General features: G+C 56.5%; 197 protein-coding genes and 22 pseudogenes (1 of these 219 only partly in view). 98 read left to right on the top strand and 121 right to left on the bottom strand.

Annotation, left to right across the window (positions count from 1 at the left end):
* Positions 1-272, bottom strand: a pseudogene (locus IEI95_RS08495) (IS6 family transposase); the annotation flags it as partial.
* Positions 273-322: 50 nt separating this feature from the next.
* Between IEI95_RS08495 and IEI95_RS08500 the strand changes: the two are divergent.
* Positions 323-838 (top strand): annotated as a pseudogene (locus IEI95_RS08500) (type IV secretory system conjugative DNA transfer family protein); the annotation flags it as partial.
* 62 nt (positions 839-900) lie between these two features.
* On the opposite strand, the gene IEI95_RS08505 reads toward IEI95_RS08500, so the two are convergent.
* Positions 901-1,140 carry a hypothetical protein gene (locus IEI95_RS08505; RefSeq protein WP_071207362.1) on the bottom strand — a complete coding sequence of 80 codons (240 nt, stop codon included), beginning with the start codon at positions 1,138-1,140 and terminating at the stop codon, positions 901-903.
* Positions 1,121-1,330, bottom strand: coding sequence for a hypothetical protein (locus IEI95_RS08510; RefSeq protein WP_070165788.1), 210 nt, complete (start codon positions 1,328-1,330; stop codon positions 1,121-1,123). Before IEI95_RS08510 ends, IEI95_RS08505 begins: the two co-directional genes overlap by 20 nt.
* A gap of 226 nt (positions 1,331-1,556) precedes the next feature.
* On the opposite strand from IEI95_RS08510, the gene IEI95_RS08515 reads away from it, so the two are divergent.
* From IEI95_RS08515 to IEI95_RS08545, 7 genes and pseudogenes are all read left to right on the top strand, one after another.
* Positions 1,557-1,946 (top strand): WGR domain-containing protein, encoded by a 390-nt coding sequence (locus IEI95_RS08515; RefSeq protein WP_420481787.1) that lies wholly within the window; start codon positions 1,557-1,559, stop codon positions 1,944-1,946.
* Between the two features lie 381 nt (positions 1,947-2,327).
* A pseudogene (tssI, locus tag IEI95_RS08520) lies at positions 2,328-4,558 on the top strand (type VI secretion system tip protein TssI/VgrG).
* 10 nt (positions 4,559-4,568) lie between these two features.
* A complete protein-coding gene (locus IEI95_RS08525; RefSeq protein ID WP_194416289.1) occupies positions 4,569-5,639 on the top strand; it encodes a DUF2169 family type VI secretion system accessory protein in 1,071 nt (356 codons plus the stop codon).
* Complete coding sequence (locus tag IEI95_RS08530; protein WP_194416290.1) at positions 5,636-7,183, top strand: DUF4150 domain-containing protein; 1,548 nt, start codon at positions 5,636-5,638, stop codon at positions 7,181-7,183. Before IEI95_RS08525 ends, IEI95_RS08530 begins: the two co-directional genes overlap by 4 nt.
* 77 nt (positions 7,184-7,260) lie before the next feature.
* The gene (locus IEI95_RS08535; protein WP_234934188.1) at positions 7,261-8,250 is read left to right on the top strand and encodes a hypothetical protein; all 990 of its coding nucleotides are present in this window, start codon (positions 7,261-7,263) and stop codon (positions 8,248-8,250) included.
* Positions 8,251-8,254: 4 nt separating this feature from the next.
* Entirely contained in the window at positions 8,255-8,728 is a 474-nt protein-coding gene (locus IEI95_RS08540; protein WP_070165767.1) for a hypothetical protein, read from the top strand.
* A 42-nt stretch (positions 8,729-8,770) separates the two neighbouring features.
* The gene (locus tag IEI95_RS08545; protein WP_234934189.1) at positions 8,771-9,358 is read left to right on the top strand and encodes an AP2 domain-containing protein; all 588 of its coding nucleotides are present in this window, start codon (positions 8,771-8,773) and stop codon (positions 9,356-9,358) included.
* A gap of 377 nt (positions 9,359-9,735) precedes the next feature.
* On the opposite strand, the pseudogene IEI95_RS08550 reads toward IEI95_RS08545, so the two are convergent.
* Positions 9,736-9,870 (bottom strand): annotated as a pseudogene (locus IEI95_RS08550) (IS5/IS1182 family transposase); the annotation flags it as partial.
* A gap of 56 nt (positions 9,871-9,926) precedes the next feature.
* Between IEI95_RS08550 and IEI95_RS08555 the strand changes: the two are divergent.
* From IEI95_RS08555 to IEI95_RS08570, 4 genes and pseudogenes are all read left to right on the top strand, one after another.
* Positions 9,927-10,199: a WGR domain-containing protein gene (locus tag IEI95_RS08555; protein WP_156536620.1), complete on the top strand. Its 273-nt coding sequence runs from the start codon at positions 9,927-9,929 to the stop codon at positions 10,197-10,199.
* A gap of 83 nt (positions 10,200-10,282) precedes the next feature.
* Positions 10,283-10,450 (top strand): annotated as a pseudogene (locus IEI95_RS08560) (HU family DNA-binding protein); the annotation flags it as partial.
* 610 nt (positions 10,451-11,060) lie between these two features.
* Positions 11,061-12,602, top strand: coding sequence for a group II intron reverse transcriptase/maturase (ltrA, locus tag IEI95_RS08565; protein ID WP_194415678.1), 1,542 nt, complete (start codon positions 11,061-11,063; stop codon positions 12,600-12,602).
* Positions 12,603-12,674: 72 nt separating this feature from the next.
* Positions 12,675-12,794, top strand: a pseudogene (locus tag IEI95_RS08570) (HU family DNA-binding protein); the annotation flags it as partial.
* A 43-nt stretch (positions 12,795-12,837) separates the two neighbouring features.
* Here the strand turns inward: IEI95_RS08570 and IEI95_RS08575 are convergent.
* Complete coding sequence (locus tag IEI95_RS08575; RefSeq protein WP_041699667.1) at positions 12,838-13,149, bottom strand: DUF736 domain-containing protein; 312 nt, start codon at positions 13,147-13,149, stop codon at positions 12,838-12,840.
* Positions 13,150-13,278: 129 nt separating this feature from the next.
* On the opposite strand from IEI95_RS08575, the gene IEI95_RS08580 reads away from it, so the two are divergent.
* A complete protein-coding gene (locus tag IEI95_RS08580) occupies positions 13,279-13,425 on the top strand; it encodes a hypothetical protein (protein WP_194416293.1) in 147 nt (48 codons plus the stop codon).
* 557 nt (positions 13,426-13,982) lie between these two features.
* Here the strand turns inward: IEI95_RS08580 and IEI95_RS08585 are convergent.
* The gene (locus IEI95_RS08585; RefSeq protein WP_194416294.1) at positions 13,983-14,882 is read right to left on the bottom strand and encodes an AraC family transcriptional regulator; all 900 of its coding nucleotides are present in this window, start codon (positions 14,880-14,882) and stop codon (positions 13,983-13,985) included.
* 230 nt (positions 14,883-15,112) lie between these two features.
* Between IEI95_RS08585 and IEI95_RS08590 the strand changes: the two genes are divergently transcribed.
* Complete coding sequence (locus IEI95_RS08590; RefSeq protein WP_156547149.1) at positions 15,113-15,847, top strand: SDR family oxidoreductase; 735 nt, start codon at positions 15,113-15,115, stop codon at positions 15,845-15,847.
* Between the two features lie 116 nt (positions 15,848-15,963).
* Here the strand turns inward: IEI95_RS08590 and IEI95_RS08595 are convergent, their stop codons facing one another.
* Positions 15,964-16,566: a TetR/AcrR family transcriptional regulator gene (locus IEI95_RS08595; protein ID WP_194416295.1), complete on the bottom strand. Its 603-nt coding sequence runs from the start codon at positions 16,564-16,566 to the stop codon at positions 15,964-15,966.
* Between the two features lie 74 nt (positions 16,567-16,640).
* On the opposite strand from IEI95_RS08595, the gene bdcA reads away from it, so the two are divergent.
* Positions 16,641-17,354, top strand: a complete 714-nt coding sequence (gene bdcA, locus IEI95_RS08600; RefSeq protein ID WP_194416296.1) for an SDR family oxidoreductase — start codon at positions 16,641-16,643, stop codon at positions 17,352-17,354.
* A 192-nt stretch (positions 17,355-17,546) separates the two neighbouring features.
* On the opposite strand, the gene IEI95_RS08605 is transcribed toward bdcA, so the two are convergent.
* Entirely contained in the window at positions 17,547-18,131 is a 585-nt protein-coding gene (locus tag IEI95_RS08605; protein ID WP_194416297.1) for a hypothetical protein, read from the bottom strand.
* A gap of 139 nt (positions 18,132-18,270) precedes the next feature.
* On the opposite strand from IEI95_RS08605, the gene IEI95_RS08610 reads away from it, so the two are divergent.
* The gene (locus tag IEI95_RS08610; protein WP_194416298.1) at positions 18,271-18,453 is read left to right on the top strand and encodes a hypothetical protein; all 183 of its coding nucleotides are present in this window, start codon (positions 18,271-18,273) and stop codon (positions 18,451-18,453) included.
* Between the two features lie 367 nt (positions 18,454-18,820).
* Here the strand turns inward: IEI95_RS08610 and IEI95_RS08615 are convergent, their stop codons facing one another.
* A complete protein-coding gene (locus IEI95_RS08615) occupies positions 18,821-19,471 on the bottom strand; it encodes a DUF7007 domain-containing protein (RefSeq protein WP_194416299.1) in 651 nt (216 codons plus the stop codon).
* An 81-nt stretch (positions 19,472-19,552) separates the two neighbouring features.
* Positions 19,553-21,268, bottom strand: coding sequence for a ParB/RepB/Spo0J family partition protein (locus IEI95_RS08620; protein WP_194416300.1), 1,716 nt, complete (start codon positions 21,266-21,268; stop codon positions 19,553-19,555).
* A 388-nt stretch (positions 21,269-21,656) separates the two neighbouring features.
* Between IEI95_RS08620 and IEI95_RS08625 the strand changes: the two genes are divergently transcribed.
* On the top strand, positions 21,657-22,028 hold the full coding sequence (locus tag IEI95_RS08625; RefSeq protein ID WP_070150050.1) for a type II toxin-antitoxin system RelE/ParE family toxin: 372 nt from the start codon (positions 21,657-21,659) through the stop codon (positions 22,026-22,028).
* Complete coding sequence (gene relB / locus IEI95_RS08630) at positions 22,021-22,410, top strand: type II toxin-antitoxin system RelB family anti-toxin (protein ID WP_156536634.1); 390 nt, start codon at positions 22,021-22,023, stop codon at positions 22,408-22,410. The genes IEI95_RS08625 and relB overlap by 8 nt, the downstream gene beginning before the upstream one ends.
* Positions 22,411-22,611: 201 nt before the next feature.
* On the opposite strand, the pseudogene IEI95_RS08635 reads toward relB, so the two are convergent.
* From IEI95_RS08635 to IEI95_RS08650, 4 genes and pseudogenes are all read right to left on the bottom strand, one after another.
* A pseudogene (locus IEI95_RS08635) lies at positions 22,612-27,404 on the bottom strand (helicase-like domain-containing protein).
* A 97-nt stretch (positions 27,405-27,501) separates the two neighbouring features.
* Entirely contained in the window at positions 27,502-28,107 is a 606-nt protein-coding gene (locus tag IEI95_RS08640) for a DUF1419 domain-containing protein (RefSeq protein ID WP_194416301.1), read from the bottom strand.
* Between the two features lie 133 nt (positions 28,108-28,240).
* The gene (locus IEI95_RS08645; protein ID WP_194416302.1) at positions 28,241-29,176 is read right to left on the bottom strand and encodes a DUF3991 and toprim domain-containing protein; all 936 of its coding nucleotides are present in this window, start codon (positions 29,174-29,176) and stop codon (positions 28,241-28,243) included.
* A 179-nt stretch (positions 29,177-29,355) separates the two neighbouring features.
* A complete protein-coding gene (locus IEI95_RS08650; RefSeq protein WP_020046815.1) occupies positions 29,356-29,535 on the bottom strand; it encodes a hypothetical protein in 180 nt (59 codons plus the stop codon).
* A gap of 538 nt (positions 29,536-30,073) precedes the next feature.
* On the opposite strand from IEI95_RS08650, the gene IEI95_RS08655 reads away from it, so the two are divergent.
* Together IEI95_RS08655 and IEI95_RS08660 are read left to right on the top strand one after the other, a co-directional pair.
* On the top strand, positions 30,074-30,919 hold the full coding sequence (locus IEI95_RS08655; protein ID WP_194416419.1) for a type IV toxin-antitoxin system AbiEi family antitoxin domain-containing protein: 846 nt from the start codon (positions 30,074-30,076) through the stop codon (positions 30,917-30,919).
* Complete coding sequence (locus tag IEI95_RS08660; RefSeq protein WP_194416303.1) at positions 30,909-31,826, top strand: nucleotidyl transferase AbiEii/AbiGii toxin family protein; 918 nt, start codon at positions 30,909-30,911, stop codon at positions 31,824-31,826. Before IEI95_RS08655 ends, IEI95_RS08660 begins: the two co-directional genes overlap by 11 nt.
* A 360-nt stretch (positions 31,827-32,186) precedes the next feature.
* Here the strand turns inward: IEI95_RS08660 and IEI95_RS08665 are convergent, their stop codons facing one another.
* Positions 32,187-32,948: a metallophosphoesterase gene (locus IEI95_RS08665; protein ID WP_194416304.1), complete on the bottom strand. Its 762-nt coding sequence runs from the start codon at positions 32,946-32,948 to the stop codon at positions 32,187-32,189.
* 491 nt (positions 32,949-33,439) lie between these two features.
* Positions 33,440-34,639: pseudogene (locus IEI95_RS08670) on the bottom strand (helix-hairpin-helix domain-containing protein); the annotation flags it as partial.
* A gap of 26 nt (positions 34,640-34,665) precedes the next feature.
* On the opposite strand from IEI95_RS08670, the pseudogene IEI95_RS29365 reads away from it, so the two are divergent.
* Positions 34,666-34,818, top strand: a pseudogene (locus IEI95_RS29365) (SDR family oxidoreductase); the annotation flags it as partial.
* Positions 34,819-34,879: 61 nt separating this feature from the next.
* A complete protein-coding gene (locus IEI95_RS08680; protein WP_156538353.1) occupies positions 34,880-35,971 on the top strand; it encodes a hypothetical protein in 1,092 nt (363 codons plus the stop codon).
* 180 nt (positions 35,972-36,151) lie between these two features.
* Here the strand turns inward: IEI95_RS08680 and IEI95_RS08685 are convergent, their stop codons facing one another.
* From IEI95_RS08685 to IEI95_RS08700, 4 genes are all read right to left on the bottom strand, one after another.
* Positions 36,152-37,414, bottom strand: coding sequence for a type II toxin-antitoxin system HipA family toxin (locus tag IEI95_RS08685; protein WP_156538354.1), 1,263 nt, complete (start codon positions 37,412-37,414; stop codon positions 36,152-36,154).
* Entirely contained in the window at positions 37,411-37,638 is a 228-nt protein-coding gene (locus IEI95_RS08690; RefSeq protein ID WP_122069212.1) for a helix-turn-helix domain-containing protein, read from the bottom strand. Before IEI95_RS08690 ends, IEI95_RS08685 begins: the two co-directional genes overlap by 4 nt.
* A gap of 168 nt (positions 37,639-37,806) precedes the next feature.
* A complete protein-coding gene (locus IEI95_RS29770; RefSeq protein WP_194416305.1) occupies positions 37,807-38,253 on the bottom strand; it encodes a hypothetical protein in 447 nt (148 codons plus the stop codon).
* 126 nt (positions 38,254-38,379) lie between these two features.
* Positions 38,380-38,538 carry a DUF982 domain-containing protein gene (locus IEI95_RS08700; RefSeq protein ID WP_156538355.1) on the bottom strand — a complete coding sequence of 53 codons (159 nt, stop codon included), beginning with the start codon at positions 38,536-38,538 and terminating at the stop codon, positions 38,380-38,382.
* A gap of 21 nt (positions 38,539-38,559) precedes the next feature.
* Here IEI95_RS08700 and IEI95_RS08705 point away from each other — a divergent pair, with 21 nt between their 5' ends.
* Positions 38,560-39,450 (top strand): hypothetical protein, encoded by an 891-nt coding sequence (locus IEI95_RS08705; RefSeq protein WP_194416306.1) that lies wholly within the window; start codon positions 38,560-38,562, stop codon positions 39,448-39,450.
* Positions 39,451-39,479: 29 nt separating this feature from the next.
* Here IEI95_RS08705 and IEI95_RS29375 read toward each other — a convergent pair.
* The 6 genes and pseudogenes from IEI95_RS29375 to IEI95_RS08730 all read right to left on the bottom strand — a co-directional run.
* A pseudogene (locus IEI95_RS29375) lies at positions 39,480-39,868 on the bottom strand (ImuA family protein); the annotation flags it as partial.
* A 406-nt stretch (positions 39,869-40,274) separates the two neighbouring features.
* Positions 40,275-40,421, bottom strand: a complete 147-nt coding sequence (locus IEI95_RS08710; RefSeq protein ID WP_003551724.1) for a DUF1127 domain-containing protein — start codon at positions 40,419-40,421, stop codon at positions 40,275-40,277.
* A 171-nt stretch (positions 40,422-40,592) separates the two neighbouring features.
* Positions 40,593-41,525 (bottom strand): 3'-5' exonuclease, encoded by a 933-nt coding sequence (locus IEI95_RS08715; protein ID WP_156538447.1) that lies wholly within the window; start codon positions 41,523-41,525, stop codon positions 40,593-40,595.
* Positions 41,526-41,708: 183 nt separating this feature from the next.
* Positions 41,709-42,665 carry a hypothetical protein gene (locus tag IEI95_RS08720; protein WP_156538357.1) on the bottom strand — a complete coding sequence of 319 codons (957 nt, stop codon included), beginning with the start codon at positions 42,663-42,665 and terminating at the stop codon, positions 41,709-41,711.
* The gene (locus IEI95_RS08725) at positions 42,662-43,204 is read right to left on the bottom strand and encodes a Fe(II)-2OG oxygenase family protein (RefSeq protein WP_194416308.1); all 543 of its coding nucleotides are present in this window, start codon (positions 43,202-43,204) and stop codon (positions 42,662-42,664) included. Before IEI95_RS08725 ends, IEI95_RS08720 begins: the two co-directional genes overlap by 4 nt.
* Before the next feature lie 253 nt (positions 43,205-43,457).
* Positions 43,458-43,703, bottom strand: coding sequence for a hypothetical protein (locus IEI95_RS08730; protein WP_156538359.1), 246 nt, complete (start codon positions 43,701-43,703; stop codon positions 43,458-43,460).
* A gap of 747 nt (positions 43,704-44,450) precedes the next feature.
* Between IEI95_RS08730 and IEI95_RS08735 the strand changes: the two genes are divergently transcribed.
* The 12 genes and pseudogenes from IEI95_RS08735 to tnpC (IEI95_RS08790) all read left to right on the top strand — a co-directional run bounded on the left by IEI95_RS08735 (position 44,451) and on the right by tnpC (IEI95_RS08790) (position 55,020).
* Positions 44,451-45,095 carry a hypothetical protein gene (locus tag IEI95_RS08735; protein ID WP_156538360.1) on the top strand — a complete coding sequence of 215 codons (645 nt, stop codon included), beginning with the start codon at positions 44,451-44,453 and terminating at the stop codon, positions 45,093-45,095.
* Between the two features lie 146 nt (positions 45,096-45,241).
* Complete coding sequence (locus tag IEI95_RS08740) at positions 45,242-46,108, top strand: phytanoyl-CoA dioxygenase family protein (RefSeq protein ID WP_156538361.1); 867 nt, start codon at positions 45,242-45,244, stop codon at positions 46,106-46,108.
* Between the two features lie 42 nt (positions 46,109-46,150).
* Positions 46,151-47,131: a phytanoyl-CoA dioxygenase family protein gene (locus tag IEI95_RS08745; protein WP_156538362.1), complete on the top strand. Its 981-nt coding sequence runs from the start codon at positions 46,151-46,153 to the stop codon at positions 47,129-47,131.
* A 10-nt stretch (positions 47,132-47,141) separates the two neighbouring features.
* The gene (locus IEI95_RS08750; protein WP_156538363.1) at positions 47,142-48,734 is read left to right on the top strand and encodes a radical SAM protein; all 1,593 of its coding nucleotides are present in this window, start codon (positions 47,142-47,144) and stop codon (positions 48,732-48,734) included.
* A complete protein-coding gene (locus IEI95_RS08755) occupies positions 48,731-49,948 on the top strand; it encodes a hypothetical protein (protein WP_156538364.1) in 1,218 nt (405 codons plus the stop codon). Before IEI95_RS08750 ends, IEI95_RS08755 begins: the two co-directional genes overlap by 4 nt.
* A gap of 64 nt (positions 49,949-50,012) precedes the next feature.
* Positions 50,013-50,747, top strand: a complete 735-nt coding sequence (locus IEI95_RS08760; RefSeq protein ID WP_194416309.1) for a TylF/MycF/NovP-related O-methyltransferase — start codon at positions 50,013-50,015, stop codon at positions 50,745-50,747.
* A gap of 98 nt (positions 50,748-50,845) precedes the next feature.
* Positions 50,846-52,060 (top strand): tyrosine--tRNA ligase, encoded by a 1,215-nt coding sequence (tyrS, locus tag IEI95_RS08765; protein WP_156538366.1) that lies wholly within the window; start codon positions 50,846-50,848, stop codon positions 52,058-52,060.
* Between the two features lie 154 nt (positions 52,061-52,214).
* Positions 52,215-52,606 (top strand): annotated as a pseudogene (locus IEI95_RS08770) (transposase); the annotation flags it as partial.
* A gap of 35 nt (positions 52,607-52,641) precedes the next feature.
* The gene (locus IEI95_RS08775; protein ID WP_156538367.1) at positions 52,642-52,812 is read left to right on the top strand and encodes a transposase; all 171 of its coding nucleotides are present in this window, start codon (positions 52,642-52,644) and stop codon (positions 52,810-52,812) included.
* Between the two features lie 6 nt (positions 52,813-52,818).
* Positions 52,819-53,028, top strand: a complete 210-nt coding sequence (locus IEI95_RS08780; protein WP_156538368.1) for a hypothetical protein — start codon at positions 52,819-52,821, stop codon at positions 53,026-53,028.
* Positions 53,025-53,378 (top strand): IS66 family insertion sequence element accessory protein TnpB, encoded by a 354-nt coding sequence (gene tnpB, locus IEI95_RS08785; RefSeq protein WP_156538369.1) that lies wholly within the window; start codon positions 53,025-53,027, stop codon positions 53,376-53,378. Before IEI95_RS08780 ends, tnpB (IEI95_RS08785) begins: the two co-directional genes overlap by 4 nt.
* Positions 53,379-53,446: 68 nt before the next feature.
* Positions 53,447-55,020 (top strand): annotated as a pseudogene (tnpC, locus tag IEI95_RS08790) (IS66 family transposase).
* A gap of 211 nt (positions 55,021-55,231) precedes the next feature.
* Here tnpC (IEI95_RS08790) and IEI95_RS29380 read toward each other — a convergent pair.
* A complete protein-coding gene (locus tag IEI95_RS29380; protein WP_197435779.1) occupies positions 55,232-55,426 on the bottom strand; it encodes a GNAT family N-acetyltransferase in 195 nt (64 codons plus the stop codon).
* A 760-nt stretch (positions 55,427-56,186) separates the two neighbouring features.
* Between IEI95_RS29380 and IEI95_RS08800 the strand changes: the two genes are divergently transcribed.
* The 3 genes and pseudogenes from IEI95_RS08800 to IEI95_RS08810 all read left to right on the top strand — a co-directional run bounded on the left by IEI95_RS08800 (position 56,187) and on the right by IEI95_RS08810 (position 61,444).
* Positions 56,187-57,395: an MFS transporter gene (locus tag IEI95_RS08800; RefSeq protein WP_156538370.1), complete on the top strand. Its 1,209-nt coding sequence runs from the start codon at positions 56,187-56,189 to the stop codon at positions 57,393-57,395.
* Positions 57,396-57,914: 519 nt separating this feature from the next.
* Positions 57,915-60,895 (top strand): annotated as a pseudogene (locus tag IEI95_RS08805) (Tn3 family transposase).
* Positions 60,896-61,270: 375 nt separating this feature from the next.
* Positions 61,271-61,444 carry a winged helix-turn-helix transcriptional regulator gene (locus IEI95_RS08810; RefSeq protein ID WP_273545165.1) on the top strand — a complete coding sequence of 58 codons (174 nt, stop codon included), beginning with the start codon at positions 61,271-61,273 and terminating at the stop codon, positions 61,442-61,444.
* A 17-nt stretch (positions 61,445-61,461) separates the two neighbouring features.
* Here IEI95_RS08810 and IEI95_RS08815 read toward each other — a convergent pair whose 3' ends face one another.
* Positions 61,462-62,295, bottom strand: coding sequence for an MmyB family transcriptional regulator (locus tag IEI95_RS08815; RefSeq protein ID WP_156538371.1), 834 nt, complete (start codon positions 62,293-62,295; stop codon positions 61,462-61,464).
* A gap of 99 nt (positions 62,296-62,394) precedes the next feature.
* Here IEI95_RS08815 and IEI95_RS08820 point away from each other — a divergent pair, with 99 nt between their 5' ends.
* From IEI95_RS08820 to IEI95_RS08830, 3 genes are all read left to right on the top strand, one after another.
* Positions 62,395-63,279 (top strand): NAD(P)-dependent oxidoreductase, encoded by an 885-nt coding sequence (locus IEI95_RS08820; RefSeq protein WP_194416310.1) that lies wholly within the window; start codon positions 62,395-62,397, stop codon positions 63,277-63,279.
* Between the two features lie 199 nt (positions 63,280-63,478).
* A complete protein-coding gene (locus tag IEI95_RS08825; protein WP_156538373.1) occupies positions 63,479-63,775 on the top strand; it encodes a type II toxin-antitoxin system RelE/ParE family toxin in 297 nt (98 codons plus the stop codon).
* Between the two features lie 4 nt (positions 63,776-63,779).
* Entirely contained in the window at positions 63,780-64,094 is a 315-nt protein-coding gene (locus IEI95_RS08830) for an addiction module antidote protein (RefSeq protein WP_156538374.1), read from the top strand.
* A gap of 427 nt (positions 64,095-64,521) precedes the next feature.
* Here the strand turns inward: IEI95_RS08830 and IEI95_RS08835 are convergent, their stop codons facing one another.
* Positions 64,522-65,538: a GlxA family transcriptional regulator gene (locus IEI95_RS08835; protein ID WP_234894835.1), complete on the bottom strand. Its 1,017-nt coding sequence runs from the start codon at positions 65,536-65,538 to the stop codon at positions 64,522-64,524.
* 358 nt (positions 65,539-65,896) lie between these two features.
* Here IEI95_RS08835 and IEI95_RS08840 point away from each other — a divergent pair, with 358 nt between their 5' ends.
* Both IEI95_RS08840 and IEI95_RS08845 read left to right on the top strand, forming a co-directional pair.
* Positions 65,897-66,136 carry a hypothetical protein gene (locus IEI95_RS08840; RefSeq protein WP_194416311.1) on the top strand — a complete coding sequence of 80 codons (240 nt, stop codon included), beginning with the start codon at positions 65,897-65,899 and terminating at the stop codon, positions 66,134-66,136.
* 467 nt (positions 66,137-66,603) lie between these two features.
* Entirely contained in the window at positions 66,604-67,233 is a 630-nt protein-coding gene (locus IEI95_RS08845) for a type 1 periplasmic-binding domain-containing protein (RefSeq protein WP_156538376.1), read from the top strand.
* A 44-nt stretch (positions 67,234-67,277) separates the two neighbouring features.
* Here the strand turns inward: IEI95_RS08845 and IEI95_RS08850 are convergent.
* A pseudogene (locus tag IEI95_RS08850) lies at positions 67,278-68,064 on the bottom strand (RHE_PE00001 family protein); the annotation flags it as partial.
* 623 nt (positions 68,065-68,687) lie between these two features.
* On the opposite strand from IEI95_RS08850, the gene IEI95_RS08855 reads away from it, so the two are divergent.
* From IEI95_RS08855 to IEI95_RS08865, 3 genes are all read left to right on the top strand, one after another.
* Positions 68,688-69,713 (top strand): hypothetical protein, encoded by a 1,026-nt coding sequence (locus tag IEI95_RS08855; protein WP_156538377.1) that lies wholly within the window; start codon positions 68,688-68,690, stop codon positions 69,711-69,713.
* 423 nt (positions 69,714-70,136) lie between these two features.
* The gene (locus IEI95_RS08860) at positions 70,137-71,129 is read left to right on the top strand and encodes an IS30 family transposase (RefSeq protein ID WP_194416312.1); all 993 of its coding nucleotides are present in this window, start codon (positions 70,137-70,139) and stop codon (positions 71,127-71,129) included.
* 335 nt (positions 71,130-71,464) lie between these two features.
* Positions 71,465-72,217, top strand: coding sequence for an IS6 family transposase (locus IEI95_RS08865; RefSeq protein ID WP_156538449.1), 753 nt, complete (start codon positions 71,465-71,467; stop codon positions 72,215-72,217).
* Between the two features lie 80 nt (positions 72,218-72,297).
* Here IEI95_RS08865 and IEI95_RS08870 read toward each other — a convergent pair whose 3' ends face one another.
* From IEI95_RS08870 to IEI95_RS08890, 5 genes are read right to left on the bottom strand one after another with little or no spacing between them, the layout of a single operon-like run.
* On the bottom strand, positions 72,298-73,146 hold the full coding sequence (locus IEI95_RS08870; protein WP_156538378.1) for a fumarylacetoacetate hydrolase family protein: 849 nt from the start codon (positions 73,144-73,146) through the stop codon (positions 72,298-72,300).
* A gap of 34 nt (positions 73,147-73,180) precedes the next feature.
* Complete coding sequence (locus IEI95_RS08875) at positions 73,181-74,494, bottom strand: MFS transporter (protein WP_156538379.1); 1,314 nt, start codon at positions 74,492-74,494, stop codon at positions 73,181-73,183.
* Positions 74,495-74,546: 52 nt separating this feature from the next.
* Positions 74,547-76,121: a bifunctional 3-(3-hydroxy-phenyl)propionate/3-hydroxycinnamic acid hydroxylase MhpA gene (locus IEI95_RS08880; RefSeq protein ID WP_194416313.1), complete on the bottom strand. Its 1,575-nt coding sequence runs from the start codon at positions 76,119-76,121 to the stop codon at positions 74,547-74,549.
* Between the two features lie 28 nt (positions 76,122-76,149).
* Positions 76,150-77,043: a VOC family protein gene (locus IEI95_RS08885; protein WP_156538381.1), complete on the bottom strand. Its 894-nt coding sequence runs from the start codon at positions 77,041-77,043 to the stop codon at positions 76,150-76,152.
* Entirely contained in the window at positions 77,036-78,091 is a 1,056-nt protein-coding gene (locus tag IEI95_RS08890) for an amidohydrolase family protein (protein ID WP_197435780.1), read from the bottom strand. The genes IEI95_RS08885 and IEI95_RS08890 overlap by 8 nt, the downstream gene beginning before the upstream one ends.
* Before the next feature lie 130 nt (positions 78,092-78,221).
* Here IEI95_RS08890 and IEI95_RS29615 point away from each other — a divergent pair, with 130 nt between their 5' ends.
* Both IEI95_RS29615 and IEI95_RS29385 read left to right on the top strand, forming a co-directional pair.
* The gene (locus IEI95_RS29615; protein ID WP_272951332.1) at positions 78,222-78,353 is read left to right on the top strand and encodes a hypothetical protein; all 132 of its coding nucleotides are present in this window, start codon (positions 78,222-78,224) and stop codon (positions 78,351-78,353) included.
* Between the two features lie 9 nt (positions 78,354-78,362).
* Complete coding sequence (locus IEI95_RS29385; protein WP_234890799.1) at positions 78,363-78,521, top strand: GntR family transcriptional regulator; 159 nt, start codon at positions 78,363-78,365, stop codon at positions 78,519-78,521.
* Here the strand turns inward: IEI95_RS29385 and IEI95_RS08900 are convergent.
* A pseudogene (locus IEI95_RS08900) lies at positions 78,479-78,682 on the bottom strand (VOC family protein); the annotation flags it as partial. The gene IEI95_RS29385 and the pseudogene IEI95_RS08900 overlap by 43 nt on opposite strands.
* A 188-nt stretch (positions 78,683-78,870) precedes the next feature.
* On the opposite strand from IEI95_RS08900, the gene IEI95_RS08905 reads away from it, so the two are divergent.
* Positions 78,871-79,590, top strand: coding sequence for a GntR family transcriptional regulator (locus tag IEI95_RS08905; protein ID WP_156538382.1), 720 nt, complete (start codon positions 78,871-78,873; stop codon positions 79,588-79,590).
* A gap of 103 nt (positions 79,591-79,693) precedes the next feature.
* Here the strand turns inward: IEI95_RS08905 and IEI95_RS08910 are convergent, their stop codons facing one another.
* Entirely contained in the window at positions 79,694-80,032 is a 339-nt protein-coding gene (locus IEI95_RS08910) for an aminotransferase-like domain-containing protein (RefSeq protein ID WP_194416314.1), read from the bottom strand.
* Between the two features lie 15 nt (positions 80,033-80,047).
* Positions 80,048-80,191, bottom strand: coding sequence for a hypothetical protein (locus IEI95_RS08915; protein WP_156538384.1), 144 nt, complete (start codon positions 80,189-80,191; stop codon positions 80,048-80,050).
* 200 nt (positions 80,192-80,391) lie between these two features.
* Here IEI95_RS08915 and IEI95_RS08920 point away from each other — a divergent pair.
* A pseudogene (locus tag IEI95_RS08920) lies at positions 80,392-81,044 on the top strand (IS6 family transposase).
* Between the two features lie 361 nt (positions 81,045-81,405).
* Here IEI95_RS08920 and IEI95_RS08925 read toward each other — a convergent pair.
* From IEI95_RS08925 to IEI95_RS08970, 10 genes are all read right to left on the bottom strand, one after another.
* A complete protein-coding gene (locus IEI95_RS08925; protein WP_156538386.1) occupies positions 81,406-82,338 on the bottom strand; it encodes an alpha/beta hydrolase in 933 nt (310 codons plus the stop codon).
* A complete protein-coding gene (locus IEI95_RS08930) occupies positions 82,331-83,092 on the bottom strand; it encodes a 2,3-dihydro-2,3-dihydroxybenzoate dehydrogenase (RefSeq protein WP_156538387.1) in 762 nt (253 codons plus the stop codon). Before IEI95_RS08930 ends, IEI95_RS08925 begins: the two co-directional genes overlap by 8 nt.
* The gene (locus tag IEI95_RS08935; protein WP_194416315.1) at positions 83,089-87,036 is read right to left on the bottom strand and encodes a non-ribosomal peptide synthetase; all 3,948 of its coding nucleotides are present in this window, start codon (positions 87,034-87,036) and stop codon (positions 83,089-83,091) included. Before IEI95_RS08935 ends, IEI95_RS08930 begins: the two co-directional genes overlap by 4 nt.
* The gene (locus tag IEI95_RS08940) at positions 87,033-87,290 is read right to left on the bottom strand and encodes a phosphopantetheine-binding protein (RefSeq protein ID WP_156538389.1); all 258 of its coding nucleotides are present in this window, start codon (positions 87,288-87,290) and stop codon (positions 87,033-87,035) included. The genes IEI95_RS08935 and IEI95_RS08940 overlap by 4 nt, the downstream gene beginning before the upstream one ends.
* Complete coding sequence (locus IEI95_RS08945; protein WP_156538390.1) at positions 87,287-87,937, bottom strand: isochorismatase family protein; 651 nt, start codon at positions 87,935-87,937, stop codon at positions 87,287-87,289. The genes IEI95_RS08940 and IEI95_RS08945 overlap by 4 nt, the downstream gene beginning before the upstream one ends.
* Position 87,938: 1 nt before the next feature.
* Positions 87,939-89,567, bottom strand: coding sequence for a (2,3-dihydroxybenzoyl)adenylate synthase (locus tag IEI95_RS08950; protein ID WP_156538391.1), 1,629 nt, complete (start codon positions 89,565-89,567; stop codon positions 87,939-87,941).
* 8 nt (positions 89,568-89,575) lie between these two features.
* A complete protein-coding gene (locus tag IEI95_RS08955; RefSeq protein WP_156538392.1) occupies positions 89,576-90,796 on the bottom strand; it encodes an isochorismate synthase in 1,221 nt (406 codons plus the stop codon).
* A 60-nt stretch (positions 90,797-90,856) separates the two neighbouring features.
* Positions 90,857-91,984 carry an ABC transporter substrate-binding protein gene (locus IEI95_RS08960; protein WP_194416316.1) on the bottom strand — a complete coding sequence of 376 codons (1,128 nt, stop codon included), beginning with the start codon at positions 91,982-91,984 and terminating at the stop codon, positions 90,857-90,859.
* A 63-nt stretch (positions 91,985-92,047) separates the two neighbouring features.
* Positions 92,048-92,704 carry an O-methyltransferase gene (locus IEI95_RS08965; RefSeq protein ID WP_156538394.1) on the bottom strand — a complete coding sequence of 219 codons (657 nt, stop codon included), beginning with the start codon at positions 92,702-92,704 and terminating at the stop codon, positions 92,048-92,050.
* Positions 92,705-92,733: 29 nt separating this feature from the next.
* Positions 92,734-94,968 (bottom strand): TonB-dependent siderophore receptor, encoded by a 2,235-nt coding sequence (locus tag IEI95_RS08970; protein ID WP_156538395.1) that lies wholly within the window; start codon positions 94,966-94,968, stop codon positions 92,734-92,736.
* A gap of 208 nt (positions 94,969-95,176) precedes the next feature.
* Here IEI95_RS08970 and IEI95_RS08975 point away from each other — a divergent pair, with 208 nt between their 5' ends.
* Positions 95,177-96,166 (top strand): helix-turn-helix transcriptional regulator, encoded by a 990-nt coding sequence (locus IEI95_RS08975; RefSeq protein WP_156538396.1) that lies wholly within the window; start codon positions 95,177-95,179, stop codon positions 96,164-96,166.
* Between the two features lie 233 nt (positions 96,167-96,399).
* Here IEI95_RS08975 and IEI95_RS29390 read toward each other — a convergent pair.
* The 3 genes and pseudogenes from IEI95_RS29390 to IEI95_RS08985 all read right to left on the bottom strand — a co-directional run.
* A pseudogene (locus IEI95_RS29390) lies at positions 96,400-96,522 on the bottom strand (IS6 family transposase); the annotation flags it as partial.
* A gap of 53 nt (positions 96,523-96,575) precedes the next feature.
* Entirely contained in the window at positions 96,576-97,574 is a 999-nt protein-coding gene (locus tag IEI95_RS08980) for an IS5 family transposase (RefSeq protein ID WP_156538397.1), read from the bottom strand.
* On the bottom strand, positions 97,526-97,732 hold the full coding sequence (locus IEI95_RS08985) for a hypothetical protein (RefSeq protein WP_194416434.1): 207 nt from the start codon (positions 97,730-97,732) through the stop codon (positions 97,526-97,528). The genes IEI95_RS08980 and IEI95_RS08985 overlap by 49 nt, the downstream gene beginning before the upstream one ends.
* A 363-nt stretch (positions 97,733-98,095) precedes the next feature.
* On the opposite strand from IEI95_RS08985, the gene IEI95_RS08990 reads away from it, so the two are divergent.
* Positions 98,096-100,054, top strand: coding sequence for a methyl-accepting chemotaxis protein (locus IEI95_RS08990; RefSeq protein WP_194416317.1), 1,959 nt, complete (start codon positions 98,096-98,098; stop codon positions 100,052-100,054).
* 56 nt (positions 100,055-100,110) lie between these two features.
* Here the strand turns inward: IEI95_RS08990 and IEI95_RS29395 are convergent, their stop codons facing one another.
* The 6 genes from IEI95_RS29395 to IEI95_RS09015 form a co-directional block, all read right to left on the bottom strand.
* The gene (locus tag IEI95_RS29395) at positions 100,111-100,383 is read right to left on the bottom strand and encodes an alpha/beta fold hydrolase (RefSeq protein ID WP_337926569.1); all 273 of its coding nucleotides are present in this window, start codon (positions 100,381-100,383) and stop codon (positions 100,111-100,113) included.
* Complete coding sequence (locus tag IEI95_RS29400; protein WP_234934191.1) at positions 100,370-100,792, bottom strand: alpha/beta fold hydrolase; 423 nt, start codon at positions 100,790-100,792, stop codon at positions 100,370-100,372. The genes IEI95_RS29395 and IEI95_RS29400 overlap by 14 nt, the downstream gene beginning before the upstream one ends.
* 211 nt (positions 100,793-101,003) lie before the next feature.
* Positions 101,004-102,566 carry an IS66 family transposase gene (gene tnpC, locus IEI95_RS09000; RefSeq protein ID WP_194416318.1) on the bottom strand — a complete coding sequence of 521 codons (1,563 nt, stop codon included), beginning with the start codon at positions 102,564-102,566 and terminating at the stop codon, positions 101,004-101,006.
* Positions 102,567-102,620: 54 nt separating this feature from the next.
* The gene (tnpB, locus tag IEI95_RS09005; protein WP_194416319.1) at positions 102,621-102,974 is read right to left on the bottom strand and encodes an IS66 family insertion sequence element accessory protein TnpB; all 354 of its coding nucleotides are present in this window, start codon (positions 102,972-102,974) and stop codon (positions 102,621-102,623) included.
* Entirely contained in the window at positions 102,955-103,413 is a 459-nt protein-coding gene (tnpA, locus tag IEI95_RS09010) for an IS66-like element accessory protein TnpA (RefSeq protein WP_156538400.1), read from the bottom strand. The genes tnpB (IEI95_RS09005) and tnpA overlap by 20 nt, the downstream gene beginning before the upstream one ends.
* Positions 103,414-103,763: 350 nt before the next feature.
* Entirely contained in the window at positions 103,764-104,042 is a 279-nt protein-coding gene (locus tag IEI95_RS09015) for a diguanylate cyclase domain-containing protein (protein ID WP_156538401.1), read from the bottom strand.
* A 42-nt stretch (positions 104,043-104,084) separates the two neighbouring features.
* Between IEI95_RS09015 and IEI95_RS09020 the strand changes: the two are divergent.
* The 4 genes and pseudogenes from IEI95_RS09020 to IEI95_RS09035 form a co-directional block, all read left to right on the top strand.
* Positions 104,085-105,330 (top strand): annotated as a pseudogene (locus IEI95_RS09020) (IS3 family transposase); the annotation flags it as partial.
* 286 nt (positions 105,331-105,616) lie between these two features.
* Positions 105,617-106,693, top strand: coding sequence for an IS110 family RNA-guided transposase (locus tag IEI95_RS09025; protein ID WP_070167322.1), 1,077 nt, complete (start codon positions 105,617-105,619; stop codon positions 106,691-106,693).
* Between the two features lie 16 nt (positions 106,694-106,709).
* Positions 106,710-107,000 (top strand): annotated as a pseudogene (locus IEI95_RS09030) (IS3 family transposase); the annotation flags it as partial.
* A 231-nt stretch (positions 107,001-107,231) separates the two neighbouring features.
* The gene (locus IEI95_RS09035; protein ID WP_156537408.1) at positions 107,232-108,377 is read left to right on the top strand and encodes a site-specific integrase; all 1,146 of its coding nucleotides are present in this window, start codon (positions 107,232-107,234) and stop codon (positions 108,375-108,377) included.
* A gap of 441 nt (positions 108,378-108,818) precedes the next feature.
* Here IEI95_RS09035 and IEI95_RS09040 read toward each other — a convergent pair whose 3' ends face one another.
* Entirely contained in the window at positions 108,819-110,525 is a 1,707-nt protein-coding gene (locus tag IEI95_RS09040; protein ID WP_194416320.1) for a GGDEF domain-containing protein, read from the bottom strand.
* A gap of 560 nt (positions 110,526-111,085) precedes the next feature.
* On the opposite strand from IEI95_RS09040, the gene IEI95_RS09045 reads away from it, so the two are divergent.
* Positions 111,086-112,339, top strand: a complete 1,254-nt coding sequence (locus tag IEI95_RS09045; RefSeq protein ID WP_156537410.1) for a flavin-containing monooxygenase — start codon at positions 111,086-111,088, stop codon at positions 112,337-112,339.
* Positions 112,340-112,658: 319 nt separating this feature from the next.
* Here the strand turns inward: IEI95_RS09045 and repC are convergent, their stop codons facing one another.
* The 3 genes from repC to repA form a co-directional block, all read right to left on the bottom strand.
* The gene (gene repC / locus IEI95_RS09050; RefSeq protein WP_194416421.1) at positions 112,659-113,873 is read right to left on the bottom strand and encodes a plasmid replication protein RepC; all 1,215 of its coding nucleotides are present in this window, start codon (positions 113,871-113,873) and stop codon (positions 112,659-112,661) included.
* Positions 113,874-114,036: 163 nt separating this feature from the next.
* Entirely contained in the window at positions 114,037-115,050 is a 1,014-nt protein-coding gene (repB, locus tag IEI95_RS09055; protein ID WP_015918195.1) for a plasmid partitioning protein RepB, read from the bottom strand.
* Entirely contained in the window at positions 115,047-116,261 is a 1,215-nt protein-coding gene (repA, locus tag IEI95_RS09060) for a plasmid partitioning protein RepA (RefSeq protein ID WP_041699912.1), read from the bottom strand. Before repA ends, repB begins: the two co-directional genes overlap by 4 nt.
* A 358-nt stretch (positions 116,262-116,619) precedes the next feature.
* Here repA and IEI95_RS09065 point away from each other — a divergent pair.
* From IEI95_RS09065 to IEI95_RS09075, 3 genes and pseudogenes are all read left to right on the top strand, one after another.
* Positions 116,620-116,739, top strand: a pseudogene (locus tag IEI95_RS09065) (IS6 family transposase); the annotation flags it as partial.
* A gap of 82 nt (positions 116,740-116,821) precedes the next feature.
* A protein-coding gene (locus IEI95_RS09070; RefSeq protein ID WP_420360065.1) for an IS3 family transposase occupies positions 116,822-117,921 on the top strand; the annotation gives its coding sequence in 2 pieces (ribosomal slippage) (positions 116,822-117,074 and positions 117,074-117,921; 1,101 coding nt in all).
* Between the two features lie 127 nt (positions 117,922-118,048).
* Positions 118,049-118,369 (top strand): hypothetical protein, encoded by a 321-nt coding sequence (locus tag IEI95_RS09075; protein ID WP_156534462.1) that lies wholly within the window; start codon positions 118,049-118,051, stop codon positions 118,367-118,369.
* Positions 118,370-118,400: 31 nt separating this feature from the next.
* Here IEI95_RS09075 and IEI95_RS09080 read toward each other — a convergent pair whose 3' ends face one another.
* Entirely contained in the window at positions 118,401-119,681 is a 1,281-nt protein-coding gene (locus IEI95_RS09080) for a 4-aminobutyrate--2-oxoglutarate transaminase (RefSeq protein WP_156534460.1), read from the bottom strand.
* 141 nt (positions 119,682-119,822) lie between these two features.
* Here IEI95_RS09080 and IEI95_RS09085 point away from each other — a divergent pair, with 141 nt between their 5' ends.
* A complete protein-coding gene (locus IEI95_RS09085; protein WP_156534458.1) occupies positions 119,823-120,638 on the top strand; it encodes a MerR family transcriptional regulator in 816 nt (271 codons plus the stop codon).
* Positions 120,639-121,152: 514 nt separating this feature from the next.
* Here IEI95_RS09085 and IEI95_RS09090 read toward each other — a convergent pair.
* Genes IEI95_RS09090 through IEI95_RS09105 form a run of 4 tightly spaced genes read right to left on the bottom strand, consistent with a single transcriptional unit; the run spans position 121,153 to position 126,493 of the window.
* Positions 121,153-122,076, bottom strand: a complete 924-nt coding sequence (locus IEI95_RS09090) for a hydroxymethylglutaryl-CoA lyase (RefSeq protein WP_194416321.1) — start codon at positions 122,074-122,076, stop codon at positions 121,153-121,155.
* Positions 122,077-122,086: 10 nt separating this feature from the next.
* Positions 122,087-124,075 carry an acetyl/propionyl/methylcrotonyl-CoA carboxylase subunit alpha gene (locus tag IEI95_RS09095; RefSeq protein ID WP_194416322.1) on the bottom strand — a complete coding sequence of 663 codons (1,989 nt, stop codon included), beginning with the start codon at positions 124,073-124,075 and terminating at the stop codon, positions 122,087-122,089.
* An 11-nt stretch (positions 124,076-124,086) separates the two neighbouring features.
* Positions 124,087-124,887: an enoyl-CoA hydratase/isomerase family protein gene (locus tag IEI95_RS09100; protein WP_194416323.1), complete on the bottom strand. Its 801-nt coding sequence runs from the start codon at positions 124,885-124,887 to the stop codon at positions 124,087-124,089.
* Between the two features lie 7 nt (positions 124,888-124,894).
* A complete protein-coding gene (locus tag IEI95_RS09105) occupies positions 124,895-126,493 on the bottom strand; it encodes a carboxyl transferase domain-containing protein (RefSeq protein WP_194416324.1) in 1,599 nt (532 codons plus the stop codon).
* Between the two features lie 127 nt (positions 126,494-126,620).
* Between IEI95_RS09105 and IEI95_RS09110 the strand changes: the two genes are divergently transcribed.
* The 8 genes and pseudogenes from IEI95_RS09110 to IEI95_RS09145 all read left to right on the top strand — a co-directional run bounded on the left by IEI95_RS09110 (position 126,621) and on the right by IEI95_RS09145 (position 135,214).
* A complete protein-coding gene (locus tag IEI95_RS09110; RefSeq protein ID WP_194416325.1) occupies positions 126,621-127,637 on the top strand; it encodes an AraC family transcriptional regulator in 1,017 nt (338 codons plus the stop codon).
* 368 nt (positions 127,638-128,005) lie between these two features.
* Positions 128,006-129,508, top strand: coding sequence for an AMP-binding protein (locus tag IEI95_RS09115; RefSeq protein ID WP_194416326.1), 1,503 nt, complete (start codon positions 128,006-128,008; stop codon positions 129,506-129,508).
* Between the two features lie 61 nt (positions 129,509-129,569).
* The gene (locus IEI95_RS09120) at positions 129,570-130,997 is read left to right on the top strand and encodes an aldehyde dehydrogenase family protein (RefSeq protein WP_194416327.1); all 1,428 of its coding nucleotides are present in this window, start codon (positions 129,570-129,572) and stop codon (positions 130,995-130,997) included.
* Between the two features lie 192 nt (positions 130,998-131,189).
* Positions 131,190-131,517: pseudogene (locus IEI95_RS09125) on the top strand (transposase); the annotation flags it as partial.
* Between the two features lie 382 nt (positions 131,518-131,899).
* Complete coding sequence (locus IEI95_RS09130; RefSeq protein ID WP_156537562.1) at positions 131,900-133,117, top strand: cytochrome P450; 1,218 nt, start codon at positions 131,900-131,902, stop codon at positions 133,115-133,117.
* Positions 133,118-133,125: 8 nt separating this feature from the next.
* Complete coding sequence (locus tag IEI95_RS09135) at positions 133,126-133,449, top strand: 2Fe-2S iron-sulfur cluster-binding protein (protein WP_156534444.1); 324 nt, start codon at positions 133,126-133,128, stop codon at positions 133,447-133,449.
* Positions 133,446-134,684, top strand: a pseudogene (locus tag IEI95_RS09140) (NAD(P)/FAD-dependent oxidoreductase). Before IEI95_RS09135 ends, IEI95_RS09140 begins: the two are co-directional and overlap by 4 nt.
* Entirely contained in the window at positions 134,681-135,214 is a 534-nt protein-coding gene (locus IEI95_RS09145; RefSeq protein WP_156534441.1) for a MarR family winged helix-turn-helix transcriptional regulator, read from the top strand. The pseudogene IEI95_RS09140 and the gene IEI95_RS09145 overlap by 4 nt, the downstream one beginning before the upstream one ends.
* Positions 135,215-135,445: 231 nt before the next feature.
* On the opposite strand, the gene IEI95_RS09150 is transcribed toward IEI95_RS09145, so the two are convergent.
* From IEI95_RS09150 to IEI95_RS09160, 3 genes are all read right to left on the bottom strand, one after another.
* Positions 135,446-136,840: a carbohydrate porin gene (locus tag IEI95_RS09150; protein ID WP_194416328.1), complete on the bottom strand. Its 1,395-nt coding sequence runs from the start codon at positions 136,838-136,840 to the stop codon at positions 135,446-135,448.
* A gap of 184 nt (positions 136,841-137,024) precedes the next feature.
* Positions 137,025-138,218, bottom strand: a complete 1,194-nt coding sequence (locus IEI95_RS09155; protein ID WP_156534437.1) for an MFS transporter — start codon at positions 138,216-138,218, stop codon at positions 137,025-137,027.
* Positions 138,219-138,495: 277 nt separating this feature from the next.
* Complete coding sequence (locus IEI95_RS09160; protein ID WP_156534435.1) at positions 138,496-138,984, bottom strand: MarR family winged helix-turn-helix transcriptional regulator; 489 nt, start codon at positions 138,982-138,984, stop codon at positions 138,496-138,498.
* Between the two features lie 526 nt (positions 138,985-139,510).
* Between IEI95_RS09160 and IEI95_RS09165 the strand changes: the two genes are divergently transcribed.
* Genes IEI95_RS09165 through IEI95_RS09175 form a run of 3 tightly spaced genes read left to right on the top strand, consistent with a single transcriptional unit; the run spans position 139,511 to position 144,005 of the window.
* Complete coding sequence (locus IEI95_RS09165) at positions 139,511-140,986, top strand: FAD-binding oxidoreductase (RefSeq protein ID WP_156534433.1); 1,476 nt, start codon at positions 139,511-139,513, stop codon at positions 140,984-140,986.
* Entirely contained in the window at positions 140,986-142,302 is a 1,317-nt protein-coding gene (locus IEI95_RS09170; RefSeq protein ID WP_156534431.1) for a (Fe-S)-binding protein, read from the top strand. The genes IEI95_RS09165 and IEI95_RS09170 overlap by 1 nt, the downstream gene beginning before the upstream one ends.
* Positions 142,303-142,304: 2 nt before the next feature.
* Positions 142,305-144,005: an FAD-binding oxidoreductase gene (locus IEI95_RS09175; RefSeq protein ID WP_194416329.1), complete on the top strand. Its 1,701-nt coding sequence runs from the start codon at positions 142,305-142,307 to the stop codon at positions 144,003-144,005.
* 229 nt (positions 144,006-144,234) lie between these two features.
* On the opposite strand, the gene IEI95_RS09180 is transcribed toward IEI95_RS09175, so the two are convergent.
* The 6 genes from IEI95_RS09180 to IEI95_RS09205 all read right to left on the bottom strand — a co-directional run bounded on the left by IEI95_RS09180 (position 144,235) and on the right by IEI95_RS09205 (position 148,530).
* Complete coding sequence (locus tag IEI95_RS09180; protein WP_194416330.1) at positions 144,235-144,477, bottom strand: hypothetical protein; 243 nt, start codon at positions 144,475-144,477, stop codon at positions 144,235-144,237.
* Between the two features lie 170 nt (positions 144,478-144,647).
* The gene (locus IEI95_RS09185; protein WP_156534429.1) at positions 144,648-145,487 is read right to left on the bottom strand and encodes an ABC transporter substrate-binding protein; all 840 of its coding nucleotides are present in this window, start codon (positions 145,485-145,487) and stop codon (positions 144,648-144,650) included.
* A gap of 64 nt (positions 145,488-145,551) precedes the next feature.
* Entirely contained in the window at positions 145,552-146,319 is a 768-nt protein-coding gene (locus IEI95_RS09190; RefSeq protein WP_070148211.1) for an amino acid ABC transporter ATP-binding protein, read from the bottom strand.
* Positions 146,320-146,324: 5 nt separating this feature from the next.
* Positions 146,325-147,077, bottom strand: a complete 753-nt coding sequence (locus IEI95_RS09195) for an amino acid ABC transporter permease (protein WP_156534427.1) — start codon at positions 147,075-147,077, stop codon at positions 146,325-146,327.
* Positions 147,074-147,781: an amino acid ABC transporter permease gene (locus tag IEI95_RS09200; protein ID WP_156537419.1), complete on the bottom strand. Its 708-nt coding sequence runs from the start codon at positions 147,779-147,781 to the stop codon at positions 147,074-147,076. The genes IEI95_RS09195 and IEI95_RS09200 overlap by 4 nt, the downstream gene beginning before the upstream one ends.
* A complete protein-coding gene (locus tag IEI95_RS09205; RefSeq protein ID WP_194416331.1) occupies positions 147,778-148,530 on the bottom strand; it encodes an SDR family oxidoreductase in 753 nt (250 codons plus the stop codon). The genes IEI95_RS09200 and IEI95_RS09205 overlap by 4 nt, the downstream gene beginning before the upstream one ends.
* 238 nt (positions 148,531-148,768) lie before the next feature.
* Between IEI95_RS09205 and nac the strand changes: the two genes are divergently transcribed.
* Entirely contained in the window at positions 148,769-149,674 is a 906-nt protein-coding gene (gene nac, locus IEI95_RS09210; RefSeq protein ID WP_194416332.1) for a nitrogen assimilation transcriptional regulator NAC, read from the top strand.
* Positions 149,675-149,738: 64 nt separating this feature from the next.
* On the opposite strand, the gene IEI95_RS09215 is transcribed toward nac, so the two are convergent.
* From IEI95_RS09215 to IEI95_RS09245, 7 genes are all read right to left on the bottom strand, one after another.
* Positions 149,739-150,941, bottom strand: coding sequence for a pyridoxal phosphate-dependent aminotransferase (locus IEI95_RS09215; protein WP_156534421.1), 1,203 nt, complete (start codon positions 150,939-150,941; stop codon positions 149,739-149,741).
* Positions 150,942-150,990: 49 nt separating this feature from the next.
* A complete protein-coding gene (locus IEI95_RS09220) occupies positions 150,991-151,758 on the bottom strand; it encodes a 5-oxoprolinase subunit PxpA (RefSeq protein ID WP_156534419.1) in 768 nt (255 codons plus the stop codon).
* 15 nt (positions 151,759-151,773) lie between these two features.
* Complete coding sequence (locus tag IEI95_RS09225; protein WP_156534417.1) at positions 151,774-152,772, bottom strand: 5-oxoprolinase subunit C family protein; 999 nt, start codon at positions 152,770-152,772, stop codon at positions 151,774-151,776.
* A complete protein-coding gene (pxpB, locus tag IEI95_RS09230; RefSeq protein ID WP_234891071.1) occupies positions 152,769-153,470 on the bottom strand; it encodes a 5-oxoprolinase subunit PxpB in 702 nt (233 codons plus the stop codon). Before pxpB ends, IEI95_RS09225 begins: the two co-directional genes overlap by 4 nt.
* An 8-nt stretch (positions 153,471-153,478) precedes the next feature.
* Positions 153,479-153,922: a biotin/lipoyl-containing protein gene (locus tag IEI95_RS09235; RefSeq protein ID WP_156534413.1), complete on the bottom strand. Its 444-nt coding sequence runs from the start codon at positions 153,920-153,922 to the stop codon at positions 153,479-153,481.
* 100 nt (positions 153,923-154,022) lie between these two features.
* Positions 154,023-154,460 carry an acetyl-CoA carboxylase biotin carboxyl carrier protein gene (locus tag IEI95_RS09240; RefSeq protein ID WP_156534411.1) on the bottom strand — a complete coding sequence of 146 codons (438 nt, stop codon included), beginning with the start codon at positions 154,458-154,460 and terminating at the stop codon, positions 154,023-154,025.
* 175 nt (positions 154,461-154,635) lie between these two features.
* Entirely contained in the window at positions 154,636-155,556 is a 921-nt protein-coding gene (locus tag IEI95_RS09245) for a LysR family transcriptional regulator (RefSeq protein WP_272950872.1), read from the bottom strand.
* Positions 155,557-155,710: 154 nt separating this feature from the next.
* On the opposite strand from IEI95_RS09245, the gene IEI95_RS09250 reads away from it, so the two are divergent.
* Positions 155,711-156,385: a 4-carboxy-4-hydroxy-2-oxoadipate aldolase/oxaloacetate decarboxylase gene (locus tag IEI95_RS09250; protein WP_156534409.1), complete on the top strand. Its 675-nt coding sequence runs from the start codon at positions 155,711-155,713 to the stop codon at positions 156,383-156,385.
* Positions 156,386-156,686: 301 nt separating this feature from the next.
* On the opposite strand, the gene IEI95_RS09255 is transcribed toward IEI95_RS09250, so the two are convergent.
* The 5 genes from IEI95_RS09255 to IEI95_RS09275 form a co-directional block, all read right to left on the bottom strand.
* Positions 156,687-158,489: an NAD(P)/FAD-dependent oxidoreductase gene (locus tag IEI95_RS09255; RefSeq protein WP_156537423.1), complete on the bottom strand. Its 1,803-nt coding sequence runs from the start codon at positions 158,487-158,489 to the stop codon at positions 156,687-156,689.
* 121 nt (positions 158,490-158,610) lie between these two features.
* Positions 158,611-159,684 (bottom strand): 2,3-butanediol dehydrogenase, encoded by a 1,074-nt coding sequence (locus tag IEI95_RS09260; protein WP_156534405.1) that lies wholly within the window; start codon positions 159,682-159,684, stop codon positions 158,611-158,613.
* A gap of 164 nt (positions 159,685-159,848) precedes the next feature.
* On the bottom strand, positions 159,849-161,735 hold the full coding sequence (locus tag IEI95_RS09265) for a sigma-54-dependent Fis family transcriptional regulator (protein ID WP_156534519.1): 1,887 nt from the start codon (positions 161,733-161,735) through the stop codon (positions 159,849-159,851).
* Between the two features lie 635 nt (positions 161,736-162,370).
* Positions 162,371-163,960, bottom strand: coding sequence for an AfsR/SARP family transcriptional regulator (locus IEI95_RS09270; RefSeq protein WP_156534403.1), 1,590 nt, complete (start codon positions 163,958-163,960; stop codon positions 162,371-162,373).
* Between the two features lie 50 nt (positions 163,961-164,010).
* Positions 164,011-165,444 carry a hypothetical protein gene (locus IEI95_RS09275; RefSeq protein WP_234934192.1) on the bottom strand — a complete coding sequence of 478 codons (1,434 nt, stop codon included), beginning with the start codon at positions 165,442-165,444 and terminating at the stop codon, positions 164,011-164,013.
* A 414-nt stretch (positions 165,445-165,858) separates the two neighbouring features.
* Between IEI95_RS09275 and IEI95_RS09280 the strand changes: the two genes are divergently transcribed.
* Complete coding sequence (locus tag IEI95_RS09280; RefSeq protein WP_156537426.1) at positions 165,859-167,586, top strand: methyl-accepting chemotaxis protein; 1,728 nt, start codon at positions 165,859-165,861, stop codon at positions 167,584-167,586.
* Between the two features lie 75 nt (positions 167,587-167,661).
* On the opposite strand, the gene IEI95_RS09285 is transcribed toward IEI95_RS09280, so the two are convergent.
* On the bottom strand, positions 167,662-169,629 hold the full coding sequence (locus tag IEI95_RS09285; RefSeq protein WP_156534399.1) for a putative bifunctional diguanylate cyclase/phosphodiesterase: 1,968 nt from the start codon (positions 169,627-169,629) through the stop codon (positions 167,662-167,664).
* 73 nt (positions 169,630-169,702) lie between these two features.
* The gene (locus tag IEI95_RS09290; protein WP_194416333.1) at positions 169,703-169,876 is read right to left on the bottom strand and encodes a hypothetical protein; all 174 of its coding nucleotides are present in this window, start codon (positions 169,874-169,876) and stop codon (positions 169,703-169,705) included.
* Positions 169,877-170,210: 334 nt separating this feature from the next.
* On the opposite strand from IEI95_RS09290, the gene IEI95_RS09295 reads away from it, so the two are divergent.
* The gene (locus IEI95_RS09295) at positions 170,211-171,461 is read left to right on the top strand and encodes an acyl-CoA dehydrogenase family protein (RefSeq protein WP_194416334.1); all 1,251 of its coding nucleotides are present in this window, start codon (positions 170,211-170,213) and stop codon (positions 171,459-171,461) included.
* A gap of 60 nt (positions 171,462-171,521) precedes the next feature.
* On the opposite strand, the gene IEI95_RS09300 is transcribed toward IEI95_RS09295, so the two are convergent.
* Positions 171,522-172,451, bottom strand: a complete 930-nt coding sequence (locus IEI95_RS09300; RefSeq protein ID WP_234934193.1) for a helix-turn-helix domain-containing protein — start codon at positions 172,449-172,451, stop codon at positions 171,522-171,524.
* Positions 172,452-173,009: 558 nt separating this feature from the next.
* Positions 173,010-173,924, bottom strand: a complete 915-nt coding sequence (locus tag IEI95_RS09305) for an AraC family transcriptional regulator (protein ID WP_156534394.1) — start codon at positions 173,922-173,924, stop codon at positions 173,010-173,012.
* Between the two features lie 186 nt (positions 173,925-174,110).
* On the opposite strand from IEI95_RS09305, the gene IEI95_RS09310 reads away from it, so the two are divergent.
* The 4 genes from IEI95_RS09310 to moaA all read left to right on the top strand — a co-directional run bounded on the left by IEI95_RS09310 (position 174,111) and on the right by moaA (position 178,986).
* The gene (locus IEI95_RS09310) at positions 174,111-176,237 is read left to right on the top strand and encodes a molybdopterin-dependent oxidoreductase (RefSeq protein WP_156534391.1); all 2,127 of its coding nucleotides are present in this window, start codon (positions 174,111-174,113) and stop codon (positions 176,235-176,237) included.
* A gap of 72 nt (positions 176,238-176,309) precedes the next feature.
* On the top strand, positions 176,310-176,615 hold the full coding sequence (locus IEI95_RS09315) for a 4Fe-4S binding protein (RefSeq protein WP_156534389.1): 306 nt from the start codon (positions 176,310-176,312) through the stop codon (positions 176,613-176,615).
* Positions 176,612-177,967 (top strand): FAD-dependent oxidoreductase, encoded by a 1,356-nt coding sequence (locus tag IEI95_RS09320; protein ID WP_156534387.1) that lies wholly within the window; start codon positions 176,612-176,614, stop codon positions 177,965-177,967. The genes IEI95_RS09315 and IEI95_RS09320 overlap by 4 nt, the downstream gene beginning before the upstream one ends.
* Positions 177,961-178,986 (top strand): GTP 3',8-cyclase MoaA, encoded by a 1,026-nt coding sequence (gene moaA, locus IEI95_RS09325; RefSeq protein ID WP_156534385.1) that lies wholly within the window; start codon positions 177,961-177,963, stop codon positions 178,984-178,986. Before IEI95_RS09320 ends, moaA begins: the two co-directional genes overlap by 7 nt.
* 334 nt (positions 178,987-179,320) lie before the next feature.
* Here moaA and IEI95_RS09330 read toward each other — a convergent pair whose 3' ends face one another.
* The 13 genes from IEI95_RS09330 to nikA form a co-directional block, all read right to left on the bottom strand.
* Positions 179,321-180,106 (bottom strand): DJ-1/PfpI family protein, encoded by a 786-nt coding sequence (locus IEI95_RS09330; RefSeq protein ID WP_156534383.1) that lies wholly within the window; start codon positions 180,104-180,106, stop codon positions 179,321-179,323.
* Positions 180,103-180,762, bottom strand: a complete 660-nt coding sequence (locus tag IEI95_RS09335) for an SCO family protein (protein WP_156534381.1) — start codon at positions 180,760-180,762, stop codon at positions 180,103-180,105. Before IEI95_RS09335 ends, IEI95_RS09330 begins: the two co-directional genes overlap by 4 nt.
* Positions 180,759-181,682, bottom strand: a complete 924-nt coding sequence (locus IEI95_RS09340; protein WP_156534379.1) for a copper uptake system-associated protein — start codon at positions 181,680-181,682, stop codon at positions 180,759-180,761. The genes IEI95_RS09335 and IEI95_RS09340 overlap by 4 nt, the downstream gene beginning before the upstream one ends.
* Positions 181,679-182,464: an ABC transporter ATP-binding protein gene (locus IEI95_RS09345; protein ID WP_194416335.1), complete on the bottom strand. Its 786-nt coding sequence runs from the start codon at positions 182,462-182,464 to the stop codon at positions 181,679-181,681. Before IEI95_RS09345 ends, IEI95_RS09340 begins: the two co-directional genes overlap by 4 nt.
* Positions 182,461-183,525 carry a FecCD family ABC transporter permease gene (locus IEI95_RS09350; protein WP_156619988.1) on the bottom strand — a complete coding sequence of 355 codons (1,065 nt, stop codon included), beginning with the start codon at positions 183,523-183,525 and terminating at the stop codon, positions 182,461-182,463. The genes IEI95_RS09345 and IEI95_RS09350 overlap by 4 nt, the downstream gene beginning before the upstream one ends.
* On the bottom strand, positions 183,522-184,625 hold the full coding sequence (locus IEI95_RS09355; RefSeq protein WP_194416336.1) for an ABC transporter substrate-binding protein: 1,104 nt from the start codon (positions 184,623-184,625) through the stop codon (positions 183,522-183,524). Before IEI95_RS09355 ends, IEI95_RS09350 begins: the two co-directional genes overlap by 4 nt.
* Positions 184,626-184,823: 198 nt before the next feature.
* Positions 184,824-185,540 carry a Crp/Fnr family transcriptional regulator gene (locus IEI95_RS09360; protein WP_234934194.1) on the bottom strand — a complete coding sequence of 239 codons (717 nt, stop codon included), beginning with the start codon at positions 185,538-185,540 and terminating at the stop codon, positions 184,824-184,826.
* A gap of 96 nt (positions 185,541-185,636) precedes the next feature.
* Positions 185,637-186,032, bottom strand: a complete 396-nt coding sequence (locus IEI95_RS09365) for a hypothetical protein (protein WP_156534371.1) — start codon at positions 186,030-186,032, stop codon at positions 185,637-185,639.
* A 171-nt stretch (positions 186,033-186,203) separates the two neighbouring features.
* Positions 186,204-186,998, bottom strand: a complete 795-nt coding sequence (gene nikE, locus IEI95_RS09370) for a nickel import ATP-binding protein NikE (RefSeq protein ID WP_194416337.1) — start codon at positions 186,996-186,998, stop codon at positions 186,204-186,206.
* Entirely contained in the window at positions 186,995-187,783 is a 789-nt protein-coding gene (gene nikD / locus IEI95_RS09375) for a nickel import ATP-binding protein NikD (protein WP_194416338.1), read from the bottom strand. The genes nikE and nikD overlap by 4 nt, the downstream gene beginning before the upstream one ends.
* Complete coding sequence (gene nikC, locus IEI95_RS09380) at positions 187,780-188,697, bottom strand: nickel ABC transporter permease subunit NikC (RefSeq protein WP_420481788.1); 918 nt, start codon at positions 188,695-188,697, stop codon at positions 187,780-187,782. Before nikC ends, nikD begins: the two co-directional genes overlap by 4 nt.
* Positions 188,652-189,596 (bottom strand): nickel ABC transporter permease subunit NikB, encoded by a 945-nt coding sequence (gene nikB, locus IEI95_RS09385; protein WP_015918652.1) that lies wholly within the window; start codon positions 189,594-189,596, stop codon positions 188,652-188,654. The genes nikC and nikB overlap by 46 nt, the downstream gene beginning before the upstream one ends.
* Positions 189,597-189,599: 3 nt before the next feature.
* A complete protein-coding gene (gene nikA / locus IEI95_RS09390) occupies positions 189,600-191,180 on the bottom strand; it encodes a nickel ABC transporter substrate-binding protein (RefSeq protein ID WP_194416340.1) in 1,581 nt (526 codons plus the stop codon).
* A 148-nt stretch (positions 191,181-191,328) separates the two neighbouring features.
* Between nikA and nikR the strand changes: the two genes are divergently transcribed.
* Positions 191,329-191,727, top strand: a complete 399-nt coding sequence (gene nikR / locus IEI95_RS09395) for a nickel-responsive transcriptional regulator NikR (protein ID WP_071203514.1) — start codon at positions 191,329-191,331, stop codon at positions 191,725-191,727.
* 582 nt (positions 191,728-192,309) lie between these two features.
* Here the strand turns inward: nikR and IEI95_RS09400 are convergent.
* From IEI95_RS09400 to IEI95_RS09415, 4 genes are all read right to left on the bottom strand, one after another.
* On the bottom strand, positions 192,310-193,062 hold the full coding sequence (locus IEI95_RS09400; protein ID WP_194416341.1) for a GntR family transcriptional regulator: 753 nt from the start codon (positions 193,060-193,062) through the stop codon (positions 192,310-192,312).
* 286 nt (positions 193,063-193,348) lie between these two features.
* The gene (locus IEI95_RS09405; RefSeq protein ID WP_194416342.1) at positions 193,349-194,479 is read right to left on the bottom strand and encodes a sugar phosphate isomerase/epimerase family protein; all 1,131 of its coding nucleotides are present in this window, start codon (positions 194,477-194,479) and stop codon (positions 193,349-193,351) included.
* Between the two features lie 78 nt (positions 194,480-194,557).
* The gene (locus IEI95_RS09410; protein ID WP_156534353.1) at positions 194,558-195,430 is read right to left on the bottom strand and encodes an amino acid ABC transporter permease; all 873 of its coding nucleotides are present in this window, start codon (positions 195,428-195,430) and stop codon (positions 194,558-194,560) included.
* A gap of 3 nt (positions 195,431-195,433) precedes the next feature.
* The gene (locus IEI95_RS09415; protein WP_194416343.1) at positions 195,434-196,366 is read right to left on the bottom strand and encodes an ABC transporter substrate-binding protein; all 933 of its coding nucleotides are present in this window, start codon (positions 196,364-196,366) and stop codon (positions 195,434-195,436) included.
* Between the two features lie 628 nt (positions 196,367-196,994).
* On the opposite strand from IEI95_RS09415, the gene IEI95_RS09420 reads away from it, so the two are divergent.
* The 6 genes from IEI95_RS09420 to IEI95_RS09445 are packed head-to-tail and all read left to right on the top strand — an operon-like array spanning position 196,995 to position 202,939.
* On the top strand, positions 196,995-198,110 hold the full coding sequence (locus IEI95_RS09420; protein ID WP_156534515.1) for an ABC transporter ATP-binding protein: 1,116 nt from the start codon (positions 196,995-196,997) through the stop codon (positions 198,108-198,110).
* Positions 198,111-198,130: 20 nt separating this feature from the next.
* The gene (locus IEI95_RS09425; RefSeq protein ID WP_156534513.1) at positions 198,131-199,171 is read left to right on the top strand and encodes an extracellular solute-binding protein; all 1,041 of its coding nucleotides are present in this window, start codon (positions 198,131-198,133) and stop codon (positions 199,169-199,171) included.
* A 9-nt stretch (positions 199,172-199,180) separates the two neighbouring features.
* On the top strand, positions 199,181-200,008 hold the full coding sequence (locus tag IEI95_RS09430; protein ID WP_156534349.1) for an ABC transporter permease: 828 nt from the start codon (positions 199,181-199,183) through the stop codon (positions 200,006-200,008).
* Positions 200,001-200,822, top strand: coding sequence for an ABC transporter permease (locus tag IEI95_RS09435; RefSeq protein WP_156534347.1), 822 nt, complete (start codon positions 200,001-200,003; stop codon positions 200,820-200,822). The genes IEI95_RS09430 and IEI95_RS09435 overlap by 8 nt, the downstream gene beginning before the upstream one ends.
* 28 nt (positions 200,823-200,850) lie before the next feature.
* Positions 200,851-202,275 (top strand): M24 family metallopeptidase, encoded by a 1,425-nt coding sequence (locus IEI95_RS09440; RefSeq protein ID WP_156534345.1) that lies wholly within the window; start codon positions 200,851-200,853, stop codon positions 202,273-202,275.
* 1 nt (position 202,276) lies between these two features.
* Positions 202,277-202,939, top strand: a complete 663-nt coding sequence (locus tag IEI95_RS09445; protein ID WP_194416344.1) for a flavin reductase family protein — start codon at positions 202,277-202,279, stop codon at positions 202,937-202,939.
* A 72-nt stretch (positions 202,940-203,011) separates the two neighbouring features.
* On the opposite strand, the gene IEI95_RS09450 is transcribed toward IEI95_RS09445, so the two are convergent.
* Together IEI95_RS09450 and IEI95_RS09455 are read right to left on the bottom strand one after the other, a co-directional pair.
* Positions 203,012-203,830: an alpha/beta fold hydrolase gene (locus IEI95_RS09450; protein WP_156534341.1), complete on the bottom strand. Its 819-nt coding sequence runs from the start codon at positions 203,828-203,830 to the stop codon at positions 203,012-203,014.
* A 239-nt stretch (positions 203,831-204,069) separates the two neighbouring features.
* Entirely contained in the window at positions 204,070-204,681 is a 612-nt protein-coding gene (locus tag IEI95_RS09455; protein ID WP_156534339.1) for a TetR/AcrR family transcriptional regulator, read from the bottom strand.
* 388 nt (positions 204,682-205,069) lie between these two features.
* Here IEI95_RS09455 and IEI95_RS09460 point away from each other — a divergent pair, with 388 nt between their 5' ends.
* The 7 genes from IEI95_RS09460 to IEI95_RS09490 all read left to right on the top strand — a co-directional run bounded on the left by IEI95_RS09460 (position 205,070) and on the right by IEI95_RS09490 (position 211,674).
* Positions 205,070-206,263: an ABC transporter ATP-binding protein gene (locus IEI95_RS09460; RefSeq protein ID WP_156534511.1), complete on the top strand. Its 1,194-nt coding sequence runs from the start codon at positions 205,070-205,072 to the stop codon at positions 206,261-206,263.
* Entirely contained in the window at positions 206,247-207,167 is a 921-nt protein-coding gene (locus IEI95_RS09465; RefSeq protein WP_194416346.1) for a carbohydrate ABC transporter permease, read from the top strand. The genes IEI95_RS09460 and IEI95_RS09465 overlap by 17 nt, the downstream gene beginning before the upstream one ends.
* Positions 207,167-207,994 carry a carbohydrate ABC transporter permease gene (locus IEI95_RS09470; protein ID WP_156534335.1) on the top strand — a complete coding sequence of 276 codons (828 nt, stop codon included), beginning with the start codon at positions 207,167-207,169 and terminating at the stop codon, positions 207,992-207,994. Before IEI95_RS09465 ends, IEI95_RS09470 begins: the two co-directional genes overlap by 1 nt.
* Before the next feature lie 68 nt (positions 207,995-208,062).
* Positions 208,063-209,334 carry an ABC transporter substrate-binding protein gene (locus IEI95_RS09475; RefSeq protein ID WP_234891067.1) on the top strand — a complete coding sequence of 424 codons (1,272 nt, stop codon included), beginning with the start codon at positions 208,063-208,065 and terminating at the stop codon, positions 209,332-209,334.
* Between the two features lie 95 nt (positions 209,335-209,429).
* Positions 209,430-210,266: a metallophosphoesterase family protein gene (locus tag IEI95_RS09480; protein ID WP_156537428.1), complete on the top strand. Its 837-nt coding sequence runs from the start codon at positions 209,430-209,432 to the stop codon at positions 210,264-210,266.
* Positions 210,267-210,275: 9 nt separating this feature from the next.
* Positions 210,276-211,151: a histidinol-phosphatase gene (locus IEI95_RS09485; RefSeq protein ID WP_156537429.1), complete on the top strand. Its 876-nt coding sequence runs from the start codon at positions 210,276-210,278 to the stop codon at positions 211,149-211,151.
* Between the two features lie 10 nt (positions 211,152-211,161).
* Positions 211,162-211,674, top strand: a complete 513-nt coding sequence (locus IEI95_RS09490; RefSeq protein ID WP_194416347.1) for a GNAT family N-acetyltransferase — start codon at positions 211,162-211,164, stop codon at positions 211,672-211,674.
* Between the two features lie 44 nt (positions 211,675-211,718).
* Here IEI95_RS09490 and IEI95_RS09495 read toward each other — a convergent pair whose 3' ends face one another.
* The 11 genes from IEI95_RS09495 to IEI95_RS09545 form a co-directional block, all read right to left on the bottom strand.
* On the bottom strand, positions 211,719-213,995 hold the full coding sequence (locus IEI95_RS09495; protein WP_194416348.1) for an FdhF/YdeP family oxidoreductase: 2,277 nt from the start codon (positions 213,993-213,995) through the stop codon (positions 211,719-211,721).
* Positions 213,996-214,085: 90 nt separating this feature from the next.
* Complete coding sequence (locus IEI95_RS09500; protein WP_194416349.1) at positions 214,086-215,162, bottom strand: catalase family protein; 1,077 nt, start codon at positions 215,160-215,162, stop codon at positions 214,086-214,088.
* 314 nt (positions 215,163-215,476) lie between these two features.
* The gene (locus tag IEI95_RS09505) at positions 215,477-216,343 is read right to left on the bottom strand and encodes a Pnap_2097 family protein (protein ID WP_234894740.1); all 867 of its coding nucleotides are present in this window, start codon (positions 216,341-216,343) and stop codon (positions 215,477-215,479) included.
* Positions 216,344-216,346: 3 nt separating this feature from the next.
* Positions 216,347-217,618 (bottom strand): MSMEG_0569 family flavin-dependent oxidoreductase, encoded by a 1,272-nt coding sequence (locus IEI95_RS09510; protein WP_194416350.1) that lies wholly within the window; start codon positions 217,616-217,618, stop codon positions 216,347-216,349.
* Between the two features lie 11 nt (positions 217,619-217,629).
* A complete protein-coding gene (locus tag IEI95_RS09515; RefSeq protein WP_041699865.1) occupies positions 217,630-217,917 on the bottom strand; it encodes an MSMEG_0570 family nitrogen starvation response protein in 288 nt (95 codons plus the stop codon).
* Positions 217,910-219,067, bottom strand: coding sequence for an MSMEG_0565 family glycosyltransferase (locus tag IEI95_RS09520; RefSeq protein ID WP_194416351.1), 1,158 nt, complete (start codon positions 219,065-219,067; stop codon positions 217,910-217,912). The genes IEI95_RS09515 and IEI95_RS09520 overlap by 8 nt, the downstream gene beginning before the upstream one ends.
* The gene (locus IEI95_RS09525; RefSeq protein WP_194416352.1) at positions 219,064-220,050 is read right to left on the bottom strand and encodes a sll0787 family AIR synthase-like protein; all 987 of its coding nucleotides are present in this window, start codon (positions 220,048-220,050) and stop codon (positions 219,064-219,066) included. Before IEI95_RS09525 ends, IEI95_RS09520 begins: the two co-directional genes overlap by 4 nt.
* A 2-nt stretch (positions 220,051-220,052) precedes the next feature.
* Positions 220,053-220,595, bottom strand: coding sequence for an MSMEG_0567/Sll0786 family nitrogen starvation N-acetyltransferase (locus tag IEI95_RS09530; RefSeq protein WP_156534317.1), 543 nt, complete (start codon positions 220,593-220,595; stop codon positions 220,053-220,055).
* A complete protein-coding gene (locus IEI95_RS09535; protein WP_194416353.1) occupies positions 220,592-221,710 on the bottom strand; it encodes an MSMEG_0568 family radical SAM protein in 1,119 nt (372 codons plus the stop codon). Before IEI95_RS09535 ends, IEI95_RS09530 begins: the two co-directional genes overlap by 4 nt.
* Complete coding sequence (locus IEI95_RS09540) at positions 221,637-222,680, bottom strand: Nit6803 family nitrilase (RefSeq protein ID WP_194416354.1); 1,044 nt, start codon at positions 222,678-222,680, stop codon at positions 221,637-221,639. Before IEI95_RS09540 ends, IEI95_RS09535 begins: the two co-directional genes overlap by 74 nt.
* A gap of 79 nt (positions 222,681-222,759) precedes the next feature.
* A complete protein-coding gene (locus IEI95_RS09545; RefSeq protein ID WP_015918620.1) occupies positions 222,760-223,242 on the bottom strand; it encodes an MSMEG_0572/Sll0783 family nitrogen starvation response protein in 483 nt (160 codons plus the stop codon).
* 340 nt (positions 223,243-223,582) lie between these two features.
* Here IEI95_RS09545 and IEI95_RS09550 point away from each other — a divergent pair, with 340 nt between their 5' ends.
* The 4 genes from IEI95_RS09550 to zwf form a co-directional block, all read left to right on the top strand.
* Positions 223,583-224,986 carry an aminotransferase-like domain-containing protein gene (locus IEI95_RS09550; protein ID WP_194416355.1) on the top strand — a complete coding sequence of 468 codons (1,404 nt, stop codon included), beginning with the start codon at positions 223,583-223,585 and terminating at the stop codon, positions 224,984-224,986.
* 184 nt (positions 224,987-225,170) lie between these two features.
* Positions 225,171-227,582, top strand: a complete 2,412-nt coding sequence (locus tag IEI95_RS09555; protein WP_194416356.1) for a glucan 1,4-alpha-glucosidase — start codon at positions 225,171-225,173, stop codon at positions 227,580-227,582.
* Positions 227,583-227,600: 18 nt separating this feature from the next.
* A complete protein-coding gene (gene gnd, locus IEI95_RS09560) occupies positions 227,601-228,614 on the top strand; it encodes a phosphogluconate dehydrogenase (NAD(+)-dependent, decarboxylating) (protein ID WP_194416357.1) in 1,014 nt (337 codons plus the stop codon).
* Positions 228,611-228,699, top strand: partial view of a glucose-6-phosphate dehydrogenase gene (gene zwf / locus IEI95_RS09565; protein ID WP_156534305.1) — the 5' portion only. Its footprint extends 1,288 nt past the window's final position; only the first 89 of its 1,377 coding nucleotides appear in the window; the start codon lies at positions 228,611-228,613; its stop codon lies off the right edge, out of view. Before gnd ends, zwf begins: the two co-directional genes overlap by 4 nt.

Here is a 228,699-nt window from a genome sequence, read left to right on the forward strand (position 1 = left end):
CGGCGATCGTGATGACAACCTCGTCGAAGTGCCATTGTGTCACCGAGCCTGCCGGCTGAGCGCCGCCGAATGTCATTGGCGAAATGCCGGCCGAACTTCTCCGCCCAGAGCCTCACGGTTTGGTGAGAGACGATGACGCCACGGGCAGCCAGCATATCCTCGACCATCCGCAGGCTCAGCGGAAACCGGAAATAGAGCCAAACGGCATGGGCAATCACCTCGGCTGGAAATCGATGGCGACGATAAAGTGGATCACGGGCAAATCTGGTCATGCCACAAGATCCCAAATGTTGATCGATGCCAGGTTAACTTTACAGTGCCGGTCGCCCGGCTCGGATATCTGCGTATCCTTGAAACCGCCCGCGATGCAGGTCGCAAATACGGCATCACGCTGACGCTGATCTTCCAGTCGCTGGGCCAGATGCGCGAGGCTTATGGGGGTCGGGACGCGACGTCCAAATGGTTCGAATCCGCGTCGTGGATATCATTTGCGGCGATCAACGATCCTGATACCGCAGACTACATCTCGAAGCGATGTGGCGACACCACGGTTGAGGTCGACCAAACCAATCGCACTTCCGGAATGAAGGGATCGTCACGGTCGCGATCAAAGCAGCTCAGCCGCCGGCCGTTGATCCTGCCGCATGAGGTTCTGCGCATGCGCAGCGACGAGCAAATCGTCTTTACTGCTGGCAATGCACCGCTACGCTGCGGGCGCGCCATCTGGTTTCGACGCGAAGACATGAAAGCCTGCGTTGGAGAGAATAGGTTCCACCACCCCCATACGGCAACAACGTCCATTGCCGTACCCAAAGTTACGAAGTCGGATGAAGACTGACGTGGTACGCTCCTGTCAACAGGGCGATCTATACCTATCCGTTTTGTTCACATTGGGCGCGGCTACGTTTCTTTGCAACCAGTCGAGGCCGCTTCGACGTCGAGGTGTTTCGGCTCGGCTGTTGGCATCCAGCCTCTTGTATATCCGCAGCCCATTGCAACCGCCGCCAGCCGCAACTGTTCATGAAGATGGCGACAATCTTTGAGCAAAGTCCGGATGGCAGCCGTCGCGTCTCCATCGTGCCAAGCGATGAGATGAGCCGCCTCATCATGAACCTGGGGTTCAATTGGCTTTGTTTGCATGGCCCGCCCCGATGTTGAGAGTGAGTTGCTGGCCGCCGTATTTCCTTACCATATATGTCGGAGGACGACGTATCATGGCCTCTGCCTTGCGTTGCATTTCCAAGCGTTGAGCCATGTGGACCTCACGGGCGGCTCGTATCTTGGATATTTCCTGCCTGGCGTTTTGAATTGCAATGTCGGCTGTGTTCATGGTCGCCTCCGATCAATGTTCACTTTATGTTCTCATCATCGATAGAGAACGTCAAGCCTCAACACGACATATCGAAGATCCTCATGGCATCTTCGACCGTGCATCTTATCAAGAGATTCCGGGACACCGCGCGTTTGGTGCCATCTTCGACGGATGATCTTGCGCCCGCAAAAGAGCACATTGGCCGTCATTGCGAATTTGTCAGCGGGATCGCGCTGCAACCCGAATGGGACAAAACCACCTGGCCCATTTCGGTATTGTCCAACAGCGGCGGTTCATCAAGGCTTTGAATCAATCAAGCCGTATCGATTCAGAAAAGTCGTTGGACGCAGCTCCAAGAGGAAACAACAATGCGGTCATGGAAAAAGACGCGAAAGACCTGGTTCATCTTCACCGCATTGACACGACGCAGAACATGCGACGCTTCTACTTGCTTGCAATCCAGCCAACACTGTTTGGTGGCGCATCAGTTATTCGCAACTGGGGCCGGATCGGCTCAGGCGGCCAGACGATGATTGAAACCTTCGATCGCCAGGAAGACGCGGATTTGGCCGTTTCCCACCTGGAGCGCACAAAGAAACGACGGGGTTATTCCGAGGTCAATCGCACTGAATAGCTGCCCCTTATTGTCGTGGCGCGCAATAAATGAGAATGAAATCATATTCGTTGCGATGAACGCACATGATTGATTTCGAGTATCATGCTCATTGATCCTCGAACTTACTCCGGCAGGGGTGTGCAGCTTTTGATGGCACTGATGGGTCAGGATGCTTGGATTTTGGCCTGTTGCTCAACAAAAAGCGACCGTTTAAAGCGAATTGCTGCGAACGCACAACCAGACAAAAATCTACAACCGAGACCTTGACCTTTTGGTAGGGTGATCTAGGTTTCAGATTCGATGTCGTGATTGCGACACTTCATGAGTGAATATTAGAATAGCCATTGCGTGGCCAGCAATACGATCTGTTGATTTTGAAAACGACATTTGGGGGCTTCCATGGACGACGTTCTGTCGCCGACCGATTTCATTCAGGCCAGCCGTGTGCTGAAACTGTCCTCGCCCTTGGGTGAAGACCAGCTTTTGCCTGAGCGGATGATGGTGGACGAAGGCGTCAATCGTCTGTTCGAGATCACCCTTTCGGTTCGCGCCAAGCGTGAGGCAGTCAAGCCAGAAGAGCTGATCGGCAAGCTCGTCGATGTGTCCCTGGAAATCCGCCAGGGCGAGCTTGATGGCGAGGGCGTGCGGCGGCCCTTTCAATGGACTTGGTGACGAACCTTTCCGAGGGCCCGCCAGTCACCCGTGGGTCTGCGCTCCTACACCCTGACCATCCGTCCGCAACTGTGGCTGCTGTCGCGCCGCTCAGATTGCCGGATTTGGCAGAACATGACGGCCATCCAGGTGATGGAGACGCTTGTTCTCTGAGCATGGCATTCCGGCCCCCGCATATGCCCCTCTGCATAGAACGCCGCCGTCGCGGGAATATTCAACGCAATGGAACGAGACCGATCTCGATTATCTGCTGCGTCGCTTCGAGCAAGAAGGGTTGTTCTACTGGTTTGAACACGAGACAGGCGTTCACCGCCTGAAGGTCAGCGACAGCAAGGTAGCCTGGAGCACGCCATCGCCTCAGCAGAAGGCGAACAGAATGTGCGTCTTGCCCAAGGCTCCTCGGATCGCAACCATATCAACGAATGGATGCGGCAATTCTCCTATGTCCCTGGCCAGCGCGCCGGTGCGGACTGGAATTTCGAGACGCCGAGCACTGTTCCGCTGAATGTCACGCCGTCACTGATCCAGATGCCGGGCGCCAAGCAGCGCGAGCTTTACGAATATCCGGCCCGTATCTCCGATGTCAAAGAGGCCGAAGTGGCCGAGACCTTTCGGATGCAGGCTGTGGAGGCTGATCATGAGCGGGTGACGGGCCAGTCCAATGTGCGCTTTCCTGGAACCTGGACGCCGGTTCACCCCTTACGAGGAGCCGCATCCGGAGCATAAATACGAAGAGCATGTCATCACCCCATATGACCATTGGGTCGTTGATCGCTCCTATGAGACGGCCAGCAATGAGATGGAATATGCCAATGCGTTCGAGGCCATTCCCTCGCGCGTTCCGCTGAACGCCGCACCGCGAGACCAAACGCCCGCGCATTGAGGGTGCGCAGGTGGCGATTGTCGCCGGACCATCGGGCGAGGAGATCCACACGGATCAATACGGACGATTAAAATTATGGTTCCCCTGGGATAGAAAAGCACAGAAGGACGGCAGTGATACCTGCTGGGTGCGCGTCGCCCAGGCCTGGGGCGGTGGCAGCTGGGGTGCGCAGGTCATTCCCCGCATCGGCATGGAAGTAATGGTGTCATTCGTTGATGGCGATCCGGATCGGCCTCTGGTCATTGGCGTGGTGCCGAACCCGAAAAACCCGGTGCCCTACGACCTGCCCGCCAACAAGACCCGCATGGTGCTGCGCTCCAACACCCATAAAGGTAGCGGCTTCAACGAGATGACCTTCGAGGACGAGAACGGCAAGGAGAACATGTTCTTCCATGCCCAGAAGGATCAGACGATCAAAGTGTTGAATAATCGCGTCAAACGGGTCGACGCTCATCAGGTCGAGAGTATCGGGCAGAATAAATCAATTGACGTCGGCCAGAATCATCAGGAAAAAATCGGCGGGTCTAAAAATGTCACCGTTGGCGGAGGTGCAAGCTCTTCTCTGTTCGCCTCTCTTGCCAGTATCGCGGCGGCTGGTGGCATAGACAGTAAGAATGGTTCGTCCGCTATCGGTCACGGTCTGTTGCAGGAATTCGCCGGGGCCATGGCTTCGACGGGAGTAACGGCGGAGGTTGCATCTCTATCGGCGAATGCGGATGTCACCAACGCCGGCAACTTCAGAACGGCAGCCGGCACGGAGCAGGCATCGACGGGATCGACCCTTGGCGGACTGTTGGGCAAAATTCTGCCGATCAGCGGCATCGTCAACACGGTGATCGAAAAATTTCGCTCCGACACCATTGGCATTGCCCGAACCGAACAGATCGGTCTCTACAAGAACACCACCGTAGGTCACACCATGACCATCAACGCTGGCGAGGAATTCATCATCAAATGTGGCGAATCCAAGCTGATGATGGACAAGGCTGGCAATGTCACGATCGTCGGCACCAAGTTTAACTTCGCCGCATCGGGACATGTCCAGATCAACGGCGAAGTCATCGATCTGAACTGAGGGCGCGTGCATGCTGGGGAAAAATCTCACGCGCTTTGCTGCCATCGGTTTCGAGCAAGCCCATCGCGATGGCGAGGATATGGGCGTGATCGCGGTGCGAGGACGTTATCAGGTCAACGCGGACGGCTCTCTTCAGCTCAGTGACCGGCAGGATATCGTGCTGGTGGATGAGTATGACGGCAATCCCCATACCTCGCCTCTGATCAAAGCTGCTGATCTCATTCCATTCAAACCGGCAAGCGACATCACGTTTCTCGGTGCAGCCTATGCGCCGGACGGGCGCGCCAAACAGGACTGGCTCGTTGCCGTTAAGGTTGGACAGCTTTCTCATGCCATTCGGGTGACAGGAACACGGTCCTGGGTCTGCACCGCAGGCAAATGGCGCTTGTCAGATCCACAGGAGGCGACCGAGGTTCCGATTGATTACCGATTGGCAGCCGGCGATGGCCACATCGAAGGACTGGGTTCACCCAGCGTTCCCGGCAATCCGATAGGCGTATCGAGGCCGACGCCCGAACAGGCGTTGTCATCCGCATCAGTGCCAGCACCACGCATCGATGACGCCGAAGAAGACTATTCAGATCCATTTTTTGCACGCAAGCCGCTAGGCCTCGGACCGGTGGCGCCATTCTGGTATTTTCGCCAGAGATATGCGGGCACTTATGACGACGCTTGGCAGGCGCATCGACATCCGCAGCTTCCCGCCGATTTCGACTATCGATTTTATCAGTCGGCTCATCCGTCGATGATCTATCCAGGTTTTCTGGCGGGCGACGAGACTGTCGAGATGGCGCGGCTGACGCCCGGAGGTGGAACATTCAAATTCGCCCTGCCTGCCGTGCGCCCCGTCGCCACCTATCGCTGGCGGGATGGACGTGAGGTTATGGTGCAGCTCAATCTCGACGGCGTCCACATCGATTTTCGTAATGATTCTCGACTAATCGATCTGACCTGGCGCGCCTGGCTGCCGATCTGCCCGAATTTTCTGTGCATCAACCTGTCAGACATGCCGTTTGCGGATCAGGAAGCGGCCAATCTGCCCCGGGCCAGCCTGCATGGACTGACGGAGGCTGCGGCATGAGCTATCCGCCACGCGAGGGGAGCCGGGATACACGGCAAGGCCTCGTCATCTCGAAATATCCGGATGTGTGCCGATCCCCCACGGCTTGTGTTCCTTACACCATCGTCGCTTACCAGTCTGACGATGCGGGTACAGCCGCTTCGGTGCGGATGACAGGGCAGCGCGCCCATAAACACAACTCGATCATCACGACATGCTATGGCGACGAGCCGGGCGTCGGCCTTGGCATCAAGTCGAACACCGTTGGCTCCGTCTGCCACCGCAAAACCCATTCGAAAACCGTACGGATCGAGGGCCAATGGGCCACGCGCGATACCGACGAATGGTATATGAACAACAGAAATACCATTGGCAAACTGACATGGTCTTCAAATTCACCAAGTCATACGCCGACGCCGCCGCTACAGGAAACGCCGGACAGATCCGCCGGTAACCAGCAGGGCCAGGTGATGAGCGACGCCGCTCCCTTCACCTATGAACCCGGTAAGGAATATGCGTTTCTGGATACTGGTGCCACAGGAAATGCGGGCCAGTCCCGGTTTGCTCCATCGACTCCCGCGGACCAAAAGCCTCCGACGCAAACGCCTCAACCAACACAAACACAACCCAAGACCACACCACCGACCAATACGCCTCCACCAAAATTCCGCTGGTGGCGCATCCTTAAAGGCGCCAACATTTTTTTAAGAGCGCAAATGGAGTTGACGAATGAGGCCTTTGACCGGTTGATGGGAATGCCAAAGCGGCTTGAAGAGGCGCATCAAAAAGACCTCGAAGCGCAGGGGCTGACACCTGAAGCGCTTGGAAACTCTATGGAGACCAAGTTCAAGAATACCGACTTCGGGCGCTGGTATCCTGGAACCTTCACAGACTACGCCAAAGAGGTCTCCTCCGATCCTACTGCGGAGGAACGTCTACAAAGACAATGGCAGGAAGAAACCCAGGAAAAGAAAGGCAAACCAGCAGAGACAGATACATACCCGCCGGAGCCGATTGGCAGGACGAAGGACAATGTGTCCGTGAAAGGTGAGAAGAAAAAGCGTGAATGCCGCTGCATTACCGGTGCGTATGACGACATCAAGAATGTGTGCGGTGTCGCCTGCGGTGCAGGCTATCAAGCTCACCACATCGTTCCCGACTATACGCTACGGTATGGCAATCGTGCTGAGGCTGAGAAAGGCCAGAAGCGTATCAAAGGCCTACCAACCTTCGGACAGGGACCGTCGATTTGTTTAAAGGGGTATGCCGCAGATGCGGGGAGTGAGCACGGGTTGGCACATCAGGCGGATAACAAGGTCGCCGCGTTAGGTTCAGGATGGAGTACCCCGCAGGGAACGGCAGATATTGCAAGTATTAGAGACATCTCGAGAGATGCGGCAGTTAAAGCAACGGCGGGTGAATGTAGGAAAGAAATTGACGCGGCACTCAATGCCCAACCGTCCTTGCGTTCAAATATTCTCGGACGAACGACCATCATGCCGCCTGCGGAAGGAACAGAACCTTATAATCTTCTGTCAACCGGTGCTCGCGCAACAGTTCACTAAGAGGCGATATGGCAAAAAAACAGGTTAGCTTCACGCGCCTTTGCGCGGTCAACAGGGATATCGTCTATCTCGGCACCATGCCCGACGATCAGGAACTGGCTACGCCGTTCACGGCCATCTGCCAGTACAATGCGGGGGAATGGTCTTATGAGACATTCGATTTCGCGCTGGCGAGTTTGACGCTATATCGCGAGCCAGGTAGTCCGCACCGTGTCCTCTACGTGTTGGGTGAGACCGGGACAGTCGTCAATTTCCACACGAAGGATCGTGAGACAATCTTGGATCTTGCCAAGGCTCCTCGCACAAAACATAGGCTCGGTTATCTGATCAAAATCAGGCAGATCGGCGATCACCTTTATGTTTGTGGTGACGGTGGGCAAACCTACCGGAGATCATCGGATGGACAATGGCAGGCCTTGGACTTGGATTTCTTTGACGGTCCCGATGCAATTATGGATCGAAAATCAGAGCTGAGTTTGATGAGTAGCCTAATGGCTTTGCCGGAAAATCAAACAGATGAAAACTATGAGAAGGAACAGAAGCTTCAAGAGGCGAATTGGTCAAAAATGTTATGGGACCTTTCCGGCCTCTCCGAAGACAGCATCTACTTTGCCGGGGAAAAGAAAACCGTCTATTGGTATGACGGAGAGAAAATCACGGAAATCCCAACGGAGGCGGATCGTGGCCTCCTCTCCACCCTGGTGGAAAATGAGGACCGCGTCTGGGTCGCTGGCCGTGATGGGAACTTCCTCGTCGGCAATCACAAGACAGGGTTCCGTGATCTCGACGCGCTGCGGGGAATCGATGGCTGGCCTGATTTCAATGGCATGACCATGTTCAACGGACGTCTCTATCTCTCCAGCTATGCCGATCCTCGCGGGCTGTTCGTGTTCGACGGCCACCATGTCGAACAAGTGCGCTGTGGCCTCACGCCCGACATCGAAGATGTCTCCGCCGTCGAGGCAGTTGACGGCGTGCTATGGGTCATGGGCCGCAAGGACTTGCTGCGCTATGACGGCACGCACTGGGAGCGCATCGATTTCCCTGGCAATGATCTGTTGAGGTGAGACGATGGCGGGTTTGGCGGACGCATTTTTCGAACGCATTAATTGCTATCACATGGCCGATTGGCTTCAAGAGACGATGCTGAAGCTTGGGCGGCCTATGCCGAACCCTGCTTTGCAACCCGGAGCATTTTCCAGGGCTGATCGATCCTGGGGTCTCATCCTGACATTCGGCCGAGTTGGGACATCGCTGGATAACTGGCAAGACGAAATCATCTTGGTCAGCGCCGAAGGCGATAGCACCTCGCCAATGCCCTTTGGCCTGGATCCGATAAACGAGACGCCGGCCAGCGCCACCATGAAACTGTCCGGTAATATAGCCGGACCAGGCGATGTGAGCGGCGATGCCGATGAGCGCCGGATTTCATTCTTCATGGAAGGGGGACGCCTTATCGAGCTGCGGTTTAATGAGGGCATGATTGGTTTTGATCGGATCATTATGGCCCGCCTTGGGGTGCCGCAAGAATGGCAGCCAGCCTGAGACTTTTATTGGTCAAATGCTCGAAATCGGACGGCAATAACAATGATCAGATCGCGACCTAAACATGCTCCAGAGGAGCGCTTTCACGACGAATCCATGTACGCGATTCATCGACTGGACATCGACAAGCACAGACAAGATGCCTGGATGGTCAATCTTTCCCGTGGCGGAAAATCGATCCACATGACCTTCAGTGACAGCACCTATGGTGGCAAGGATCAGGCGCTGGAAATAGCGCAAGCCTATCGCGATGCCGTTCTCAGGGTCGTCCCCCCATTGACAAACAATGACATGCGCATGTTGGTGCGCAAAAATCGCTCAGAAGGCAGCAGCGTGCCGGGCGTCTATTTTATCGGACCTACCGGGGCGCATAAAAGCGGTATCTGGATGGCTCGTATTGAGATCGCCCTCGATGATAACACGCCGGTCCCTGCAGGAAAGCGCCGCCGCCGACAGTTCACGCGCACCTTCAACGTCAGCAAATTCGGCTATGAGACCGCCCGCCGCATGGCGGAAGAAGAACGCATTCGCATGGTCCTGGCTGTCGAAAATGGAGAAGATCCGGCTTTACGCAGCCCGCAAGCTTTGAAACTTCATGAGAAGCTTACCCGAGACGACAACGACGATTAGAAGGCATTGTTATCAGCGCCACCAGAAAAACGGCCCGTTTTTGGTGGTAATGAATAGACCGATATCGGCGTTAGAAAATCACAAGAAGACCCGTTGCGGAAATCAGCGCAAGGGTACATCCACCCTTTGGTCTTTTCTGGCGAGTTTAAAGACACCGACAATTTGCGCCGAAGTATCACGATTTTGCGTCTGTCTCCGAGATTGTGAACTTTGTCTCAACGAATGTGCGTCGCTTGATCGCTTCTGTCTCAAATAATTTGCACCGAAATCACCATTTATTGCACGTGGCGCTGGTGCAGGGATCGGCAAACGTGCGGAACTTGGTCTTTCATGGCCCTGCTTATTCGGTTTCTCCCGTCAAGGCTTGGCGACGAACGGATTGCTTCCGGCGTTATCCAAAGGGTTAAACTGCCACGGCGGCGAAGACCCGCTTCATACTCCGCCCAGTTCGTCACTTTGAACTTCATCTTACCGATGTCATGGCGGCGGGCGGCGTTATGTTTGTGCGGCACCCGGGATCAATCAACCTGTTTTTGATCCGGGCCGTATAGACGCAGAACATTGAAATTTGATCCCCGCACCAGCGCCCTACCACATCTATGTCGAGCGTATCGCGCCGGAACAGAACATGGCGCGGTTCTATGCGCTTGCTGTTCAGCCGACATTGTTCGGAGAGGTGTCGCTTACGCGCGCCTGGGGCCGGATCGGAACGCGCGGACAGCAGATGGTGCGTCTGTTCGACAATGAGCGCCAGGCCACCAACCTGTTCCTCGACGTGCGTCGCGAGAAGCCCAAACGAGGTTATCGGCCAAAACGACCTGTGGACATCCAGCGGATCTGACCCTCGTCCCAATCCTCGCCGATGACAATCCGCTCATAAGCTGACACGGATTTTATTTTTGTGAGAAGATGCAAGGAATTTCCATGACCACCACCAATGAAATCGCCGACAAGATCGCCGCCGACAACGGCCTGACAAAGGTTCAGGCCAAGGGCATCGTCGAATCCGTGTTCCAGGCCATCGCCAATGCAGCAGGCTCCGACGCGGAAACGTCAATCCCCGGCTTCGGCAAATTTAAGGTGAGTGCGACGTGAAAGTTGCCTAAGTAATTGTTTGTACGGGATTTATATTCCGGGACAAACCTGATGTTCCGTCATCAGTAGCCTACCGGCACATGCGGGACTGGTAACGGTCCGGTTTGAAGCTGTCGGGACAATGTAGCCGGGCCTTCGGGCCATGCCGATGTCGTGAGGCTGAGGCATCTTCTGCGAGCATCAGTGCGGATGAGGCGCTAGGCTGGGTGGTATGATCAATGCAAATGAACTGCTGATAAACGTCGTGAAATTTGACAAGCCAAAGATGCTGACAGGCTTGAACCAAAAGGTGTGCGGTCGGCTGCTTCCCTTTACTTTGGAGGCACACGGACGAAGGACCGCCGGCGGATAGGCAGGATCTAACCCACCCGCGTTATTTAGGTGAAACACGGTAAACCCGTATCGTCGCCCGGCAACGGGCAGGCCGACCGCAAGGAAAGTTGTTGGCGGTGCGGGCAGAGGATGTCGGAGAAAGCGAACGCCGGACTGTAATGGTTTGGACAGGGGTTGCGGCTCGCCAACATCACCCCGCCCGAAAGGGGGCAGACTTCCGACGGGTCTCCCGTCGCGAGAGAATGTGCAGAACCCTCGGCAGGAGGACAGGCAAATGACGGTCACAACAGTGACTGGTGCGGCCTCCCGCGAAGCGGTGAGCTGGGACCAGATTGACTGGCGCAAGGCTTACCAACACGTGCGACGGCTGCAGATGCGTATTGCGAAGGCGGTTAGGGAAGGTCGCTGGGGCAAGGTGAAAGCCTTGCAACGGCTGCTGACCCACTCGTTCAGCGGCAAAGCGCTTGCCGTGAAACGGGTTACTGGAAATCAGGGAAAGAGAACACCCGGAGTGGACCGGATCATCTGGGACACACCGGGTAAGTGCGTCAGAGGATTATTGTCGCTCAAACGGCGTGGGTATCATCCTTTGCCGTTGAGGCGGGTATATATCCCGAAAGCAAATAGCAAGAAACTGCGTCCGCTCGGTATTCCGACGATGAAGGACAGGGCCATGCAGGCACTTCACCTGCTCGCTCTGCTACCTGTCGCGGAAACGACGGCAGACCCGAATTCGTACGGTTTCCGACCGTTTCGAGCGACCCGTGATGCGGCCCGCCAGTGCTATATTGCTCTGCGCGGACGAGGCACGGCGGAATGGGTCTTAGATGCGGACATTGCTGGTTGCTTCGACGAAATCAGCAAAGACTGGCTCATCGCCAACATCCCCATGGACAAGGTGGTGCTCCGGAAATGGCTGGACTCCGGTTACATACAGGATGGTGATTGGCACGCGACGAAAGCGGGTACTCCGCAAGGGGGAATAATCTCGCCCACGCTCGCTAACATGGCCTTGGACGGAATGGAAAAGATGTTACGGGACTTCTACGGCCCAAGACGTCGCAACAGCCTGACCAAGGTCCACTTGATACGTTACGCCGATGACTTCGTCGTCACAGGTGCTTCGAAAGAGGTGCTTGAGGAGGCGAAATCTCTAGTCGAGGACTTTCTGTCGGAACGAGGTCTGTCTCTGTCTGAAGAAAAGACTCGCATCGTGCGGGTCGAGGAAGGTTTCGACTTCCTCGGCTGGAACGTGCGCAGATATGATGGGCATACCCACATCAAACCCGCCAAAAAGAACGTGGTGGCGTTTATGCGCAAGATTCGGACGATCATCAAGGGTGCCGCCGATGTGAAGCAGGAGTATCTGATAATGCGGCTGAACCCGGTCATAAGGGGATGGACCAATTATCATCACAACCAGGTGGCGAAGGAGACCTTCCGCAAGGTCGATCATCTCATCTGGAAGTGTCTCTGGCAGTGGGCCTGTCGTAGACACCCGGACAAGCCGCTTCGCTGGGTGAAGTATCGTTACTTCGCTCGGGAAGGTACACGAGACTGGGTATTCCGCGCAGGGATGAAGGATAAGGCAGGAAACCTCAAGTTCATCCGCCTCATCCACGCGTCCGACGTACCGATACGTCGCCACTGCAAAATCCGGGCCGAAGCGAATCCTTTCGATCCCATGTGGGACAGCTACTTCGCCGGAAGGCGCGGTCTGCCGTCGGAAGTTACGGATCGGCCCGGTGATTCCACATCTCATACCGATGCACAGGAACTGGCGGCTCTGGTCAAACAGGGCTTGGCGGAGGCTTGAGCTGTATGCTGGGAAACTCGCACGTACAGTTCTTAGGGAGGAGCGGCCCGGCAACGGGTCGTTCCTACCCGACAAGCATCACCTGAGCGCGAGGGTCGCAATCCCGCGACCGGAGAAAAGATGACTGTTGCCGCTTCGAAGAAGCTGACTTTCGCGCCTGCCAAGGCCCTCAAGGATGCACTGAACAAGTGATCCCTGACGTGGAGAGCCCCGCCGCAAGGCGGGGCATCCAGTCTCAGTCCCGGTTCGACCGGGACCAGATGAGGGAGAGGCCTTCCTCGCCTTCGACCTCGATCAGCGTTGCGTAGATCGGAGCCGGGAAGCTCGGGTCGTCGAGCTTGACCGAGAGGTAATCGCGACCTTCGTTCGAGGTCTTCTTCCAGGCAGCGCCGAATTCGACCGTAGCCCCGGCGAGGATGCGGTAGTCCGGGCCCTTTTCGGAAGTGCGCTCGACGGCGCGGATGGTTGCCTTGACGTTGAGGTTGAGGGTCTTGATGGTGCCGGAGAAGCCGTTGCCGGAAGCGGTGAAAGAGCCGATGGTTGCCATTGTCGTAATCCTTTTCGGTTGTTCGGGCCGCGTCCATCGCGGCCTCGATGACAGTCGATAGGACCGGGGACGATCGGCCTGCACCTGAAAGGCCGAAACGCAGTGGAGGACGGCCAGGGAGAGGCTTTCTTGCCTCGCGAGGAATGGGCGCTTCAGCGCACAGGGGAAGAAAACGATCCGGCCGTTGCGGATGCCGATCGAGCCGAGCATCGCGAGGTGGTCTTTGGTCAGACATGCCCCATCGAGACCGCATTGGACGTGCCGGATGACAGATAAAGGGGTACGGCAATGGCATCAGCTGGTGGTGACCCATGAAGATATGTGCCTAGCGCCCACAAGCCCGGATCGAATGCTCAGAGCAAACTGTGGAATGTGAGACATCGCCAAGAAAGGAAGCATACACACCCCTCGGCCAGCTCATGGCATCGCAGGGCCCCAATGACCTTTAATGAACTCCGCTCCATCCTTCCATGGGCAGCTCTAGCTGGATTTCCAGCGTCGTCTGGACCTGTGCTTGGATAGTGGGCCTGATTGACGCCGGCACGGGGAGCCGGCCGATAAGGGCTGCATGTGCCTCGTCTTCGCTCGGTGATTCCCCTCGATCGCACGAAAACATGTCCCGTAGTCAAAATGAGCTTGTGAATGATATCCGACCGCGGCGCTTGATCCCTTAATCCTATTTTGTGTTCTAGACAAAATGATGCCGATCAGGGGTCGTTGCAGCTCCGGGAAGGACTGATCGTTGGTGTAGCTGTACCACTCAGTTCCATGCCCGGAGCGCTTGACGATCAAACAAGCGAGTCGAGTGCCGCGCCTACTATATTGGCGGCGGATCAATACGAGGGCGGAGCTGCGGGCGAATTCGCCCTTAGATTTCTGATGTCGCGAGCGGGAGGAGACCCAAACATACGTGCGTATTCGCGGGTGAATTGCGAAAGACTTTCATAGCCAACGGCGAGTGCAACTGCTGAAACATTACCCGGCTTGGCAAACAGCATTCCTCGCGCTTCGTACAATCTGATTTGCTTTTGATATTGGATTGGGGAAAGGCCAGTGCTAGTTTTGAAGCGCCGCTGGAAGGAGGAGGGACTCATGTTTGCAGCAGACGCAAGGTCCTCTACCTGGAAGGGGGTTGCATATTCCTTCCTCATCCAGATCAAAGCGTTTCTGATTTGCGCAAACCGGTCATCAATGCCAGCGACTTGTCTCAGAACAGCACCTTGCGGGCCACGCAGAAGTCGGAACAGGATTTCACGCTCGAGCAACGGACCCATCACGGCAATCTCGTCGGGTTGCTCCATCAGGCGTAACATTCTGAGCCAGGCATCAATGAGTCTGTCACTCGCGCGATTGACGGAAAAACTTCGCGTGTCGGCCAGTTTCGTCGGGTTGCGGTCGTCGCGTAGCAGGTCGGCGACCAAAGAGCGATCGAACGTTAGGCTGACAGCGAGGTACGGACCCCTGGCGCTTGCGTCGACGATCTCGCCGACCACGGGAAGCTCCACAGACCCGATAAACGTCTGCCCTGCGGTATATTTCAGAACCTGGTTTCCAACGAGCAGGCGCTTCTCACCTTGTAGGATAAGGCTAACCAGAGGCTGATAGATTTCTGGGAAAAGCTCTGTTGGCTCGGTAACCTTGAGGATGTCGACGCGAGGGATTCCAGTTCTGGTAAGAACGCCTTTGGCATGTTTTCCCACAAAATCTCTCAAAGTATGGATGGCATCGCTCATTGCAGCAGATGTCGCACGAGCTGAATTTTAGATCAACGTCGTTGGCAGGAATGTGCAAATTTTAGACTGGATCAGACACGCGAGATCGTCAGCCGGAGCCTATTGGTGTTCAAGAGCACCATGGCCCGCTCCTACGCGGGTCACAGAAGCCGATCACGGCGTGAAATAGGGGCTGCAAGAGTGCCGTGAGCTTGAAGCGCGCTAGGCCATCCAACGAAAGGTACATTCCAATGGAAATTAAGGACGCAGTTATACTCGTGACCGGCGCTTCGTCGGGTATTGGTGAAGCCACCGCACGGGCTGTTGCTCAATCGGGCGCGCGGGTGGTCCTGCTGGCCCGTCGGAAAGATCGCATCGATGCGCTGGCGCGGGAATTAGGCGATGAAGCACTGGCAGTGGTCTGCGATGTCACCTGCACCGAAGATGTGCAACAGGCCGTGCAGGCCGCTATCGGAAAATTTGGTCGTATCGATGCCCTGGTGAACAACGCTGGACAGGGTCTTTATGGCGGTATTGAAGACATCGGCATTGATGATTTTCGAAAATTGCTCAACCTCAATAGCGTGGCCCCGCTGATAACGATGCAGGCGGTCATCCCGTTTATGCGCAAGCAACACGCTGGAAGCATTGTCAACGTCAGCTCGGGTGCAACGCTTGCCATATATCCAGGCTCAGCCGCCTACACCAGCTCCAAATCGGCACTGAACATGCTGTCAAGTGTGGCGCGCCTTGAGCTTGCAGATGCTGGAATTGTGGTTTCGATAATGCACCCATTTATCACAGCAACTGAATTCTATGGCTCCGTGAAATCGGGCCTGGATTCAGCAAAAGCACAGGAAGCTGGCACGGCATCGTTCGCACAGCGACCTGAGCTGGTTGCGAAAACAATCCTTGACCTGATCAGGAATGGGGATGCGCAAACTGATCTCGTGCCGAAGGAATACGGAGGTAGCTTCGAAGGCTGAGGATTTCACCTATCTAGGGCGACCGTTCAATCCACCTTCGCCATAGAACGACTAATGCCAGCGTCCAGTATACCGATCGGTACCGGCTTGGGCAAACCTCGAGGTGTTTTCAAGAGTTAATCTTCCGATGTGCTCGGCATAGAAGAGGTCAGAGCCGAACCGGCCAGATGTGCGGTGGCGAGCAGGCGATCAAGGCTCTGCCCCATTCGCGCCCTGGCTGAGAGACCTGCCATCGCGGTGACGACGAAGTCGCTCCAACGCTCCGCCTGATCGGGGTGTCTGGCGGCGATATAGGCGCGGATCATCTGCTCTGCACCGGTGTAGAAGATGCACGCCGCTTCGCGCGCCGTCATATCATTGCTACGGGTTCCCTCCAGCACCATGCAGCCGGGCGCAGCGGAATTGGATGCGTAACGCCGTGCAGCCTCCTCCAACAATGATGCAAGGCATTCCGCTACCGGCCTGTCGGACCGTAGGAGATCTTGAAGGGGAATGGCATTGGTTTCGGCGTAACGGTCGAGGACCTTGGCATACAGGCCAACCTTGCTGCCGAAAGCGGCGTAGAAACTCGGCGGGTTAATACCAAGTGCCTCTGTGACATCCGAAACGCTGAGGCCATCATAGCCGCGCGCGTGGAACAAAGCTTGGGCGGTAGCAACCGCTTGATCGGCGTCGAAACGCCGGGGTCGTCCACGAGAACGAGATATTTCTGTAGTCATAATTACATAAACCTTGACGGCGCCTTGCAAGTTGTTATGTAGTGCATCCTACATATTAACTCAAGGAGGTTTTGATGGCCGCGTTTCAGGGAAAGTCCGTTTTAGTGCTGGGCGGTAGTCGCGGGATAGGTGCAGCAATCGTAAAGCGCTTTGTATCGGACGGCGCGGCAGTAACCTTTAGCTACGCCGGATCGCGTGAAGCTGCCGAGCAGCTTGCAAGCGACACAGGTAGCGTGGCCGTCTTGACGGATAGCGCCGACCGTGAAGCGGTGATCGCTCAGGTCCGCCAAAACGGTCCGCTAGACGTGCTGGTGGTCAACGCCGGGATTGCTGTCTTCGGCGACGCATTGGATCAGGACCCTGACGTCATCGACCGGCTGTTTCGGATCAACATCCACGCGCCTTATCACGCGGCCGTCGAGGCCGCCCGGCAGATGCCGGACGGAGGGCGGATTATCATCATCGGCTCCGTGAACGGTGACCGAATGCCCATTCCAGGCATGGCGTCTTATGCGCTAAGCAAGTCGGCGCTGCAGGGATTGGCGCGAGGTTTGGCGCGGGATTTCGGGCCACGCGGGATCACCATCAACGTCGTGCAACCGGGACCAATCGATACGGATGCAAATCCGGCGGATGGGCCGATGAAAGAGTTGATGCACAGTTTCATGGCGATCAAGCGTCATGGAACGTCAGAAGAGGTGGCAGGGATGGTTGCTTGGCTCGCAGGGCCGCAAGCGGGCTTTGTCACCGGTGCGATGCATACCATCGATGGTGCATTTGGGGCCTGATTGATGATTAGCGGGAAAGGCCTGGGCGCCTGGCCATGATAGCAGCAACGGTGCGCTGTATCACCTTCCCACAGAGCGTCCATCCCGAGCGTGGCCGCTTGTGTGGGGAAGACGTTCACCGGAAAAGCCAGCGCCGTTAGCGCTGACTGCTTCACCGTCGGTGGAAAGGCGGGGTCGAAGCCCCGCCAATTGCTATTCGAGGGCCGCCATCTGGACGGTTGCCGCCTTTTGATCAACCGAGTTGGCGGGTTGCTCAACGGTGCGTTCGTAAGGCTTCCAGGCCTCTCCTGTGATGTCCTCGTAAGCCGAGACGGCGCCTTCGGCCGCCATGCGAAGCACGTGGGCCTGCAGGCCCATATCGGCTGCGAACTCCCGCTTGCGCTGGGCGCGGCTATCGAAGCCCACCGGGCCGTCGAGATCCTCGTCTCTGGTGTCGTTGGAAAGCTTCGTGGTGAGGTCGCGGGCCTCTGTGACCGCGCGGCTGTAGAATTGCCCGGCGCCGTAGGCGGAGCCGACAAACGAACCGACGATGCGCTGCATGTGGATCTGCATTGCCTTTTCGGCTAGGCCGTCCCTCAGGGCATCGGCGCTTTCGATCAACTGTCCGCGGTGAAGGTCGCGGATCCCATCGCTGTCGATGAGGGCAAGGCCGAAGCTTTCGGAGATGCGGAGCGCCTGGGCTGTGTCGGGGCAGGCGAGCCTGACCATTTCGAGTGTGGTGGCGCGTGGGGATTTGGCTGGACGGTTTTTCTGGGTGGAGCGGTTGAGCGGTGCCATGATCGGATCCTTTTGAGCGATGTTTCAGCGAAGCCCGGGGGTGCCGGTTGTCGTCCGGCTCAGCCCCTCGGGTGCGGGCAAAAGGACATGGGCACCAGCGGCCCGGCCCAAGGTCAGGGCATCGCCAGGAGGAGCGAGGATGGTTTGCGGATGGCGCTGCCCGCACTTGCGGGCTGCAACAGACGCGGGCCTGCCTTGCAACGAGGCGATGATCCTGCCGCAACGCGGCGCGCCAGCGGCCTTTGACCGGGACGCGCCCATGTCAGACCGCAACAAAACCGAGGTGCTGTGCCGACTGACGATCTGGTTCACGACAGCATGATGCAATCGCCAGCCGGATCCAACCTTGGCAACGCCGCGTCATTCACAAAGGGCATTGACAATTCTCGGGGCCAAGCACACGCCAGTGCAAGCCGGTTGCCCCGTGCCATGTCTTCCGCCCTTCGATCAACGCTTTATCGCAGCCTCGACTTGGACGGGCTTTCGGCTCTCACCCGGCTCGGTTGATATGCGTGCAGTAGTCGATGGCGGGCCATGGCGTGCCTTGCATTTCCACCGCGCCTTCGTTTGTCGTGTCACCTCAACCCGCCGGGAGCGATAATCCCGCTGCCGTGCCCATATCCTGCGATAGAGCTCGGTGAAAACGATCACCTGACTTCGAAGTGGGTCGCTGTCTGTGAGCGCAGCAGTCATTGCCTTGCCGCCCAGGTCACGAAGCTGGACTGACCGTCATATGGCTGGTGCTTGGCTGGATCGATGACGAAGCCATGTCGGCCGATCACGTAGTCGGAGCGTGGAACCAGAAACCGCCGTTCGGCGGTCTCGCCCCGGATCCCCCCCAAAGTCGCGATGCACTCGACGAGACCTGGCTGGTGATCGGAATTCAGGGCCGCAATAACGACCCAGTCGTTGCGATGTCGCTTCTCGAAATCCTGCCTGTCCCGCATGTGAGACTGACTGCCGTTCAGTATAACACCCATGACGCGCTCGTAGGCATCAGGGTAATAGTCGCGAAATGTGCGATCAGCCAGACGCCGCTCATAGGCGGTGAACAGTTGGGGGAAAGCATGGGCGACCTTCGCCCATTCACAATCCTCTTCATAAAATTCGCCGTCATTCCGGAAGAGGGCATGGACGGCCGCGTTGGCTTTCTCGGCGAGATGGAAACCGCCGTGACTGGCGGTAGAATGCAGAATGATCCCCTCGGCGAATTGCCGCGAAACCTGCGCCCTGCCCCATGGTGTCGAGGCTCCCGCTGGTATCGTCGGTCGCTTCAATGACCGTAGTTCAGCCTCATGGGCCGCTTTTTCTGCGGCGACATCTTCATGGATCTCTGCCATGACAAACTCCTTCTGATCGCTGGAAACAAAAACGCCGCCAGCGTGAGCCAGCGGCGTCGGTTCAGATCCTGGTGCCTGATGCTATTCGGCGGCCTCGCGAAAACCCTGGTCGGCCTCTTCCACGGCGGCCGAATGGTCCACAATTCCACAACCGGAAGGCCGATCTTCGAGCGTATCGGGAACGTCGTCGGCATCCTCCAATCCGCTGTCGACGGTGGTGTAACGTCCAGCCCACGACCGCACGTCCTCAGTGGAAGGCGCGAGCAGCGCTGCTGGATGCACCAGCTTTCCCACGGCAAAATGCTCGACCAGAGCCGCACGGGTATCCTTCACTTTGATCCGACCGGGCACGCCCGCCGTTTCCGCGGTCGCCTCCAGCGCAGTGCGTGACAGGCATGAGAGGAAGTCTTCCGTCGCCATATTGACCAGGAACTCATCAGCGCCGACAGCGTCGCCGGCAATACGGGCGATCAGGCCGCTATCGGAGCGATTGCGCCGAAGCGAAAGGACTTCGATCAGGACCGAGCGCGCAGCCTGCACCAGTGTCTGTCGATCGAAGGACAGCTTGCCGTCCTCGCCAATCAGCCGGGCAGCATGCGGGCCGCATTTGGCATGACCGTAGGGATTGTCCGATGCGCCGCTGGCAATGCTGACATTTGTGCCGGTGAAGGCTAGAATGAGCAGAGCCATCAGAGTGTCGTCCTCGATCGGCGCCCGGGCGAGCGCCTCGTGCAGAGCATCGGTGCGCAGATCGCCGATCATGTCGAGACCCTTCTGGGTCACGTCGGGCCGCGCCTTGGTTACCTCGACCTCGTCAACGACGGTTTCGACACCATCGGAATCCTTGACCAGCTTGGGCTTCTTCGCCTCCGGCATGCGATAGGCAACGGACTGGACCGACCCGTCGCGCGCGTTGATGTACCAGCCGGTCAGGTCGCCCTTGCCCGGCTTGCCATAGACCTGTTGCGCCTTTGCCGGCAGTTTGGCCTGGCCGTATTCATTGGCCTCGATAACCGAGCCGCGCTTGGGCAGGTTGTTGGCCAGCCATTCCTGCTGCGCCCCGAGAAAAGCCTCGACATCCGTGGTGTAGCGGCTGTCCTCGTCGGCGGGTGCAAACAGGTCCTCGACCCAGGTGATGCCGTAGGCCTGCGCCAGCTCGTCACCGAAGCTTGCATGCTTTGCGAGCATCCTGGTCGTGGTCAGTGCGCGGGCCACCTCCCACCACGACACGTGCGGGTCCTGCTTCTTCGGCTTGTACTTCTTCCAGACCTCGGCCTGCTCGCCCTCACCGGCGGCGGCGATCGTGCGCAGCTGCTGCTCGTTCGGCATATCGCCACGCGCCATCTGGTCGAGCATCGCGGGCAGGATATTGGCCAGAAGCCGCAACTTTCTGATCTGCCGGCTGGGGAGTGCCAGCGCCATGGCGATCGACTCTTCGGTCCATCCGAGAGCCACCAGCCGCTCGATGGCGCGCCATTGGTCGACAGGGTTCAGCGGTTCGCGGGCGATGTTCTCCGCAAAGGACTGCATGGCGCCGAGATCGTCGGAGGGATCCGCCAGCAGCAGCGGGATTTCCAAGAGACCGGCGGCTATCGCCTGGGCGGCGCGGCGGTGACCGAAGACGATGACGTAGCTGTTTCCGCCCTCCGGATCGAGTCTGACGATCGGCGGCTGGACGACACCGATGGCCCTGATCGATGCGCATAGCAGCGCGTCAGACTGTGGTGAGGATTTCGACTGACGGGACCGGTCGGGATTGTCCTTCAGGCTGCGCGGATCGGCTGTAATCAACTGCATGGGAATCACCTCTTGAGCTTCGGGCGGACGGGCTGTCCTTGCCTCCTCATCTTCTTTTCGAAGACATCTCCCGAACCGCAGGACGGGCCGACGGCTGCAATTGCGCCGGAGCAGACCTGGCTTGTGGAGGAGCGAGGCACACCTGCCTTGCGAGGCAAGCTGGCCCGGTCTCGGCGACCGGCGCGATTGAGGGAACCGGCAGCCGTTGGACCGGACTTGCGAACCGGTTTCCTATCCCCTTCTTTCCCCTCTACGTTTTACCCTCGTGTTAAATCTGCCCGATCCCGATTGGCCATTCGCACCAGGCGTTGTAGGATGTTGAGCTTGGATGCCGAACAGAATCACTCCAAAATATACCCTTGACGGCATATAACTCTGAGATCATATTATGACGAAGGAATGGGCAGTTCTGCTCCACGACGAGTTCGACCCGGAGTTTTCAGCCCTGCCGGAAGAGGTACAGGACGAAATCTTCGCGGCCTTGCCGCTCCTGAAAGCTTACGGTCCACAACTTGGTCGTCCCTACGCCGATACGCTCAAGGGATCGGCACACGCGAATATGAAGGAATTGCGGTTCAAGGCTGCAGACGGCGTCTGGCGACTGGCTTATGCGTTCGATCCCGAGCGCCGGGCAATCCTCCTGGTGGCAGGCGACAAATCGGGCGGCAGTCAGACGCGGTTCTACAAAGTGCTGATCGCAAAAGCCGATCAGCGATTGACACAGCATCTCGACGCAATGAAGGAGAAAAAGAATGGCTAGATCATTGGATGACGTCCTTCAGGGCCTTCCTGCGGAACGTCGCGAACGGCTCGAACAGCTGGGCAACGAGCGGCTCGAGGAATACCGGACACTGCAGGATCTGCGCAAGGCGCGCGACCTCACCCAGGTCCGGATGGCCGAAACGCTCGGTGTAAAACAGGAAAATATTTCGCGCCTGGAGAAGCGGAGCGATCTACTTCTGTCCACGTTGCGCAGTTATGTCGGGGCCATGGGCGGCACCCTGGAGCTTGTCGCCCGTTTTCCGGACCGGCATCCGGTCGTCCTGTCTTCCTTGTTCGATAATGATGCCGGTGCCGTCTCAAAAGAAAACCCGGCAAGATCTCGTGCCAAAAAAGCACCGCTCCGCAGCCTGACAGGCTGATAAAAATTTGGGTCCGATGGCAAAAGTGCTCGCGCACCTGAAAACGAAAGGGCGCTCGACACTTTCGGGGAGCGCCCTTCCAACCCGGACAGCTACGCACACGCGGCAATCGCCACTGTGAGGCAAACCATCAAAACGGGTGATGGCCTATAGATGTGTATAGGCCGAGCCCGTTTCAAGTGACGGTGAATATGCCGCTGTTTACGCGGCTTGGTGGCGATCCTCCTCTGCCTCATCGGCGGTTGCTGCCAGATCCCTTTCGATCTCGTCCAGTTGGCTCAATTTGAGTTCGAGCTCGGCTTCGAATGAGAAGGTTTCCCCCAGCCTCGGTGTGTAGGAGGCGAGGCGACGTTTCGCATCGGCGAGCCGATTGAGATAGTTCTCGCGCTCATGTTCAAACCCACCAAGCGCATGTTCGAGCCGGGAGATCGCGCCGATCGGGGTCGTGGTCACGGCCAAGTCGATCTCGTAGTCGCCACCAGTTCGTTGAAGCAGCGTGTCGTAGCGATAGCTATCCTTGCCGAACCGTTCGCCCCGATAGGCGAGATCGAAGCCGCCTATCGTGGCAATGATCACCTCGTTCTCCTGCTGAAGCTGAACCAGCGTCAGGATTTCCTTCATCAGCGCGCGGCCAGCGAGTTTGCGCTCGTCGAATGTATCTTCGCCAACTTGCATGACAAAGGCGTCGCCAGATGTCGGGACCAGCCGCTCGATATCCTTTTCCACATCCTCGATCCGGCGAGTGGAAAACTCGATATCCCGTTCGGCGTCGCGGATCTGCCGCCGGATCGCGTGCTGATCATCGATATGGGCGGCACGCAACCGATCGAGACGGGCGATCTCGGCCTCCAGCCCGGCCTTCTGCATCAGACGCTCGTCGCCTGACGCGATGGCCTTGGCCATGGCGAACTGATTTGCCTGCCCCTCGCCCATGTCCTCCAACCGGCGCACGCTTGTGTCGCCTGACAGGGCCGCCGCAATGAACCGGGCCTTGCGCTCGTTGTTCTGCCACATGGTGGCGTCAAGTGAACCAAGCGTCGCATAGGCAAAGACATCGACCTCGTCATGCTGGTTGCCCTGGCGAATGATCCGGCCCTCCCGCTGTTCGATCTGCGATGGCAACCACGGCACATCGAGGTGGTGGAGCGCTTTCAGCCGCGCCTGGACATTGACACCGGTGCCCATGGTTTCGGACGAGCCGATCAGCACGCGGACCTTGCCGGCATTGAAGTCGTTGAACAGCCGCTGCTTTGCATCCGACTTCTTGTAGTCTTGCATGAACGCGATTTGGGAAGCCGGCACGCCAAGGCGGACGAGCTCATCGCGGATCCATCTATATGCGGAAAAACCGCGGGATGCCTCGACATTGATCGTGCCGAGATCGGAGAAGATCAACTGGCCGGCGCCCGGCCGGTCGAACGGCTTGCCGTCCTTGCGACGATACTCCGCCTCTCCCGTTTCCTGCCAGATCCGGTGGGTGTTAGTGACAAGTGCGTTCAGCTTGTTGGCCGCCTCGTTGCCCATCGCCTGATCGACGAGGCGAAGATCGATGGCGGCGTGACGTCCGTCGGTGATGACCGAGAGCAGGATGTCATCGCCGGGCTTGGCCGGGCCATCGCGCATCTCGATCGCCTTGATGCGGGCATCGAGCAGCTTCTGATAGGCTTTGAACGCAGGCGTCGGCTCGGCGGTAACGATCTGTCGCTTGCCGCCGGAGACCTCGGGGACCTTCACATAGGTCCTGAGATCCGCTGGCAGCACGACATCGGCAAACGAGCGGAACATGGCGATCAGTTCTGGCACGTTGACGAACTGGCTGAAGCGCGTGACCGGCTTGTATTTACCCGACGGCTGTAGTTCGAGTTCGGTCGAGGTGTCGCCGAAGGTCGAGGCCCATGCGTCGAACTCGTGCAGACCACGTTCCGACAATGCTGCCGGATCCATCATCCGCTGCACGGAGAACATCTCGCCGAGCGTATTGGTGATCGGCGTTCCCGAAGCCAGCACCAGCGCCCTGCCCGGGTTCTTCGTCTCGATGAAGCGGGATTTAACGAACAGGTCCCAGGCGCGCTGCGAGCCGTTCGGATCGACACCGCGCAGCGTCGACATATTGGTGGCGAACGATAGCTTGCGGAATTCCTGCGCCTCGTCGACGATGATCTGGTCGATGCCAAGCTCGGAGATGGTCAGCAGATCGTCCTTGCGGGTGGCGAGTGCTTCCAGCCGTTCCTTGTGACCTTCCTTCAAGCGTTCGATGCGCTTGCGAGAAAGCCGGTCCTGGCTGTCGACCTTGACCAGCAGCTCCTCGTAAAGCTCCAGTTCATCCTGGATCATTTGCGCCTCAAAGGCCGATGGCACGGATATGAACCGAAACGCCGAATGGGTGATGATGATGGCGTCCCAGTTGGCGGTTGCTGCGCGCGACAGGAAGCGATGGCGCTTTTCCCTGACGAAGTTGGTCTCGTCGGCGACCAGGATCCGGGCATTGGGATAGAGCGCCAGAAACTCGCGGGCCGCTTGCGCCAGGCAATGGCCGGGCACGACCAGCATCGCTTTGTTGATCAGGCCCAGACGCCGCTGCTCCATAATCGCGGCTGCCATGGTCAACGTCTTTCCAGCGCCGACGGCATGGGCCAGATAGGTGGCGCCGGCGGAGATGATCCGCCAGATGCCGCGCTTCTGGTGCCCATAAAGAGAAAAGGCGCCAGAGGCGCCTGGCAGTTGGAGATGATCGCCGTTAAAAGCACGCGGCGCGATGTTGTTGAACGTGTCGTTATAGACCCGCGCCAGCCGGTCGGTTCGATCCGGATCGGACCAGATCCACGACTGGAACGCCGCCTTGATCTTGGCGAGCTTTTCCTTGGCGGCTTCCGTCTCCACCGTGTTCAGCACCCGGCGTTCGGTTTCGCCGTCGCGAACCGTATCGAAGATCTGCGGCACGGACGAGTTCAGGGCGTCGGATAGAAGCTGTCCGGCATGGCGGCGATGCGTGCCCCATTCCGTGGTGCCAGCGGCCGACCATTCCAGCTGCCGCGCATTGACCGTCCAGGTCGCCAGTTCCGGCAGATGGTGAATGGAAATGTCGGCGTCCATCGTCTGCTTGACGAAGGCGACGACGTCATCGGCCGGGATCCACGGTGCGCCGGGGCGTGCGGTAATATCCGAGGGCCTAAGATCGGCCGGTTGGACCCGCTCCAGCGCTGTCACGTTCCGCGCGAAGACTGGATCAAGCTCGGCAGCCGCGCGGGCAACAGTGAGCTTCGAGCGGACTGCGCCGGACAGGTAGGCGTCCGCCATCTGCCAGGAGCCGTTGGACGGATCGTGGAAGATCGCCTCCCCCAGTTCGCCGATAACATCCTCAACGTCACGGTGCAGCAACTCGGCGATATGATCGGGATCGACATGACCGCGTTCGTTCAGAACAACCGCGAGCGCATCTGATGCCGAGGTGATCACGGGCGCTGGCGGTGGCGCGATCACCCGCTCGGTAAAGATCGGACCAGGCTTGGCTGTGTTGGTTTCCAGGTCGTAGTCTTCGATTGAGGCGACAAGCCAGCAATCGGGATCATCCAGAAAGGGCGCGATATTCGGCCGGCGATGGGACTCCCTGACTTCACCGGTTTCCGGATCCTCCGATGTCGAAACGGAGGTGAAGTTAATCGGACCGAATTCGCGCACGAAGCTCGACCAGGCGATGCGCAGCGCGACCTGCGCCTGGGTCCATGGCTGATCGCGTTCTTGGCAAGCTAGCACCAGACGCACGGCGTCCCGGATCGGAATCAGCTTTCGGATGATCAGCGCATGCTTGGCAAAGATCCCGTCGGTACTCTTGCCCTTCCTGACCTCGACCGGGACAGCGACGCCGTCCACCACCTGCATCAGCTCCGTGCCTTTGCCGATGAAATAGCTGCCCTCGCGCACCTTCGGATCGTCGGGCCGCTCTGCCGTCGCCTCGGCCACCTCGTCCTCGAGTGCGAAATCGATCGGCGCAACATCTCCGGCGTAGATGTCGGCTGGTAGCTGACTGATCGCGGCGTTAAGGCTCGTCTCGAGATCATCACCGATCGGGAGGCAGGTATAGGCCTCGCCGAATGGACCTGAGGTGATCGCATGGCGGCCCAACACCATGTCGGGACGGTCGACGAACCACCTGTTGATACGGACGCTCCCGCCCTCGCCTGCCACCGACGCATCCGCAAGATCGAGCCAGCTATCGTCTCCAGCCGGCTCGTCGGCGCGGCGCTTCTGGAAAATGAGGATATCGACGACAACATCCGTGCCGGCGTCAGCGCGAAAGCTACCTTCGGGCAGGCGGATTGCGCCAACGAGATCGGCCATGCCGGCAATGTGTTCACGGGCGCGGGCATCGGCCTTGTCCATTGTGCCGGACGAGGTCACAAAGGCGGCAAGCCCGCCGGGCTTCAGCCGGTCGATCGCCCATCGAACCCCATGCGGATCAAGCCTGACCAGATGGCACGAACGATAAACTCCGGCGTGAAGTGGGCATATTGGGTGCAGCGCGCCAGAGATGCGTAGTCCCCTGCCGCGACGGCGCTTTCCAGATTGCCGCCGAGCTCCTCCCAGCCTTTGCGAAATGCCTCGTCGCCGGGACGCCGGAATATGCCGTTGGCCAGGTCCGACGCGCCGAAGCCGGTGAACTTGATCAATCTGGCCTGCTGGTCAGGACGAGCCGGCAGGCCCTGGCGCTCGATCTCGTTCGCCAGCAGGATGGCGGCGATATTGTCACGCGCACGGTCGCGCCACGATTTTGCAAGACCGCGAGAACCCTGCAGCCTGAAATCCACCTTCGCCCGAATCTGCGTTGTTCGCTTTGGTTCTTTGCGAACTGGGACTGCAGGTGCCGGCGTCGATGGCGGGTGGTCGGTATCTATATCGGTGAATTCTGCTGCGAAACCCGATACGCCGAGATCGAAACCAGATGCGAGAGCTGTATTGTCGAACAGGTCGATGGTGTAAGGATCGTCATGCGCCATTGGAAAACTCCTGTGAGTGGGCGCGCCGAGGCACACTCCCGGAAGAAGCGGTGTTGCCAGGCTGCGGATGGTGGAAGTTTGGAAATGAAGGCCGCCGTCAGGCAGCGATCGTTTCCGGCAGAAGACGGAATTGTACGGGCAGCTTAGCGGCGATCTCCTCGTCGGTCAGATCGTCGAGCAGCTTCCAGATCTTGCCTTGAGCTGAGGGATAAACGAGCACGATCTGGCGATTGCGGAGATCGGCTGGAAAGCGCCCGTCGGAATAGCCCCGGAAATCCGGACCGGTTGCGCTCCAGATATGATCGAGCTTTTCCTGTCGGTTCATGGCGCGGACCGGGCGGGATTCGCGGGCGATGATCTCGGCGCGCATGCGGTCGGGCGACTGGCGATCGCCCAGATCGCAATAGCCGTGGAACCATCGGGACCGATCATCGATCGTCAGGGCGAAGAACATGCTGGTGACGCTGGCGGCCAGAAACTCGCGCATGGCGAACATGTCGCCACGATAGAAGAGCGGCGGCAGGATCTCGAACATATGATCGTGGTCCGCTTCTGTGATTTCGAACCATTCGCCGACATAGCGCCTGCCGGAAATGCGGTCATCGTCGAATGGCGACTGGCTGTGGCGGTTGAAAAGGGCGTACATCTCGTGGCGGCTGGCCACGCCTTCGAACACCTTACGGATAGCGGGGGAAACGAACATCTGCGGCTCCTTTGGGGTTGCGGCTGAGCTGAAAAGCCTGTTCGACCTCTCCTGCTTCAGTCCTTTGATTACCCCTCCTCAGCCGGCGCCTCGCGGGCAGCGGGTCAAGGGCCGCCGTCTGGCGGGCGAAGCTTTACCCTTGATGCGCTGGCCGCGTATGCGGCAGCTCTCCTCTTTCCCTCCTCTCCTTCAATTCCTCATTCCAGTCTTCACATCGCGGCCTCAGCCGCGAGAAGTCACACCCCGCGCTGTTGGCCATCTGGCGCAGGCGATCGGCAAAAACCTCACCCTGAACGTTGTTGTCGGTCGCGGCCACAAGCCACGCGCCTTCCCCGGAAGCCAGGGTCTCCAACGCCTGAGCGGTCAACGGCGACCAGCCGCCACCGGTGCTGACATAAAGCGTGTCGGATCGTGTCTGCTCGATCGCCGCCAGGCTGAGTGCATCGATTGCCGCCTCCGTCACACAGATCCGGCGGGCATCCACCTTTCCAAACCGGAAGAGCGCCTTGGCGCCGCCGGTGGAAAACCCGCGCCAGTCCGGACCGCGTTCCTCCCAACCGATGGTGGCGCCAGCCGCATCGACATGTTTTGCCCACACAGAGCCATATGGACCTTCCCGGAGAACGTCTGCATCGATCGCGGCTGAAATGACTTGCCATGGCAGCGCCCGGTTTTGTCTGAGATAGCTCCACGTCGCCGATGCGCGCCATGGCCGTTTTCTATAGTTCCAGCGGTCAGGGATAGAAGCATCTGTTTGCGTTTGACGAAAAGGCTTCTCCCAGGTCGCTGCGGTTGGCTGAAACGCGACGAGATCGCCGACCACCGCCAAGGCCTCGGCAAAGCCGATCCCATGGAGATAGCTTGCGAGCGCGAAAACGTCGCCCTTGGCTTCAGATCGGGCGTCGAACCATCCCCTGTCATCGTGGATCACAATGACGATGTCGTCGTCGCGCCGGAATTTGACCGCCCGGCGTGTGCTCTCTTTCCGGTCTATTGCGAAGCCCTCATGCTCGAGCACTGCTGCGCAGCCCACCCGGGCTCGCAGTTCCTCAATGTCATTTTTATCCATTTCACTTCCTTTAGCTTTTCTGACTGACTGTTCGGACTGGCAGCGCCCAGGCCGCGAAGATGGAAGCGCGCAAGGGCGCGGTTCGCAATGTGCAGATCTGCCGGGAAGGATCGCGGCGAAGCCTCCCTTGCGCGCGCATCAGCGCAAGCGGCATGCGCTCCCCCGAAGGGGTGATCGGCTCAATGAGCCGATCCATAGGCAAAGGGGTCATATTCGTTGATGATGGCGTCCTCGTCGCCGTCATACTCGGCGGAAGGCATGACGCCGATTTCACCATCGATTTCGAAGAGGGTGACCGGGACCATCAGGGTCCGGGCAAGATCGAGTGCGTGGTTTTGTGCGAGGCTGAGATCCGACATGTGATGCTCCATCCAGTGGCGGGGCCGATCCCCGCTCGATGGCGCCCGTTCGATCCGGGCCTGACCGCGGTCACCTCGGCGGCGCAGCCAGAGAGGTCGCAGGAACTGCGAACCCCCTGCGGGTTGACCGTCCAAGGACGGGACTGGATTAGGGACGCCAGACAAGAGAGCTGGGTTTGGCAACGCCATTGGCTGGAGCGGATTGGTATTCGATCTCGCCGCACTGACCTTCGTCTGGATCATCCGGACTGCCATCAACCGGAATGACGTGAAAATAGGGAACGGCTTTGTCTTCCAATGTGAGACTTAGGCGCATAGCGTTCGATTTGTCGGACAGGTGTTCATCGATCGCATCATGTGCGACGGCACACAGGGTGAGACTTTGGCATTGCGTTTAAGACGCAGCGAACGAAGCGTTGCCAACTGGCCCGGTACGCAGCTTCGAGATTTCCTATTCGTGTTAATTCTGAATTGACAAACGATAAAGGTTTTAAAGTAAACTTGATATTCACTTTGAAATCGTGCCATAATGTCCATTATGAATGAACATCCAACGCCCAAGCTAAAGCACCTCATCCAATCGGTTCCGCCGGGCTTCCTCATCGATTCGGCTTGGACGGCACGCCATGCGATCTCACGACAATCCGTATCGGCGTATATCAAGCAGGGTTGGCTTGAGCGGATCGCGACAGGCGTCTACCGACGACCATTTTCGGCAAGAGAAACGGCGCAAGCCGTCACGGGCTGGAAAATTCCCCTGTTATCCGCGCAATGGATCATGGGGCATGCATTCCACGTTGGAGGTGTGACCGCACTTGGATTGCGCGGCCATTCCCACTACCTGCAGCTCGGCGGCGATACACGCGTCTATCTCTATGGCTCGGATATCCCTGACTGGCTACTGACAGTGACAACCGATGCCAGGTTCGTCCGGCGAGGTCATGGACTGTTCCCCGACGAGAACAACGGCGTCGAGGACAGCGAATTCAGCCTCTCCGATACTCCAGATGAGGAGCTGGCCATGAGCCCGTGGCGCTGGCCTATCAAAATGTCGTCGGCAGAGCGGGCGATACTGGAGATTCTCGATGAACTTCCGAAGAACGAGAGCTTTCACAACATCGACATGGTGTTTGAGGGAATGGTCAATCTGCGCCCGAAAATGTTGACGACGCTGTTGACCCAGTGCCGCAGTGTAAAGGTGAAACGCCTTTTCTTCGTCTATGCCGACAAGCACGCGCATGCGTGGCTCAAGCATATCGACAAATCGCAGATCGATATGGGACGCGGCGATCGGGCACTTACCCCAGGCGGCCGGCTTCACCCCATTTATCGCGTAACGGTCCCTGCACACCTGTTGCCAAAGGAGATTATCGATGGCGCGTGATCGCTATATGCGGCAGGTCGAGCTGCTCGTTAGGACGTTGCCCTACATCGCTCGGCAGGATGTCTTCGCCCTCAAGGGGGGAACGGCCATCAACCTGTTCTACAGGGATATGCCCCGCCTCTCGGTCGATATCGACCTCACCTACCTTCCCATTGAGGATCGGGAAACGACGCTCACCGGTATCGACGCCGCACTTGACCGCATTCGTGACGACCTGCTGAAAAATCTTCGCGGCGTCGACGTCCAGCGTATCGCCGGGGGCGGCAACAATGACACGCGGGTGCTCGTCCGGCAGGGCACCACTGAAATCAAGATCGAGACCTCGCCGGTCGCGCGTGGAACTGTGCATCCTCCGGCACTGCGGACGGTCACGGATGGCGTGGCCGAGGCGTTCGGCTTTGCCGAAATGCAGGTCGTGTCCTTCGAGGATCTGTTCGGAGGCAAGCTTCATGCCGCCGTGGACCGCCAGCATCCGCGCGACCTCTTCGACGTGAAGCTGCTCTATGATAATGAAGGCCTCACCGATGCGTTGTTTCGGACCTTCCTGATCTACGTCGCAAGCTCCGGCCGCCCCCCGCATGAGCTGATCAGGCCGTCATTGTCCGCAATCGAAGAAGCCTTCGTGAAAGAATTCGAAGGCATGACCATCGAGCCTGTCAGCCTGATCGAACTGAAAGACGCACGAGCCCGGCTGACAGATGACCTTCGAGCCCGCCTCGATGATAAAGCGATGCGGTTCCTGCTTACTCTCCATGATACGGAGCCGGATTTCGACGCCATCGGGTTGCCACAGGCAGCGGCACTACCGGCAGTACGGTGGAAATTGCTCAATTTAGCAAAGCTGAAGCAGCAGAACCCCGAAAAACACGCCATGCAGCGTGGGGAGATTGAGAATATGTTTGCTTGAGCCCACTGCATTCTCAAGCCCGGCGGGCCGCAGGTTTTGCTCAGTTGTCGAACCAACGCAGCGGACACTACCGGCATGCGACATCGCGCCACCTGCAGGCGGGCATAGCCCGGAGCAAAACATAGAAGAGCATCGGAGCTTTCAGCATCGCGCCGGCCGAACAGGGCGGGAAAGCGGGAATTCTCGACATGGATCGCCCGGAAAAGGGGAGCCGCAGGAGCCTTAGCATAGCGCCGCAAAGCGGAAGGCGGGACCGACTGCCCCCGGAAGAAACGTTCCATTTCAGTCTGTCGCGAAGGCGGAGCCAACGTCCGAGTTTCACGACACAGTCCGTGACAGCGATCTACTCTTCCCTATCGATTAGTCGGGCCGCCACTCGCCGACCTCGATGGAACCGCTCTCGGTCAGTTCGGTACATACGAAGTGTAAAAGCTCATCGTGCCTGATAACGGCGGCGCTCAGCCGGCCAGTCCGATACGCTCCGGTATCCAGTGCTATGCGATTTGAGTAAACTTCGGGCCGCAGCGACTTTGTGATCGTGTGACCATGTAAAACGACGTGGTCAAGGACGTCCATGTGGTCGAGAAAACCGGCCCTGATCCAGCGCAAGTCGTATTCGTCCTGTTTTGCGAGCAGAATGCCGGGACGTATTCCAGCGTGAACAAAACAGAAGCGGCCCATTTCCATGAACGTGTGCGCGTTTTCGAGCAAGTTCACATGATGTGGGAAGACGCGGCGGATATCGGCGGCGATATTCTCAAAATCTGGCACCGGACGACTGGAATATGCACTCACTGTCGCGACGCCTCCCCAGTCCATCCAATTGACAGCGTCCTCATAGGTGAGAGCACCGCGAAGGAGCTCACGCAGGTAAAAATCATGATTGCCGAGAATGAGCCGGGAGCCCGGATAGAGATCGAGTGTCAAGCAGACCTGATCGAGTACCTTCGGACTGTGAGGGCCGCGATCGATCAGATCGCCCAGAAAGATCACGACTGGCTTAGATTGATGATTATTCGCATGGGCGGCAATGTATCCAAGCATGGCTTCGAGAAGATCGGCGCGTCCATGGACGTCGGCAATGGCATAGACGGTGGATGGTAAGCTCTCGGTCGGTATCACTACTTTTTCCTGCAGGCGAAGCCAACGCGTGGCGATCGCCCTTATGCTTGCAACATGTCGGAGCTTGGAGCGGCGGGGACGGGACCAGGGCCAAACCTCGGCGGTGGCATTCCTATAGGCCATGCGGGCGGTGGCACGCTACCAAAAGTGAGTGTGGCGCGAGATTTTCCGCCCTGCCTATCGCGCGTTCCTGCCATGAACGGAATAGTGCGACCCCATGGGGCATCACAACGTCTCCTCAAAAGAGATCAAAGAAAATGTGGCCGGCACCAGCCACGTCTACCGTTATTGCAAACCAGTTTCGACCATCGTTTCCACCATGTCGGCATCACGACGCGGATGACTGAGCATGGCATCCGAGTGGGACGAAGGACGCGCACGAAAAATGCGCCTGATCAAGTTGGCATCTCCGTGGGCATTGACCGCGTCAGCGCTGAGTGTCCCTGTCGCCTTGCTTTTGAGCGCGTCCCCTCTGTAGCCGCCCACCGCACTCACTGAAAATTCCGGCTCTTCACCTTCAGCGTGTCGATATGCAAGTCAGGCACGTAAATTTCCCGCGCCTTGACGCCCATCGGCGGCCGCTCGCGGCTGTCGGGGTTACCCGGCGAACCATGCGCGAACTCGTCGCCACGTCCTGTTGGCACCCGGAAGGTGTCCCGCTCGCCCAGGCTCGCCAGATCGGCGGTCAGATCGAACATACGTTGCGCCACCAGATGCACGACGCCGCCCTCGCGCTGGATCTTGCCGTTGATCGCCATCATTGAGGATCCCAGCACGACGCGGCGCTGTTTTTCGAACAGGCTTGGCCAGACGACAACGTTGGCGACGCCCGTCTCATCCTCGATGGTCATGAACATCACACCCTTGGCGCTGCCCGGCTTCTGACGGAAGAGAACCAGACCCGCCGTCATCAACCATCGCCCGTCGCGCGCCGATGTCGCCTCGGCACAGGTGACAATAGTTCGGCGGGTAAGATCCTCGCGCAGGAAGCTGACCGGATGGGCACGCAGTGTCACGCCGGTATGGCCATAGTCCTCGACGACATTGGCGCCTTCCGTCATTTGCCGAAGCGCCACATCCGGTTCCTGCTGTTCGGCAATCACCGCCCGCTCGCGATCAGCGGCCGCGGCAAACAAAGGTAGGGGTTCGTCACGCAAGGCTTTGATCGCCCAGAGCGCATCGCGTCTTTCAAGTTTCAGGGACGGCCGGAACGCATCGGCTTCGGCCAGCTTGACCAGGGAGGCCGACGACACGCCGGCGCGCCGCCACATATCGTCGATCGAAACGAAGGGATCGCCGCCGCGCGCCACCGCGATTTTTGCCGCATCCTGTTCGGGCAGCCCCTTTACCAGACGCATCCCGAGGCGCACGGCATGGCTGTCGGTCCCCTCGATCTCTTCGAGCGTGCAATCCCATCGCGAACGGTTGATGCAAACCGGCCGGATTACAATACCATGGGCCCGGGCATCTGTGACGATCTGGGCGGGCGCGTAGAACCCCATCGGTTGCGCGTTGATGAGGGCGGCACAGAACACATCCGGATAGTGGCATTTGATATAGGACGAGGCGTAGGCGATCAGAGCAAAGGAAGCGGCATGGCTTTCGGGAAAGCCATAGGAGCCGAAACCCTCGAGCTGCGTGAAGGTCTTTTCGGCGAATTCCTCGGTGTAGCCATTCTTCACCATCCCCTGAGCGTGGGGTGGACGCAAGCGTCATCGCCGCCGCAAGCCAGAAAGAAATCCCGATAAGACGTTATGGGACACCACAAGAATTCGGAGAGGTGGTCGCCTTTCTCGCCAGCGATGAAGCAAGCTATGTTACAGGCATCGCCATGCCCGTCGATGGCGGGCTCAGCCGTGCGATGCTGTGATCCACTTGTCCTGATCCGACCTGTCGTTACTGTTAATGTTTGAAATGGAAAGACCACGAAATTGACGCCGACGCTTCATCTCCCCAACCGCCCGTTCTCGCTGGCATCCGATGTTATCTCGATCCCTCGCGCTTACTTCTGGTCTCCTCCCATTATCCTCGCGCTCGCGGCCTTTCTCCTTTTCTGGGAGGGACCAGGCGTCTATCGCGATTTCCTCATCAACCAGAACCCAGTGGTGGTGGAGGACGGTGATATCCAGGATGGTCAATGCACGACGCGAAAAGCGATCCTCACCGACTGCAAGGCTCGGCTTGTCTATAACGTCAACGGCCAGAGCTACGACACGAAGGTCGACGTCATGTTCGTCGATTTTCATGTGGGCGACTATGAAACTGCACTGGTCATTTCGGCAGATCATCCAGAACTGGCAACGATAAGCCTTGGCCTAGACAAGCTCTGGAACCGCATCATAACGCTCGCAATCTTCACCCTTGCACTGGGCGGCTTGGGCATCGGCATGATTTTCCTGGCCCTGCGCATTTTAAGGGTTAAGAGCCAGTTACGCCGACCCGCCTTGCTCCAACCCGTGCCGGTGGAAATTACCGCCTTCGACCGCAAAAGCAACATTTTTTCCGTTACCTACAACGACAAGATCGCCACCGATAAAACTGGCAGATCCGCTTACACACGCATGACCCAGGGCGCCGAACCCCTGATCGTCGGCGAAGCCAACGGCAAACTTTTGGGCTTGGCCGTCCGACACGGCACCACGTCCCTGCCCGTCCTTCTGGATGACCGCCTCCAGCGCGTTGCATTGACCGAAGACGAGCGAACCTCGGCACTGGCACCCTTCGCAGATCACGCCAGTATTGACGACACGCCAGCTAGCCATCCGCCGAAAAAGACGATGTCGGCCTGGAAAGGCCTGCAAATTTTCTTCGGGACGTTGCTTTTGCTGATCGTCGGCCTGTGCGGTTTTTGGCTTTGGTATGTGACGACCTCACCCACACAATTTCAATCTCCTGGCATGGACATCAACAATATGATGCCTGCACCAATGAACCGCTGGGGCTGCGATCAGCTGAAGAAGCGCTTCGGTGAAAACAGAGCACCGTTCGGATGCGCCGCAGCAGATCACATGAGCTGGAAATGATGCCGGAGATTCAATTGATTAAAAGGTTGGAACTTGTAACTGTTAAGTCTTGACTGCAGTTGCTTCATTCTTCAATTCGCGGTGCGTCAGCCAATAAACATATGGGCTCTTGAAGGGATACGAACCGCCGGCCCGTTGGTCGAGGGACAAAGCGCTGGATATCCGAGACCATTCAACTGCTTAAGACACCTGCTCCGCGGCTCTCTGTAGCAAACCAGCCCGACTTGAGATGACCTTGCGAATTGCGCTCAGGATGGGATGATTGATCCCCTCGTATGCCAACTCTGCAAGAAGGATATCAGCCTCGCTCACAATCCGTTCCGCCATTTGGGCAAGGTCGCGAACAAGGATGCGCTGAGAAGATTTGGTTTCCGGCACAAGTGTCGCCCAATGCTTCAGCTGGATCGTGTCGGGCACATCGCGGCCGCCAATCTTCATGGCGAGCCTCTTTGACAAGCGAGGATAAACGGCCGTGCAAACGACATCGTAGATCGGTGCGAGATCCGGTTCATCGGAGCCATAAAGCAGGGCGTAGTTCTTGCCGTGGGCATCGGCGTTGCCGACGAGATAATGGAAGATCAGCATGCGGATGAACTGCAACCGATCCGCGACAGGTCTAGCGCAGGCCTTGTCGATTAGCCCGAGAGCCCGTTCTGTTCCCGGTCCGCCCTCAGTCTCATACTTCAACTCCGGCGGTACGCTAAGGGCCTGGCAGAAGTCCTCCTGATGCAGGCGCTCGATGATGCCATCTGCAGCCTTCGTCCGATCATAGCGTTCCACCAGGAGAAAAGCAGTGGCTCCACTAAGGCGTATCTCGACATGGGGTACCGGTAGCTTGAGGCGGGCAGCAAGGCGCATACAAAAATACTCATTCTCCACCGTGCCTTCCAACGCCTGGATGACTGGTTTCAAGATATGGGTCGTTGGTCGACCATCTCTCGCCAAGGCAATGGAATCTCCATCGACAATGACCGCCAGTTTGTCCTGCGCGCCGGCGAGCGATAGGCGAATGCCTTCGTCTCCACCAAGCAAAGGCCGTGTCCGCAGCCTGCTGAGAATTTCATCCAGACGTTCCGGAGTGAGAGTTTCCGCTTGGGACTGGCCGGAAGGTTCGGGCGCAGTACCAGTGGGGTAGAGTGACAAGGCCCCTGCACATTCGCCACCGATAACTTCCAACAGTCCAAAAGCGTTGCCTGCCGAAAGGCCTAGCGCCCCAGCAAGCCGTTGCCGTGCGCCCTCGTCCGGCAACAGCCCGGAGAAAAAAGGGCGCACCACCTGGTCACCAAATGGTTCCTCTTGCAGGGGCATTGAGAAGGATATCGCCCGCGATCTTTGGTTCAGGAGGTACGCGCCATCATAGGCGAAAGTCAGCAGGCCGTCGTCAAGCCGGGCGAGCACGCCGGCCTTGGTGTCGCGAAAATAGACGTCTAATACGCGGGTCATGATCGCAAACTCTGGCGACGCCCGACCGAAACAATAAGGCCAAGACCGGCCAAGACTTGCATCGCACGGCCAATCTGGCAGCTCTCTTTGCCGGCCTCGAGTTCACGCAGAAAACGTACGCCCACGCCAATCACCCCGGCGAGTTGCTCCTGGGTTAACCCTTGCTGTTTGCGCTCCTGACGGATCAAAATGCCGAGGCTTTTTGTATCTTTGATGTTTTCCATAATCACCCCTATCGGGACGATTATATCAGCGAAAGCTACAAATGGAAGCGAAAAGAACCGATCGGGATGATTTGCAGGTTTTCTTGCTCGCAGTGTCGAAATAGACCCGTTCGGGAGCAATGAACCAAAGGCAAAGGCCGCATTCACGTTCACTGCTTGAAGCAATTCTCACGATGCCACCTCAGGAACTGGGGATGTGGCCGTTCGAAACCCCTGCCGGGCACGATCGCCCTTCCGGTCTTGTTGAGGAGGCCTTGAATGCTGCCAGGATCGTTCACCTGAGACTATGATGAGCTTCGAGACCCCCGTCACGGACGTAGTCCAGGCATTGTCCTGTCCGCTCTCCCGAACTTTGTCGAAGGTCTCGGTCATCGACTGAGGCGGCCACAAATCGGAGGCCATCAAAGATTGGATCTTACGATCGAGGAAACTCCCCGGCTCCCCGGTGGCAAGATCTTCCATAATCTCGTGATAGGTGACCTTGCGAGGTTGGCTGTTCTCCGGCTTCCGATGCTCCGCTGCCAGCAGGCCGCGCTCCTCGCCCTCGGCATCTGCCTCATTGGCTCTGCGATGCAGCCCGAGCGACCGCAGAATTTTTCCCTTGAATGTCGCCATGCGCCCCTGCCCGCAAAAGCCCGGTAACATCGAGCTTTCCATCGCTGTCGTGAACCTTGCCCGCCTTCAGTACCAATCACACCTACGGGCGATTTGGCAACCTGAGTATCAATAAGCTTCTTTATCTTAGAAATCTGGCCCGTCGCTCTCGTCGAGAATCGATAATCCGGCCTCATATGCCGCCTCAATGAAGGCTTCCCGCGCATGTTCCGGCGTATCGTCCTCACCACCACTCAGGACAGCATCGCAGATCATCAGCGCGGTCACATATTGGATCAAATTCATCTCGGTGCGGTCGAAGGTGGCATGCCGTCCTATCTTGTTAGCAAGCTGCCTCTCTCGTCTGGTGAGGACGATTTTGACGGCGCGAGAAAAATGCTCTCCCGCTCATTCGCTGCTTACAGGGCGCGCCGGGACGGGGACCAAGACTGGATAGAGAGCCGTATCGAGGCCGCGATCGAAGCGAAGGCACTGATGGGCAACGCGTCGGAACGAGGGTGGATCGACCTGGTCTCCGGATCGACCGGCGTTCCGGTGCAGGATCTGCGGGGGATTCAATCCCTGATCGACGATGGCTTTCTCGAAGGGACCGCGCTCGAGATCATAAAGGAACTCCTCGAGTGGATTGCCGACATTCCCGAGCGACTGCTGGATTTCGTGAGGCCCGAAAACCTTGAAGGGCTTTTCGGCGAAGCGTACAAGAAACTGCCCTCGGACGACGAGCGAGGAAAACTGGGTTTGGCTGCGCTTCTGAAAATTCTGCCAGTCTGGATGTCCGCGCGACCGCTGTGCGAAATCGAGCGTCACTACACCGGGCTCCAGGACGTCGGCAATTGCAAGTTCGCACGGCAGTTCGCGCTTAGGGTTGTCCAGGACTTAGCATTTATAGCGGGCCTTCCAGCGAGAATCCTTGTTGCTCGAAATGCCGACGATGAACTCGCGGGCAAACCGACCACTCCTATTCCAACGGTGTTGTCCACGCTGGCCGCTATTGTCCGCGAGGGGTACGACAGTCCCGATGCTCTTGCAAGCCGAGTGGACCACGGCCGCGACGTCTCGCGGGTGAGGTCCATGGCACTATATCATGGCTACAAACCGTACATTGAAGATGGCGGCACGTTTGAAGACTTCAACGACATGCGGGAACGTGTCAAGCGCGGGAAGGAATTGTATACTTTCCTAGAGGAAAGCGGCTGAGCCGCGCTTTGCCTATTCGTTTGGAACACCGCCAGCCACCGCGCCCGCTCGATGCCCGGCACGGGAAGCGGCTCAGAGGGAAGAACGCTGATGCGCCAGCGCGTGGTGGCGGCCGTCGGCTCCCCGAATTCAGCTGCCCCCGGCGGGTGGAGTCATCGACGAACCGCAATTCCGATCGTTCCCGCCGCAAGCTGTAGCCGTCGCGAGGCGGCCATAGGCAGTCGCACCAGCTCGGCGACAACGGCGCAGAGCCCGCCAAAACGCAGACCCTCCTCGAAATTTGTGAGCACATCCTCCCTGGTCGGCTTCGACATAGATCACCCGTTCATGATGAAGCCCTGCCTCACGCCAAGGCAGGCGCGAACGGATCCGGCCGTGCCAGGCACCAGAGGATATTGCCCTTGGTGCGCGCGACGATGTCGGAGTGCGGGCAAGAATCGGCAACTCGATTTGGGGCCCTGATCGCGCCGGCCCCGAAAACGAAAAAGCCTGCCGCGGGAGGAGGTGCGGCAGGCTTTCCGAAAAGAACCGAACAACGGCTGGGAGGAGGAGTGCCGCTGTTCCGACAGACGACCTTTGGGAGGAGGAGTGGACCGTCTGAATTCGAAGCTCTGCGGGAGGAGGTGCATCGCTTCGGTGAATACTAAGGTACCAGTTTCCGCCGCACACGAAACAGACTTTGCTGCAGTGCAGCTATGCGGAAAATGCACGACCTAATCCTGATGAGAGCGACCTCCAGCACAACGCCTCTCGGCGGCCAGACACAAAAACGCCCGCGTCATCAGCGGGCGTAGTGTCAATCAGGATGGGCAGGAAAAAGCCGCTTAGCGGGCGACCGACTGGCGGGCAACGCTGTGGATGTCGGCACGATTGATACCGAGGTCCTGCAGTTCGCGCGAGCTCATGCGGCCGAGTTCGGTAACGGTCTGACGGTACTTGCGCCAGTTGTTGAAGGAGCGTGCCACGTTCATGATGATCCCCTTTCGTGAGGTCTCTAGACGCCAGCAACCATGCCTTGGTTCCAACGTCGTTTCGATGATTGGAATATAGGCTCTTGGCCGTCGGTCTATAAGGCACAAGGTCTCAGGTCGGCCATGCGTCCAAAGCATGGGTCTTCTCCGAGGCTGATCAAAGCAATAGCATCAAGCCCGGAAACGGTCGAAGGCGGTGAGGCGTTTGATGGGTGGATCTGCATCGGGATAACGGTAGATTTCGACCCTGAGATAGCGGAGCTCGTCATCGAGCGCCTCTTCCCCAACCTCGATCCACCAGGATTTGGGACGGCCGTCGCTTCCGTCGGACCAGCGATAGCCTCGCGCCTTCAGGTGGTCCTTCATGTCGAACGGGCTGTTCTCCGCAAAGATCCGGACCCGCGACCTTTGGCTTGCTTCATAGAGTTCCGCAAAAGCGGTGGAAGCCGATCCATCCATCGCGCGAGCCAGGACCTCCAGAAGTGCAAAGCAATCGTCGATCGCACGATGACCATCATGGAAGTAGCCAGCCTGCCCGATCAGGTAACCTAGCTTGGTGCCTTCATAGCCCCGCGACGACCAGTCGATCTCGGAGTTGGAGCAAGCCCAGGCCTTGCCGGAAAACAGGTGAGAAAATGCCTCGCAGAATGGCCTGTCGAAGCCTGCATTGTGGGCGATCAGCAGATCAGCGGGTTCAATCAGCGCCTGTAAAGCGGCCATATCGATCGATTGCCCGACGACCATATCGTCGGTGATCCCGGTGAGCTTGGTGATTTCAGGGGGAATGGAAATACTTGGCTGCTGAAGCCCACCGTAGATACCAGTCACGTCACCGATACTTCCTGCCGCATCGAAGGTAAAAGCGATCGCGCCAATCTCGATGATCTCATCCTTGCGAGCATCGAGGCCCGTGGTCTCAGTGTCGAGAATGATGCCCTTGAGGGGGTACGCTGGCCGGGCGAATGGTGCGATTGCACGCGGCATAAGTTTCTGCAGGATCCGATATCGACCTGTCTCCGACAAATGTCGGACCATGTCCTCTTCGCTCATGGGGGTGGCATGCTTTGTCGTGTTTGGCGATTTGGAGGCACCACGCGTGACCATCTGGTCGCACGGAGCCTGCTCCGAAAACATGTCAAACTGTTCTGCCATTCCTGTTGTCAAAGCCTCGCCGCCAATATGCCACCTTCAAAACACGGCACGATCGGCAGATCAACCTTGTTGCTGGGGGCACGGTTTCAGCTAACCTGCGAGCAACGTGTTAGGTCTCATCGCGACGGGAGGATACTATTCGTCTTGGTATCCGCCATTCATCTCTTCCCCGTATTCGCGAATGATCTCGTCCGTGTCAACGTAATCCATCGGGTCGACATTGAAAAATTCAACCGGGTCCCTCTCGTCCAAAGTCGTTATTTCGTGGGGAAATCCTGCGGCCATCAATTCAGCGAGGCCATTCAGTTTGAGATCGCAGACATTGCAAATAAATGCAGTGGGAAGCACGCGGGTTTCGTACATGAGCGATCCATCCCTTAGGAATTCGCGGCTAACGCCTACTGGCTTCCCACCGAGGACAGCCTGCGAGCCGCAGGCCGGACATTTATGCGCCTTAAGGTGGGCGCCGTTGGTTTGGACCGCGTAGCCAAACCCAACCTCCTTTTTGCGAAGCTCCGCCTGCTCTTGGGGGCTGCGCTCGTAGAATCTGTCCTTGGCGTTCCGGACGTCACTCCTCACCCGCTGTGACCGATCTTTCAAGAATGCATTTGCGGCCATCGATGCGGTATTGGCATCCTCTTCCCCCATAAGGTCCACCAGGTCCAACTGCGTTGACTGAGTGCCTTTTACCGCAAGGAGATAGACGGCCGGTAGTATTTGATTGGCATCCTGGGCACTTATCTCGTCGTTCTCGCCATGGAGCTCACGATTTCTCGCGTCAACAAGCACCTGGATGGGGTCAAAGTTGAGGGCCTTCAGATCCGGATAGGCAGCTTTTAGCCGGGTGATCGCTACTCTTAGACCCACCGTTTTCGCGTTATCGGAAGAATCGGCGCCGGCGGCGTACAACAGGCTGTCCTCGGAAAGGTCAGCGTTCAATATCGGGCTTTTGAGGACCAGCGCGCCGCGAATAAAAAATTCGCAGAAGAACGACACGTACAGAAGGAATTGGTCATCATCGCGGGGCAGACCCGATGCTTTCGACCAGTAGCGCTTTGCCTTGGCAAAATACTTCGATGCATCCCATGTCATGCGTGCTTTTCCAATGCCAGGCGCCACAGCCAGCCGGTGGTCTCCGACATGGCCTGCCGCCCGTGCAACATGCCCCAGTTGTCGAAAATCACCCACGAAATTTTCTCCCAGTCCACAAAGTGATCGGGCTGTGCATCGCTGATCACCTCGGAGAGCCGCCTGGCTTTCGGGTCAAGGGGCTTCATCAGGTCAGAGTTATAGCGGTAGAATTTACCGTGGCGGCTAATATTGGCGAAACTGGCGAAGTAAGACTTTGCGCTTGTCGTAATCCGAAAGGTGCCGGAATCCGTTGCGGCGGCCCGCAAGCGGTCGCCGGAAAACAGCGTCGTGGCGCCTGGCCGCGAAACGGGGCAGAACAGAGCGATGTATCGGGGAGGCAAGGGCAGGAAGGCAAAATCTGTATGAGGCGGGAACCGGCCTTTCCCGTGATTGGCGGATAGGCTGTTGGGTCGCGCAGCCATCGCTTCGCGGGGGTGAAGCTTATCTATTCGCATCGTCGAAAGCCCCAAGGCCGATACGAACGCGCGCAGCGCGGGCATCGCCGGCGTGCCAGACCGTGGGTATTCAAAAAATCCGCGCGCTTCGACTGCGGAGAATATCGCGTTAATCATTCGGACCTTCCGGTGTCCGCTGACGAGTTCACTGTTGCTTTTCTCCTAGAACTGACGGCGTGACCCGCAAAGGCTGCACAACGATAAGCGTGTTTTCGTCTTTAGGGACGGCCAGGCGCAGCATACAGGAAAACAAAACGGGGGGAAATCTTGACGAGAATCAACCCTACTAAGGGTACCTTCAACCGCCGGCACGCTCGCATTGGAGCCTTTGGTCTAACCGCGAGCGCTCGCTGTCCTTCTGGCTCACGGCAAGCGCAGCCTCCAGATCGTCAATTGCATTGCGATCGCTGAGCACTTTGCGGATCTCAAACCGCAATTCAAGAAACTCACTCCGAAAGCGTTCTGCAGTAAGCTTGAGCAAAGCCCCTTCGATCCACTCGAGTGCGCCGGAAGCATCTCCCTGCGCAAGTCGGGATCTTGCCATCAAGCGCTCCTGCCATTCGTTATTCAGTGTGGTGAGGTCTCGAAGCAAGGTTTCCCCATCTGCTGGCTGTCCCATATCGATTAAGAGCTCCGCGTGTCGCTGATGATGGAATGGAACAGGCCTGATGATCGACCGGTAATGGAGGCGAGCTTTTTGCTGGAGCTCAATGGCCTCGTCGGGGGACAGTCGAGATGCCTCAAAATAGATCTCAGCTCGCGCTGCCCTCTCCCGGTCCGACTGCAGACTGTCCAGTTCAGCCTCGGGCAGGCCCTTAAATATAGTCCGAAACATGTCCGGACGTTCAACTGATACGTACCGACCAAGAGCGGCGAAGGCATCGAAAGCATGCTGCGCTCCAGCGTTGGCCGCTGAGATAATTGTGCGCTTATACCACCTCACTAGGACACGATCGACGCGCCCTCGCTGCCTCATTAGGTTGTCATTTCACATTTTTCTGCAATCGGCACCTGCATGGTCTAACCTATTGAAATTAATATTACTGGCTTACCTTCTCCCAGATTAGATCTTTAAAAAGTACAACCAACGCTATTGACAACGATCAATCATGTTGGAATATTCGTTAATGTCGCACCTTTAAGAAGAGATAAGTTCACTCTTCTAAGAAGAGATAAGTTCACTCTTCCGGCGACGTTAACTCAGTGCATTCATGTTTGCCCGCTATTGCCCTGCATTTGTTGCAGAAGCGGTGAGTTGTGTTTTCTCTAATTTGAAAATAAGGAGCGACCAATGTCTCGAATTCATGGAATGGAAAATGTTGTAGGTGCAGAGAGCATCATTGCGGCTTCAATTGTCGATGCCGACGCGCTTCGAAAAATTCCGGAAAACGCTGATGGCATTAAGGCCAAGGCAATGGAACTGACCGACTCGTGGGCGGGTGTGATGTTTGCCCTGACGCCGGAGGAACTGACGACGATCGCCGTGGCTGTCGGGTTTAGCCAGAATGTGGCCGAGAAGATCCACGGCAAAATTAGCGCGCTGAACTATGCTACTACCCAAGGCGCTCAAGGGCGCTGGTCGATCGCGACCTATCATTCGCTCGACGTTACCCTGATGGCGTTGCGCGGCGTAGAAAGCTTCGACGACGCACTTGCCAGTTTCAACGACAGCAACGTGCGTAAAGTGCTCGACGCTAACCAGGAAACGTTCCAGCGTATCAAACAGTCACTGCCCGCTCATGCGGCGCGCATGAATTTCAAACCTGAAACAGCGGCCGCAGTGCTGGCCGCTTTCGGCGCTGAGGTCTCTCCCGATCTGCTTTACGAGCTTGCGACGAAGTACGACACAACGTCGGTTATCGATCTCGAAGGGCGCCGTGGCGTTACCGTTGAATTTATCCGTAGCGTGACGCTGACTCTGGCGTCGACTCTCTAACCCTTACGTCGCGGCCCTTAAAGCGGCGGCGCAAACCGCCGCCGCTGATTAGACATTATTGGGAATGGTTTGAAACGAATTATCGCTCAATAATGATCTAGGCAGTTTTTCCTCTGATGAAAACTCTCGGAAAAAGGCGTTAGAATATGCTGAGTTCAGAAGAGATTGAGACATACAAGGCAAACGGCTTCCTTCTGCTTCCATCTATATTGGATGCCGCCGATATTAGACGCTTAATGGCGGCGATCGACGAATTGCTAGAGTACGCGGATCGGGTTGCTGATAAACAGCGGATAGCCGATTATGAACCGGCTGAAGTCGGACAAAAGGTGCCACGGCGCATCTTCAATCCTTTCGAGCAACACGCTGCCTTCCGCGAAATCGCCACAGACCAGCGGATTATCGACAGAGTTGCATCGCTTATTGGCAAAAATATTGGCTTGCAGCACAGTAAGCTAAATATGAAGGCGGCCAAGATCGGCAAGGCAGTTGAATGGCATCAAGACTTGACATATTTTCCGCACACAAATGACGATCTTGTCGGAGTACTAATTTATCTTGATGAGGCAAACTTAGAAAACGGTTGTCTTCGAGTTGTGCCTGGACAACACGGTCGTTATTTTGACCACACACTTCCCGACGGCTCGTTCGCCGGCATGATCACAGAAGATATGAGCCCGGCAAGCGTCGGTGAACCGATTCCAATGGAGGGGGGAGCTGGAACAGTTGTCATGCTTCACCCTCTTGCGCCGCACTACTCCGCTGCAAATATTTCGGCCAAGCCGCGCCGCCTACTGATTTTCGAATACCGGGCTGCCGATGCATTTCCGATCTTCAACGGCGAACAAGTGCTTCACGTTGAATCCGTTACCCACCATCTATGTGGTGAGCCAGCGAAGTTTGCACGCTTCGGCGGACCAGCGCCAGCCATATGGCGTCCACAAGGGTTGCCGCGGTCTCTTTTCGAACTCCAAGCTTCTTCGCGTAAGCAATTAAGTCAATCCGCAAATTGATATCCGCCAAACGGCGCGATCAGTTTAAACGAGGATAAGATCATGGAAGCTGCATTCACCGGAGAACTCTTGCACCATTTCGAAGAACAAGGATACGCGATTGTCCGCGGCGTATTGGATCCAGAAAAGGATATCAAACCGGTTGTTGACGAATATGGTGCGCTAGCGGATCAGCTGGCTAAGACCTACATAGAGACTGGGAAAATAATTTCTTACGAACGTCCAGCAGCTCCGATAGACAGACTACTCGAATTGATGAAGAAAACAAAAGGCAGATGCTTCCAGGCGTTAGATATTACACTTCCAGCCGAGGACAAGATACGTCACGATACACCAATTCATCTTGGGCCAGAAGTGTTCGGTCTTTTGCGTAACGAACGTCTGCTTGATGCTATCGAGTACTTTATTGGTGGAGAGATTTATTGTGTGCCCGTTCAGCACATGAGGATCAAGCCACCGGAAAAGGAAATGTCTAATGACGTACAGGTCCATACTAAAACGTTGACGGCGAGGACTTATTGGCATCAGGATCTTGTCGTCGTGACAGAAGACGCTGATCAGACGAAAATGCTCGGCGTATGGTTCTCGCTTAATGAAGCAACCGAGGAGAACGGCTGTTTGGTAGTCGTTCCAGGAAGCCATAAAGAGGGCCTTGTTCAGCATTGCAACCAACCAGGCAAACAAGGGATTCCAGACGCATTAGTGGGAGAAAACCAGATCGCGTTACCGGTCAAGCCTGGTGACGTGATATTTCTGCATCCGCTTATCAAACATTCGTCCCTTGCTAATCTAAGTAAAAGTGGGCGATGGAGCTTCGATCTACGATATTGTCCCACTGGCCAGCCAACGGGACGTAAATGGTTCCCGGGTTTCGTTGCACGAAGCCGCAAGAATCGTGACGACGAGATGCGGGATCCCGAAGTGTGGGCGAATATTTGGCGAGACGCACGCGCGGCATTAGCCGACGTACCGCGCCCAGATTTCCACCACTCTTCTGCACCTAACCATCCTCTTTGTGCTTGAACGGCGTGCTATGATTGATCTGGAAACCATACGCGCGACGAATGCATTCTCCCTAAGTGAGGGTCCACCGCGAATAGCGCTCGTTCATCATGGCTTTCGATCGACGCAATTAGCGGCTCACGACAAGCGGTCCAGTCGCTTCTCTGCACGCTATCCGTCCCTTGGGTTGCTTAATATTGCGAGGTCGGCGCAGGTCGACTTCGAGGAAGGTCGCTTGGCCTTCGAGCCAGAGTTTCGCTACTTTGATGAGGACTGTTACGAAGACGACGAAGCACTTCTGTCGAAGATGCTTGCTTGGCTCGACACTGCTCCTGCACGATTCCTAATGGTCGGGCTTTATTCCCTTGCTTTCGACCGAACTGCGTCGATGTTAAGAAAGGTCAATGGAGACCGGTATTGCATCGTCGTCGGCGGAGCTCATCCAACAGTCGCACCAAACGTTGATTTTGCCCACCTTGTCGTCCGGGGGGAAGGTGCCGCCGCGGTTCGGCACATTCTCAGTACATTCATGACGGACGGTTTCGGAGAAGGACCGGACGCAGCAGGTATATGCTATCTTCAAAATGGGATCGAGCATATTGGGCGAACCGTCTTTGATCGTTCACTTGAAAAGCTTCCCGCGCCAGCCTTTCGATACGATCTCAGTCGTGAAGAAACGGGCACCGCCAAGGAAAGATGGTGGAAATCACTCGGACATAATCAGCAGATCTATATTTGCACCCAGAGTTGCCGAGCACGTTGTACATTTTGCTCAACTTACTTAATCCACGGGAAGCTCGTCTCTCGACCAGTTGACAAGATAGCGGGCGACATGGATTACATAATAAACGACCTTGGACACGATGCCTTACAGTTCCATGATGATGATATACTGCAGCATGAAGAGTTTGACGAATTACTTCATTTACTACAGTCTAAGTCGATACAGTGGAGTTGCAATGCACGATCAGAATTTATTACGCCCGAGCTAGCAAGTCGGCTCTACGCAGCAGGGTGTCGCCGCGTCTTTCTCGGAGCGGAATCTTTTGACCAGCGCAGCCTCGACTATTATCGTAAAGAAACCACGGTAGACATGAACCGACAAGCGGTGCGCGCTTTGGATGTCGCTGGTATAGGCGTTGTTTGCGGTTACATCATTGGCGCACCCCACGATACGGTTGATTCGCTCCTGCGGGATTTCGACGAGGTTCTGTCGCTACCGATCTATTTCCTCGCAGCAGCCATTCTTACACCAGATATTGGGACAGTCGAGTTTGGTCGTGCAGCCCAACGGTTCCCAGAATTAAAGGCACTTGGTGACGAGCCACGGTTAAATGTCCGACCTCGGCCGGACCTATATGGCAGCAAAGCACCATATGGGCTTCCCACCGTAGCAGAAGCGATTTCAAAAGACGATTTGAACGACCTTTATGGTATGATAAATTGTGCGTTCTTCCTACGTTGGGATGCATGGGCCCGTATCGAACGCTATACACCACCCCATCTTGTTAATGAAGCACTAGCTTGGCGCACATTTCACGAGAGCCGTGCGCTTGAACTTGTCCAACAGGCTCGCCTGTCTGTTGTTCGCGACCGAATGCAAGCGCTGCTAGAGGTATTATGAATATAGATTTGCCGTCTGATCCGGGGGATGCATTCCTCGTCTTATCTCTCGCCATTGACGCGCATTTTGCTGGTCACATCGATTCTTGCTACCTCAAGCAGGAGGATCGTGCCCGTTGGGCGATCGAGAGAATACCGCTAACCGATATCGTTTCCGCTTGTTATGCCCTAGAGACGGATTTGACAAATCGAGTTGGACCGGATGCAGAAAGATATGCCTATCTTGTAGATCAACTCGGAGCCATGCGACGGAAAGTGGAATTCAGCACCGAAGGCAAGAGTACCGTTGCAAATGAGGCTAGGGCTTTCCTAGGGATAGAGCCGGAGTGGATTGATGATGCGATTTTCGACCGAGAACAGGATAGGCTCAGAGGGCTCTTGCCGCAAAATGGAGGGAGCTTGCACGAGCGCGAGAATGCGTTTCGCCGAAACGGCCAAGTGAAGCTGACGCCGACCTCACCGACCGTATACGCTATTATGGACTGGCTCCAGAGTCGAGTTCGGAAGCTTCTGACCCTTCCTGTCGGCGAGCGGGCTGATATATTCTTAAATGACGCGCTTTTATCCATGGCATATCACCGCTACCAGGGAAATATGATCTCAACTATGGAGATCAACCCTATGCGCGTCATGGATATTGCAGGGCTTATTTCGCTTATCGCGCATGAGGTTTATCCTGGGCACCATACGGAGCTCGTGATTAAAGAATGCACGTTAAATCGCCGTCGAGGATGGCGTGAGCATCAGGTGACAATCATCGACGCGCCGTCCTGTGTGATCGCAGAAGGAATAGCTACGCGGGGCCTTTACGTCATTATAACTCAAGACGAATTGATAGAGCGCTGTGGTGAGTTATTAACTCTGTCCGGGCTCGACAGAGGCGATGCTGAGACGCGCGTTCAGGTAGAAAAATCTCGACAAATACTACGCAATATTGTGAACAACGCAGCACTTCTTCTTGATGACCCGACGGTTAGCGAAAGAGATATACTTTATTATATCGCGGAGAAAGGGCTTACTGACGATCGCGAGGCTCAGCGAATGCTCCGGTTTGTGCGCACGGTGCGCTCTTACGCCTTCACGTACAGCCAAGGCAGTAAGCTGGTGGACCAATTTCTAGATCGTGTTGATGATAAGCCTTCCGCACTTGCAAAATTGCTAAGGGAACCAGTTACACCAACAATCTTAAAGGCATGGTATGCTAATGCCGCTTAACATGAAGCTATCGCTCCGCTTAAACTCTTTCAGAATCTCCGACATATTTTCTGCAGCGCGGAAGATGATTGGCGATCCCCAACGGGGGGTAGCGTTATCCTTCTTATTCGATCGGGAGCTGTCTGTACAATTCTTCCACCGCCTCCATATCGTGAAGCAGCATTATCTCATCTCCTCACGGCTCATAAGTCCACATACGACCGAGGAAATGTTGACGTTTATTCGTGCAATTTTGACAATTCCACACGACCGAGAAGGATGCATAGTCGAAGCGGGTAGCTATAAAGGATCGAGCAGTGCGAAATTTAGCATTGCGGCAAAGTTGGTCGGGCGCACGCTCGTTATTTGCGACTCATTCCAAGGCCTTCCTGCCTCGGAGGAAGAACATGGAATGAGTATCGAGAACCGGGCAGTGATCTTTAATGAAGGAGACTTTGCCGGTTCTCTTGATGAAGTGCGCGCCAACATAGCCCGCTATGGGGCGCTTGATGCTTGCGATTTCGTTGAGGGTTGGTACGATGAATCTCTCGTGGGCTGGAACCGGGAGATTGCCGCGATGTATATTGATATTGACCTTGCCGCCTCAACCCGGACTTGCCTCACATATCTTTATCCTTGGCTACAACCTGGTGCTCCACTTTTTTCACAGGACGGGCATTTGCCGCTTGTCTTAAATGTGTTCGAGGACATGTCTTTCTGGCAAGAGACCTTCGGCGAACCAGCGCCTCATGTGGAGGGAATATGGAGAAAGAAATTGATTTGTATCGTGAGACCAACAACCGCTGAAAGGGCGGGTTAGTAAGTTGCGACTCGGCTCATATATGCAATAAAGTAATCTTTAGGTGCAATGGTGAAATGCACGCCAAACGCGAATATATAGTGAAGTAAGGTAGTTCAATGTTAGACTTTTTGCTCTCCGATATTGCTATAATGGAGCCTAAGAATGGGTTGCAAGATAAGCTGGAGCTTGCGGAGAAACAGAACCGCAAGCTGCGAATCAAATTAGGATTCGATCCGACTGCGCCCGACTTGCACCTCGGCCACGCTGTCGTTCTGAGAAAGCTCCGCGAATTTCAACAGTGTGGCCATAAAATTGTTGTGATCATCGGCGATTTTACTGCGATGATCGGTGACCCAACCGGCCGCAACAAGACGCGGCCCCCTCTTTCTGATAAAGAGGTGTCGGAGAACGCTGAAACATATATTCGCCAACTTGGCAAAATCATCGACGTGAATGATATTGAAGTCCGCCGAAACTCGGAATGGCATAGCGCACTTGATCTGGCTAGGATGATCAAACTGCTCTCGAAAGTGACCGTTGCACAGATACTCCAGAGAGAAGATTTCCGAAAACGATTAGATGCTGATTTGCCGATTTATCAACATGAACTGCTTTATCCGATTTTGCAAGGCTATGACTCCATTATGGTGAACGCCGACATTGAGCTCGGTGGAACAGATCAACTCTTCAACAATCTTATGGGTCGTACTCTCCAAGAGTCACACGGCCAACTCGGACAAGCTGTTATCACAATGCCTCTTTTGGTCGGGACCGACGGGACCGATAAGATGAGCAAATCTAAGGCCAATTATATCGGCCTGACAGAAGATCCGGAGAATATCTACGGCAAGATCATGTCGATCCCTGACAGCCTTGCAGGGGAATACGTCAGGCTCACCACTACATTTGATGCGATCAAGAAGCAGGAAATGCTTGACAAACTCGCAAATGGCGAGAACCCAATGGTGGTAAAGAAAGCCATTGCTGAGAATGTGGTAGCTAGTTATTACTCGGCTGACATCGCGGCAGCTGCAGCTGCTCACTTCCAACGCACAGTGCAGAATCGTAATCCCAGCACTCAGGATTATCAAATCCTTAATCTCCCCGAGATCCGAAAAACGCTACCGGAACAGCCAACATTTCTGGATCTCTGTCACTTCGCGATGCCTCAAAATACCCGATCGCAAATAAGGCGCTTGATCACAGAAGGCGGCGTCAGAGTCAACGGAGAGAAAATTGAGAATTTTCAAACCCTACCTTCTTTAGATGACGGGCTGAAACTGCAGATTGGACGGCGTAACCTTTTTATACTGGCGGAGAAAGACCATTAATTGCAGGTGCGCTTAGGCCGGTTAATAATCGAATCGGTCGGCGCTGGCCGCCATTATGACAGGCAGAATAGGAAACGTGCTCTAGGTGACCCACAAGTCGGCCAGACCTTATACGCTGCGCTTAGCTAACTGCAAACTGGATGCGCTTTGCTGCTTGGCCGAAATTCCCGGTGTAGGACCGATTGGGGCCTCTCTTCTCATGATGAAAACACCAGATCCGAGGATGTTTAAATCGGGTCGTGACTTCGCAGCCTGGATCGGTCTGACCCCGAAAGATCATTCAACTGCCGGGAAGGTCCGGCTTGGCACAATCACGCGTGCCGGTGACGAAATGTTGCGAAGCGTGCTGGTTGTTGGTGCTACTGCTCTTCTCCAACACATCAGGCGGGCAGAAGCAAGCACGCATCAGCATGGCTCATTGGGATGCTGCAGCGCAAACGACCAAAGCTGGTTGCCGTAGCGCTTGCCAACAAGATTGCGCGGATTGCGTGGAAGATCGTAGTCGCTGTTCCACTCCCACGTTGCTCGTTGCCGCCTGATCTGTGATCGACATTCCATGGATCATAAACGGGAGTTTCTCCATGGAGACCTCATTGGAGTTTCTCACAACCAGGAAGCCTGGACGTGAGGTTCACCGACATTGGCCTGATGAGGTCAAGGCGAAGATTGTTTCGGAAAGCTTGAGGCCTGGCACGACAGTCAATGAAGTTGCGCAGCGCTATGGATTGCGAGCGAACAGCCTTTCAACCTGACGGACAATGACGCGGCAGGGCAAGCTGATCTTGCCCGCACCGGAGGATGCGGTAGAGTTCGCGGCGGTGATCGTCGATCCGCCAGTTTCGGAACCGCCGCCTAAAACGGTTAGTCGCCCTGAGATTGTTCTTGGCCCAGTGACGATCCGTCTTGAGGAAGGGGCATCAGCCGCCCGGATCGCCGCCATCGCGCGTGCCCTGGCGGCGGCGACATGATCTTTCCATCGAACCGCGTGCGGATCATGGTGGCGACCAAGCCCGTGGATTTCCGTAAAGGTCATGACGGATTGGCGGCGCTGGTAAAGAACGAACTGCACAAGGACCCGTTCACCGGAACGGTCTTCGTGTTCCGGTCCCGCAAGGCGGATCGGTTGAAGCTGATCTACTGGGATGGCTCCGGGATCGTCATGGCCTACAAACGGCTGGAAGAGCACATGTTCATTTGGCCAGGCATCAAGGATGGATTGATGAAGCTCACCCACGCCCAGTTCGACGCCCTGTTTGCGGGACTTGATTGGCGGCGGGTTCATGCCATCCAGACGAGGACGCCGGAGGCCATTGAATAGCTGCGGCACGATGACTCAGCACGGCAAATTCCGAGGGCAAATCGGCTCGGGATTTGGTAGCTTCGGCCATGCTTGATACCGCCGATCTTCCTGATGATGTTGCTGCCCTGAAGGCGATGCTGATCGCTGCCCAGGTGCGCGAGTTGGCCAAGGACATGGCGATAGTCAACATGGACGAGCACATCGCTCGTAAGGACGAACGGATAGAGCGGCTAGAGAAGCTGGTCGCAGCATTCAAGCAGGCAGCCTTCGGACGCAAGTCCGAGAAGACTGATCCCGACCAGTTCGATCTGGCACTGGAAGACCTGGAGACGGCGATAGCCGCGATCCATGCCGAGGATGAGGCGGACGCTCCTGTTGGGAACAGGATTGCCAAACCACGCGGGATTAATCGCGGCTCCCTTCCAAAGCATCTTCCTCGTGTGGAGGAGGTCATCGAGCCGGAAAGCCTGATCTGCGCCTGCGGTGGTTGCCTGCATTGTATTGGTGAGGACGTATCAGAGCGGTTGGACGTGGTCCCGGTACAGTTCCGCGTCATCGTCACGCATCGTCCCAAATATGCCTGCCGTGCCTGCACCGACGGTGTCGTTCAGGCTCCGGCACCAGCACGGCTGATCCAGGCAGGGCTGCCGACGGAAGCCACCGTCGCCCACGTTCTGGTTTCCAAATATGCCGATCATCTTCCGATTTACCGCCAGGCCCAGATAATGAGCCGTCAGGGCATTGATCTCGACCGCTCCACGCTCGCCGACTGGGTCGGTCGGGCAGCCTACGAACTGCGGCCCGTCTTCGATGCGCTAGTCGCAGACCTGAAGCGCTCGACCAAGCTCTTCATGGACGAGACTCGTGCTCCGGTCCTCGATCCCGGCTCCCGTAAGACCAAAACCGGATACTTCTGGGCGCTGGCGAGAGATGATCGTCCTTGGGGCGGGGGTGCTCCGCCCGGTGTCGCCTTCACCTACGCGCCTAGTCGCGGTGGCGTTCATGCCGAACGGATATTGCAAGGTATCTCAGGCATCCTGCAGGTGGATGGATATGCTGGATACAACGGGCTGATCGCACCTGAGCGTGTCTGTCTGACATCCAGCTTGCCTATTGCTGGGCGCATGCCCGGCGCAAACTGGTGGAGATTACCCGCAACGGCGCAGCACCGATTGCCGAGGACGGCGTCAAGCGCATCGGCGAACTGTATCGCATCGAAGCCGAACTTCGGGGCCTTAATCCGAAGGCTCGCTTGGCTGGGCGACAGGAGCGGTCAGCGCCAATGGTCGCCGACATGCAGGCCTGGCTTGTCCATCACCGTGCCCGTGTCGCAACGAAGTCCCCACTCGGCGAGGCTTTGGCCTACATTGCCAAATACTGGGATGGCCTGAAGCTCTTCCTGACCGATGGCCGCGTCGAGATCGACAACAGCGTTGAGCGCACAATCAGACCGATAGCCCTCAATCGGAAGAACGCATTATTTGCAGGTCATGATGCCGGAGCCGAGAACTGGGCTACCATCGCTTCGCTTGTCGAAACGTGCAAACTCAATGCCGTCGATCCTCAGGTGTATCTGACCAGCACGCTCACCGCCATAGTCAACGGCCACAAGGAGAGCCGGATCGATGAGCTACTGTCGTGGAACTTTCAAAGGAGGTAAATACAGCCGCAACGCTCGCAATTGTCCATTGCGTTCATCGGCTTTGGCTATGCCGTTCCCGAAGAGCGAAGGTTTCCTTGGTGCTGACAAAGATCAGATTTTTCTCCATAGTATCGGATGCGCGGAGAACGGCTCCAATCCTTCTCGCAACGGCAATGGAGGCGGCATTGTCAGGGTGAATGACGTGAATCGCTTCGGTCCAACCAAGCGCTTAAAAAGTCCAGTTCAGGCAGCGGGTTGCCGCCTCGGTGGCGTATCCCTTGCCCCAAACATCGCGGCTAAATGCCCAGCCGATCTCTTGACCAGGCCAGCCGGGAGGGGACCACGCGCCAGCGCGGCCTACCCAGCGACCAGTTGCCTTCTCGATTACTGAAAAATTGCTGTATCCTTGGACGCTCCACGCCACAGGGGCATCCTAAGGGCCGCCGATAAATCGTGTCACTTCCGGGTCAGAGAGGAACGCTGTCCAGTCGGACAGGACCGCAGCACCCGGTTGTCGCAGCAGAAGACGCTCGGTTTCTATCACAATGTGCCTCACTCACAGCCGTATCGAGAGCGAGCACATACTGTGGGCATACGACAGTTCAATGAACGGGATTGGCGTAAAACCGCCTTACTATCCTCATGCTGAAGCCCCAGGTATCAATCAAAGCAATTCAGTCAAGGTGACAAGGGAACACCGCTTACGGAAGATCATGGTAAGTGGTGAGTCATACCGACATCCAGCGGGAAACGCACATGAAATATAAAGAATTGGCCGTCACGGTAAGGACAAGTTCCGCCGCATTGAGCTAATGCTATGAACTTGCAAGGAAAGAGCAGATGATGTGATCGATCGATCCACGACGTGTGAAACTCCGTTATGTCCAGTGGCCAAATAAGGTCGAGGCTTTGTTAGGAACTCACGTTGCGGAAATCATCTTGGCCAGTGGTCATACGGCCACATAAAAAGGCCGCACATATGGAAGCAAGCGATCTGATCAAAATATCTGAAAAAACACTTGCAAGTCGGAGCCGTCCACATATGGACATACAACAATGATCGACCCAATATGGCCATCGGCGGCATCACGCCGAGGCAAAAACTGATAATCGCAGCCTAAATTCTACTGATTGGACCCGTTAAATACGGGGGATTACCGACGCATTTCGCTTTGGAAACAAAAATGGTTCGTAGCTATCTCAATTTCGCAAGGGCCAACTGGCAACAACTTCTCTTTGGTGCCCTACTAATGGCGCTCTCTAGCGTCGGCCAGACCGTTTTCGTGTCCGTGTCAGGATCGCACTTCCGTAACACGTTCAATCTCAGTGATGGGGGGCTCGGGGCAACCTATGCAGCAGGAACCTTCGCAAGCGCCTTGACACTTACATGGGCGGGACGGCTGATAGACTACACGACTGTTCGCCGTTTCACTTGGGCGGTTGCGTCGCTGCTTGCGACCGCCTGTCTACTTGTGGCGATTAGCGCAAATTTTTTCATGCTGGCTATAGCCTTCTATTTGCTTCGCCTCGGCGGTCAGGGTCTCATGACGCACACGGCTCTGACCGCGACTGCGCGTGCATTTCCGCAGGATGCCGGCAAGGCGCTTGGCATCATCGCGCTGGGCCTTTCTGTTGCTCAAGGGCTGCTTCCACTTGGTGGTGTGACCATGATGGAGCACCTTGGATGGCGCACCGCCTGGGGATTGAATGCGCTCTTCGTCATCGTGGGCGCGGGAGTCGCCCTGATGTTTTTGCCGCGTCAGGGCGACAAGGCGGTCCGAAGCCGGAGAGATCGCTCCGATGACAATGCTGCAGCAGTTCCAGCCCTTTGGCGCGACGCACGGCTACTCCTGACACTTCCGGCTGTGTTGGCTGGACCGTTCATTGTCACCGGCTTTTTCTTTCATCAGGCACGACTGGCCGACCAGAAGGAATGGGACGTTGCAACAGTTGCTGCCAATTTCGCTGTGTTTGCGATTGCGCAAGCGATTGCTTCTGTCGTCGTCGGGCCGATCATCGACAAGGTCGGCCCCAGGAGACTTCTACCGTTTTTCCTCTTGCCGCAGGCACTGGCCATGCTGTTGCTCGGGTGCATAAGGACTCCGTGGATCGCGCCTGTCTACATGCTGCTTATGGCAACCTCAATGGCACTTGCTTCGACCCTCGCCACCGCCTTGTGGGTCAACTTGTTTGGTCCATTGGAATTGGCTAGGGTGCGCTCCTTAGTTGAGGCGGGTACAGTCGTTGCTAGTGGTGCCTCGCCGATTATCATGGGCTTCCTGATCGATTCTGGTGTTTCGCTTGAGAGGCAAGCACTTGGATGTTTCGTCTATACCATTCTGGCGTCCATGATGGCGTCAGCTGTCAAGCGGACGGCAAGAACTGAGATTTGAGGTCGACTTACGGAGCCAGCAATTTTCGCCGGAAATTCACGTCTCTCGCCAACATTTGTGGAGGGCGTTCACTTTAGCCACAATTTTTGAGCCGGACCCAAAAGCTGCCTTCCGCTCTTGGCTCCCTATCAATCATCGAGCACTGCTACAGCAGTACCATTTCGTTCGCAGTCGGACCCTTCCCTCTGGTATGTCGACAGCGCGGTAATATATCGCCAATCGAGGCATGCGATCCGCCCAGGGCACGAATTGAGAACAATAATCATCTGGACTTGTCCCGTTTTATTTCCGCCTCGTTATCTCGTTTCGGCGGTTTGTTGTTCGAATTGAGCGGGTGATATTCCTCCCAACGAGGGATGCCTTCTGGGACTGGCACAAGAACTGTTCAAAATCATACGGTAGCCATGAACGTATTAAGAACCTGCATTTGACAGCAATGGTGCCCTTGGAATCCATTTGCCAATTCTTCTCGATCCATTTTCATGTTCCCTGAACACGTTTGATTTCAGGAGACCAGTGATGGGTCGCAGAAAGCTCCTTAAAAGTGATGAGAGACGAGCGGTTTTCGGAGTGCCGACCAGCGACGATGGTTTAATCCGGCACTACACGCTATCCCTTTCCGATCGGCTTGAGATTCAGACCCCCGCCGCCGGCCGCCCAACCAACTCGGCTTCGCCGTCCAACTCTGTCTCATGCGCTATCCCGGGCGAACATTGATGTCGGGGGAGAGCCTACCCCTGGCAACACTCGGGTTCATTGCTCGACAACTCGATATTGAACCACACGAGTTCAATCTTTATGCGCGCCGCCAACCGACACGGATGGAGCATGTCGCCTTTCTGTTGAGCTATCTGGGAATGCGAACGCCGACTTCTGAAGATCGACGGATGGCACTATCGGCCGCCATTGAGGTGGCTGCGGCAACAGATAAGGGCGTTACCATCGTTAACGCGATTGTAGCAGCGTTTCGCGAGCGCAATGTTTTGCTGCCTGCGGAGGACGTGATCGAAAGGCTTGGGCTTGCTGCACGCGCTGTTGCTCGCCGCCGAGCAGAAGCGGCATTGTTGGCGGGTTTCTCCGAAGCGCGTTTGGTCAATCTCGACAATCTTCTTAAGGTAGATCCGAAGATTGAGCACACTCGCTTTCATTGGATTAGGTCTGCCCCCGATGGGCCAAGCGGTGATAACCTCGACGGATTGATGGAGAGACTGGCGTTCATCCGATCCTTGGAGATCGATCCTCAGCTTCAGAGCCGAATTCATCCGGAACGCTGGAACCAAATGGTTCGCGAAGGAGACGTTACACCGGCGTGGCTTATCGCCGACTTCAATACCGCACGCCGTCGGGCAACTATCGTCTCCCAGCTTATCAAACTCATACAGAAGCTGACCGATGATGCGGTAACAATGTTCTGCAAACTGATAGGGCGTTTGTTTTCTCAGGCAAACAACAGAAAAAAGCAGCGCCGCACCGACGCGCATCATGAAACGGCAAAGGCGCTCAGGCTGTTTAGAGACACGCTGCGCGCGCTCGTTATCGCCGACCAGACCGGGGCGGATGCATTGGACACGATCGACCGGCAGGTGGGATGGCACAAATTGCTGCAGGCAAAGCCTCTTGTTGAAGCGATGGTCGAGGACGCTGATCCAGACCCGCTCTTGCTGGCGGTCGAGCGCTATGGCGGCGTGCGCAAATATGCCCCCATGTTCCTGCAAGCCTTCACTTTTCGCTCATCACGCCGGCATGATCCCCTGCTTGCTGCGCTCGACATGCTGAAGTTGCTTTCTAACGACGGGCGGCGGGGGCTGCCCACTCGGTTTCCAGTCGGCCATCTGCGGGAGCAGACGCGCAAGCTGATCTCTCGGCAGGACAAACCTGACCGCCGTCTCTACGAGATCGCAACCTTAGCCGTATTGCGAGACAGATTACGTTCCGCGGACGTCTGGGTAGAAGGTAGTAAATCATATCGGCCCATGGATGAACTCCTAATGCCAATGCCAGCATTTAGAACACTTAAGGAAGACGGTGACCTTGGACTTGGCGTCCAGAGCGATGGCGCTGCCTACCTTTCTGAGGCGGCCCAAGCTCTCGACTTCAATCTCCAGCAGCTCGCCTATCGTGCCCGAAACGGAAAACTTGACGGTGTCCGCCTAGAACACGGCAAGTTGCTCGTCACACCTCTCTCGAGCGAAATACCCGCAGAGGCAGAAGAATTGAATTGGGAATTGAGCGGTATGTATCCACTCGTCGAAGTTCCGGATTTACTCAAAGAGGTTCATGAATGGACCAGGTTTGCCGATCAATTTACGCATGTGCGCACCGGCGATCCTCCGCGTAATAGTTCAGCGATGTTGGCCGGCGTTCTCGCCGATGGCACCAATCTCGGGCCCAAACGGATGGCGATAGCGTCGAAGGGAATCAGCGCTCATCAGATCAGCTGGATGCGGATGTTTCATGCGCGTGCTGAAACGTATCGAACAGCCCAGGCCTGTATTTCCGATGCCCATTCCCGCCATCCCCACGCTCAGCTATGGGGTAATGGTGCGACGGCATCGTCTGATGGCCAATTCTTCCGAGCGAGTGACCGTGCCGCCAAGCGCGCCGATATTAACCTGCACTATGGTAGCGAGCCCGGCATCAAGTTCTACAGCCATCTCTCCGACCAGTATGGTTATTTCAGCATCCTGCCGATCAGTCCAACTGAAAGCGAGGCAGCCTATGTACTCGACGGCCTGTTCGATCATGAGACGGCACTCGAGATTAAAGAGCATTTTACCGATACCGGTGGTGCCAGCGACAACGTCTTTGCGTTGTTCGCCCTGCTCGATAAACGGTTCTCGCCTCGACTGCGCAATCTTAACGATCGGAAATTCCATACGTTTGAGAAACCGGACATCTATTCAGGACTGGAGGGCCATATTGGTGCGCCAATTAACGGCGATCTGACTCTGGCCCATTGGGACGATCTACTGCATTTGGCCGCTTCGATTAAAATGAAGATGGTTGCTCCCTCGGCAATTCTGAAAAAACTAGCGGCCTCGCCCAACCCGAGCCAGCTCGCGAAGGCACTGCGAGAGCTGGGGCGGCTTGAGCGGTCGCTATTCATGATTGAATGGTATTCCGGCCCGGCGTTACGGCGGCGTTGTCAAGCGGGATTGAACAAGGGTGAGGCTGCCCACAAACTCAAGCGGGCCGTCTTTTTCCACGAGCGTGGTGAAATTCGTGACCGTTCGTTTGAAAGTCAGGCGTTTCGGGCGTCCGGCCTCAATCTCGTCGTCAGCGCAATCGTCCACTGGAACACCATTTATCTCAGCCGAGCTGTGCAGCACCTCCGTCAGAAACGCCGCATCATTCCGAATGATATGCTCAAGCATGTTTCACCGTTGAGTTGGGAACATATCAATTTGACAGGTATCTATACATGGGACGAGCCGCCAAGCTTCGCGGATAGTGGTTTCAGGCCGCTGAGAACTTCAACCGCTATAGCGCGGGCAGCCTGAAGTTCGTTGTTTGTTCACGGTTAGCGTATGATTTTGAGCAGTTCTTGCTCTGACCCCTTACTGAAAGGGCGACGATGGCAGCGGCCGCCTTCCCAAAAGAGAACATAGAACGGAAGTTAGTCCAGCGGATCCGGCGCCACGCGAACGGCAAGTGCCGTTTTCCCAAAATCTGTTCCCAAATGAGTTTTCTGCAAACGCCCCCCGACAGGAAAATGGGAATTCTCGCGTGGTGCAAAAGACACGTTTTTCGACACCACGTAACTTGTTTCAGCGAAGCCTCCTAATGGCGGCCTACACACAGGCGACAACGCGCGACACCTAACGTCTCGCAAAAGATGCTTACAGCATCTTCGGGAGCTCGAAGAGGACGGGGTCGTGCTTCGGACTGTACATCACCAAATCCCTCCGAAAGTAGAATATAGACTGACAGATGAGGGACTAGGCTTGGAACCGGTGTTCTCAGCGCTCATGGCTTGGGGGCAGTTTCAAGATGATGCCCAAGACGAGCGTGCGCAGAGCTGGCTACATCCAGAAGATGTTTCAGCGTAAAGACGATCTCTTTCGCCTTAAACGCTCAGCCGTATTTGGTCTGCATTCTTATCGACAGAGACCGGCGTGATCTGTCCGTAGACAACCACCCGAATGTCGGGCCGATCCTCGTAAACGAGCACATTGAGCTGGTAATGTTGCCAACCCTTTAGAGGGTCGTACAATTCCTTCTCGCTGTCGCCAGTTCGCACGACCTCCGGGTCGGTCCACCAATCCCTAGTAATGGGAAAATTGTTCGTGATGTTATCCAGAAGAGCGCGAAGAATGGGGTCCTTGCCACCCGTTAGATAATCGTGGCGGGCCTTCAAAAACATCAGCCTCGCCATAGATTGCCAGTCTCGCACGCGCTCCCGGTACTCATCGGAAAAAAATACGACGCGAAGCATGTTCGGATTTTCTTCTGTGAAACCGGAAAAAAGTGCGGCGGCGGCGCTATTGGATGCCAGTACATCCCATCGCCTGTTGAGAATGTAAGCCGGGTCCGGCAAGCCGTTGATCATGTTCACGAGGCCCAAAGGCAAAGCCGACTGCTCTGCCGAACTTGTTTTAAGATTTCGGCCCGCGAGGGCGTAAAGATGTTCCTGTTGTGCGCGGTCAAGCCTCAAGCCGCGTACGAGGCGAGCGAGAAAATCGTCAGAGACCTGAATGTCTCGTCCCTGCTCGAACCAAGTGTACCATGTTAGGCCAACACCCGCCAACGTCGCGACCTCCTCGCGGCGAAGGCCCTTCGTGCGTCTTCGCGGGCCTATGGCGATCCCAAGGTCTTCCGGAGAGGCATGTTGTCGGCAGTGTCGAGCAAATTCGGACAACGCGTGGCGCTCCGCAACGCGTGCCAATCGATCAGACGCCATCGTACACTCCTGTTAGTCTATTACGACAGTAACAGCATAAAAGTCATATAGTAACAGCTTGATGGCATGTCTATGGATTTCCTGCAAAGGAGAAAGCAGATGTCAGTTTCAGTTATTGGCCTTGGAAAAATAGGATCGGAGATCGTTCCGCATCTTCTATCGCTCGGGGAAGTAAAGGTCTGGAACCGTTCGCAGGCTGCAGTCGACAGAGCGGTCGAACTGGGCGCAACGGCAGCAAAAGACCTGAGCGATGCTTTCGCTTCCGATCTGGTCATCTCAGCTCTTTTCGATGACCAAGCCGTTCTAGCGACCATGACATCCGAACTCATTTCTCAGGCGGCGCCACAGACCCTGCACGTTTGCCTGTCGACGCTCAGCCCCGATCTTGCAGATGACCTCGCAAGGTTGCACGCGGTTGCGGGTGTTGGATATCTGTCGGCACCGCTGTTTGGCAGACCGGAGGCCGTACAACTACAGGCGGCCAATATCTGCGTGGCAGGGAATGCTGAACTCATTGAAAGGGCCCGTCCCTATCTCGAAACCTTCGGCCGTCTCTGGCCGATTGGTCAGGAACCCCGTCAGGCCAATGTTGCAAAGCTCTGTGGCAACTATCTCATTGGCGCAGCAGTCGCAGCCATGGCGGAGGCAACGGCTATTCTTAACATGCAAGGAGCTGATGCTGACGCCTTCATGTCCTTGATGACCAAAACGCTGTTTTCCTGCCCGATCTACAAAAATTACGCTCCCTCTGTCACCGGCACTCGGCCGCTCCCTCCGACCGGACTAGCTTTGCCAATGAAGGATATGGAACTGCTCGCCGCGGTCGCCGGGAACGATACAGCAAAGACGGGCATCCTTGCGGCATTGCGTGAACAACTGTCTCGCGCGGCGACAATGGGCCTCGGAGCCGATGACTGGTCCGTCGCCTTAGCCGGACTGGCACGTCATGGCCATGCCCACGCCCCAAACGATCCTTCAAACTAATGCAGTGAGTGCATAGACAACCGATAAGAGGCGACTCGGGGAGAACAGCTTGGGAGCTAAGGGGATGTGCCGCCTTGAACGGATGTGAACCGACGACAATCTTATAGCTGGCCACATGCACAATAAAGATTCTCGAATATTTATGCGCGGCAGAGCACCACAGACTTGATGTTTTGTCCCTTATGGGTTACATAATGTGATGTTCACGATTAGACGCACCCGTGATTATGCGGACTGGATCAAAAAGCTAAAAGACTTCCGCACCCGAGCTCGAATTGCAGACCGTATTGATCGCCTAGCCGCAGGAAATCCTGGCGATGTAAAGCCGGTGGGCGGCGGCGTGAGCGAACTCCGCATTGACTACGGGCCCGGCTATCGGGTCTATTTTGTCCGGGACGGATCGGTCGTTTATGTTCTTCTCTGTGGCGGCGACAAGAGTACCCAAGACAAAGACATTCGATTGGCCAAAAAGCTAGCGCAGCAATTGAAGGAGTGACCGCATGCCACTTGAGACATTTGAGTACGACTCCGCCGAGTTCCTTGGAAGTGAGGAAGCTATTACGGAATATCTTTTAGCTGCCAGCGAAGATGGCGACGCAAACCATATCGCTCGCGCTCTCGGTGTTGTTGCGCGCGCGCGCGGCATGTCGGATCTTTCTCGGAACACCGGGCTTACCCGACCTGCTCTCTACCGGGCATTGAGTGGGGATGGCAACCCAGAGTTTGGGACGATCGCAAAAGTAGCTGACGCACTTGGTTACAGGCTAAATCTTGTACTGAAATCCGACGGCGGGCCTGTCGCCACTGCTAAGTGACCGGCAAACTCAAGCCTCCGCTGGCCCGGTCCTTTTGTCCGTAGCAGATCGAGGCAGCGCATCTCATACCGTTTTAACGCTTTGAACGGATGTGAACCGCGCCACCTTCGACATTTAAGATGGTGCTGAAGCCCAGCCAGCCCAAGAAGTTGCGTGTCCGGAATGGGGCCGGCAGGAGACCGGCGGCAGGAAGCGAAAACGCTAAAAGCAGGCGCCCAGAGCGTCGCGATGGCATCCTTAAAAAGCGCTTCACGTCGATCTGGCTCGTCACCGTTCCAATAAACCCACCGATTGTACGACGACTTCTCTATAGCTCACTCGTCGTCGAGTTCGCATTCATTCGAGGCATCATACTTGCAAATGTCTGCTTTCAGATTGATCCGATGGATGCCGGTTGCCCACTTCGAGGGTGCCAAGCTGAGTGTCCTCACTCGTGAAACCGCTCCTGCCAGTCCTTGGGCCCAACGCCCAATCTGCGCTGAAACACCCGCCGCATGGTCTCCGTGGAGCCGAAACCGCATTTGCGAGCGGTAGCTTCGACGGAAGATCCGGTCTCCAGCAGCCCTTGCGCCCGTTCCAACCGGATGATCTCAACTGCGTCGGCGGGTGTGCGGCCTGTCCGTTGTCGGTAATGGCGGGCGAAAGATCGAAGGCTCATTCCCGCCCGATCCGCCAGCGTATGTAGCGTCAGCGAACGGGTCAGATTGGCCGAGATCCAGGCGTGAAGATCGGCGAACCTGTCGTCGGCGGTCTGGAGTCTCAGCGGCGCGCTGAATTGCGACTGGCCGCCGGGTCGCTTGAGAAAAACCACCAGTTCGCGGGCGACGGCGAGCGCAAGTGTGCGGCCGTGATCCTCTTCAACCATCGCCAAAGCGAGGTCTATCCCGGCCGTCACGCCCGCCGAGGACCAGATCTTACCATCGCGCAGAAAGATCGGGTCTCGTTCGAGGCGAACCTGCGGAAACCGCCCGGCGAATTCGTCATAGCGATGCCAATGCGTCACGGCGCGGCGGCCATCCAGCAAGCCGGCCTCCGCCAGCAAAAACGCACCGCTGCAGACCGACGCCATGCGCCGGGCATGCAGCGCACGGTCACGAACCCAGTCGATCAAGACCGGACGGCTGCATGCGGCATTGACCCCGCTGCCACCGACAGCGATTGCGGTGTCAGGCGCCGGCCGGTCTTCCGAGAGGAGCCCACACCGCAGCGCGATCCCCGAATTGCAGGTCACCTCCGCCATTTCCGCAACCAAGGCGATATCGTAGAGGGGGCCCTTTTCGTGGTGGGCGCTTCTGCGCGCCATCTCATTGGCCGATGCGAAGACCTGTGCAGGACCTGTCGCATCGAGAACCTGGGCATCTGGAAAGACAAGGATTTCAATCCGGCGCGAAATGGCGGTTGGCATCAGCATGGCGTTTGGCATGAAACGAGGGATAATTGGCATTCATGCCAAATCATTTCCTGTCATGGTCTCGGGGTCAAGACAGGAGAAAAAATAGTGTCCATCCGCTTCGGTATTCTTTGTGTGATTGCGCTCAGAACTTTGACCCCTTTCGGCGCCGAAGAATGACACCAGTCGGCGTACGCTAACCTGCTGCCTGACTTGACCTTTCGGTAGAATGGCTGGGGTCACCGTTCGACGCCTGTAGTGGGGTCAACGACCCCGCTGAAACACAGCCTTTCGACTGGCACCAGCGGAAGGCAACGTTGTACTCGCCGTTACGGTCGTGCTTGCTGGAACCGTTGCAGCGATCCTAGCATCTGCGGCAAATGCGCTGGGGGCAGGACAGCGAGCTTCGTCAATGTTCGCCGCCAAATGGTCTATGCGAGCATTGGAGCTGCGCATCGATCAAACGGTTCACATGATCGCCATCGAAGCTACGAGCGGGAAACTAACGCCGGCTCTTGTGGCGAAACTCGATAGTTCGATAGAGGCGTGGCTCGGCGCGGTCACACAGACGCTCAGTTCCTTTGGCTCTGAATACGGTAAAGCTCTTGGAACAGTAACTGTACCGGAACCCAAATTACCTGATTTTAATTAGCGCTGGGGCGATAGTTCCTCAGTTCTCGTTGTAGAAATGCGACGCATCCCGATGCCCTCTCAAAGCGAGCGGACGAAAAGTCTTGAACTCTTCGCAATGCGGAACCTTGTCTTGCGAGAGCCTGTGGACTACACTCTCGTGAAGCGGCGCATCGGAAGAGCCCAGCCAACGAGATCATCGCTGAAGGAGCGATCGAGACCCGCAGTCGCAAGACCAACCGGATGCCTTGGTATCAGTTACATCTCCCGCTCGCCGCATAAACGCGCGCAGGTAATGCTGCCACATGGTAGATATGAAAATTATTTCCGTTCGTAGCGAAGCCCCGGCAGCACTGACTCGACTCCAGATTACAATCATGCAAGTTTTCGAGTAGGGCAAGCATGTGCTCCAGAGATCGATGATATTATCTGCATCCGAGCTGCAAAGCCTGTACTACGAAACTACTACATAATTTCCAGGACACCGAAATGAATATCTGTGAAACCACTCAATGCACATTGCAGGACTGGCTTTCTGCTACCTCTGGGTGGGCAGGACTGGTAGTAGCAATAGTCGCAGCATACTACGTTTACCATCAGCTTGAAGAGCAACGGAAGCAGACTGCATTTATCATCGGCGACGGCATTCCGACCTTGGAGATGTACTTGGCGGCGATGTCAGGTGCCCGAGCCGTGTTCAGAATAGTGAACTGGAATAGACGCTTGTTCTCAATCAGGCGCATTAAGATCGAAGCGTCCCACATCACGCCCCCCACGCCAGTTTCCTTACTTTTCCATGAGCCAGATTCTGACAACGTTATCTCACTGCTTCCAGCAAGAGTCCGTCCTAATGGATATTTTGTGGAGGTTCACGCAGCGAACGGCTGGATCAACCGTCAGGGGCCCCCGCATGTCCTGGATTTCGAAGTCCATTTCGACGCTAGGGAGGATTATACCGAGGTTCTCAAGCACGCGACAAACGATGACAAGGCGCGGATCATAGTTACATGCCGGTTCGAAGACGGGCAAGAAAAGGATCTACAGCTTGCTGTCAAAATTGAATTGCGTGACCTCCTCCCCAATAATATCAAACGATCTGACTATGACATGGCTCCTTAACCTTTGCTGCCAGAAGTTTCGAGCAGTTGGAGACTGGGATTTCTTTCGCGATCGCAATGCCGGCGCCGATCGACCGGAATGGTTTTGAGGCCAAGGTTGATGGCCGCGAGATGGGCACCTGACGTGATGCCCGCCCGGCGCAGGATCGAAGCGGCCAGCAACCGGCCGAGCCAGGGCGCGTTCTGAAGGACGGAGAGTTCGTTCCAGGCATCGAGGGCAACGATCGCCTGCATCACCACCGGCAGATTTTCGACTTGGCGCAGCACGCCGCGCCATTCCTCCAGCCGGGCATCCTCGTCCCAGTCGAGATCATAGACCAGTGCGTCTCTGTCTGCCGCACTGGCGCGGCCGGGCCTCGATGCGTTTTCGATCGCGGCCTCCGATCGGGCAAGTACCGCATCGATGGCGGCGTAGTCCACGCCGAGGAGATTTTCGACGTCATCGACATCTTCCCCCTCCCCTGCCGCGGCGATCGCGAGCGCCGGCCGAATAACTCCGGCCGTCGTCGGCAGAGAGCGCCCAGCCAGATGGCTGAGAGACAATGCGCCGGCGGGTGCGCAGGATGTCGCGGGCGATTGTCAGCTCATGGGTCGGTGTGCGAATATCTCGGGTATGATCGTGGAGGGCGAGATCCTCGATATGGACGAGTTCGCCGTCGATCCACAGCGAGGCACAGGCGTCGGTAAAATGGGTGCGCTGGATCCATCCCTGACCCACCGGCGAACGGACGATCCGCTCGTCCAGACGCGCCAAGGCGATACCGGCGCGGAATGCCGGCTCCAGCAATGCTGTCATGCTGATTTTTGCAATATCGTAAGCCATTGAAATCATGGTAAATTATTTTCTATACGAACTCTATAAGGATATTACCGTTCCTCACATGGCATGACTGCAGATTGGTGCTCTAACCGTCGATAAGTATATTATCGGAGCCAAGACCGCCATGAACTGTGACAATGACAAGTTCCGATCCCGCTTGCCCCCCTCGGGAATTTCGGATCCCGTATCCAGCTGAACCCCATGCTCGGCCAATGTGCCGGCAAGACGTGTTTTGACGGCTACAAGTGTTTCCCAAGCTTATCCCCCTGTGAAATCCACGTAACCTTACCACCATCGGTCTGAGCGGAATTTTCACGCGCTGCCTTTAGCCACGACAAAGACGTAGATGATCCTGATGTTTTATCACAAGGTAGAGAGCATCTACGCCAGTCTAAAAAATTGAAATAGCTAGACATCTTTTAATTTAAAAATACTTGTGCTAAAATTATTCCCGAAGTCTTTAAATTGTACAACTTTTCAAGGAAAGATTTGGTTAGACAGCCCTGATGCCAGCGATACGATATTATAAATAAAAGAAACGACAATTTTCGTAGACGTTGTGCTATAGCAACAGGTATTTGTTTATTGCTGTCTATCCTAGTTAACATGACGTTAACGGGCGGGGGTCAAGTGATATGAAGTATATCTTTGCAGCGGGGATTCCACTCTTCGGTTTAGCGGGGTGTGTAACTATTCCATCTCCACAGTCGGAGCGGGCATTTTCTTATAACAACATCGTGAACCAAGTCGAATGCGAGACATTCCTAGCCATATCCGACCTGGAAGACAGTCCTAAGTTCGAATGGGCTAAACTTGACCAGTGGGCGATTAACATATCGATTTCCCCATCTTCGACTTTAGACAGCCAGATTGGTTTCGGCGGAAGCCACAAGAGCCGCAAGGGCGATGACTATTTCCAGTGGCTCGCGGGCGGCACGGGCGCATCACCGGGCGGCATTAATTACGAACAGTATGGAAACCATCTCGCTAAAAACGAGTACCAACTGCGTGTAAGCGCGCTTTTTGAGCCTGTGCGTGATGCTCAAGGGAACCCCATCGTAAATGCAAGCGGCAATCAAACCTTCGTTGTGAAGGACGGCAAGAAACAAGCCAACCGCGATCTCGTTTGCATTGAAAAGGGTAAGCCTTTGAAAGAAGGCGTTCCACATTCTGCATTCGCAGGAGGATTTTTTGGCATTGAACAATTTCTGGCCAGTGCGTTGCCGAATACCGGAAGCCTCAAGGTTTTGCCAAAAACCATTGGATATAGCAAGGAATACAAGGCAAAACTGCAAGCAGGCGTTACTGCTGGCTGGTACGTTCCGCTTGGGAACAGCAGCCCAGCTATTGGCGGCTACGGGGTGATTGATAACATCATTGGCGTGACCTTCACACCGGTTGCAAAAGACCCACTGCCGAAGCCCGTGCCCGTTTACATGGTCGACAAACCGTCATCCACTACACCCGTTGTCCGGGTTCCTGGTAGTAAATCGACCAGAGGGAAGACAGGTTCTCCGACCCCGACTCCCAATGGGGCCTCAGAGCGTAAGACACTAAGTCTTCCATTGCCACCCGACGCCAGTGACCGCCTCACCAACGGCTCAAACTTCTTGCTTCAGCAGCAATATCTGCGCCAATTAACACCCGAGTTATCGCAATAGGCGAACCTCTTGAACGACGCCACATCTTATCACACTATTATGCCCTGAGACCGTGCCTAAAAATAAAGATCAATTTCGGTGTAATGGTCATGGCAGCGTAACGGCGGCATCCACATCTTCGCAGACAGAAATAACTTATTGCAGGGATTAAGTAAGGCATAACGATCATTAAAAATAAAACTGTCTAACTTGCAAAACTTTGCGAAAGATGTCTAAATAAACTGCGAATGATTTTGGTTATATTCGGCCTTTCAAAAAGCAGAAGAGTTATGGAATTTAAATAAAACTCAAAGGTATCCGGTTCAGAATTTTCGCAGATTTTTCAACCAACCGCTTTGAGGTAAATTGTGCATGTGGTGGGTTCAAGGATGAAGTGCGACTTGCAATAGATAACAAAGGTTTATCGTTTGCAAGGAAAGCGCAATGAAACGCACTTACTCCCATATCGACTTGGACGAACGCCGTAAGATCGCTCGCTGGCGTATGGCGGGCCAAAGTATTGAGATGATCGCCGAGACACTCGGTCGCCATCGCTCGACGATCTTTCGTGAAATCAAGCGGAATACGTTCATCGATGAGGTGGTCCCGGACCTCAATGGCTATTACTGCGTCACGGCGCATGACATGGCTTGCGAACGGCGGGCCAAGCTGCGGAAGCTGGCGCGGTTTTCGAATGTGAGGCAGTCCGTGATCGACCGGATCATGCATGGTTGGTCGCCCCAGCAGATCGCCGGTCGCATGCGGCTGGAACAGCATCCGATCTTTGTCAGTCACGAGACAATCTACAAGTTCGCATACTCGGCCGACGGTCATGCCATCAAGCTGTGGCGTCACCTGCCGGAGCATCGAGCTAAGCGACGACCACGACATGCAAGACGTAAGCATGGTCAAAGGTTTGGCCCGGAACTCAACATTCTGCATCGTCCGAATGTCGTTGCTGATCGCAAGCAGTTCGGGCATTGGGAATGCGATCTGATCCAGTTCCGCAAGAAGTTCGGCAAGGCCAATGTGACATCGCTTGTTGAGCGGGTGAGCCGCTTTACGATCTTGTTGCGCAACAATGATCGCCAGTCCCGCCCGGTCATGGATGGCATCATCCAGGCGTTGAGGAGCCTCCCTCACCTCGCCCGCCGATCAATGACATTCGACCGAGGGACAGAATTCACTGACTGGCCGTACCTTCAGGCAGGCATAGGCACGCAACCATGGTTTTGTGACCCTCAGTCGCCCTGGCAGAAAGGAACGGTCGAAAATACAAATAGGCGAGCGCGGAAATGGCTTTCGAGAGACGTCGATCCGTTGTCCGTAGCCGACACCGATCTGATTGAGATCTGCAATCAACTCAATCAGACACCGCGTAAATGCCTCGGCTACCGAACGCCGGCTGAGGTCTTCCGCAAGAAACTACTCGCGTAGACGCGACATGCCAGCTAGCTTGAAAGCCACGCAGGTCGCGCTTCAGCGTGAACTCACATGTATGCTAATCGGTAAAAAAACGGACTGTACAAAACATGTTACAAATATCCAATCGATTCAGAATTTTCCTCTCTGGGCTGGCGAGAACACTAACTTTATGGCCAACTGACGTTCGCATTTCGGATCGACACCTGAGCTACAATACTTCCACACAAGGGAGTTGGTGCAAGGATCCAAATTTCAACGTTTTGCAGGGCTAGTCGCAAATTTTCGGGCTTAACCGCATGTTGACCATAGGTATGGAATTTGCCGCTCCGAAAGTTGCGGAGCGAGCCATGATTCTGAATACCATTGCCGAGAAGCTGAAGCGCCAGTCGAAAGATGATTTCAAAGGCAGGCATTTCGAGGCTTGGCTGATTGTACAGGCAGTTGCCTGGTACTTGCGTTACCCGCTTAGCTACCGCGACCTGGAGGAAATGTTCGCTGAGCGCGGCTTCGAGGTCGATCATAGTACGATCAACCGCTGGGTATTGGCTTATGCGCCGATAATCGAAAAACGGCTGCGGCAGTTTCGGCGACCACATTGCGGCTCGGTCCGGATCGATGAGACCTACGTCAAGATCCGCGGCAAATGGCGCGATCTGTATCGAGCCATCGATAAACACGGCAATCCGCTGGATTTCCTGCTGACCGCTAAGCGCGATCTGGACGCTGCCAAGCGGTTCTTCCGCAAGATGCTCAAAGACGAGCCCTTGTTGTCGCCGAACAGGATCGGGACGGACGGGGCCAACACCTTCCCCTCAACGATCAAAACGTCGGTTGGTGATGGGCTTCTCCATCCGGACCCCGTGCATTATGTCACCAAGCATCTCCAGCAAGGTATTGAAAGCGACCATTTCCGGGTAAAGAAAAACATGCCAAAGATCGGCGGCTTCCAATCCTTCAACACGGCGCGGCGAACCATAGCGGGCTTCGAGGCGATGCTGTGGTTGAGGAAAGGCTTCGGCTTTTCCGGAGGCTGGACCATCAACGATCAGAACGATTTGCTTGCGCGGCTCTTCGGACTGCAAAAGGTTAACAAAGCGTGAAAACGAGGATGCTCAGGGGATAATCACGCGCTCCGAAAATGTTTGCGACAAGCCCCGATAATGTCTCTGGATGAGGCGGCTTAAACCGCCTCATCCACAATCGGATTGCGCAGGATTCCGAGCTTGTCGATTTCCACTTCAACAACATCGCCCGGCTTCATCCACAGGGGTGGATTGCGCTTGGCTCCCACGCCGCCGGGGGTGCCGCTGACGATAACGTCTCCGGCTTCAAGCCGGGTGAAGGTGGAGCAATATTCGATCTGGCGGGCAATATCGAAAATCATCTGACCAAAGGTGGCGTCCTGCACAACGGTGCCGTTCAGGCGGGTTTGCAGGCGCAGATCATCCAGCGGTCCCAATTCGTCCTGTGTCATCATCCAAGGGCCAAATGCGCCCGTGTCGGGGAAATTCTTGCCCGGTGTGAACTGGTGGGTATGGCGCTGGAAATCCCGCACGCTGCCGTCATTGTAGCAGGCATAGCCTGCAACGTGGCTCATGGCATCGTCTTTTGAAATATAGCGTCCGGGCTTGCCGATGATCACGGCCAGCTCGCCTTCATAATCGAGGTCCGTGGACACTTTTGGCCGGATGATCGGCTGGAGGTGCCCCGTCTGGCTGTTGGAATAACGGGCGAAAATGGTGGGGTTTTCCACTTCCGTGCGTCCGGTTTCCTTGCGGTGGTTTTCATAATTGAGGCCAACGCAGAGGATTTTGTCCGGGTTGCCAATCACCGGCAACCAGGTCACGGCACTCAGCGGTGTTGCCACCGCTGATGCGGTGGCTTCAGCAACGCCATCAAGATTGGCGGTGACTGCCGCTTTCAGGTCAGCATAACGGGCTTTAAGAACCGCGCCGACATCAAGAAATTCATCACCCTTGACAACGCCCCAGGTTGTTTTTCCGGCAATGGTTACGGTGGATAGTCTCATTATACGTCTCCTGTCATAAGAGTGTGGGAAGCCCTCAGGCTTCCTGTGTTCGTGTGGAAAGGCGTGTGATCCGGCCAAAACGCTCAACGGTGCGCTCAGGGAAAATCAGGGCGAAAGCCGCAACCGCGCCGATCAGTAGAATGCCTGCGGTAAACAGCATGGCGTTATCATAGCCTTGGGTCAGATGATCTGGACCAGCTGCCTGCACGATCACGCCCGTTACCGCATTGGAGGCGAGGCCGGAAATGGCGTTGGCGGAATAGATCACCACAATCAATCGGCCACGCTGAACGGCGGGGGCAATAGCGCCAAGCGTGATGGGCCCATAAATCGTGGTCAGGCTCGGGGCTGCAAAGGCAATGGCCACCAGCGCCAGCTGCAAGGCACCGCTGGTATAGACGGACCCAGCCAGGGCTAGTCCTGCGATCAGCAATGCATAGCCGGAAGCACTGCCAAGAGCGGAGCGCTTGCTGGCACCCTTTTGCAGCATGCGCTGTGCAACCCATGAGCCAAGCAGCAGGAGCGGTGACTGGAAAACATAGACGGCAGAGATAATCGAGCCGGTTTGGCCTTGGGAATAACCAAGCCCTTGTTGCAGGAAGGGCGGCAGCCATGTGGCCGACATGCCGACAATCCAGTAGGACATGGTGGACATGATGATCACGCCAATGACAGTGGGATCAAGCCAGAGATTGCGGGCTGGCACAGGCGCTTGATCACTGAGAACGGCACCCTTCTGATCGGCACTCTTGTGATCTTCTTTGGCATAGGGGCCTTCGCCACCCACCATCAACCAGCAGGCAATCCACACCAGACCAATCACGCCGCAAAACAGGAAGCCAGACCGCCAGCCATGATTGACGATGATATAGGTGAGGATCGGTCCACCTGCCAACAGGCCAACGCTGATGCCCTGAACCACAATGGCGCTTGGCACGCTGCGCTTTTGCGGATGAAACCAGTTTTGGCAGGCATGCAGCGCCGTTGGCAGGCCGGGGCCTTCACCCAGACCCAACAGAATGCGGCAACCGATCAGAACCGTGATGGAGCTGCTGAAGAAAATCGGAATCTGCGAAATCGACCAGATCAGAGCAAGGATCACCAAAATCCATTTCACCGGAATGCGGCCAATCACAAACAGCCCGACAAGCACACCGGAAATCGAGAATAGCAAAAAGAAGCTGCTGCCAATCAGGCCGAATTGCTGGGGCGAAATTCCCAATTCCGTCATCATCGGCACGGCGGAAAGGCCAAACACCAGCTTGTCGAAAAAATTCAACGTCTGGAACAGGAAAAGCATCAGCAGGACCATATAAGGTCTCAAGGTGCCCGGTGTGGTTTCGGTCATGATTTCCTCCCAGAACCGATGAAATGAAAATGGTGAATGGTGGCCGCGCCTGTCAGGCAAGGCGCGTTTGCAGATCGGATAAATGCTGGTGAAGGGCAGCGATGTCGACAGCCCCTGCAAAGACATAGTGGTCGGGCCGCACAAGGGCGGCGATGGCGCCATGACGGTCGAACCAGTGGGCCAGAACACCATCCTTTTCTTCCAGCACGCCATCAGCAGAGGGCGAGCCGACAGGGACAATGGTGCATACGGTGATGCCCTCGGCTGATTGTGCGAGCGAACGAACCTCTTCCGGCGAGACTTTCCGGCCATCCAGCAACAGCCGCCAGCCATTGCCAATCACGCGGTCCATCAGCACCGTTTCGCCATTGGTGATGATGGCAGGTTGCGGGAACAAAAGGCCACGGCCCGGTGTGCCTTCTGCGGCAATCAAGCCTTCCTCAATCGGCGGCACGATTTCCTGACGGGTGATCGTCAGCGGCTGGCCGCCGCCCTCAGAGATGATGCGCGCATCGCGCTCGGCAGCAGCGGTGGGGTCGCGCTCGCAGATCACCTGGCCAATGGCCTTGATCTTGCCCGTCAGAGTGCGAACATGGCGCTTGCGCTCAATGGTATAGCTATCCAGCAAGGTGTCCGACGATTGCCCCTTCAAAACCCGGTCCAGCTTCCAGACAAGATTGGATACATCGCGCAGACCCTGACACATGCCTTGGCCGATGAAGGGTGGTTGCTGATGCGCGGCATCGCCTGCAATGATCACCCGCCCGCGTCGCCAGTCATCGGCCACCAAGGCATGGAAGCGATAGGAGGCTGCGCGCCACAAATCACCATCGTCCGGTGACAGCCAAGGCGAGAGAAGCTTCCAGACATTCTCCGGCTTTTCCATCTCGCGGCCATCTTCGCCCGGCAGCAGCATGATTTCCCAGCGGCGATGGTTGTTCGGGCCAATGATAAAGCTGGTTGGCCGCGCCGGATTGCAAAATTGCGCTGAGGTTTGCGGCAGTTTTGCAAGGGCTTCGTCATGCACCTGCACATCCACCACCAGCCATGGCTCATCAAACACCAGATCTTCCAGCACAATGCCGGCAAGCTGGCGCACGGTGCTGGAAGCGCCATCACAGCCAATGGCATATTTGGCGGCCACATTGCGCACGTCTCCGTCGCTGGTGCGCAAGGTTGCAACAACCTCGTCTCCGGTATCCGTGAGGTCAATCAATTCGGTGCCAAGCTCAATGGTCACAGTGTCCAGACTGTCCGCGTGACGGCGCAGCACCTGTTCCACCGGGGGCTGGGTAAAGACCATGCTGGGCGTATAGCCGAGCGGATAAGGCTCAGGCACCATATCGATGCGGCGGATCAACTGGCCTTGCGCGCCATAATGCTGGGAGGCGGTGAAGGGTGCCACAAAGGGCAAAACCTCATCGGCAACGCCCATATTGTCGAAATGCCGCAGGATTTCGTGGTCCACGGCAATGGCGCGGGGCTTTTCATAAATCCCGGTCATGCGGTCAATCACCAGCGTGGAATGGCCACGCTGGCCGAACATGCTGGCTGCAACCGCACCTGCCGGACCAAAGCCCACAATCAGGACATCATAACGGTTTGTAATTTCGTGTTTGGTGTTCACGGAAAAATGCCTCTGCAATGGATAAGGATCAGGCGCCAGTAAAGCCTATGGAAAGCTGAGCTTTTTTGCAGGCTTCGCTCTTGGGCGGAGCAATGCCCCAGTGATCGGTGCGACCGGGTGGCCAAACCCATTCATCCGGGCCTTTGACGCGGTAATTGTCATCCACCTGCAATACCTCGGCGGTGTATTCCACCACCACGCCCGTGGGATCGACAAAATAGGCAAAGACATTATCGCCGGGGCCATGGCGGCCAACGCCCCAGCCAATCGAATGGCCATGATCCACCACCCGACCCGAGCCACGCATGACGGATTCGAGGTCTGGCATGAGAAAGGCAATATGGTTGAGGCCATTCACAGGCGCTTCGGCCAGCACAACGGCATGATGATCATCATTGCAGCGCAGGAAGGCCATCATTTTGGAGCGATCTGTCAGCTGAAAACCCAGCACGTCCTGATAGAAGGATGAGAGTGCTTCGATCTGGTTGCTGTTGATATTCACATGCGCCAAGCGCTGCACCTGATTGGCAATGGCTTTGCCCTCTTTGCGCAGATCACCATGCACGAATTCAATCACAGACCCTTGCGGCTCGCGCACCACAAACCGCTGCCCGCCGGAGGGCGCGTCAGCAGGGCCGATCTCGCGCATCACGGTGCAGCCAGCTTGGGTGCATTTTTCAAAAAGAGCCGTGAGATCATCTTGCGAGCCAGCCCGAAAAGTGATCTTGCGAAGCTCGGCCTTGTCGGCTGCCTTCAATTCCAGCACATGAAAATCATCGCCAGAGGCTGCGAGATAGACCTTGCCGCCGGTTTCCGCCGCCACGCTCAGGCCCCAGACCCGCGTGTAAAAATCAACCGACCCGGCAAGATCGGGCGTGGACAGCTCAACGCTGCGCAGGGCGATGACTGGAAAATTACGCATTCGTCGTCTCCTCAAGAGCCAGAAACGTCAGGGCATTGGCGAATGTCAGACGTTCCCGTGTAGCGTCATCGGCAAAGGCGGCTTCAACGCTTGCCAAGGGTGTTTTATCGCGAAAATTGAAGGGATAATCGGTGCCAAGCATCACCTTGTCCTCGCCGAACACCGAGACAACTCGGCGCAAAGTGTCTGCATCAAACACCAGTGTATCGGCATAGAGACGGCGAGCCTGTAACGAGGGCCGCTCAACCAGCGCCTCCTTGAGGGCCGGAAAGGTCGAATATCCCTGTTCCAGTCGTGGCAGCAGCGATGCCAGCGTGCCGCCGCCGTGGCTGAAGGCAATGCGCAGGTGCGGAAACAGAGAGAGAAGATTGCCGGTAATCACTGATGCCGCTGCCAGACCCACATCGGTTGGATAGGCAAGCACCTGCTGCAAAGGCGCAGGCCCGACCAAGCGGTCCATGCCCGCAGGCCGAACGGCGTGGACGAAAATGGCGGCTCCCAGCTTTTCGGCTTCCGCAAAAAATGGATGAAAGCGCGGATCACCAATCGGAACGCCATTGATATTGCTGCCGATTTCGACGCCTTGGAAGCCAAGCGCCATGATCCGATGCAGCTCAACAATCGAAAGGTCGATATCCTGAAGCGGTACGCCGCCGAGGCCAACAAAACGTCCTTTGCCTTCACTCACCAGCGCTGCAATCACGTCATTGACGTGGCGCGTCAGGTGATCGGCGGCGTCAGCGTCGATCCAATAGCCGAACAATTCCGGCATGGGCGAAAGCGCCTGAATCTGAATGCCAGCCTTGTCCATCTCTTCAATGCGGCGCTCTGCAACCCAGCATGCGTCATTGATGGTGCGGTAGGGCTTATCATCAATCACCACGGTGGCATGGCAATCCACCACTGATGTGATCGATGGCCAGCCCTTCAGCGCTTTGCCGCCGGGTGTGGCCGGAAAGCTGGATGGCACGACATGGCAGTGAACATCTATACCCGTACATCCGCAGCCTCGCCGGTAAAGGCGCGGCATCCTCCCTGTTTCACTCATTCAATCCTCCGTGCCTGCCCTGGCGGAGAGTCGTAATGTACAAAATTTTCGACGTAAAGCTAAAATTTATAAATTTCATTTGATCAATCAGTGTGTATATAAATAACCGGGTGAGGGTATCGGAATTTTCATGGACGTCGATCTGATCAACAAAGGAGCGGAAATCCCGGCAACGCTAGCCACCAGTGTTTCCGAGCGGCTGAAGGCGGATATCCTGTCTACGGCGCTTGAGCCGGGGCCAAGCAGTAGATGCGATCTTTGATGCAGCAGTATGGGGCGGGCAAACCCCTTGCGTGAGGCGCTCAATCGGCTGTCCACTGAAGAGCTGTTGATTGGTAAGGAACAACGCGGTTTCTTCGTCAAGCCGATCGGTCTGGAAGAGGGGGATGCGGTGTATTCGACCACCACGCCCTGCGGATCGACGAAATAGGCAAAGACATTGTCGCCCGGTCCGTGGCGCCCGACGTCCGAGCCGATCGGGTAGCCCTGATCGACGACCCGTCCCGACCCGCGCATGACGGATTCCGTATCCGGCATCAGGAAAGCGACATGGTTCAGCCCATTTGTTGGCGCCTCAGCCAGGACCACGGCGGTAAGTTTACAGTGCCGGTGCAAGCGCCTCTGAACGGGCTTACTCCTTTTTCACTTCCACCCATGTCGTCTTCCTGTCCTCATGGTTTGAATTAATATCAAAAATCTTATCGTTAAAGACATAATTTATAAATTTTGCAATTTGCCCTGTTCGTGTATATGAAACCAGGGAGTTATACCGAGGCACCATGAACATCGACGTGCAGACAAAAGCGGCAGACAGCACGCCCACGCTTGCCACAAGCATTTACGAACGGCTGAAGGCCGATATCCTCTCGGCCCGCCTGGAGCCCGGCCGCAAGCTGCAGCTGAGATTCCTCATGGAATATTACGACGCGGGGCAAACGCCGCTGCGCGAAGCGCTAAACCGCCTGAGCGCCGAGGATCTGGTGATCGGCAAGGAACAGCGCGGCTTCTTCGTGACGCCGATCAGCCTGGAGGAACTGGGAGAGCTGACGAAGACCCGCTCCTGGGTAGAAGGTCTGGCGTTGCGTGAATCGATTGCCCATACCACCCCGGCGTGGGAGGAATCGCTCCTCGTGGCGCATCATCGGCTGGAGCGCGCGCCACGCTCTCTGAATCCTGAAAGGTTCGAAAGCAATCCGGAATGGGAGCGTTTGCACCGTGCCTTCCACGCGCTTCTAATCGGCGGATGCGGTTCACGCCCACTGATCGGCTTCTGCGAACAGCTTGCTGACCAACTTCAGCGTTATCGCGCGCTTTCCAGTCGCAAGGCGTTTCGGGTGCGCAAAGTCAGCCAAGAGCACGCGGACATCTTGAGGGCGGTGCTTGATGGGAACAGTGACGAAGCCGTCAGCCTGCTGCAGGGACATTACGAACAAACCGCGGGCTTCATAAAGGCCGATCTCGAGACAGGCGAAACCGGAGACATCAAATCGCCGGCTTGAACGGTCCAACGATCACAACGCCACCCGACTACTGTACCATGTGCCCTAGCCACGCTAGCACGGCGTTAAAGGCACTCCGTGGACATTTAATTATTAGAAAAAACTAATTGACATTGTGAGCCGGAACAATCTCCGCGCATCGAGAGAGCGCAATATCGAGCGCCACTCGCGACGGCGCGGCGCTCAAACAGATGCGTATGCCAGGATGGGCATCCGGTCTCCTCGAAAACGACCATGAGGACGCAACGCGAACCCCAGCCGATTCAAACAGCTCACCCGGTGCTTTTGTCGAAATGAAGATGTGAGGCGAAGGCGGATTTCCTCGCAGTTCGGTGAAAAATGCCGTTGCAAGACGGTGTGGAGCCTCGATCTCAAGCCGCTGGTTCGCGACCTGCTCATTCACGCCGCCGCTTTCGATCCACTGGATAGCGACTTCCATCATAACCGGAGCCATATTCTAGCTTGTGGCGTAGACGGCGGAAGTCACGTTCTCAATCATTTGGCCTTTGCCCCAGACAAATCCGGTCCAGAGCCCGGCAGCTACGGTCTTGGAAAGCGTCGAAACGAACAGGATCGGGGCGTTGGAATGCAAAGCAGCCATCGGCTGTATATCTGCCAACTAGCCATAGGCGTCATCTTCTATAATGAGCGTGCCGTCGCGGGAGGCGGCTGTCAGCAGATCCTGCCGGCGCGACATAGGCCAGATTTTCCCTGTGGGATTGTGCAGCGTCGGGATCAATATTGCCGCGTCGGGCCTCGTAACGTTAACCGAACATCGATCAAAATGAGGGATCTGGCTGCATGACCAGATCTAGCCGTGATCCACTTTATCGTCACCACCGATTTCCAGCCGAGGTGATTGCCCATACCGTTTGGCTCTATTTCCGGTTTCTGCTGAGCCTGCGGATGGTCGAGGATCTGCTGGCAGCGCGTGGCGTCATCGTCTCTCATCAAACCGTGCAGCTCTGGGCTGACAAATTCTGCAGACACTTTGCCAACGATATCCGGAAGCGATCTGCCGGCAGGCTCGGGGACAAATGGCATCTCGATGAGGTTGTCATCACCATTGGTGGAAAGAAGCACTGGCTTTGGCGCGCCGTTGATCAGGACGGCTTTGTTCTCGACGTATTGGTGCAAAGCCGCCGCAATGCCAAGGCGGCAAATTGCGATCCTATGGTGCGGCAAAGCGGGAGATCATGCCCGGCGTTGAGCATCGTTCTCACAAAGGATAGAACAATTGGGCGGAAAACTCCCATCAGCCCGTCCGACGAAGAGAAAGGATCATGAAGCGCTTCAAGTCAGCGCGACACCTTCAGCGTTTCGTGTCCATACACGACCCGATCGCCAACCTCTTTCACATTCCCCGCCACGATATTCCATCCTCCCACCATCGCGAACTGCGAACAGAAGCCATGCAAGCATGGCACCAACTCGCGCGCCTTCACACCGTATGAACTAATTCCTCACGCCTAGATGTTGCGTTCACGGCGGCAAGTTTACAGTGCCCCTTCACCGCAAGCATCAAACCGCTGCAGAGCACCGTGAACTTCGCACTGAGGCTATGGCCGTCTGGCATGAAATTACGTTGTCGAATGTTGTATGAAATCAATGCCGTGGATTTCAATTCGTCGATTGGAACATAAGGCGACGCTACCGCTCTTGATTAGCGAAGCAAGGATCACGGTCAGCGATAAAGACAGCTGGATTAAAGAAACTACTCATAAGAGCACTGCCTTTCCGTAAATGCGAAAGCATTCGTTCCAGACAGGCTGAATGTCAGGTACGTACTGATTTGATGTAAGCTCATTTCTGTCCTCACCGAGAGGCACCGCCAACAAAGCGCAATGCCCGGCATAACAACGTTGTCACAATTGTCGCATGGTCCTCTTCAGGGCCAATTTCGAACTGGACGTTTGCCATAGCCCCGAAGGTGGTGCTGATCTCGGATGAGATTTGGCGCGTATTGTCGATCATACGTCTGACTTTACGAATTTCATCATACTGACTGCTGAAATTTTTGCTATCCTGCCACGGCGCAAGCTCCTGCTCCCATCGTCCAACCGCAGTATAGAGACGTATCGGTTTTGCGATCGCACGTGCGGATGTCAACGTTTGCGAAAGGCCGGGCCGATCCCACCAGATTGAAGGACTGAAGCTGATGTATCCATCGAACATGTCTGGATATTTCGCCAGTAGATCAAGGACGAAATAGCCTGCAAGCGAATGCCCCAGAAGGATGCGACGATGAGCGTCGGCATTCAGAGATGACTGTATATGGGACCGCAACTGATGACCAAGGAAGCGGATAAAGGCCGCCTGGCCGCCACAACAGTCCCTCGGATAATCTGCAAATACGTCTGGATCTGCTGAGTTGGCTGTGAAATCCCGGTGGCGGCGATCGACGTTATATCCGTTGGTGTTCGGGTAGCCAATACCCACGACAATAGACGGAGCGATCCCGGTTGCCTTTGGGCGACGCGAGACGCGGCGCACGGTCTCCGCAACAGTGATGAAATCCGAGTTGGCATCAAGACAATAGATAACAGGAAAGCCCGAAGCCGGTGGCTCGATGTCGGGGACATAGACAAAGATTTCGTATTCGAGATCGGTTTCCAATGAACGCATTGGAAAGCGACGACAGCCCGGCATGACGAGAGGCTGCGGGGCGAGTGAGATGGAGGTGACTTCCGGCAGGTCATGGCCCGTCCCCACACCCGCCCATGTTTTCTCAAGCTGATTGTCAGGCATGAAGCGTTGCACCTCCGTCTACATAGATATCCGCCATCGTGATATGGCCAGCCTTGTCCGAAAGAAGGAACAGGACCGCATTTGCAACATCATCAGGCGTGCCAAGCTTGCGAAGCGGGATACCCGTCTTGAAGTTTGCCAGCGAACCCTCGATCACCCGCTCGTCGCCGCGGTCGTCACTCCACATGCCCGTTTGCATGGGCGTCAACGTCGATCCCGGCGCAACGATATTGCAACGAATGCCGTATTCGGCCAGCTCTAAGCCGAGGCAACGGGTGAACATGGTTGAAGCAGCCTTTGACGCAGCATAGGCAGCCATATCCTTGCGCGGGATACCGGCCGCATTGGAACCAACGGTCACAATGCTGCCCTTGCGGCGTGCAACCATGCACCGCGCCAGCGCGCGTGAAACGTGGAAGACACCTGCCGTGTTGATGGAAAAGACCCGTTCCCATTCCCTATCGGTTGTTTCAAGAACAGATGTCGTGGACAGGACACCAGCGATATTGATGCCGAAGTCAATGCCGCCGCATTGTAGGGCCATCTCCGCCACCAGCCGTTCAACATCAGCACCAACTGTCACGTCCAGTGATCTGGCAAGGAGATGATCGCAAGAGAGATCCGCCAGAGATTCCACCGAAACATCGGTGGCCACAACCCTTGCGCCTTCATGCAGAAGCGCTTGCACGACGGCACGGCCGATTCCTCCCGCAGCGCCTGTCAGAAAAGCTGCCTTCCCTTTAAACTCGCTCATGACCGCTCCTCGATTTCCTCTGTCCTCGCATAATCCACGAGCGCCTGCTTGATGATGGGTACGACCCGGGCGACTACGTCCGCTCCTGTCATGTGGGCATGGACGAACGGAACATCATGAACTTTGAGCGATCCGACATAAGGTTCCCAGCGTTCCGGGCGAAGGCCTTTTTCATCGCTATGATCATTTGCTGCACGAAAATGCAGGACAGGTCCGTCATACCGGCGATGATGATGATCGCGCACAAGACGGTTGTTCAGCGAGACCACACGAACCATGCCGTCAAGCGCCGCAGATGGCAGCTTGCCTAATGGACTGCCACTTTCTGCAAGAAAGGTTGTGACCGCTTCACGGGTCAGCGGCAGATCCGGCAAGGTGTCGGGGTCATGCCCACCAATGGCAAGAAGAGCCTTCAGTTCAGCACCCGGTCCGGGATCCGGTTCGTTGCGCCAGCAATCGCAAGGATAGGCATCCAGCATGGTGACTACACCGACTCTTTGTCCCATATCCTTCAAATGCACGGCAACAGCCTGAGCGAGAATACCTCCAACCGACCAGCCAAGCAGGTGGATTGTTTCCTGATCTGCAATGAAGGCGATGCGGTCGGCATAGTCGCGTGCCATTTCGTCAAGGCTCCGTGGTGCCTCTGCACGGGTATCCAAAGCTGTTGCTTGAACACCCCAAGCGGGCAGTTCCGGCGCGAGCGCCCGGGCAAAGCCGTTATAGCACCAGGAAATCCCGCCTGCGGGATGCAGCATGAACATTGGGCCCATGCCCAGATCGACGGCGTTGAGCTTGATTAGTGGCTGGAGTCCATCGCTCTCGGCAGAAGGCACCTTGTCCATAAAATGAGCAAGCCTACCCACAGTTGAATGCTCAAACAACACGCCGATGCCTGCCTCATGGCCGGTGATTTCGCGTACGTGAAGCATAAGCTCCATTGCGAGCAGCGAATGTCCTCCGAGATCGAAGAAATCGTCATCCAGCTGGAATGGCCCGCGTGCTTTCAAAACCCGCTCGAACAACATTGCAACCAATTTTTCGGTTTGGGTGGCGGGTGCCCTGCCGCGCCCTCCGGCAAAGACCGGAGCTGGCAGACGTTTGCGGTCGAGCTTGCCATTGGCGTTGATTGGCAAGGCGTCGAGAACGACTATGATCGAGGGCAACATATAATCCGGGACAAGGCCACCGATATGGGCAAGAATGCTTGCATCTGCTCCATCGCTTATCGCTCCATCCTCAAGTGTGGCGTAAGCGACAATCCGCTTTTCCCCCACCGCATCTTCATGCAGCACCACCACTGTCTGCGTGACCGAGGGATGGGAGAGGATCGCTGTTTCGATTTCGCCAAGCTCAATGCGCAGGCCGCGCAGTTTGATCTGATGATCGGACCGTCCAAGATAGAGAACTGCGCCATCCGGGCGAATGCGTGCGAGATCCCCTGTCCGATACATAGGCTGCCCCGGATGGAAGGGGTCTGCAACGAACCGTTGCGCGGTCAACTCACGCTGACCGAGATATTCGCGTGCGAGTTGGACACCAGCAAGAAAGAGATGGCCTGCAACACCAACAGGAACGGGCCGCAAATAATCATCAAGCACATAGAGCCGCGTGTTCCAGACGGGGTAGCCGATCGGAACTGGACGGGATTGATCACTGACATCCGCCGACCAGTAGCTGACATCCACAGCCGCTTCGGTCGGGCCGTAGAGATTGTGTAACTCTGCGGTCATCCTTTGGTGAAAGCGTTCGCGCAGATCGGCGGTCAGTTCCTCACCGCTGCAAAAGACCCGTTTCATGGCAAGACCCTGTGCCGCCGGGTCTGACAGAAAGGCCGACAGCATTGATGGCACAAAATGCACTGTCGTGACTTTATGCTGTCGGATCATCTGCGCCATCACCTTGGGGTCTTTGTGCGCATCAGGCGGCGCGACCACAAGGCATCCCCCGCAGAGAAAGGGAAGAAAGAATTCCCAGACCGAGACGTCAAATGTCATCGGTGTTTTTTGCAAAAACACGTCCTGTGCGCCAAAGCCGTAGTGTTGCCGCATCCATTCGAGCCGGTTGACGATTGCCGCATGTTCGACCACGACACCCTTTGGCTCTCCTGTGGAGCCAGACGTGTAGATCACATAGGCGGCGCTGTCTCCACTGGTCTCGGCAAGCTCACCACCCCGAGGTTTGACGGGCCATGCCGATGGCGTGAACGCTGCCGCTCCGCCCACGGTATCTCCAACATCTGCCGATAGCACAACAATCGGGCGTGAGGAGGCAAATATCCTGTCCAGCCGCTCCTTTGGATGGCTGGTATCAAGCGGCATATAGGCGGCACCAGCACGCAAAATTCCAATCAACGCGACAATAAGATCGAGGGAGCGCGGCAGTGTGACGGCTACGATTGTATCGCGCCCTGCCCCGCGTTCCATCAGCGCTTCGGCAAGTGCTGCCGTTCTCTGATCAAGTTCCCCGTAGGATAGAGCCTGATCCCCGAAACGCACGGCCTGCTTCTCAGAAAAGCATGCCAGATTGTGTTCAATCAACTGCGACAGCGTCAGGCCCGTCACCGGATGTGCTGTATTGTTCAGGCCTTCAATCAGCCAGCGGTGTTCGTCTTGCGTGACAGTGGCAACATCGCGAAGGCACAGGCCTTGAAGGCCTGCATCAATAGCTGCACGGATGAAGTCCGCCAGTCGCTCGGCATGTTGCATCGCCTCGCCTGACTCATAAAGGGAGGGGTTGGTATCAACCTCAAGCGTGAGGTGGCGGGCCGAGGGGGTGCCGCGAAAGCTGAAGGTGATATCATCAACCGGGCCAGTTCCCACATTGGTCAGATGGGTTTGCAGACCGACAAGCTTTAGCGGAGCATCAAATGGCAGAATATTGATAAGCGCGCCATAAAGCCGCCGTTGACCGCCGAGAAGGGCAAGATCACGGCGCATTTGTTCGCCGCGATAGCGTCCATGCCGCCGATCTCGCGCGATGCGCCCAGCCGCCTCGTAAAGCCAATCGCTCAGTGTCGCATCCTCGTCGATCTTGAGGCGCAACGGCAGGATATTCATCAGCATTGTCGGAACACGCGCCGCAACTGAGCCAAAGCGCCCCATGAAGGGCACACCGACGACGACCTCGTTGCTGCGGATATGCCGAGCGATGTAGGCAGCAGCGAGAGCCGTCAAAATATCTGGCCAGGACAGGTTTCTCGCTTGGGCAAATGTCAGGATTCTATCGCAAAGAGCTTCAGGAAGCAGATAGTCGGCATGATCGTAGGACATCGCAGTGCGAGCCAGTCCGGGCTTCATGCCCACGACCTCAGGCAAGTCCTGCAAGGCCTCGCGCCAATAGGCTTCATCCCGCTTGACCCGCTCCGATGCCTGATAGGCGTTCTCCTCAGACAGCGCCGCTTCGACATCTCCCAACGGTGTGCCCGGTGTGCTGCCTGTGATGCTCGCATTGTAAAGCTCGGCGATGCGTTGCGTCACCAGACCCGTTGCAAAGCCGTCGGTCACTAGGTGATGCATACGATGATACAGCACAAAGTGACCGCCACCGAGTTTGTAGAGCACGACCCGGACCAACGGGCCTTTGGCCAGATCAACAGCACAGGTCATATCGGCTTGCATGGCGGCAAGCGCCTCTGCCTTGGGATCATCACAACCGGACAGATCCTCCACTCGTAGCAGCGGACGATTGCTCTCATCCACCACCTGGAGATCCTTGCGGATCACACGAACCGCAAAGCTGTCGGCCTCCATCGCCACCTGACGCACGGCGCGTTCCAAAGCCGCGACATCAAGCGGCCCCTCAATGTCCACAGAGTGGCCCGTGTTGAAGACGGGATTGGAGGGATCAATGCACTGCGCAAACCAGATACCTGCCTGTGCCTGCGTCAAGGGAAATTGCCGTGCCGTGCCGTTGGACACAGCTTGCGCCGGATACACCGTCATGACCGGGCCTCCAAAACAGTGTCCAGATGCCGTGCGGCGAGTTGCCACCAGCCAGCCAGTGTCGGGCGCAGCGCCATCTCGGAGAAATCAAGCGGCACCCCGCGCTTCTGCCAAAGAACAACGAGGTTCATGGCTCGCATCGAGTCCAGCCCCAGATCCATCAGATTGTCTTCGTCACCGATCTCGTCTGGATCAAGATGGATGATGGTGGCGATATCACGACGCATGAAGTCAAGGCTGAAAGACTGGGTCATGCGGTCACCTTGCTTTCTATTGCGGAAATCAATGTATCAACGGCAAGCGGAACGCCGCATGTCGCCGCCACATAATTCAACGCCATGTCGTGCTGCTCGCGCGAGAAATCAGCCAGCGCATCTGCCACAAAGAAGGGCTTTATATCGCGCTGGAACGCTTCACCCGCCGTCATCAAGCAGCCAATATGAGCATAGATCCCGCTGATGACGATCTGGTCGCGGTTGCGGACCTGCATCAGGTGGGCAAGATTGCTCATCTGGAACGCGCTGTAGCGATGCTTGACGAGGACAATATCGCTCAAGGTTGGGCGCAATGGCTCGATAATGGGCTGATGTTCCACAGCATCACTCATGCCCGGCCCCCAAAGATCGGCTTGCAGGCCGCGGTCGCGCCGATCCTGATTGCCGTTTTGCGCCGTATAGAAAACCGGCATGCCCGCAGCACTTGCCGCAGCCTTCAAGCGCTGGATATTGGCAATGACCGGCGCAATGGGCGACGTGTGCTGCTCAAACGCGCCCACAAAATAACTCTGCATGTCATGGATCAGCAGCACGGCGCGGTTGGGGTCAAAGGCCCATTTTGCCCGGGCTGCTGGAATTTCGGCGGCGGTCGGAAGATTGTAAGTGGCGATTTTAGGCAGTCCCATCTCAGGCCTCCATGGGTATGGTCTTGAGAAATTGTTCGCGAAGCTGTTGGCGCAGAAGCTTTCGGCTGACTTTGCCGACAGCCGTGGTCTCGAAGGCATCGACAAAAACGATCTGGTCAGGCACCTTGAAATCGGCGAGGCCACGGCTGCGCACAAAGGCCTTCAGCGCCATCATTTTCGGCCTGTCGCCTTGCGGAATGACGAAAGCGCAGCTTCTTTCACCCAGATAGAGATCAGGGATCGAGACCACCGCCGCATCAAACACCGCGGGATGCGCCAGCAGGTGATCTTCGATTTCTTCTGCGGATACTTTCTCGCCAGCGCGGTTGATATGGTCGCCCTCGCGACCTTGCACCACCAGATTGCCTTCCGGCGTGCGGGATACGATATCTCCCGTGCGATAATAGCCATCCTGTGTAAAGGATCGCGCATTCGCGGCGGTATCATTGTGGTATCCCCGGATCGTGTAGGGACCGCGTGTGAGCAGCAGGCCCGGCTCGCCGTCAGCAACAGGGTTGCCCTGGTCGTCCACGATCAGCACTTCATCGTCCGGGCTGATGGGCCTGCCCTGCGTATTGATGATCACGTCCTGCGGATCATCAAGCCGGGTGTAGTTGACCAATCCCTCGGCCATGCCAAACACCTGTTGAAGGGTGCAGCCAAGGGCTGCGCGGACACGGGATGCGCCCTCGGGCGTGAATTTCGCGCCACCAACCAGAAGTACGTCAAGGCTCGACAGGTCGTAGCGTGTTGCAGGTGCCGCCTGCATCCACAGCAGCGCCAACGGGGGCACGAGTCCCGTGATGGTTACCCGCTCCCTCTCAATCAGCGCAAAGGCGGTTTCGGCGCTTGGAGCGGGGCACATGACAATACGGCTACCGGCGTAAAGCGCACCAAAGACCCCGGGGGAACTCATCGGGAAATTATGCGCAACCGGCAAGGCTGCCATGAGCACGCTTTCGCCGTTCAGGCCGCAGATTTCGGCACTGGCGCGGAAGCTGTAGATGTAATCATCATGCGTGCGCGCAATCAGCTTCGACAGACCTGTACTGCCGCCGGATATTTGCAGGAACGCAACCGAAGACGATGGAGGAGCTTCTGGCAGCACAGCGTCACACGCTGCGTGATCCTCCAAGGCATCGAATTCCTCGGCATCGCCGACGACGATGACGTGACGCAGACCGGATGCACGCGCTTTTACGTCGCGGGCAAGCACCCGATAATCGAAATCTCCATCCCAGGTTGCGATCACATAGGCCGTCGCTTCGGCTTTTTCGACAAAGTGGACAATCTCGGTGATGCGATGGGCGGGCAGCGCAAAGACCGGAATGAGATTGGCGCGGAACAAGCCGAAGACCACAGAGAGAAATTCCGGAATGTTCGGCAATTGCACGACAACGCGCTGGCCCGGACGCAGTCCGAGGGAGAGAAAACGCTTCGCATTTGCATTGGCCCTTTCGACGAGTTGCGCATAGGTCCAGCGTTTTTCATCGCCAATCACGGCGATGTGGTCTGGAATGTCGCGGGCGCGTTGCTCAAGGAAACCTGACATGGTTTCCCCACGCCAATAACCTTTTTCACGATAGCGCCGCGCATCTTCGTCTGGCCAGACTTGGCTAATTTCCAGCATGGCCAACCTCACGCACCCAATTGGACAGGGTCGATGCCGAAAGCATCCAGCATGGCTTTGAATTTGGCGGCAGTTTCAGCAACCTCGCCCTCCGGCGTCGAGCCTGAGACAATGCCCGCGCCAGCATAGAGGCAGGCCTCATCACCATCCAGCTCGGCGCAACGGATCGAAACATACCAGCGTCCATCGCCAGCGCTATCGCACCAGCCCACGGCTCCCGCATAGAAGTCCCGGTCATAAGGCTCCAGTTGAACAATCTGCTGTTGGGCAAGCTTGCGCGGCAATCCGCAAACCGCAGGTGTTGGATGCAGCAGCGCTGCAAAATGCGCAGAAGACAGAGAAGCATCCTTTACGCGGCCAACAATGCGCGTGCCGAGGTGCCACATGCTGGCGGTTGCCCGCAAGCCGGTGCCTTCGGGCATGGACAAGTCCTCGCAATAGGGCGCGAGCGTATCAAGGATCGATTCAACGACCATTGCATGTTCACGGAGGTCTTTGTCGGAGGCCAGAAGGGCATCTCCCGCCTTGCGGTCTTCCGTCAGATCCTTATGGCGCCGCGCCGAGCCAGCAAGCGGATGGGAGGCGATATATCCGCCACGCTTTTCAAAAAGAAGTTCCGGCGTCGCACCGATCAATCCGCGTGCGCTTTGGCCACGGGCGCTTTGGGTGCGGGGCGGCAGAGGTGTCGCAAAAACAGTCACGCTTTCATCGGACGAGAGCTTGCGCATCAGGTCGGCAGGCGCGAAATCACGGTTTGCCTTTACCCTTAGGCTGCGCGAGAGAACCACTTTGCGCAAAATGGCATCGGGAGCATTCAGTTGCGTGAGCGCCGCCGAAACCGTCTGCGCAAAGCCGGACGCACTGGGGTCAGGCGTAACCGACAGGATTTTTGTGCCCCCCAGTGGCAAGGCTGAGCCACCAAGACCGGGAATAGAGCCAATATCATGCTTGCCCTGCACCCGCAGCACGCGCTCGGGCTGAACAAGATATGCAGACCGCGACGGATCAAAAGGCAGGGCACCGACGAGGACATCCGGTCCTTCTGTCTGCTTGTCAAAAAAATTGGTAACGCGGTCAGCAAGACCATCAAGGGGGCCGTCACCAAGGACAGCAATCTGCCCCAGCGCCAGCATTGTCTCACCGGACGTCTTGAAGATAAATGGAATTGGACGGGCTAAAGTGGTTTCGGTCTGCGCCTCTTCATCGATCCAGATCATGGAATGTGCCATGCGTCTCTCCAGTCTTTTTCGGGGGTTGGAATGTCTTCTCGGGCCTTGGTGCCGAGTGTGTCAGTCGGTCCAATAGGTCCCATCAAGCGGGACAGCCATGAAGCCGTTCAGCGCCTGCCGTGTTGCCTCTATATCCATGTCGGCAAACAGTTTTGGGTGGGTCCATTTGGCGATCAATTCAAGCGCCAGCAGGTCCAGGGGCGAGTTGAAGATTTGCTGCGACAGGCCATGAACCGCACCCTTCGTGACGGCGGGGAGCCCGGCAAAGCCCGGACGGGCCAAAAGCCGTGCCATGGCGGCATGAGTGTCCTGCGCAGTATAGTGTGGGCCGATCAGCAACCCACCCCTGTTTGCCATATAGTCTCCACCACTGGCGATATAGATGTCGGGCTGGGATGCGATCACATATTCAAGACTGATCTGCCCAAATGGCTTACCGACGAGGATATCTCCGATATTGCGTGCGTTTACGAAGTCGATGAACTTGCCAACATTGCCGGAACCGGGCGAATTGCAGCACGCCTCCTGAGTGGAAGCATGCGTCTCCAAAAACACTGCGGGCTTATCGGAAGGCTCGCTTTTGGCGATCCGTTCGGCGATCCCGGCTTTCTGCTGGCTCCGAAACGCAATAACCTTGCCGGCCTGCGCTTCGCGACCGATTGCCTTGCCGAGCACCTCAAGGCTTCGGTCGGAATTGGCAAAGGGATCCGCAACGAAATCAACGAAGATCACTGCAATCCCGGCCTGCTTGAGCTGTTCAAGCTGCTGTTCAGCCGGGTGCGAATAAAGCGACAGAACGACAAGATCAGGCTTGGCAGCAATCACCTGCTCTGCGGAGATGTCCTGTGCGTTACTGGTTGATTTCGGCAGTGTGTCGATCTGCGGGAATCTCTGCCGGTAGGAGGCATAGAGTTCGCGTCCGAAGCGATCGATATCGTGAGGCCAGGCCGCGACAAGGCTGACCGGGTTATCGCTCAAAAAAGAAAGCGCCAAAATCAGGCGGCCGTCATCCACCAGCAATCGGCTTGCGGGCTTTGCCAGAGTGACCGTTCTGCCCTTCAGGTCGTTCAGGATAATATCGGCATGAGCGAGTGTCGGCACCATCAAGGCAAAGACAATGATAACCAGCCATGAAGTGCATTTACCGATCATAGAAGGTTTATTGATACTCGTTACAGTGTCACGCATCACAATTCTTCCAGCTTGCGGCCTGAACCGGCCATTGCAGGGGGCGAACATGCCGGGGTGCTATCAGGGGCGGCGGCGAACCAATGTCATGCCGTCGCCAAACGGCAGCATGGACATGTCCACGCGCTCATCGTCACGGATTTTCTGATTGAGGCTGCGCAAAGCGACTGTCTCAGGACTGTTGTCTTGCGGGTCCGCAACCGAGCGCCCCCAGAACATATTGTCGAAGCAGATCAGCCCGCCCGGGCGCGTGAGGCGCAGGCTGTGCTCATAATAGACGTCGTAGTTTTCTTTGTCGGCATCGATATAGGTGAAATCGAAGGTGCCGACACCCTGATCGGCAACAAGGCGTGACAGCGAGGCGACGGCATCGCCGAGCTTCAACTCAATCCGATCCGCGACACCGGCTTCCTGCCAATATCGACGCGCGATCCCCGTCCATTCCTCGCTGGAATCCAGGGCAAGGAGCTGGCCACCGGGCGGCAAGGCAAGCGCCATCGCGAGCGCACTGTAACCTGTGTAGGTTCCAATTTCGAGCACTCTCCTGGCGTCAATCGTTTTCATCAGGAAGGCAAGCAATTGGCCAGCAGGCGGAGAGGACACCATATTGCCCTCAGGCAAAGCCAATGTCTCCTCGCGCAGTTTCCGCTGCACTTCGGTCTGGCGCGTGCCGAATTCGACAGCATATTGCCGTATCTGGATGTCTGTTACGTGTTTCATGTCTGATTCCTTCGTGTTTGCCAGCCACATCACCACTTATAGGAGACCGTCGCCATGACCGTCCGCCCGGTTCCATAAAAGCACTGGTTGGCCGAGGCGCAGGCGGAGACGAATTCCTTGTTGAACAGGTTTGTTGCGTTGACAGCCAACTGAACGCCTTTGAACTTGAAATCGTAATTGCCGAGGTCGTAATGCGCTGAAGCGTCTACGAGCGTGTAGGACGGGACCTTCATGGCGCTTGTGTTTGCTGCATCACCATTTGTCGCGCCCATGAAGCGGACACCCGCGCCGAAGCCGAGGCCGGTCAATGCACCTGAGTTGATTGTGTAGTCACCCCAAAGGCTGGCCATATGATCGGGTGTGCCGACAGGTGTCTTTCCGATGGTACTTGCAACATTGCTCTTTGTCACTTCGGCATCGGTATAGGTGTAGGAAGCACTGATATTCAGGTTGTCCGTGATTGCGAATTTGGCACCAAGTTCGATACCACGCGAGCGCACTTCGCCGGTCTGCGTCTGGCAGGTGGTTGAGCTACAACCCGTCAGCGTCGTGTTCGTGCTGGTGTGCTGCAAATCCGTTGTCAGAACATTCTGCTGTGTGAGATCGTAGAGTGCGACGGTGAACAGAGCATCGAAACTCGTCGGCTGGTACTTTATACCAACCTCGTATTGTTGGCCTGTTGTCGGATCAAAAGTCTTCCCGCCGTATCCAGTACCCATTGTCGGATCGAACGAGGTGGCATAGCTCGCATATGGCGCGATACCATTGTCGAATTCGTAGAGCAGGCCAACTTTCCATGTGAAGGCAGCATCCTGCGTATCGTACTTCTGCGACGCTCCTGTCGACAGCGTTGTCGTTGAGCTATCGATTGAAGACCAGTCATAACGACCTGCCAGCACAAAAGCCCAGTTGTCCAGTTTCATCTGATCCTGGGCATAGATGCCGGTCTGATGGCGTATCTGATCCTGACGCCCGGTCAAGGTTACATTTGGCGTGCTTTCGTAGACTGGGTTGAGATAATTGATATACGTTGTCGTGCCGTTGCCATAGGTCGATGTGGCATCAAGCTGCTGATAATCGACCCCGAGCAGGAGTTTGTGGTTGAGCGACGCAGTGCTAAAGTCCGCCTGCGCCTGATTATCTACAGCGAGCGAATTGAATTGCTCGATATAGTGCGTCGCTTGCCGGCCGAGGCAGAGATATGCCACACCGCCGCACGCAGCAGCGGAAGCCCAGGCACTGCCCCCCGCCGGAACCGAGTATCCCTTGAAGTCGCTGCTGCTGTGCATGAACCGCAGATTTTGCCGCAGCGTCCACACCTCATCTACGTGATGTTCGAATTCGTAGCCGAATGTGGCCTGTTTCCGGGAGAAGGTATTGTAATTTGGATTACCGCTAAAGAAATCTGAGCGGATCTGGCCGTTGGGATTGGCTTGCAATGTCCCAAGAGCTGGCATCCAGTTGGTGAGCGTCGCGTTTGGATCGCGCGTATAGCTCGCTTTGATCGTCAAGGTCGTGTCTGCGTCCGGCGCCCAGGTCAAGGAGGGTGCTACCGCAACTCGCTTGCTATCCGTATAGTCGACACCAAGATCATAGAGACGGCCAACGCCAGTCAGACGGTACAGAAGAGCACCTTCCTCGTCGACAGGGCCGGTGAAATCGTAGCCCACCTCGGCGCGTCCATTGTTGCCGAAGCGGGTGAAGACTTCATGCGATGCCTCTGCCTCCGGCTTCTTAGTGACCAGATTGACCAAACCGCCAGGATTGCCCGAACCGTAGAGCACAGAGGCCGGTCCGCGCATGATTTCGATACGATCGATAAGATACGAATCCACCGAGGGAACATCGTAGTTTATACCGGTGGGGAGTTTAAGACCGTCCAGATAATGGATGTAGTTTGCATTCGGGCCGAAACCACCAAATCCGCGAATGAATACGCTGTCGAAGCGATCTCCGGGCCGCGATCCGGTCGTAACGCCAGGCTCATAGCGCAAGGCAGATGAAACGCTGGTCGCACCTTGCTTCGTGAGTTGGTCGCCCGTCACCACGGAAACCGATTGCGGGGTTTCGGCAATTGGCGTGTCCGTTTTGCTGCCGCTGCGGGCACGCTTGACGATCGGACCCTTATCCTGAGTGCCATTCGCCGTGACAGTGATCGCTTCCAGGATCGTCGTGGCCTTATCGTCGGCGACCGCATGCGCTGTGATCGCAAGGAGGCTTACCGTCCCTGTAAATGCTCCTGCAAGAACCTGTCTGTAACGCATTTGCTCCCCCTTGATCGCAGCGCAAAATTACTCGTCTTCCTCATCAATGGACGTGATTGAAAGCGAAGATATAAAAGATGATGTATTTAATCATGTTTATTCCTATAAGCATTTGAGAGCGGAAGGCCATTGCGAAATTGTTTGAGAAAACGCCATTTTCGTTTGGAAAATTGTCGCCGCCTCGCTGCAAATGAGGGAAGATCTTCAGATGAGTTCTATGATCAAAGCGCATGAGTTCTTCGATCAAATGCATAAGGAAAATCATACCTTCCGCCTGCTGACGTCGAACATTGCCCCAAACGACACGCTGTTGCGTGGCACCATAAGCAAGGCGACCGTTCGGAATGGTTTGATGGTCCATTATTCGGACGTCACCAATCTTTGCGATCTTCACACGGAAGCCGAATGTGCACCTCACCTGGGAATCAAATTATTCTTTCAAGGGGGCGTCAGCGCCAGCATCGGTGACGAGAACATCCCTATGCCGCATCGGCTCGATAATCAGGATCGTTGGGTTCCGTCAGCAACCTTGTTTCACCAAAAGGAACGGGAAGTGTTCCGGCGGAGCGCTGCGAGGGGTGACCGTGTCCGAAAGCTGACGATCAAGATCTTTCCGGAATGGCTCGAATCGGGCGATGTCTTTACGGATGCCAGCGCATGTGGATTAAAACTTTTCACGTCTCAGCGGCTTGCGGCACGCTCGTGGAAGCCAAGCGCATCGCTTGTGGCATTGGCCACTCAAGCCATCACGCCTCCGCGTCTCGAGCCGTATTTGGCGCGGCTTTATATGGAAAGCCGCACACTGGAGATCATCGCGGACGCGTTCTCCCAATTGGGAGAAGTGTCTTCTGCGTCGGCCCCTCGCCTGCGGCTGAGCGCGATGGAAAATCGGCGACTACACCGCGCGGAGGAATTGCTGAAGAACAGCAACAATCCGCCTTCCCTGGAGAGATTGGCGTCGGAAGTCGGCGTAAGCGTGAACACGCTCCAGCGACTGTTCCATGTGACCCATGGCACGACAGTGTTTCACTACATCAGACGATTCAGGATGGAAAAGGCAAGAAACGCTCTGGAAAAAGAGGGATTTACCATTGCGCAAGCGGCCTATGTCGCAGGCTATACCAGTCCAGCGAACTTCGCGACCGCTTTTAAGAAAAACTACGGATTCTCTCCAAAAGAAGCTCGATTGCGCCGTTGACGGTGCCACCGGCACTGTAAACTTACCGCCGTGAACGCAACATCTAGGCGTGAGGAATTAGTTCATACGGTGTGAAGGCTCGCGAGTTGGTGCCATGGCACCGTAGAGTCAACCTGTCCGCGATAGACCTGTGCGATCTTTCAGTGTGACCCAAGTCCCTCGTGAACGCCTTTATCGACATCGTAAACTTAAAGGCCACGAGGGCAAACCATAGCGCCGGCCGAGTTCGTCGGTCATGCTCGGGCAATTTTCGCCCACAGGTCCATCGCTGCTGAACGCAGTTCGCGATGATGGCTGGAGGGGATGTCGTGGCGCGGGATGTGGAACAGGTTGGCAATCGGGTCATGGATAGAAAGGCGTTGGTGCGCGGATCAGCTAATGTGCGGTATTCGGTCTTTGATCTTCTGGCTTATTTGGTTTCTCCCGCCGATGCTGGGCAACGAACGGATTTCGGGCGTGCGCAGGCTAGCATTCGGTTAAGAATGGCGACGCCGATCGCAGCTTCTGTCTGTTGAGCGAGGAATGACCGAGCGCGCAAACGCTGTCCAATGACGCCTTTATATCGACCCATCGCGGTTTCAACCAATGCTCGTTTGCCATAGCCGGTAGATGCCTGCCATTTCAACCGGCCATCTATCTGGGCGGACGCGATGTGGTCGTCTCTCTGGCAGGACGCTTGGGCGCAGGGTTGTTCTACCGCGTTCGATCGCGGTGGAATGACGACCTTTGCGCCTGCGCTGTGACGCAGAACTGCGTCGTAAGTTGGATAGCCATCATAGGCTCCATCGGCCGTGAACTGGCCGATCTCATCATCGATCTGATCCAGCAACGGCTTCAGCTGCGAAGTGTCGCCGGCTTCCTGATCCGTCAGGCTATGGGCAATGATCTCGCCACTGTCCGCGTCAACAGCCAGGTGCAGTTTGCGCCAACCACGCCGGGACTTTGTCCCATGCTTTTCTTCCAGCCATTGGCCGGTGCCATAGACATTGAGCCCGGTGCTGTCGACCAGAACATGAATGGGTCCGTCTGGCACATGCTGCCGGTCGGTGCTTCTGGCCGATGGCTTCCAGGTTCTGGCCCTGCGGCTGAGCGTGGTGTGATCGGACACAGGCAGATCCAGCGCCATCATATCAAGCACCGAACTCAAAAGCCCTTCGCTCTGGCGTAACCGCAGCCCAAACACCATGCCCAGCATCAGCGTCGTTTCGATCGCCAGATCCGAATAGAGAGGCTGGCCACCGCGCGTTTTGCGACGTGGAGCCGCCCAGCCTGCCAGCGCCTCTGGCGTTATCCAAAGAGTTAAACGGCCACGGCGGCGAAGACCCGCCTCATACTCTTGCCAGTTTATCACTTTGAACTTCATTTTACCGATGTGAGGGCGGCGGGAAGCGTTATGTTTGTGCGGCATCCGGGATCAATCTTGCTATTTTCGATCGCAGCCACATAGTTGCAAAACGTTGAAAATTTGATCCCCGCACCAACGCCCATTTGCGTGGGTTCGCGCAGTAAGATTAGCGTCTGTGGCATATCGGCGTCGGGACCGTCGGTCGTCTTGCCGTCGATCAATCGACGTCCAAAACCGCCGGGGACTGCCGAACTATCTCTGTACCAATTTATACCATTGCGGGAATCGGGCTCAATATTCACACCTCGTAAAGGACCCCATCCGTAAATTCTCATTTCGAAATGTAACTATCGGCTGTGATTCGCGTATGGACAGTTTTCGGCTCAGTTAAGAGTATGGAGACGTACTGTTGGGGTTGGCGCGGGCTTTTGTGCCAGAGCTCTTTTTAAAAGCCTTTGGCCAATCTCCGTCTAGCATCGAGTTGAAGCCCGATGGCACGATCGTGAATAGAATTTCTGTCAAACACTCGGTTACCCGACCTTCTCAAACATGTCCACCCAACAATTCTGTTTAGGCGAGCCATCATGTCATCACTCAATAATTTCCGTATTCTCACAAAAATCGCCCTGACGTTCATTCTCTTGATCGCGATCAGCCTGGGTGTCAGCATACTGAGCTTCCAGTCCCTTTCGAAGATCGAAGAAACGGCACGGATGACCGACCACACCTACAAGGTTATCCGCGCGTTGAACGGCATCACCACCTCCATGGTCAACCAGGAAACAGGACTGCGCGGCTATCTCCTGTCTGCTGACGATAAGTTTCTCGCACCTCAAAAGGCGGGCCTGATCGACTATAAGCTAAATCTTGACGAGGTCCGGCAGTTGACCTCGGACAACCCGGCGCAACAAAAACGCCTTGATGCCCTTGAGGCACTTGTGACGACGTGGCGCCAAAAAATTGCCGATCCCGAACTGGCGCTGATGGCCAATGTCGGGACGCGCGATCAGGCGCGCGCGATCGCAGTCGGAGGAGCGGGGAAAGCATCGATGGACGGGCTAAGAGGTGTCGCCCAGGAGATGATCGACGTCGAATCCGAACTTCTAAAAACACGGAGCGCTGAAGGTGAAGCGGCTGCCGCGTCGGCACGCTTCAGCAATTGGGTGGGCGGTGGCGCCATGCTTTTCTTGTCCGCATTGGCTTTGCTTGCTTTGAACTACGGTATCGTTCGTCCTTTGCGCGGCCTTAATGCCGCCATGCGAACGCTCTCGGACGGCCGAACCGACATCGTGATCCCTGGCCATGACCGCAAGGACGAGCTCGGTGAGATGAGCGACGCCGTCGAGGTCTTCCGTCAGGCGGCGATCGCCAACAAGCAACTGGAATCCGAAGCGCACGCCAATCGCCTTCAGGCCGATGCCGATCGGGTGAGGCTGACGGAAGAGGCGGAAGCCACCGCGCAATCCCGGCTCAACAAGGCGACATCGGGTCTCGCGACAGGCCTTAAGCGCCTGGCAGCCGGTGATCTGTCGTTCATGATCACCGAACCATTTTCCGCCGATTTCGAGCCGCTCCGTCACGATCTTAACGGTGCGATCGAGCAGTTGGGCCAGACGCTACAGGCTGTCGCAGAGGCGACGAGCATGATCGACAGTGGCTCGCAGGAAATAAGCCGCGGCGCTGACGACTTGTCCAAACGGACCGAACAGCAAGCGGCTTCGCTGGAGGAAACCGCTGCAGCGCTCGATCAGATCACGGCCAACGTTTCCAACTCTTCCAAGCGTGCGGACGAGGCACGGACCGTTGCGATTCAAGCCAACGCCAACGCCAACGAGTCCGGCAAGGTGGTGGCGAAAGCCGTTGAGGCTATGGGCAAGATAGAAACCTCGTCCAAAGAGGTCTCCAATATCATCGGCGTCATCGACGAGATCGCGTTTCAGACAAATCTTCTTGCGCTCAATGCTGGCGTCGAGGCGGCACGGGCAGGGGAAGCCGGCAAAGGCTTCGCCGTCGTTGCCCAAGAAGTGCGTGAACTCGCCCAGCGCTCTGCCAAGGCTGCCAAGGAAATAAAGGAGTTGATCCGAAATTCCTCGGTCGAGGTCCAGAACGGCGTCAAGCTGGTCAGCGAGACCGGCGAAGCGCTGAAGATCATCGAGGGCTATATCGTGGCGTTCAACCAGCACATGGACGCGATTGCGACGTCAGCCCGCGAACAATCGGTCGGTCTTGGCGAGGTCAATACCGCCGTCAACCAGATGGATCAGGTGACCCAGCAGAACGCCGCCATGGTGGAGGAAACGAGTGCGGCCGGCGCGACACTCGCCGGAGAGAGTAGCAAGCTTCGTCAATTGATCGGCCAGTTCGTGCTGGGTGGGCAGCAGACCCAGTCGCAAGTCAACGCCCTTCGGCAGACTGCCAGCGCAATGTCGATCGCGACACCCGCGCATCGTCCGGTCTCTGCCCCTGCCCGCAGGCTTTCAGGGCAGCCTGCGAGGGCTTTCTCAGGCAACGCCGCCGTCAAGGAAAGCTGGGAGGAGTTCTGATGATCTCCCATCATCTTTTGACTTCGATACAGGCGTTATGCTTGAGATCGGCGCCTTCAAGCCGCGCGATCAGAACTTCCGCGTGCGCACGGCATCAACGCCGGATTGAGCTCAAAAATCACCTCGATCCGGCAGGTTGACGATGCACATGATGCCGCAGGACTTCGCTGGCGGCATGTCACAAGCGTACGGTTTACTGCCTCTGGCTGTTCGAGCGTTAAACTGTGATCACACTCTGGAATGATGACGAGCCTTGAGTTCGGGATGGCCGCTACAATTTCCTCCGACAGAAGCGGAGGTGTTATTGGATCACGGTCAGTCGCCAACAAGTACGTTGGTTGGAACGGTTATATCAGCGAGATGCGGACGGCTGTCAGCACGTCCAATGATTGCCTTTGTTTGTCGTTCAAACCCGTCAAGGCCAACTGTCAAGCCCATGCGAACATTGACTTCAAGCAAATGCTGGTCATTTCGACAGGCTGGGTGCGGCAGCATGGTCATGACTTGGCTTAAAAGCCCTTTGAAATCGCTACCTTTCGCTTGAGCCAATAGACCTCGTCGCTGCTCAGATTGTTCTGGAGTGTCCGGCCGAGCCGACGTATCGAGCAACGCCAGCTTGCTGACCCGCTCCGGTGCCTGACGCATGATTTCCAAGGCGACATATCCGCCCATCGACAGACCGACGAGTGCAAAACGCGGCGGCGCTTCTCTCAAAATGTTTGTAGCGATTTCCGACATGGTTGTCCCTGATAATGTCGATGCCACCGTGACGGGGCCGAACGGCCATAGCGCGCCATCTGGGGAGCATAAAGCTCAGCGGAGCACAGCAAACCAGGAATCATAACGATTGGAGTCATTAGAAATTGGTCTCGTTGAGGGTAAGCGCTAATTTCCCTGCGCGTTGACGCTGCCCATTTGACGAGGGGCGCTGTCAGACGGCTGCATCGGATCAAGCGGCGGCGGTTTTGGCGAAGTTGAAGGGCAGTAAATCGGCGATGTCGGCATCTGGCGCGCGCTGCGGCAATTCCGTGAGGATGCAGCGCAGAAAGGCCAAAGGCTCGACTCCGCAGGCGCGGCAGGTCAGCATCAGGCTGTAGACGACAGCACTGGCCCTGGCTCCGTTCACGGTGTCGCTGAACAGCCATGATTTTCTTCCAGTGGCAAAAATCCTGATATCACGTTCGAGGAGGTTGTTGTCGATCGGCATCCTTCCGTCTTCTGTATAGCGCGCCAGGTACTCCCATTGGTTCAGGGTGTAGGACACCGCATCGCCAAGCTTGGTATCGGGTAAGACCTTCGGCGCGATGTCGTTGAGCCATGCCTTGAGAGCATTCAGGATGGGAACGCTGTGCTTCTGGCGGAACCGGTGAATGCGATCAACTTGTGTTTCGCCCTTGTCCGGCTTTTCGTTCCGCGCCAGGCTTTCAATCCGGTAGAGCTGCTCGAAGAACCTGAGCGCCTGCTCCGGTGGACCGCCGCCTTTCTTCCTTGCCTTCAGCGCATCAACGAAGCGACGCCTGGAATGGGCCATGCATCCAACATGGGTCGCGCCGTTCAATGTGCGCCAGGCGGTATAGCCATCGCTCATCAATATGCCGCGGTAGTCGCCGAGGAAGGCCTGCGGATAAATCTGGCCGCGGCCGGGTTGATAATCGAGCAGCACGATCGGTTCGTCACTGTCCTGTCCACTGCGATAGGCCCACATGAAGGATGTGCTGGTGGCCTCCCTGTCCTTTTCCTTCAGGACCTGGACCGTCGTCTCGTCACCATGGATGAGCGGCTGTGACCTGAGGCGCAGCTTCAACGCATCATAGATGCGGGAGAGATGCCTCTCGCTCGATCCGATCACCCAATGGCCCAGAGCGCCGCGGCTGGCGGGAACGCCGGCGCGCTCGAAAGCCTGGGCCAAGCGGTAGAGCGGCGTGCCGTCGACATATTTGTGGACGAGCGCGAAGGCCAGCGTCGAAGCCGTGGCGATGCTGCCCGGCAGGGGCTGCGCGGGCATTGGCGCGAGGACAACAGGCGTGTTGATACCGGTCCGGTCGCAATGACGGCATGCATATTTGAACCGAACATTCTGCAGGACCTTGGCCTTCACCTCGATGTGAAGCTGCTCGGTGACGGCCTCGCCCATGCGATGCATCTGGTGGCGGCAACAAGGGCAGGCCTTCTGGTCGTCGGCAAGATCATACTCGACGCGCTCGCGCGGCAGGTGTTCCGGCAGGGCCTTGCGGCCGCGCTTCTTGCCCTGCGGTTTCTCGGTCGACGGAAAGCCGGTGTCCGGCAGGTCGATCACCTCGCCGTCTTCGTCGTCGTCATCGGCAACCTGCTCGGCTTCATCGAAGAGCCGATCGAAGTGCTTTTCGCTTTTCGGCGCAAAACGATGAAGCCGCGCCAGCACCAGTTCTTCCTCGAGCTTGACCACGCGGTCTGCGAGCTGACGGTTTTCCGCCTGCAGCGCCGCAATGCGCGCCATCAACTCCTCAACACTGGGTTCGCCGGGTCGGATCATCAGATTCTTGAATCTGAGCCGCACCGACACGTCAACTGAAGACGTCGAGGGCTGTCAGCCGGCGATCTGGTATTGCCGAACCGGATGGCGCACCATTGCATCGATATCGATGCCGTCGAGTATCCAGTGCAATTGCTCCGTCGTTAGCGTCACCACCGTCGTCTCCCGACGCGGCCATCGGAACCGGTCCTCGGTCAGCCGCTTCAGGACCATCACAAAACCGGACCGATCGAAGAACAGCAGCTTCATCCGGTCGTGGCGGCGATTGCAAAAGGCAAAGACAGCAGGCGCAAACGGGTCGAGTTCCATCGTCTCCTGCACCAGGACCGCAAGACTGTTGATGCCGGCGCGAAAGTCGATCGGTTCACGGTGCAGGTAGACCTTGAGATCAGCGCCCAGTCTGAACATGGCCAAGCGCCCCGATGATCGCCCTAAGCGCATCGACATCACCCCACTCCAGCGAGAGCTTCACGCCATTCGGTAGATATGCGCTGATTTTGGAAGAACCTGACGGGTGGACGACTTTTTCCAGTGATGCAGCTTGATCTTGCATGCACGCGACCGGCATCTCCAGCGAGCAGGTCTCAACAGGCGAGCTGCAGTCTGCCGCCACGACCGGGACAAAGGCCGATCGTGCCGACGCCACAGGGCCCCCGACATCCCTGGCATCCTTGCCCCACTTGCGCAGAAGATTGGCATTGATCCTATGCGCAAGCGCAAGGCCCGATATCGACACGCCAGGTTCAAGGCAAGCCGCAACAAGTCGCGCCTTTGATCCTGGTTCGAACCGACGTCGCCCATCGCGACCCACAAGCCGCACACGTAGTTTTTGCCCTTCGTCACTCATATTTGGTGTCCACCTATTTTGAAGTGGACACTTCATGCGACAGAGACATCGAAGCGAAAAGGTGCGGGGAAATTAACGCTTACCGTTGAGGAAACATATCTGCACGATATATCGTCATACTGACAAAATATGTCAGCAACGTCTGACATCACCGCGCACGAAGTCGTGACATTCCCATTGGCACGAGGCAGCATCGACATCAAAAGCGTGACCCTTTTCGGTGTTGTAGCAGTCATAACCAAACTCGCGCAATACTCCGACTTTTTGCCTCAGCAAGGACGACAGTGCTCCCTCTGACCTGACTTCCGCCAAAAATTAGGATGATACGAGTTTGCCGGCCAAGCGCGAAGTCAAGCGAGATAGACTTGATTTCTTCCATTGGACTTTGCAGCATAAAGAGCATCATCCGTTCTCTGAAGCAGGTCACCCCTATCATTATTGAGTGAAAGCGATGCGACCCCAAAACTTGCCGTCGTGTTAATCGATCTGCCGTCGGGCAAGACGATTGCTTCCAGAAAGATGCGCTGCCGCATTCGCTCGCCAAGCATCTTCGCCGCGTCAGGCCCCGTTTCCGGCGCAATGACCAGGAACTGTTGGTTTCCACGCGGAACTGAGCCGGTTAGGCGCATAAGGGGGTGCGGACGAAAACTTGGACCACCAGGAGGTAGTTCATGTATTCCTACGCAGACAGACTTCGAGCTGTTGAGCTCTATATCCGACTTGGCAAGCGGCTCAAGGCGACCATTCGCCAGTTGGGTTATCCCACGAAAAATGCCCTGAGGGGCTGGTACCGCGAGTACGTCGAGAATCACGACCTGCGTGTTCAGGCGGTAGCGCGACCGCCAAAGTTTTCCGAGGCTCAAAAGCAGGCTGCCCTTGAGCATTACCGCACTCACGATCGTTGCATCTCTTCGACGATGAGGGCGCTCGGCTATCCCGGTCGAGGAACTCTAACCGCATGGGTTCGTGAGGCGTTTCCGGAGGCGCGGACCGATGGTCGGTCGATCGTGGCACCCTGGCTATTGCGAGGAGGTCCGGCAAGCGGGGGTCATCGGATTATGCAGTGGAGATGAAAGCGCTCAACAGGTCGCTGACCGACTGGGCGTCTCAAGGCCGACATTGTACAGCTGGAAAGATCAGCTGCTCGGTCACGAGGCTCCCTCATCCATGAAACGCCGCAAATCCAACCCCAAGGTGCCTGAACGTGAAGAGCTCGAGCGACAGCTTGAAGCCCTCCAGCGTGATGTCCGCCAGTTACAACTCGAGCATGATCTCCTGAAGAAGGCCAACGAACTCCTAAAAAAAGACCTGGGCGTCGATCTGCAGATCCTGAGTAATCGGGAGAAGACACAACTGATTGACGCCCTTAAGGAAGTTTATCGCTTGCCAGAGCTGCTTGCCCAGCTTCGGATTGCCCGCAGCTCCTACTTCTACCATCGCGCCCGCATGTGCCTGGCAGACAAGTATGCCGCCGTCCGCCACAGCCTAGCGGAGATCTTTGAAGCGAACCGTCGTTGTTACGGTTATCGACGACTGCAGGCGTCGCTGGCCAGACAGAGCGTGATAATCTCGGAAAAGGTTGTTCAGCGATTGATGAAGCAGGAGAAGTTGGTCGTTGCCAGGCCGCGTCGACGGCGGTTTGGATCCTATCTGGGAGAGATCAGTCCAGCGCCCGAGAACCTGATCAATCGCGACTTCCATGCAAAAGCGCCGAACGTGAAGTGGCTGACAGACATCACCGAGTTCCAGATCCCAGCTGGCAAGGTGTACCTTTCGCCCATCATCGACTGCTTTGACGGCATGGTCATCAGCTGGTCGATCGGAACCCAACCAGATGCGGGTCTCGTCAACACCATGCTGGATGCAGCCATCGGAACCGTCGCCAACGGCGAGGAACGGCCAATCATCCATTCTGATAGTCATATGATTGATACCAGTTTTCAGGTGGTTTGACTCAAACACCGTTCGACCATTCTCTGGGCTGGTGCCGCAAGGCTTCCCGGTATGATCTGACCCTCACTCCGATCGACCCAATATGTGTCTTTCCGCGGACCTGTCGATCATCCGGGAACGCCCTGCGGTGAGGCCTTGCCTCAAAGGTGCTGCTGTGACCCAAGAAGGGCATGACCATCCGGTCCCATGACTGTCCTGTCCCGGCATCCTTCAGGCAAATAATTCTCATGCCGCAGGAGAGGATAATTAGATGGCTGAACACCGAGCAGAAACTCACGTCATTGGTGGCGTCGATACACACAAGGACTTGCATGTCGCGGCAGTCGTTGATCATCGCGACCGCGTTCTCGGTACCGAGAGCTTCCCGACAACCCGACACGGCTATCGCTTGATGCTGGCTTGGATGCGATCGTTCGGGGATCTCCAGCGGGTCGGGATCGAATGCTCTGGCAGCTACGGCGCGGGGTTGCTGCGCTACATGCAAACCGCAGGTGTCGAGATTCTGGAGGTCACCGCACCTGACAAACTCGACCGCCGCCGGCGCGGCAAGAATGACAACTTCGACGCAGAAAGTGCGGCCCACGCAGCCTTTGCGAGACGGCACACCGTAACGCCACGCAGCAGGGACGGCATGGTAGAAAGTTTACGCATCCTAAGGGTTTGCCGCAAAACCGCTATTCAGGCGCGCCGTATTGCCCTGCAGATGATCCAGATGACCATCGTCTGCGCACCGGACAAAATCCGCGATCCGCTGCGCAGCATGACGCGGATGCAATTGATCCGTACGCTCGCAGCCGGCAGACCTGACCTCACTGCGTATCGCCAGGTCGAGGAAGCCTACCGCATCTCTCTCAAGTCTCTGGCGCGGCGTTATCTCGAACTCCATGACGAGATCGCCGATCTCGACGACATGATTGAGGCCATCGTCAAGGATCTCGCTCCTGAACTACTTGCTCAAACCGCAATCGGCGTGAACAGTGCGGCGCAGTTGCTTCTCACGGCGGGCGATAACTCCGACCGGTTGAAGTCCGAGGCGAGCTTCGCCGCATTGTGCGGCGTCAGCCCCGTCCCCGCTTCTTCCGGAAAAACGGTTCGGCACAGGTTGAACAGGGGTGGGGATCGCGCAGCAAACAGTGCCATCCACATCATCGCCATTGGGAGGCTTCGATTGGATGCACGCACGCAGGACTACGTCGCCCGACGGATCGCAGCCGGAAAATCGAAGCTCGAGGCAATTCGCTGCCTCAAACGCTACATCGCCCGCGAAGTCTTCGCCATCATCATGCGGCGGCACAGGGAAATCAACCAAAGCCAAATCGCGGCTTGACTCTTAGAAGGGCGTCCGCGGAGCCCATTATCGATGGCCCGGCTGGTTAACCCGTATCAGCGAAGCAAGGCTGGTTCGCTCGATGTCCCGAAAGGGTTGCTCGCAAGACAACGCCGCGTGCGAAGGGTTCTTCGGTCGGTTGAAAACCGAGCTCTTCTATCCACGAGACTGGAAGGCCATCACAATCGAACAGTTCGTGGCTGAGGTGGATGCCTATATCCGATGGTACAATGAGAAGCGTATCAAGATATCGCTGGGATCCCTCAGCCCGGTCGAATATCGTAAAAGCCTCGGCCTGTTATTATGAAGCAGTCCAACTTTTTATCCGCACCCCCGGTGGGTCAATTCCCAGTGAAAATCAACAGCGGGGCGACCAAGCAGGTGTATTTGGTGCGGAGGGCGCGAGCGAATCCATGCGCCAGAGTGCAAATATAGTGTGCAGTTCTGCAAAGAAAATATGGCTAAACCGCACGCATCGTCATCAAATAAATATGTCCGATAATCTTGCATTATCGGTCATTATGCTCATTATAGAGAAATGACCCACATCATCGAGCAGAACAGCGAAATTCACCTCAAGGAGAGCCCTGTGCCGTCTCTCAGCACGGCGGCTGGGGGGGATGTTTGCACGCCGCAGGTGCCGCACGACAGCCCCCTCCCCTCTCCTGTTGGTGTGGACCAGACACCGGCCCATCTCAACAGCCTGGCGAGCCGCGCCCGCGATTATGTGGAGGCGGCACGTTCTGCCAACACGCGTAAAGCCTACGCCTCCGATTGGAAGCATTTTTCCGCGTGGTGCCGGCGTTTGAATTTAGCCCCCCTCCCCCCGGACCCGCAGACCGTTGGCCTCTATATCACCGCCTGCGCCTCAAGCAATGCCGTTGGAACACCGACGCGTGGCACCAAGACAAACGCGGTTTCGACCGTTGAGCGTCGCCTCTCCTCATTGTCTTGGAACTACGCGCAGCGCGGACTCACGCTCGATCGCAAGAATCGGCATATCGCCACCGTCATGGCTGGTATTCGAAACAGCCACGCCCGGCCGCCCGTGCAGAAGGAAGCGGTGCTGGCCGAGGATATCATTGCCATGATCGAGACACTCGATCGGGGAACGCTGAGAGGTTTGCGCGATCGGGCCATGCTGCTAATCGGTTATGCCGGTGGTCTGCGGCGGTCCGAGATTGTCGGTCTCGACATCAAGGCTGACCAAACCGAAGACGGGCGCGGCTGGATTGAAATATTCGACAAAGGCATTCTCGTCACCCTGCGCGGCAAGACCGGGTGGCGCGAGGTCGAAATCGGCCGAGGATCCTCCGGCGCCACCTGCCCGGTGGTCGCTGTCGAAAGCTGGATCACCTTTGCCAGACTTGCCCATGGCCCCCTCTTCCGCCGCGTTACCGGGCAAGGCAAGTCCATTGGGCCAAACCGTTTGAACGATAAGGAAGTGGCAAGGCTGGTGAAACGGGCTGCCATGGCTGCCGGGGTTCGTGGCGATCTCAGCGAGATTGAACGCGCCTTCAAATTCTCCGGCCATTCCCTGCGCGCCGGTCTCGCCTCCTCCGCCGAAGTCGACGAACGCTATATCCAGAAGCAACTCGGTCATGCCTCAGCCGAGATGACCCGCAGGTACCAGCGGAGAAGGGATCGTTTCAGGGTCAATTTGACCAAAGCCGCGGGGCTTTAATTTTGTTCGTTTGAACCAGAAAATTCGCATCCCGTGAATTGCTGATCACAATGTTTAGCCCGTGAAAATAGCATTTTTCGGCCACGAACCCGATTCAGACCGGTTGTTTCACCAGGATTTTGCATTGCAATTGCGACTGCTGGTCCAATTCGGCCACCTGCAAAAATGCACCTCGGCATAGTCCCCTCACGACCGAAGATCATAATGGTTTATCCCGCTCATCGCGTCGAAATCCCTTTCCACGCCACACCCCGAGCTTTTAGCCTTGCATGATAGCGGATTAGCGGTTTCGGTTATTGATGACATAAAATCGAGTGCGCCATGGCGGGTTTTGTACGGGATTCCGTACGCATTTTCACTCCGGCGGAAGCGGAGATTCATGGCAAGAGAAAAGCAACGTCGCGAAGGCTAAGAGGCAGTCCGCAAAATCGGATCGCTTCCTCAATCCGTAATCGCGCTGGTCGTTTGTTCAAACCGATTTCCAGACGGCAGAAAACAAACAACTCTATTTCTACCGGTCTGCTTTGCCCAATAAAGGCGCCGATCCGCCAGTTGCAAAACCGCTTCGGCGTCGACTGCATCGTCTGACATTGCCACTCCGATACTGACGGACACATTCAGCCCATCGGCAATTTCGGACCAGTCAAAGTTGGTAATTGTCATTCGCAGTCTTTCGGAAACCCTTTCCGCGTGGGCGGGTGTTAGGTCCGTCATAAGTATGACGAACTCTTCGCCACCGAAGCGAACTGCGATATCTGTTTCACGAACAACAACTTTGACCAGTGTCCCGATTTGCACAAGCACACGATCACCAATAATATGGGAAAACGTATCATTGATTTTCTTGAAGTGATCGACATCAAGGATCGCCAGCGCATAACTCGCGCTTTGAGTATTAATGTCAGATATTATCGTCTCCAAATGCCGCCGATTGGAAAGCCCTGTCAGCGGGTCCGTATTCGCCGCTTCGGTCAGGACATTGGTTTGCTGCTGAAGGGCCTCTAATGACCGGGCAATTTCTGCAGAGCGCTCTGCCTCTGTATCAAGCATTGCTTTGAGTTTTTTCGTTTCATAACGGATCTCCGCCATACGGGCATTTTGCTGGATCCGCTCCGCAGTGAACTGCTGATGGAGCTTGTGATACTTTTTATGAAAATCCAGCGCAGACTCGAATGCTCCAAGATACTCATGAGCCTTTGAAAGAGACAGACAGGCATGCATTAAGGTCTCAAGATTGAAATTTTCCCCGGCAAGCAAGTGGGCCTGCTCAAGTGGCACCAATGCCTCTTCGTAGCGCTTTAACGAAACGAGCGTGCTTCCCAGTGTAACCAGATAATGCCCCTCACCGCGGACATAATCGTCTCCCGGAATGTCACGGTACCGCTCCAATAACATTTCGGCGGCGGAAAAAGCCTCAACCGCATTAAAATACTCTGCTAAATTTGCGATACACAACCTCTCGGCCCAGGCGTCTTTAAGTGATTGAGCGAGGCTGAGCGCTTGTTTCGTAATATCTATTGCGCTGCTAATCGACGTTTCGAATTTTTGATTATCGGCTTCCTGAGCGAGATAAGCATCCTCTGCATGCGCTCCACCGAGATTAATCAACCACCAACATTCGAATGTAATATCGTATGCCTCTCGGGCTAGCTCCACGGCACGACTGCAATAGTCAACAGCGAGAGATGGTTGACGCGTCATCCAGAATATCACGCCAATCACATTTATAGCCAAAGACCGAGATCGGAGATTACCGCTTTGGTCGGCAATGTTGAGTGCTTCTGCGGCAAACTCGACAGCCTGCTCTAGATTATCGAGTTCCAGATGCAGCCAAGCACCGATACTAAGAGCTTGTGCCTCAAGCACTGGCTCTTCAAGGGACTTCCACAGAGAAATTGCTTTCTCTACGTATACTAGCCCCGTCTCTGTCTCACCAAGTTGAAAGCAATACCAGGCACACTGCTGAGAACTGCCCGCTATAAGACCTTGATCACCGCGCTGTTCTGCCGAAGCCAAAACTGAATTTGCTAAAGAAAATGCGCGAACGGAACGCCCCTTGCAAGCGAGGTCCCATGCTTCATCCAGCGCGGCTGCAGCGTCCAAATCAAAACTATTTTTCCGATTGCCAAACTGGTGGTTCAATATCATCAGCTCATCTTGCGCAACGATCAGACAGAATACCCAGCAAATTTAGCAGAGATCGATTTAAGGGAATCCTAAAGCCTCTATTTTTCACAAGGCCCCTTCTCAAGTTCCTTGCGATTGGGCATTGCGAACTTACGTAAGCATCGACTGCTCACCGGCGCGCAGACTTCTCCTCCCCTCGTCTTTTACTGCGTTGTTAATCTCGCCAAAAATTTCCTCTCTTTGTATATCGCTCATACCAACCTAAGAGCTTCTACCAGATTGAGATTTCGGTCCACTATCATCATAGAGTTGTATGATAGCCCACATCAGCCGACTATTCGTAAACAGCTAACGTCCAAAGAAGAAGAGATGGAGACTGCCTTGGCGAGCATCCGCAGAGGCGAGGGATGCCGACTTAATGAGGTGCCCGACGACCGAGAAAAACGAATAACGCAGCCAAATTTACCCCTACAGCCACAGCAATAAGAATCCTCGTTGGCCCTGCCACCAATGCTTCGGCTCTCGGCAACACCGCACTCCAGCGGCCAGCACACACTTCAATTTATAGAAAGGACGAAACAATGCCTGTCGAAAAAATACATGCACTCGTCGTCGGCGCTGGCCAGGCGGGCATCGCTATGAGTGAGCATCTGACCAGGAACAATGTGGCACACCTTGTCCTTGAAAAAGGGAGGATAGCAGAGCGCTGGCGTTCCATGCGTTGGGATTCTCTGGTCGCCAATGGTCCGGCTTGGCACGATCGTTTTCCAAACCTGACGTTTCCCGGCAATGCCGATGCGTTTGTTCCCAAAGAAGGCGTTGCTGACTATTTTGAGGCCTATGCAAAAAAATACAACGCACCAATACGCAGTGGAACCGAGGTAACTCAAGTCGAGCGTCTAGGCGGTCGCCCGGGTTTCCGCGTGGAGACAGCTAACGGAGTGATCGAAGCACGCTACGTCGTTGTGGCGACCGGTCCGTTCCAGTTGCCGAATATCCCGCCAATCGTTCCGCCAACCGCCAATATCAATCAAATACATTCCAGCGAATACCGCAATCCTCACCAGCTCGGGGAGGGGGCCGTTCTCGTGATTGGCGCTGGCTCGTCGGGAGTGCAGATTGCGGAGGAACTCATGCGAGTGGGCCGCAAAACTTATCTCTCGGTTGGTCCGCATGATCGTCCTCCACGCACCTATCGCGGGTATGACTGCGCCTGGTGGCTTGGTGTTCTCGGCAAATGGGATGCCCAGGTGCAGGAATTGAAGACAAGCAACCATGTTACGGTCGCTGTCAGTGGTGCGCGAGGCGGAGAAACTATCGACTTCCGTCGGCTTGCAGCACAAGGAATGGTTCTGGTTGGCATGACCGAAAATTTTAAGAACAGCAAATTATCCTTCGCTGAAGACCTTGCCAACAATCTCGATCGTGGTGACCAGACCTATCTATCACTGCTCGACGAGGCGGATGCTTTCGTTGCATTGAACGGTCTCAACCTTCCGCAAGAGCCGGAAGCCCGCATTCTTGGTCCAACGGCCGATTGTATTACTAATCCTATTCTCGAACTGGATCTTACCGCGGCAGGCATCACCACCATCATCTGGGCCACCGGCTTCAGGTCCGACTATAGCTGGTTGAAAGTGAAGGCCTTCGACGAAGCGGGTCGCCCTAGACATCATCGAGGCGTCTCTTCTGAGAGAGGCCTCTACTTCCTCGGTCTTCCCGGACTTTCCGGGCGCGCCTCCAGTTTCATCTGGGGCGTCTGGCATGATGCCAAGCACTTGGCCGATCACATCACCATTCAAGATAACTACCTGGCGTATATGCCGCAGGCCTGATCTTATTTTGACGTCTTGCCCCGCCGCCAGAATAGTGGTGTGGATGTATTCGGATTAGAGATACCGCAAAAAATCTGCACTCTTTTTCTATTATGATGATCAAGGCAGAAGCGCAATATCCCGCTTACACCGACCAATTTCACCGCAATCCGCATTTTTCGTGTAAATAATCACTCACAATCTGGGTTTCCAAACGGCATTGAAAAAACCTTTCTCTTTCAATTACTTATGTTGGTGGTCAGCTGACCACCAAATCACCCGCTCAATTGCACGCATTTTGACTCCAATCCGCCTCCTTTTGGAGGATTCATTCAATCTTTTACCCGGTCTTCATACCCGCTTCTCCGTTGGTCCTTAACAAAGCCATCATCATAGGCCCTAGAGAAAATTCTCCCTGCTGTGACCGACGGGTTAGATCGCGCAGATAACCTCCTGCCGAATTGATAAAATTTGCACGCTCTAAAATACATGCAATGGCGGTTGCCGCATTCTCTTGCCCCATGATTTCGCAAGCTTCCTGATAGGCGGACGGACTTACTCCCAACATAGACCGAACCACCACCGCAGCTGTCATTAAGTCACGCCAATTTGCGATCTTTCCATCTGGTCCGTAATCCCCAACCGAAGGGCAGGCCTTCAAAACCATTCCAAGCGGAAACGACTTTATCGGCAGTCTTTTAGACGGATTGTCTTGCTCCTTCGACGCTTCTTGCTCTTTTCGAGAGCGAGGTTCAAATTCATGTGTGTAGTTGGTATTTGAATTCTGTATGTGCCGCTCAGTTTGAGCGGCATTGGTGCTATTTTTTTCTGAATTAACCTGTTTTTCCAGTCGCTTAACGATATCTCTCTTAAGATTGTTCATCTCATCTAAAACCAATGTGACCTCAGAAAGAGCCGGGGTTCTGGATATTTTGCCGACGAGAGAGATATAAGCGCATTCGATCTCGTGCCAGTCACCTTGCACGCCCTCCTCGATCGCCGCCGTGATCAGCTTGCGGACATCTCGGCGGCAAATGGTAAGGCTTTCCTTGGCTTTTCTAAAGGTGGCGCGATCAGCCATCACCTGTTGTGCCATCATCGCGAGCTCCTCTGAGCGCGCGAGAAGGGGTGATAAATCGAAGCCAAATGCCTGCTCGATTTGACCGGCATTATCCTTACGCGCGTAGCGTTTTCCATTGGCGCTATCTTTACGAACGATCAGACCTGCATCGACAAGCACGGCAATATGCCGGCGTAAAGTCGCCCCGGCCAAGCCGTGCGCCCGAAGACCAAGTTGAGCATTGGAGGGAAAAACAACAAGCTGTGCATCCTGCCGCAGTTCATTTTGCGGATAAAAGCTCAATAAGGCATCGAGAACCGCAAGACTGTTGGATTGTATCCCAAGCAAGTCCATTGCGGCTGAGGCATCCCTGAATATTTTCCATTTATCCGCACGTTTGCCCGGCTTAATGTCGCTTGTGGCGACCTGCCGACGCACCAGCGCAAGCGTCATACCCCGCCGCCCGAAGGGCGTCGTTACATTTCCAGTCTTCATCATCTTTTACCTTTCAGCAGGCAAAAGAAAATCACTCACCAAAATGGCGCAAAAACTCTTGACGAGGATTCGAGGAAATGCGATTCTGTTCTTGCTAGAGAGACAGAAGGGCTTCCACGACGGCGACGTTGGGGGAGCTCTTTTCTTTTGCTGACTACTCTCCTTATTTCTTCTGGTTCTGTGCTCGGTGCGCCTGATAAAGCGCAGGCAAGTGATCAATGACGAAGGCGGCGAAATCAGGCGTCGCCTTTCTGTCTATCGTGATTTCCAATTTGGATTTGCTTTGCGAAACCTGAGCCAATCGATCCCCATCAGGGGTCGACATAATCTCCGGAAGTCCGCGAGAGACCCGCGGAGGCTTAAGGCTGACCAACACCGCCTTGAACCGCTCCGCAGATGGCAGCGCTTGCACTTCATTCGATAGCGCGTATTTCGATACGTCAGAAGGCGAGGGGGCCTTTTCGATAAGTTCCGTTAGTTGCTGCCAGCTTGGTCGTCCGACCCCTGGTGCGGGGCCGATTGCATCGATCAGCTCCGGGGGCAGGGTGTCGACCAGCAAAAGCATCTTCGACAGGTTACTCTTATCGATCGACATCGCGGCAATAACGATTTCGCGTGAAAATTGCTTATTCAGGCGATGTGCAAAACGTGCTTTCTCAATAAAGGTGAGATCCTGGCGTTCATTATTCTCCTGGCCCTGTGCAATGACCAATTGTTCGTCCGTCAAATCGCGAACAACCGCTTTGACCGGAAGACCTAATTCTGAAACGGCCTGAAGCCGACGGTGACCGAAGCCCACCTGATATCGGCCCGGCTGATCCGGGTGAGGGCGCACGAGGATTGGCACCTGCTGGCCCTGCTCTCGAATCGATTCGAGAAGTCCGTCGATGTCGCCAGGCATTCGGTCCTGCACGAAGGATGGATCTACCGTCGAGACATCCAATTCGATAACCGCGTGGCCTTCAGCAAGACGCCGCTCTATCTCTTCAGCGCGACTCAACCTGTCATTCTGCTCACGCAGTGCGTTTCCGATATTCGCAGTCAGCTTTGTTGCCGGGTCGCGTTCCTTTCTGGCGACCCCAAGAAGCGGCATTGACCGCGTTTTACCTGCCCGGTTGTCAGAGGGCTTAGCGTCTTGGGCATCCGTCGAGACGCCAAGGATGTGCTTCCGGCTCATGTGGTTCTACCCCATGCTTTTTTGATAAGAGATTCGATCTCATCATTGACAGCGTTCATAGCCTCCAAGGCGCGATCATAGGTTGATCGGGTAAACTGACCGCGTTCCACTTCAAAAAGGGTTTGGTTTGTCAGGCCCGCGTCTGAGACAGCCGTCGTTTTGAGCATTGGAAAATTGAGGACGTTCTCACCGAAAATAGACCTGAGATAGCCAACCATTTGATTTTGTGGCCCATCACTCGGCTCGAAACGAGTGATAAGATAGCGCATCCAATTGAACTTGAACTCAGCACCGGCGCTCTCAATTTCCCTCAACAAGTTCGAGGTCATTGCCAGAAATTGGTTCATTGACATCACATCGAGCATCTGAGGGTGAACCGTAACTAGGATAGATGTTGCAGCCGTCAATGCTGAAAGCGTGAGGTAACCAAGTTGCGGAGGGCAATCGATGACGACGACATCATAATTATCTGCAATGTCTTCAATCGCTTGACTGATGCGGCCATAGAAGAGCGTGTCGCCTTCCTTGCGCTTCATCAAGGCACGGGGAGTGTCATGCTCAAATTCCATAAGTTCGAGATTGCCGGGAATGAGATGAAGGTCCGGAATATATGTTCCCCGAACGACCTGTTCGATCGGCACTTGCTCATCATCATATCTGATGGCGCCATAGAGAGTCTCGTTTGGACCGACATCCGTCTCCGGTTGGCTGCCAAAGAGCGCAGACAGGCTTGCCTGAGGATCGAGATCGATAGCAAGCACTCGGTAACCACGCATTGCGAGATATTGAGCCAAATGCGCAGCGGTCGTCGTTTTGCCCGAGCCACCTTTGAAATTCATCACAGAAATGACTTGAAGCTGCTCCCCGTCTCGACGATGCGGAAGATAGCGACGGTTTCCACGACCAATCTGGTCCATATGTTTGCGGATCACGTGGATATCTTCAATCGAGAAAATGCGCCGGCCCCCAGGGCTCATGCTGACATTCAACTCTGGCATTTCCGAAGCAATCTGTCGTAGATAAGACTCCCCAACGCCAAGCAACTTGGACGCTTCAGACGGGCCGAAGGACCTAATCCCCTTTTCGGAGGTCGGCGGGAAAACTTTCAAATGATGTGCTTGCAACTGGCTGGAAAGCGCGTCAGCGTGACGCTCCATCAAGGCAGTCAACCCCTCAATCACGGCATCAGTTTTCGGGGCGATCTTCGCCATGTCAAAACCCATTTTTTGCTATCGGCGCTAAATTCCGCGAAACCAGTAAAATTTCGCCATTGATTATTAGCGCCGATTCGGATTTTCGAGCAAGGAGTTTAAGGTTGGTAAAAGGTTAACGTGTCTTCGCTGCGTTGAGCGTTCCTGCCAATTTCACAATTGTTATCTGATATTTAGGCAGATTCTAAACCCTAGTGCTAGCTTTAACAAAATGCAGATCTGCAGGGTCGGACAGTTGTTTTGCACAGATGTAGCGACGTTTTGCCACCTAACCGCCCCATCGGCTCTCTAGAATCAGTGCCTTTAGCGGCATCGTCAACTTAACGGAATGTGGAACTTGATGTGCGAATGACGGGTCATGACAGACCGTGATCCACTCTATCGTCGGCATCGCTTCCCCGCTGACGTCATTGCCCACGCTGTGTGGCTCTATTTCCGTTTCCCTCTAAACCTGCGAATGGTTGAGGACTTGCTGGCTTTGACGTGCCCCCGATAAATTGTGCCATTTAGAACTGGAATTTTCCACTTATGATTCCTTTTGGGAAGAAGAGGAGAATTCGATGGAAGCGTCGAAGTTTACGGAAGCGCAAATCGCGTTTGTGTTGAAGCAGGCTCATGATGGACCGCCCATTGGCGAGGTCTGCCGCAAGGCGGGGATTTCGGACGCTACGTTTTATAACTGGCGCAAAAAATACGCTGGCCTAATGCCGTCAGAGATGAAGCGCCTGCGGCAGTTGGAAGAGGAAAATGCCAAACTGAAGCGGATCGTCGCCGATCTCTCTTTAGACAAGGCCATGCTCCAGGATGTGCTGTCAAAAAAGCTCTGAGGCCTGACGGCAAGCGTCATCTTGTCGACAGGATCAAGACGGACTGGAAGGTTTCGATCCGACGCGCATGCTCCGTCCTGAAGATCGACCGGTCCCTTTATGTCTACAAGTCCAAGCGTGGCGATCAGGCCGAACTGAAGCTGAAGATCAAGGATATCTGCCAGACGCGGGTACGTTATGGCTATCGTCGTGTGCATGTCTTGATCAGGCGTGACGGCTGGGTGGTGAATCCGAAGAGAATCTATCGTCTTTACAAGGAGATGGACCTGCAACTGCGCAACAAGGTGCCAAAACGGCGCGTCAAAGCAAAGCTGCGATCGCACCGCACCGCAGCCACCCGTTCGAACGACGTCTGGGCCATGGATTTCGTGCATGACCAACTGGCCACAGGTCGCAAGATCAGGGTTCTCACGGTTGTCGATACCTTCTCGCGCTTCTTTCCGGCGGTAGATGCCCGCTTCAGCTATAAAGGGGAAGACGTCATGCAGACCCTCGAACGCGTATGCCGGCAGGTCGGTTACCCGGCCACCATTCGGGTGGACAACGGCAGCGAATTCATCTCTCGTGACCTCGATCTGTGGGCCTATCATAGAGGCGTCGTGCTTGACTTCTCGCGGCCGGGCAAGCCGACGGACAACAGCTACATCGAGAGTTTTAATGGCAAGTTCCGGGCAGAGTGCCTGAACGCCCACTGGTTTATGAGCCTTGACGACGCCCGCTCAAAGATGGAGGATTGGCGTAGAGACTATAACGAGTTCCGGCCACACAGCGCGATCGGCAACAAGGTGCCGATTTCGCTCTTGAACGGCTCATCGGCACCCACGCCAACCTGAGCCTTAACCCTGGAAAATTCCAGCTCCCGCTGGCCCAAAACCGGGGTGCACGTCACTGCGTCTGCGGTGTTTCCTGCGTTTTTACGGTTAGGTCTTATATAGTTGATTGGAAATGGTGGTGATAACAATGTCGAGCGTTGCGTTTAAGGTACTGTCGACTGTGAACGCCCCTTACGGGACGGACCTTTCGGCTGCGCAACTCGCATCCAAAATTTCCGATTTCGCGAGTGTTGAGAATGTCGATGCTTCGGCATTCTCATTCTATTCCGAAGTGAAAGCAGACCTCCAGCAACAGTTTCTGGATGAGATGGGCATCGATAAAGAGGTTGCATTCGAGATTGCCCAGACATTCTTGCAGCTTGCCGGATACCCGCTCGCCCTAGAGCATCGGACCGAAAACCGGTTCCCACTTTTCGGTCCGATGCCTAAGCCAACTCTGATCCCTTGAGCCTGGCAGGCGCCTGCCGGGCATTATAGCGTCAACTATTCCTGGTGCAGGCGCGCAATGTCTCTTCAAGGATATCGAGCGCTTCGCTGAAGGTTTTCTCGTCGATCGTCAGGGGGGCCAGAAAGCGGATGACATTGCCATAGACGCCGCAGGTCAGAAGAATCAGCCCTTTTTCCAGCGCTATAGTCCGTACCTTGTTGGTAAAATCGGCATTCGGTGTCTTGGAACCGGGCAGGTTGAATTCCACGGCGTTCATGAAGCCGGGACCGCGGATGTCGGCGATCTCAGGCACGGCATCGGACAGGGAATGAAGTCTTTGCTTAAGGCGGTTGCCGAGCGACGTGGCGCGATCTGCCAGTTGCTCTTCCTCGATTACATCGAGGACGGCATTGCCGGCTGCAATGCCAATCGGATTGCCGCCATAGGTGCCGCCGAGACCACCTGGACCCGGTGCGTCCATGATGTCTGCCCGGCCAGTGACCGCCGCGATGGGGAAGCCGCCGCCAAGGCCCTTGGCCATTGTGGTGATATCGGCAACGACGCCGAAATGCTCCATGGCGAAAAGCTTGCCGGTGCGCGCAAAGCCGGTCTGGACTTCATCCGCGATCAGCAGGATGCCGTGCTTGTCGGCAATCTGACGCAGCTTCTGCATGAAAAGTCGGGGTACTTCGTAAAATCCACCTTCGCCTTGCACGGGTTCGATGATGAAGGCTGCAACGCGCTCCGGATCGACATCAGCCTTAAAGAGCTTGTCGAGCACAGCCAACGAATCCTCCATCGTCTGACCATGCAGTTCGACCGGGAAGGGGACATGGAAGACATCCGGCATCATCGCCCCGAAGCCGACCTTGTAGGGGGTAACCTTGCCGGTCAACGTCATGCCCATGAAGGTGCGTCCATGGAAGGCGCCGGTGAAGGCGATAACCGCAGAACGGTTGGTTGCCGCCCTGGCGATCTTGACGGCGTTCTCGACCGCCTCGGCGCCGGTCGTCACAAAAATTGTCTTCTTCTCGAAATTTCCCGGCACTGCCTGGTTGAGGCGCTCGGCAAGGCGCACATAGTTCTCATAGGGGATGACCTGATGGCAGGTATGAGTGAAGCAATCGAGTTGCGCCTTCACAGCCGCGATCACCTTGGGGTGTCGGTGACCGGTATTCACGACGGCGATCCCGGCAGCAAAATCAATATAACGGCGGCCTTCGACATCCCAGATCTCGGCATTCTCGGCCCGTTCGGCATAAATCTGGGTCGTCACGCCGACGCCGCGGGAGATGGCATTCGTGCGGCGTGCCGCGAGTTGCGAATTCTGCATTGAAAACACCTTCGAGCCTGGGGTTATCGGAAGTTGCAATGATGATATCGTGAAAATCTCTACATTTTTTCGGTAGACTTGCAATGCCCATCACACAGCCGCTAGAAAAAAACAACGCACTTAAGCCATGCTGGAAATACGATGCAAAACACCCACCTTAAAATCGCCGAAGCTGCCCGGATGTCCGGTGTTTCGCAATCAACTCTGAGGCTATGGGAACAGCAGGGGCTGATCGAGCCAGCCCGCACGCCATCCGGACAGAGGCTTTACGATTCGGCTGTTCTAGAGCGCATTGCCAGGATTGCCTGGTTGCGCAGCGAAAGAGGGCTGAACCCGGCTGCCATTAAAGAGGAACTGGGGCATCCTGAAACGGGCCAGAAGGGGCTCGACGTGGCTGAACCGGTGACGGACACGGCGGCGATTGGCACGCGGGTTCGGCAAATGCGCAGGCTGTCACACCAAACCCTGGATACGGTGGCCCGGGCGACAGGAGCGTCCGTCTCACAGCTTTCGACGTTCGAGCGCACATCTCAGGGTATTTCCATCACCGTTCTTCACGACCTCGCCAAGCACTTCGGCACGACGGTTGCCGAGCTGAACGGTCATCCAATCCAGCAACAGAGCGCTTCAGTGGTGCGTGACGGCGAGTGGATGACATGGCCGACGACATCAATGGGCGTTTCCATCCATTCACTTGCCGCCGGGGCGCGGCAGATGGAATGTCATCGGTTTGATTTGGCACCCGGCGCGTCCAGCGAAGGTGCTTACCGGCATGAGGGCGAGGAATTTATCTTCGTTCTTGCGGGAGCGCTGCAGATCGTTCTCGACGGGGACCAGTTTTATGATCTTCGGACCGGCGACAGTTTTTACTTTGAGAGCAGCCGTCCGCATTCCTGGCGCAATCCGGCGGACGTGCAGGCCACGTTGATCTGGATTAATACCCCGCCCACCTTCTAGTGGTCCTTAAGATTCCGAGATTTGCTCTCGAGGGTGATGGAGACGGAGGCAAATGTCGGAATCGGACCACTGGTGCATCGATCCAAACGGAGGCGTTAGTGCACTAGGGGTCTTCTCACTAGCGGCTCTGTGACTGACTTTGTTGGCTCAAGCCCCCGTTAAAAACGGCGGGATTACCATGCACGTTGCCGCCTTTAGTTTACGATCCGCGGGTGGACCCTTTTGGGAATTCGTAACGCAGTTCACGCCACGTTCAACCTTAGCGCAGGGTTTTGAACTGCTCTTGTTCCGACCCCATTTGTGAATGCCATTAAACTCGAGCTAACGAGTGACGTTTTCTGAAGGATGGAGTAGAAAAATCGTCGCGTGAGCGCACAACACGTATTTATACATAACTTCGCGATACCATTCGTTCAACAAGGCTCGCCACGTCCGCTTTTTCTGAAATTTATGGATGCGTGGGTCTGCCCGGACACAACAATGGTCCGCGCATCGTTCTCTGGCTGAGACCATGTCAGCTCTTTGAACTGCCCATCAGAGCTTTTGTTACACGCGAGACGTCCGTTCGTCCGGTGATGTGGCTGATCCATGCGGCGGTTTCAGCCAGTCTGGGCAGGTTTATATCGCGGCACAGGCCGAGGTCTTGCAGCAGATAGACCACTTCCTCTGTCGCAACATTGCCAGCCGCGCCAGCGGCATAGGGGCAGCCGCCAAGGCCACCGATGGAGCTGTCGAACACACGGATGCCCGCATCGAGTGCGGCCTGAATATTGGCGATCCCCATGCCATAGGTGTCGTGGAAATGTCCTGCCAGCACCGATAAGGGCGCCTCTGCCGCCACCGCTTCAATCATGCGCTTGACCTTCGCAGGTGTTCCAACCCCGATTGTGTCGCCAAGGGAGACTTCACGCGCGCCCTTTTTCAGCAAAAGACGACTAACGCGCGCGACAGCACGCGGATCAATCGCGCCCTCATAAGGACAGGCAATAACGCAGGAAACATAACCGCGCACCGGAATCCCCACGGCCCGCGCCGCCTCGAAAATGGGCTCGAAGCGCGTGAACGATTCGTCAATCGAGCAATTGATGTTGCGCCGGGAGAAGGTCTCGGAGGCAGAGGCAAACACCGCCACCTCGCGGCTTCCGGCAGCAATGGCGGCCTCGAAACCTTTGAGATTGGGCGTGAGGGCCGAGAGGGTGACATGCGAAAGCTCCCCTGCCGAGGCGCAAGCCGTCATAACATCGGTACTATCGGCCATTTGCGGAACCCATTTTGGCGACACAAAAGCGGTTGCTTCAATGTGATCAAGGCCAGCTCTGGCCAGACGTTTCACCAATTCGATCTTCACATCGATCGAAACAATAGCGGCTTCGTTTTGCAAACCGTCTCTTGGGCCGACCTCGACAATGACGATGTTGTCGTCGCTGGTTTGGTGCATGATCTTGTCCTTATGCGGCGGGTTGGAAATCAACCAGCTCCGCGCCTGCCACCACCTGATCGCCAACCGCAAAATGGAAGCTGGCGAGCGTGCCATCGGATGGCGCAACAATTGTGTGTTCCATTTTCATTGCCTCCATAACCAGCAATGGTTCCCCCGTTTTCAAGGAGACTCCCGGCTCGGCAAGCAGCGCGATGATCGCGCCGGGCATCGGGGCGCGAAGGCCACCGCCGCCACTGTTGGTGTCGGTGGCACGTTGCAGGTCGGGCAAGCGTTCCACCACAAAGGTCTGTCCGGTGTAGAACACATGACGATGGTTCCCATCGATCACGATCGTCGCGTCGTAACGCTGCTCGCCAATGCGCACATCAAGCGCCGTTGCTGGGCCGTTTTTGCTGGCGCGGCCGTGCGCAAAGGTCCTCGGCTCATCCGTGCCGGACAGGGACAGATTCCAGCCCTCGCCGGAGAACACGGCGGTGACCGTCACGGTTTCGCCTTTACAGCACAGCGCGATCCGCCGTTCCGCCCGGCCGGTCAGCCGCCAGCCATCAGTCAGCGCCCATGGGGATGCAGGCTTGGCAGGAACGTCCCGCATAAGCTCTTCCAAAGCCGCCAGATACCAGACCCAGGCAGGCACGGGGGATAGGGCAAACAATCTGTCGTGTTCGCGCTCAATCAGCCCGGTGTCGAGATCGGCACCAGTGAAAGACGGGCTCTTTATGAGGCGATGCAGAAAGCCGATATTCGCCGTCAGGCCAACAATCTCGATTGCGCCAAGGGCTTCGCCCATGCGGTTCAGCGCTTCTTTGCGATCTGCTCCGTGAACGATCAGTTTGGCGATCATCGGATCGTAATGGGGTGAGATCGCGTCACCTGTCTCGACGGCGCTATCGATGCGCACATGCGCATTCTGCTCTGGCAATCCCAGATGTTGGAGGGTGCCGATGGATGGCAGAAAACCTGCGTCTGCATCCTCGGCATAGATGCGGGCTTCGATGGCGTGTCCCATCAGTGGCACATCCTCCTGCCGCAAGGGCAGGGGTTGGCCTGCGGCAACGCGAAACTGCCACTCGACAAGGTCCAGCCCGGTCACCATTTCCGTAACCGGATGCTCCACCTGCAAGCGGGTGTTCATCTCCATGAAGTAAAAAGACCCGTCGCTATTGATGATGAACTCCACAGTTCCCGCCCCAACATAGCCAACCGCCTTTGCCGCCGTCACGGCGGCCGCACCCATGGCTGCGCGCCGCTCTGCGGTCATTCCCGGCGCGGGGGCCTCTTCCAGAACCTTCTGGTGGCGGCGCTGCACCGAGCAGTCGCGCTCATAGAGATGGATGCAGTTGCCGCTCGAATCGGCAAAAACCTGAATTTCGATATGGCGTGGCTTGAGAATGTATTTCTCAATCAGCACATGATCGTCGCCGAAGGCATTGCGCGCTTCACGCTGGCAGGAGGCCAGCGCATCGGCAAAATCGTCTGCGCGATCAACACGCCGCATGCCCTTGCCGCCCCCCCCGGCAGAGGCCTTGATCAGCACGGGGTAACCGATGTGATCTGCCTCTCGCCGCAGCAGCGCCGGATCGTTGTCTTCTCCGTGATAGCCGGGTACAAGCGGCACACCGGCTTTGCCCATCAGCTCTTTTGCTGCCGATTTTGATCCCATGGCACGGATGGCGGCGGCGGGCGGCCCGATAAAGGCGATGCCGCTGGCGGCGCAAGCTTCGGCAAAATCTTCGTTCTCAGACAGAAAACCGTAGCCGGGATGAACCGCCTCGGCACCCGTGCGACGGGCAGCGGCAAGAATCTTGTCGGCAACAAGATAGGATTCGCGCGCCGGTGCAGGGCCGATGAGGATGGCCTCATCTGCAAGCCGAACATGGCGTGCGCCAGCATCGGCCTGCGAATAGACGGCAACGGTGGCAATGCCCATGCGCCGCGCGGTGCGGATGATGCGGCAGGCGATTTCGCCGCGATTGGCGATCAGGATTTTCTTGAACATGGTTTGATCCTTCACCCTTGTGACCGATCCGCTATCCAGCCGGGTTTGCGTTTTTCGAGAAAGGCCGAAAGACCCTCGCGTGCTTCATCGCTGCCTCGGCGGACCGCAATCAGCTCGGCCGTCTCAGACACCAGCGCGTCATCGAAACGACGGCCGGAAATCTGCGTGATCAACGCCTTCCCCTCTGTTACCGCACCCGGTGCACCTTTCAGCACATCGGCAACAATCCGCGCCACAGCAGCGTCAAGGCCATCCTTTTCGGCAATCTCGTGCACAAGGCCCAGCGCATGTGCCTGCCCAACCCCCATCCGCTCCCCGGTGAGGAAATAGCGGCGGCACTGACGTTCCCCAATCGCCGCAGCAACCAGCGGGCTGATGACAGCAGGGATCAGCGCGAGGCGAACCTCAGAGGTCGCAAACACGGCATCGGGAGCGGCGATAGCGATGTCGCAGGCCGCCACCAGCCCCATTCCACCGCCAATGGCAGCGCCTTGAATGCGGGCAATCAGCGGCTTGGGGCAATTGCGCAGCGCCATGAACATGCGCCCCATAGCGGCTGCATCCGCTGCATTGTCCGCAACGCTGGCCGCACCTTGGCGCTTCATCCACGCAAGGTCAGCGCCTGCGGAAAAACTGGCCCCACGACCCGCCAGCACAAGGACGCGCACGCTGTCGTTCTCAGACAATGTTTCAATAGCCAGCGTCATTTCCTGAATGAGCATCTCATCGAAGGCATTGTGCCGATCTGGCCGGTTCATCCACACTGTTGCGACCGCGCCGTTCAATTCGAGATCAAGGGTTTTATAGATCATGGCAATCTCACATGCGGAAAAGGCCGAAGCGGGTTTCACCGATGGGCGCATTGAGCCCCGTTGACAGGGAAAGGCCAAGAACCCGGCGGGTTTGCGCTGGGTCAATGATGCCGTCATCCCATAAACGGGCGGTCGAATAATAGGGGTGGCCCTGCCGTTCGTACTGGGCGCGGATGCCGTTTTTGAACGCATCTTCCTCTTGCTGTGGCCATGTTTCGCCTTTGGCGGCAACGCCGTCACGTCGAAGTGTGGCCAGAACGGACGCCGCCTGATCGCCACCCATGACGCTGATCCGCGCATTGGGCCACATCCACAGAAAGCGGGGGCTGTAGGCGCGCCCGCACATGCCATAATTTCCGGCACCAAAGCTGCCGCCGATAACGAGTGTGAGTTTTGGAACAGCGGCGGTGGCCACCGCCGTCACCAGTTTTGCGCCGTGCTTGGCAATGCCCTCATTTTCATAAGCGCGCCCGACCATAAAGCCGGTAATGTTTTGCAAAAACAGCAGCGGAATTCGGCGCTGAACGCAAAGCTCAATAAAATGCGCCCCCTTCAGCGCGGCTTCCCCAAACAATATGCCATTGTTGGCAATGATGCCGACCTGCATGCCATAGAGATGGGCAAAGCCCGTCACAAGCGTTGTGCCATAGCGCGCCTTGAATTCATCGAAACGCGAACCGTCCACCAGACGGGCAATCACCTCACGCACATCATAAGGCTTTCGCGTATCGGAGGGGATGATGCCGTAAAGCTCTTCGGCTGGATAAATCGGCTCGTCAAACTGGCTGGCGGCGTCTTCCTGCGCAGGCAATGTCGAGACGATCCGCCGGGCGATGTGAAGGGCGTGGGAATCATTTTCGGCCAAATGGTCGGCAACGCCGGAGATGCGGGTGTGCACATCGCCACCGCCAAGATCTTCCGCCGTGACAATCTCACCGGTTGCCGCCTTCACCAATGGCGGGCCTGCGAGAAAGATTGTGCCCTGTTCGCGCACAATCACCGTCTCATCGCTCATGGCGGGCACATAAGCTCCACCCGCTGTGCAGGACCCCATGACAACGGCGATCTGTGCAATGCCAGCCGCCGACATCTGCGCCTGATTGTAGAAGATGCGACCAAAATGATTTTCGTCGGGGAAAAACTCATCCTGGAGCGGCAGATAGCCACCGCCCGAATCCACAAGATAAAGGCAGGGAAGCCGGTTTTCCGCAGCAATTTTCTGGGCGCGCAGGTGCTTCTTCACCGTCATCGGATAGTAGGTGCCGCCCTTTACCGTCGCGTCATTGGCAACCACCATGCAGCGGCGGCCTTCGACATTGCCAATACCTGCGACGATACCCGCAGAGGGGGCTTCGCCATCATAAAGGCCGTGGGCCGCAAGCTGACCAATCTCCAGAAATGGCGATCCGGGATCAAGCAAGCGATCGATCCGCTCACGCGGCAGCAGCTTTCCGCGCCCGGTGTGGCGCCTGCGTGCCACCTCGCCACCACCCAGCGCCGCCTCAGCCGTTTTCAAGGCGAGATCGGCGACAGCGTCCGCCATCGCCTCGGCATTGGCGCGAAATTCTGCCGAGCCAGAGTTGATGCTTGTTGACAATGGATTCACGCCCGGCCTCCTCTACCGCAAGCGTTTCCGCCGCGCCGGCAATTATTGACTTTGCGGCAGTCTAGCGATTGAAGATAGGCAAATCCCGTCAAAGAATTGATGGATAGTGCCAGAGGGAGGCAGGTGAATGACGCAGGCGAGAACGCCCTCCGGCTTTGCATCGGCTATTGTTTTAGCCTATCAAAAGCGCGGGATGACAGCGCAGCCAGCGCTGCTCGCGGCAGGCATTGATCCCGCCACCCTGCATGCAGATGGCAGAATAACAGCCGATCAACTCGAACGCTTGTCAGATCACGCCATGCGCGAGCTGGACGATGAGGCGCTTGGCTGGTTTTCCCGTTGCCTGCCGTGGGGCAGTTATGGCATGCTGTGCCGCGCATCACTGCCCTCGACCACGCTGGGCATTGCCATCGCGCGATGGTGCCGCCATCATAACCTCATCACGCAGGATGTTACGCTCAGTCTCGAAACGGGACGCAATCTGGCTGAGGTTCGGATCGAAGAGAAAAGCGAACTTGGCGCGTTTCGTGAATTTTGTCTGGTCAGCCTGCTGCGCAATCTTCAGGGCGTGGCCTCGTGGCTCGGTGACACGCGCATTCCCTTAATTGATGTTGCGTTTCCATTCGACGCACCAGCGCATGCTGAGAGCTACCGCTATCTCTTCAATGGCCCTGCATCGTTTGGCGCAGATCATGCAAGCCTTCGTTTTGATGCGGCCTATCTGGGCCTGCCTGTCCTGCGCGATGATGCGGCCTTGAGACAAATGCTTCGGCGGCCTTTGCCGCTAATGGTGCTTCAATATCGGCGTGACCGTCTGCTCTCTCGCGAAATTCTTCGCTTGCTGAATGACATGCCAGCAGCAGGGGTTGATGACTTGGCCGAAAAGCTCAATCTGTCAACCCGCAGCCTGCACCGCCATATCAAGCAGGAAGGCACATCGTTTCAGGCGCTGAAAGATCTGTCGCGCCAACGTCTGGCAGAGCGACTGCTGGCTTCCACTCAGTGGCCGATCAAGCGCATTGCCCGCGAATGCGGCTTTGATGCAGAGGCAAGTTTTGTGCGTGCGTTCAAGTCCTGGACTGGCCAGACACCAAGGGCCTTCGCGGTGGCGGCAAGGCAGGGCACATCATCGCGCAAAGCGTGAAAACTGTATCTCACCCCTGAGGCAGAATTCTCGTTGTCCGAATGCATCAATTCTTTGGCAGGATTTGATCCTCATTCGGCTGTAGCTTTTGCGAAGATCAAGACAGCCGCTTGGAGGAGCGGGCGGCTGCTATAGCGCCGCGCACCATACATGGTGCGCAAAGATCGCTATAACACTTTAAATTCGTTGCATAATTTTCTCTTTAAACCGTTTCAGATTTAAAGAGAAAATTATGCAATGGGGAGGCTTATATGATCAGTTTTAGTGCCGCCGTCGTGTGCGGAAAAGGCGGAGCTTTGGCTATAGAAGGCGAAGCGCCCGTTGTGAAAGCCGTTCCCATTCCAGCCATGGCATAGAGGGGGCGAACAATGCAACAATCCCGCATCAGCGATTTGGCGTATAACGCCGCCCGACGGTTTGGCGATAAGACGGCCTTGACCCTGCCGGGCCTGCGCGCCTTCAGCTTTCAAGAAATAGACGATCTGGCAGGGCGCATGGCCGGAGCGTTCGCGGCACGCGGTCTGCAAGCGGGCGATCGCATCGTGTTGCATTTGCCAAACGGCTGGCAATGGGTGGTTGCCTATCACGCCATCGCCAGACTCGGTGCGGTGGTCGTGCCTGCGAATTTTCTTCTGAGCGCTGACGAAGTCGCCTTCATTCTGGACAATTCCGAGGCCGCTGCCCTGATTGTTCCTGCTGATCGCCGCGCATCATTCCAAACCAAAGCCCATGTTTTTACGCTTGGCGAGGCCCCGGAGGCTGAAGAACTCACAACACTTCTCGATGGAGCTTATAGGCTTCCAGTCGAGCGCCAGCCGGACGATCTCTTCACCATCGGCTATACCTCTGGCACAACCGGGCGTCCGAAAGGTGCCACAATGACCCATGCCGGGCTTTTTGCGAGTCTGGCGGGCACGGCCACCATACACGTGCGTCATAGTGAAGACGCCGTGCTGACCTCTCTGCCGTTTCCGCATGTTTACGGCAATATCGTCATGAATGCGACGTTCCTCGTCGGGTCGCGGCTGATTACCACGCCGCGCTTCGATGCCGCCGAGGCTTTGCGGCTGATCAGCGCGGAAAAAGCCACGCTTTTCGAGGGTGTGCCGACCATGTTCTACCAGATGCTCGCCCATCCGAACATTGCAAGCGCCGACCTGACAAGCCTGACGCGCTGCACCGTTGGCGGACAGACCATGCCGACTGCCAAGATTGATGCCGTGACAAGCCGCTTTGGCTGCCCGCTTCTGGAATTGTGGGGCATGACCGAGGTTGCAGGCCCTGCCATCACGCACTCGCCCTACTGGAGCCCGCGCCCCGGATCAATCGGACTGCCGATGCCGGGTTTGGAGGTGCGCCTCGCCGATCTGGATGAGCCGACGCGCGAGGCCACGCCCGGCAGACCCGGTGAATTGCTGGTGCGTGGTGCCATGGTCACAAAGGGATATTGGCGCAACGAGGCTGCCACCATTGAGGCGATAGACACTGATGGCTGGTTTGCGACCGGCGACATCGCCCGCACCGACGCGGATGGCTATATCTTCGTCGTTGACCGCAAGAAGGACATGATCATCACCGCCGGCTATAATGTGTATCCGGCGGAGCTTGAGCAGGTGATTGCCATGCATCCGGCTGTGGCCATGGTGGCTGTTGCTGGCATTGCCGATGAGGAAAAGGGTGAGATTGCCCAAGCCTTCGTTGTGCCTCACCGCGATGCGGCGTTGAGCGAGGAGGAGTTGCTCAACCACTGCCGCAAGCATCTGGCATCCTACAAGATTCCGCGACGGGTGATTTTCGTCGAAGATCTTCCGAAAAACAGCACCGGAAAAGTTCTACGCCGCTCGCTGCGAGAGGCTCGCGTCTCCGCCTGAGCGGTGGTCGGCATTTGTCAATATTTGCGCGTCTCACGCGCTGGAAACGGGAGGTTCCATTATGCCTGTTAATTTCAATGGGGATTATACGATGACCATCGACGGCAAGGCCGTCAGTGCGGCATCCAGCTTTGAGGTCTTCAACCCCGCCACCGAAGAGGTGATTGCCAAGGCCCCCGACGCCAGCCGTGAGCAGCTGGAGGCGGCCGTATCGGCAGCAAAGGCAGCCTTTCCGGCATGGTCGGCCCGCCCATTGAGCGAGCGTCAGGCCTTTGTTGCCCGCCTTGGCGATGCAATCGAGGCCCATGCGGAAGAGTTCATGCGTCTTTTGACCCGGGAACAGGGCAAGGCGTTCAAGGGTGCTGAATGGGAGGTTGGCGGCTCTGCCATCTGGTGCCGGGAAATTGCCAAGCAGGAGTTGCCGCTTCACGTGGCTGAGAAAACCGATGGGCGCACGGTGGAGACACGGCGCGTTCCGCTCGGTGTCGTTGGCGGCATCACGCCATGGAATTTTCCGATCCTGCTGGCCGTGTGGAAGATCGCGCCTGCACTGGTTGCTGGCAACACCATGGTGTTGAAACCCTCGCCCTATACGCCTTTGTGCACACTGAAACTTGGCGAGATTGTCCGCGATATCCTGCCTCCGGGCGTGCTCAACATCCTCTCCGGTGGCAACGACCTCGGCTCTTGGCTGACGCAACATAAGGACATCAGCAAGATCAGCTTCACCGGCTCCACGGCCACGGGCCGCAAGATCATGGAGGCATGTTCAGGCAATCTTAAGCGCATCACGCTGGAGCTTGGCGGCAACGACCCGGCCATTGTGCTGCCGGATGTCAACATCAAGGAAACCGCCGAAAAGCTATTCTGGGCGGCCTTCCAGAACAGCGCCCAATTCTGCGTCGCGGCCAAGCGGCTTTACATCCACGAAGACATTTATGACGAGCTGGCCGAAGCTCTTGTAGCCTATGCCAGAACCGTGAAAGTTGGCGACGGTGCCGAACAGGGAACGGATCTCGGCCCTATTCAGAACCGCATGCAGTTTGAGAAGCTAAAAAACCTTTTGGCTGACGCAAAGGACAAAGGCCTCCACTTCCTGCTGGGTGGTGAAGTTGAGGACGGCAAGGGCTTCTTCGTGCCTGTGACCATCATTGATAATCCACCGGAAGATAGCCGTGTGGTGGTCGAGGAAGCCTTTGGCCCTGTTCTGCCGCTTTTGAAGTTTAGGGATATCGATGATGTGATCCATCGCGCCAACAATACGGAATATGGCCTTGCCGCCTCCGTATGGGGCAAGGACATTGCTGCGGCACGCGGCATCGCCGAGCGGATCGAAGCCGGGACTGTCTGGGTCAACGAGATTCACAGCTTCTCGCCCCATGTGGCCTTTGGTGGTCACAAGCAATCCGGCATCGGTATTGAAAATGCCCTTGAAGGCCTCAGCGAATATACCAATTCGCAAACGCTCGTGATCAACGCAGCCGCCTGAACGTTTCACCATCGGTATAGGCGCGGCTCGAAGAAGGCCGCGCTGCTTTATGCGATAACGATTGATTGAGCGAAGTCGATTTCACGGCCATTGTGGGATCTGATTGCAGGAAGTGCGAGATTGGCGCACGGGCCAAATGTCAATGTTTTGGATCTATGCTGCCAGGATCAAAAATAGGTTGATTGATTCAACTTGCCGCACAAACATAACGCCGCCCGCATATCGGTAAGATGAAGTTGAAAGTGGCGAACTGGGCGGAATATGAAGCCGGCCTTCGCCGCGTGGCAGTTTAACCCTTTGGGTAGCGCCAGAAGCGCTGGCGGGTTTGGCAGCCCCATGCCGCAAGGCGCATGGTGGCCAGCCGCGCTATATTGATCTGGCGATCGAAACCACGCCGATGCTGGGTATGAGATTCGAATTGTGTTTGCGCCAAGGGAAGGGTCTTTTGAACTCTGTTTCGGACATGATGGCGACGGATTTGGCTGTGCCCGAGCACACCACGCTAAGCCGGAGGGCCAGAATTTGAGAGCCATCAGTCAGAGGCAACGACCACCAGCCTTTGGCGACTGATCGGCGCGACAAACCGTCGAAAGCTCGGAAGCGGCCGGGGGCACTGCGCCTCTCGGAATTAAACTCATTGAGGACCCCGCACTCAAGTTTCTGGTTGACATCACAACTCATAACGGCACAACTTAGCGAGTTGCGAACGCAACTCGTGACGCCCTGACGCCTGAGGAGGAGGCGGGCGTCAACGAACGTTGGGAGGATTTCAAGATGAACATGATTACACGCGCCGTTTTTGCGGCCGCGATAGCCTTGCCATGCGCGAGCAACAGCTGGATTGACGCCCTCGAAGGTCGGCGGCAGCTGCTCCAAGGCGCGAGGAGGACATCGCTGTGAACATGACCGAAGGGCATCGCGTTTTCGAACCTGCGGAAGGCATCCCCGTCTGGGATATCGATCCTTACGACGAGGCGGTTCTCGCTGATCCGAACGCCTATTATGCAGAGCTGCGTGCGAAGGGGCCGCTGGTCTATATTCCGAAATATTCCATTCTCGCATCCGGCCGCTATGAGGAGACGAAGGAAATTTTTTCCGACCACGAGCGCTTCGTCTCCTCAAGGGGAGTTGGCCTGAATGATTTCCGCTATGGCACGCCCTGGCGTCCGCCGTCGATCATCCTGGAAGTGGACCCGCCGGAGCACGCACGCACGCGCAAGGTCATGGCGCGGGCTCTTTCCCCCAAGGCCATCTCGAAATTCAAGGAGGATTTCCATGTGAAGGCCGTGGAGATCGTGGACGCGCTTCTGGAAAAGCGACGTTTCGAAGCGGTGGTGGAACTTGCAGAGGCTTTTCCAACCGCTGTTTTTCCCGAGGCGCTCGGAATGGTGGATCACGACCCGCGTCCCCTGGTCGATTACGGCGCGATGGTTTTCAACTCCATGGGGCCGGACAACGCGCTGCGCCGCAAGGCTGGTGCCATGATCCCCGAAATCGTTCCCTGGATCATGTCCGCCTGCGCCCGCTCGCGGCTGCGCCCTGACGGCATGGGGGCGATCATTTACGAAGCGGCGGATGCCGGAGAAATCACGCAGGAAGAAGCCGGTTTGCTGATCCGCTCGTTCCTGTCAGCCGGGGTCGACACGACCGTGACCGGGATCGGCAATGCCCTTTGGTGCCTGGCATCCAATCCGGCGGAATATGAACGGCTCAAGGCCGACCCTTCGCTGGCACGCCCCTGCTTCGAGGAGGTTCTGCGGTATACATCTCCGGTGCACACATTCGGTCGGACCGCCGCTGTCGATACCGAAATCGCAGGTTTGAAGATCGCCGAAGGCAGCAAGATCATTTGCGTCCTTGGGGCTGCTAACCTGGACCCAGAGAAATGGGAGGCCCCGGAAAGCTTCCGCATAGACCGCAGGCCGGTAGGACATATGGCGTTCGGGGCGGGTATCCACGGTTGCGTTGGGCAGAACATCGCGCGGCTGGAACTCGAAACACTGCTCACGGTGATGACGGCGAAAGTGGACCGCATTGAATTCGACGGAGAGGTCGTCTGGCGTCCCAACAACGCAATCCATGCCCTCGACCGCATGCCTCTCGAATTCATCGCGAAATAGGAGATCACATGACCAGGATCACTTTCATCTCCCATAACGGCGCGCAATCGGTTGTCGATGCCGCCGACGGTGATAGCGTCATGCGCGTGGCACTTACGAACGATATCGATGGCATCACCGGTGAATGCGGCGGCTCCATGATGTGCGCAACCTGTCATTGCTATGTCGATGACAGGTGGGTCGAAACCGTTGGCGTTCGTGCTGATGGAGAGGAGGATATGCTGGAGAGCGCCGTCTGCGCGGTAAGGCCATCCAGCCGTCTCTCGTGCCAGATTCGCATCACACCACATCTCGATGGTCTCGTCATCCATCTTCCGGAGAGCCAAACATGAACCAGGTGGCCATCATTGGCTCCGGTCAGGGAGGGTTCCAGTTGGCTGCGAGCCTTCGTCAGGAGGGGTTTTCCGGGGAGATCACCTTGATCGGAGAGGAAACAGGCCTGCCTTACCAGCGTCCGCCGCTTTCCAAGGCTTATTTAAAAGATGGCCGTGCCGAGAGCATTGAGCTGAGGCCCGACAGCTTCTTTCACCGAAACTAAATCGGCCTGATAGCCGGGGACCCGGCCATTCATATCGATCGGGTGACGCGAACTGTAGCGACCAAGAGCGGTGCCCGGATCGGCTATGACCATCTCGTGCTGGCAACCGGCGCGCGTAACCTCATCCCGCCGATCCGTGGTCTGGAGGGGAGCGACGTCTTCGCCTTGCGCACCGCAGCCGATGCGGATGCCCTGCGCGAAGCTCTCGTGCGGGGTCGCCGCCACCCTGTCGTGATCGGGGGCGGCTTTATCGGCCTCGAATTCGCCGCTGTTGCGGCATCCATCGGCCACTCCGTCACTGTCGTCGAGGCAACGGAACGCCTTATGGCTCGTGCCGTTTCTCGCGCTATGTCCGGATTCTTTCAGACCTTCCACGAGATGCACGGCGTGTCGCTGCACTTCGGGCACCCCGTCAACGAGATCCTGCGGAGTGAGGATGGCGGGGTTGTGGGTGTTCGCCTTCTTAGCGGAGCAATTGTTCCCGGTGACATGGTGCTGCTTGCTGTTGGCGTGCGACCCAATGTGGAACTTGCCAGAAACGCTGGGCTTGAGATTGCCAACGGTATCGCTGTGGATGCGTATCTTCTCACCGCCGATCCAGCCATTTCGGGCCTCGGCGACTGTGCAGCCTTTCCAGATCCGGTCACGGGGGAGTTGACGCGGCTTGAATCCGTCCAGGCCGCCACCGACCACGCCCGAACAATCGCTCGTCGGCTCACGGGAAAATCCGAACCCTATGAGGCCTTGCCTTGGTTCTGGAACGATCAGGGGCCATGGAAGTTGCAGATTGCAGGTCTTGCGGTATCGGGGAATGAGGATCATCCCCTTGAAGGTGAAAACGGGCGAAGGCTTGTATTTCGCTTCAAATCGGGCAAATTGCGTGCAGTGGAGACGGTCAATGCCGCAGCCGAGCACATGGCCGCACGTCAGCTTCTAAAGTCGCCAGAAGGGGTGACAGCCGATGAGCTTGTGCAATTCAACTATGATATCACGGCACTGGCGAAATCGAGGAAAGCACGCGCCGCATGACATCTGCCAAGAGGCCAACAAGCGTGCGGGTGAAAGCTGGCGCACGCTGCCCGCAAGACCGCATATCCAGTCCGACGACCACACGCGATGGCGTCGAAATTCTCGATATCTCGAATTACACGCCCTTCTTCTTGTCCAGCATCAACAATGCCCTATCGCGTGGGGCCTCAAGCGTTTACCGTGAGCGCTTCGGCATCGGTATCAGCGAGTGGCGCGCGGTATCCATGCTGGCGATCGAGCCCAACATCACGGCGGGGCGCATCTGTGATGTCATCAATCTTGACAAGGCCGCCGCAAGCCGCGCTCTGGCGACGCTCGATGAGCAGGGCTATCTCGACTCGGAGGTCTCGGAGACGGACCCGCGCAAGAAGCGCTGGCGCCTGAACCAGAGGGGCTATGACCTTCACGAAGAGATCATGCGGATCGCGCTCGCGCGTGAGGAAACATTGATTGAGGGTGCAGATCCCCAGGACCTCGCGGCAACCATCCGGGTGATGCGGATCATGTTGAAAAACGTGCAGAACCTGTAAGCACTCAGCCCCTGCGGTCATAGTGAGCCCAAACGCCCGTGTTCTTCGCCAAGGATGCAAATTGAAGTAGGTGTTCATTGCCTGCAGTTTTCGGAGCGGACGATGTGTCGGCTTCTCCAAGTTCACTCGCGGGTTCTAAGCCTGGCTTAGAAACCCGTCGAGCAAACTTGCCAGTGAAGACAAATGACAGTCCGACCTCTTGTTGCAGGCTTGGGAAGAGAGCGGAAAGGTTTAGGGTTGGGGCGGGGGTGATAGCCCCAGAGTGGTTCCGAGGTCGAAGACAATGGCTGCATAGATGGTCCAGCCGTTCTTCATTCTTGAGGTGGAATAGTCGGCAAGGTAGGTTGTGTTGGGATCCTTGACGTAAGATGCCCCAAACTCAAGAAATCCAGCGGGGCCTATTCCTGTCCGTCCGTGCAGATCGAACTGGAACGTGTCTCGCGGCTGCCGGTCGTAGATGCCTGTCAAAAACCGGCGCGCGTTGGTTTCGTATTGGGCACGTTTTTCACTGAGGCCAATATAGTGAACCGTCGCGCCTATAGATGTGAGGGGGTTAGCTTTCCAGAAGCCGCCATATTCAATGCTGCCATAAGCTTCCCACGGATAGGATTGACCGTCTCCGAACGTGTGGAAGATGCCGCCTGAGACCGCGATGTTTTCGGGGAAGGGGGTTCCATCTGGATCACTCCAGAGAACTTTTCGAACCTGAGCAAAAACCCCGTTTGATCCCCCGTCATGTTCGATCACTGTCTGGTTCGCGCCAAAGGTTGGATTGCCCCAGCCTGTGCCGTATAGCGCGTCCGTGTAGGATGCAGAGCTTCTATAGCCACCAATTTCATAGTTAAGCGGCTTCGCTGTCTCCAGAAAGTTTTGCCGCTGGGCGAGGTGGACCACGGCGGTATAACCGTCAGAATCGCCTCTCCCCCAGTTCCAGCCCGATCCTGTCTGCCAGTTTTCTGTGTTGTTCTCGGTGATGACGCCACCGAGGGAGAGATCCGGCGTGAGATTGTAACCAACGCGGCCACCCCATTGCGCAACAGTGTTGCCGGGAGCGCTTAACACCAACGCGCGGGTTTGCGAGATGCACCCCTTGCCACCGCAGAACTCTGACCTAAAAAACTCCGGCCACATGTTGAGCCGACCGCCCTCGACCTCCAGCTTTCCGTTAAAAAAATCCCCCTGGAGGGTAAGGCGTGTAAGATCGGTTGAACTATCGAGAGAAGGGTCCGTAGCGTAAAAGGCATTCGAGACTTGAAACAGATACTGATTGGCGTTGTGTCTGGGAATGTTAACCGTTTCCTGCCAGTTGATCTTGAACATGTCTGATAGATGGTATGTCGTGTCGAACATCAGAAAGCCGAAGTTGCCAGAATGGCCCGGATCAAACCCGAAATCTGACGCATTTGCATAGAGATTGACGAAATTGATGCGGACATCAAAACCGGCGTCATGGAGCGTGTGTCCAAGGCCGGTCAAGGGGCCGGGAGGAGGGGCCTGCGGGTCTGGTGCCTTCGCGATGGAAGGATCGGCAGGGGTATTGGCATCGGCTGCCACAGCGGTAAGTCCGCTTGCCAGCACTCCGTATGCAGCACTGAGGATAACAAGTTTCTTGAGATGGGTTTTCATTTTTCTCCCCCAGAGACAAATGGATAGGATGCGCCGCCGGGTTATACCGGGACGTTTCGACGCTGCTGTATGTGTGAAGGTCAGGTCTGGAATCCGTCAGGTTTTTCTTCGGCCCGACACACTCCAGATGTTTCTGTGGTTGCGTGGCTTTTGGACACGCAGCCTTTGCCTTGCAGGCTTAAGCCTATTGGTCGTGACGGGTCACAATGGCCGGTGTGGCGTTGGTGTGCGACGCCAACAGGCGCATCAACACCAGCATTAGTCCGGCCACAACACAGGTGGCCACCAGACCGGTTGCAAGGCTGAGGCCATGATAGCCCATTGTCTGGACCAGAATGCCGCCAACCAGAGGCCCAAGTGCTCCGCCGCCCATGGTAATGGCCGGATTGGCCGCCACTGCTCGGCCAGTTGGTTCCACGCGCGACATGAGTCCGAAGAGAAATGTGTGCGAGAAGATCATGACAAAGGGAATGAAGATTGCCGAGGCGGCAAAACCGGGAACGTCGAGCGCATGGGTTATGCCCAGCGAAAGAGCGGCCTGAAGCAGCACGCCTACTATGCCCACATAAACCGGATGAAGCTTTTTTTCAAAAAACACCGCGAGCGGGGCCGGAATGAGACTGAGAAAGGCAACGCCCACAAGAATGCCGTTGATGGTGGATGTTGGCCAATCATGGTCACTGGCAATGCGCTCAACAAAGCTGAAATTCATGGCCTGATTGAAGTTCATGCCCAGCAGAGCGGCGATGAGAAACCAGACGACGGGTTCAAAACGCGGCACGCGACCGGAATTGGGCGATGGTTTTTTCTCCGCCTTCGGCATGGTGGCGCTGTGGGGGAAAAGCAGCCAATTGACTGCGGCAGCAATCGCCATAACCCCGGCAAAAATCAAGAACAGGTTGCGTGGCTGCGTGGCGGCAATCACCTGCGTGGCAAAGCCCATGAAGATAACGCTGAAAATGCCGAAGCCAATGGTGGCATAAGCAAATGTGCGATGAGGATTGCCTGTGCGGCCAATGGTTCCATGAACCGCTGACAAAGCCGTGCCGATGCAAAGACCTGCACAGAGGTGAAGTGCGAGAAAATTGCCGAAACCTGATGCCATCCAGAGTGCTGCGAACGACAGCGCTGCACCGCTAAAGCCCGCACCGGGCACCCAGCGCATGGAAAAGCGATGGAAAAGCGGCGCAAGTCCACAACTGGCAATCACCACGCCAATCAGAAACGTGGTGACAAGTCCTCCGGCTTGAGCGGATGAATACCCATAGCCACCCACCAGTCCGCCAACCCAGATGGGAAGAGAGACCATATCGATCATACCAGCCGCGTGACCGACAATGAGGGCCGTGCGGGCACCCTTTGTATCAAGATTGGTCATGCGATCCTCCCCCATGTGGAGAGTTCACCAATCGGGCGCGGAGCCAATACAGGCTCCTGGGGACAGATCAAAAGTTTAGCGCCCGCGCCAAAGGGCGCGGCATCATACCGTAGAAACACAGACATTTTTTCTCCTCCCAGAGGTATGTTTTTGTGTGTCTCAAAAACATCTCACACAGAGGATATCGGCATTTTGAAAATAGTCAATTAGATTGACTATAATAATTACTTCACGGCAATAGCCCCATTAGCAACCAATTCCATGAAGCCGGTCGGCATCATTTTTTCTGGATCTCGCTTTCCGTCGCATCAGGCGTGTGGGCCTCGTTCGATCCCAATGCGGGTGGCGTGCCCCAGTCCATCCCCAATGCGGCCCGCAGGACGGACATTCGGTCCTGACCTAAAACCGTTGCCAGATGGTCTTCGAGGTGATCCAGCGTGGCAAAGATATTCTCCAATTCAGTCTGACCTTGCGGGCTGAACTCAATGAGTGATGCGCGTGCATCTTCTGGGTCCGGCTTGATAAAAATGTAGCCCGCTGCGGTCAGGTCTCCCAGCATAAGGCTGACCGCTTGTTTGGTGACGCCCATGGTACGCGCCAAGCGCGTCGGACGCCGCTCCCCAAGGGCAATGTTGATCAAAAGCATGCCCTGCGCCCGTGTGACCGGTGTTTGTCCTTGCAACTCCTGCGAGGCTCTCAGCGCTTCGTCAAACCAGTAGATCGCGCGCAGAAGGCGGGGGAGTAAGGGAAAGGTCTTCGAGTTCATTCGTGCATTTGCCTGTGGTTGCTTGTCATTGCTGTTGCGGTCGGAATCTTTTTTGAGAGGCTTTTGCCGATGAATGTGTGTGGCCTGCTTGGCGGTTGCTTCGTCAGTTCTCTGTGATTCCTGTTGATTTGCAAGGCGTTAAGGTGAGTGAGGCGGATTTTTGGTGGGAATGTTCGGCCATTTAAGGTTGCTGGCCGCACCCTCGCCGCACTTTCCCTTTCGGGTTTAACGGCTCCTGTTGGAAACCTCAACGCATGTGTTGATGATTTTATGGTCAAGTCACTTGACTATATTCAAGTGGCATGCCTATCATGAGGCAACAATTATAAAGAGTACCCTTGGCTTGAAATGGGAGGAGAGTCAAATGTGCTGTGGCCCTTTACGGGGGACGCGGGCGGCTATCTGTGTGCTGAAAAATGTGCAAGCCCCGCCCGGCGCGACACCCAAAATTTTTGCAACAGCTGCCATCATTTCCCTTTGCGGAACAGGCACCTGCACCCTATCCCAACTATAAGGACATCACACCATGGCAGCAACTGCTAGCCTTGCCGCTGTGCGGCAGAAGCTTATCCGGCGTGCCGATGTGGCAAGCCTGCGTGCGATTGGGCTTGACGCCGAGGAGGCCAGCCTCGCACCCTACATGCCCGCAAACCCATCAGGCCGCGAGGCTCCGCCGCTTGCGGTCGTGCGCCCGCGCAGCACGGAGGAGATCGTTGCCGTTATCGGCTGGGCGCGGAAAACCGGCACGGCCCTGACCACGTTCAGCTCCAGCAGCGGCTCGCGGCTGCGCGGTGCAACGGCAGAACGGCCCACCGTGTTTGTCGATCTCAGTGGCATGAACCATCTGTTGCAGATCGATCAGCAAGATGCGGTGGCGGTGATTGAGCCGGGCGTCACCTTCGGCGCTATCGATGCGCTGCTGGCACCTCAGGGTCTGCGCGCCTTCAAGCCGCTGTTGCCACGGGCGTCAAAATCCGTGCTGACAAGCTATCTGGATCGCGAACCCAACCTGCAATCGTCTGAGCAATGGGATGTGCTGGACCCCTTCGGCGGTGCGCAGCTGGTGTTTGGCACCGGCGATGTCTTTCGCACCGGCAGTGCCGCCATCAGCGGCACCCTTGATGAACATTGGAAGGCGGGGTTGCGCTATCTTACAGCCATGGGGCCAGCAGGCACGGATTTTCTGCGCGTTGTGCAAGGCTCGCAAGGCACGCTTGCCATTCTCAATTGGGCGGCCATTCTGTGTGAGCGCCTGCCAGCACGCGAAGAGGCCCGCTTTGTGGGCGCTGACAGTATCGCTCCGCTGGCACGGCTCTCAGCAGAACTGCATCGGCGGCGTATCGGCATGGCCAGTTTCATTGCCAGCAATCTGCACCTTGCAGCCGTGCTGGAGAGTGAGCCAAACCGCATTGCTGATCTTGCTGCGCGCCTGCCAGCTTACACGCTCTACATCCAACTGACTGCGGATTGTGATTTTCCAGATGACAAAATTGCCTATCAGCTGGCCGATGTCACCAAGCTGTGCGCGGATGCAGGACTGGTGGCAAGCCCCGATCTGGCCGGGCATTCCGCCAGCCGGATTGCGGAGCTGCAAGCCAATCCACCTGCCAGCAATTACAAGGACCGCATCGCGGGTGCCCATCGCAGTGTGTTTTTTCTCAGCCAAATGGATCGTGCCGAGCAATTTATTGCGTTGGCACGGGAACGTTTGGGCGCAAATGTTGCAATTTACGTCCAGCCACGCCTGCATGGCCGCAACTGTCATGTGGAATTGGTACTGCCCTTTGATCCGGCATCAAGAGAGCAGACAGCGGCCGCCGATGCGCTTGCGGATGAGCTTGCCAAGGCCTGTAGCGCTGCGGGCGGCTTTTTCAGCCGACCCTATGGCGCATGGGCTGACATGGCCTTTGCCCGCAATCCCACCGTCAAGCCATTGCTGCGCGAGACGAAATCCATCTTCGATCCGGACCATATTCTCAATCCAGGGAGGCTTTGCTTCTAATGACCCATATCAGCCCAACCCTTGAAAAGCTTCACGACAAGCTTGGCTCTTGCACGCGCTGCACGTTTTGCAAATGGGTGCCGGAAGTCCGCAGTCAGGATTTTGCGGAAATCTGTCCCAGCGTTCAGCAAGGCAAATTCTTTTCGCATACGGCTGGCGGTAAGCTCATTGCGGCCTATGCACTGTTGCATAATCGTGTCGAATACACGCCGGACTTCATTCAGAATGTCTATTCCTGTTCCATGTGCGGCGGTTGCGATACCAGCTGCAAGACGTTGCTTGCTGATTTCGTCGAGCCGCTCGATTCGCTCTATGCCCTGCGCCAGAAGGTGACGGCAGACGGACATGCGCCAGAGCCGCTGCGCGAAATGCTGGATCATCTGCGCACAGTGGGGAATGCAAGGGGGCTGCCCGCCGCAATGCGGGGTGAGTGGTTCGCTGGCCTGAACCTGAAACAGACCAAAAGCCGTCAGGCACCCGTTGTCTTCCATGTTGGCGATGTGGCTTTCGACCGCGAAGAATGGCCTTTCATCCGCCATATAGCCTCTGAGCTTCAGCGGCGCGATGTGGATTTCGTCATTGGCGGCGTGGACGAGCCGGATAGCGGTGGTCTTGCCTATGATATCGGTGATCAGAATCTCGCCGCAGATCTGGCACAGCAAACCGCAGAATGGCTCGGCAAGAGCGGGGCAGGCACGCTCATTGTTTATAGCGATGACGCTTTTTCGGCGTTTCGCAATATTTATCCACGCCTTGGCGTTTCACTTGGCAATATCAACGTCATTCATATCGCGCAGTGGCTGGCCGAAAACCCGCTCACCGTTGCCGCTGGTCAGAAGCGCGACACTGTCACCTATCACGATTCCTGCCGCCTTGGGCGGCTGGGAGAAGAGCGTCATCCGTGGGAGGGCGAAACGGTGATGGCCTATAATTCCATTCCTATGCGCGTGCCGGAAGGCGAGCTCTACCTTGGAGTCAATGGGGTCTATGATGAGCCCCGGCAATTGCTGCGGGCTGTGGATGCCGAGATTGTCGAAATGGAGCGCATTCGGGAATTCGCCTTTTGCTGCGGTGCAGGCGGTGGCGGCAAACAGGCCAGCCCCGATTTTGCCCGCGCGGCGGCCCGCAACCGGTTGCAGGAAGCCGAGAGCACCGGGGCAGAGTTCCTCGTGACCAGTTGCACCGCGTGCAGCAGCCACATGAAAGAGGTGGCGCAGGAGGCAGGGTCTTCGATCCGGGTGTATGGGTTGGTTGAATATCTCCACGCCCGACAGACCGCCTCCGCCCCAGACGCATCTCATAAGGCTGGAGAATGACCATGGCTCATGAGCGCAACGAAGTTTTGCAGGCGCTTCAATCCATTGTCGGTGAAGCCAATGCCACCAATGATCCGAGCTTTATTGCCAGTTACGCCTGGAATGGCGGTGTCGGCTCAATGCCGGGGCCCAAATTTCTCAAAAACTGGCCGATTGCCGTGGTTATGCCCAACTCCGCAGAGGATGTAGCGGCTATTATCAAATGCTGTCTTGCACGCGGGCTTTCCTTTCGTCCGTTAAGTTCCGGCAATGGTGGAACCTATCTCAGCGCCAGCGAAAATGTGGTGGTGATGGACCTTTGCCGTATGAACCGTCTGATCAAGATGGATGCCGCAAACCAGATGGCGGTGATCGAGCCTTATGTTACGGCGGGCCGTTTGCAAGCAGAAGCCATGAAAGTGGGTCTCAACTGTCATATCGTCGGGGCGGGGCCGTCGCATTCGCCGCTGGCCTCGGCCACGTCCTTTCTGGGGGTTGGCATTACCGGTGCCAGCACGGGTGCCAATTTCCGCAATATCCTGGGCATAGAATGGGTGACGCCACAGGGAGACATCGTGCGCATGGGTTCTTTTGGTGGTGATGATGACTGGTTCAGTGAGGAAGGGCCGGGGCCGGGCTTGCGCGGTATGATCCGTGGACTCATTGGCGCAAATGGCGGCCTCGGCGTGTTCACCCGTATTGGTTACAAGCTCTATCCGTGGGCGGGACCTAAGCGTTTGAACCTGACAGGGCAAAGCCCGATGCGGGGCATGGCATTGGAGCCAAACATGCGTCTGTTTCTGCCTGTCTGGGATACGATTGAACAGATGCGCGACGCCAGCTTTCACCTGAATCGCACAGGCGTTGCCTTTGCACTGCTGCGCATGCCACCAAACCATATCGGTTGGACGCTGACGGCCACCAATGCCGAATATGCGCGCCGCCGCGAAGCGGGCGACCTGCCGGAATGTGCGCGCCCGGAAAACAGATTTGGCTGGCAGATCTTGACCATCGGCCACTCTGCGGGGCACACGGCCTATCAGGAGAAAACGGTGCAGCACATCGTCGCAAGCACCGGCGGGCGGATGATTCCGATTGAGCAGAAGGACGCGGAAGTGCTGCTGCGCACGCTGGTGACGTCGCTTTACGTCAGCCGCGTCTTCCGTGGTGCCGGTTCTGGTGGCACCAGCTTTGGCGTCATGGAGACCTTTAACCTGCTGCCGGACGTGATCAAGGCCAGTGAGGATATTATGGCAAAAGATCGCATGCCCGGCCGCAATTTCGCAGCCGACGGTAAGGAAGGCTGCTGGGTCTGGCCAACCGAGAGCCGGCAATTGTGGACGGAAAACATCCTGGCATCGCAGGCAGGGACCGTGAAAGGCATCGGAGCGGGTTGGAAAGGCTTCCTCAAACACCTTGATATGGTGGACCGCAACCCAAGGCTCGGATTGATGGGCTTCATGGCGGGTCCATTGATAGAATTGTTCGGCCCGCGCTACAGCAACGTCACTTCATGGATGCGGCTGATCAAGCGGCGCGTTGATCCGGCGGGACTGGCAGACGCGACAGTGCATGTCAGCGCCAAACAGCTCCCGATTGCCAAGAGATGGCCGACCCTGCAAAAAATCGCCTTCTCAAAAGCGGGTGCTCCGGTGCTGCATCTGGTCTGCCTGTTGCTGGGCGTGGTCAGCAAAAAGGAAAAGCTGCCGGATCGAAGAGGATAAACATCAACGACAATCTTAGCGTCTGTCATCTGATTGTCGACGTTCCTTGCATGGCGTTTTGAGGCCCATATCGACGACATTCAACGCCGTTCAAAGTGCAGCTTTGCCAGGATATTCGAAACGGCGTGACTGGGCGGCGCGATGCGCAACGAACTTATTGCGTGTCAGCCAATCTCATCCAGTTGCGGCTGACGCAGTTCGATCGCGGCGACCTCACCTTTCAGCTTGTTCAACCCTTTGCTGCTGAGTTCGAAACGTTGCGTGCCAATTTCAACGCAGCTCTAAGCCAGTTTTCCGAGACTATGTGTGCTGTCTCTGATGCGGCAGGTGCGATCGACAACGGCAGCCGAGAAGTCAGTGCGAGTCTGACGACTTGTCCACTGAAGTCGCAATGGATCAGGATGCTGCGCAGATGGAGGGCATAGAGGACGCGGGCATTATAGACCGCGCAGTGAACAATCTGGCTGGTCATCGCCATCTCTTCTTGATTGAAGATATCGCGCGCGAGTGCCTCTAGCTGCAATAACGGAAAGATTGGCAATTGGGATTGGGTTGGTGGCTTGTAATCGCTCCTTCACCGGCGTGACGGATGTCATGCCGGTGAAGGAGAATTACATACCCAATCAAGTTTAGGGTTATTGGTTATGGAATTGGGTCGAACTTCAATTCGCTCAATTTCACAACCTTGTCGGTGCGGGTCATTTTATATTCGGTGTCTGGGCCAAGCCATTTGTTCCAGATCTTGTTGATTTCGCCGTCAGTATCAAGCGCGCGCAGCGTATCATTGATCTTGGCGGTCAGGGCTGGCTCATCCTTTTTCATGCCAACACCGATGGGCTGATACAGCATCGGATCATCGATCATCCGCATCTTCTTGCCCTTGGTCTGGGATTCGTTGACGAATTTGGTGGTGGTCATGGTGTTGGCCACCATGCCTTCAGCCTTGCCCTGCTGAACGGCGAGATAGGCCGATGCCGTATCCTGAAACGTTAACGGGTCCGACTTGTTGAGCTTGATTGACATCTCGGACGTGGAGCCTTTGGTGGAGGCCAAACGCTTGCCGGAGAAATCGGCCTTTGTCTTGCCGGCAGTGTCAGCAGGAACAATCAGCATTTCCTTGGCAAGGTAGTAAGGGTCGCTGAACTGAATCTGTTCGGCGCGGCTCAAAGTGTAGGCGAGATTGGCAACGGTGATGTCAACGCGGCCAAGCTTGACTTCCGGCACACGGGCTTCCACCGATACCGGCTTGATTTCGGCCTTCACGCCCAGTTTTGCAGCAATGGCGTTGCACAGATCAACGTCAAAGCCAGCCATCTCACGGGTTTTGGGGTCTGGAGAGGCAAAAGGGGGAACATCCGCGAAGGTGGCGCAACGCAGGGTCTTGGCCGCCATGATATCGGCCAGCTGATCGGCGCTTGCAGGGGCTGCAATGGCGGTGGTGGCGGCAAGCGCCAAGCTGATTGTGATGCATTTCATGTTCATTGCTGTTCTCCTTGGTTATTATTGTGGTGATTTGGTCCTGTTTGCCCGCTTCCAAGATCACGTCTTAGTGGCGCAGTTCTGAGAGAAAACGTTGGGCGCGGGGATGGGTGGGATTGGTGAAGAAGGTTTCCGGCGGGGCCATTTCCAGAATTTGCCCGGCATCGATAAACCAGATGTGGTCGGCCACATCGCGGGCAAAGCCCATTTCATGGGTCACGCACATCATGGTCATGCCATCGGCGGCAAGGCTTTTCATCACCGCCAAGACTTCGCCGACCATTTCCGGGTCCAGCGCGCTGGTTGGCTCATCAAACAGCATCACCGGCGGCTCCATGGCAAGCGCACGGGCAATGGCCACACGCTGCTGCTGGCCACCCGACAATTGCGCTGGGTAGGCATTCGCCTTGTCGGCAAGGCCAACCCGGTCCAGCAACCGGATGGCTTTATCATGGGCCACGTCGGGGGCCACGCCTTTGACCCGCACGGGCGACATGGCAACGTTATCGACAACGGACAGGTGCGGAAACAGGTTAAAGCTCTGGAACACAAAGCCAATCTGGCTGCGCAGGGCATTGAGCTGCTTTGTGCGCATCGGCACATGCACTTCCTGACCCTCAAAAGAAATCGAGCCGCTGCTGATTTCTTCAAGGCGATTGATGGTGCGGATCAGGGTTGATTTGCCCGAGCCAGATGGCCCGCAAATCACCACAACTTCGCCTCGGTTGACGTGGGCATCAACGCCCTTCAGCACTTCGTAATTGCCATAGCTCTTGCGAACCTTGGACAGCGTAATGGTTTGCTGCTTTTCAATGGCTGGCTTGGATAAGGGCATGGCTTCTACTCCGAGACAAGTTTGGACGTGATACTGGGGGCGTCTTCACCTTTACCGGACAGACCGGCGCGGCGGCGCGATATGCTGCCCTCCAGTCGTTTGGCGGCATGGGTGAGGCTCCAGCAAATCACGTAATAGATCAGGGCAAGGATCAGGTAGACCTGAAACGGCTGGGTCAGCAGATCATTGTTGACCTGATTGGCGGCAAAGGTCAGATCCGGCACATTGATGACAGACCCCAGTGTCGTGTCCTTAATGGTCGAGACGAAGGTGGACAGGATGCTGGGGATGACATTGTACAGCGCCTGCGGCAGAACCACGTAGCGCATGGCGCTGGGATAGCTGTGCCCAAGGGCCTTGGCGGCTTCCATCTGTCCATGGCCCAGGGCAACAATGCCGCTTCGCACAACTTCACTGAGAAAGCAGCTTTGATAAACCACCAGCGTTGTCAGCATGGTGATAAAGCTTGGCACATCGGCCCCCGTGAGCAGCGGCACCAGAAAATAGCACCACAAAATCAGCATCAGCAACGGCACGCCGCGTGTGACATAGACGAGGAAGGTGACCGGCCAGCGCAGCGTGCGCCATTTGGACATGCGCGCAAGGGCCAGAAGAATGCTGAGTGGAAAGGCCAGTGCGATGCTGAAAACTGACAGGATCAGCGTGTTGGCTAGGCCGCCGAGAGGGCCGTTGGGATATTGGCCGATCAACAGCAGCAACCAATAATCCTGCACAATCTTGATGATATCGTTGATCATGGCCGCACACCTCTTGCATGATCAACGCGCCATGTCAGATACGCGCCGCCTGCCATGATCAGCAGAGAAAAGAACAGATACAGCACCGTGCCAATCAGATAACTCTCAAAGGTTCTGAAGGTGACGTTTTCAATTTCCTTCACTGCATGGGTAAGCTCTGACGCACCAACAACAATCGCAAGACTGCTGTTTTTAAACAGCGAAACCGTATGATTGATTAGCGGCGGCAGCGCATTGCGCACACCTTGCGGAATCATCACGTAACGCATGGCTGAGAGATAGCCGTGGCCCAAGGCGCGGGCCGCTTCCATCTGGCCGGAGCTGATCGAGCGCAGGCCGGAGCGCAAGTCTTCGCTGAAATAAGCGGCCTGACACAGACCAAGTCCGATAACCGCAAAGATGGCTTCGGCATTATGGTTGACAAGCCAGCCACTGATGCCACTGGGCATCAGAGTGAAAATGCCAAAATACCACAGCACCAGCTGCACCAAAGTTGGCACATTACGGTGATAGGAAACATAGGCCGTCACAATGGCATTGCCGATTCCGCCCGGCGAAAACCGCAGCGCCAGCAGCAAAACCGCAAGTGTCATCGCCAAAACCCATGAGCCGATGGCGATAATAAAGGTCATCTCAATGCCGTGCAGCAGCATGGAGACATAGTCTGGATTGCCGAGAATTGCTGAGAGATCAAACCCCTTCAAGGCTTCCGCTCCTCCGGCTTGGCCGTCTGCAATCCGCCCATCACCTGAAGGGTGGGGGTGATTTCCATATGGCCGATGTTAACGGCAATGGGTGCGGCAATGGCAAAGGCAATGGCATCGGCAATGTCGGACGCCTGCGGCAATTCAAAGCCATCAATAAAGCGCTCGCGCACCGATGGATCATCGCCATGAACATGGGCGAAAATATCGGTTGCGACGCGACCGGGGCAGATTTCCGTCACGCGCACCCGCTTGCCAAAGGCATCAATACGCAACTGATTAGACAGCATGCTGACGCCAGCCTTGGTGGCGTGGTAGGAGGAGTTTCCACCAAAATTATACTGTGCGGCGATGGAGGAGATGTTGATGACATGGCCACGATCGCGCGCCACCATGCCAGGCACAACCATGCGGCACAGATGCAAGACAGCCCGCAGGTTCACATCCACCAGCAGATCAATATCGCCGTCTTCTGCTTCCAGAAACTTCTTTGGACGGTCAACACCGGCATTATTGACGAGAATATCAAATGGAATTTTGGATGTGAGCTCCGCCAGGGCGGCGCGGTCCGTGACGTCAATCACATGGGCAATGCAGCCGGTTTTCTCGGAAAGCTGCTTGAGAAGATCACCACTTCTGGCAACCGCATGCACTTCAACATTCTCAGCGCACAGCCGCTCCACAATAGCGGCTCCGATCCCGGAGGATGCGCCAGTGACAAGCGCAGTTTTGTAATCCGAAAATGGCATCTGACGTCCTCTTTTGTTCTTGAGAAAGACTAGCGAAGCTTTAGTCTGAGCGATAATGCCGATTATATGTGGAGTGATAAGCCTATCTTATGAGCTTGGTGGCAATTGCCCAAAAACTGGTCGTCATGAGCGCGCAACCCGCCTATGTCAGCTCAGAACCTTTTTTTATCCATTTACGGCTTACCGGCTGCTGCATAATGTAAAGGCTTGACCCCATAGAATTCGAGTTTACTCCCCCATGGATATCAGGCGCTTCAAGTCCTTCATCGTGATTGTTGATACAGGCAGCATCACCCGCGCTGCCGATATTTTGCATATCGCCCAGCCCGCCTTGAGCCAGCAGCTTGCCTCGCTGGAAGAGCATTTTGGCACCAAGCTTTTGCTGCGCAGTCAGCAAGGCGTGGTGATGACCGATGCGGGCGCGCAAGTCTATCGGCACGCACAGATGATTTTGCGACAAATGGATCAGGCCCACGCTGATGTGCTGGCGGCAGGCAAGCATTTGGCCGGGCGTGTCTCAGTCGGGCTGGCTCCATTTAGCAGCGCGGCCACGCTTTCGTTTGAATTACTTGCAGAAACACGCAGGCTTTATCCGGGCATTGTGCTGCATCTGACCGAAAGCGTGGGGCAGGCCTATAGTCAGATGTTGATGAACAACAAGCTGGAAATCGCCCTCATTCATGGCACGGGGCCAATGAAGGGCGTTCACTTCGATCCGCTGCTGCGCGAGGATTTCTTTCTGGTGGCCCATGAGGATTTTGGCATTGAGGCAGATGACAAGCCGCTCTCGGTTGCCAATCTGGAGGAGCTGCCTTTTCTACTGCCGCCACCCTATAATTTCGTGCGCCGGGCCGTAGACATGGCCTTTGCCCGCAGCCGTACCAAGCTGAATGTGATTGGTGAGGTGGAGGTTATTCGCACCCTGACGCGGGCAGTGAGTGGCGGGGTTGGGGCAACCATCATGCCCAAGGCGGTGGCCGATCGGATCACCGCAGAGGCCAGTAGCCAGATCATCTGCCGCACCCTCTCGCCGCAGATTGAAGAAACGCTGTCGCTGTGCGTGTCGGAACATGCGCAATTGTCAGATTCCGCCGCGGCCGTGCGGGATATTTTGCTGCGATTGACGCGGCAGTTGAAGAATTAGAACAGTTTATTCGCGCCATGCATCCTTTGGGATGCATGGCGCGATATTTCCTACGGAATGAAGATTACTTCATATCCTTGCAGAATTGCGCAATCCGGTCACAGCCAGCTGTAAGCCGTTCCATGCTGGTGGCATAGGAAATGCGAAAGAAAGGGCTCATGCCGTAGGCCGCACCCTGCACGGTCGCAACGTGCTGCTCATCAATCAGGGCCGAGACGAAATCCGTGTCGTTTTCAATCTTGCGGCCACCCTTGGTGGTTTTGCCAATCAGGCCCGCGATGCTGGGGAAGATGTAAAACGCACCTTCAGGCTTATGGGCGCGCAGGCCATCAATTTCTGCAAGACGCGACAGCACATAGTCACGACGGCCCTTGTAGATATTGGCGCGCTCTTTCAACAAATCCTGCGGGCCATCCAGAACAGCCATCGCGGCGGCCTGCGTGATGGTGGATGTACCGCCCGCGTTCTGGCCGTTGACATTGCTGATGGCCTTGATCAAATCCTTCGGGCCACCGCAATAGCCAAGCCGCCAGCCCGTCATGGCATAGGCCTTTGAGGCGCCGTTCACAGTCAGTACGCGGTCATAGAGGCGGGGTTCAACTTCGGCGATGGTGCAGAATTCAAAGCCGTCATAGATCAGGTGTTCATAAATGTCGTCTGTCATGATCCAGACGTCGGGATGACGCAGCATGACTTCGGCAATCGCGGCCATATCCTTGCGCGAGCAGGCGGCACCCGTGGGATTGTTGGGGAAGTTCAAAAACAGCCATTTGGTTTTGGGCGTAATCGCCGCCTCAAGGTCTTCGGCGCGCAGCTTGAAACCATTCTGTTGCGGGCATTCCACCGGAACCGGCACACCGCCTGCAAAGCGCACGATATCGGCATAGCTGATCCACGATGGCGTGGGGATCACCACTTCATCGCCGGGATTGCAGGTGGCCATCACCGCATTGAAAATCACCTGCTTGCCGCCGCCTGCGACAACGATTTGGCTTGGGTCATAGTCCAAGCCGTTTTCACGCTTGAATTTGCGAGAAATGGCAGCGCGCAAGGCAGCGGTGCCATCGAGCGGCGGATATTTGGTATCGCCTGCCAGCGCTGCCGCGTGCGCAGCTTCAATGGCATGCGCCGGGGTAGTGAAATCCGGCTCGCCGGATGAGAGGGATACAACGTCAATGCCCTGGGCGGCGAGTTCACGGGCACGCTGCGTCATGGCTGCAGAAGCGGAAACCGCGACATTCTTGAGACGGTCGGCAATCATGGGCATGGTCTAGACTTTCAAGGGTTTGTGGTGAAGGGTTCAAAATCGGTTGATGTCAGGCAATCACGTCGCGGGCAGGCGCAAGGGTCGCGCCCGTGGCTTCAATTTCGCTACGTACGATCTTGGCCAGTTCCAGCGATCCGGGTGTATCGCTATGCACGAGAATGGAGCGGGCGGGCATGGCAATGGTTTGGCCATCGATGGTGGTGACGGTTGCTGTTTCAAGGAATTGCTTGACGCGGGCGCGCACGGCCATTTCTTCCTTGATGACCGAATTGGCCACTCCGCGCGGCACAAGCGCACCGTTGGCATCATAGGCGCGGTCTGCCAGAAACAGCGTCAGCGTCTTTAATCCGCAGCGCAGGGCGGAGCGCTCAATGTCCGAGCCGGACATGCAAAACACAATAATCTCAGGGGCAACAGTTTTCACCGCTGTCAGCACCAGATCACACAGCGCTGGGTCGTGATTGACGCGATTGCCCATGGCGGCGTGAAAGCTGATGTGATCAACGGCAAGCCCTTCGCTGGCAGCAATCGCGCTCAAGGCACCCAACTGATAAAGCACCTGCGCGCGCAGTTCTTCTGCTGACACTGGAATATCGCGCCGACCAAAACCCAGCCGATCAGGAAAGCCGGGGTGCGCGCCAATGCCAACGCCACGGGCCTTGGCCAGCCGCACCATGCGCAGCATCATTTCCGGGTCGCCCGCATGAAAACCACAGGCGATATTGGCCGAGGAGACGACATCCATCAGCGCTTCATCGTCACAGAGGCGGTAGGACCCAAAGCCTTCGCCCATATCGGAATTGAGATCAATCTTCATCATCTATCCTCAGGTTTAGCGCTTGGTCATGGTGGCGAGAGCGTCGGTCAACAGCGGCACCGTGTGGCGGATATCGGCCAGATAGGCCGTCATCGCCTGTTCTGCGGCTTTCGCCTCCGCCAAGCTGGAATGCACAAAGCGGATGCGGCTGCCAATGCGCGCTTGGCCCAGACGCCAGAGATCAATGTCAATCACACCCGCCATCTTGGGATAACCGCCTGCGGTATTGGCATCGCTCATCTGAATGATCGGCTCGCCTGCGGGCGGCACCTGCACCACGCCTGTGACCACGCCATGGGAGCGCATTTCAACATGCTCCTTGAGCTTCACCGGAGTGCCAGACAGGCGATAGCCGGTGCGGTCGCTCTGGGAGGAGATTTTCCAATCCTGCGCCCAGAACCGAATCGATTCGTCACCAAACCAGTCATGCTCGCCTGCGGGCAGGGCGCGAATGGGCAAAATGCCATTCTCAACTGCTGGAAAATGATCCTGCAAAGCGACTTCCGGCGGCATCACGCCGAAACCGGAGGATGGAATCAGCGGACCTTGCGCCTCACCTATCGCGAGACGGTCACCAACCGCCAAAAACCGCCCCTGATAACCGCCAAAGGCTCCCCGCAATGAGGTGCTGCGAGACCCCATCACCAGCGGCACATCAATGCCACCGGAAAAGCACAGATAGGCCCGCGCCGCGTTGGTGGGTGTTTTCAGCTCAAGCTCTTGTCCGGCCAAAACCGGAAGCGCCCACCATGGTGGCATGGTTTTGCCGTCCACTGTTGCGGCGCAATCGGCTCCGGTGATAGCGACAAAACCGTCCTTTTCAAACCGTAGCCGAAAGGGAAAGGTCTGGATTTCAAGGCTAGCTGCACCCTCATCATTGCCAAGCATCAGGTTGCCGATTTTCAGCGCAACGGGGTCCATCGCCCCGCAGGTGGTGACGCCAATGTTGCGAAACCCAAAGCGCCCAAGATCCTGCACGGTGTTGAGGGGACCGGTGGTGAGAATCTCGATCATAGCTCGATCCTCTCGGCGATAAAGCGCACCGTATCGCCGGGGGCCAGCAAGGCGGGAGATGCCGCCATGGGATCAAACATCGGCATTTCGGCAAAGCCGATGGAGTTCCAGCCATTCGGCCCGGTCAAGACGGCAACGCCGGTCTGCATACCGCCGATGGTCAGGCATCCACGCGCCATTTTCAACGATGGCACGGTTTTGCGCGGCATATGAATGCGCGGGTCCAGACCATGCAGATAGCCAAAGCCCGGTGCAGAACCCAGTGCAAACACGGTGTAGGTACCAGCCGCATGAATTTTGACAATATCGCGATCTGATAGGCCGGAAAGATCGCAAAGCGCAGGAAGATCGGTGGCATGGTCTCCGCCATAGGTCACCGGGATTTCAACGGTTTTCCCGGTTAAATCCATGCCTTGCGCCGCATTCCACGCTTCCAGCAACCGGCTTGCGATGGCCGCGTGGTCTTCAGGCGTGTGATGCAGCACCAACAGCAGATTGGTCATGCCCGGCACAATTTCCTGCACATCCGGCCAATCCTGAACCATGGCAGATAAGGCCCAGATGCGCCGTTGCGAGGCCAAATCAAACGGGCCGGGCGCATCCACCACAAAGGCTTTGGTGCCAATGACAGAGATTTTCGGCATGTCTGCCTTGGACACTGCCAAAATTGCCGGATGTTTCAAACTGATGCTCTCCATTGCTGCCATCACCGTTGCTCAAGCGAAAACAGGGGGGTGCCATAGCCAACAGCATCGCCCGCATTGACCAGAGCCTCGCCAAGAACGCCGTCTTGCGGGGCTGCAACACCCAACAGCAAGGGGCCGATTTTAACAAAACCAACCACATCGCCAGCGTTGACACTTTCCCCCTCTTGCGGGCCACCATCGGGCCGGACCGGGTGATGTGCCAGAAAATGACCAACGGAAGACGAGGTGATCATGACAGATGCGCCAACTGGGACTTTGCTGCTCACATGTTTGGAGACGTGCGCAGTTCCCCCCGTCATCACAATGCTGATCTGCTGGTCGTTGTGTTCAATGTCGATGGCGTGAACTCCCGCCACCTCCAGCCAGGAGGTCAGTTGTGCGATGACATCTGCCCGGGTGAAATCAACAGAACGGCGGGAGAGGGAGCGACTGCGTGCTGTCATGATGCGCTCCGCAGGTGCAGCCCTGTTGCAGAAGATTGAAAATGCACATGGTGTTTGCCAATCAGCATCGGGCCAGAGAGAGTTGCAGATATCTCAAAACTCATAGGGCAATCTCCAAAACAGGCTGTCCGGCATCGACCTCTTGCCCATCTTCCACCAACACCCGAACAATTTTGCCCGCCCGATCCGTGGTCACCGTATTGAAGACTTTCATGGCCTCAACAATAAAAAGGCTCTGGCCGCTCTCGACCTCATCGCCAATGTCAACAAAGGGCTTTTCCCCCGGATGGGGCGAGCGATGAAAAACACCAAATGTGGGCGCACACACGGTATCTGCGGTCTGTTCAATCTTGATCGGCGGCGTGGGAATGGTGTTGACGATACGGTCCGGCACCACAGGGCTTGCGATAACAGTGGCATTCTGCGGGTGAGCGTAATGAGAGATCCGAACGGTCGTGCCGTTGTCCGTCACGCTCAGATGCGAAATGCGTGATTGTCCAACGAAGTCTATGAGCGTTTTGATCTTGTCGAGATCCATTCAAACCACCGGATGTGATAGTGTCATCATGCCGTCTTCAGAGGCCAGAGCAATTGCGTTTCAGCAGGATTGATCCGTAAAGACGTTCAAAAACAGCTAGCACGACCCTTCCTGTGATGGGGGCAAACAAAGTTTGAATGGTGCGCGCCCGCCATGGAAAAGCGGGGCGCAGTTCTCAGGCGAGACAGCTCCAATGGCCCTCTCCACCGAGACGCTTGATGACCTCCATCAGGATCTGTCTCACCTCAAGAACCGCATTTGTCGGTGGGTGATTGACCGGCATATCCAGCACAAGGCGTCGAAACAGCTCCGGTGCCCTCAGTGGAATGACCGAGAGTTGTCCTGCCTGATGATCGGCGTAGACGGCTCCCCGACCCAGAATGGTCAATCCCAACCCGGCACGGATAGCCGCTTTGGTGCTGGCCACGCCCTCGATCACCCGAACAATATTGATTTTCTGACCAAGAATAAGGGCCTGCTTTTCCAAAAGGATGCGAATTCCATGACGCTGCGAGGGCATGATCAGCGGAAGGCTCAAAGCTTCGCGGAGCGGCAAATCATTCTGCCTTTGGGTAAAGGCATTCAGAGGCCCGACGGCATAGAGCCGCTCATCAAACAAAGGCACTGCGGTCGGTTTGGCCACATCCAGAAGGTTCACGGCCAGATCATGCGCATGGGTATCGGTCGCTGTGCGCAGGGTCTGGCTATCGCCCTCGCTGATCGTCAGGCGGATTTTTGGAAAACGGCGGTCACATGCTTCCAGAACCGGAATGGAGAGAATGGGAGACAGCGAGCTGAGAATACCAAGCGAGACATCACCACTTGGATATTTCGCCTGCTCCCGCGTTGCGGCTTCGGCCTGCTCTACCGCCCGAAGGATTGCCTGAGCATGGACCAGCAGCGTTTGGCCTGCCTCCGTTACCACGACGCCACGCGAGGTCCGGTTGAGCAATTGCAGCCCCAGTTGGTCTTCCAGCGCGCGCACATGCAGGCTCAGCGCGGGTTGGGCTACACCCAGCTCACTGGCGGCACGGGTAAAGGAGCCTAGCTCTGCAATGCGCGCAAAATAGCGCATTTTTGTTACATCCAATGCCAAGGCTGCCTCCTGATATACAGAATTCATATATCAAGTATCGTCAATATATATTTGTTGGCATAGCGCAAGCCTCTTAAAACGGACGAGACCGCGAAAGGGCTGGGGTTAACCTGCGCCGTTTCGCCCTATCGAACGAAGCTGTTTTGAGGTTGCCATGATCCACATTAAGAAAATTCCCGAGCGTCCAAGCCAGGAAGAGATTGATGCGATTGCGAAATTCTCGCCCGCCACGCTGCATGAAGCGCAGGGTCGTCGCGGTGCGCTTTCCTCCCGCATCAAGCCAGTTGATTACCGCATGAAGCTTTGCGGGCCTGCTTTCACGGTCAAGTCTGCGCCACGCGACAACATCATGCTGCAACTGGCGATCAATTATGCGCAACCGGGCGACATCATCGTGGTATCCGGCGGCGAATACGAGGAGGCGGGGTCATTTGGTGATGTTCTGGCCAATGCCTGCCTCGCCAAAGGCATTGGTGGCCTGGTAACGGACACAGGCGTGCGCGATACCTTGCAGCTTCGAGATCTTGGCTTTCCGGTATTTTCACTCAGTGTTTGCATCAAGGGAACCGTGAAGGAAACCTTGACCGCAGTGAACGATCCCATCGTTATCGGTGATGAACTGGTGTATCCGGGCGACATCATCGTCGGTGATGCCGACGGCGTGGTGGTCGTTCGTCGACAGGAAGCCATGAACGTTGCAGCACTTGCCCAAACCCGGGAAGATGCCGAAGCGGGCTATATTGCCGCCTATAAGGCGGGTAAGTCGGTCATTGAAGTCAGTAATCTTGAGCCCGTGCTGAGGGCTAAAGGATTTTCGGTCGAAGCGTGAGCGGGTGCTCCGGACATGGATTTGAAATTCCCCTTAAAATCTAAGAGTCTGTCCGAGAAATCATCATTGGCGTGCAATCCGTCTGACGATGGTCATGGCATAAAGATGTGAAACAGCAAAGAAGGTAGGCCTCGTTTGAAAGGGCGATAGGCAACTGATTTTACTTGCACAATTGCAACGAAAGCGCTGCGTCATCGGCTCCGATCGCCACCCTACCCGATCTCTATTTCATTTCCGCAAATCACGACCTTACAGGACCAATCATAGGGGGCACCAGCCAGGCTGGCGCCCCCTATGGGCTTTACGACAGATGATGCGGTCTGGTCATGCCGTAGACGGGCGTATCGATGCCGACTTGACGAGCTTTCAGCTGCAATGACAGATATTGCGAATAGTGCCGTGACTGGTGCAGATTGCCGCCATGGAACCACAGTGCGTCCTGTTGCGTCGGCTTCCACATGTTGCGTTGTTCGCCCTCCCAGGGACCGGGGTCCTTAGTCGTATCGGAGCCGAGCCCCCAACATTTGCCGATTTTGTCAGCGACGTCGCGCGAGATGAGATCGGCCGCCCAACCATTCATCGAGCCATAGCCGGTGGCATAGACCACAAGATCCGCTGGCAACTGCGTACCATCCTTCAACACGACGGCGTTTTCGGTCAGATGCGAGACATCCACCCCGGATTTGAGCTTGATCGAGCCGTCAATCACCAGATCGCAGGCACCGACATCGATGTAATAGCCTGATCCACGCCGCAGATATTTCATGAACAGGCCAGACTCGTCGTCGCCGAAGTCCAGCATGAAGCCGGCCTCTTCCAGTGCCTTATAAAAATCCGCATCTTGTTCACGAATCCTGTTGTAAATCGGGATCTGGAACTCATGCATGATCCGGTAGGGCAGGGACGCAAAAATCAGGTCGGCCTTGCGTGTGGTCATTCCGCTCTGAACGGCCCTTTCCGAGTAGAGATCGCCCAGACCGATCTCCATCAGTGAACCCGATTTGACGATATGGGTGGATGACCGTTGCAGCATGGTGACATCGGCGCCGGCTTCCCAGAGCGCTGCGCAGATATCGTGGGCGGAATTGTTGGAGCCGATCACCACCACTCGTTTGCCGGCATAGGCGTCCGGCCCCGGATGCTGCGAGGAATGTTGCTGTTCGCCCTTGAACACATCCTGACCGGGGAAATTCGGCACATTGGCCTTGCCCGACATGCCCGTCGCCAGCACCAGCTGCTTTGGCTTGAGCACGATTTCCTTGCCGGCGCGTTCAACAATGACTGTCCATTCGCCGGTCGCTTCATCGAATTGCGCCGACTTGCAGGTCGTGGAGCTCCAGTAGTTCAACTCCATGACTTTGGTATACATTTCCAGCCAGTCGCCTACCTTGTCCTTCGGGGTGAAGACGGGCCAGTTTTCCGGGAAGGAAATATACGGCAAATGATCGTACCAGACGGGGTCGTGCAGGCAGAGCGACTTGTAGCGCTTGCGCCAGCTGTCGCCCGGGCGCTCGTTCTTCTCGATGATGATTGTCGGCACACCCAGCTGGCGAAGCCGTGCGCCAAGGGCAATGCCTCCCTGGCCGCCACCGATGATAACGACATAGGGTTGCGCCGAATAGCCCAGCTCGGCGCTCTCGCTCTCGCGCTTTTCTTTCCAGGTCATGCGGTTACGGTCATGGCCGTGCTCGGCCCCCATCGGGCGGCGGATGCCTTTCGGCTCTTCATGGCCCTTCAATTCGGTCATGGTGGTCAAGAGGGTCCATATCCGCCCATCCTTCAGGCGGATATGTCCGTAACCGCGTGCGACGCCCGTTTCGAACTCGAACCAGCCGTCAGTGATCCCACCAGCATCAGTGGCGGGCTCTTTTGGATCCTGTACGAAATTCGAGGGTGTGATGGCGCCAAGCTGGCTCTTCAGCATCTCTCGGATCTGCTCGTGACCCTCGAGTGTCTTAAGGTTCCAGGTGAATGTCACCAGATCGCGCCAATAGCAATCGGTCTGAAACAAGTTGACGGCGGCATCAATGTCGCCGCTTTCAAGCGCTTTGCCGAGCTTCGACAAAGCCGTGTCTATCTTGGTGGCTGGGCTGATATCAAGCATCGTGTTCTCCTCCATGGTTGCTTGTGTCTCGGCGAATGAAGCGCCCCTCCAGGCGCCCTACGAAGCGGCATGGCCTTCGCCTGCCGGGCTCCTCTCCCGGACCAGGCGGTGGCCAAGATGCCTATTTTGAAAGATCGATCAGGATCTTGAGTTGGGCTCCAGCCGGGTCAAGCAGGACGTCGAAGCCTTCCTTGACAGCTGTATCGAGGGTGACGCGCTTGGTGACGATCTTCGTTGCCGGCAGCAGACCGGAAGCAATCAGCCTGATGACCCGTGGCCAATAATGTGTCGGGTATGCCCAGGACCCTTTGATTTCCAGATCTTTGAATGTCACCTGAAACCAGTCGATCGGATTTTCATGCGGATGCAGGCCGGTCTGGACCACGACGCCCTGTTTGCGCACCGCGTCGACGCAGGCCTTCAGGGCATGTTCGTTGCCTACGCATTCGATGGCGACATCGCAGCCGACGTTGCCTTCCGTTTGCAAGCGAACGACATCACCGACATTGTCGCGCTGCGGGTTGATCGTGATGACATCGGGCAACACCTCTTTCGCAAGCGCGAGCCTGGAGTCATTGAGATCAGATACAAAAAGCTGGGTGGCGCCTGCCGCGCGCGCGGCAAGCAACGTCAGCATGCCGATGGGACCGGCGCCAGTTACCAGCACGCTGTTGCCGGACGTCACGCCGCCGCGATCGCAGGCATAGACAGCAACCGCCGTTGGTTCGACTAGGGCTGCCTCTTCATCGGTCATCTCGTTCGGGATTTTCTGGACATTGTAGTCATTGACGAGCGCTGCTTCGGCCATGCCGCCGCCATCCCAGCTCAAGCCCACTAGCGCTAACTGCGTGCTTAAGTGGAAAAGGCCGCGATCGGCGAAATAGTCGCCGGACCTTGGCATGACGAGGGGCTGGATCGATACGCGGTCGCCAACGACGACGGACGTAACGCCTTCGCCAATCGCCTCAACGACGCCGCCGAATTCATGGCCGAGCACTTGCGGGCCATAGGCGCCGGTGAAGGGGTGTGGCTCGGTCGGGATGAAGATCGGGCCGTAGCTGTATTCGTGAAGATCCGTGCCGCAAATCCCGACGAAGCGATTGCGGACCAGAACCTGGCCCGGTCCCGGTCGCTTCGGCTCGGCAATGTCGTCCAGTCGCAAATCCTTGGCTGCATGAAATCTAAGCGCGCGCATGTTTCCTCCCTTGGCTGCTGTCGATGCCAAGAGAAGAGCAATGCCCGTGCCAGTGGCTCCTGGCAGGGCGAAGGACTGGAATTATTCAGTTTTCGAGGCGGGGCAGGTTGCGCTACGCCACAGCTGTGGCGCGACAGGTGTGGCGTATGCCACAGTCCGGATGCTCAATGCGGCCTGTCTATGCCGAACCTGCGCATACGGCGATGCATTGTGGTGCGATCAATACCGAGGCGGCGCGCCGCCTCGGAAATATTGCCATGGCAAGCGGCAAGCACAGCGCGAAGCTCGGCTTCAGGGCTGTCATCGCCAAGCAGTTGCACACTGCCAGCCAAGTGTTCTGGAAGGTCCGTTACCTCAATCAGTCCATCGTCGCACAGCGCTGCGGCAAAGGCGATCGTATTGTCCAGCTCGCGGATATTGCCTGGCCAGCGATGATTGAGGATCAAAAGGCGGGCAGTGTCTGAAAGCCTGAGCGATTGGTCCGTCGGAGCATGTTTTTCAAGCAACTTGTCGAGCAGCCATGGCAGGTCGCCGCGCTCGCAAAGCCGTGGAAGGGAGAGTACGGCCGCATTCAGCCTGTAATAGAGGTCCTGCCGGAATGCGCCGGTTGAGACCATGTCGGCCAACGACCGATGTGAGGCAGACACGACGCGAAACTCCAACTTGCGCGCCACCGAGCCGCCGACCGGCAGGACCTCGCCCTCGGCCAGAACCCTGAGCAACCTGCTTTGCGCGGCGTATGGCATGTCGCCAATTTCGTCGAGGAACAGCGTTCCGCCCACAGCTTCCTCGACCAACCCCTTTCGTCCCTTGGCAAGGGCGCCGGTGAAGGCGCCTGGCGCATAGCCGAACAATTCGCTTTCGATCAGCTGTTCAGGGATCGCTGCGCAATTGACCGCAACAAACCGGCCTGACAATCCGCTCACCTCGTGGATAATGCGCGCCAGATATTCCTTGCCGGTTCCGGTCTCACCTTGAAGCAGGATCGGCAGTGCGCTCGGTGCGAGCTTGGCGATCTTGCGGCGAAGGTTGTCCATGATTTCGACACTGCCGCCGAGCAGGTTCATGGCTGGCGATGACCGAAGAGCTCGAATGAGCGGCGTCCCTGTCACGCGCTGCTGCGGCTCGATCGCGTGGGCAAACAGGACCGACCCATCCCGCACGGCAATCCGACGGTCTTGCGGCAGGCTGGCGCGTGTCAGCGAAGCAAGCTCGTCCAAGTCAGCCTCGAAAAAATCTGCGACCGGCTGGCCAAGCACAAGCTCGGGCCGTCGCCAGTCGATTCCACGCGAGGCAGCGAGAAGCCGCGCGCCGCCATGCGTCATGCCGGTGATGCGGCCCCCGCCATCGACCGAAATCGCCGCTTCCGGATCAACATCGAGAAATTCAGGCGCCCCAGCAAAGCGCAGCACCAGGTCGTGTCGACTGTTCGCCATGAGATTGGCGAGCTCGATGCGCCGCACGGTCGAGGAGACAAGATGACGTGCTATATTCTGGCTCGTCTTTAAGATGGGTGAACTCAGCAGCGAAATATCGAGGACCGCTGCCAACGCGCCTTGCGTGTCATAGATCGGTGCAGCGGTGCAGGAGAGTGGTGTATGGGTGATGTCAAAATGGTCGGTCTGATGGATCGTCAGAGCCTCGCCGGTGGCCAGGCAGGCGCCAACAGCGCACGTGCCAGCGCGGGGCTCGGACCATTCCGAGCCGAGATAGAGCCCGGCCTTTCGCAAGTTGTTGTTGAAGGAGGGATCACCGAGAAATTCGACGGTTACGCCCTGCCGGTCGGAGAGGAGAAGAACATAATTCTGCTCGGCAACCTGCCGGTAGAGCCGCTCCAGCCCAGAGCGTGCGATGTGTACGAGGTCCTCCGCCTGCTGACGATGTTCGCGCAGGCGTGTTTGCGAGACGATAACCGCCTCACGCGCTTGCGCCGGGTCGAGCTGGTAGGTCTCCAGGCAACGCCGCCAGGATTCCACGACAATGGCGTCGCGGCCGGTATTGCTTCCCTGCCCGACGCGCTCGATTTCCTTGACGTGATCGGCAAAACCCATGAAATCACCGGCTCTTGAAAAGCCGCCTCCCGTGATCTTTAAAGAGATCATAGCCCCAATTGCCAGAAGCGCCTAATGCTTCGAGACATCTTGTCGGTCACGCGTAGCGATTGTCGGGCAGGTCGCTTCCTCGGAAAACAAATGGCTAACAATGGCAGGCTGGCAACTATCTTTAAGCTGGGCCTAGCTGGCTCCATGTGGAGCCGTTTTTGAAGGCCTGTGCAACAGCGCTGAAGATTGAGGCGGCTAGAAAAGGCAGTAAATACTTGATTTTAAATGAGAAATTTTTGCAGGATGGGGCATGACCGGCGCCGATCTTGCCCCATCCAGGCTGCATTTTTATTCAGTAAATTAAGGTCTTACGGGGCTGATCATAGGGGTCGACCCGCGACACTCATTCATAGTCGGCGTTGACCCAAAAACCTGCGGAGCGGTCGCGCACTCAATCAGCGCCATCTGAATGAGGTAGGCAAGAAACGTCTTGTCTGCGTTTGTCGCAAGCAATGCAGCCTTCAGATGGTCTACAACCATACGGTTATTACTCATAGTTGTTCCTACGTGTTTCTATAACGCGACGCTAGTCTGCTATCGTGAGTCCAGCGTGAATCGTCCGTGAGTTTGAAGCGCTTGGATAACTAACTGGCGATGGCGTCAATCAACCGAATCCGTCGCATGGTTGTGACCGGATAATCGCTGTCGAGAAAGCGTGCAGGCAGGAAGTCAGGCTCGAATTGTTGCAACCGGGAGACGGCTCGATCCATTTGCTCGATCATGCCCGCCTGCTTGTAAAGTGCAATCAAATACCTGAGGGGCGCTCGAAATGCGGGACGCAGAATAAGCGCTGCTTCTGCGTGACCTATGGCCGTTGCATATTCGCCCAACGCGGCGGCGGACATACAGCAAAAGAATTCGACAAAGGCCCTGTGCTCGCCTCCGCCTGTTAATGCAAGTGCGCTTAAAGCCGATCCTTGACTATCTCTAAGCTTGTCGAGAACCAGTTCCGTATTGGATAAAATCGCCAGGTTGACTGCGTTCAGCGGGTCAAGGCTGACAGCGCGTTCAGCAAGCCGCAGTGAACCACGGCTTGAACCGCCCCCAAGATATTCGAGATGGGCCCCGATGCCCAGGATGCTGGCGCTACCAGCGTTCTCGCGCAGCGCTTCCTGTACCAGTTCCGTCGATGTGATCTTATCGTCCAGGAATGCGCTGCTGCGATGCTGGAACTGTGCCATGTTGCGCAGGAATGCCCGCCATGCCAGATATTGCGGGCGCGGATCGCGATCATAGGCATAGCGCAGATTGACGTCTGCATCTCTTAAACTTTGCCGATCAAATCGGAAGATCAAGGCCCGCGCATGATTGGCGAGCATGGCTCCCGAATGTGAGATTCCAAGCTGATCCTTCCGCTCGCGCAACGTCGAAAGAATGGCTTGGACAAGAATCCCGGATTCGTGATGCAGCAACTCTGTGTGTGATGCCGATATTTGAGTGGTTCGCGACCAATAGAGCTGTCCAGTCCCTGCATGGCTGAGGGCAATAGCCACATGGCTGTCTCGACCTAAAGTTACGGTCCGCACTGCGACAGTGAGGCCCTTGACAGGCAAGGGAGGGAGCGTGCCGCCGATGGCAGCGTGACGGGGAAAGATTTCAAAATCGTCTAAATCGCGGAGCGACGTCGTTGTCAGTGTCATCAGCCGGCTTGACGTCAATTCACTCGAAGGCTGGTTGTCCGATAGGAATTGGAAAAAAATTGCGGGTTTGGGGGCGGTATGACTGCGTAGGGCATGGGGCGGACTGATCCGTGCCTTGTCCGCAAGAGAGGCTCGTAAGTTCCGGATCCAGTCTTCAAACTCAGGGTCACGAATGTCGAGGTCGGCAAATGCGTCCTGCTCATTATTCCAGTCATTAGAGGCGGGCATGAGCCGGTATTTTATCGAAAAGCGGGTTGGATCAAGTGCTACCTTTTCCCGATCCGCTTTCAATATCGTTTGATAGGGGCCAAACGCCCGTCGTATGTCGACGAGCGTTTGGCGAAGGCTGTCCGACCCCCTCTTGGAATCTCGATCGCTCCACAGCTTATCCTGCAACCAAGTCCGGTTGCGGGAGTAGCCTTGTGACATGGCAAGTAACGCCACTATCCCGCGCGCCTTCGATCCTCTCGGGCTGCGGTCGCACCCATGAGAGTCGACAATCAGAAAGCGGCCAAAGATGTTTAATGACAACATGTGCAGCCCCCTGGAGACGGAATATATTTAAAGTATCATATCATATCATATCAGCGAAGGAAAAGCTTGCCGGTTGGATCGAGTTCAAGTTTTTCAGCGCCAGGAGCAGTAATGTCAACAGGCGTCACGGTGATTGTGTTGCCGGGTTTGAAGGGGTAGGGCGGGACATCCGAGGTGGAGGCGGCATGATCAGGAAAATCGGTCTTCACCCAATTGCGGAAGGCAGAAATTCCTTTTGAAACCTGCAAAACATAATCAAGCGACTGCGTGTCCGGCACGGGTGAATTGGACCCAATGTTTCTGAAATAGGCGGCGACGGCGGAGTCGTTGTATGGATCAGTGGGAACATCTGGTAACAGTTCCGCCGCTTGCGCCGCTTCAGGGCTGTCAGGCAAGACTGCTGTCCCCCAGTCAAGCGCGCGCTGATGACATGTAATGCAGGCGGACATTGGGTTGTCGACTGGGCCATTGGCGCGCCCGAAAAGGCCGAGATTCTGTCTCGGGAGGGGATAAAACATCGTGGCGACGGCAGGATTGACCCAGCTTTCGGTCGGCGACATGGCTTGTTCCAGATATGCTTTTGCATTCAACGCGGGGTCGCTTCCCCAGATCAGGCCAACCGGAACCAGGCGCTGATACGGCGTATCACCGGGCTGCATGGCATTATAGACGAATGTCCCGAAGAACCAGCCGTTGGGCGAACGTTTGTCCTTGATCGACAGATCAAATTGCAGAAGCCGCATCGTCATGGTGCTGCCGTCCTTTTCTCCGGCAACGTCCCACTCCTTTGACCCTGCAAGATAAGGAACGCTGGAAGGCTTTGCTGACGTGAACAGCATTTTGGCCGCCACGGCACCGTCCGCGAATGCAAAGTCAAGGGTTTTGGGAAAGGCCGGATCGGCCCAGATCTGGCCAAAACCGTAGCAGGCCACATCGTTGTAGATCCCGACAGCGAAAGTACGCTCCCAATCTGTTTGGAGCGCGTGAAGCTCCTTCGGACGAGACCACCGTTCGGTGGTCATACCGTGCAGTGGCTCCCTCAGCATGAAGAACCATGGCGCATCGCACCATTCCTCGACCTTATTATCCTGGATGCGCCAATCAATCTCGGGGCGAGCGTTCACCTTGGTGACGTAATTCAAGACGGCCTGCATATAGTCAGCGGGATTCTTGAAGGGATCGATCGTCAGCCATGGCAGCTTGCTGGTATCGGGCAAGGTCTTTGGAAAATCATAATGAACCTGGAACTTGCGGTCTGTTTCGTGACCTTTCAGGGGCAGGCTACTGGAGCAGTCGAACTTGGCATTGGCCGCCGCTGCAAAGCTGTTGTCAATTGGGGCGGGACAGTCGGCAAAAGCAGATGAAATAGGCAAAAGAAAAAGGGCTAAACAGAAAAGAACAGTTTTCATTGTGGCTCCCCAGCTCGGTGATGTCAGACCGATGTAAAGCCAAGAGTCTTGGATTGTAAATATGCAACCTGACACGTGTTTTACGTGTATTTTGTAACTTGTCCAGGTGTATTAACGGATGGGGTTCGATCGAAGATTGTTACCTGCCTTTCGCCGAACTTATAGAGCAGCATCACGAAAATTTCTTTGTCGTCCCCAATGAGGACTTTGAGGTCTATGGACGGTGATGCCCAGTTAATCCTGGCGCTTGAACCAGGCATCGTCTGGCAGGATCAGGCGGCAATCCAGCAGCGCCCTTTCAATTTAGGACCGCCTTGGCACGAGCAGATATCGCCGGAATGATGCTGGATTGAGTGCAGATTTGCATCTGCAATATAATTTACAAAGCGCAAAAATAAAAAAATAGATCTTTTGGTATTTATTTTATAATATTTATTATTCCTAAATAATAAATATTATAATGTTCCGCTATCAATAGGAGACGGCGCTATGGGATTGTTGTCAATTGTATTCGGAAGCGACATCAAAGCTATTTTCGATGCCATAAATCGCTCTCAAGGCGTCATTGAATTCGACATCCAAGGGAATATTCTTGATGCGAATGACAATTTCTGCAAGACGCTCGGATATGCAAAATCAGATATCATTGGCAAACACCATCGGATCTTTCTCGATCCTGAAGAGGTGAAGACTAAAGCCTATGCCGATTTCTGGGCAAAACTTGTTTCCGGCCAGTTCGACCAGCGCCAATATAAGCGGTTCACCAAGTCGGGCGACCCCATCTGGATCGAAGCCTCTTACAATCCGGTTTTTCGCGGGGGTAAGCCTTACAAAATTGTAAAAATTGCCACGGACATTACGGCGTCCACAAACAAAGCTATGGATGGCGACGGCAAGATGGAAGCGTTGTTGCGTTCTCAGGCCGTTATCGAGTTCACACCGACTGGCCAGATTTTGACTGCCAACGAGAATTTCTGCAAGGCGATGAACTACGACCTCAGCGAGATCATTGGCAAAAATCATTCGATGTTTTGTGAACAAGCTTACATCGCGTCCCCCGATTACAAAGAGTTCTGGCGTAAGCTTGGAGCAGATGAGTTCCAGAGCGACGAGTTTTTGCGGATCGGGAAAGGTGGCAAGAAAGTCTATATTCAGGCCACTTATAACCCCATCACAGATGAAAAGGGAAAGGTCGTCAAGGTTGTGAAATTCGCGATCGATGTCACCGGCCGCGTCAACGCCATTGCTGCGATTGGTGCCGGTCTTGAGCGCTTGTCCGACTGCAATATCCGCATGACGATCGATGAGCCGTTCATTCCAACCTTCGAGCACTTACGTAAAGACTTCAACATGTCCATTGGCAAATTCCAGGAAACCCTGGCGCAGGTGCTGGCGGAAACGGCGGCGGTTTCCGCCAATAGTCATGATATGCTCAAGGGATCGACCAGCCTGGCAAAACGCTCGGAGCAACAGGCTGCCGCACTGGAGCAGACTTCTGCGGCATTGGAAGAAATAACCGCGACGGTGAGAGAATCCAGTGCGCGTTCCAAAGATACTCGAAACTTGGTGCGCGATGCTCGTCAGGCCGCAACCGAGTCCGTAAAGGTCGTTAACTTCACCGTCGCCGCCATGAGCCGCATCGAGGGCGCTTCGAAGGAAATCAGTAATATCATCACTGTTATCGATGAAATTGCCTTTCAGACCAACCTTTTAGCCCTGAATGCAGGCGTCGAAGCAGCCCGCGCTGGTGAAAGTGGCAAGGGCTTTGCGGTCGTGGCCCAGGAGGTCCGTGAGTTGGCTCAACGCTCCGCCAAGGCCGCCAAGGAAATTTCGGAATTGATCGCTAAATCGACCAATGAAGTGAAGGACGGTGTACGTCTGGTCGGGGAAACCGGCAGTGCGCTGAACCGGATCGAGTCCTTCGTGCAATCTATCGATGTTAATATTGAAGCCATTTCCACGGCAGCGTCGGAGCAATCCACTAGCCTCACGGAAATCAGCACTGCGGTCAACGCCTTAGACCAGATGACACAACAGAACGCGGGAATGGTCAGCGGCATGAATGCCATCAGCGAAGCGCTTTCCAGTGGCGCGGCTAAACTGAGCGAACTGGCCAACCGCTTCCAGCTCAACAGGCGCAGTGCCATCCGCGAGCCGGGAAGTTCCGCTGCAATGCGCGACAACGACAGGCCGGAAAGCAATCGCTCGGCGGCCTGACCGACAGACTATTTATGACCTGTATTAACGCTCAGTCATCGGCGTCAGAATGGTCCAAGTATCAACGCTCGTGGATCAAAAATTGAACACGCCGGACGCCTGAAAAGCACTTGTATCTGCCGTTCGCGCAATGAACTCCGCCACGTCTGACTCTCGGAGTGGCGGAGAACAGATATAACCTTGAACGAGGATTCCGCCGAGTTTCTGTAGAGCCGCCAATTCGTCGTGTGTTTCTATACCTTCAACAACACACTCCAATCCCATATCTTGGCTGAGAGCGAGTACGGACTTAACAATTTTATAACTTGCAGGTGTCTTGTCCAGACCTACGACAAAGCTGCGATCAATCTTGATCTTGGTGAGTGGAAGAGAGTGCAGTCGTGTGAGGCTCGAGTAACCAATGCCAAAATCGTCAAGAGAAATTCCGCAGCCACGTGACCGCAGCATTTCAATGGACCGCTTAACCTGTGTGAAGTCATGTGTGAATGCTGTTTCGGTAATTTCAAAATCAATACGACCTGCGTCAAATTTCCCATTCTCGATGATATCAATCAAGAGCGTCGCACTTTCGCTCGAGTTAAGATCGTAAGCAGAAAGATTGAAAGATAGCCGGAGGTCCCTATCCCATTGGCTTGCGGCATCAAGTGCCTTTCTAAGAAGTGGTCTCGTTAAAAGACCGACGATCCCGGCTCGCTCCGCAATAGGAAAAAATTCGGCGGGCGATACACAGCCTAATGTTGGGCTTTCCCACCGGGCCAGCGCCTCGAAGCCAACGGGCTTTCCCTGTGTGATATCAATGATGGGCTGATAGACGACGGACATTTCATGCGATATGTCAGCTTGCTTGAGTGTTTGTTCGATGCTGGCGTTAATATTGATTTGTCTTTCATGGCACGCGTTAAACAATACCGCACTCCCCCGTCGAGTATTCTTTGCGTGATAGAGGGCGTAGTCAGCCTGATCAAGCAATCTATCTGGCGTCAATGTGAGATCCGGATAGATTGCAATGCCCATTGATGCAGAAATCTGAACGGTGGCCTCCGCCATATGGAAAGGGTGATGAAGCCGCTCAATCAGTGCATTCGCGGCGCTTAAGAACTGTTCATCGTCTAGAGAATTCGTCGCAATCACCGCAAATTCATCACCGCCCAGCCGGAAGATTTTGTGGCCCTCAGGAAGATCCAACAGACGTTTTCCCACTTCAACCAAAAGCCGATCACCTGTCGAATGGCCGTAAAGGTCGTTAATCGGTTTGAACCCGTCGAGGTCGATAAGGCCAAGGGCGACCCTGGAACCAACGGTGCTCGCTTTCGTCAGTTCGAATTCAAGATACGAAAAAAACGCTCGTCGGTTTGGTAGCTCGGTTAGGCTATCGACGTGGGCCAGTCGTAAATTTTCGTTGCTCAACGCTTCTGCCCTATGTTGTGATAGGACCATCTGCTCGAAATTGCGATAATTCGTGAGCAAAACCGATATAATTCCTGCGCAAACCAATATGATATTGACCGCAACGGCTATACAAATAAGTTTTTCAAGTGAAATGAAAAATATTATAAATGATATGCTGACGATTATAGTAACAATTACTGCCGCAGATCGCAGGTACATCAAGCAGAATATGCAAGACATTACGGTAATTGCCATGTAGAATGAGACGTAAGATCGCTCGTATTCATCTCCATAAGGTAACAACATGTAACACCAAACCGCAAATGTGATTGCAATGACAATGGCAAGACGATTTGCGCAGGTCATTGCGGCGTGGGCCATTTCAGCTGTCGGCTCAACACTGCGGTTTCGCAACCAGAATACCATTCGTAGGCCGCCTAGACACGTAAACAGAAGTGGCATGCCGACGGTAAGATACAAGGGCGAGGACTGAAAATGCGTGATGGCCAACGCCCAGCTGCTGGACAGCAAGATGAAATACATCATCGGCATTTGGCTGGAGAAAGCGCGATATTGGGCTTTTAGCAAATCGGGATTATCAGATCGGACAGTCAGCAATTCACGAACGAGTTTAGAGAATTTGAAAACCGGCATCGTTTAATCCAGGATTATGGTTCAGCCAGCCGTTATAATTACATATTGCTTATATAATCATAACGAAGTTCAATCACAAAAAAGAATCTTCTGCGGCGCTGATAAATTGGTCAGCCATGAAATCTGTAATCTGTCCATGTGAGATCAACAAGTGCGGAGTCGGCTGTGTTACAGCGATCAGATTCCAGTCGAGATAGCCCAACCCTTTGGATTTTCCATGCACCGCAGGTGAACTCTTGATGGCCACGCGCAGTCATCCGGTTGAGTGCGCGGACGCCGACATTTGCGTCAGGTCTGACTGTCGAAGTTCCTTGCTTTGAACTGCCGTCGTGGAAGGTGGGGTAATGGTTTCGTTATGGATATCCTCGACCGCTTTGCGCCCATCATCCCTGCAATTGCTCCAGCCGGTTTCGAAATGACTGAACTCGCACCCTGGGTACTGTTCCTTCAGGTGCAAGCCTTAGGGCGCTGACAGACAAGATTCCGGGCTGAGGAGGAAATATGGTTTCGATGGACGTGTGCGGAGGCGAAGGTTCTCGCTGCCAGCGTCCATCAAAAAACAAACCAAAAGGGGAAACTCGATGAGTATAGATTTCAACCTGAATGCGGACCAGATTGCCCTTCGCGATGGCGCGCGTGCCTTTGCCAACACAGTCCTGAAGGACGTTCGCAAGACAATCGCCCAATATTCTCGACCGGATGAACGCTTCTATGCAATCAAGCCATTCTTTGAACAGGGCGTTCATGCTGGCTTTGTCAACGCTCTCCTTCCTAAGGAAGCGGGCGGCTCAGAAATTCCCACTCTTGATTTTGCACTTGTGGCGGAAGAGCTAACGTCAGTCGATGTTAACATTCCATCTGCACTTTTGGGCAGCGGCCTTTGCATCAAGCCGGTTGCGATGTTCGGAACCAAAGAGCAGAAAAAGCGATTGCTGTCGGATTTTGCCGAGGATGGAACGCGCCTGGGAGCGCTGGCGTTCACGGAGGTTACGGGTGGCGCCAATTTCGATTCTCCCGATCCCCGTTTCGGTGTTAAGACGTCCGCTACCCTGGAAGGTGATGAGTGGGTGATCAACGGCGAAAAGCATTACACCACCAATGGTACCGGCTGGGACGGCAATAATTGCCACCTTTATGCCGTCGTTTGCAGAACCGATCTGACCCGGAACGCCGAGGAATCACTTGCAGTCATCATGGTTCCGGGCAGCACGCCCGGCGTTCGGGTTACGGGGCTCCTCGATACGGTCGGCCACCGGGCAACGATTTCTCCGCGGATGACCTTTGAGAATGTACGTGTGCCGGCAAACAACATTCTGGGAGAGCCGGGCGACGGAATCAAAATCGTTTCCACGAATTTCGCCTGGACCGCCGCGCTGATCGGTGCGGCCTGTGTTGGTGTCATGCGTGCCGCCTACGACTATGCCCTGCAATATGCGCGTGCCGACTCCCGCTCCGGGCCACATCCAATCATTGAATATCCGACGGTCGGCTATATGCTTGCTGACATGAAGATGAAGATCGAGGCCTGCCGTTACATGACGTGGAAGGCGTGCCATCAATACGACCAGTCCAAAGGTACGGAGCATGAACTGGCAGTGATGACAAAGGTCTTCTGCTCGGAAACATGCGTAGACGTCGTCTATGATGCCATGCGGGTTGTTGGCGTAGACAGTTATACTGATATGCATCCGCTCGCAGAACTGATGAACGATGCGATGTGCTTCCCGCTTTATGACGGCGGCAACATGGGAGCTCGCCGACGCAATCTGCACAGCATCATCAAGAGTTCTTCCTACAGTTCTCTGACGGCGCCTTACGCGACATTTGCCTGAACGATAATCAAGCCTAGCGCAGCTTTGCCGCACAGCGGCAGAGCTGCGGTTTTGTTGCGGTCATTGCCTGTAATCGCGGGGGGCAACGCCGAAACGTCGCCGGAAGGCTCTGCTGAAATTGGACATGTCGTTGAAACCCCAGCGGAAGGCTGCTTCCGAAATGGTCAGGCATGTCCCTTTACGCAGCTCGGAGGCGCAACGATCGAGGCGCTTTGCCAGGATGATCTGCCCCAAGGTCTCGCCGTGTTCTTCCAGCAGCTTGTGCAGGTAGCGGGTCGATATTCCGAAATGAGCCGCGACCTTGGCGGGTGAGATCTCCGGGTCTGCGAAGTTAAGCTCGACATAGCGTAGAACAGACTGACGAAGGGGTGACCTGAAGGTCCGGCGGCGATCGTCGTCACGCTCGGGCGTCGAGGCTCGAAGCGACATGGCAACAAGGTCGATGATTGTCTTCGTCATATTGATCGAGCTGTGGCGCAGATTCTCGAGGTTTCGGGCGATGGATGCCAGAAAATCGACAACGACCTTGCCGATGGGTGTGCGGTCCGTGACTGTGCGCGCCACGAATTCGTGGCCGACATGGGAATCAAACATATGCTTCGGGATCTTGAACGCATATTGTTCCCAAGTGTCGCTCGTATAGTCGAGAAGAAACGGTTCGGACGAATCGACGATGGTGAACTCCCCAGGCATCGTGATGGCATCGCGGTTTCCCTGACGGATGCGGCATGTGCCGGCCACTTGCAGATTGAGGAAACAATAGGCATTCGTGTCGCGGCGTATGCCGCTTGTCGTGCGTGCAATGGTCTGTTTCAGCGACGCGATATTCGAAATGCCGATTTCGTCGAACGGGTGATCGGTTACAGCACCTCGGAAGTCCATTTTGGACGGTGTTTCTGGATCGAGCGCGACATAGACGTTGCACAGAACGTCCCTCCAGTAGCTAAAGCGCTCTGCCGTCCTGATCTCACCCAGATCGAAAGACCTCATATGCATATCGTGCTGCCTTTGTTGGGACGTCACAAACTGACAACAGAAAAGCAAGAAACGCGCCAAATTCGCTTATCTGGAAGCGGATGTTTGGGATAGCAAAACATATTTTGTGGCGGCAAAAACAGGTCACGACAACTGAGACGGAAAAGCCATGTGCCGTCAATCGCGAGGGGCGACATTGGCTGCTTGCCGTGCCCTTACGGTTCCTTAACAATAGCGCTGTCGAGACGGGCAGGGCCGGCTTTTGTGTGAGGCTGCGGAGAGTGTATTCCCTGACTGTATATTAATTGGAACTCTCAACGATTGGATCGGGTCGCTCATACTGTCCGGGCGAGCGCCGGACTGCCTGACACCATGATTGCAGTTGGTGGTTCCTGTCCAATCAACCCTGACCAACGATACCTCTATTCTTGCGTCTCTTCGGAGTGACGACAAAACGTGCGGGACATCTACCCCAAAATCTGAATTGTCGCTCAACGATGAAGTCTGATTTCGCTGGCGGTGTCAGCAATTCCAAAGCCTGTAAGCGCATCTGTCCCGTTCACGAACGAGCGGCTAATTTTTGTTGCGTTGCGGTGTTCGAAGAGCTGTCATAACGCGGAACTTCGCCGGAGTGAGGCCGGTAGCGCTCCGAAAGGCCTTTGTGAAATTGGCCTGTGACGAGAAGCCTGCCGCAAAAGCGATCTCTGCGATATGGCTGTCATCGCGTGTCAGGCGCTGTTTTGCGAGTTCGAGGCGCAAATCCCTCACATAATTATGGGGAGTCTTGCCGGTTGCAGCCCTAAAACTGCGGGCAAAGTGCGCCACGCTCATGCAGGCAATCGTGGCAAGGTCGACAACCGTGAAATCATTTTCCAGATGCGCGTCTATATAGTCCTTGACCCGCGAAAGGCGCTTCTGGTCTAGCGGCCGATCCTGTGCGGAAGACGGTTTTGGACGAAGGTCGGTTGCGGAATACCGCTTGATGAGATGCGCAGACAGGGAAATGGCCAGGGTTTCCATCAGCAACCGCCCGGCAGGGCTCTCCTCCGCCATTTCCTTGAGGATCTCGGTCGCTATGAATTCAATGAACGGGTCGCTGGCGATGCTCTCGTAGCGCAGTTCCACGCGGGCCGGATCAAGATCGTGTTCGCGCAGGATTGTCTCGTCGAAAGGCTGCCCCGACAGAAAGATGTGCAGACAGTCATCGATCGATTCGGTGACGTTTATGAACTCTTCCTCGATCCCTGCAGGACAGAGCCAGATCGTGCCGGGTTTCGCCTGGGTGTATTGGCGCATGCCGCCGCCGATACGATCCACCACGGATCGACCGCGTAGCAGGATGGCAATTTCGGTTTCGCGTGGCACGAGCGAAGGCAGTTCACCCGGCGCATGGCTCCAGCGCTCGGCGAGCATATTGGTCCATCCGTGGGCATTGGATGTCTCCAGCATGGATCCGGTCACATATTTATCGACGGAATGTCCGAGCATGGCTTGGCCTCTCCTTCAGATTGGCGCCGCGACATATGGCTCAAAAAGACAAGCAAGATTTGCGCCAGCATCCAAGGAGGGGGTTTTCGCAGGAATGGAACAGTAAAAAGCAGTTTTGGATAACGCCGAGGGCTGAATTTTACAGCAGAATGCCACCATTCGAAGCGTGTAAGCGAGGTAAAAGCGATGGCCCGTTCTGTTGTTTTAGGTGCATGTCCGCATGACTGTCCTGATACCTGCTCGATCCTGACGACCGTCGAGGACGGCAAGGCGCTTGCTGTGCGGGGCAATCCAGACCATCCCTTCACCCGCGGCCGGCTCTGCGTGAAGGTCAACAATTACCAGGATCGGGTCTATAGCGATAAGCGTCTGCTTTACCCGATGCGGCGCGTCGGCCCTAAAGGCAGCGGCCAGTTCGTTCGAATCTCTTGGGAGGACGCGCTCGAAGAGATCGCCACCCGGTGGAAGGATATCATCGCGTCCGATGGCGCCCAGGCGATATTGCCCTACAGCTATCTTGGCACGCAGGGTATTCTCAATGGCCTCAATGTCGGCGATCCTCTGTTCAACAAGCTGGGCGCCTCGGTGAGCGAGCGCACCTTCTGTGATTCAGGCTCATGCACGGCCTATATGATGACGATTGGGCATACACCGGGTGTCGATCCCGAGAGCTTCGTTCATTCCAAATATATCATTCTCTGGGCCTGCAACACGCTCAGTACCAATTCGCATCATTGGCCCTTCATCGAGGAAGCCCGAAAGAGAGGTGCTAAACTTGTGGTGATCGATCCGGTGCGTACCCGCACTGCGCGGCTTGCCGACTGGCACATTCCGATCCGGCCTGGCACGGATGGGGCACTGGCCATGGCCATGATGCACGTCATCATCACGGAAAATCTGGTGGATCGGGACTATGTCGACAAGCACACGCTGGGATATGACGAACTGGTTGAGCGGGTGGCGAAATACACACCGGAATTCGCCTCTTTGGAAACCGGCATTCCCGTTGATGACATCCTGAAACTGGCTCGCGAATACGCGACCACGCCTGCGGCGGTCGTGCGGATCGGGGTGGCGGTGGAACGTCATGCTGGCGGTGGCCAGACGGTTCGTGCCATTGCCTGCCTGCCAGCGTTGATCGGCGCATGGAAACATGTCGGCGGAGGGCTTCTGCAATTGCCGATCTGGGCCTTCCCGGTAAACTGGGGCGGGCTGATGCGTCCCGATCTCCAGCCTGAGAAGATGCGGGTGATCAATTCCTGGCGCCTTGGCCAGGCGCTGACGGGCGCTCTTGAACTGGACCCTCCGATCCGTGCCTTGTTCGTATACAATGCCAATCCCATGGCCATGGTCACCGAGCAGGAAAAGCTGGAACAAGGGCTGGGGCGGGAAGATCTATTCACTGTCGTCAGCGAGCATTTCATCACCGACACTGCCAGATATGCTGATATCCTTTTGCCAGCGACCACGCAGCTGGAACAGAAGGACATCATGTTCTCCTGGGGCCATCTCTATCTGTCCTACAACAATCCAGCGATCGAACCGCTCGGCGAGGCGGTTTCAAACACGGAAATGTTCCGGCGCCTTGCCAGCGCGCTGGACATCGACGATCCCTTCTTCTTCCGCTCGGACGACGAGATGATCGAAGCATCGATGGATTGGGCAAGCCCGGTTCTTGAAGGGATCACGCTCGATCAATTGAAACAGTCGGGATATATGCGATTGAACATGCCGGCTGCCGACCGATGGGCGCCGCATCGTGACGGAAATTTTCCGACACCTACGGGCAAATGCGAATTCAAATCAACCCTCGCCGACGGCGGCAATTTCGTCGCCCCGCTGTTCAGGCAGGGTTACGGTGGCGACCAATCGGGCGAAGCGGTCGATCCGCTCCCGCATTACATCCGTCCCAACGAGAGCCCCGCAACCCATCCGGTTCTGGCGCAGCAGTATCCGCTCAGCCTGATTTCTCCGAAAAGCCACGCTTTTCTCAACTCGAATTACGGGAATCTGCCGGCGCAGATTGCGCAGGCCGGCGAGGAGCAGGCGGTGCTGCTGCACCCTGACGACGCCAGCGAACGCGGTATCATCGCCGGAGCGCCGATCCGCGTGTTCAATGATCGCGGAATGTTCGAGGCATTCGCGACATTGTCGCCCGATGTCATGCGTGGCGTTGTGGTTGCTCCGTCCGGCTACTGGCAGCGCTCCAACCGAAAGGGCGCGACCGTGCATGCCGTGACGCCGCCCGCCTATGCCGATCTCGGTCGGGCGCCGACATTTTCCGATGCGCTGGTCCAGGTTGCAATGGCCTGACTCCTTCAAGATTTTCCGGGCGGATGATGGCGTGTTCACCAAATCGTCTGCCGCATATGATGAAAGCTGACCATGACCTATGTTGTAACCGACCAATGCTCCGGATGCCGCTATACGGAATGCGTGACCGTATGTCCCGTCGAGTGTTTTCATATCGATGAGGAAATGACCTATATCGATCCCGATAACTGCATCGATTGCGGTGGTTGTGCGCCTGTTTGTCCCGTCGGCGCCATTCATGCGTCATATCTCCTGCCAGCCGACAAGCAGAAGTGGATTGAAATCAATCGTCGCCGCGCTGCAGAAACGCCGGTGGTCGCCAGTCGGCTGCCGCCCTTGCCAGGGGCTGAGGAGCGACGGCAGGCTCTGACATCATGACCATCCCAATTGCCGCCGCAACGAAGGCTGCTTCGCCTTTCCGCATCGCCATTGTCGGTGCAGGCCCGAGCGGCTTCTACGCCGCCGAAGCTCTGTTGAGAGCACCGATCAACATTCAAGTCGACATGTTCGAGCGGCTGCCGGTGCCCTACGGCCTGGTGCGGTTCGGCGTGGCGCCGGATCATCCGAAGTTGAAACAGGTGACCGCCGTATTCGATCGTATTGCCAGCATGCCCGGCTTCCGCTTTGTCGGCGGGATCGACGTGGGGATCGACGTGACGATAGACACGCTGTTTGACTGCTATCATGCCGTCATTCTTGCGACGGGTGCTGCGTTAGGTCGAAAGATGGGTATTCCTGGCGAGAGCCTGCCGGGAAGCCACCAGGCTAGCGATTTCGTCGGCTGGTATAACGGTCACCCTGACTATCGCGATTGCTGCTTCGACCTCTCCGGTGAGCGTGCGGTGATTGTCGGACATGGAAATGTCGCTCTCGATATTGCCCGCATCCTGCTGAAGACGACCGACGAGTTGCGTCATAGCGACATCGCGGCCCATGCGCTGGAGGCCTTAGCCGAAAGCAAGATCCGCGAGGTGCAGGTCGTCGGGCGTCGTGGCCTGCTCGAAACGCGCTTTTCGGCCAAGGAATTGCAGGAGTTCAGCATGCTCTCGGACTGCGACCCCGTCCTTGATCCGGACGATCCGGTGCCGGATGTCGCCGCTTTGCCTGATGGCATTGACGCCGAGAAAAGGGCAGCTGTCAGCATGCTGGCATCGTTCTCGACGCAGATCTCGGATCGGAAGCGGCGTTGCGTGTTCCGGTTCCATCTGCAGCCGCACGCTATCGAGGGAAGAGATCGGGTTGAGCGGATGGTATTCAGCCGAGGCTCCAGCCTATCCGGCGATAGGCCTATGCCGGTTTCCATCGACTGCGATCTCGTATTTTCCAGCATCGGCAGACGGTCTGCGCCCGTTCCGGGCGTTGCCTATGACGAGGCGAGGGGCGTTCATGCCAATGTAGCAGGACGAGGCCCTCATCAAGCGACCTATGTTTGTGGGTGGAGCAAGCGCGGCCCACAAGGCACGATTGGTACCAACAGGGCATGCGCAGTCGAAACCGTGCAGCATGTTCTTGCCGATCTTTCCAGCAATGGTCATCGCGTGCTCGCGGATGCCGATACCTTGATCGCAAGGCTGGCCGGCAAGCATGGTGTCCACATCGATTTCGCGTCGTGGCAGGCTATCGATGCTGCGGAATTGGAGCAAGGCCGCCTTGCTGGAAAGCCCCGAGAAAAATTTTTGTCTGTCGACCAGATGATTGCCGTCGTCACAAAGAGGCGCACAGCATGCTAACCCCCGGGACTGCCTTGCCTTCGTGTGGTCTGATCGACCGGTTCGGTCGCCGCGTGACTTATCTACGTCTTTCAGTGACCGATCGTTGCGATCTACGCTGCATGTATTGCATGCCGGAAAACATGACATTCATGCCGAAGCGTGATGTGCTGTCGATTGATGAGCTGGAACGTCTTGCGGTTGCCTTCATCCGATCCGGCGTCACGCGGATCCGCCTCACGGGTGGTGAACCTCTCGTTCGCAAGGGTATCATCGACTTAATTCGCTCGCTGGGACGCAATTTGCAAGGCGGTCCGCTGCAAGAGCTGACATTGACGACGAACGGCACTCAGCTTGCCCGTTATGCTGAAGACTTGGCGCAGGCGGGTATTCGACGCCTCAATGTTTCGCTTGATACACTCGCGCCAGAGCGGTTTCGCACTTTGACGCGGGGTGGCTCGCTTGACACGGTGCTTGAGGGCATCGATGCGGCCCGTGCAGCGGGGCTTGCGGTCAAGATCAATACGGTGGCACTCCGGGACAGCACCGAACAGGAAATCCACGATCTTATCGCGTTTGCCCATGGCCGCGGCATGATGCTTTCTCTGATCGAGACGATGCCGCTTGGAGATATCGGTGTTGACCGCATCGATCAGTATCTTCCACTCAACGAATTGCGCAAGACGATTGAAACCCGCTGGTCACTGACAGATATTCCCCTGCGGACGGGTGGCCCGGCGCGCTATGCCCGCATTGCCGAAACCGGAGGAACAATTGGCTTCATCACGCCGCTGACACATAATTTCTGCGAAGGCTGCAACCGTGTTCGCGTAACCGCTGCCGGTGTGCTTCACACTTGCCTGGGGCAGGAAGACGCCGTTGATCTCAAAGCGGTGATGCGCCGGTCGCCATATGATCAGGATCTGTTTGCCGCAATCAACCAGGCGATCCTGGACAAATCGCGTGGGCACGACTTTGCGATCGACCGAACCAACGCCCCGATAACGATCAGCCGGCATATGTCCGCCACCGGTGGCTGATGCATGTCTGCTGTATCGAATGCCTCTCCTGAAGGGAAAGAGGATACGCTTTGCCCTTAAGAAAGCTGGTGCTGTTGATTTTCACTCTGAAATGAGCCGTATTTCCATTCGGTCCCGATCCGGTCTACGTTTAGTCGTGATTTGAAACGTTTGATCAATTCAAGGCGCGTCCTTCACCCGGCAGCGAGAGCGGGGTCATCATCGGCGCCGATCGTGGCCCCATCCGACCTTCATTTCATCTCAATACATCAGAGATCTACGGGACAGGTCATTGGGGTAAATCTCCGGTGCTGATTTACAGTGTATGCAGGAGCCAACGGGAGGAGGCGTTCGATCACAGCGACAGCTTTCGAGCAGCCCGCTGCGCTGCGGCCTTTGCGTCATCCATGGCGGGCTTGCGGATTTTCAGGAAGGCATTGGCGATGTTAGGACCGGCCTTGTCGGGACTGCCAGCGTCAAAAGGCGGCTTGGGATCATATTCAATGATGAGCTGGATGCGCTTTGCAAGGTCTTCCCCGCGCAATCTGGCAACCACGGAGAGGCCAAAATCGATCCCTGCGGTGGTCCCGCCGCCTGTGATGAGATTGCCGTCCTCTACCACGCGCTCATTGACGGGAATTGCACCGAATGTTGGCAGGAGGTCGCGGACGTTCCAGAGCGTTGTTGCTCTCTTGCCCTTGAGTAAACCTGCCGCGCCGAGGACCAGTGATCCCGTGCAGACGGCGGTCACATATTTTGCGCCAGCTGCCATCTCCCTGACAAAGGCAAGCGTCTCCGCGTCTTCCATCAGTTCAGTCGAGCCGACAAGTCCACCAGGAATGAAGAAGACATCGACGTTTCGAGGGCATTTCTTGAACGTGGTCGTTGCTGTGACGGGAATACCGACATCCGTCGATACCGGCGTCTGGTCTTTCCAGACCAGGTGAATCTTTCCCCTGGTGATGTTGAAAACGGTCATCGGACCGAGCAGATCCAGCAGGATCATCTTAGGGTGGACCAGCATGGCAAAAACCGGTCCATCCGGCGAGAGGGGTGGCGTTTGAGCCGATGCAATGCCGTTGTTCAGCAGCAGGCCTGCGCCTGCTGCTGTGAAAAGCACATTGAAGTCCCGACGGTTCATGATCGTTGTCCTGGTGAAGGGAGAATGAGGCTGTCGCTCAGCTGCTGTCCGGCGGTCTTTGCGCCAGGACCGCTCGAAAGTAGCTCCCGGATTTTCGTGATGGCCTGTTGCTTGTCGAGACCGTAGGGAATCATGTCCTTCAGCCGACCGTCTGCGCCGACGAGAAGCAAGGACACCGTGTGGCTCATGTGGTAATCGCCATCTTCACTCGGCAGCTTGCTCGCATGGATCATCCAGCCATCGACGACCTTCTTCATTTCCTCCGGTTTCCCGGTGATACCAGTAATGCGGTCCGTAAAGGCCGTGACATAGCCGTGCATGACCTCCGGCGTGTCGCGCTCCGGGTCGATCGAGAAGAAATAGGCCTTCAGGTCTTTGCCCTCAGGGCCCAGCGTCTTCAGCCAATCGGCCACTTCATAGAGCGTTGTCGGGCAGACTTCCGGGCAATGGGTATAGCCAAAATAAACCAGTGCTGGCGAACCATGAAAAATTGACGGGCCGACCGGATTTCCCCGGTCGTCGGTGAGCTCGAACTGTGTGCGAAACGGACCCGGCCGTGGGCTGTCATAAGCAACCCAGATCATGACGCCGATCAAGGATGTCACGAACAGCCCGGCTACGGCGAGTGCCAGAATTATCAGTGGGCTGCGCGTCATTTTCCATGATCCTTGTGCACGTCGTGCCCGCCGTGATCCTCGGCGCCCTCGACCATGACGGTACCTTCAAAGCTTGCAAACAGCGCCAGTGTCTTTGCGTCGACATGGGCTTCAGCCTCCGCGAGCTTGGCGGAGAGGGCGCTTGCGTCATTGTCTGAGAGGCCCATTTCCTTAAGGGCAGTGGCTTGCTTCAAGCCATCGCCGCTGCACAGATGAATGCTCCACACATCGCCCTTCTTCTTCAGCAGCGCACGGCCACCACGACCCTCTTGGGTCCAGCCGGCGATGGCCCAGTCCTCCTGCACAACGACAGGGGCGACGGAGAGAGGCTTGTCGGCCGTCGCGAACGCGGCTTTCAACTTGGCCGGAATGGCTTCTTGAGGATCGGCAGATTGCGGCGGCATCTGCATTGCGGCGTGGTCGCCGTGCTTTGCATGGCCGTCGTGCTTCATTTCAGGCGCACCACCAGCCGGTGAACCAACGGAGAATTCGACCTCGACCGATCCCGCCTTTTCGAAAGTGAGAGTTGCCTTGACGGTTTCACCCTCCTTGAACGCCTGTTGCACGTTCATGAACATCACGTGGTAGCCGCCGGGCTTCAGCTCTATGGTTTGGCCTTTGGGAATGACAATGCCGCCCTGAAGCTCGCGCATGATCATGACGCCAGCATCGATTTTCATCTCGTGGAGCTGGATCGATCCGGCCCGGTCCGAGGTTGCGCTCACCAGCCTGTCGTCTGTGCCGCCTTCATTGGTCAGCTTCAGATATCCGCCGCCGACCTTGGCACCCGGCAGCATGGCACGGGCGTAGGGATGACCAATTTCGATGTCGCCGACCTTGAACTCGTGGGCCAGGGCAGGTGAGACAAATGCGAGCGTTGCAATCACAATGGTCGCAAATCTGCTGGTTCGGGATTTCATGGTGTTTCCTCCATAGGGCTTGTTTCAATTGAAGTGGGTGAAAGCGGTAGAATGACCGGGATTCCCGACTGGCTCTGGATAAACTCAGCTTCGATCCCATAGACGGATCGCAGGATGTCCGGCGTAATCACCGTGTCGAAAGCCCCGTGTCCGATGAGCCTACCGCCGTTCAGAAGCATGACCGTGTCGCTATGGCGGGCTGCCAGGTTGAGATCATGGACGGCGATCACGACCAGTGCGCCAGTCCGCTCCACGTAATCCCTCAGTCGTTTGAGAACATGCATCTGGTGCCGGACGTCCAGAGCGCTGGTCGCCTCATCGAGCAGCAACAGTTGCGGTTCGCGCAGCAGGCGTTGTGCAAGCAGCACCAATTGTTGCTGACCGCCGGAAAGGGTCAGCATGCTGCGGGTTGCGAGATCGCTGATCCCGAAGAAGGCCAATATCCGAGAAGCCGCCGCAAGCATGTCACTGGCAATCTGCCAGCCAAGCTGCTCATGACGGCCGAGCAGGACGACTTCGAGCACGGACAAGTCAGCCCTCACCTGGCATTGCTGCGGCATGAAACCGATATCGCGGGCGCCGACCGGCTTGCCGTTCCACAGAACCTTGCCTTTCGCGGGCACCTGCCCGGCGATCGCGTTCAGCAGGGTGGACTTGCCGGCACCATTCGGGCCGATCAGGCCAACGATCTGCCCAGCAGCAATAGAGGTCGATACACCTGAAACAATCGTGGTGCGCCCATGTTGGACGCCTACGTCTCTCAAGACCAGCCGCGCCGTCATGTCAGGCCTCGCTGACCGCGTTTGGCGATGACGACAAACAGCATCGGTACACCTGCGATGGCCGTGATGATGCCGACCGGAATGACGGCAGCCGGAGAGATGAATTTTCCGAACACGCACGCGCCGATCAGAATGATGGCTCCCGTTAGGGCTGCCAGCGGCAGGGAGAACCGATGGTCCTCTCCGACGAGTGCGCGGGCAACATGCGGTGCGATGAGCCCAACAAAGCCGATGGTTCCGACGAAGGAGACGGCTCCGGCTGTCAACAATGCCACGATCAGGAAGGTATTCCGACGGATTTTCTCAACCGATAGCCCGAGGCTTCGGGCATTGGCATCTCCGAGACGCAACGTGGTCAAGGCCCAGGTGCTACGGGCAATGAAGGGAAGGCAGGCGCATGCAATCGCAGCACTCACTGTGACGCTCGTCCAGCTTGACTTCAAGAGGCTGCCGAATAGCCAGAAGACAATCTGCTGCAAGACTTCCGGTGACGCCAGAAACTGAAGCAGGGACTGGAGCGATTGGAAGAAGAACAACACCGCAATGCCTCCAAGCACGAGGATTTCCGGTGTCGCGCCACGAAGCCGCGCGATCAGATAGACCAGAGCACAGGCCACCAGGGTCATCACAAAGGCGCAGGCGGGGATGACGATGAAACCGGGCAGCGGGATGAGCGAGCCGAACATGATCGCTAATGCCGCACCAAAGCCTGCCGCTGCCGAAAAGCCGAGTGTGAAGGGGCTGGCCAGCGGATTGCCAAGGATCGTCTGCATTTGCAGGCCGGCAAGGCCGAGGCAGGCGCCGACCAGGACGCCCATGACAGTTTGCGGCATGCGCAATTGCCACAGGATCGTTGCAACCATGCGGTCGTCACCGGCAGGCCCGGCGAGAAGCCCATGCCATACTTCGGCAAGCGGCATGCCGGATGGACCGGTGGTGAGATCGAGCACCATCAGCAAAACAAGGCAAATGAGGGCGCCGATCATGACTAAAGTCCGACGAGCGGATGCGCGGCGATAGCCGTCGCGCATCCCATCAATCTCTGCGGAAAAGGTCGTCATTGTCCGTTCGTTTCATAAGGGAGAACAAACACACCGTCGGCCTTGATCGGCAGCCAATTATTATAATAATCAGCAATGTTCTTTGCCGGATCGACGTTCTTGAAGGCATCCGGATAGAGCTGTTTGGCGATATATTGCGCATACACATAGTCGGACAGCGTGCGTGCGCCGCCATGGTAGATCGCATGCACGCCGCCCTCTTTTACGGCTGGCAGATCCGACCAGCCAGGACGGGCGAGATAGGCCTTCATGCGTTGGCGGGTAACAGCCGGATCAGCCCCAAAGCCGACCTGCACCGATTGCGGTTTGTTCAACCACTCCGACCCGCCCAGAAAAATCAGGTCCGGCTTTTGTGCCAGGACATATTCCGGGCTTAGCGGTCCCCAATTGCCGATCTGTCCCTTGGCAATGTTATGGCCGCCAAGCCTGTCGACCAGCGCGCCCCACATCGTATCGCCGTAGGAGTTCCCGACTTCATCCGGCCCTTTCTGAGCCAGTTCGACATAGACCTTCTTGTCCGTCGGGCCGGCTTTCTGGATGCGGGCCTGAACGTCTGCCATCGCATCCTTGTAGTTTTTGGCGAGCTTTTCGGCGCGGTCTTGCGTCCCCATCAGCTTGCCGAGAGCCAAGGTGGATGCGACATGTTTCTCGACCGTCTGGGCATTGTAGTCGAGCGTCACGATTGGAATGCCAGCCGCCTCTAACTGCTTGGTGCCTTCGCCGAGCGCGTCATAGGACCAGGCCGCCAGAATAAGCAGGTCGGGCTTGGCCGCAATCACCTTCTCGATCGAAAATGTATTGTCTTCGGTACTATCGATGTCGGGAATGGAGGCGAGCTTTGGCAGCGCCTTTTCATAGGCCGCGAACTGGTTTGGCCGCCAATCCTTCCAGGGGGAGAGGGAGAGGGCTACGACTTTGTCGAGCGCGCCGGGTCCGGCGATGGCAAGATAATCCTCATAATAGAAGCTGAGGACAACACGTTGCGGTACTTTGGGTACGGTGACGGTGCGTCCCTTGACGTCGGTAACTGTAATGTCGGCAAAGGCGCTGGCTGTCATGGCCATCAGGCCGACAAAGGCGGAGAAGACTAGTTTTTTCATGGAGTTTCCTTGCGCTAAATCTTGGCGGGTGGGCGATCCTGCGCCAACCACAATGTTAAAAGGCGGGCAGCTCAGCGCGCGCGTGAGCGGCTTGACGCGCCTGACGATGAGATAGTCGAGGCCGATCACCGTCCGCAGAACGGCACCGGTCAGCGGTAAAAGAAGCGAGATGGCGAACATGATAACTGTCCCCCAGTGTTATGACGGTTGAAGAGAGGCTTTACGCTTTCCGGATGTCTGCCTGGCAAGCGAAGGCTGGCCTGAGGCGAGAAACCGCAAGGCGTTCTCGTCGGCTATGGTGATGATTTCGGGATGGTTGAAGGTGAGTATACCGCTGCGCTTGAAGCTGTTGAGGCAACGACTGACGGTCTCAAGTGTCAGTCCTAACCAATCGGCAAGATCGGCTCTGGTCAGGAAAAGCCTGAATGTCGTTTTCCGCAGCTGCGAAGCCTTCGACGTCCGGGCAAACCTCTCAGCGAGATCGAGGAGGGCAAACGCAACTTTTTCCTGGGCCGTTTTTCGGCCGAGCAAGGTCACTAATGCTTGCGACCGGTGCAGCATATGCTTGAGCGCACTACCGAGGGCGTGATCGGTGAGCTGCGCAACCGGTTGAATCTGCGTAAACGCCAAGGTTTCGGCACAGCAATTGACAGAGCTGCCAATCGATAGTCCGAGAAAGGAGCCCGGCCCAAGGATATCAAGTATTTGTCTGCGACCGTCGTGCAGCGATTGATAGAGTGCGATGCACCCGTCCTTGAGTAGAAATTCGCTTGATCGTGGGAAATCATGCAGGAAAACTCTGGTGCGCGGTGCAACGAGCTTGCACATCTGAGATTTACTGCCGATTTCGGCGGGAATCAGAAAATCGATTGGGAATACGGGCGATACTTCACCCAATGCTGTCGTGTTGAACATGACGTGTGTCCGGCGCTACGCCGGTCGTCACGTTCTAGAGTTTGGAACGTTCAACCGGCGCTGACTGAAGGGCTGCTGCGAAATGCAGCAGTGGTTTCAGGCAATAGTGCCGGTCGGGGGGCCACGTGGGCTTGCGTTGGGAGGAAACAGCTGACGGTAAAAGGCTTCACGACGGATCGGAATATGAATTTCTGTTGCAACGACGATTGCTTGGCCAATTGAATCGGCAGGGGTCGGCAAGACAATGGACGCCGTTATCCGGCAGGCTTCGCAACCTGTGCCGAGATCATGGCTAGGATGCTTTCCCTCGTCATGCTGGCTTGGTAGGCAAAGAACCGGGAGGGTCCCGTCGGGCAGGGTATATGATGCAACTTCTGAAAGCGGAATTGCCGATTCGATGACGGGTATCTTATGGGCAAATCCGACGCACAACAGGGCAATGGCGCATATGATGCGCACCATTTTCGCCATGTCTGACACGGTTGCCGCCATCCAGATTGATCCCCTTCAGATTACGATTAGGCGTTCTTCCAAACGTTCGCAATGCGGCATTTTGTGCCGCGTCAGGATTTCTATAGGTTGTTCTGTTGTTATTTTTTGATGGAAAAAGCGTACCCGGTTTGTCTGCGCAGTTCGGAACGTTTTGACAAGCGGATGTCCTTGTCAATTATGCAGTTGGCGCGGATAGGCTGGCAGAATGGCCGACTTCAGCAGCAGGGAGGCCGGGTGGCTGACATGGGCCAGCGCGCCAGTTGGGGTTTCCTCGACAATGCGGCCCGCATCCATGATCAGCACCCGTGATGCAAACCGCTCAACCAAGCGCAGATCATGGGTGACAAACAGATAGGCAATCCCGGTTTTGTCCTGCAAATCTTTCAAAAGAGACAGGGCCGAGGTCTGGAGATGAAGATCGAGGTTGGACACGGCCTCGTCCAGAATAATCAGTTTGGGAGAGCAGGCGAGGGCGCGGGCAATGCAGACGCGTTGTAGCTGGCCGCCGCTGACCTGTCCCGGCAATTTCGAGGCAATGGCAAGGGGAAGCTCCACCATGTCCAGCACCTCGCGCAGGCGGTGCTCGCGGTCGGCTTCATTGAGGGTGGTGAGATGGCGCAGCGGCTCTGCAATAATGGCGCGAATGTCAAAACGGGGGTTAACGGCGCTGGGGGAGTCTTGAAACACCATTTGAACACTGCGTCGAAAAGCGGCTTTCTCCGCCTTTGCGAGCTTGCCAAGGGCTGTGCCGTTGAAACAGATCTCGCCCTTGTCTGGCTGTTCCAGACCCGCCAGTAATCTGGCCAGTGTGCTTTTGCCACAGCCGCTGCGGCCGAGAAGGGCGACGGTTTCGCTGTTGGCAATGGAAAGCGAGACATCATCCACAACCGTTCGGGCCGGACTTGCGCCAAGCAGCGAGTAGTGCTGATAATGTTTGCTCAGATGTTTTGCTTGCAGCAGTGTCATTGCGCCAGCTCCAGACCGTAGAGGGAGAGGTGCGCCCGCACCAACATGCGTGTTACCGGATGTTGGGGCGCATGGAAAATGTCCATGACGCTGCCCGTCTCAACCAGCTTGCCATGATCGATCACCGCCACATCATCGGCCAAGCGCGCCACCACGCCCATATCATGGGTGACGAGCAAAACGCCCAAGCCCTGTTGTCTGGCCACGCGCTCGATCAAATCCAGCACCTGCATTTGCACAATCAGGTCAAGGTCCGTGGTTGGCTCATCGGCAAACAGAAACGGTGCGCCGGACATGAGGGCAAGGGCAATCATCATCCGTTGCAACATGCCGCCACTCATCTCAAAAGCATGCATATCCAGAATGCGCTGCGGCTCTTCAAGCCCGACGTCGTGCATAAAGGCCAAAGCCTGTTGCAGGTCATTGTCTGGTGACAACCGACCCGCGGCTTTCAGTGTCTCAATCACATGATGACGCATGGTTCGCACAGGATTAAAGGCGCTGCGCGGGTTTTGCAAAATGGTGGCCACCGTCTTGCCACGCAAGTCCGCAGGCAAGGCAGGCTGACCATCCAGCGCCAGAGTGCCATTGGTGACCGTGACACCAGCAGGTGCCACGCCAAGACTTGCTGAACAGGTCAGAGATTTTCCTGAGCCACTGGCACCAACCAGCGCAAGAATGCGACCGCGTTTAAGCTCAAGTGAGAGATGATCGACAAGAGCGGGATGACCATCAGAGTCCGATGGATGAACCGTCAGGTTCTGGATGGAGAGGGTCTGGATCATTCGTGCCCATGCTCCATACGCAAATGGGGATCGAGCCTGTCGCGCAGGGCATCGCCCAGAATATTGAAAGCCATGACACTGATAAACAGGGTTAATCCCGGCCACAGGATCAGCGACGGCGCTGTCCAGACATATTGGCGCGCATCATTGATCATCACGCCCCATTCCGCCGTGGGCGCTGTCACGCCCAATCCCAGAAAAGACAGGCCAGAGACATGCAGCATGATATGGCCGATATCCAACGTTGCCAGCACCACCAGCTGAGACAGGGTTGCGGGAAGCAGGTGATCCATAAAGGTTCTGATTGGTCCAGCACCGCTCATGCGCGCCGCCAGCAGAAATTCCCGATGGCGCAGGGACAGCACAATTCCCCGCACAATCCGGGCATACCAGGCCCAGTGGGAAAGAGCGATGGCGAGGATGACATTGGTAAGGCCCGTGCCCAGCATTCCAACCATAAACAGCGCCAGCACAAGGGTTGGAAAGGTCAAAAACACATCGGCAATGCGCATGATCAGCTGATCGGTGCGCCCGCCGATAACGCCTGCGGTTCCCCCAAGCACAATGCCGGTGACCATGATCAGGCCCAGCGCAATGGCGACAGACCCCAGCGAGACACGGGCACCAGCAACCAGACGCGAGAAAATATCGCGGCCCAAGTGATCAGTTCCAAGCCAGTGGCTCAGGTCTGGCGGCTGAAGCCGCTCCGATAATTCGACAAAATTCGGATCATGCGGCGAAATCCATGGCCCCGCAATCGTGGCCACCACCAGCAGCAGAACGATGACACCACAGGCTTTGACGCCGAGAGACGACGACTGCCAAAAGCCAGCCGGGCGAGGGCGGGAGAGCAATGTTGAGGCTTTCGTCATTCGACATGCCCCGCTGACAGCCTGATCCGTGGGTCTGCCCATGCATAGGCAATATCGACCAGAAGATTACAGGTCACAAAAATGCCCACCATCAACAAGGTAAAACACTGAATGACGGGATAATCCCGATTCAGGATGGCAGAAACGGCATAGCGGCCAACACCGGGCCAGCCGAAAATACTCTCAATCACCAGCGTGCCGCCAAGCAATTCGCCGACATGCATGCCCGTGGCAGTGATGATTGGCAAAAGCGCGTTTCTGAGGATATGACCCCGTTCAACCCGCTGTCTGGAAAGGCCGCGCAGCCGGGCATAGAGCACATGGCGCTGCCCCGCAGCCTCCAGCATGCTGGCCCGCAACAGCCGCGCATTGATGGACAGTGACATGAATGCAATGGCAATGGCCGGCATGATCATATGGGCAAAGCCGCCGCGACCCATGGCGGGAAGCCAGCCGAGCTGCACGGAAAACACCAGCACCAGCAGAAAACCCAGCCAGAAATTGGGCATGGACACGCCGAGAAAAGACACCAGCCGCACGATATGATCCGGCAGCTTGTTACGGTGGCGCGATGCCCAGACCCCCATCGGGATGGAAATGGCAAAGGTCAGGATCAGCGCCAGCCCGGCCAGTTGCAGCGTTGCCGGAAGGTAGTAGAGCAAGTCGGGCAAAACCGGCCTTTGCGTGGCATAGGAGACGCCAAAATCCAACCGGAAGGCATGGCCCAACCAATCGATATATTGAGTGGCAATCGGGCGGTCGAGGCCAAGCATCTGCCGGGCGTCCGCCAGCGCCAAAGGCGTTGGCGGCACTTTGGACAGGCGTAAGTAATCCATGGCCGGATCGCTTGGCCCAAGCCGCAGCATGAGAAATATAACCAGTGATGCGCCAAGCAACATCGGGATCAGCAGCAAAATGCGCCGCAGGATAAACGCGCCCATGGATCAGTTCGCCTTTTGCCGGATCTGATCGAACGGAATTTCGCTCGACATCGCCCCAAACGGAATGGGGCCAAGCTCCTTTTTGGCAACGGCAATGGCGGTGACATAGGTGAGCGGCAGATAGACGGCTTCATCATGCAATCGGGTCAGAATATCCCGATACAGATCCTGCCGGATGTGTTCATCCGTAGAGATCAGCACGTCGCCGATGTCCTGATCAATCTTCGCCTTGTCCGGCAGGCCAAGCTGCGCCTGATAATCGGCATGGGAGGGAATGCGCATGGAGCTGACAAAGGCGTGGGGATCATAGGGAGGCCCCCAGGTGCGGTTGAAAATCATGCCAAACCGGCCATCGCGCTGGCGCGACAAAATGCTGCTTTCTTCCTCTCCGGTCAGGATAACCTGAATTCCCACCTTACCAAGATCAGCCTGCACAATCTCGGCCATGGATTTGCTGATGGCGTCTGTGCCGATAAAGCATAATTCGATGGACAGCGGCTTGCCATCCTTCTGCCGAACGCCTTTCGGCTCAAGGCGGGTCCAGCCAGCGTCATCCAGCAATTTTTCCGCAACGGATCGATCAAACTGGTAGGGTTTGAGGCCAATATTGGCATAGGGAACATTGGGGGCAAAAAGAGTGTCGGCGCGTTGCTGGGTGCCATAGAGCACCGTGGCAATCATCTTGTCCTTGTCCACCGCATGGTTGATGGCCTTGCGCACAGCAATGTCTTTTGTGGCACCAAGATTGGTGTTGATGGCCAGCACCAAGGTTTCCAAAGGCTGCGAAAGCTGCGTCGTATAGGTTCCCATTTTGCGGAAACGCTCAAACGTATCGGGAGAGATCGGCCCATCGGCCCCATAGATCAGATCAACATCGCCGGTCTCAAATGCAATGGCGCGGCTGTTGGGATCGGGAATAACCTTGACGGTCACGCTGTCGAAGGCAGGCTTGCCACCCCAATAGCGGTCGTTGCGGACAAACACGTCTTTCTCGCCCAAGCGGGTTTCTTGCAAAACCCATGGGCCAGTGCCAATCGGCTGGGCAATGCCATCCTTTGTGCCGCCCTGCTTGAACTGCGAAGGGGCGATAAACCGAAAGGGCCGGGGCAGGGACAATTCCTGAAGCAAAGGATAATAGGCGTGTTTCAGCGTGATGCGCACATGCAGCGGATCAACAATATCAGCGCTTTCGATTTCATTGGCCAATTCCAGCCATGCATGACGAGAGCGATTGGCCAGCACCGCATCAATATTGGCTTTTACCGCTGCTGCATCAAAGGGTTCGCCATTTGAAAAGCGCACACCGTCGCGCAATTGAAACGTATAGGTCCGCCCCTCGTTCGAAATCTCCCACGATTGCGCCAGCCATGGTTTGACGGTGCCATCGGCCTGACAACGCACCAGCGGCTCATACACCATGTTTTGCGCAAACATTTGATTGGGTGAATAGAGATGGGGATTGAGCGGCCCGACATTCATGGGCCATGAAAAATTCAACGTCTCGCCCGCCTGCGCATTGGTAAGAGGGCTGCAAAAGGCAAGCGTCAGCGCCAGTGCCGCATGGCGAAAGCAAGTTTTGATCATGGAAGGTCCTGCTGAGCAATCATGAAGTAAGATTTTTTTTCTGATACATCATACTGTCTTTGTCAGGTCAACCGTCTATCGGGACAAAGGCTGGAAGCGGATAAAAAAGGTGATACACCATACATCAGCATCAACGTCGGGAACAACCATGCAGCGTATTACCATCACCATTGACGACGACCTCATGACTGAGCTGGACCGAATGATTGAGGCAAAAGGCTATCAGAACCGCTCCGAAGCCTTGCGCGATCTGGCGCGGGCCGGGTTGAAGCAGGCCTCAATCGAGGAGGGGCATATTGCCCAATGTGCTGGTGTTTTGAGCTATGTGTATGACCATGAAGCCAGAGATTTGGCCAGCCGCCTGACCACGACCTTTCATGATCACCATGATCTCTCTGTGGCCAGCATGCATGTGCATCTGGATCAGCACCGCTGTCTTGAGATCAGCGTTTTGCGCGGCAAAACCGAAGAGGTGCGCCATTTTGCCGATCATGTGATGGCAGAACGCTCTGTCACCTATGGTGAGCTGAAAATTATCCCGGCATAAGCATCGAATGGGGACATGGCCGAGCCGGTGTTGTCACATTAGGTTTTTCAGGCCCAGAAGTCCCGAGGCGATGGTCGTCCAGTTCTCCGCTCCCGCATCGTGCCTCGCAAAGAGTGCGCTCTTAATGCCCAGTGTAATCCCCGTTCAGTCTGCTCATGTCGGCGATGACGTCGAGGTCCATTAACGTAGACATAGAAGCGCACAGTTTGTGACTCGTCTGTCCGCAATACGTAAGCCCACACTACCAACGCCAGATGCGGTCAACTTGCCGCTTACCTTTGACCGGACGCAGCCGAGTCTACCACGTGGCAGCACAATGAGGCATGACGACAAACGCCACGTCGCGGCAACCTTGTGTGCCGCTCTCAATATTCTCGATGGGCTGTTAACGTCATTCGCGACAGCTACGCGCCTCATAAGCAGCCGAAGGTTCGCGCCTGGCAAGGCATCGGCTGGACCTTTCATTCCGTTTTCGACCTGCAGGTGGCCATGAAAAGCTGGCAAGTCATTCACTTTAACGGACCACTCATAACGCTGTGGAGATTAGCATGCCTCAGCTTCTGTTGCCTTCAAGCCGGTTCATCAGGAAAAGTTCTCCAGTACGGCCAGGAACGTATGCCGATCGCCCTGTCCCTCCGTGAGCCGAACGCGGCCTTCGATATCTGCGAGGTGGTGATCCATTAGCTGCTGCGCCTTTGCCAGGTCCTTCGCTTTTATGGCGCTGACGATCAGGCGGTGGTGATCGGCGCCGCAATCGTCCTTCCGCTCTTCCTCATAGAGAGACATAACAAGAGATAGGCGCGCAACAATCTTCGACAGCATCTCCGTCATGACTGCGTTGCCGCCAAGTTCAGCCAGAACGACATGGAACTTGCCCGACAGCACGGTCTTCGACTTCTCGTCACCATGGTGATGGATATGCTCCTCCTCATCCGTCAGCTTTTCAAGAGCATCCAACTGGTCAACGGTCGCTCGGTCAATCACGAGCTCGAGAATGACATGTTCTAGCTTGCGTCTTGCCTCGAACAAGGCCTTTGCTTCTTCGATGCCAGGCTCAGCGACGAATGTGCCACGGTTTTTCTTGCGCTCCAGGAGATGGTCGCTCTCCAGGACGCCGAGCGCGCCACGCACAACTGTCCGGCTGACGCCGAAATGGTCGGCAATCGCATCCTCAAGGATCTTGACGCCTGGCTTGAGCGCACCTTCACCAATCGCCGTGGCAAGCGTGATCCGAATGCGCTCAGTCACGTCATCGTTGGCGTTTTCGCCCGTATCCGCCGCACCACCAACCTTCGGTGCGACCTTGGCGCTTTGGCGGCGCGTCACCTTCTTCATTTCCCTCTCCAGCTCCGATCAAGCGACGTAATTATGTCCATGATAATATTCCTGCGTATATGCGCTTACTGCATAATTCCTTAAATCGGAATCGATTTAAGGAGAAAATTATGCATTAGATTTAAAGTATTACAGCGTCCTTTGTGCGTTTTATAAAACGCACAAAGGACGCTGTAATACCAAAATCCAAATCTTCGCAACATTTTAGGATGGGCCGGCACCAGAAGCGACCGGCGCTCAACCTCTTATACCAAGCGCCATTTTCAATGACCCTTGGTATTCGATGTCAAGCCGCGTGCTGCTTTGTCGATGGCGTTGAAAGCGGAATGCTGTTTTGTGTGCAAACCTCTTCGATATGGCGCGCCGAGGTTTTGATAAACGTGATCGCCTCATTGAAACCGTAGGACTGATGCTGATAGCTTGGGTAGCCATACTGGTTGGCCTCATAGGTTTCCCAGTCCGGGATCTCTCCGGCGGCCACACGTTTCTCGAACGCATCCACCAGTGCCAGATAGGCCTCCAGTTCTTCGGCTGTCAGGTCAGGATGGCCAGCGCGCCAGATCGGGTCGTTGATCTCGATGCATTGGCGAGGATTGGCCTTGCGCGGTTTGTCTTCGACGGAGGCGGCGACTTCAAGGGAAAGGTTCAATTCGGGATTGGCCTTGGCAAGGATGGGGATGATCGTGGCGAAATCGACGATGCCCCGGCCGACCGGACGGGTCTGGAAATCGAGCCCCCCTGTGGCATGGCCGACATAGGCATCCTTGATGTGGGTCTGGCGAACATAGGGAGCAACGCGTTTTGCAGCGAAGACCGGATGTTCTGCCCGTTGCAGGCCGTTTGCTGTGTCGAAGACGACACCCATGCACTCCTCACCGACCGTTTCGATCAGCCGGAGGATTTCGAAGGAGGTGATCTCGTCATGGGTCTCCATGTTGAGGTGAACACCATTGGCGCGCGCCACGGGCGCCAGCTTTTGCAGCACCTTTTCAATGGCGGTCAATTGCTCGTCCCAGGTGACATCGGTCCGGAAGCGGTCATTGGCCAGACGCCCGCGATATTCTGATTTGAAATTTCCCGGCGACACCCAGAGTTCGCGACAGCCAATTGCTGCGCCCGCTTCGATCATCCTGATAAAGCCGAGGATGACGTCACCATCGCCGATTGCCCGGAATTCCGGGGCTTCCGCGCTGCAATAGGGGTTGATCTTGCCAATACCGGCTTCGAGGTAAAGGCCAAGCTCATCGGCTTTGGCCCTGATGTCGCGCAGTTCGCCCTGGTCCAGCGTCTCACTCATATCAAGGACCGTGCTGAAGAAGATGCCACCAAGACCGAGCTCCCTGACGTGATCAAGGCTTTTGAGTGGCCCACGCTTCTTGGCTTCGGGCAGTTTTTGTCCGTCAATTCCTAATCTCATGCTCTTCTCCGTGATGTTTCCTGATCGGATGCGCTGCAAAGGCGTTTCCGTTTGATTGGTGGCTGAGCGGCCAGTGCGTCAGCCGCGTCGCGGTTGATCTTTCTGTGCACCGGCGTTTCGACCTTTCGGTGCGAGGTGCTTTTCCAGAAAATACTGGCCGATCGAAGCGATGGTTGTGATGAGGAGGTACCAAAGCGACGCAACACACAGGAGCTCGATGACAAGAAAGTTGCGCGCGTAGATGGCCTGCGCCTGGGTCAGCAAATCCTGCATACCGATGACGGAGACGATGGCGCTGGCCTTCAGCATGCCAATCGCCTGGTTGCCGGTAGGTGGTACGATCAGACGGATCGCCTGGGGCAGAACCACGGCTCGAAGGGTCTGAAGTGGTCGCAAGCCGAGTGATGAGGCTGCCTCCCGCTGGCCCCGGTCGACGGCGGTCAGTCCGCCGCGAATGATCTCGCTCATATTGGCGGCTTCATGCAGGCCCAGCGCCAAGAACCCGGCAAGTGCCGGAGTGACGAGCGCGTTGATCGATATGGAGTAGCTTCCGATGCCCACTTCCGGAATGAACAACGCGATGTTGAACCAGAAGAAGATCTGGACGATGAGCGGCACGCCACGAAACCACCAGACGAAGGCAATTGCCAGGGCTTTCAAAACGATATTCTGACTTGTTGCCATGACAGCAACGATGCAGCCGAAAGCGATACCGAACACCATTGCGCCTGATGTCAGTTGCAAGGTCAGAACAACGCCGCTGAGGATGACTGGATCGACCATGTAATGGGGTATTTCGCCCCATTGAACGCTCTGGTTTCGCGCGACAATGGTGATGAGGAGCGCCAGCGCAAGAATCGCGCTGGTGCCTGATGTAATCTGCCCCCACCGTATCGGCTTGCCGATCGGAGGTGCGATAGCCATGCTGGCAGGTTGAGCCAAAAGCGACATGGCTCAGTTCACCGGCATGCTGGCGGCGTCATTGAACTTGACTGTCGTCACGGCGAGCGGGCCAAGGCCCCATTTCTCCATGATCGCCTTGTAGGCGCCGCTATCGACCATGTGTTGCAATGAGGCGATGACCGCGTCACGCAGGTCTGGATTGTCCTTCGATGTCAGCATGCCGAGATAACCGACTGCGAGGCGGACATCCGGAAGCGCCTGAAGGCCAACACCCTTACCGGTCTGGTTTTTCGTCGTATAAACGCTTGTCGCATAACCGTTAACGGTCGCGTCGGCGCGGCCGGTGCGAACAGCTTGCAGGACGTCAGGCATTTTCGGAATCGACATGATATTGATAGGTGCCGAGCATTTCGCCGATGCGGCCTCAACCAGGCGCGCCTGGAACGTGCCGACGGGGACAGCAACCTTCTTGCCGCACAGATCTTCCATGCTCTTGATGCCGAGTGGATTGCCCTTGATGGTCATGATCGTCGTAGCATCAAACATGTAGTCGATGACATCGACCTGTTTTTCCAGTTCCACATCGTCGTTGATGCCGGAAATCGTCATGTCGAAACGCTTGGACAGGACGGCCGGTACGATTGCGGCGCCAGCGCCGACATTGGTCATCTGAACATCGATCCCGAGAATAACGCCGAGGGCTGCGGCAATATCAGCATCGATCCCGATGAGTTTTCCATCCTCCGCCTGGAAGCTGATCGGGGGCGTCAGGTCGGTTGCCACCTTGATGGCTTTCTTGTCCTTGATGGCAGGCGGCAGGCGGTCTGCCAGGGTCTGGTTGAACGCGATACCAGGCAGTTTCGCGACTTCCGCATCAGGCACCATCTTAATGGCGGTCCCTTCTGCAGCAAGTGTCGAGGTTGCGAGCAAAGCGAATGCGATGCCGGCCAGGCTGTCTTTGAGACTTTTCGTGACGCTGCGCATATGATCCCCATTTAACTTTTTATCGGCGTGAATTGACGCAAATCTCCAAGCAATCGGCGTGCCAGCTTTATCGATGCCTTTTCAAGACATTGTTTTTAAGATCTTATTTCTTGCGTAACGATTTGCAATATTTCCGAAAAAATATTCGCACAAATATTCGTAAACTTATCGGCTAAAAAATCATCTCATACGTCGATATCGATGCGTGGATTGGCGGCTGATCGTCTAAACTGCTGTTTAAACAGGGTATTTTGTCGGCTATCCAGAATGAATGGAGGGTGATCTATGGCGAACTGACCCAGAAATCCTTTAGTAAGCTCCTAGAGCTACGCCTAGATTTTGCTCAATGCATAAGCGAAGTCAGCAAAAATTGCACATTTTTTAAATTCGAAAATATTTTCGGCTAAAAATTATTGAAAATATACGAATCTATAAAACGCAAAAATATCTTTTAAAAATCTGTAGCTTAGTAAGTTTTGTTGATTGAGGATCGTCAATTGGCATGCGGATTGCTGCTGTCGTTGCCATGACCGACACCGTAGGCAACATCGTCGACCGACCAAATCTCTGCCTTGTGCCTCAAAGCCTTGAGCGCTTTGACGACACGGCGCAACTGAAGGGGACATTCATGGCAGAGACCTCGAAGGCCGCAGAGGGCAAGCATCTCAGCATTCGCGGTCTGACACACAGCTATGGCGGGCAGAACGCGATCAGCGACATCTCGTTTGAGATAGAGGCTGGCGAGATCGTCGCTCTTCTCGGGCCAAGCGGCTGTGGCAAATCTACCGTCCTGCGTGCCATCGCGGGGCTGATCCAGCCGAAAAGCGGGGTTATCAAGCTAGGCGGCCATGACCTTGCCAATGTTTCGGCCCGCTCCCGCGGCATCGGCATGGTGTTCCAGAATTACGCCCTGTTTCCGCACCTGACGGTGGCCGAGAACATCGCCTACCCACTGGCCTGCCAGCAGGTTCCCCGCGCAAAGCGCAGGGAAAGGGTGGAGGAAATGCTCTCACTCGTGCAGTTGAAGAGCTATGGCAGCCGGCTGCCACGCGAACTTTCCGGTGGTCAGCAGCAGCGTGTCGCGGTTGCCCGGGCCATTGCCGGACGCCCCTCGCTTCTGCTGCTCGACGAACCGTTCGGGGCGCTCGACCGGGCGCTTCGTTTCGATCTGCAGGTCGAGCTTCTGCATTTACAAAAGACGCTCGGGATCACGACGCTGATCGTGACGCATGACCAGGAAGAGGCGCAGAGCCTCGCCGGTCGGCTCGTGCTGATGAACAAGGGTAATGTCGAGCAGATCGACACGCCCATGGCCGTTTATGACCGCCCGAAGTCACTGTTCGTCAACACCTTCATCGGCCAGGCCAATATGCTGCATGGGATGGTGGAGCGGCTGGATGCGGAGGCAACCAGCATCGCGCTGGTGAACGGCAAGGCCATTGTTCTGCCGCGTCGTCTGAACTTCACGATCGGTTCCAAGGTGACAATGACCTTTCGTCCCGAAGATGTCCGTCTGTCTGCCAGCCAGAGTGACTTTGCCTTGCCGGCCAGGGTGACCGTATCCGTGCCTCTTGGACCGACGCTGGTTCACGATCTTCTTCTTGACGATGGGACAGGCCTTCGCGCGTCGCAGGTCCGCGGCCCCTCCACCTTTATTCCCGAGCCGGGAGCCCAACTCTTTGCCGAGATCGACACCGCCAGGTGTCACGCCTTTCCGAGCGAACCGGAAGCATCCAGTCAATGAACAACAACAGAGGTGAACAGATGCAAAACTTCAACATCACAAGACGTCATTTCGGACTGCTCGCTGCCAGTGCGGCTGCGGCCGCCACGCTGCCCTTTGCTGTACGCGCCGCTGGTGGTACGGCTGTTGCGGCGACCTTCCCCGGAAACTGGGAGGATGGCTACCGCTCCGTGCTGACGCCGCTCGTCAAGGAAGCCGGTTTCGACCTGACGGTCGCTCCCGCCTTGGCGCAGGACCAGCTTGCCAAGGTGATGGCAAGCCCCGGCAACCCGCCTTACGATACCCTGCTGATGTCGCCCGGTCAGATGGCCGTCGCCATCGAGAACGACCTCATTCAGAAGATCGATCCGTCCAAGCTCAAGAACTGGAGCATGCTCGATCCGGCATTCCAGGGCGAGTACGGACCGACCGTGACGGTCGAAGTCAATGGTATCGCTTATAACCCGGATCTGGTGCCGGCTCCGAAAGGCTATCGCGACCTGTTCGAAAACCCGGCTTATAAGGGCCTGGTATCCTGGACCGGTTTCGCCTCCAACACCGGCGTGATGGCCTATACCGAAATCGCCAGGATTTTTGGCAAAGGTCCGACTGACATGGACGCCGTGTTCAAACTGTTCAAGGACAATCCCGAGCAGATCAAGGGCGTCGTCGCCAGCACAAACCACCAGATGACCTTGTTCCAGCAGGGCGAAATCGCTGTCTTCATGTGCTCGACCGGCAATGTTGCGCGCCTCAAGTCCATGGGCCTCAAAGCCGAGTTTGTCCAACCGGAAACCGGCTCTCCGGCGGCTCCCGTCAATATCCATCTGACCAAGGGCGCCAAGAACATTGACGCAGCCTATGCCTATATGGACGCCGCCATCTCAAAGGCCGCGCAGGATAAGCTGAAACTGCCACCGACCGAGATGTTCCCGACCAATAAGGAGGTCGCTCTTACACCGGGCATTGAGGCCTATGTGAAGCGCGAACAGCTGGCAACGCTGGTCTATCCGGACTGGGCTGCAATCAACAAGAACCGTGCGGAATGGATCCGCCAGTTCGATGCTCTCGTTGCCGGTTGAGGGTTCACAATGAAAGCGAGCGGTTTCCCATACGTTGTCCCGATGCTTCTGCTGTCGGTGGCGTTCTTTGCGACGCCGCTCGCCGTTCTCGTCGGGTTCAGCTTCATCGGCCCGAACGGACTGTCTCTCCACAATTACGCACGGTTTTTTGGCGATACATTTAACTACCGTGTTCTGGTCAACACCGCCACGCTCGGTCTCCAGACCATTGCCAGCACGACCCTGCTCGGTGTTCCGATCGCGCTTTTCTATTGGCACAGTGGCAAGACCGCGCGACAGGTTATCATCTTTCTGACACTTATTCCGATGCTGACCAGCAATGTGGTTCGGACCTTCGCCTGGATCGTCATTCTTGGACGACAGGGACCGATTAGCGAGGCATTTGTCGCGCTTGGGCTTGAGCAACGCCCGTTTACTCTGCTGTCAACCGAACTCGGTCTGGTTATGGCCATGTGTCAGATCGACCTGCCTTTGATCATTTTGCCTTTGATTGCCATTCTCTCGCGCACGCCGGTGCAGTTCACCGAGGCGGCGCAGGTTTCAGGCGCGGGTCCATGGCGTATCTTCGTGACGGTTCTCCTGCCAATGATGCTACCCGGCCTGCTGGCGGGTTGGATCCTTGTGTTTGCCAGTACCAGTGCGTCCTTCGTCACCCAAGCGGTCATCGGTGGTGCGCGAAACGTCTATGTGCCGCAGTTGATCTATCGAGAAGTGGGCACGCTGTTTGATTGGCCGATGGCCTCTGCCATCGCCGTTGTCCTCCTTCTGTCGACCGGTATCCTTCTTGTGACCATGACCATGATTTCACGTCACAGGAGGCTTGTCGGCCATGCATAATCATCGCGAAAACCCGATCCCGACCCTTCTCTACAAGGCATTTGTTTTCGGCTTCGGCAGTCTCAGCCTGATCTATCTGGTGGCGCCCATTGTCATTGCGATCACCATGTCGTTCACCTCGGGCCAGACGCTCAAATATCCGCCGGAGGGTTTTTCTCTGCGCTGGTATGAGGCGCTGATTGATCCCGTCCGCTCAGGAACCGAACATATTGCGGCTGGCAATTCACTGAAGATCGCAGGCCTCGCGGTGCTCGGATCGCTGCTGTTCGCCGTGCCTGCCACCATTGGCATGGCACGGATGCGACGCAGCACAGTCAATTCGCTGGAGCCGTTTCTATTGGCCCCGCTCGTCCTGCCAAGCCTGGTGTATGGCCTGGCAGCGCTGATCGTGGCGAATTTCGTCGGCTTCCAGCCTTCGCTCTGGCTCACCGTCGTCGGCCATGTCGTCGTCTTCGGGCCACTGATGTACCGTGCCGCTTCCGTTGTCGCGCAAGGGATCAATCCGTCGCTGGCTGAAGCTTCTACCGTGATGGGTGCAACCTGGTACACGACGCTCCGGCGCGTGATCCTGCCACTGCTGAGATCAGGTATTCTAGCCGGCGCCTTCCTCGTCTTCATCCAGTCCCTCGACAACGTCTCCGTCTCGCTCTTCCTCGCCGACGCGCAAACGACCGTGCTGCCGCTTCGCATGTTCGCATTGATCGAGGAGTCGCTCGATGTCCGGGTGGCGGCAATGTCAGGAATCCTGATCGGGCTGACCCTGGTGGTGATGCTGGTTGCGAGGCGGGTGCTGGCACCATCCCGTCAAGCCTGACCCAAAATACATCTGGAAGGAATACCCAATGAACATACATGCCAACACGTCAGGCACCTATCGCATCGGATCATTGCTTGCCGATTTCCAGCCGGATTTCGATTTTGCGGCCCCTTTGCCTTTGCCCGTCGAAGAGTTCGAGGATCGTCTGCGGCGCATTCGCCGCCAGGCTGTCGAAGCTGGCCATGATGCGCTTGTCGTCCATACTGGCGGCGTTGGCTGGTTCCACACCTCCAATCACTATCTTCGCTATATCTGCGACTGGATGCGCGAGGGCGTGCTGATTATCCCGACGGATGTCGATAGGCCTATGGTGCTTTTATCCTTCTTCACCCAATCCGTGCTTCTACCGCCGGGCGGCGAACCAGTGCTGGTGGAAGATATCTGGCAGATTGGTCCGATCGGCCGCGAATATGCCGACCGGCCGGGCGACTCGGTAATCAAGACGGCTGAGAAATGCGCCGAACTATTGACAGGCATCGGCTTGGCGAGAGGGCAGGTCGGCCGCATTGGTGATCGCACCTCGCTGACCTTCTGGGCCGCACTGGACGAGTTGATGCCCAAAGCCAAGTTCGTCGCCGACAATGCCATTCTCGACCGGATGCAGAAAATACGCTCGCCACGCGAAATCGAGATGTTCCGAGCCGCGGCCCAGCTTGTCAGCATCGCCACGCAGGCGGCCTATCATGTCACTAAGCCTGACGTCACCGACCATGAAATCTACGCTGCCTTCACGCAAGGACAGCTTTCCTTCGGCGGCGAAACGGGTGACGGCTACCAGATCGGCATCAACGAGTTCGGCACCCATTGCGGCAAGCCCTATGGCCATGTCGTCCGTCCCGGTGATCTCATCAATCTCTATGTCTCCAACATCACCTATCGCGGCTACACGGCTCAGACCGCCCGTATGATTGCCGTTGGCGACATCACCAAGCGGCAGGAAGACGTGCTGGCGGCCTGCACAGATGGTGTGAAGCGGGCGGAAAAGCTGATCCGCCCGGGCGCGCTGATGCGCGATGTCAACAATGCAGCCTTCGAGCCGATGATCGAGCGCGGCATGCTGTCTTCGCCGGAAGCGCGCACCATGCCTTACAACTGGGCGCCGATGGAGGATGGCAGTGCGCGGCTGATCCCGCGCCAGTATGTCAAGAACATCGATTGGGAAGCGCAGGGCCGCACCCTGATGCATGTCTACCCGGCAACCCATGGCCCGCATAACCCTAATCTCGGTCATTCCGTTGGCATGGCCGGTGGGCAGAACAGCTTCAACATCTCGTCGCACAACTATGACCGGATGGAAGAGGGCATGGTATTCGTGCTGCATACGCAGTGGCTTGAGCCAATGTCTGCTGGCTGCAATGTCGGTGACATGTATGTTGTCACCAAGGATGGGTTCGAGAACCTCTCCCGCCACACTCCGCTTGAAACGCACCGCATTGCTGTCGAGGCCTGATATGACCGACCATACCCATTTCGATTTCGCCAAGCTCAATGAGCGAGAGCGTTACAAGCTCCTGATCGGAACGGTGATCCCGCGCCCGATTGCGCTGGTGACGACAGTGAGCAAGGATGGCCAGCCGAATGCTGGTCCGTTCAGCTTCTTCAACGTCCTGACCCACGATCCGGCAATCGTCGCAATCGGTGTCGAGAACTATTCGGACATGCGCTTCAAGGACACCGCCCGCAATATCCGTGAGACGGGCGAGTTCACGGTCCATATCTGCGACAATGCGCTGGTTGAACAGATGGAAGTTTGCGCCATCAAGTTCGGCCCCGAGGTCGACGAGATGGAAGAGGCGGGTCTTGCGACCGTTCCCGGTCAGATGGTGCGCAGCCCCCGTATTCTGGCCGCTCCTGCGGCTCTGGAATGCCGTCGCCACACAACGCTTCAGGTCGGCCCGGCCCGCGAGATCATTCTCGGCGAGGTCATCGGCGTGTTCGTCCGCAGCGATGCCATCAATCCTTCCAACCTGCATATCGACCAGCAGCTTATGGATGCCGTCGGCCGTATGGGTGGACACACCTATGCCCGCACCCGTGACCAGTTCGACATCAAAACGCTGACACCTCAGGAATGGGAGAGCCGGAAGATTGGCGAGACGCTGACGGGAGAATAAGCGGCACCGAAGGCCCTGCGGGGAGGACGGTTTGGTGCGCCTCATGGTTTCACAAGGCGCACCGAAAACGAATTATCCAAGGAACTCGATCAGATCTCGATTGAGCCGGTCTGGAGCCGTGGCAAACAGGCCATGCGGCTCACCGTCGTATTCGATAAGTTTGGCACCTGCGATACCACTGGCTGCTGCTCGACCTGCGGGGTCAATCGGTACGGTCTTGTCTGCCGTGCCATGGATGACCAGTGTGGGGATTGTGAAGGCGGCAAGGTCCGGCCTGAAATCGGTCTTACCAAATGCATCGACGCAATCAATTGTCGCTTTGGGGCTGGCCATAACACCGAGAATGAATGACCAATCCAGTACACCCTGGCTCACCGGACTGCTGACCAGGCCGACGCCGTAAAAGGTCTTGGCAAAGCTCTGAAGAAACGCAAACCGGTCTTTGCGGATGTCATTCTTCATACCCTCAAATACGCTGGCGTCGACACCATCAGGATTGCTGCCATCCTTGAGAAGATACGGCGCCACAGAGGCCACCAGAACCGCCTTGGAGATCTTTGAAGCCCCGTGTCGCGACAGGTAGCGGGCGATCTCGCCCCCACCCATGGAAAAGCCGACGAGCGACACATTCTGAACATCCAGGCTATCGATCACGCTGGCGAGGTCATCGGCAAACGTGTCGTAATTGTAGCCATCGGCTGGATGTCCCGACTGACCAAAGCCCCGACGGTCGTAAGTGATGACGCGAAAGCCCGCTTCCAGCAGAGCAAGTGACTGATATTCAAACATATCGCCGGTCAAAGGCCATCCATGGATAAGCACCACGGGACGACCTTTTCCCATGTCCTTTACATGCAATTGCGTACCATCTTTCGCTTCGATAAAAGCCATCCTGAATCTCCTTTGATGATGGCAGGCAAACGCCAGGAGGAGTTTCCTGTTCCATCTCAAGAGCATTTCCAGGAAAAGTGTGACGTGATTTTACGTTCGCAAATGCGTAAAACAAAAACCCAGATCATTTCCGCGATTCAACGAAACACGGAAATGATCTGAGCTTGATTTTGCCTCGCAGCCCGCCGGTTGACCGGGTGTACACTTGGTGTCGGTTCGCGACTGCGACTCCGCGTTTTTCACAGCGCGCTCCGATCAGGGCTTACGATGGCCAGAACCGTCTGAATGTTGAAAGCGAGGCGCCTTTCCAAGGCTGCCCGCGTCATCATTCGCTGCCCATAGACGATTGAACTGGTGGCCTGGTTGGTGAAATAGTAGTAGCAGATCGAGGTGATCGTCAGGCTCAACTGGATCGGATCAATTCCAAGACGAAAGGTGCCATCCGCCTCACCACGCCGCAGGATGTCATCGACGAGTGGCCGGGAGCTGGCAGCACCTTCCCGGATGGCGCGGGACTTTTTGAAGTGGATGGCTTTCAACTGGTTCTCGGAGTTCAGGATGGTAATGAATTCCGGGTGTTCAAGGTAATATGTCCAGACGAACGTGACCAAGGCGATCAGCGCGTCGCACGGTGGTAGCTGCTCGAGATTCAACGCCGCCTCGGCATCCCACACATCGCGATAGACCTTCTCGATCACCGCCTGGTAGAGCAATTCCTTGCTTCCGAAATACTGATAGATCATTCGCTTGTTGATCTCAGCCCGTTCAGCAATGGCTTCAACCCGGGTGCCAGTCAGACCATTTGCCGCAAACTCGACAACGGCAGCCTCCAGAATTCGGTTTTGAGACAAATCTGGCCTGCGCGGATGTCGGCGCCGAGGCTGCTTCTGTGTCTGCTTTTCTTCCGTCACGATGACCCTCACTTGAAGAACTGCGTCCTTGCCTCGCCGAGTTTCAAACGGCGATTTCGGCCCGGCCATTGCCGATGTTCGATAAGGCGTTTTTACGGTCTGCGTCAACAGCTTAGAGCGAATCACAAAGTAACCATTTCGTTATTTATACAACCTATCTCCATAAAAAATATGGATAAAAATACTTTATTTGAAAGATCGTGTCATCGGGACGTTAAAAAACTCTCTTAAAGCAAGAGGCGAATTGACTGAGGGCGTTGGCTAAAACACCGCTGTGTTTCGACCCGCGTAATTTTGACGGTGTGATCCTGGAAAAGCAGTGAAGAATATGGTCGGTCATTCCATTGATATCGTGAATCTGGAAAAGTGCTTTGAGCGCGTGCAGGTTCTAAAGCGCATCAACCTTCAAATCTGTGAGGGTGAATTCCTGACGCTGCTTGGGCCTTCCGGGTGTGGAAAGTCGACGCTGTTGCGGTTGTTGGCCGGTTTTGAACCTTGCACAGACGGACATATCATGATCGCAGGACGTGACGTGTCCTCGCTGCCGCCGAAGCGACGCGGTATTGCCATGGTTTTCCAGAACTATGCGCTCTATCCGCATATGACGGTCCGTGCGAATCTGGCCATGCCGCTCGAAATGGCGCGTTTGTCGTTCAGCCAGCGTCTGCCGGGTGCCTCGCTTCTGTCATCAAGGGTTCGCGGCATCCGCAACGATATCGAGACGGATATCAGCAAGACTGCAAGACAGCTTGGCCTCGAAATGCTGATGGAGCGCAAGCCGTCGCAGCTGTCCGGCGGACAGAGACAGCGTGTGGCGGTTGGTCGCGCAATGGTCCGTCATCCCGGCGTCTTTCTGATGGACGAGCCACTTTCGAACCTCGATGCGAAGCTGCGCCAGCAGTTGCGCGATGAGATCGTCGACCTGCACCGCCGGACTGGCATCACCTTCATTTACGTCACCCACGACCAGACCGAGGCGATGACAATGTCGGATCGGATCGCCGTTATGGAAGACGGAGAGATCAAGCAGTGTGGAGCACCCGCGGAAATTTATGACCGGCCAGACTATCTTTCTGTCGCACGGTTTGTCGGCACAACGGCGATCAACGAGATGCCGGTGACGGTCAGCAAGGGGGCGGTTTCGATCAATGGACGGGCATTGCACCTGAGACTACCGGGCATCGCGGATGGGTCGTACCAATTGGCGATCCGGCCAGAACGACTGCATCCGACTGAAGATGGAAATGGCGATTTTTCGCTTCGGGTGGAACAGGTGGAGTTTGCGGGCAACGATGTGGGCATCCGCTGCAACGGCTCGGAAATCGGTGCGGGTACTGTGCGCGTGCAACTGCGGCCAGAGAGCTTTGGCCGATTGGTGACTGGCCGCAAGATAGGTGAAAGGATTGCGCTGCGGATCGTCTCCGATGCTGCACTCATCTTTGATCAAAGCGGTCGCCGTGTTCCAGTGTCGCTTCCTTTGGCAGCTCCGGTCGAGGAGGCATGGCATGACGTCTCTGTCTGATCTGCACCCTCAATCGTCTGCGGTCGCGTCGAAGCGCTTCAGTTATGCCGCCATTGCGCATCTCTTCGCGGCCCCGGCCTTCCTGCTGCTAATCGCAACGGTGGTTGCGCCGATCTTCGTTGTGGTCCTGATCAGCTTGACCGATTATCGCCTCGGTCGGCTCACCTTGAATTTTGTCGGCCTCGGCAACTATTCCAGAATGATCAATGACCCATTCTTCTGGGCCGCCTTGCGCAACAGCGCAATCTATACGGCAATTGTCGTGCCGGTATCGGTGTTCGGTGCGCTCTGCGTTGCAGTGCTGCTCGATGGCCGCCGCCACTCGCGACGTTTCTACGAAATCGTCTACTTTCTGCCGGTCACTTCCACGCTGACGGCCATGTCGATCGTCTGGAGCTATCTGCTCAATGGCCATATCGGGCCTCTGGCCAGCCTGTTGGAAGCACTGGGCTTACCGGCTCTCGATTTTTTCGCCGATGGCACGCTTGCGCTGATCGGCCTTGCCATCATCGGTATCTGGCATCTCTTCGGCTTCAACCTGATCCTTTTCCTGGCGGGGCTCACGGTTATTTCAAGTGAGCTGAAGGAGGCGTCTGCTCTCGATGGAATGGACGGCTTTTGGGACCGTCTGCGTTATCTGACATGGCCGCTTCTGGCACCCACGACCATCGTGGTTGTCGTTTTAAGCTGCATCCAGTCATTTCAGGTTTTCGACACCGTGGCGGTTCTGACCAATGGTGGTCCCTATGGCGCCACCGAGATGCTGCTGCACAAGATCAACACGGATACGTTCACGGGCATGAAAGCCGGTTATGGCAGCGCACTGACGGTCGTCTATCTGCTGTTGATCGGGACATTTTCGATTGTCCATGTCGGCTTGAGCAACAGAAAGGCGCATTTTTGATGGCTCGCTCCACGCTTCGCGCCTTCCTGTCTCATGCCGTTCTGCTGGGCGGTGCCTTTCTGATGGTCTATCCGTTCTTCTGGATGTGGCGTGCGTCAACGCAGGCTCCGGGGGAGATATTCGGCAGCCTCCATGACGCGCCGCCGATCCTGACATCAATATCAGAGAATTACACGCGGGCGCTGTTCGACTCTCCCATGCCACGGTTCATGCTGAACGGTGTCATCATGACCGGCGGCATTCTCCTGTTTCAGATCCTGACCACGGTGACCTGTGCCTATGCGCTGGCGAAGTTCAAGTTTCGCGGCCAGCATGTGCTTTTCGCAATTGTTCTGATCAGCCTCTCCGTTCCCGCCCAGGCAACCGCTCTGCCGATCTTCATGGTGCTCGCCAAGTTCGGGCTTCTGGATACCTATGCCGGCGTGATGCTGCCCTATCTGACCTCGGGTTTTGCAATCTTCATGTTCTCTCAGTTCATTCGCTCGTTCCCCGACGAGATTCTTCTGGCTGCACGGCTGGATGGGATGAGCGAGATAGAAATTGTCGTCCGCATCATTCTGCCGGCGATGAAACCTGCCATTGCCGCCTTCGCGATCTTCTCGATCACCTTTCATTGGAACGATCTTTATTGGCCAATGATCGTGATCAGATCCATCGATCTGTCACCGCCAACGCTCGGCCTCCTGTTCTTTAGGAGCCAGGAAGGCGGAGACAGCTTCGGGCCTTTAATGGCCTGCGCGACCCTGATCACCGCACCGCTGATCCTGTTGTTTCTCGCCGCACAGCGCGGGTTCGTACAGGGCGTTACGATGACCGGCGTCAAATGATACGGACCTGCCCGGCGGCCACCGGGCAGGTCCGAAAGTCAAGACCACTCCACCTTGTAGGAAACACCATGAAAATGAAAAACATCTTCGCGGCTGCAGCCCTGACCGTGTTGGGGACTGCACCGGCTTTCGCCGCTGATCCAGTCACGCTGACCTTTTATCACACACGACTTGCCTTTATGCAGCCTATTCTGGAGGGTTTCAAGAAGGCACATCCAGAGATCATCATCAACGAGCAGGCACCAGCCCAAAACTACAGCGCTGGTGACCAAAGCATCATTCGTGGAATGATGACGGGCTCGACGCCGGATGTCTATCTCGCCTCTTACTCCTCCATTCCCACCCTTGTGGGCGTGATGAAGGATCGGGGCGAGACAAGCTCGCTCGATCCGCTGCTGGATAAGGAAGGCAAGGACTGGCAGGCGGCCAATTATGCCCCCGCCATTCTCGACCTCGCAAAGGTTGATGGCCAGCAGTATGCTATGCCGTTTACGGCCTCCCTGCCGCTTCTCTACGTCAACAAGGAATTGGTGGAAAAGGCTGGTGGCAGTATCGATCAGTTCCCGACCACATGGGATGGCGTCATTGATCTGGCTGCCAAGATCAGCAAGCTTGGCAACGGCGTCTCGGGCATCGGTTTCTCCGTCGGTGGATTGAGCGATGACTGGTACTGGCAGATGATGGTGATGAGCGCTGGCGCCCAGATGCTTGACGCCAAAGCCACCGGCATTGGTTATGATAACAAGGCAGGGCTGGAAGCACTGCGCATCACCCAGGACCTTGCGGTCAAGACGGGCATGTCCGTTTATGCCGACCCCAAGCCTGCGCAGCAGCAGTTCTTTGCCGGAAAGATCGGCATGGTCGTGGAGTCGCCGTCCGATCTCGTGGCCTATGAGACCGCCATCGGCGACCGCTTCACCATGCGCACCGTCCGCTTCCCGCTGATCGACGCCAAGAAGGGCGGCCTGCCAGCTGGTGGAAATGCCCTGATGGTGTTTTCCAAGGATGCGGCCAAGCGCGCTGCCGCCTGGGAGTTCTTTAAATACATGACCAGCGCCTCCGTTCAGGCCGACGTCTCCAAGGCAAGCGGCTACATGCCGGTCAACGTTCAGGCTGCCAAGGCGCTCGAGAGCTTCTATGCAGAGCATCCGAACTTCCAGACGGTCTTCAAGTCGATGAATGCCGCCATGCCGTGGTTTGCCTATCCCAACAACACGGCGGATGGTGTCTGGAAGGGCGTTGCGCCAGTTCTGGACCAATTGCAGCGGGGCAAGATCACGCCTGAGGCTGCCATGCCGAAGATTCGCGAGCATGTCGCGGGTGTGATGGCGGCAAAGTAATGCAAGTCGGGCGCACCATTCGGTGCGCCCCATCTGCCGCCATGGCTGACGCGTACTGATCGGCAGTTGCAGATTAAAGCTTCCAAGGAAAGATGATGAAAATAGCGATCTTGGCCGATCCTCACATCGGCTCTCAAAACCACGTATTCGTCGAAAACTGGAAGGCGGCTGTCAAAACCGTCAACGGCTTTGACGATGTGGGACTGGCAATCGTTCTCGGCGATCTGACGCTGGATGGTGCAAATATCGAGGCAGATCTGGCCTTTGGTGCGGCTGAACTCAAGGAGATCATGGCCCCGGTTCTCGTCCTGCCGGGCAATCACGATGTTGGCGATATTGCCCGCGACAGCGTGCAGCCCGCAGATGACGCTCGTCTTGCGGCCTGGGGAAAGCATTTTGGCTCCTGGTATTGGCACAGTGACGCCACTGAGGGCTGGAGGTTGATCGGCCTGAACAGCCAGATTATCGGCTCAGGCCTGCCAGCCGAGGAACAGCAATGGTCGGCCTTGGAGCGCATGTTGAAGGGGAGGGGCGACCGCAAACCGGTGTTGTTCCTCCACATGCCTCTCTTTCTGGAAGACTGGAACGAAGCCGACAGGCCGGCATGGGCGCTGAAGACGGAAGGTCGCCAACGGTTGCAGCGGCTGATCGCCGAGCACGCCGTGTTCGCCGTGGTCTCAGGCCATATGCATCGCACGCTGCATCGGCGGCAGAAGGATGAGCCGGTGTTGATCTGGACGCCTGCATCCAGCTTTCTGGCCCGCGATGAGTCCATGCCAAGCCAGCCGGGAAAAGAACTGCTGGGCGTGACATTGCTGGATTTCGGCACGGATGACATCTCGGTTGAATTCATTGATATCGACGGGCTGATGAAGAGCTATATCGAGGATTACAACGGCTCGATCTATCGCTCGCCCGCGAAAACCGCCTGAGGACACGCTATGACCTGGTTCAGTTATCACGGCGGCCACAGCGGGCAATTCTGCGACCATGCGAAATCGACCCTTGCCGCGGTTATCGAGACGGCAATCGACCGCGGCTTTACCCATTACGGCCTGAGCGAACACTGCCCGCGATATCGCGACGAGGATCTTTATCCCGGCGAAGAAAGGTTAGGGGTTGCGGGCCTTGCGCGCCAGTTCGCCGATTATGTCGATCACGCATTCAAGCTTCGTGACGCCTATGCGGACCGGATCGAGTTGCTGATCGGGTTCGAGACCGAGAAATTACCGCCGGATACCTGGCTTGCCAAGATGGAGGCCATACGGCGCGCTCATCCATTCGATTACATCGTCGGCAGCGTCCACGATATCGACGGGTGTTGGCTCGATTACTCGGCACAATCCACTGAAGCCCTCAAGCGGGAATTGGGGGGCACCGATGCCTTCCAGATCGCTTATTTCCAATCGGCAACCGACATGGTGCAGCGTCTTCGTCCAGATGTCGTTGCCCATCTCGATCTCGTCCGAAAATATGAGCCTGCAGGCTTTGAATTTTCTGCCGCTGTTCTGCGCGAGGTGGACATTCTTCTGGAAGCAATCGAGGCCTATGGCGGCATATTGGATGTCAATTGTGCCGCATACCGCAATGGCTACGGCCCGGTTTACCCCTTGCCGCACATACTCAAACGTGGTTGCCATATGGGCATCCGCGTGACCCTGGGTGATGACAGCCATGGCGTTGACACCGTGGGCGTCGGCCTTGAGCAGTCCGTTGCTGCAATCCGAGCGGCTGGCTTTGAGAGCATTGCATACCTGACACGTGCCAATGGATGGCTCCAGGCTGACATAGACGATGTCGCTCCGGGAAAAATCTGAGAGCGTTGTTATGCCAGCACTTCATGCGCTTACCATCCGGCCCGCAACCCCGGATGACATCGATTTCGTCATGCGTGTCGAACGGCTCCCCGGCTATCCAGAGCGCGTGGGCACCTATTCGGTTCGGGAGCATGAAAGCCGAATGGCTGACCCCAACTGCCGATACCTGATCGGTATGTGTGAAGCAAAGCCCGTGGGCTTCGCGGTGTTGAGGCCCGATGACGGCATGGGAAATGTTGAGATCCGCCGTCTTGCTGTGGAGCAGTTCGGGAGCGGCATCGGCAGCGCGTTTGTGCTGCGTCTCTGCACGAATGTTTTCGCAGACCCGACAATTGGTCGTCTGGTTCTCGATGTCCTTCCCTCAAATGCGATTGCACGGCGCGTCTATACCAAGCTGGGCTTTGTCGAAGAGGGACTGATGCGCAACGCGTTGCGTTACCCGGATGGCCGTCGCGCCGATTTGCTTTTGATGGCGCTTCTGCGCGACGACTGGCTCGGAGTAGCTTCGGTGCTGGTTCGTTAGAGTTTCCAAGGGAAAAGCGGAACCCGGTTTTTACCTGACAAACTCTAGGTTTCGATCCGGACTGGAATTGCTTTCGATGCCGGTGTCTTCGACATCTCATCATGATGGTCAATGGCGATCAGCACGTTTGCTTCAGGATAATAAGTGCCGATCGTCCCTTTTGGCAGATTATGAGCGGTGACAGTCAAGCCACCGAGCTCTCGGCGAACGCCGTCGCCGAAATCACTGACGAGTGTGACAACCTGCCCCGGTTTAAGTCCCGATGTCGCGATGTCGCTTTCGCACATCAACAGGACGTCGCGGGTACCCTCTATGCCGCGAAAGCGGTCGGAGTAACCATAGATTGTCGTGTTGAACTGATCGTTCGATCGCATTGTGACAAGTCTGAACCGGCCGTCGGCATCCTCGAAGGACAGCGCATTCATTTGGCTGGGCGTTGTGAAGACAGCCTTCTTTTCCTCGGTTTTCCAGACGCGTTCATGAGCTGCATTGCCGCGATAAAACCCGCCCGGCTGGAACATGCGCGCATTATAGTCCTTAAAGTCCTCGGGATAGGTCGCTTCGATCAGGTCTCGCACGAGGCTATAGTCACCTTGCCATTCATCCCATTTCAGTGTCGGCCTTACGGCAAGCGTCGCCTTTGCAATGCCGGCGACAATCGCCAGTTCGCTCTTCAAATGTTTGGAGGCGGGAGGTCGTTTGCCGAGTGATCCAGAAATATGGGAAAAGCTATCCTCGATGGATACGGCTTGATTTCCCGTGGTCTGCTCATCGATCTCTGCACGCGACAGGCAGGGCAGGATATAGGCCTGCTTGCCAGGGAAAAGATGGCTCCGGTTTAGCTTGGTGGAGACAATCACAGTCAGCTCCTGGCGAGCCCAGGCGCGTTCCATCTCCTTTTGATCTGGTACGGCGCGGACAAGATTGCCTCCCAGCGAAATGAAGGCTTTGATCTTGCCAGCCATCAGCCCTTTCACGGCATCGACGATGGTCGTGCCGTCCTCGGTCGGGGGATCGAAATCGAAGAGCTCCTTCAACCTGTCCATGGGAATAAGCTTGGTCTTCTCAGCGATCCCGACGGTTCGTTGACCTTGTACATTCGAATGGCCCCGAACAGGACAGCAACCAGCCCCTTCGCGCCCGATATTGCCGCGCAGAAGCAGCAGATTGACCAGCATGGCCACATTAATCGCACCTTGCGAATGCTGCGTCAGGCCCATGCCGTAGACACCGATGACCCTCTCCGCGCTGATATAGATTTCGCCGGCACGCCGGATCGCTGCCTCGGTCAGGCCGCTTTCACGCTCGATATCGGCCCAGTTCGTGGTTCTGACAAGGGCGATAAAACTATCGAATCCTGTCGTGTGCTCATCGATGAACGCCACATCGAGCACGCGCTTTTCTCCATTGGCCACCGCCACGTCGTCAGCTTCGATGACAACCTTGCAGAGACCCAGTATTGCAGAAATATCACCGCCGGCCCGGACTTGGAGATACTCGTCTGAAATCTGCGTTTCGCGTCCCGTCAGCATGTCAACCGGGCTTTGTGGATTGACGAATGCTACCAGCCCCTGCTCGACAACCGGGTTGAATGTGACGATGCGCGCACCGCGCTGCTTGGCCTCCTGCAATGGGTGAAGGAAGCGCGGACTGTTCGATCCCGGGTTCTGACCGAAAAAGAAGAATGCGTCGGCCTTCTCCAGGTCTTCCCAGACAATGGTGCCAACAGGCGAGCCGATAACCTTCTGAAGCCCGACCGAAGTCGTCTCATGGCACATGTTGGAACTCTGGGGCAGGTTGTTGTTGCCAAAGACCCGCGCGAGCAGGGCGTAGAGATAGGATGCTTCAAGACCGGCATGGCCGGAAGAGTAAAAGACGACGCTCTCGCGCGGCAAGGATTTCAGCGTCGCGCCGATTTCAGAGAAGGCCTTGTCCCACGTCACCTCAATATAGCGGTCCGTTGCAGCATCATAGCGGAGAGGATGCGTCAGCCGCCCGGTCTGTTCGAGGTCATAGTCTTTCCAGTTCCTGAGCTCGGCAACAGTGTGACGGCTCCAGAAATCAGGCGTGCAGCGCGCGCTGGTCAGGTCCGAGATCGTTGCCTTAGCTCCGTTTTCGCAGAACTCGAAGGGATGATAGTTTGCCGGTTTCGGCCACGCGCAGGAAACGCACATAAGCCCGGCAGGTTTATTGAGGCGGTAAAGCGTTTCAAGGATTGCCGGTGAAGGTTTGTTGTCGCCCAGAATACGGGCGATCGACTTCACCGATCCCCAGCCACCAGCGGGACCTTCGGCTTCCGGGTTCTCGATAGGGTCGGCCATGGCGGGCCTTTCTTTTGATGGGAGGTTCAATAGGAAAAGAGGCGGCATTAAAATAGCCATGCCTCCAAATGGTTCGGCATCGATAGCTGGCTACTGGCGCGGCTCATGGAACGGACACCCATTGAACTTTGCCCTGAACTCTGCCGAGTGCTGATATGTGTCCTTGCGGACGCGGTTGATCCCGCCGAGGGGCTGATGGTCTGCGAGGCCGGTCCAGACGCTAAACCGCATCTCTTCATCGACCTTCTGCACCTTCGTATCGCTCCAGCTATCCTGGGGCATGGAGGTCACAATGGCGACGGTCACGAACGGCGCTTCATCTTCCGTCCACTCCACGGTCGGGTCTTCGATCGGCTGCGCATCAACGTCACGACAGAGTTGCACCTGGAATTCCCATTCCCCATGAGTATCCTGCATCTCCGCCTGGACGGTCTCGCGGATTGCGTCCTCACGAACGCTGACATCGATTTCCGTTCCGTTCCGCTTCGTCAAATCGGGCGAGACTGGTTTCAGCCGGAACTTGGCGATGTAGTCACCGTAGCGGAACGGGGTAACGCTGAAATATGTCTCGCCAAGCGGATCGACATTCGGTGCGCCGCCGAGTGACTGAATGGTCGAGCTGGAAATGCCGACGGCCTCGAGGCCTTTGTTGACGGTTTGAAGCACGCTCGACAACACAGCCTTGGTACCTTCCATTTTGTCCGTCGTCCGCGCAAGAAGCTTGAGGCTGGAGAGAAACTTCTCGGGATTGGGTGCCTGGAATACCGGGCCATTCACCATCACGAAGTCCTGCGTATCGCCGTTTGCGTCCGGCAAACGCGGCCCCTCGACACCAACGACCTTGATGGCCAAACCACGCGGAAGAGCGATAGCGTCGGGCAGGATGTCGCCAGCGTTTGTGGAGAGACGCATATAGACCGGATATTCACCGGCTTTGGCGAACAGGCCCTGAGCGAGTTCGGCTGGCAAACCATCTCTGACGATCATCGTTGCTTCGAGAATTCCATGTGCCTTGGCATGCACGGAGCGCACCGCATGGCCGTAGTCTCCGGCGGTCTTTTCGAGGATGATGTCGAACTGGTTGATAAGAGCGGAGACAGTCTCCTGTTCTCCCGGTTTGACTGTTTCGAGGTCGGGGGAATAACGGACAGGCGTGGGGGCTGTCATATGTCGCTCCTTTAAAAACCAAAGAACGCCACGGATGGGGGATGGTTCCAGCAATCCTGGGCTTCGAAGTTTCAGTCAACGCGATCATTCGCATCTGAAATTTCTACGGCGGGCCACACCTTGGAGGGACCACTTGGTGCGCTAGACGCTGGGCTCGACGGCGTTTGGAGTGATACCAGAGGTCGACTTGCGTTGTTTCCCGCGCTCAATTCATCACATTTGTCGTTCTTTAATGAGCTGGAAATCATATTAAATTGATCAACTGTTTTAGCTACAGCGGCTGAATGCTGCTGCGTTGCCATAGCCAAACTTTGTCACCACGGGAGATCTTTTGAAGACATGAATATCGTCGCGATCAAATCCCCGGATTCGCGCCTCAGTTTGCCGTGCAGTATGTCATGATCGTCTGACCATCCCATGAGGTCGAAGGACACGGTTTCGTTTGGGTCGATATTGCCAAGAAAGAAGATGTCCCTTCGCACGGCTGGTTTTCTGCCGGGAAACCAGGCTTCAAGGGCGCGATCTGCAACGGCCTGGAACTCCGCGAAGTAGAAAAGTCCTGCTCCGTTGAACTCCTGCGCCGTGCTGGGGGCAAATCTGAAGGTGCGCAGCGCTTCGGCAGCATCTAAAGGAAGCCCCCAATAGGTCTGAAGCCGCCCATTGCGGATATGCGCCGCATGTTGTGCCAGAAGACTGACTTGGTAAGGTCTCGTTTGCTGCCTGGGGGCAGTCACCCGTGCGATGGAGCGATTGCTCCCCTGGATTGCCCTGTGAACGAAGGCGGAAACCAATTCTATTCTTCCGACGCTCCGGCCCGCGATAGACAGGAGATGGGTCGTCGATGTCTGGGTCCTGGATACTGCCGATATCAGGGATTGGATGGTCAATATATCATTCGCTCGCACGAGCTCGAAGCGAGCGTCTGTCAGTGACGTGGCGCAGATCGCCGCATAGACCTCCTCTCCATCGGCGGTTCGGAAATCGGCATTGTCCATGCTAAGGTCGCGCGCCAGCATCAGCCAATGGCGGTGGCCCAGCTCCTTCATCAACCAGGTTTCCGACAGGCCATGTGGCGTCAGGTGCGGCATGCCGATCAGCAGGTGAGGCTCGAGCGCGCGGTCCATCAGATCGCGGCTCGTGGGTCCATGCGACGGGCAGGAAGGGCGCAATGCGAGGTTCATCGCCTATCCGTTCACCGCTTGCATTTGCGGGCGCTTGGCCTGCTCCAGCTGCCTCGCCAGATGGTCCACCACATATTCGGCATCCTTGCCGACTGCGAGGAACCGGCCGGACCCCCAGGTCCAGAGCCAGGGCAGGCCGAGGACGTAGGCGCCCTCAATGCCGGTGACGCCGCGGCGCTGGATCGGATAGCCGGTGCCATCGAAGATCGGTAATCCGACATAGGACCAATCAGGGGTAAAGCCCGTCGCCCAGATGACCGACGTGACACCTTCGGCCTCAAAGTCCAGCTCGGTCGTTTCACTCTGCGGTTCCCAGAGCGGAGCATAAGGTCCGCCTGCCGGTGCGTGGATGCCTTTTTCCGCGATATGGCGATCAATGAGGGCATTGATGCCGTTATACACCCGGTCAGCGCTGTCGAGATTGTTCTTCAGATTGGTCTCGAACAGCATTTTTCCGGCGGAAACACCGGTCATGCGACCATAAAGGGCCATGCCTTCCAGCGCGAATTTTCGAAGATCGATATCACGCCCGCCATCGCGTCCGGTCAGGTAATGGTTGGTGTCATGCTTCTTTTTCGCCATGCCGTCATGGGCGATGGTGATGTCATATTGCCCGATATCGGCCAGCCAATCGACGACATCGCGGCCCCGGTAGAAGCGGGCGCAGCGCGGTGCATTGCCGGTGATCATATGCACCTTGCGGCCGGCAAGATGCAGGTCCTCGGCAATCTGGCAGCCGGATTGGCCGGACCCGACGACGATGACGCCGCCTGGCGGCAGTTGCGCGGGATTGCGATAATCGGCCGTATGGATTTGTGTGATGCCATCGGGAATGCGTGCTGCGGCACGCGGCACGAAAGGCTGGCTATAGAGGCTGGTGGCGAGAATAACGCTGTCGGCGGTGATGGTGCCCGCCGTCGATTCGATCCGGAACAGGTCTCCCGTTTTCTCCAGCGCGGTCACGCTGGTGCCTTCGAAAACGGGCGCATCGACCTTTTTGACGAAGCGATCAACATAGGCGATAATCTCCTCCTTCACCATGAAACCGTGAGGATCGGCGCCGTCATAGGGATGGTCGGGCAGCTGGCATTGCCAGTTTGGGGTGACCAGACAGAAGGCATCCCAGCGCTCGTCCTTCCATTTGTGGGCGACAGACTTCTTTTCGAAAACCACATGGTCGATACCGTGTTTCCTAAGGTAATGGCTGGCGGACAGGCCAGCCTGGCCGCCGCCCACGACGACGGCGCTGTAATGCGGCTTCAGGGATCGGGTCATCTTATGTCCTTTCACAGGATAAAGGTCTCGCAGCGAACGCGGGCATCGGCGCGCTCGAGGAAGGGGAGGGCGGCGGTTTCGATGCGGGCGAGCTGGTCGTTTGCGGATGAGCAGGCAAATCCGTATTTTGCCTCGACGCGATCACTGGCGATGGTGAGCGCTTTTCGGCTGCGCTCGACAAAATCCGCCACCGGATAACTTTCACCCTCGGTGAAGAACTCGCGGATGATCAGCGAGGGTGAATAACAGGTCTCTTCCTGGCCATCGGGCCAGGTGATGACAAAGCGCATCTCAGGCATGGGCTGCCTCCTTCAAAGTTGCATAGGTGGAAAGATGTGCCTCGGCAACGCGCCGCCAAGTGAAACGGCTGGCAACCTCCAGGCCACGCGGGATGATCAGCTCGCGGATTTCAGGCACCAGCGCCAGGGCCATGGCTTCGGCGATCGAGGCAGAGTGGTGGGGATCGCACCAAAGGGCATCGTCGCCGCTGAGATAGTCGATGAAGGGTGCAATGGATGGCACGATGGCTGGAACGCCGCTGGCCATCGCCTCCAACACGACAAGACCGAACCCTTCCTTCAGCGACGGGAACACCAGCGCATCGGCAAGCCGGTAGAGGTTCGGCATATCATCATCAGACACGGCACCGATAATGTGCACGGCGGCGGCATCATCGCGCAGCGCCCGCAAGTGGGACTGGAACTCCTCCTGATAATCCCGATGATCAAGCAGCGAGACACCGCCAGCGATGACCAGTTGTGCGTCCGGCTTTACGGCCCGCAACTGCCGGAAGGCATCGAGAATGCCAAGCGTATTCTTGCGCGCTTCGATGCCGCCGATGCTGAGAAAGACGGAGCCGGCATGAAGACCGATCCGATCTCGCAGCGCCGTCTGCTCGCCGCTCCAGGCAGGGGCAAAGCGCCTGTTATCGACGCCGTTGCCGACCACGGCTGCGTCCACGCCGTAGCTGTCGCGCAAGATGGCCTGCCACGCGGCACTGACGGCAAGGAAGGCATCGGCCCGTTGGATCGAACGGTCCTGAAGGACCATCAGGCGCGGGTCTTCAAATTGATCGATATGATGGATGGTACGCACGAAACCAGGGATCAGACCATGGTCTTTGAGCGTCGCCAGCGCATTTCCCGAAATGCCATCATGGGCATGGAAGACATCGAAGTCACGATTTTCTGCTTGTTCGAAGTGGCTAATGTAATCGGCAATCCGCTGCTCGACCATGGCTGTCATATTCGCCGGGGCAGGCGGTACGGGAAAGCAGGCCGTGTCACAGGCGGGCGGGCGGAAGAAGCCGGCGCCTTTTGGATCGGGCGCGTGCAGGGTCACGGCATGGCCGAGGGCCGTTAGCGCTTCGGAAAGCTGCATGGCATGCACGACGCCACCACGCGGATTGGTGGAATGCGTGAGCATGGCAATGCGCAGCGGGCTGATCATGTGCAATGCTCCGCTGGCCCGAGTTGCATCAGGGGTGTTACGGCATGGTCACGAATGACGATCCGTTTACTGCCATTGGTGATCGCAACAGCGCTGCCGACAGAGACGGTGCCGATGATCGCAGCGGTGATGTCGCGCGTTTCGAAACGGGTCAGCACGGCAGTGACGTGTTCGGGCGGCACGGACAGCAGATACCCGAAGCTTGGGAAGGTCGCCAACCATCGGTCAAGGCTGACGCCGTCTGGCAGGGGAATAGCTGCCACATCAATGTCGATACCGATGCCGGAGCATTCCGCCAGCATGATTGCCGTGCCGACAATGCCGCCCTGGCTGATGTCCTTGGCGGCCAGCGCAAGCCCGGCTTCGGCAATCTGCGGCAGGATGTCGAGATCGCCGCGCAGCCGCTCGGCAGGCGCGTCGGTGGCCGCTTCCCAGTTGTCGAAGGGTGGGCGATAGCGGCCACGATGATCCACGGCGGCGACCAGAACGTCGCCTGGACGGGCGTCGAAGCTTGTGAGCAGGTGCGTTGCGCGTCCGAGGATGGCGACGGACAATTGGCCCCGGTCGGTGCGAATGTTGGTATGGCCGCCGACAATGGGCACGCCATAGGCCTCTGCGGCGGCCCGCATGCCATCCAGCACCGGGGCGGCACCCGCTTCGCCATCGGCCCAGACAGCATCAACCACGGCGGTTGGCCTGCCGCCCATGGCGACGACGTCGGAGATGTTGACCATGACACCGCACCACCCGGCAAACCAGGGGTCGGCGGCGACGAAGGCATTCATGAACCCTTCGATGGCGAAAAGCAGGTAGCCATCCCCCTCCCGCAGGGCGGCGCAGTCGTCTCCCACCGGAACAGACTTGCCTGTCACGCCGAGCCGCGCGGTGACGCTGCCGATATCGTGTTTTGCTGCGATCCCGCCGCTTGAGCGCAGCTTTTCAGCCAGTGCGTCGAGGTCGATGTCCCTCCTGAAATCGGCCATCGTCATGCCGCCCGTTTGGCCAACGCCACGAAACCTGCCTCCGGCGTGGCGCAGGGCGGATACCAGCTTAGATCCGCCTTCATGCGCAGATGCGGCTTGCCGTAAATCTCGAATTCCTCGACAACATCCCAGTGCAGGCGGCGAAAGAGCAGACCGTTCTGGACCTGCACATTGGCCAGAAACGTATGGCAGCCCATGGCATTGGCGGAGGAGACAGCAAGCCGGATGAGCGTTGCGCCCAGCGCACCGATCTTGCGGAAATCCTCATGCACGGCAAGGCGCGATCCCCACCAGAGGCCCGACTGTTCCTCGTGAATGCGCACCGTGCCGACCAGCCTGTCGGCGGCCACACCCAGCATGGAAAGTGCAACGATGGCGGTGGCGTGGTCATCGATCGCGTCCCGGTCGTCGTTCTCAAAAATCTGCTGTTCGCGGCAGAAGACATCCCGGCGAAGGGCATGAGCCTCGCGACGCTCCCAGGTCGATGTCGCGAACTTCACCTGGAATTCGCTGGTGTGAAAGGGGGAGAAAGGTTCGATCATCATCGGGTCAGCATCCTCTCATAGGTGGAAAGGGCGGAGCAGGCACCGCATTTTCCGCAGCCAGCCTTGATATCGACGGCCTTGAGGCCACTCTCCACGAGCATTTTTGACAGCGGGCCGAGGATTGAATGCATGAAGTCCGGTTTCGGTGCGGGGTGGCTTTCCAGCGGCGTTCCCGAGATCGGCACGAAGGGCACGACGAAGGGATAGACGCCTATCGCCACCAGCCTTTCGCAGATATCGAGGATGGCCTCGCGTGTGTCTCCAAGCCCGGCGAGGATATAGGTGGAGACCTGTCCGCGCCCGAATACCTCGACCGCAGCCTTGAAGGAGCCCATGTATTTTTCGATGCCGACCTGCGCCTTGCCCGGCATGATGCGGGCGCGGATTTCCGGCGTTACGACTTCGAGATGCATGCCGAGCGTATCCACGCCAGCGTCTTTCATCCGGGAAAACCAGATGTCATCTTCCGGTGGCTCGCATTGTGCTTGAATGGGAATGTTGACGGCAGCCTTGATGGCGCGGGCGCTTTCGGCAAGCACTGCGGCTCCCCGGTCGTCGCCTTTCGGTGTGCCTGTTGTCATGACCATATGCTTGACACCGTCCAGTTCCACGGCGGCCTTGGCGACTTCAGCAAGCTGTTCCGGCGTCTTGTGGGCAACAGTGCGGCCAGCCGCCAGCGACTGGCCGATGGCGCAGAACTGACAGGTTTTCGTCCGGCTCTGGTAGCGGATACAGGTCTGTAGGACGGTTGTTGCCAATACGTCGCGACCGTGAAGCACGGCAATCTGCGAATAGGGAATACCGTCCGCCGTTGAGCGCTCGTAAAAGCGCGGGCGCAAGGGGAAGGAGACTTCCCCGATGACATGGCCGTCACGACTGATGCGGCTATTGCCAGCGTCGTCAGGTTTTTCGACAAGGTAAGGACTCTCGAATGCGGGTGCCGTGTGTACCGGCACCATCACCGTCATGCCGTCGATGGTCAGGGCCTTGTGATCGGAAGGGCCTGCACCACCGCGGCGGCTTTCGTGGCCGGCCTTCGGATCAACGAGCCTCGCGCCGAACGACTGCAATTCGTTGATCAGTGTTTCCGTCGAAAGCTGGGGTCTGGTATCCATCGGTATTGCTCCCTGTCGGTGCGGTTTCGAGGAAAGGATGGGCGGCCACCATCGGATGTGCCGGGCGGTCGTCGATGACGAGATGCAGAAGTTCCGGTCGCGCATAGTGGCCCACAGAATCCATCATCCGCTTGCGTTTCAGGATCAGGCTCATGTCCAGGTCGACAATGAGGATGCCTTCGCCCTCGGTAATCGGGGGTGCCAGGTGCTTGCCTTCCGGCGAAATGATCGCCGTCATGCAGCCGCCGCGCAGTGCCTTTTGCAGGCCTTCCTCAGGGGTGATCGACCGGATCTGCTCGTCGGTCAGCCAGCCGGTGGCGTTGACGACGAAACAGCCGCTTTCCAGCGCATGATGGCGGATCGTTACTTCCATCTGGTCGGCAAAGATCGGTCCGACCATGGAGCCGGGGAATTGCGCGACGTGGATTTCCTCATGCTGGGCCATCAGCGCATAGCGGGCGAGGGGATTGTAGTGCTCCCAGCAGGCCAGCGCGCCGATGCGGCCGATTTTGCTATCGACCACTTTGAGGCCGGAGGCGTCGCCCTGGCCCCAGATCATCCGCTCATGGAAGGTCGGCGTGATCTTGCGCCGGTTGAGCACCAGCTCTCCATCCGCGTCAAAAGCCAGTTGGGTATTGTAAAGCGTGCCATGATCTCGTTCGTTGACGCCGAGTGCGACGACAATGCCGTGTTCGCGTGCCGCTGCTGCCACGGCCTCGGTCGTGCTACTCGGAATAGTGACAGCCTCGTCGTAGAGCCGTAGATGCTCGCGGCCCGACAGAACGGGTGGCAGGACGAAGGAAAAATAGGGATACCAGGGAACGAAGGTTTCTGGAAAAACGATGAGCTCCGCGCCTTTGCCAGCCGCCTCGCGGATTGTTTCCAGCACGCGGGCAAGCGTTTTGTCGCGTGAGGTGAGATCCGGCGCGATCTGTGCGGCGGCAGCCCGAACGGCCCTGCTTTTCTCCATGACGAATTCCTTGGCTTGGGGTGAAGGAGGCGGGGCTGTCCCCGCCTTCCAGGCGCGCTGATCAGAGCGCGGAGGTAAGTCAGAGTGTCCAGGTGTCCAGAATGACAGCCCCGGCACGACGGTGGATGAGCATCAGGTCCAGCACATCCAGCGGGCTGATGGGTGTGATGCCGGGGATCAACGCAGGCTCGCCATGGCCGTAGAGCGCCTGGAGGGCAAAACGGCAGGCATAGACCTTGCCGCCCTCTTCCAGAAAGCCCTTGATCTGGTTGTTGAAGTTCAAATGCCCCGGGAAAGCCTCCGAGCCGAGCTTGGGGAAACCCCGCTGGATACCCAGGGTGACGCCGGGACCATAGAGCAATATGGACGTGTCATAGCCCTTGCGCTTAAGGCGTTTGGCCTGAAGCAGATTGACGAGGCCGATAGAGCCTTCAAAAGCAACGGTGTGGAAGGTGATGAGGGCTTTTTCACCTTCATTGGCCTGGATGTCTTCAAAAACTTTTTCTTCGTAGTCAACGAAGAAGTCCCCATCAGCGTGGGCCGGTGCAGTGATTGCGGGCATGAATGGCTCCTGTTTAGAGGTCGGCCCACCTGACGGGCCACGACCATTCAATTGCAAAGCCTATGCCAGATGAGGTTTTGCCTATTATCAAATCAAAATCGAGAAATTTGCGGTCAATTTTCCAGTCAATATGGAGGATGAACTAAGTGTAGTTCCAATATGAAGGCAAATCTCTGCCAAACCCATAGGCGTGACGGTCGGCTTTGAGTGCAGTCAATATACGATCAATTAGCGCTGGCTGATGCGTGAATGTTTCCATTTCCGTTGAAAACCTATTTTCTTGAGTGACAGGCAAGGAAAGCAACAATATACAGTCAATGTTCAATATTGATGAGTTCTCATGAAAACCTGGACTCCCGACCTCTCCCGCAACGACGGCCCGCGTTACCTGGCGATCGCCGACGTTATCGAGATGGATTTGAAAAGCGGCAGGCTTCTGGTGGGCGACAGATTGCCGCCGCAAAGAGACCTTGCCAAACGGCTGGCCATCGATTTTACGACTGTTGCGCGCGGTTATGTCGAGGCGCAAAAGCGCGGACTTGTGGCGACCCATGTCGGACGCGGAACCTTCGTGACAGGCGGCCCTGAAAAGGAACGGCGCGGCTTCGTATCGGAGGCCGCACTGGATGCCCGACGCATGTCGGTGGTCGATTTCTCGATGAACATGCCGCCGGAGCCTGATGATCCCGATCTTCTGGCGCGCATGCAGGAGGGGCTGTCTGCCGTCGCGACGAATATGATCCCACTTCTGCGCTATCAGGGGTTCGGTGGAGCTGGCATGGATAAGGAGGCCGCCGCATCATGGCTCAGCCGCCGTGGCCTGGTTCCCTCCCAGGAACGTATCTTCGTCACACCCGGCGCCCATCCGGCCCTTCTGGCGATTTTCGGACTTCTGGCAAAACCAGGGGAAATGGTGCTCTCCGAGAACATTACCTATCCCGGCATGCGCTCGATTGCAGCCCAGCTCCGCCTTAATCTGACAGGCCTGCCGATGGATGCGGAGGGCATTATCCCCGGCGCATTTGCCGAAATCTGCGAGACTGGCAGGCCTAAGGCGCTGTATCTCAATCCGACGCTTCAGAACCCGATGACCCTCACCATACCCGAAAAGCGACGGGAGGAAATTTGCGCGGTCGCCCGCAAATATCATGTTCCGATCGTCGAGGATGATGCTTATGGGTTCATCCCGCTTCATAGCCCGGCACCGCTTGCCGCGATGGCACCGGATCTCACCTGGCATATTGGCGGATTGGCGAAATGCATCGGTGCGGGCCTGCGGCTTGCTTATGTCGTCGTTCCCGACACCAAGGCAGCCTGGCCCTTTGCCAGCGCCATGCGGGCGGCAAGCGTCATGGCCTCGCCACTCTCAGCTGCTCTTGCCACCCGCTGGATCGAGGATGGGACAGCCGACAGTATCCTGCGCTTCATCCGCACGGAGGCCGCCGCACGCCAGGCGCTCGTTGCCGAAGTGCTACCGGCGGGCAGCTATCAAAGCGATCCCATCAGCTTCAACATCTGGCTACCCTTGACGAATGGGTGGACGCGCTCAACCTTCGGCACGCACATGCGCGCATCCGGCATTGGCGTGGTCGCAAGTGATGCCTTCACTGTCGATGGCGTGGCCGAGGAAGCCGTTCGGGTTTGCCTCGGCGGTCCTATACGCCGGGAGACCCTCAAGGGTGCGCTGGAATTCATGGGCCACGCCCTGGAGGGTTCTCCCCAAATGGCCGGCACCTTCTTCTGAAAATCGCGCCCAAGAAAGTCGCACTCGCGTAAGCCGCGGCAACCGGAATGCCGTTCAGAGCGATTTCATAACAATCACGACTATTTGCACGGCCAAATCACAAAACGGCCTTATGTATTCTGGATCACATGTCCGACATATTTGAGAGCCGATAAGTCGTTATCGGGCTTGCATAGCAAGGGGAATGCAGTTGACCACCCTCGTCGATTTTGCCCCCGGCAATCCAGGAATTCAGGCGCGTTGGACTTCGAGCGCAAAGAGTGGTTTGGGTACTGCGCTTTCGGCGCGGTCTCCCGTGTGGTTCACATTGAGCCATGGGGTGCTGAATGAGGTCTATTATCCCAGAGTGGACAGCGCCTGTATTCGAGATCTTGGGCTGCTCGTTATTGGTCCCGAAGGATATTTTTCCGAGGAAAAGCGCGATTGCACGACATCGACCCACCAGGTCGAAAGCGGCGTACTGGCGTTTGATGTCGTCAACATTTCACGAGATGGCCGCTACCGGATCGAAAAGCAGATCATTTCCGATCCTGCTCGCGCAACGGTTCTTCAGCGCATCACATTCAGGCCTTTGGTCGGTAACATTTCCGATTACAAGGTCTATGCGCTGCTTGCGCCTCATCTTGTCAACGCGGGGATGGATAATTCCGCCTGGATTGGTGAGCAGGACGATACTACACTTCTCTTTGCAAGCGGTCGATCACGCTATCTTGCGCTTGGATCATCACTTCCTTGGGGCGAACGCTCTGCCGGCTTTGCCGGACAGTCCGATGGCTATAGCCAATTGCTGCAAAACGGCAGTCTCGATCCCCAATATCAGCGTGCCGACGATGGCAATACGGCGCTGACGGGTCAAATCCCCTTCACCCAAGATGCGGATACCGCAGTTCTGGCCCTCAGCTTTGGCCAATCGGAAACGGAAGCAGGAGCAAAGGCACTCGCCAGTCTACGGGATGGATTCGATGCCGCTTTCGGCATGTATTGTGCGAACTGGCGCGGGTGGCAGAAAGGCCTCTACGATCTGGATCGCGACACCGCAAAGCCCATCAATATGTACCGCGTCTCGACCGCCGTGCTTGCAGCTCATCGCGCCGCTGATCGGCGTGGAGCCGTTGTTGCCAGCCTGTCCATTCCTTGGGGGGCGAGCAAGGGGGATGATGATCTGGGCGGCTATCACCTTGTCTGGCCTCGCGATCTCGTGGAAAGCGCGGGTGGCTTTCTCGCTGCTGGTGACTGGAAGGAAGCAATTGAAATCCTGGAATATCTGCGCGAGGTTCAGTTGGCGTCCGGTCGTTGGCCGCAGAATCTCTGGCTCGATGGCAAGCCTTATTGGCTTGGCGTGCAGATGGATGAATGCGCTTTTCCTATCCTGCTGGCCGATCTCCTGTATCGAAATGGTCATCTGCCGGACACGCTGCTGACCCGATTCCTCCCGATGATCCGCAAGGCGGCTGGCTATATCATCGCTAATGGGCCGGCCACCAGCCAGGACCGCTGGGAAGAAGATGGCGGCTATAGCCCGTTCACCCTGGCCGTCGAGATTGCCGCATTGCTGGCCGCCGCAGACATTCTGGAGCGTGTTGGCGAGCCGGATGTGGCCCGGCATTTGCGCGAAACCGCAGACTGCTGGAATGAGCAGATTGAAAACTGGACTTATACCAGCGATTCCACCCTTTGCGATGTCGTCGGCGTGGAAGGCTATTACGTCCGTATCGGGGGTCTCGATGTGACCGACGTGGCGACGGGCAGCCAGGGACAGACCATTATCCGCAATAGGGGTGCCGATACGTCGATATTGCCGACCCGTGACGTTATCAGCCCCGACGCCCTGGCGCTTGTTCGCTTTGGGTTGCGGGCCGCTGACGATCCGAGGATACTCGACACGATAAAGGTTATCGACCATCAATTGAAGATTGATCTGCCGCAAGGTCCGCTTTGGTATCGCTACACGGGTGACGGCTATGGCGAACATCCTGATGGCAGCCCGTTCGATGGCATCGGGCAGGGGCGTCCATGGCCCTTGCTGGCGGGCGAGCGCGCACATTACGAGCTGGCGGCTGGCAATCGCGACATGGCCGAACGGCTTTTGGAGACGCTTGAGGCTTCGGCTGGGACAGAGGGGCTTCTGCCCGAGCAGAGCTGGGACGGACCAGATCTCCCCGAGCGCGAGCTGTTCCTGGGCCGCCCGTCAGGCAGTGCCATGCCACTCGTCTGGGCGCATGCGGAATACATCAAGCTGTTGCGTTCGTTGAACGATGGCTCGGTTTTTGACATGCCGCCGCAGACCGTTGAGCGATATGTGAAACATCAGACACCATCAACCCTGCGCATCTGGCGCTTCAACAATCAGATTTCCACCATACCCCACGGCAAGACATTGCGGCTGGAACTGGACGCATCGGCCATGGTGCATTGGAGCGCCACGGACTGGCACGAGGTGACTGACACCAGGACGCGCGAAACCGGTCTGGGGACCCATGTTGTCGATATCGACCTCGCGGACGGCGTGATCGGCCAGGACCTGGTGTTCACCTTCTTCTGGGAGGAGGCCGATCTCTGGGAAAATGCCAATTTCAAAGTCCAGATCATAGCTTAACGTTTGACGGAGATAGACATGCAATTGGGAATGGTCGGCCTCGGTCGTATGGGCGCGAACATGGTGCGGCGGTTGATAAAGGCGGGGCATGAATGTGTCGTCTATGACGTCAATCCGCAAAACGTTGCTTCTCTTGAGGCCGAAGGCGCTGTCGGCGCGGCGAGCTACGCCGATTTTCTCGCCAAATTGGCGACGCCCCGTGCTGTCTGGCTGATGCTGCCAGCCGCTATCACGGGAAAGATAGCCCGCGACCTGGCTGGCGAAATGACGAGCGGTGATATTCTGATCGATGGTGGAAACTCCTATTACCGCGACGCGGTCGATCTGGGAACCGAACTTGGTTCGCAAGGTATCTCCTTCGTTGACGTCGGCACCAGCGGCGGGGTTTGGGGGATCGATCGTGGCTATAGCCTGATGATCGGCGGTGAGAAGAACGCGGCGCAGCATCTTGACCCTATCTTTGCGGCCCTTGCTCCCGGAAAAGACGGTACAGGGGCCACGGGCGGCACGGCAGACACCGGAACGGAAGGTTATCTGCATTGTGGGCCGCCCGGTGCCGGTCACTTCGTCAAGATGGTCCATAATGGTATCGAATATGGCATCATGGCCGCCTATGCCGAAGGGCTGAACATCCTGAAGGCTGCTGATGCAGGCAGCGAGGCGCGTGACGCCGATGCCGAAACCGCGCCATTGCGGGATCCGCAATATTATCGTTTTGACCTTGATCTGGTGGCTGTGACGGAAGTCTGGCGCCATGGCAGTGTCATTGGCTCTTGGTTGCTTGATCTTACAGCATCCGCGTTGAAGCAGGATCCGCAATTGTCACAGTATGGTGGTCGCGTGTCGGATTCCGGCGAAGGCCGTTGGACATTGCAGGCGGCGGTCGAAACCGGAGTGCCTGCTCCGGTCCTGTCTTCTGCCTTGTTCGGACGCTTCGCGTCGCGTGACAACGATGAATTTGCCAACAAGCTGCTTTCCGCCATGCGGCATGCCTTTGGCGGTCATGTGGAGAAGCCGGAGAGCACGTCATGATACAAGGCAGATCCGATGCCCTCGTGGTGTTTGGCGTGACCGGTGATCTCGCCCATAAGATGATCCTGCCGTCACTTTACCAGAT

It is taken from the genome of Agrobacterium vitis, assembly GCF_014926405.1.
GTDB lineage: Bacteria > Pseudomonadota > Alphaproteobacteria > Rhizobiales > Rhizobiaceae > Allorhizobium > Allorhizobium vitis_H.

What these genes read in the sequence shown, in the direction of transcription:
- IEI95_RS08505 (WP_071207362.1), bottom strand. Translation starts at nt 1,140, where the DNA reads ATGCAAACAAAGCCAATTGAACCCCAGGTTCATGATGAGGCGGCTCAT.
- IEI95_RS08510 (WP_070165788.1), bottom strand. Translation starts at nt 1,330, where the DNA reads ATGAACACAGCCGACATTGCAATTCAAAACGCCAGGCAGGAAATATCC.
- IEI95_RS08515 (WP_420481787.1), top strand. Translation starts at nt 1,557, where the DNA reads ATGGGACAAAACCACCTGGCCCATTTCGGTATTGTCCAACAGCGGCGG.
- IEI95_RS08525 (WP_194416289.1), top strand. Translation starts at nt 4,569, where the DNA reads ATGCTGGGGAAAAATCTCACGCGCTTTGCTGCCATCGGTTTCGAGCAA.
- IEI95_RS08530 (WP_194416290.1), top strand. Translation starts at nt 5,636, where the DNA reads ATGAGCTATCCGCCACGCGAGGGGAGCCGGGATACACGGCAAGGCCTC.
- IEI95_RS08535 (WP_234934188.1), top strand. Translation starts at nt 7,261, where the DNA reads ATGCCCGACGATCAGGAACTGGCTACGCCGTTCACGGCCATCTGCCAG.
- IEI95_RS08540 (WP_070165767.1), top strand. Translation starts at nt 8,255, where the DNA reads ATGGCGGGTTTGGCGGACGCATTTTTCGAACGCATTAATTGCTATCAC.
- IEI95_RS08545 (WP_234934189.1), top strand. Translation starts at nt 8,771, where the DNA reads ATGATCAGATCGCGACCTAAACATGCTCCAGAGGAGCGCTTTCACGAC.
- ltrA (WP_194415678.1), top strand. Translation starts at nt 11,061, where the DNA reads ATGACGGTCACAACAGTGACTGGTGCGGCCTCCCGCGAAGCGGTGAGC.
- IEI95_RS08575 (WP_041699667.1), bottom strand. Translation starts at nt 13,149, where the DNA reads ATGGCAACCATCGGCTCTTTCACCGCTTCCGGCAACGGCTTCTCCGGC.
- IEI95_RS08585 (WP_194416294.1), bottom strand. Translation starts at nt 14,882, where the DNA reads ATGAGCGATGCCATCCATACTTTGAGAGATTTTGTGGGAAAACATGCC.
- IEI95_RS08590 (WP_156547149.1), top strand. Translation starts at nt 15,113, where the DNA reads ATGGAAATTAAGGACGCAGTTATACTCGTGACCGGCGCTTCGTCGGGT.
- IEI95_RS08595 (WP_194416295.1), bottom strand. Translation starts at nt 16,566, where the DNA reads ATGACTACAGAAATATCTCGTTCTCGTGGACGACCCCGGCGTTTCGAC.
- bdcA (WP_194416296.1), top strand. Translation starts at nt 16,641, where the DNA reads ATGGCCGCGTTTCAGGGAAAGTCCGTTTTAGTGCTGGGCGGTAGTCGC.
- IEI95_RS08605 (WP_194416297.1), bottom strand. Translation starts at nt 18,131, where the DNA reads ATGGCACCGCTCAACCGCTCCACCCAGAAAAACCGTCCAGCCAAATCC.
- IEI95_RS08610 (WP_194416298.1), top strand. Translation starts at nt 18,271, where the DNA reads ATGGTTTGCGGATGGCGCTGCCCGCACTTGCGGGCTGCAACAGACGCG.
- IEI95_RS08615 (WP_194416299.1), bottom strand. Translation starts at nt 19,471, where the DNA reads ATGGCAGAGATCCATGAAGATGTCGCCGCAGAAAAAGCGGCCCATGAG.
- IEI95_RS08620 (WP_194416300.1), bottom strand. Translation starts at nt 21,268, where the DNA reads ATGCAGTTGATTACAGCCGATCCGCGCAGCCTGAAGGACAATCCCGAC.
- IEI95_RS08625 (WP_070150050.1), top strand. Translation starts at nt 21,657, where the DNA reads ATGACGAAGGAATGGGCAGTTCTGCTCCACGACGAGTTCGACCCGGAG.
- relB (WP_156536634.1), top strand. Translation starts at nt 22,021, where the DNA reads ATGGCTAGATCATTGGATGACGTCCTTCAGGGCCTTCCTGCGGAACGT.
- IEI95_RS08640 (WP_194416301.1), bottom strand. Translation starts at nt 28,107, where the DNA reads ATGTTCGTTTCCCCCGCTATCCGTAAGGTGTTCGAAGGCGTGGCCAGC.
- IEI95_RS08645 (WP_194416302.1), bottom strand. Translation starts at nt 29,176, where the DNA reads ATGGATAAAAATGACATTGAGGAACTGCGAGCCCGGGTGGGCTGCGCA.
- IEI95_RS08650 (WP_020046815.1), bottom strand. Translation starts at nt 29,535, where the DNA reads ATGTCGGATCTCAGCCTCGCACAAAACCACGCACTCGATCTTGCCCGG.
- IEI95_RS08655 (WP_194416419.1), top strand. Translation starts at nt 30,074, where the DNA reads ATGAATGAACATCCAACGCCCAAGCTAAAGCACCTCATCCAATCGGTT.
- IEI95_RS08660 (WP_194416303.1), top strand. Translation starts at nt 30,909, where the DNA reads ATGGCGCGTGATCGCTATATGCGGCAGGTCGAGCTGCTCGTTAGGACG.
- IEI95_RS08685 (WP_156538354.1), bottom strand. Translation starts at nt 37,414, where the DNA reads ATGACCCGCGTATTAGACGTCTATTTTCGCGACACCAAGGCCGGCGTG.
- IEI95_RS08690 (WP_122069212.1), bottom strand. Translation starts at nt 37,638, where the DNA reads ATGGAAAACATCAAAGATACAAAAAGCCTCGGCATTTTGATCCGTCAG.
- IEI95_RS29770 (WP_194416305.1), bottom strand. Translation starts at nt 38,253, where the DNA reads ATGGCGACATTCAAGGGAAAAATTCTGCGGTCGCTCGGGCTGCATCGC.
- IEI95_RS08700 (WP_156538355.1), bottom strand. Translation starts at nt 38,538, where the DNA reads ATGAATTTGATCCAATATGTGACCGCGCTGATGATCTGCGATGCTGTC.
- IEI95_RS08705 (WP_194416306.1), top strand. Translation starts at nt 38,560, where the DNA reads ATGCCGTCCTATCTTGTTAGCAAGCTGCCTCTCTCGTCTGGTGAGGAC.
- IEI95_RS08710 (WP_003551724.1), bottom strand. Translation starts at nt 40,421, where the DNA reads ATGAACGTGGCACGCTCCTTCAACAACTGGCGCAAGTACCGTCAGACC.
- IEI95_RS08715 (WP_156538447.1), bottom strand. Translation starts at nt 41,525, where the DNA reads ATGGTCACGCGTGGTGCCTCCAAATCGCCAAACACGACAAAGCATGCC.
- IEI95_RS08720 (WP_156538357.1), bottom strand. Translation starts at nt 42,665, where the DNA reads ATGACATGGGATGCATCGAAGTATTTTGCCAAGGCAAAGCGCTACTGG.
- IEI95_RS08725 (WP_194416308.1), bottom strand. Translation starts at nt 43,204, where the DNA reads ATGCCCGCGCTGCGCGCGTTCGTATCGGCCTTGGGGCTTTCGACGATG.
- IEI95_RS08730 (WP_156538359.1), bottom strand. Translation starts at nt 43,703, where the DNA reads ATGGCAAGATCCCGACTTGCGCAGGGAGATGCTTCCGGCGCACTCGAG.
- IEI95_RS08735 (WP_156538360.1), top strand. Translation starts at nt 44,451, where the DNA reads ATGTCTCGAATTCATGGAATGGAAAATGTTGTAGGTGCAGAGAGCATC.
- IEI95_RS08740 (WP_156538361.1), top strand. Translation starts at nt 45,242, where the DNA reads ATGCTGAGTTCAGAAGAGATTGAGACATACAAGGCAAACGGCTTCCTT.
- IEI95_RS08745 (WP_156538362.1), top strand. Translation starts at nt 46,151, where the DNA reads ATGGAAGCTGCATTCACCGGAGAACTCTTGCACCATTTCGAAGAACAA.
- IEI95_RS08750 (WP_156538363.1), top strand. Translation starts at nt 47,142, where the DNA reads ATGATTGATCTGGAAACCATACGCGCGACGAATGCATTCTCCCTAAGT.
- IEI95_RS08755 (WP_156538364.1), top strand. Translation starts at nt 48,731, where the DNA reads ATGAATATAGATTTGCCGTCTGATCCGGGGGATGCATTCCTCGTCTTA.
- IEI95_RS08760 (WP_194416309.1), top strand. Translation starts at nt 50,013, where the DNA reads ATGATTGGCGATCCCCAACGGGGGGTAGCGTTATCCTTCTTATTCGAT.
- tyrS (WP_156538366.1), top strand. Translation starts at nt 50,846, where the DNA reads ATGTTAGACTTTTTGCTCTCCGATATTGCTATAATGGAGCCTAAGAAT.
- IEI95_RS08775 (WP_156538367.1), top strand. Translation starts at nt 52,642, where the DNA reads ATGGAGACCTCATTGGAGTTTCTCACAACCAGGAAGCCTGGACGTGAG.
- IEI95_RS08780 (WP_156538368.1), top strand. Translation starts at nt 52,819, where the DNA reads ATGACGCGGCAGGGCAAGCTGATCTTGCCCGCACCGGAGGATGCGGTA.
- tnpB (WP_156538369.1), top strand. Translation starts at nt 53,025, where the DNA reads ATGATCTTTCCATCGAACCGCGTGCGGATCATGGTGGCGACCAAGCCC.
- IEI95_RS08800 (WP_156538370.1), top strand. Translation starts at nt 56,187, where the DNA reads ATGGTTCGTAGCTATCTCAATTTCGCAAGGGCCAACTGGCAACAACTT.
- IEI95_RS08815 (WP_156538371.1), bottom strand. Translation starts at nt 62,295, where the DNA reads ATGGCGTCTGATCGATTGGCACGCGTTGCGGAGCGCCACGCGTTGTCC.
- IEI95_RS08820 (WP_194416310.1), top strand. Translation starts at nt 62,395, where the DNA reads ATGTCAGTTTCAGTTATTGGCCTTGGAAAAATAGGATCGGAGATCGTT.
- IEI95_RS08825 (WP_156538373.1), top strand. Translation starts at nt 63,479, where the DNA reads ATGTTCACGATTAGACGCACCCGTGATTATGCGGACTGGATCAAAAAG.
- IEI95_RS08830 (WP_156538374.1), top strand. Translation starts at nt 63,780, where the DNA reads ATGCCACTTGAGACATTTGAGTACGACTCCGCCGAGTTCCTTGGAAGT.
- IEI95_RS08835 (WP_234894835.1), bottom strand. Translation starts at nt 65,538, where the DNA reads ATGCCAATTATCCCTCGTTTCATGCCAAACGCCATGCTGATGCCAACC.
- IEI95_RS08840 (WP_194416311.1), top strand. Translation starts at nt 65,897, where the DNA reads ATGTTCGCCGCCAAATGGTCTATGCGAGCATTGGAGCTGCGCATCGAT.
- IEI95_RS08845 (WP_156538376.1), top strand. Translation starts at nt 66,604, where the DNA reads ATGAATATCTGTGAAACCACTCAATGCACATTGCAGGACTGGCTTTCT.
- IEI95_RS08855 (WP_156538377.1), top strand. Translation starts at nt 68,688, where the DNA reads ATGAAGTATATCTTTGCAGCGGGGATTCCACTCTTCGGTTTAGCGGGG.
- IEI95_RS08860 (WP_194416312.1), top strand. Translation starts at nt 70,137, where the DNA reads ATGAAACGCACTTACTCCCATATCGACTTGGACGAACGCCGTAAGATC.
- IEI95_RS08865 (WP_156538449.1), top strand. Translation starts at nt 71,465, where the DNA reads ATGATTCTGAATACCATTGCCGAGAAGCTGAAGCGCCAGTCGAAAGAT.
- IEI95_RS08870 (WP_156538378.1), bottom strand. Translation starts at nt 73,146, where the DNA reads ATGAGACTATCCACCGTAACCATTGCCGGAAAAACAACCTGGGGCGTT.
- IEI95_RS08875 (WP_156538379.1), bottom strand. Translation starts at nt 74,494, where the DNA reads ATGACCGAAACCACACCGGGCACCTTGAGACCTTATATGGTCCTGCTG.
- IEI95_RS08885 (WP_156538381.1), bottom strand. Translation starts at nt 77,043, where the DNA reads ATGCGTAATTTTCCAGTCATCGCCCTGCGCAGCGTTGAGCTGTCCACG.
- IEI95_RS08890 (WP_197435780.1), bottom strand. Translation starts at nt 78,091, where the DNA reads ATGAGTGAAACAGGGAGGATGCCGCGCCTTTACCGGCGAGGCTGCGGA.
- IEI95_RS29615 (WP_272951332.1), top strand. Translation starts at nt 78,222, where the DNA reads ATGGACGTCGATCTGATCAACAAAGGAGCGGAAATCCCGGCAACGCTA.
- IEI95_RS29385 (WP_234890799.1), top strand. Translation starts at nt 78,363, where the DNA reads ATGGGGCGGGCAAACCCCTTGCGTGAGGCGCTCAATCGGCTGTCCACT.
- IEI95_RS08905 (WP_156538382.1), top strand. Translation starts at nt 78,871, where the DNA reads ATGAACATCGACGTGCAGACAAAAGCGGCAGACAGCACGCCCACGCTT.
- IEI95_RS08910 (WP_194416314.1), bottom strand. Translation starts at nt 80,032, where the DNA reads ATGATGGAAGTCGCTATCCAGTGGATCGAAAGCGGCGGCGTGAATGAG.
- IEI95_RS08915 (WP_156538384.1), bottom strand. Translation starts at nt 80,191, where the DNA reads ATGGCTGCTTTGCATTCCAACGCCCCGATCCTGTTCGTTTCGACGCTT.
- IEI95_RS08925 (WP_156538386.1), bottom strand. Translation starts at nt 82,338, where the DNA reads ATGCCTGACAATCAGCTTGAGAAAACATGGGCGGGTGTGGGGACGGGC.
- IEI95_RS08930 (WP_156538387.1), bottom strand. Translation starts at nt 83,092, where the DNA reads ATGAGCGAGTTTAAAGGGAAGGCAGCTTTTCTGACAGGCGCTGCGGGA.
- IEI95_RS08935 (WP_194416315.1), bottom strand. Translation starts at nt 87,036, where the DNA reads ATGACGGTGTATCCGGCGCAAGCTGTGTCCAACGGCACGGCACGGCAA.
- IEI95_RS08940 (WP_156538389.1), bottom strand. Translation starts at nt 87,290, where the DNA reads ATGACCCAGTCTTTCAGCCTTGACTTCATGCGTCGTGATATCGCCACC.
- IEI95_RS08945 (WP_156538390.1), bottom strand. Translation starts at nt 87,937, where the DNA reads ATGGGACTGCCTAAAATCGCCACTTACAATCTTCCGACCGCCGCCGAA.
- IEI95_RS08950 (WP_156538391.1), bottom strand. Translation starts at nt 89,567, where the DNA reads ATGCTGGAAATTAGCCAAGTCTGGCCAGACGAAGATGCGCGGCGCTAT.
- IEI95_RS08955 (WP_156538392.1), bottom strand. Translation starts at nt 90,796, where the DNA reads ATGGCACATTCCATGATCTGGATCGATGAAGAGGCGCAGACCGAAACC.
- IEI95_RS08960 (WP_194416316.1), bottom strand. Translation starts at nt 91,984, where the DNA reads ATGCGTGACACTGTAACGAGTATCAATAAACCTTCTATGATCGGTAAA.
- IEI95_RS08965 (WP_156538394.1), bottom strand. Translation starts at nt 92,704, where the DNA reads ATGAAACACGTAACAGACATCCAGATACGGCAATATGCTGTCGAATTC.
- IEI95_RS08970 (WP_156538395.1), bottom strand. Translation starts at nt 94,968, where the DNA reads ATGCGTTACAGACAGGTTCTTGCAGGAGCATTTACAGGGACGGTAAGC.
- IEI95_RS08975 (WP_156538396.1), top strand. Translation starts at nt 95,177, where the DNA reads ATGAGTTCTATGATCAAAGCGCATGAGTTCTTCGATCAAATGCATAAG.
- IEI95_RS08980 (WP_156538397.1), bottom strand. Translation starts at nt 97,574, where the DNA reads ATGCCGCACAAACATAACGCTTCCCGCCGCCCTCACATCGGTAAAATG.
- IEI95_RS08990 (WP_194416317.1), top strand. Translation starts at nt 98,096, where the DNA reads ATGTCATCACTCAATAATTTCCGTATTCTCACAAAAATCGCCCTGACG.
- IEI95_RS29400 (WP_234934191.1), bottom strand. Translation starts at nt 100,792, where the DNA reads ATGTCGGAAATCGCTACAAACATTTTGAGAGAAGCGCCGCCGCGTTTT.
- tnpC (WP_194416318.1), bottom strand. Translation starts at nt 102,566, where the DNA reads ATGATCCGACCCGGCGAACCCAGTGTTGAGGAGTTGATGGCGCGCATT.
- tnpB (WP_194416319.1), bottom strand. Translation starts at nt 102,974, where the DNA reads ATGTTCAGACTGGGCGCTGATCTCAAGGTCTACCTGCACCGTGAACCG.
- tnpA (WP_156538400.1), bottom strand. Translation starts at nt 103,413, where the DNA reads ATGAGTGACGAAGGGCAAAAACTACGTGTGCGGCTTGTGGGTCGCGAT.
- IEI95_RS09015 (WP_156538401.1), bottom strand. Translation starts at nt 104,042, where the DNA reads ATGCGCCTAACCGGCTCAGTTCCGCGTGGAAACCAACAGTTCCTGGTC.
- IEI95_RS09025 (WP_070167322.1), top strand. Translation starts at nt 105,617, where the DNA reads ATGGCTGAACACCGAGCAGAAACTCACGTCATTGGTGGCGTCGATACA.
- IEI95_RS09035 (WP_156537408.1), top strand. Translation starts at nt 107,232, where the DNA reads ATGACCCACATCATCGAGCAGAACAGCGAAATTCACCTCAAGGAGAGC.
- IEI95_RS09040 (WP_194416320.1), bottom strand. Translation starts at nt 110,525, where the DNA reads ATGATATTGAACCACCAGTTTGGCAATCGGAAAAATAGTTTTGATTTG.
- IEI95_RS09045 (WP_156537410.1), top strand. Translation starts at nt 111,086, where the DNA reads ATGCCTGTCGAAAAAATACATGCACTCGTCGTCGGCGCTGGCCAGGCG.
- repC (WP_194416421.1), bottom strand. Translation starts at nt 113,873, where the DNA reads ATGAAGACTGGAAATGTAACGACGCCCTTCGGGCGGCGGGGTATGACG.
- repB (WP_015918195.1), bottom strand. Translation starts at nt 115,050, where the DNA reads ATGAGCCGGAAGCACATCCTTGGCGTCTCGACGGATGCCCAAGACGCT.
- repA (WP_041699912.1), bottom strand. Translation starts at nt 116,261, where the DNA reads ATGGCGAAGATCGCCCCGAAAACTGATGCCGTGATTGAGGGGTTGACT.
- IEI95_RS09075 (WP_156534462.1), top strand. Translation starts at nt 118,049, where the DNA reads ATGTCGAGCGTTGCGTTTAAGGTACTGTCGACTGTGAACGCCCCTTAC.
- IEI95_RS09080 (WP_156534460.1), bottom strand. Translation starts at nt 119,681, where the DNA reads ATGCAGAATTCGCAACTCGCGGCACGCCGCACGAATGCCATCTCCCGC.
- IEI95_RS09085 (WP_156534458.1), top strand. Translation starts at nt 119,823, where the DNA reads ATGCAAAACACCCACCTTAAAATCGCCGAAGCTGCCCGGATGTCCGGT.
- IEI95_RS09090 (WP_194416321.1), bottom strand. Translation starts at nt 122,076, where the DNA reads ATGCACCAAACCAGCGACGACAACATCGTCATTGTCGAGGTCGGCCCA.
- IEI95_RS09095 (WP_194416322.1), bottom strand. Translation starts at nt 124,075, where the DNA reads ATGTTCAAGAAAATCCTGATCGCCAATCGCGGCGAAATCGCCTGCCGC.
- IEI95_RS09100 (WP_194416323.1), bottom strand. Translation starts at nt 124,887, where the DNA reads ATGATCTATAAAACCCTTGATCTCGAATTGAACGGCGCGGTCGCAACA.
- IEI95_RS09110 (WP_194416325.1), top strand. Translation starts at nt 126,621, where the DNA reads ATGACGCAGGCGAGAACGCCCTCCGGCTTTGCATCGGCTATTGTTTTA.
- IEI95_RS09115 (WP_194416326.1), top strand. Translation starts at nt 128,006, where the DNA reads ATGCAACAATCCCGCATCAGCGATTTGGCGTATAACGCCGCCCGACGG.
- IEI95_RS09120 (WP_194416327.1), top strand. Translation starts at nt 129,570, where the DNA reads ATGCCTGTTAATTTCAATGGGGATTATACGATGACCATCGACGGCAAG.
- IEI95_RS09130 (WP_156537562.1), top strand. Translation starts at nt 131,900, where the DNA reads ATGACCGAAGGGCATCGCGTTTTCGAACCTGCGGAAGGCATCCCCGTC.
- IEI95_RS09135 (WP_156534444.1), top strand. Translation starts at nt 133,126, where the DNA reads ATGACCAGGATCACTTTCATCTCCCATAACGGCGCGCAATCGGTTGTC.
- IEI95_RS09145 (WP_156534441.1), top strand. Translation starts at nt 134,681, where the DNA reads ATGACATCTGCCAAGAGGCCAACAAGCGTGCGGGTGAAAGCTGGCGCA.
- IEI95_RS09150 (WP_194416328.1), bottom strand. Translation starts at nt 136,840, where the DNA reads ATGAAAACCCATCTCAAGAAACTTGTTATCCTCAGTGCTGCATACGGA.
- IEI95_RS09155 (WP_156534437.1), bottom strand. Translation starts at nt 138,218, where the DNA reads ATGACCAATCTTGATACAAAGGGTGCCCGCACGGCCCTCATTGTCGGT.
- IEI95_RS09160 (WP_156534435.1), bottom strand. Translation starts at nt 138,984, where the DNA reads ATGAACTCGAAGACCTTTCCCTTACTCCCCCGCCTTCTGCGCGCGATC.
- IEI95_RS09165 (WP_156534433.1), top strand. Translation starts at nt 139,511, where the DNA reads ATGGCAGCAACTGCTAGCCTTGCCGCTGTGCGGCAGAAGCTTATCCGG.
- IEI95_RS09170 (WP_156534431.1), top strand. Translation starts at nt 140,986, where the DNA reads ATGACCCATATCAGCCCAACCCTTGAAAAGCTTCACGACAAGCTTGGC.
- IEI95_RS09175 (WP_194416329.1), top strand. Translation starts at nt 142,305, where the DNA reads ATGGCTCATGAGCGCAACGAAGTTTTGCAGGCGCTTCAATCCATTGTC.
- IEI95_RS09180 (WP_194416330.1), bottom strand. Translation starts at nt 144,477, where the DNA reads ATGACCAGCCAGATTGTTCACTGCGCGGTCTATAATGCCCGCGTCCTC.
- IEI95_RS09185 (WP_156534429.1), bottom strand. Translation starts at nt 145,487, where the DNA reads ATGAACATGAAATGCATCACAATCAGCTTGGCGCTTGCCGCCACCACC.
- IEI95_RS09190 (WP_070148211.1), bottom strand. Translation starts at nt 146,319, where the DNA reads ATGCCCTTATCCAAGCCAGCCATTGAAAAGCAGCAAACCATTACGCTG.
- IEI95_RS09195 (WP_156534427.1), bottom strand. Translation starts at nt 147,077, where the DNA reads ATGATCAACGATATCATCAAGATTGTGCAGGATTATTGGTTGCTGCTG.
- IEI95_RS09205 (WP_194416331.1), bottom strand. Translation starts at nt 148,530, where the DNA reads ATGCCATTTTCGGATTACAAAACTGCGCTTGTCACTGGCGCATCCTCC.
- nac (WP_194416332.1), top strand. Translation starts at nt 148,769, where the DNA reads ATGGATATCAGGCGCTTCAAGTCCTTCATCGTGATTGTTGATACAGGC.
- IEI95_RS09215 (WP_156534421.1), bottom strand. Translation starts at nt 150,941, where the DNA reads ATGCCCATGATTGCCGACCGTCTCAAGAATGTCGCGGTTTCCGCTTCT.
- IEI95_RS09220 (WP_156534419.1), bottom strand. Translation starts at nt 151,758, where the DNA reads ATGAAGATTGATCTCAATTCCGATATGGGCGAAGGCTTTGGGTCCTAC.
- IEI95_RS09225 (WP_156534417.1), bottom strand. Translation starts at nt 152,772, where the DNA reads ATGATCGAGATTCTCACCACCGGTCCCCTCAACACCGTGCAGGATCTT.
- pxpB (WP_234891071.1), bottom strand. Translation starts at nt 153,470, where the DNA reads ATGGAGAGCATCAGTTTGAAACATCCGGCAATTTTGGCAGTGTCCAAG.
- IEI95_RS09235 (WP_156534413.1), bottom strand. Translation starts at nt 153,922, where the DNA reads ATGACAGCACGCAGTCGCTCCCTCTCCCGCCGTTCTGTTGATTTCACC.
- IEI95_RS09240 (WP_156534411.1), bottom strand. Translation starts at nt 154,460, where the DNA reads ATGGATCTCGACAAGATCAAAACGCTCATAGACTTCGTTGGACAATCA.
- IEI95_RS09250 (WP_156534409.1), top strand. Translation starts at nt 155,711, where the DNA reads ATGATCCACATTAAGAAAATTCCCGAGCGTCCAAGCCAGGAAGAGATT.
- IEI95_RS09255 (WP_156537423.1), bottom strand. Translation starts at nt 158,489, where the DNA reads ATGCTTGATATCAGCCCAGCCACCAAGATAGACACGGCTTTGTCGAAG.
- IEI95_RS09260 (WP_156534405.1), bottom strand. Translation starts at nt 159,684, where the DNA reads ATGCGCGCGCTTAGATTTCATGCAGCCAAGGATTTGCGACTGGACGAC.
- IEI95_RS09265 (WP_156534519.1), bottom strand. Translation starts at nt 161,735, where the DNA reads ATGGGTTTTGCCGATCACGTCAAGGAAATCGAGCGCGTCGGGCAGGGA.
- IEI95_RS09270 (WP_156534403.1), bottom strand. Translation starts at nt 163,960, where the DNA reads ATGTTGTCATTAAACATCTTTGGCCGCTTTCTGATTGTCGACTCTCAT.
- IEI95_RS09280 (WP_156537426.1), top strand. Translation starts at nt 165,859, where the DNA reads ATGGGATTGTTGTCAATTGTATTCGGAAGCGACATCAAAGCTATTTTC.
- IEI95_RS09285 (WP_156534399.1), bottom strand. Translation starts at nt 169,629, where the DNA reads ATGCCGGTTTTCAAATTCTCTAAACTCGTTCGTGAATTGCTGACTGTC.
- IEI95_RS09295 (WP_194416334.1), top strand. Translation starts at nt 170,211, where the DNA reads ATGAGTATAGATTTCAACCTGAATGCGGACCAGATTGCCCTTCGCGAT.
- IEI95_RS09300 (WP_234934193.1), bottom strand. Translation starts at nt 172,451, where the DNA reads ATGAGGTCTTTCGATCTGGGTGAGATCAGGACGGCAGAGCGCTTTAGC.
- IEI95_RS09305 (WP_156534394.1), bottom strand. Translation starts at nt 173,924, where the DNA reads ATGCTCGGACATTCCGTCGATAAATATGTGACCGGATCCATGCTGGAG.
- IEI95_RS09310 (WP_156534391.1), top strand. Translation starts at nt 174,111, where the DNA reads ATGGCCCGTTCTGTTGTTTTAGGTGCATGTCCGCATGACTGTCCTGAT.
- IEI95_RS09315 (WP_156534389.1), top strand. Translation starts at nt 176,310, where the DNA reads ATGACCTATGTTGTAACCGACCAATGCTCCGGATGCCGCTATACGGAA.
- IEI95_RS09320 (WP_156534387.1), top strand. Translation starts at nt 176,612, where the DNA reads ATGACCATCCCAATTGCCGCCGCAACGAAGGCTGCTTCGCCTTTCCGC.
- moaA (WP_156534385.1), top strand. Translation starts at nt 177,961, where the DNA reads ATGCTAACCCCCGGGACTGCCTTGCCTTCGTGTGGTCTGATCGACCGG.
- IEI95_RS09330 (WP_156534383.1), bottom strand. Translation starts at nt 180,106, where the DNA reads ATGAACCGTCGGGACTTCAATGTGCTTTTCACAGCAGCAGGCGCAGGC.
- IEI95_RS09335 (WP_156534381.1), bottom strand. Translation starts at nt 180,762, where the DNA reads ATGACGCGCAGCCCACTGATAATTCTGGCACTCGCCGTAGCCGGGCTG.
- IEI95_RS09340 (WP_156534379.1), bottom strand. Translation starts at nt 181,682, where the DNA reads ATGAAATCCCGAACCAGCAGATTTGCGACCATTGTGATTGCAACGCTC.
- IEI95_RS09345 (WP_194416335.1), bottom strand. Translation starts at nt 182,464, where the DNA reads ATGACGGCGCGGCTGGTCTTGAGAGACGTAGGCGTCCAACATGGGCGC.
- IEI95_RS09350 (WP_156619988.1), bottom strand. Translation starts at nt 183,525, where the DNA reads ATGACGACCTTTTCCGCAGAGATTGATGGGATGCGCGACGGCTATCGC.
- IEI95_RS09355 (WP_194416336.1), bottom strand. Translation starts at nt 184,625, where the DNA reads ATGAAAAAACTAGTCTTCTCCGCCTTTGTCGGCCTGATGGCCATGACA.
- IEI95_RS09360 (WP_234934194.1), bottom strand. Translation starts at nt 185,540, where the DNA reads ATGTTCAACACGACAGCATTGGGTGAAGTATCGCCCGTATTCCCAATC.
- IEI95_RS09365 (WP_156534371.1), bottom strand. Translation starts at nt 186,032, where the DNA reads ATGGCGGCAACCGTGTCAGACATGGCGAAAATGGTGCGCATCATATGC.
- nikE (WP_194416337.1), bottom strand. Translation starts at nt 186,998, where the DNA reads ATGACACTGCTGCAAGCAAAACATCTGAGCAAACATTATCAGCACTAC.
- nikD (WP_194416338.1), bottom strand. Translation starts at nt 187,783, where the DNA reads ATGATCCAGACCCTCTCCATCCAGAACCTGACGGTTCATCCATCGGAC.
- nikC (WP_420481788.1), bottom strand. Translation starts at nt 188,697, where the DNA reads ATGGGCAGACCCACGGATCAGGCTGTCAGCGGGGCATGTCGAATGACG.
- nikB (WP_015918652.1), bottom strand. Translation starts at nt 189,596, where the DNA reads ATGGGCGCGTTTATCCTGCGGCGCATTTTGCTGCTGATCCCGATGTTG.
- nikA (WP_194416340.1), bottom strand. Translation starts at nt 191,180, where the DNA reads ATGATCAAAACTTGCTTTCGCCATGCGGCACTGGCGCTGACGCTTGCC.
- nikR (WP_071203514.1), top strand. Translation starts at nt 191,329, where the DNA reads ATGCAGCGTATTACCATCACCATTGACGACGACCTCATGACTGAGCTG.
- IEI95_RS09400 (WP_194416341.1), bottom strand. Translation starts at nt 193,062, where the DNA reads ATGAAGAAGGTGACGCGCCGCCAAAGCGCCAAGGTCGCACCGAAGGTT.
- IEI95_RS09405 (WP_194416342.1), bottom strand. Translation starts at nt 194,479, where the DNA reads ATGAGATTAGGAATTGACGGACAAAAACTGCCCGAAGCCAAGAAGCGT.
- IEI95_RS09410 (WP_156534353.1), bottom strand. Translation starts at nt 195,430, where the DNA reads ATGTCGCTTTTGGCTCAACCTGCCAGCATGGCTATCGCACCTCCGATC.
- IEI95_RS09415 (WP_194416343.1), bottom strand. Translation starts at nt 196,366, where the DNA reads ATGCGCAGCGTCACGAAAAGTCTCAAAGACAGCCTGGCCGGCATCGCA.
- IEI95_RS09420 (WP_156534515.1), top strand. Translation starts at nt 196,995, where the DNA reads ATGGCAGAGACCTCGAAGGCCGCAGAGGGCAAGCATCTCAGCATTCGC.
- IEI95_RS09425 (WP_156534513.1), top strand. Translation starts at nt 198,131, where the DNA reads ATGCAAAACTTCAACATCACAAGACGTCATTTCGGACTGCTCGCTGCC.
- IEI95_RS09430 (WP_156534349.1), top strand. Translation starts at nt 199,181, where the DNA reads ATGAAAGCGAGCGGTTTCCCATACGTTGTCCCGATGCTTCTGCTGTCG.
- IEI95_RS09435 (WP_156534347.1), top strand. Translation starts at nt 200,001, where the DNA reads ATGCATAATCATCGCGAAAACCCGATCCCGACCCTTCTCTACAAGGCA.
- IEI95_RS09440 (WP_156534345.1), top strand. Translation starts at nt 200,851, where the DNA reads ATGAACATACATGCCAACACGTCAGGCACCTATCGCATCGGATCATTG.
- IEI95_RS09445 (WP_194416344.1), top strand. Translation starts at nt 202,277, where the DNA reads ATGACCGACCATACCCATTTCGATTTCGCCAAGCTCAATGAGCGAGAG.
- IEI95_RS09450 (WP_156534341.1), bottom strand. Translation starts at nt 203,830, where the DNA reads ATGGCTTTTATCGAAGCGAAAGATGGTACGCAATTGCATGTAAAGGAC.
- IEI95_RS09460 (WP_156534511.1), top strand. Translation starts at nt 205,070, where the DNA reads ATGGTCGGTCATTCCATTGATATCGTGAATCTGGAAAAGTGCTTTGAG.
- IEI95_RS09465 (WP_194416346.1), top strand. Translation starts at nt 206,247, where the DNA reads ATGACGTCTCTGTCTGATCTGCACCCTCAATCGTCTGCGGTCGCGTCG.
- IEI95_RS09470 (WP_156534335.1), top strand. Translation starts at nt 207,167, where the DNA reads ATGGCTCGCTCCACGCTTCGCGCCTTCCTGTCTCATGCCGTTCTGCTG.
- IEI95_RS09475 (WP_234891067.1), top strand. Translation starts at nt 208,063, where the DNA reads ATGAAAATGAAAAACATCTTCGCGGCTGCAGCCCTGACCGTGTTGGGG.
- IEI95_RS09480 (WP_156537428.1), top strand. Translation starts at nt 209,430, where the DNA reads ATGAAAATAGCGATCTTGGCCGATCCTCACATCGGCTCTCAAAACCAC.
- IEI95_RS09485 (WP_156537429.1), top strand. Translation starts at nt 210,276, where the DNA reads ATGACCTGGTTCAGTTATCACGGCGGCCACAGCGGGCAATTCTGCGAC.
- IEI95_RS09490 (WP_194416347.1), top strand. Translation starts at nt 211,162, where the DNA reads ATGCCAGCACTTCATGCGCTTACCATCCGGCCCGCAACCCCGGATGAC.
- IEI95_RS09495 (WP_194416348.1), bottom strand. Translation starts at nt 213,995, where the DNA reads ATGGCCGACCCTATCGAGAACCCGGAAGCCGAAGGTCCCGCTGGTGGC.
- IEI95_RS09500 (WP_194416349.1), bottom strand. Translation starts at nt 215,162, where the DNA reads ATGACAGCCCCCACGCCTGTCCGTTATTCCCCCGACCTCGAAACAGTC.
- IEI95_RS09505 (WP_234894740.1), bottom strand. Translation starts at nt 216,343, where the DNA reads ATGAACCTCGCATTGCGCCCTTCCTGCCCGTCGCATGGACCCACGAGC.
- IEI95_RS09510 (WP_194416350.1), bottom strand. Translation starts at nt 217,618, where the DNA reads ATGACCCGATCCCTGAAGCCGCATTACAGCGCCGTCGTCGTGGGCGGC.
- IEI95_RS09515 (WP_041699865.1), bottom strand. Translation starts at nt 217,917, where the DNA reads ATGCCTGAGATGCGCTTTGTCATCACCTGGCCCGATGGCCAGGAAGAG.
- IEI95_RS09520 (WP_194416351.1), bottom strand. Translation starts at nt 219,067, where the DNA reads ATGATCAGCCCGCTGCGCATTGCCATGCTCACGCATTCCACCAATCCG.
- IEI95_RS09525 (WP_194416352.1), bottom strand. Translation starts at nt 220,050, where the DNA reads ATGGCCGATTTCAGGAGGGACATCGACCTCGACGCACTGGCTGAAAAG.
- IEI95_RS09530 (WP_156534317.1), bottom strand. Translation starts at nt 220,595, where the DNA reads ATGATGATCGAACCTTTCTCCCCCTTTCACACCAGCGAATTCCAGGTG.
- IEI95_RS09535 (WP_194416353.1), bottom strand. Translation starts at nt 221,710, where the DNA reads ATGGATACCAGACCCCAGCTTTCGACGGAAACACTGATCAACGAATTG.
- IEI95_RS09540 (WP_194416354.1), bottom strand. Translation starts at nt 222,680, where the DNA reads ATGGAGAAAAGCAGGGCCGTTCGGGCTGCCGCCGCACAGATCGCGCCG.
- IEI95_RS09545 (WP_015918620.1), bottom strand. Translation starts at nt 223,242, where the DNA reads ATGCCCGCAATCACTGCACCGGCCCACGCTGATGGGGACTTCTTCGTT.
- IEI95_RS09550 (WP_194416355.1), top strand. Translation starts at nt 223,583, where the DNA reads ATGAAAACCTGGACTCCCGACCTCTCCCGCAACGACGGCCCGCGTTAC.
- IEI95_RS09555 (WP_194416356.1), top strand. Translation starts at nt 225,171, where the DNA reads ATGCAGTTGACCACCCTCGTCGATTTTGCCCCCGGCAATCCAGGAATT.
- gnd (WP_194416357.1), top strand. Translation starts at nt 227,601, where the DNA reads ATGCAATTGGGAATGGTCGGCCTCGGTCGTATGGGCGCGAACATGGTG.